General features: G+C 71.1%; 168 protein-coding genes and 4 pseudogenes (1 of these 172 cut by a window edge). 94 read left to right on the top strand and 78 right to left on the bottom strand.

The genetic code is table 11. The features are described from left to right. From FHR82_RS28050 to FHR82_RS28020, 7 genes are all read left to right on the top strand, one after another. Positions 1-490, top strand: partial view of a cytochrome P450 gene (locus FHR82_RS28050; RefSeq protein ID WP_184813563.1) — the end only. 725 nt of this gene lie to the left of the window's left edge; only the last 490 of its 1,215 coding nucleotides appear in the window; its start codon lies off the left edge, out of view; the stop codon is at positions 488-490. Between the two features lie 322 nt (positions 491-812). Continuing rightward, entirely contained in the window at positions 813-2,252 is a 1,440-nt protein-coding gene (locus FHR82_RS28045) for a DHA2 family efflux MFS transporter permease subunit (RefSeq protein WP_184813562.1), read from the top strand. Further along, a complete protein-coding gene (locus tag FHR82_RS28040) occupies positions 2,239-3,411 on the top strand; it encodes a cytochrome P450 (protein ID WP_184813561.1) in 1,173 nt (390 codons plus the stop codon). Before FHR82_RS28045 ends, FHR82_RS28040 begins: the two co-directional genes overlap by 14 nt. Before the next feature lie 9 nt (positions 3,412-3,420). After that, entirely contained in the window at positions 3,421-5,043 is a 1,623-nt protein-coding gene (locus FHR82_RS28035; RefSeq protein WP_184813560.1) for a class I adenylate-forming enzyme family protein, read from the top strand. A gap of 60 nt (positions 5,044-5,103) precedes the next feature. After that, positions 5,104-20,103, top strand: coding sequence for a type I polyketide synthase (locus FHR82_RS28030; protein WP_184813559.1), 15,000 nt, complete (start codon positions 5,104-5,106; stop codon positions 20,101-20,103). 40 nt (positions 20,104-20,143) lie between these two features. Further along, positions 20,144-20,722 (top strand): matrixin family metalloprotease, encoded by a 579-nt coding sequence (locus tag FHR82_RS28025; RefSeq protein WP_184813558.1) that lies wholly within the window; start codon positions 20,144-20,146, stop codon positions 20,720-20,722. A gap of 12 nt (positions 20,723-20,734) precedes the next feature. Continuing rightward, positions 20,735-21,268: a hypothetical protein gene (locus tag FHR82_RS28020; RefSeq protein WP_184813557.1), complete on the top strand. Its 534-nt coding sequence runs from the start codon at positions 20,735-20,737 to the stop codon at positions 21,266-21,268. A 158-nt stretch (positions 21,269-21,426) separates the two neighbouring features. On the opposite strand, the gene FHR82_RS28015 is transcribed toward FHR82_RS28020, so the two are convergent. Further along, on the bottom strand, positions 21,427-21,927 hold the full coding sequence (locus FHR82_RS28015) for an SRPBCC family protein (RefSeq protein ID WP_184813556.1): 501 nt from the start codon (positions 21,925-21,927) through the stop codon (positions 21,427-21,429). Positions 21,928-22,060: 133 nt separating this feature from the next. On the opposite strand from FHR82_RS28015, the gene FHR82_RS28010 reads away from it, so the two are divergent. From FHR82_RS28010 to FHR82_RS27975, 8 genes and pseudogenes are all read left to right on the top strand, one after another. Next, the gene (locus tag FHR82_RS28010) at positions 22,061-22,534 is read left to right on the top strand and encodes a hypothetical protein (protein WP_184813555.1); all 474 of its coding nucleotides are present in this window, start codon (positions 22,061-22,063) and stop codon (positions 22,532-22,534) included. 222 nt (positions 22,535-22,756) lie between these two features. Then, positions 22,757-24,979 carry an MMPL family transporter gene (locus tag FHR82_RS28005; RefSeq protein ID WP_184813554.1) on the top strand — a complete coding sequence of 741 codons (2,223 nt, stop codon included), beginning with the start codon at positions 22,757-22,759 and terminating at the stop codon, positions 24,977-24,979. Between the two features lie 108 nt (positions 24,980-25,087). Then, a pseudogene (locus FHR82_RS28000) lies at positions 25,088-29,494 on the top strand (type I polyketide synthase); the annotation flags it as partial. 109 nt (positions 29,495-29,603) lie between these two features. After that, positions 29,604-34,754, top strand: a pseudogene (locus FHR82_RS27995) (type I polyketide synthase); the annotation flags it as partial. 139 nt (positions 34,755-34,893) lie between these two features. Continuing rightward, positions 34,894-41,115, top strand: a pseudogene (locus FHR82_RS27990) (SDR family NAD(P)-dependent oxidoreductase); the annotation flags it as partial. A gap of 257 nt (positions 41,116-41,372) precedes the next feature. After that, a complete protein-coding gene (locus FHR82_RS27985) occupies positions 41,373-43,799 on the top strand; it encodes a beta-ketoacyl synthase N-terminal-like domain-containing protein (RefSeq protein WP_184813550.1) in 2,427 nt (808 codons plus the stop codon). Continuing rightward, positions 43,796-45,712, top strand: coding sequence for a beta-ketoacyl synthase N-terminal-like domain-containing protein (locus FHR82_RS47645; RefSeq protein ID WP_184813549.1), 1,917 nt, complete (start codon positions 43,796-43,798; stop codon positions 45,710-45,712). Before FHR82_RS27985 ends, FHR82_RS47645 begins: the two co-directional genes overlap by 4 nt. Before the next feature lie 24 nt (positions 45,713-45,736). Then, the gene (locus tag FHR82_RS27975) at positions 45,737-47,296 is read left to right on the top strand and encodes a succinic semialdehyde dehydrogenase (RefSeq protein ID WP_221464398.1); all 1,560 of its coding nucleotides are present in this window, start codon (positions 45,737-45,739) and stop codon (positions 47,294-47,296) included. Positions 47,297-47,860: 564 nt separating this feature from the next. On the opposite strand, the gene FHR82_RS27970 is transcribed toward FHR82_RS27975, so the two are convergent. Then, positions 47,861-48,664: an SDR family NAD(P)-dependent oxidoreductase gene (locus FHR82_RS27970; protein ID WP_184813548.1), complete on the bottom strand. Its 804-nt coding sequence runs from the start codon at positions 48,662-48,664 to the stop codon at positions 47,861-47,863. Positions 48,665-48,679: 15 nt separating this feature from the next. Next, positions 48,680-49,270, bottom strand: coding sequence for an ester cyclase (locus tag FHR82_RS27965; protein ID WP_184813547.1), 591 nt, complete (start codon positions 49,268-49,270; stop codon positions 48,680-48,682). A 235-nt stretch (positions 49,271-49,505) separates the two neighbouring features. On the opposite strand from FHR82_RS27965, the gene FHR82_RS27960 reads away from it, so the two are divergent. From FHR82_RS27960 to FHR82_RS27920, 9 genes are all read left to right on the top strand, one after another. Then, entirely contained in the window at positions 49,506-50,279 is a 774-nt protein-coding gene (locus tag FHR82_RS27960; RefSeq protein WP_184813546.1) for an AfsR/SARP family transcriptional regulator, read from the top strand. A gap of 43 nt (positions 50,280-50,322) precedes the next feature. Continuing rightward, positions 50,323-50,805, top strand: coding sequence for an NUDIX domain-containing protein (locus FHR82_RS27955; protein ID WP_184813545.1), 483 nt, complete (start codon positions 50,323-50,325; stop codon positions 50,803-50,805). Between the two features lie 138 nt (positions 50,806-50,943). Beyond that, complete coding sequence (locus FHR82_RS27950; protein WP_311771317.1) at positions 50,944-51,942, top strand: 3-oxoacyl-ACP synthase III family protein; 999 nt, start codon at positions 50,944-50,946, stop codon at positions 51,940-51,942. 7 nt (positions 51,943-51,949) lie between these two features. Further along, complete coding sequence (locus tag FHR82_RS27945; RefSeq protein WP_184813543.1) at positions 51,950-52,837, top strand: 3-hydroxybutyryl-CoA dehydrogenase; 888 nt, start codon at positions 51,950-51,952, stop codon at positions 52,835-52,837. 71 nt (positions 52,838-52,908) lie between these two features. After that, positions 52,909-53,367 carry a hypothetical protein gene (locus tag FHR82_RS27940; RefSeq protein WP_184813542.1) on the top strand — a complete coding sequence of 153 codons (459 nt, stop codon included), beginning with the start codon at positions 52,909-52,911 and terminating at the stop codon, positions 53,365-53,367. A 31-nt stretch (positions 53,368-53,398) separates the two neighbouring features. Beyond that, on the top strand, positions 53,399-56,419 hold the full coding sequence (locus tag FHR82_RS27935; protein ID WP_184813541.1) for a non-ribosomal peptide synthetase family protein: 3,021 nt from the start codon (positions 53,399-53,401) through the stop codon (positions 56,417-56,419). Then, on the top strand, positions 56,419-57,186 hold the full coding sequence (locus tag FHR82_RS27930; RefSeq protein WP_184813540.1) for a leucyl/phenylalanyl-tRNA--protein transferase: 768 nt from the start codon (positions 56,419-56,421) through the stop codon (positions 57,184-57,186). Before FHR82_RS27935 ends, FHR82_RS27930 begins: the two co-directional genes overlap by 1 nt. Further along, positions 57,183-57,953, top strand: coding sequence for an N-acetyltransferase (locus tag FHR82_RS27925; RefSeq protein ID WP_184813539.1), 771 nt, complete (start codon positions 57,183-57,185; stop codon positions 57,951-57,953). Before FHR82_RS27930 ends, FHR82_RS27925 begins: the two co-directional genes overlap by 4 nt. After that, positions 57,950-58,996, top strand: coding sequence for a methyltransferase (locus tag FHR82_RS27920; protein ID WP_184813538.1), 1,047 nt, complete (start codon positions 57,950-57,952; stop codon positions 58,994-58,996). The genes FHR82_RS27925 and FHR82_RS27920 overlap by 4 nt, the downstream gene beginning before the upstream one ends. Before the next feature lie 294 nt (positions 58,997-59,290). Here the strand turns inward: FHR82_RS27920 and FHR82_RS27915 are convergent, their stop codons facing one another. Together FHR82_RS27915 and FHR82_RS27910 are read right to left on the bottom strand one after the other, a co-directional pair. Then, positions 59,291-60,973, bottom strand: a complete 1,683-nt coding sequence (locus FHR82_RS27915) for an acyl-CoA dehydrogenase family protein (RefSeq protein ID WP_184813537.1) — start codon at positions 60,971-60,973, stop codon at positions 59,291-59,293. A gap of 23 nt (positions 60,974-60,996) precedes the next feature. Further along, the gene (locus FHR82_RS27910) at positions 60,997-62,574 is read right to left on the bottom strand and encodes an MFS transporter (RefSeq protein WP_184813536.1); all 1,578 of its coding nucleotides are present in this window, start codon (positions 62,572-62,574) and stop codon (positions 60,997-60,999) included. A 189-nt stretch (positions 62,575-62,763) separates the two neighbouring features. Here FHR82_RS27910 and FHR82_RS27905 point away from each other — a divergent pair, with 189 nt between their 5' ends. After that, positions 62,764-63,411 carry a thiaminase II/PqqC family protein gene (locus tag FHR82_RS27905; protein ID WP_184813535.1) on the top strand — a complete coding sequence of 216 codons (648 nt, stop codon included), beginning with the start codon at positions 62,764-62,766 and terminating at the stop codon, positions 63,409-63,411. An 11-nt stretch (positions 63,412-63,422) separates the two neighbouring features. After that, positions 63,423-64,073 (top strand): MOSC domain-containing protein, encoded by a 651-nt coding sequence (locus tag FHR82_RS27900; RefSeq protein ID WP_184813534.1) that lies wholly within the window; start codon positions 63,423-63,425, stop codon positions 64,071-64,073. 20 nt (positions 64,074-64,093) lie between these two features. Here the strand turns inward: FHR82_RS27900 and FHR82_RS27895 are convergent, their stop codons facing one another. Continuing rightward, positions 64,094-64,600 (bottom strand): pyridoxamine 5'-phosphate oxidase family protein, encoded by a 507-nt coding sequence (locus FHR82_RS27895; protein WP_184814121.1) that lies wholly within the window; start codon positions 64,598-64,600, stop codon positions 64,094-64,096. 2 nt (positions 64,601-64,602) lie between these two features. After that, a complete protein-coding gene (locus tag FHR82_RS27890) occupies positions 64,603-65,664 on the bottom strand; it encodes a cytochrome P450 (protein ID WP_184813533.1) in 1,062 nt (353 codons plus the stop codon). A 471-nt stretch (positions 65,665-66,135) separates the two neighbouring features. On the opposite strand from FHR82_RS27890, the gene FHR82_RS27885 reads away from it, so the two are divergent. From FHR82_RS27885 to FHR82_RS27860, 6 genes are read left to right on the top strand one after another with little or no spacing between them, the layout of a single operon-like run. Beyond that, complete coding sequence (locus tag FHR82_RS27885; RefSeq protein WP_184813532.1) at positions 66,136-72,552, top strand: type I polyketide synthase; 6,417 nt, start codon at positions 66,136-66,138, stop codon at positions 72,550-72,552. After that, positions 72,549-76,844, top strand: coding sequence for a beta-ketoacyl synthase N-terminal-like domain-containing protein (locus tag FHR82_RS27880; RefSeq protein ID WP_311771316.1), 4,296 nt, complete (start codon positions 72,549-72,551; stop codon positions 76,842-76,844). The genes FHR82_RS27885 and FHR82_RS27880 overlap by 4 nt, the downstream gene beginning before the upstream one ends. Continuing rightward, on the top strand, positions 76,844-77,146 hold the full coding sequence (locus FHR82_RS27875) for an acyl carrier protein (protein ID WP_184813531.1): 303 nt from the start codon (positions 76,844-76,846) through the stop codon (positions 77,144-77,146). Before FHR82_RS27880 ends, FHR82_RS27875 begins: the two co-directional genes overlap by 1 nt. Then, the gene (locus tag FHR82_RS27870; protein ID WP_184813530.1) at positions 77,143-77,943 is read left to right on the top strand and encodes an alpha/beta fold hydrolase; all 801 of its coding nucleotides are present in this window, start codon (positions 77,143-77,145) and stop codon (positions 77,941-77,943) included. Before FHR82_RS27875 ends, FHR82_RS27870 begins: the two co-directional genes overlap by 4 nt. Continuing rightward, positions 77,940-79,115, top strand: a complete 1,176-nt coding sequence (locus FHR82_RS27865) for a glycosyltransferase (protein WP_184813529.1) — start codon at positions 77,940-77,942, stop codon at positions 79,113-79,115. The genes FHR82_RS27870 and FHR82_RS27865 overlap by 4 nt, the downstream gene beginning before the upstream one ends. A gap of 34 nt (positions 79,116-79,149) precedes the next feature. Next, positions 79,150-79,953: an SGNH/GDSL hydrolase family protein gene (locus FHR82_RS27860; RefSeq protein ID WP_225943902.1), complete on the top strand. Its 804-nt coding sequence runs from the start codon at positions 79,150-79,152 to the stop codon at positions 79,951-79,953. A 114-nt stretch (positions 79,954-80,067) separates the two neighbouring features. On the opposite strand, the gene FHR82_RS27855 is transcribed toward FHR82_RS27860, so the two are convergent. After that, the gene (locus FHR82_RS27855) at positions 80,068-80,952 is read right to left on the bottom strand and encodes an MBL fold metallo-hydrolase (RefSeq protein ID WP_184813527.1); all 885 of its coding nucleotides are present in this window, start codon (positions 80,950-80,952) and stop codon (positions 80,068-80,070) included. 82 nt (positions 80,953-81,034) lie between these two features. On the opposite strand from FHR82_RS27855, the gene FHR82_RS27850 reads away from it, so the two are divergent. The 10 genes from FHR82_RS27850 (at position 81,035) to FHR82_RS27805 (ending at position 94,361) form a co-directional block, all read left to right on the top strand. Beyond that, positions 81,035-81,871: a LysR family transcriptional regulator gene (locus tag FHR82_RS27850; RefSeq protein ID WP_184813526.1), complete on the top strand. Its 837-nt coding sequence runs from the start codon at positions 81,035-81,037 to the stop codon at positions 81,869-81,871. Positions 81,872-81,972: 101 nt separating this feature from the next. Next, complete coding sequence (locus FHR82_RS27845) at positions 81,973-84,279, top strand: RCC1 domain-containing protein (RefSeq protein ID WP_184813525.1); 2,307 nt, start codon at positions 81,973-81,975, stop codon at positions 84,277-84,279. Between the two features lie 76 nt (positions 84,280-84,355). Further along, positions 84,356-86,500, top strand: coding sequence for a DUF6351 family protein (locus tag FHR82_RS27840; protein WP_184813524.1), 2,145 nt, complete (start codon positions 84,356-84,358; stop codon positions 86,498-86,500). Between the two features lie 130 nt (positions 86,501-86,630). Continuing rightward, positions 86,631-87,566 carry a PE-PPE domain-containing protein gene (locus FHR82_RS27835; protein WP_184813523.1) on the top strand — a complete coding sequence of 312 codons (936 nt, stop codon included), beginning with the start codon at positions 86,631-86,633 and terminating at the stop codon, positions 87,564-87,566. 223 nt (positions 87,567-87,789) lie between these two features. Continuing rightward, the gene (locus tag FHR82_RS27830) at positions 87,790-90,048 is read left to right on the top strand and encodes an NACHT domain-containing protein (RefSeq protein WP_184813522.1); all 2,259 of its coding nucleotides are present in this window, start codon (positions 87,790-87,792) and stop codon (positions 90,046-90,048) included. 107 nt (positions 90,049-90,155) lie between these two features. Continuing rightward, on the top strand, positions 90,156-90,503 hold the full coding sequence (locus FHR82_RS27825) for a YbaB/EbfC family nucleoid-associated protein (RefSeq protein WP_184813521.1): 348 nt from the start codon (positions 90,156-90,158) through the stop codon (positions 90,501-90,503). Then, complete coding sequence (locus tag FHR82_RS27820; RefSeq protein ID WP_184813520.1) at positions 90,500-90,730, top strand: hypothetical protein; 231 nt, start codon at positions 90,500-90,502, stop codon at positions 90,728-90,730. Before FHR82_RS27825 ends, FHR82_RS27820 begins: the two co-directional genes overlap by 4 nt. Further along, positions 90,727-91,434: a hypothetical protein gene (locus FHR82_RS27815; protein ID WP_184813519.1), complete on the top strand. Its 708-nt coding sequence runs from the start codon at positions 90,727-90,729 to the stop codon at positions 91,432-91,434. Before FHR82_RS27820 ends, FHR82_RS27815 begins: the two co-directional genes overlap by 4 nt. Continuing rightward, the gene (locus tag FHR82_RS27810; RefSeq protein WP_184813518.1) at positions 91,431-92,507 is read left to right on the top strand and encodes an alpha/beta hydrolase; all 1,077 of its coding nucleotides are present in this window, start codon (positions 91,431-91,433) and stop codon (positions 92,505-92,507) included. The genes FHR82_RS27815 and FHR82_RS27810 overlap by 4 nt, the downstream gene beginning before the upstream one ends. Before the next feature lie 279 nt (positions 92,508-92,786). Next, positions 92,787-94,361 carry a S8 family peptidase gene (locus FHR82_RS27805; RefSeq protein ID WP_184813517.1) on the top strand — a complete coding sequence of 525 codons (1,575 nt, stop codon included), beginning with the start codon at positions 92,787-92,789 and terminating at the stop codon, positions 94,359-94,361. A 226-nt stretch (positions 94,362-94,587) separates the two neighbouring features. Here the strand turns inward: FHR82_RS27805 and FHR82_RS27800 are convergent, their stop codons facing one another. Together FHR82_RS27800 and FHR82_RS27795 are read right to left on the bottom strand one after the other, a co-directional pair. Further along, complete coding sequence (locus tag FHR82_RS27800) at positions 94,588-94,971, bottom strand: STAS domain-containing protein (protein ID WP_184813516.1); 384 nt, start codon at positions 94,969-94,971, stop codon at positions 94,588-94,590. Positions 94,972-95,056: 85 nt separating this feature from the next. Then, on the bottom strand, positions 95,057-95,656 hold the full coding sequence (locus FHR82_RS27795; RefSeq protein ID WP_221464396.1) for a TetR/AcrR family transcriptional regulator: 600 nt from the start codon (positions 95,654-95,656) through the stop codon (positions 95,057-95,059). 23 nt (positions 95,657-95,679) lie between these two features. On the opposite strand from FHR82_RS27795, the gene FHR82_RS27790 reads away from it, so the two are divergent. Genes FHR82_RS27790 through FHR82_RS27780 form a run of 3 tightly spaced genes read left to right on the top strand, consistent with a single transcriptional unit; the run spans position 95,680 to position 97,948 of the window. Beyond that, the gene (locus FHR82_RS27790) at positions 95,680-96,333 is read left to right on the top strand and encodes a hypothetical protein (RefSeq protein ID WP_221464395.1); all 654 of its coding nucleotides are present in this window, start codon (positions 95,680-95,682) and stop codon (positions 96,331-96,333) included. A 47-nt stretch (positions 96,334-96,380) separates the two neighbouring features. Further along, positions 96,381-96,713 (top strand): YciI family protein, encoded by a 333-nt coding sequence (locus FHR82_RS27785; RefSeq protein WP_184813514.1) that lies wholly within the window; start codon positions 96,381-96,383, stop codon positions 96,711-96,713. Between the two features lie 41 nt (positions 96,714-96,754). Then, positions 96,755-97,948: an RNA polymerase sigma factor gene (locus FHR82_RS27780; protein ID WP_376706454.1), complete on the top strand. Its 1,194-nt coding sequence runs from the start codon at positions 96,755-96,757 to the stop codon at positions 97,946-97,948. Positions 97,949-98,563: 615 nt separating this feature from the next. On the opposite strand, the gene FHR82_RS47640 is transcribed toward FHR82_RS27780, so the two are convergent. Beyond that, entirely contained in the window at positions 98,564-99,481 is a 918-nt protein-coding gene (locus FHR82_RS47640) for a universal stress protein (protein WP_184813512.1), read from the bottom strand. A 184-nt stretch (positions 99,482-99,665) separates the two neighbouring features. Here FHR82_RS47640 and FHR82_RS27770 point away from each other — a divergent pair, with 184 nt between their 5' ends. The 3 genes from FHR82_RS27770 to FHR82_RS27760 all read left to right on the top strand — a co-directional run bounded on the left by FHR82_RS27770 (position 99,666) and on the right by FHR82_RS27760 (position 103,945). After that, entirely contained in the window at positions 99,666-100,301 is a 636-nt protein-coding gene (locus FHR82_RS27770) for an acyl-CoA-like ligand-binding transcription factor (protein ID WP_184813511.1), read from the top strand. A 94-nt stretch (positions 100,302-100,395) separates the two neighbouring features. Then, positions 100,396-100,809, top strand: coding sequence for an aromatic-ring hydroxylase C-terminal domain-containing protein (locus tag FHR82_RS27765; RefSeq protein ID WP_184813510.1), 414 nt, complete (start codon positions 100,396-100,398; stop codon positions 100,807-100,809). Between the two features lie 118 nt (positions 100,810-100,927). Continuing rightward, on the top strand, positions 100,928-103,945 hold the full coding sequence (locus FHR82_RS27760) for a tetratricopeptide repeat protein (protein WP_184813509.1): 3,018 nt from the start codon (positions 100,928-100,930) through the stop codon (positions 103,943-103,945). A 61-nt stretch (positions 103,946-104,006) separates the two neighbouring features. Here FHR82_RS27760 and FHR82_RS27755 read toward each other — a convergent pair whose 3' ends face one another. Beyond that, entirely contained in the window at positions 104,007-105,416 is a 1,410-nt protein-coding gene (locus tag FHR82_RS27755) for an alpha/beta hydrolase family protein (RefSeq protein ID WP_184813508.1), read from the bottom strand. 170 nt (positions 105,417-105,586) lie between these two features. Continuing rightward, the gene (locus FHR82_RS27750; RefSeq protein WP_184813507.1) at positions 105,587-106,498 is read right to left on the bottom strand and encodes an RluA family pseudouridine synthase; all 912 of its coding nucleotides are present in this window, start codon (positions 106,496-106,498) and stop codon (positions 105,587-105,589) included. An 882-nt stretch (positions 106,499-107,380) separates the two neighbouring features. Between FHR82_RS27750 and FHR82_RS27745 the strand changes: the two genes are divergently transcribed. From FHR82_RS27745 to FHR82_RS27735, 3 genes are all read left to right on the top strand, one after another. Continuing rightward, complete coding sequence (locus tag FHR82_RS27745) at positions 107,381-108,190, top strand: winged helix-turn-helix transcriptional regulator (RefSeq protein WP_184813506.1); 810 nt, start codon at positions 107,381-107,383, stop codon at positions 108,188-108,190. A 106-nt stretch (positions 108,191-108,296) separates the two neighbouring features. Further along, positions 108,297-108,869, top strand: a complete 573-nt coding sequence (locus tag FHR82_RS27740) for a hypothetical protein (protein ID WP_184813505.1) — start codon at positions 108,297-108,299, stop codon at positions 108,867-108,869. After that, positions 108,862-110,337: a DUF6239 family natural product biosynthesis protein gene (locus tag FHR82_RS27735; protein WP_184813504.1), complete on the top strand. Its 1,476-nt coding sequence runs from the start codon at positions 108,862-108,864 to the stop codon at positions 110,335-110,337. Before FHR82_RS27740 ends, FHR82_RS27735 begins: the two co-directional genes overlap by 8 nt. Positions 110,338-110,487: 150 nt before the next feature. Here the strand turns inward: FHR82_RS27735 and FHR82_RS27730 are convergent, their stop codons facing one another. The 4 genes from FHR82_RS27730 to FHR82_RS27715 form a co-directional block, all read right to left on the bottom strand. Beyond that, positions 110,488-110,661, bottom strand: coding sequence for a DUF6222 family protein (locus FHR82_RS27730; protein WP_184813503.1), 174 nt, complete (start codon positions 110,659-110,661; stop codon positions 110,488-110,490). Positions 110,662-110,663: 2 nt separating this feature from the next. Then, positions 110,664-112,844, bottom strand: coding sequence for a molybdopterin-dependent oxidoreductase (locus FHR82_RS27725; RefSeq protein WP_184813502.1), 2,181 nt, complete (start codon positions 112,842-112,844; stop codon positions 110,664-110,666). 102 nt (positions 112,845-112,946) lie between these two features. Beyond that, on the bottom strand, positions 112,947-114,383 hold the full coding sequence (locus FHR82_RS27720; RefSeq protein WP_184813501.1) for an NAD(P)/FAD-dependent oxidoreductase: 1,437 nt from the start codon (positions 114,381-114,383) through the stop codon (positions 112,947-112,949). 37 nt (positions 114,384-114,420) lie between these two features. Then, the gene (locus FHR82_RS27715) at positions 114,421-115,203 is read right to left on the bottom strand and encodes an SDR family NAD(P)-dependent oxidoreductase (RefSeq protein WP_184813500.1); all 783 of its coding nucleotides are present in this window, start codon (positions 115,201-115,203) and stop codon (positions 114,421-114,423) included. 284 nt (positions 115,204-115,487) lie between these two features. Here FHR82_RS27715 and FHR82_RS27710 point away from each other — a divergent pair, with 284 nt between their 5' ends. After that, positions 115,488-116,921, top strand: a complete 1,434-nt coding sequence (locus FHR82_RS27710) for an extracellular solute-binding protein (protein WP_184813499.1) — start codon at positions 115,488-115,490, stop codon at positions 116,919-116,921. 486 nt (positions 116,922-117,407) lie between these two features. Beyond that, complete coding sequence (locus tag FHR82_RS27705; RefSeq protein ID WP_184813498.1) at positions 117,408-118,658, top strand: acyl-CoA dehydrogenase family protein; 1,251 nt, start codon at positions 117,408-117,410, stop codon at positions 118,656-118,658. A 75-nt stretch (positions 118,659-118,733) separates the two neighbouring features. Here FHR82_RS27705 and FHR82_RS27700 read toward each other — a convergent pair whose 3' ends face one another. Then, on the bottom strand, positions 118,734-119,498 hold the full coding sequence (locus FHR82_RS27700) for a TylF/MycF family methyltransferase (RefSeq protein ID WP_184813497.1): 765 nt from the start codon (positions 119,496-119,498) through the stop codon (positions 118,734-118,736). Positions 119,499-119,856: 358 nt separating this feature from the next. On the opposite strand from FHR82_RS27700, the gene cmdF reads away from it, so the two are divergent. Genes cmdF through FHR82_RS27680 form a run of 4 tightly spaced genes read left to right on the top strand, consistent with a single transcriptional unit; the run spans position 119,857 to position 124,036 of the window. Continuing rightward, positions 119,857-121,458 carry a tyrosine 2,3-aminomutase gene (cmdF, locus tag FHR82_RS27695; protein ID WP_184813496.1) on the top strand — a complete coding sequence of 534 codons (1,602 nt, stop codon included), beginning with the start codon at positions 119,857-119,859 and terminating at the stop codon, positions 121,456-121,458. Positions 121,459-121,489: 31 nt separating this feature from the next. After that, positions 121,490-122,884: a condensation domain-containing protein gene (locus tag FHR82_RS27690; protein ID WP_184813495.1), complete on the top strand. Its 1,395-nt coding sequence runs from the start codon at positions 121,490-121,492 to the stop codon at positions 122,882-122,884. A 16-nt stretch (positions 122,885-122,900) separates the two neighbouring features. Further along, on the top strand, positions 122,901-123,149 hold the full coding sequence (locus FHR82_RS27685; protein ID WP_184813494.1) for a phosphopantetheine-binding protein: 249 nt from the start codon (positions 122,901-122,903) through the stop codon (positions 123,147-123,149). Between the two features lie 23 nt (positions 123,150-123,172). Continuing rightward, complete coding sequence (locus FHR82_RS27680; RefSeq protein ID WP_184813493.1) at positions 123,173-124,036, top strand: phytanoyl-CoA dioxygenase family protein; 864 nt, start codon at positions 123,173-123,175, stop codon at positions 124,034-124,036. A gap of 85 nt (positions 124,037-124,121) precedes the next feature. On the opposite strand, the gene FHR82_RS27675 is transcribed toward FHR82_RS27680, so the two are convergent. Continuing rightward, positions 124,122-125,363 (bottom strand): cytochrome P450 family protein, encoded by a 1,242-nt coding sequence (locus FHR82_RS27675; protein ID WP_184813492.1) that lies wholly within the window; start codon positions 125,361-125,363, stop codon positions 124,122-124,124. Between the two features lie 291 nt (positions 125,364-125,654). On the opposite strand from FHR82_RS27675, the gene FHR82_RS27670 reads away from it, so the two are divergent. Beyond that, a complete protein-coding gene (locus FHR82_RS27670) occupies positions 125,655-126,809 on the top strand; it encodes an acyltransferase family protein (RefSeq protein ID WP_184813491.1) in 1,155 nt (384 codons plus the stop codon). A 128-nt stretch (positions 126,810-126,937) separates the two neighbouring features. Next, on the top strand, positions 126,938-128,518 hold the full coding sequence (locus tag FHR82_RS27665; protein WP_184813490.1) for an MFS transporter: 1,581 nt from the start codon (positions 126,938-126,940) through the stop codon (positions 128,516-128,518). A gap of 66 nt (positions 128,519-128,584) precedes the next feature. On the opposite strand, the gene FHR82_RS27660 is transcribed toward FHR82_RS27665, so the two are convergent. The 6 genes from FHR82_RS27660 to mtnA are packed head-to-tail and all read right to left on the bottom strand — an operon-like array spanning position 128,585 to position 133,528. Beyond that, on the bottom strand, positions 128,585-129,388 hold the full coding sequence (locus FHR82_RS27660) for an S-methyl-5'-thioadenosine phosphorylase (protein WP_184813489.1): 804 nt from the start codon (positions 129,386-129,388) through the stop codon (positions 128,585-128,587). Continuing rightward, the gene (locus FHR82_RS27655; RefSeq protein WP_184813488.1) at positions 129,361-130,584 is read right to left on the bottom strand and encodes a pyridoxal phosphate-dependent aminotransferase; all 1,224 of its coding nucleotides are present in this window, start codon (positions 130,582-130,584) and stop codon (positions 129,361-129,363) included. Before FHR82_RS27655 ends, FHR82_RS27660 begins: the two co-directional genes overlap by 28 nt. Beyond that, positions 130,585-131,271, bottom strand: coding sequence for an acireductone synthase (gene mtnC / locus FHR82_RS27650; RefSeq protein ID WP_184813487.1), 687 nt, complete (start codon positions 131,269-131,271; stop codon positions 130,585-130,587). Then, positions 131,268-131,852, bottom strand: coding sequence for a 1,2-dihydroxy-3-keto-5-methylthiopentene dioxygenase (locus tag FHR82_RS27645; RefSeq protein WP_184813486.1), 585 nt, complete (start codon positions 131,850-131,852; stop codon positions 131,268-131,270). Before FHR82_RS27645 ends, mtnC begins: the two co-directional genes overlap by 4 nt. A 27-nt stretch (positions 131,853-131,879) precedes the next feature. After that, the gene (gene mtnB, locus FHR82_RS27640; protein ID WP_184813485.1) at positions 131,880-132,503 is read right to left on the bottom strand and encodes a methylthioribulose 1-phosphate dehydratase; all 624 of its coding nucleotides are present in this window, start codon (positions 132,501-132,503) and stop codon (positions 131,880-131,882) included. Further along, positions 132,500-133,528 (bottom strand): S-methyl-5-thioribose-1-phosphate isomerase, encoded by a 1,029-nt coding sequence (mtnA, locus tag FHR82_RS27635; RefSeq protein WP_311771315.1) that lies wholly within the window; start codon positions 133,526-133,528, stop codon positions 132,500-132,502. The genes mtnB and mtnA overlap by 4 nt, the downstream gene beginning before the upstream one ends. A 203-nt stretch (positions 133,529-133,731) precedes the next feature. Between mtnA and FHR82_RS27630 the strand changes: the two genes are divergently transcribed. Both FHR82_RS27630 and FHR82_RS27625 read left to right on the top strand, forming a co-directional pair. After that, on the top strand, positions 133,732-134,763 hold the full coding sequence (locus FHR82_RS27630; protein WP_184813483.1) for a GNAT family N-acetyltransferase: 1,032 nt from the start codon (positions 133,732-133,734) through the stop codon (positions 134,761-134,763). Next, complete coding sequence (locus FHR82_RS27625) at positions 134,760-135,998, top strand: MFS transporter (protein WP_184813482.1); 1,239 nt, start codon at positions 134,760-134,762, stop codon at positions 135,996-135,998. Before FHR82_RS27630 ends, FHR82_RS27625 begins: the two co-directional genes overlap by 4 nt. A 240-nt stretch (positions 135,999-136,238) precedes the next feature. Here FHR82_RS27625 and FHR82_RS27620 read toward each other — a convergent pair whose 3' ends face one another. The 7 genes from FHR82_RS27620 to FHR82_RS27590 are packed head-to-tail and all read right to left on the bottom strand — an operon-like array spanning position 136,239 to position 143,229. After that, positions 136,239-137,573, bottom strand: coding sequence for an FAD-binding oxidoreductase (locus FHR82_RS27620; protein WP_311771314.1), 1,335 nt, complete (start codon positions 137,571-137,573; stop codon positions 136,239-136,241). Beyond that, positions 137,570-139,156 (bottom strand): PLP-dependent transferase, encoded by a 1,587-nt coding sequence (locus FHR82_RS27615; protein ID WP_184813481.1) that lies wholly within the window; start codon positions 139,154-139,156, stop codon positions 137,570-137,572. The genes FHR82_RS27620 and FHR82_RS27615 overlap by 4 nt, the downstream gene beginning before the upstream one ends. Positions 139,157-139,164: 8 nt before the next feature. Then, positions 139,165-139,881, bottom strand: a complete 717-nt coding sequence (locus FHR82_RS27610; protein ID WP_311771313.1) for a transglutaminase-like domain-containing protein — start codon at positions 139,879-139,881, stop codon at positions 139,165-139,167. Continuing rightward, entirely contained in the window at positions 139,878-141,020 is a 1,143-nt protein-coding gene (locus FHR82_RS27605) for an acyl-CoA dehydrogenase family protein (protein ID WP_184813480.1), read from the bottom strand. The genes FHR82_RS27610 and FHR82_RS27605 overlap by 4 nt, the downstream gene beginning before the upstream one ends. Before the next feature lie 28 nt (positions 141,021-141,048). Continuing rightward, a complete protein-coding gene (locus tag FHR82_RS27600; protein WP_184813479.1) occupies positions 141,049-141,426 on the bottom strand; it encodes an ectoine synthase in 378 nt (125 codons plus the stop codon). Between the two features lie 5 nt (positions 141,427-141,431). Further along, a complete protein-coding gene (locus tag FHR82_RS27595; RefSeq protein ID WP_184813478.1) occupies positions 141,432-141,701 on the bottom strand; it encodes a phosphopantetheine-binding protein in 270 nt (89 codons plus the stop codon). A gap of 1 nt (position 141,702) precedes the next feature. Beyond that, a complete protein-coding gene (locus tag FHR82_RS27590; RefSeq protein ID WP_184813477.1) occupies positions 141,703-143,229 on the bottom strand; it encodes an AMP-binding protein in 1,527 nt (508 codons plus the stop codon). Between the two features lie 243 nt (positions 143,230-143,472). Between FHR82_RS27590 and FHR82_RS27585 the strand changes: the two genes are divergently transcribed. Genes FHR82_RS27585 through FHR82_RS27575 form a run of 3 tightly spaced genes read left to right on the top strand, consistent with a single transcriptional unit; the run spans position 143,473 to position 147,148 of the window. Then, positions 143,473-144,807, top strand: coding sequence for a hypothetical protein (locus FHR82_RS27585; protein ID WP_184813476.1), 1,335 nt, complete (start codon positions 143,473-143,475; stop codon positions 144,805-144,807). After that, on the top strand, positions 144,804-146,024 hold the full coding sequence (locus FHR82_RS27580) for an MFS transporter (RefSeq protein WP_184813475.1): 1,221 nt from the start codon (positions 144,804-144,806) through the stop codon (positions 146,022-146,024). The genes FHR82_RS27585 and FHR82_RS27580 overlap by 4 nt, the downstream gene beginning before the upstream one ends. After that, the gene (locus tag FHR82_RS27575) at positions 146,024-147,148 is read left to right on the top strand and encodes a GNAT family N-acetyltransferase (RefSeq protein ID WP_184813474.1); all 1,125 of its coding nucleotides are present in this window, start codon (positions 146,024-146,026) and stop codon (positions 147,146-147,148) included. Before FHR82_RS27580 ends, FHR82_RS27575 begins: the two co-directional genes overlap by 1 nt. Before the next feature lie 4 nt (positions 147,149-147,152). On the opposite strand, the gene FHR82_RS27570 is transcribed toward FHR82_RS27575, so the two are convergent. The 13 genes from FHR82_RS27570 to FHR82_RS27510 all read right to left on the bottom strand — a co-directional run bounded on the left by FHR82_RS27570 (position 147,153) and on the right by FHR82_RS27510 (position 158,099). Then, positions 147,153-147,659 carry a GNAT family N-acetyltransferase gene (locus FHR82_RS27570; protein WP_184813473.1) on the bottom strand — a complete coding sequence of 169 codons (507 nt, stop codon included), beginning with the start codon at positions 147,657-147,659 and terminating at the stop codon, positions 147,153-147,155. Between the two features lie 205 nt (positions 147,660-147,864). Then, a complete protein-coding gene (locus tag FHR82_RS27565) occupies positions 147,865-148,338 on the bottom strand; it encodes an SRPBCC family protein (RefSeq protein WP_184813472.1) in 474 nt (157 codons plus the stop codon). A gap of 38 nt (positions 148,339-148,376) precedes the next feature. Further along, entirely contained in the window at positions 148,377-148,823 is a 447-nt protein-coding gene (locus FHR82_RS27560) for an SRPBCC family protein (RefSeq protein WP_184813471.1), read from the bottom strand. A 67-nt stretch (positions 148,824-148,890) separates the two neighbouring features. Continuing rightward, positions 148,891-149,454 carry a dihydrofolate reductase family protein gene (locus FHR82_RS27555; RefSeq protein WP_184813470.1) on the bottom strand — a complete coding sequence of 188 codons (564 nt, stop codon included), beginning with the start codon at positions 149,452-149,454 and terminating at the stop codon, positions 148,891-148,893. A 33-nt stretch (positions 149,455-149,487) separates the two neighbouring features. Continuing rightward, entirely contained in the window at positions 149,488-150,858 is a 1,371-nt protein-coding gene (locus FHR82_RS27550) for an FAD-binding oxidoreductase (RefSeq protein WP_184813469.1), read from the bottom strand. Continuing rightward, on the bottom strand, positions 150,855-152,315 hold the full coding sequence (locus FHR82_RS27545; protein ID WP_184813468.1) for a multicopper oxidase family protein: 1,461 nt from the start codon (positions 152,313-152,315) through the stop codon (positions 150,855-150,857). The genes FHR82_RS27550 and FHR82_RS27545 overlap by 4 nt, the downstream gene beginning before the upstream one ends. Before the next feature lie 32 nt (positions 152,316-152,347). Further along, positions 152,348-153,178 carry a class I SAM-dependent methyltransferase gene (locus FHR82_RS27540; RefSeq protein WP_184813467.1) on the bottom strand — a complete coding sequence of 277 codons (831 nt, stop codon included), beginning with the start codon at positions 153,176-153,178 and terminating at the stop codon, positions 152,348-152,350. Between the two features lie 2 nt (positions 153,179-153,180). Beyond that, entirely contained in the window at positions 153,181-153,615 is a 435-nt protein-coding gene (locus tag FHR82_RS27535; protein WP_184813466.1) for an SgcJ/EcaC family oxidoreductase, read from the bottom strand. 19 nt (positions 153,616-153,634) lie between these two features. After that, positions 153,635-154,816 carry an acyl-CoA dehydrogenase family protein gene (locus tag FHR82_RS27530; protein WP_311771312.1) on the bottom strand — a complete coding sequence of 394 codons (1,182 nt, stop codon included), beginning with the start codon at positions 154,814-154,816 and terminating at the stop codon, positions 153,635-153,637. 627 nt (positions 154,817-155,443) lie between these two features. Next, positions 155,444-156,484, bottom strand: coding sequence for a 3-deoxy-7-phosphoheptulonate synthase (gene aroF, locus FHR82_RS27525; protein WP_184813464.1), 1,041 nt, complete (start codon positions 156,482-156,484; stop codon positions 155,444-155,446). Positions 156,485-156,517: 33 nt separating this feature from the next. Continuing rightward, on the bottom strand, positions 156,518-156,877 hold the full coding sequence (gene aroH, locus FHR82_RS27520; protein WP_184813463.1) for a chorismate mutase: 360 nt from the start codon (positions 156,875-156,877) through the stop codon (positions 156,518-156,520). Between the two features lie 3 nt (positions 156,878-156,880). After that, the gene (locus FHR82_RS27515) at positions 156,881-157,672 is read right to left on the bottom strand and encodes a TIGR03084 family metal-binding protein (protein WP_184813462.1); all 792 of its coding nucleotides are present in this window, start codon (positions 157,670-157,672) and stop codon (positions 156,881-156,883) included. A gap of 109 nt (positions 157,673-157,781) precedes the next feature. Further along, a complete protein-coding gene (locus FHR82_RS27510; RefSeq protein WP_184813461.1) occupies positions 157,782-158,099 on the bottom strand; it encodes a DUF6235 family protein in 318 nt (105 codons plus the stop codon). A gap of 93 nt (positions 158,100-158,192) precedes the next feature. On the opposite strand from FHR82_RS27510, the gene FHR82_RS27505 reads away from it, so the two are divergent. Next, positions 158,193-158,933, top strand: coding sequence for a TetR/AcrR family transcriptional regulator (locus FHR82_RS27505; protein WP_184813460.1), 741 nt, complete (start codon positions 158,193-158,195; stop codon positions 158,931-158,933). On the opposite strand, the gene FHR82_RS27500 is transcribed toward FHR82_RS27505, so the two are convergent. The 3 genes from FHR82_RS27500 to FHR82_RS27490 form a co-directional block, all read right to left on the bottom strand. Beyond that, positions 158,853-159,587: a maleylpyruvate isomerase N-terminal domain-containing protein gene (locus tag FHR82_RS27500; protein WP_184813459.1), complete on the bottom strand. Its 735-nt coding sequence runs from the start codon at positions 159,585-159,587 to the stop codon at positions 158,853-158,855. The genes FHR82_RS27505 and FHR82_RS27500 overlap by 81 nt on opposite strands. A 38-nt stretch (positions 159,588-159,625) precedes the next feature. Beyond that, on the bottom strand, positions 159,626-160,096 hold the full coding sequence (locus FHR82_RS27495; RefSeq protein ID WP_184814116.1) for a flavin reductase family protein: 471 nt from the start codon (positions 160,094-160,096) through the stop codon (positions 159,626-159,628). A gap of 104 nt (positions 160,097-160,200) precedes the next feature. Next, positions 160,201-160,674, bottom strand: a complete 474-nt coding sequence (locus FHR82_RS27490; RefSeq protein ID WP_184813458.1) for an acyl-CoA thioesterase — start codon at positions 160,672-160,674, stop codon at positions 160,201-160,203. 340 nt (positions 160,675-161,014) lie between these two features. Here FHR82_RS27490 and FHR82_RS27485 point away from each other — a divergent pair, with 340 nt between their 5' ends. Continuing rightward, entirely contained in the window at positions 161,015-161,833 is an 819-nt protein-coding gene (locus FHR82_RS27485) for an AfsR/SARP family transcriptional regulator (protein WP_184813457.1), read from the top strand. A gap of 64 nt (positions 161,834-161,897) precedes the next feature. Beyond that, positions 161,898-162,902, top strand: a complete 1,005-nt coding sequence (locus FHR82_RS27480; RefSeq protein WP_184813456.1) for a DUF1702 family protein — start codon at positions 161,898-161,900, stop codon at positions 162,900-162,902. Positions 162,903-163,070: 168 nt separating this feature from the next. Here the strand turns inward: FHR82_RS27480 and FHR82_RS27475 are convergent, their stop codons facing one another. Then, positions 163,071-163,874 carry a helix-turn-helix domain-containing protein gene (locus FHR82_RS27475; protein WP_184813455.1) on the bottom strand — a complete coding sequence of 268 codons (804 nt, stop codon included), beginning with the start codon at positions 163,872-163,874 and terminating at the stop codon, positions 163,071-163,073. A 298-nt stretch (positions 163,875-164,172) separates the two neighbouring features. Between FHR82_RS27475 and FHR82_RS27470 the strand changes: the two genes are divergently transcribed. From FHR82_RS27470 to FHR82_RS27445, 6 genes are all read left to right on the top strand, one after another. Next, positions 164,173-164,742, top strand: coding sequence for a DUF5987 family protein (locus FHR82_RS27470; RefSeq protein ID WP_184813454.1), 570 nt, complete (start codon positions 164,173-164,175; stop codon positions 164,740-164,742). A gap of 58 nt (positions 164,743-164,800) precedes the next feature. Continuing rightward, complete coding sequence (locus tag FHR82_RS27465; protein WP_184813453.1) at positions 164,801-166,435, top strand: FAD-dependent oxidoreductase; 1,635 nt, start codon at positions 164,801-164,803, stop codon at positions 166,433-166,435. A gap of 189 nt (positions 166,436-166,624) precedes the next feature. Then, complete coding sequence (locus FHR82_RS27460) at positions 166,625-167,110, top strand: DUF6423 family protein (protein ID WP_184814115.1); 486 nt, start codon at positions 166,625-166,627, stop codon at positions 167,108-167,110. Continuing rightward, entirely contained in the window at positions 167,107-168,408 is a 1,302-nt protein-coding gene (locus FHR82_RS27455) for an FAD/NAD(P)-binding protein (RefSeq protein ID WP_184813452.1), read from the top strand. Before FHR82_RS27460 ends, FHR82_RS27455 begins: the two co-directional genes overlap by 4 nt. Further along, a complete protein-coding gene (locus FHR82_RS27450) occupies positions 168,401-168,826 on the top strand; it encodes a DUF6187 family protein (RefSeq protein ID WP_184813451.1) in 426 nt (141 codons plus the stop codon). The genes FHR82_RS27455 and FHR82_RS27450 overlap by 8 nt, the downstream gene beginning before the upstream one ends. Positions 168,827-168,892: 66 nt before the next feature. Further along, positions 168,893-169,435 (top strand): carboxymuconolactone decarboxylase family protein, encoded by a 543-nt coding sequence (locus tag FHR82_RS27445; RefSeq protein WP_184813450.1) that lies wholly within the window; start codon positions 168,893-168,895, stop codon positions 169,433-169,435. A gap of 29 nt (positions 169,436-169,464) precedes the next feature. On the opposite strand, the gene FHR82_RS27440 is transcribed toward FHR82_RS27445, so the two are convergent. From FHR82_RS27440 to FHR82_RS27425, 4 genes are all read right to left on the bottom strand, one after another. Continuing rightward, positions 169,465-170,268 (bottom strand): AfsR/SARP family transcriptional regulator, encoded by an 804-nt coding sequence (locus FHR82_RS27440; protein ID WP_184813449.1) that lies wholly within the window; start codon positions 170,266-170,268, stop codon positions 169,465-169,467. 285 nt (positions 170,269-170,553) lie between these two features. Beyond that, entirely contained in the window at positions 170,554-170,748 is a 195-nt protein-coding gene (locus FHR82_RS27435; RefSeq protein WP_184813448.1) for a transcriptional regulator, read from the bottom strand. Next, entirely contained in the window at positions 170,745-171,392 is a 648-nt protein-coding gene (locus FHR82_RS27430) for a hypothetical protein (protein ID WP_184813447.1), read from the bottom strand. Before FHR82_RS27430 ends, FHR82_RS27435 begins: the two co-directional genes overlap by 4 nt. A 47-nt stretch (positions 171,393-171,439) precedes the next feature. After that, positions 171,440-172,381 (bottom strand): hypothetical protein, encoded by a 942-nt coding sequence (locus FHR82_RS27425; protein WP_184813446.1) that lies wholly within the window; start codon positions 172,379-172,381, stop codon positions 171,440-171,442. Positions 172,382-172,578: 197 nt separating this feature from the next. On the opposite strand from FHR82_RS27425, the gene FHR82_RS27420 reads away from it, so the two are divergent. Then, positions 172,579-172,743 (top strand): hypothetical protein, encoded by a 165-nt coding sequence (locus FHR82_RS27420; RefSeq protein ID WP_184813445.1) that lies wholly within the window; start codon positions 172,579-172,581, stop codon positions 172,741-172,743. Positions 172,744-172,836: 93 nt separating this feature from the next. Here FHR82_RS27420 and FHR82_RS27415 read toward each other — a convergent pair whose 3' ends face one another. The 4 genes from FHR82_RS27415 to FHR82_RS27400 form a co-directional block, all read right to left on the bottom strand. Beyond that, positions 172,837-175,926 (bottom strand): AfsR/SARP family transcriptional regulator, encoded by a 3,090-nt coding sequence (locus FHR82_RS27415; RefSeq protein ID WP_184813444.1) that lies wholly within the window; start codon positions 175,924-175,926, stop codon positions 172,837-172,839. 976 nt (positions 175,927-176,902) lie between these two features. Then, on the bottom strand, positions 176,903-177,100 hold the full coding sequence (locus FHR82_RS27410; protein WP_184813443.1) for a DUF6222 family protein: 198 nt from the start codon (positions 177,098-177,100) through the stop codon (positions 176,903-176,905). A 126-nt stretch (positions 177,101-177,226) separates the two neighbouring features. Further along, on the bottom strand, positions 177,227-180,412 hold the full coding sequence (locus tag FHR82_RS27405) for a non-ribosomal peptide synthetase (RefSeq protein ID WP_184813442.1): 3,186 nt from the start codon (positions 180,410-180,412) through the stop codon (positions 177,227-177,229). A 130-nt stretch (positions 180,413-180,542) separates the two neighbouring features. Further along, positions 180,543-181,532, bottom strand: coding sequence for a PLP-dependent cysteine synthase family protein (locus FHR82_RS27400; protein ID WP_184813441.1), 990 nt, complete (start codon positions 181,530-181,532; stop codon positions 180,543-180,545). A 361-nt stretch (positions 181,533-181,893) separates the two neighbouring features. Between FHR82_RS27400 and FHR82_RS27395 the strand changes: the two genes are divergently transcribed. The 3 genes from FHR82_RS27395 to FHR82_RS27385 all read left to right on the top strand — a co-directional run bounded on the left by FHR82_RS27395 (position 181,894) and on the right by FHR82_RS27385 (position 184,924). After that, complete coding sequence (locus FHR82_RS27395) at positions 181,894-183,456, top strand: 4-hydroxyphenylacetate 3-hydroxylase N-terminal domain-containing protein (protein ID WP_184813440.1); 1,563 nt, start codon at positions 181,894-181,896, stop codon at positions 183,454-183,456. A 103-nt stretch (positions 183,457-183,559) separates the two neighbouring features. Continuing rightward, complete coding sequence (locus tag FHR82_RS27390) at positions 183,560-184,603, top strand: NAD-dependent epimerase/dehydratase family protein (protein WP_184813439.1); 1,044 nt, start codon at positions 183,560-183,562, stop codon at positions 184,601-184,603. Between the two features lie 150 nt (positions 184,604-184,753). Continuing rightward, positions 184,754-184,924 (top strand): hypothetical protein, encoded by a 171-nt coding sequence (locus FHR82_RS27385; protein ID WP_184813438.1) that lies wholly within the window; start codon positions 184,754-184,756, stop codon positions 184,922-184,924. Between the two features lie 72 nt (positions 184,925-184,996). Here the strand turns inward: FHR82_RS27385 and FHR82_RS27380 are convergent, their stop codons facing one another. The 3 genes from FHR82_RS27380 to FHR82_RS27370 form a co-directional block, all read right to left on the bottom strand. Then, positions 184,997-188,083, bottom strand: a complete 3,087-nt coding sequence (locus tag FHR82_RS27380) for an AfsR/SARP family transcriptional regulator (protein WP_184813437.1) — start codon at positions 188,081-188,083, stop codon at positions 184,997-184,999. A gap of 306 nt (positions 188,084-188,389) precedes the next feature. Beyond that, positions 188,390-188,839, bottom strand: coding sequence for an acyl-CoA thioesterase (locus FHR82_RS27375; protein WP_184813436.1), 450 nt, complete (start codon positions 188,837-188,839; stop codon positions 188,390-188,392). An 8-nt stretch (positions 188,840-188,847) separates the two neighbouring features. Continuing rightward, a complete protein-coding gene (locus FHR82_RS27370) occupies positions 188,848-194,661 on the bottom strand; it encodes a type I polyketide synthase (protein ID WP_184813435.1) in 5,814 nt (1,937 codons plus the stop codon). A gap of 307 nt (positions 194,662-194,968) precedes the next feature. Between FHR82_RS27370 and FHR82_RS27365 the strand changes: the two genes are divergently transcribed. Genes FHR82_RS27365 through FHR82_RS27335 form a run of 7 tightly spaced genes read left to right on the top strand, consistent with a single transcriptional unit; the run spans position 194,969 to position 202,882 of the window. Beyond that, on the top strand, positions 194,969-195,973 hold the full coding sequence (locus tag FHR82_RS27365; protein WP_184813434.1) for a DUF1702 family protein: 1,005 nt from the start codon (positions 194,969-194,971) through the stop codon (positions 195,971-195,973). Continuing rightward, complete coding sequence (locus FHR82_RS27360; RefSeq protein WP_184813433.1) at positions 195,970-197,943, top strand: CRTAC1 family protein; 1,974 nt, start codon at positions 195,970-195,972, stop codon at positions 197,941-197,943. The genes FHR82_RS27365 and FHR82_RS27360 overlap by 4 nt, the downstream gene beginning before the upstream one ends. Before the next feature lie 8 nt (positions 197,944-197,951). Further along, positions 197,952-198,986 carry an enediyne biosynthesis protein gene (locus FHR82_RS27355; RefSeq protein WP_184813432.1) on the top strand — a complete coding sequence of 345 codons (1,035 nt, stop codon included), beginning with the start codon at positions 197,952-197,954 and terminating at the stop codon, positions 198,984-198,986. Next, positions 198,983-200,362 (top strand): cytochrome P450, encoded by a 1,380-nt coding sequence (locus FHR82_RS27350; protein ID WP_184813431.1) that lies wholly within the window; start codon positions 198,983-198,985, stop codon positions 200,360-200,362. The genes FHR82_RS27355 and FHR82_RS27350 overlap by 4 nt, the downstream gene beginning before the upstream one ends. A gap of 25 nt (positions 200,363-200,387) precedes the next feature. Then, the gene (locus tag FHR82_RS27345) at positions 200,388-201,560 is read left to right on the top strand and encodes a class I SAM-dependent methyltransferase (protein WP_184813430.1); all 1,173 of its coding nucleotides are present in this window, start codon (positions 200,388-200,390) and stop codon (positions 201,558-201,560) included. Between the two features lie 3 nt (positions 201,561-201,563). Then, complete coding sequence (locus FHR82_RS27340) at positions 201,564-202,592, top strand: carboxymuconolactone decarboxylase family protein (protein ID WP_184813429.1); 1,029 nt, start codon at positions 201,564-201,566, stop codon at positions 202,590-202,592. Positions 202,593-202,600: 8 nt separating this feature from the next. Next, a complete protein-coding gene (locus FHR82_RS27335; RefSeq protein ID WP_184813428.1) occupies positions 202,601-202,882 on the top strand; it encodes a hypothetical protein in 282 nt (93 codons plus the stop codon). Positions 202,883-203,212: 330 nt separating this feature from the next. Here FHR82_RS27335 and FHR82_RS27330 read toward each other — a convergent pair whose 3' ends face one another. Then, a complete protein-coding gene (locus tag FHR82_RS27330; protein WP_184813427.1) occupies positions 203,213-204,739 on the bottom strand; it encodes a multicopper oxidase family protein in 1,527 nt (508 codons plus the stop codon). Next, a complete protein-coding gene (locus tag FHR82_RS27325; protein WP_184813426.1) occupies positions 204,736-205,158 on the bottom strand; it encodes a hypothetical protein in 423 nt (140 codons plus the stop codon). Before FHR82_RS27325 ends, FHR82_RS27330 begins: the two co-directional genes overlap by 4 nt. An 89-nt stretch (positions 205,159-205,247) precedes the next feature. Between FHR82_RS27325 and FHR82_RS27320 the strand changes: the two genes are divergently transcribed. From FHR82_RS27320 to FHR82_RS27305, 4 genes are all read left to right on the top strand, one after another. Beyond that, positions 205,248-205,580, top strand: a complete 333-nt coding sequence (locus FHR82_RS27320; protein WP_184813425.1) for a PadR family transcriptional regulator — start codon at positions 205,248-205,250, stop codon at positions 205,578-205,580. After that, positions 205,577-206,737, top strand: a complete 1,161-nt coding sequence (locus FHR82_RS27315) for a peptidoglycan-binding protein (protein WP_184813424.1) — start codon at positions 205,577-205,579, stop codon at positions 206,735-206,737. Before FHR82_RS27320 ends, FHR82_RS27315 begins: the two co-directional genes overlap by 4 nt. Before the next feature lie 26 nt (positions 206,738-206,763). Next, positions 206,764-207,204 carry a peptidoglycan-binding domain-containing protein gene (locus FHR82_RS27310; RefSeq protein ID WP_184813423.1) on the top strand — a complete coding sequence of 147 codons (441 nt, stop codon included), beginning with the start codon at positions 206,764-206,766 and terminating at the stop codon, positions 207,202-207,204. A 131-nt stretch (positions 207,205-207,335) separates the two neighbouring features. Then, complete coding sequence (locus FHR82_RS27305; protein ID WP_184813422.1) at positions 207,336-207,806, top strand: LamG domain-containing protein; 471 nt, start codon at positions 207,336-207,338, stop codon at positions 207,804-207,806. 306 nt (positions 207,807-208,112) lie between these two features. Here FHR82_RS27305 and FHR82_RS27300 read toward each other — a convergent pair whose 3' ends face one another. Beyond that, positions 208,113-208,460 (bottom strand): ArsR/SmtB family transcription factor, encoded by a 348-nt coding sequence (locus FHR82_RS27300; protein WP_184813421.1) that lies wholly within the window; start codon positions 208,458-208,460, stop codon positions 208,113-208,115. A 59-nt stretch (positions 208,461-208,519) separates the two neighbouring features. Between FHR82_RS27300 and FHR82_RS27295 the strand changes: the two genes are divergently transcribed. Further along, positions 208,520-209,275, top strand: a complete 756-nt coding sequence (locus FHR82_RS27295) for an SDR family NAD(P)-dependent oxidoreductase (RefSeq protein ID WP_311771311.1) — start codon at positions 208,520-208,522, stop codon at positions 209,273-209,275. A 3-nt stretch (positions 209,276-209,278) separates the two neighbouring features. Here the strand turns inward: FHR82_RS27295 and FHR82_RS27290 are convergent, their stop codons facing one another. The 9 genes from FHR82_RS27290 to FHR82_RS27250 form a co-directional block, all read right to left on the bottom strand. Continuing rightward, complete coding sequence (locus FHR82_RS27290) at positions 209,279-210,124, bottom strand: cytochrome c biogenesis CcdA family protein (RefSeq protein ID WP_184813419.1); 846 nt, start codon at positions 210,122-210,124, stop codon at positions 209,279-209,281. Next, a complete protein-coding gene (locus FHR82_RS27285; protein ID WP_184813418.1) occupies positions 210,124-210,711 on the bottom strand; it encodes a redoxin domain-containing protein in 588 nt (195 codons plus the stop codon). Before FHR82_RS27285 ends, FHR82_RS27290 begins: the two co-directional genes overlap by 1 nt. 68 nt (positions 210,712-210,779) lie before the next feature. Next, the gene (locus tag FHR82_RS27280; protein WP_184813417.1) at positions 210,780-211,265 is read right to left on the bottom strand and encodes a nitroreductase family deazaflavin-dependent oxidoreductase; all 486 of its coding nucleotides are present in this window, start codon (positions 211,263-211,265) and stop codon (positions 210,780-210,782) included. Next, positions 211,256-212,422, bottom strand: a complete 1,167-nt coding sequence (locus tag FHR82_RS27275; RefSeq protein ID WP_184813416.1) for an FAD-dependent oxidoreductase — start codon at positions 212,420-212,422, stop codon at positions 211,256-211,258. The genes FHR82_RS27280 and FHR82_RS27275 overlap by 10 nt, the downstream gene beginning before the upstream one ends. Then, positions 212,419-212,988 (bottom strand): TetR/AcrR family transcriptional regulator, encoded by a 570-nt coding sequence (locus FHR82_RS27270; protein WP_184813415.1) that lies wholly within the window; start codon positions 212,986-212,988, stop codon positions 212,419-212,421. The genes FHR82_RS27275 and FHR82_RS27270 overlap by 4 nt, the downstream gene beginning before the upstream one ends. A gap of 43 nt (positions 212,989-213,031) precedes the next feature. Beyond that, a complete protein-coding gene (gene arfA / locus FHR82_RS27265) occupies positions 213,032-214,516 on the bottom strand; it encodes an arabinosylfuranosidase ArfA (RefSeq protein WP_184813414.1) in 1,485 nt (494 codons plus the stop codon). Between the two features lie 7 nt (positions 214,517-214,523). Further along, the gene (locus tag FHR82_RS27260) at positions 214,524-215,366 is read right to left on the bottom strand and encodes a carbohydrate ABC transporter permease (protein ID WP_311771310.1); all 843 of its coding nucleotides are present in this window, start codon (positions 215,364-215,366) and stop codon (positions 214,524-214,526) included. Further along, entirely contained in the window at positions 215,363-216,244 is an 882-nt protein-coding gene (locus tag FHR82_RS27255) for a carbohydrate ABC transporter permease (protein WP_311771309.1), read from the bottom strand. The genes FHR82_RS27260 and FHR82_RS27255 overlap by 4 nt, the downstream gene beginning before the upstream one ends. 8 nt (positions 216,245-216,252) lie before the next feature. Next, on the bottom strand, positions 216,253-217,560 hold the full coding sequence (locus tag FHR82_RS27250) for an ABC transporter substrate-binding protein (RefSeq protein ID WP_184813413.1): 1,308 nt from the start codon (positions 217,558-217,560) through the stop codon (positions 216,253-216,255). Positions 217,561-217,810: 250 nt separating this feature from the next. Here FHR82_RS27250 and FHR82_RS27245 point away from each other — a divergent pair, with 250 nt between their 5' ends. Beyond that, positions 217,811-218,842 carry a LacI family DNA-binding transcriptional regulator gene (locus tag FHR82_RS27245; protein WP_184813412.1) on the top strand — a complete coding sequence of 344 codons (1,032 nt, stop codon included), beginning with the start codon at positions 217,811-217,813 and terminating at the stop codon, positions 218,840-218,842. Here FHR82_RS27245 and FHR82_RS48065 read toward each other — a convergent pair. After that, positions 218,835-219,124 (bottom strand): annotated as a pseudogene (locus tag FHR82_RS48065) (rhamnogalacturonan lyase family protein). The gene FHR82_RS27245 and the pseudogene FHR82_RS48065 overlap by 8 nt on opposite strands. A gap of 94 nt (positions 219,125-219,218) precedes the next feature. Here FHR82_RS48065 and FHR82_RS45295 point away from each other — a divergent pair. Next, positions 219,219-219,677, top strand: coding sequence for a family 43 glycosylhydrolase (locus FHR82_RS45295; RefSeq protein ID WP_311771307.1), 459 nt, complete (start codon positions 219,219-219,221; stop codon positions 219,675-219,677). Positions 219,678-219,685: 8 nt separating this feature from the next. On the opposite strand, the gene FHR82_RS27235 is transcribed toward FHR82_RS45295, so the two are convergent. The 4 genes from FHR82_RS27235 to FHR82_RS27220 form a co-directional block, all read right to left on the bottom strand. After that, the gene (locus FHR82_RS27235) at positions 219,686-220,141 is read right to left on the bottom strand and encodes a PaaI family thioesterase (protein ID WP_221464391.1); all 456 of its coding nucleotides are present in this window, start codon (positions 220,139-220,141) and stop codon (positions 219,686-219,688) included. 8 nt (positions 220,142-220,149) lie between these two features. Then, on the bottom strand, positions 220,150-220,713 hold the full coding sequence (locus FHR82_RS27230; RefSeq protein ID WP_221464390.1) for a TetR/AcrR family transcriptional regulator: 564 nt from the start codon (positions 220,711-220,713) through the stop codon (positions 220,150-220,152). 49 nt (positions 220,714-220,762) lie between these two features. Next, positions 220,763-221,152: a nuclear transport factor 2 family protein gene (locus FHR82_RS27225; protein WP_184813411.1), complete on the bottom strand. Its 390-nt coding sequence runs from the start codon at positions 221,150-221,152 to the stop codon at positions 220,763-220,765. Between the two features lie 123 nt (positions 221,153-221,275). Beyond that, complete coding sequence (locus FHR82_RS27220; protein WP_184813410.1) at positions 221,276-222,163, bottom strand: TetR/AcrR family transcriptional regulator C-terminal domain-containing protein; 888 nt, start codon at positions 222,161-222,163, stop codon at positions 221,276-221,278. Between the two features lie 92 nt (positions 222,164-222,255). On the opposite strand from FHR82_RS27220, the gene FHR82_RS27215 reads away from it, so the two are divergent. From FHR82_RS27215 to FHR82_RS27205, 3 genes are all read left to right on the top strand, one after another. Beyond that, positions 222,256-222,837 (top strand): GNAT family N-acetyltransferase, encoded by a 582-nt coding sequence (locus tag FHR82_RS27215; RefSeq protein ID WP_184813409.1) that lies wholly within the window; start codon positions 222,256-222,258, stop codon positions 222,835-222,837. Next, a complete protein-coding gene (locus tag FHR82_RS27210; protein ID WP_184813408.1) occupies positions 222,834-223,682 on the top strand; it encodes an alpha/beta hydrolase in 849 nt (282 codons plus the stop codon). The genes FHR82_RS27215 and FHR82_RS27210 overlap by 4 nt, the downstream gene beginning before the upstream one ends. 335 nt (positions 223,683-224,017) lie before the next feature. Then, positions 224,018-229,516: an ATP-binding protein gene (locus FHR82_RS27205; protein WP_184813407.1), complete on the top strand. Its 5,499-nt coding sequence runs from the start codon at positions 224,018-224,020 to the stop codon at positions 229,514-229,516. A 259-nt stretch (positions 229,517-229,775) separates the two neighbouring features. On the opposite strand, the gene FHR82_RS27200 is transcribed toward FHR82_RS27205, so the two are convergent. Beyond that, the gene (locus FHR82_RS27200) at positions 229,776-230,447 is read right to left on the bottom strand and encodes an SUKH-4 family immunity protein (protein WP_184813406.1); all 672 of its coding nucleotides are present in this window, start codon (positions 230,445-230,447) and stop codon (positions 229,776-229,778) included. Positions 230,448-230,686: the final 239 nt, after the last annotated feature.

Raw genomic sequence — 230,686 nt, 5'->3', positions numbered from 1 at the left:
GTTCGACAGCACGCTGGGCGCCCTCGCCTCCTCGGCCATCGACCTCATGAACCACCCCGAGCACACCGCCGAGTTCGTGGCCAAACCTGGCCTCGTGCCCGCGGCGGTCGAGGAGCTGTTGCGGCGCAACGGTTCCGTGCACCGCGGGTTCCGCAGGTTCGCCCGCGAGGAGGTGGAGATCGCCGGACACAAGATCAGCGTCGGCGACACCGTCATGCTCTACGTCAGCGCGGCCGACCGGGACCCCAAGCAGTTCCCGGACCCGGACGTGATGGACTTCAACCGGCCGCCGCACCAGCACATCGCGTTCGGCCGCGGACCGCACGTGTGCCCCGGCGCGGAACTCGCGCGACTGGAGATCCGGATCGGTCTGCACGCCCTCTTCTCGCGGTTCCCGGACATCCGGCTCGCCGTGCCGGAAGAGGAGCTGGAATGGCGCGAGTCGACGTTCATCCGGGTACCGCGCACGCTGCCCGTGATCCTGTCCTGAACGGCTTCTGTGAGTCCGGGCCACTGAACCAGCGCGCAGGGTGAACTGTTGTGAAAGGCGCGTTGACGGCATCCGCGATGCTGTGAAAGGCGCGTTCAGGTCACTCAAGGCCGTGAAAGCGCCTTTCACGGCACCGGCTGTGCCGTCAACGCGCCTTTGACGGCGAAGGCGTCCCGGGCGCTGCGCGCCCCAACCAGCGAAACCAACCACGAGACCGAACGATTACCCGGCGGTGGTCCCGCGGTTGACGAAGGGCGACTGAGCGCATACCCCCTCTCGGCATACTGGCCCCATCGCGACATCGGCAGACGGGTGGGAATTCATGTCCACGGAACGGGTTCTGCCCTCCTACTGGGCAGTGGTGCTGACCGCGTCCGGTGCGAACTTCCTCGCGATGCTGGACTCCACGGTCACCATGCTCGCCATGCCCGCGCTCGCGCGCGAGTTCCCCACCGCTTCGCTGCCGGACCTCTCCTGGGTCATGAGCGCCTACGCCGTCCTCTTCGCCGCCTTGCTCGCCCCCTGCGGGCGGATCGCGGACACCCTGGGACGCAAGAGGATCTTCCTCGGTGGGATCGTCCTGTTCACGCTGGCTTCGCTGCTCTGCGCGCTGTCGCCCAACCTGCCACTGCTCATCGCGGCCCGCGCTCTTCAAGGGGCCGGCGCCGCTGTCATGGTGCCCGCTTCGCTTTCCGTGTTGCTCATGGACACCTCGCCGCAGAAGCGGGTCATGTCGATCTCCCTGCTCAGCGCTGCCGGTGGGGTCGCCGCCGCGGTGGGGCCCGGGCTTGGTGGGTTGCTCGTCGAGGCGTTCAGCTGGCACGCCGTCTTCCTCATCAACATTCCGGTCGGCATCGCTCTGGTGATCGCCGGGGTGCGGGTGCTGCACAAGGCGCCCGCCACCGGTGGGTTGCCCGATCTGGCCGGCACGATCCTCCTCGCGGCCGGCATCGGTGGGCTCACGCTCGGCGTCACTAACGGGACCACCTGGGAGTGGACCTCGACCAGGACGCTCGCCTGTCTCGTCGGCGGGGTGCTGTGCCTCGTGCTGGCGGTGATGCGTTCCGTCCGGCACTCGTCGCCCGCGTTCGAGCTCTCCCTGTTCCGCGGCAACCGGTCGTTCGCCGCCGCCAACGTCGTCGCCCTGCTCTACGGCTGTGTCATGTACGCCTGGTTGCTCGGTGCCGTTCTCTTCCTCACCGACATCTGGCGCTACACCGAGCTGGAGGCCGGACTCGCGCAGACCGTCGGGGCTGTCGTCGCCGCCATCGGTGCCGTGGTGATGGGGAAGGTCATGGGGCGCTTCGGTGGTCCCCGGTTCGCTGCCGTGCTCGGGATGGCCGCGCACGCAGCGGTGCCCGCCCTTCTCCTGTTCTTCCTCACCAGGGAGAGCGCGTTCCTGACGATCTGGTTGCCTGCCAGCGTGTTCGTCGGCTTCGGGATCGGGGCCACCATGATGGCCACGATGTCCGCCGCGGCCGAGTCCGCGCCCGCCACCAAGTTCGCCAGCGTCAGTGCGCTCAACAACACCGCTCGCCAGATCGGCGGGGCGCTCGGCGCGGCCGCCGTCGCCACCATCCTGCAGTCCGGCACGGACGCCCGTGGGGCCCGGACCGTGTCGTCCTACCTGAACGTGTTCACGTTCTGCCTGGTCCTGACTGTGATCGCCATCGTCGTCGCCGTCATCGGACTGAACCAAAACGGAGGGAAGAAAAATGGCGGACAAGTGCCCCATGCACGGCCACGACATGCCGTTCGATGAAGAGTACTGGCACGCGCCGTTCGACACGTACGCCCAGTTCCACGAGCAGGGTCCCGTGCACCGCGTCTGCCTGCCCGACGGCATCCCCGTCTGGCTGGTGACCGGCTACACCGAGGTCTACGACGCGCTGCGCGACCAGCGCCTCGCCCGGCACCGCAAGTACGCGGGCGCCGACTACACCAACCACCTCCCGCCCGAGGGGCTGCCGCAGTCGCGCCTCGTCATGGAGGACCCGCCGGACCACACGAAGTCCCGCCGCCTGGTGAACTTCGGGTTCGTGCCGCGGCGGATGCGGTTGCTGAAGCCGAAGATCCACGAGCTGGTCGCGGGCCTGCTGGACGACATCGCGGCCAAGGGTTCCGACGGCGGCGTCGTCGACCTGATGGACACCTTCTGCGCGCCCCTGCCGATCACCGTGATCTGCGACCTCGTCGGCATGCCGGAAGAGGAGCGCGTGCACGTCCGCGAGTGGGGTGAGCTGGTCTTCTCCGGGCAGCTCGTCAACCCGCAGGGCATCGGCGCCGCGATGGCCCGCGCGCTCGTCGAGCGCCGCACCAACCCCCAGGACGACCTGCTCACCACGTGGGCCGAGGTGACCGACGACGACGGGAACCTGCTGCCGCCGGAAGACCTGTCGCACATGGCGCTGATCATGTTCGCCGCCGGGTACGACAGCACGATGGGCATGCTCTCCTGCAGCACGCTCGCGCTGATGGAGCGGCCGGAGTACGCGACGCGTCTCGCGACCGCCGACGAGGACGAGCTGCACAAGCTGATGGAAGAGATGTTCCGGATGTACAGCCCGACCCAGCGCGGGTTCCGCCGGTTCGCGCGGGAGGACCTGGAGCTGGGTGGCCAGAAGATCTCCGCCGGCGACACCGTCTTCCTGTCCATCGGCGCCGCCGACCGCGATCCGGACAAGTTCCCCAACGCCAACGAGCTGGACTTCGAGCGGGCCGAGAACAAGCACCTGGTGTTCGGTCGCGGCCCGCACGCGTGCCCGGGTGCGGAGCTCGCCCGCATCGAGAACGGCATCGCGCTGCAGGAGCTGTTCAAGCGGTTCCCGAACCTGAAGCTGGCCGTGCCTGCCGAGGACATCAAGTGGCGTGAGTCCACGCTCATCCGGCTGCCCCTGTCGCTGCCGGTCACCATCTCCTAGGGGAGTGACATGTTGAGGACCGATCTGATCCGGCCGCTGACCGAGCTGCTCCGCCAGCACGCCGCCGCGACCCCGAACAAGGTGGCGTTCGTCGACCCGTGGCGCAGCGTGACGTGGGCGGATCTGGAGCTGCGGTCGGCGCGGGTGGCCGGTCACTTGGCAGACATGGGCCTGCAGCCCGCCGACCGGGTGCTGCTGTACCTGGACAACATGGTGGAGGCGGTGGAGAGCCACCTCGCGGTGCTGCGCGCCGGCGCCATCAGCGCACCGATCCACATCGGACTGGGGGACGCCGAGCTGGCGACGTTGCTCGCCGAGAGCCGCGCGACCACGATCTTCACCGACATCGCGCACGCGCACCAGGTGAACCGGGTGCGCCGCGGCTTCCCGAACCTGACGGTCGTGCTGGTCGACCACGAAGGCGAGGACCTCGACGACGACCTGCCGTTGTTCCCGCTGTTCTCCGAACTGGCCGAGGTCGAGTCGGAGGCTCCGGCCGACGGCGACCTCGGACTGGACGACCTCTCGTTCCTCACCTACACCGCGGGTGTCACGGGCGCCCCGCGCGCCGTGTTGTTCAGCCAGCGCAACGTGATGTGGGCGATCGCCGCCTGCTACGCACCGATCCTGGGGTTGGGGCCCGAGGACCGGGTGGCCTGTCCACTGCCGCTCGCGCACGGCATCACCCAGCAGGTCGCCGTGATCGGTGTGCTCGCCACCGGCGCCACCGGATTGCTCACGCCGACGGCGGCCGAGGACGTCGCCGACCTGATGGCCAACCGGACCACGTTCCTCGCGGACCTGGCCAGGCAGCGGATCACGTTCGTCGCAGGTCTCCCCAGCACGTACCAGGACATGCTCTGGGCGGCGAGCTACGTGGACGTCGAGCTGCCGGAGCTGCGGGTCGCGCTCGTCGCGGGCGCGTCCTCGGTGAACGCGCTGCGCACGCGGTTCGAGGAGCGGTTCGGCCACCCGCTGCTGGACAGCTACATGACCACCGAGACCACCGGACCGGTCGCGGTGAGCGGCCCGGCCGACGACGGCTGCGGGCTGCCGATCCCCGGTGTCAGCGTGCGGGTCATCGACCCGAGGACCGGCAAGGACGCCGGTGTCGGGCAGGAGGGCGAGCTGTGGGTCAGCGGCCCGAACGTGACCGCGGGCGGCTACCACCTGCAGGCCGCCGAGATCAGCGACGGCTGGTTCCACACCGGTGACCTCGCCACCCGCGACGCGCACGGCTCCCTGACGATCACCGGCCGGATGGCCGAGCTGATCACGCGTGGTGCCACCCCGGTCAACCCGCGCGAGATCGAGCACGTGCTGCGCGGTGTCGACGGCGTGGCCGCCGCGGTGGTCGTCGGCGAGCTGGACGAGGCGCTCGGCGAGGTGCCGGTCGCGTACCTGCAGACCGGGCCGGACGGGGTCGACCCGGCCGCGGTGTTCACGGCGTGCCGTGCGCTGTCGCCCGCGAAGGTGCCGGTGAAGCTGTACCGGGTGCCTGAGCTGCCCCGGGTGCGGGCGGGCAAACCCGCGCGCCTCGCCCTGCGCGACCTCGCCGCGGAACTGCTTGCCGTGCAGCCCGTCGAGCGGGGCACCCGCTCCCGGAACCCGCTGACCGACCCCGCTGACTGACCTGACGAACCCACCGGCTGATCTCCGGCCAGGCGAAGCACCCCGATCGAGGAGACCGCAGTGGCGGACGAAGAGAAGTACCTGGCCTACCTCAAAAGAGCGACGGCCGAGCTGCGTGAGGCCCGCCGCCGCCTGACCGAGTTCGAGGACAAGGCGCGCGAGCCGATCGCGATCGTCGGCATGGGCTGCCGGTTCCCGGGTGGCGTGTCCACTCCGGACGAACTGTGGGAGCTCGTGTCGGCAGGCCGGTCGGGGATCACGGAGTTCCCGGCCGACCGCGGCTGGGACACCGACGGGCTGTACGACCCGGACCCCGAGGCGGCAGGCAAGACCTACACCCGTCACGGTGGGTTCCTGCACGACGCGGGGGAGTTCGACGCGGAGTTCTTCGGGATCAGCCCGCGCGAGGCGCTGACCATGGACCCGCAGCAGCGGTTGCTGCTGGAGACGTCCTGGGAGGCGCTCGAGCGCGGTGGTGTGGACCCGGTCGCGTTGCGCGGCAGCAAGACCGGTGTGTTCGTTGGTGTGATGTGCCACGACTACATCCCGTCGCTGGCCGAGCTGCCCGAGGGCACGGAAGGCTTCTGGGGCACCGGCACGGCCGCGAGCGTCGCGTCCGGCCGGATCGCCTACCTGCTCGGGCTCGAAGGGCCCGCGGTCACGCTGGACACGGCGTGCTCGTCGTCGCTCGTGGCGCTGCACCTCGCGGTGCAGGCGTTGCGCGCGGGCGAGTGCGACCTGGCGCTGGCCGGTGGCGCGACCGTGATGGCGAAGCCGGACACGTTCGTCGAGTTCTCCCGCCAGGGCGGGCTGTCCTCGGACGGGACGTGCAAGTCGTTCGCCGACGCCGCCGACGGCACCGGCTGGGGCGAGGGCGCCGCGGTGCTCGCGGTGGAGCGGCTGTCGGACGCGGTCCGGCTGGGCCACCCGGTGCTGGCCGTGGTGCGCGGGTCGGCGGTGAACCAGGACGGCGCGTCGAACGGCCTGACCGCACCGAACGGGCCGTCGCAGCGGCGTGTGATCACGCAGGCGCTGGCCGCCGCCGGGCTGTCGGCGTCCGAAGTGGACACGGTCGAGGCGCACGGCACGGGCACCCGGTTGGGTGACCCGATCGAGGCGCAGGCACTGCTCGCGACCTACGGCCAGGGCAGGTCCTCGGACCGTCCGCTGTGGCTGGGGTCGGTCAAGTCGAACCTCGGGCACACGCAGGCGGCGGCCGGCGCGGCCGGGGTGATGAAGCTCGTGCTGGCCATGCGGGCCGGTGAGCTGCCGCCGACGCTGAACGTCGACGAGCCCAGCTCGCGCGTCGACTGGGACTCCGGTGCGGTCCGGTTGCTGACGTCGGCGCGGCCGTGGCCGGCCGGGGACCAGCCGCGGCGGGCCGGGGTCTCGTCGTTCGGGATCAGCGGCACGAACGCGCACGTCGTCATCGAGGAGGCGCCCGCCGCCGCGGTGACCGAGGCCGCCGACGTGCCGCCGGTGGTGCCGTGGGTGCTGTCGGCGAAGACCCCCGACGCGTTGCGGGACCAGGTCACCCGGTTGTCCGAAGTGGACGCGTCACCGCTGGACGTCGGGTTCTCCCTGGCGACGACCAGGGCCCGGTTCGACCACCGCGCGGTGGTCGTGGACGGGGCCGAGGTCGCGTCCGGGTCCGTGGTGACCGGACGGCTGGCGTTCCTGTTCACCGGGCAAGGCGCGCAGCGGGCGGGCATGGGGCAACGACTGTACGAGGCGTTCCCCGTGTTCGCGGCCGCGTTCGACGAGGTGTTGTCGCACTTCGACGAGGGGCTTCGCGCGGTTGTCGTCTCGGGCACGGGGCTGGACGAGACCGGGAACACGCAGCCCGCGTTGTTCGCGTTCGAGGTGGCGCTGTTCCGGTTGCTGGAGTCGTGGGGTGTGCGGCCGGACTTCCTTGCTGGGCATTCGATCGGTGAGCTCGCCGCCGCGCACGTCGCCGGAGTGTGGTCGCTCGAGGACGCGTGCAAGGTGGTCGCCGCGCGTGGCCGGTTGATGCAGGCGCTGCCGCGTGGCGGCGCGATGATCGCCATTCAGGCCACCGAGGACGAGGTCACCCCGCATCTGACGGACGCGGTGGGTATCGCGGCGATCAACGGGCCGCGGTCGGTCGTGATCTCGGGTGATGACGAGGCGGCTGCGGCGATCGCGGCGCGGTTCGCGGATCGGAAGACGAAGCGGCTGTCGGTGTCGCACGCGTTCCACTCGCCGTTGATGGATCCGATGCTGGACGAGTTCCGTGCGGTCGCGGAGAGCGTGACGTACCACGAGCCGAGGATCCCGATCGTCGGCGCGGAGCCGACGGACCCCGGGTACTGGGTGCGGCACGTGCGTGGGACGGTCCGGTTCGCCGAGAACGTGGCCGCATTGACTGCGCAGGGTGTGACCACGTTCGTCGAGGTCGGCCCTGATGCTGTGTTGAGCGCCACGGGTCTCGACGGCACGTTCGTCCCGGCCCTGCGCAAGGACCGCGACGAGGCGCACACCGTCGTCGCCGCTGTCGGCACGGCCTGGACGCGCGGTGTCGACGTCGACTGGACCGCGTTGCTGCCGGGCGGCAAGCAGGTCGAGCTGCCCACCTACGCCTTCCAGCACAAGAACTACTGGCTCATCCCCGCGACGACGGGCGATGTCGGCTCCGCCGGGCTCAACCCCGCCCGGCACCCGCTCCTCGGTGCCGTCATCACCCTCGCCAACGGCGACGGCATCGCCATGACCGGCCGCCTGTCGCGGCACTCGCACGCGTGGCTCGCCGACCACGCGGTCCGCGGCACCGTGCTCGTGCCCGGGACGGCGTTCGTCGAGCTGGCGCTGCGGGCCGGGCTCGAGGCCGGGTGCGAGCACCTCGACGACCTCACCACGGAAAGCCCGCTGCTGCTGCCGGAACAGGGCGCGGTGCGGCTGCACGTGATCGTGTCGCCCGCCGACGACACCGGCCGCCGCGCGGTCTCCATCCACTCGCAGCCCGACGAAGACACCGGCGAGGACAGCGAGTGGACCCGGCACGCCACCGGCACCCTCTCGGCCACCCCGGTCGCGGTCGCGCCGCCGGCCACCGCGTGGCCGCCCGCGGGTGCGGAACCCGTTGACCTGTCGGCGTTCTACGAGACCATGGCCGCTTCCGGCTACGACTACGGCCCGGTGTTCCAGGGGCTCCGCGCCGCGTGGCGGGCCGGCGACCAGGTGTTCGCCGAGGTCGAACTGCCCGAGCAGGCCCGGGGTGACGCCGGCCGGTTCGGTGTGCACCCGGCGCTGCTCGACGCGGCACTGCACGCGATCGCGCTCGGCGACTTCGTCGACGGCGAGGGCACGCTGCCGTTCAGCTGGACCGACGTGTCGCTGACCGCGACCGGCGCCACCACCGCACGTGTCCACATCGGACCAGCCGGGCGGGACACCGTCTCGCTGACCGTGCTCGACGGCACCGGCGCGCCGGTCGCGACCATCGGGTCGCTGCTGCTGCGCCCGGTGTCCGCGGAACAGCTCACGGGTGGCCAGAACTCCCTGTACGGGCTCGACTGGGTCCGCGTCGCGGGTGTGCGTGCCGCCGAGGACCTGCCGCCGGTCGCGGTCGCACCGGCCGGGGTCACGCCGCTCGAGGCCGCGACCTGGGCACTCGCCGCGATCCAGGAGACCGACGACCGGCTGGTGCTGGTCACGCGCGGTGCGGTCGACCCCGAAGGTGCCGTCACGGACGTGGCCGCCGCCGCGGTGTGGGGGCTCGTGCGGGCCGCGCAGCTGGAGTACCCGGGCCGGTTCACGCTGGCGGATGTGGACGATGATGCCTCCGTCGCGCTCGCGGTGGGCGCCGGTGAGCCGCAGGCGATCGTCCGCGGCGGCGAGGTGTTCGTGCCCCGGCTGTCCCGGATCGCGAGCGCACCGGGTGCGGTCGACCCGTCCGGCACCGTGCTCATCACCGGTGGCACCGGTGGGCTGGGCAGGCTGCTCGCCCGTCACCTCGTGGTGGCACACGGTGTCCGGAAGCTCGTGCTGGCCAGCCGCCGCGGTACCGCGCCCGAGCTGGCCGAGGAACTCACCGACCTGGGCGCCACCGTCACCGTCGCCGCGTGCGACGTCGCCGACCGCGACGCGCTCACCGCGCTGCTGGCCGGGATCCCGGACCTGACGGGTGTCGTGCACGCGGCCGGTGTGCTCGACGACGGTGTGCTCGACACGCTGACCCCGGACCGCATCGCGACGGTGTTGCGTGCCAAGGTCGACGCCGCGGTCAACCTGCACGAACTCACCTCGGACCTGTCGCTGTTCGCGCTGTTCTCCTCCGCTGCCGGGGTGTTCGGCAGCGCGGGACAGGCGAACTACGCCGCCGCCAACGCCGTGCTCGACGCGCTCGCGCAGCAGCGCCGTGCCGCCGGACTGCCCGCCGTGTCCCTGGCCTGGGGCATGTGGGACAGCGGGATGCGCGACCAGCTCGACGCCACCGACCTGGCCCGGCTCTCCCGCGCCGGCTTCGGCACGCTGTCCACTGAGGACGGACTCGGGCTGTTCGACGCGGCCATCGCGGCCGACCGGGCACTCACCGTGCCGGTCAAGCTGGACCTGGCCGGGCTGCGCAAGTCCGGCACCGACGTGCCTCCGCTGCTGCGCGGCCTCGTCCGGGCACCGGCCCGCCGCGCCGCCGCGGCAGCGGGTGGCGGTGACGGCCTCGCCGGCCGCCTCGCCCGGCTTGGTGAGCCCGAACAGCGGGCGCTGCTGCTCGACCTCGTGCGCGAGCACGTGGCCGCGGTACTCGGTCACAGCTCACCCGACGCCGTCACCGGCGCGCAGGCGTTCAAGGAGCTCGGTTTCGACTCGCTCACCGCGGTCGAACTGCGCAACCGCCTCAACACCGCCACCGGGCTGCGGCTCCCCGCCACGCTCGTCTTCGACTACCCGAGCCCCCTTGCCGTCGTCGACCACCTCCGCGCCGAGCTGGCCCCGGCAGGCGGGCCCCTCGCCGCCGCGATGTCACCGGCGACCACACCCGCCGCGGTCGTCACCGACGAGCCGATCGCCATCGTCGGCATGGGCTGCCGGTTCCCCGGCGGCGTGTCCACACCGGACGACCTGTGGGACCTCGTCGCCACCGGCCGGTCCGGGGTGTCCGAGTTCCCGACCGACCGCGGCTGGGACCTCGCGAACCTGTTCGACCCCGACCCGGACGCGCTGGGCAGGACCTACGCCCGGCACGGCGGTTTCGTCGACCGGCCCGACCTGTTCGACGCGGAGTTCTTCGGCATCAGCCGGCGCGAGGCGCTCGCCATGGACCCGCAGCAACGCCTGCTGCTCGAAACCACCTGGGAGGCGCTCGAGCGCGCCGGGATCGACCCGCACACGCTGCGCGGCAGCCGGACCGGCGTGTTCACCGGCCTCATGTACCGCGACTACGCGCCGACCCTGAGCGGATTACCGGACGGCGTGGAAGGCTTCTGGGGCACCGGCATCGCCGCGTCCGTCGCATCAGGACGGATCTCCTACACCCTCGGCCTCGAAGGCCCAGCGGTCACGCTCGACACCGCGTGCTCGTCGTCGCTCGTCGCCATGCACCTGGCCGCACAGGCACTGCGCTCGGGTGAGTGCTCACTCGCGCTCGCCGGTGGCGTCACGGTCATGGCGAGCCCCGACACGTTCGTCGAGTTCTCCCGCCAGCGCGGCCTCGCCGCCGACGGCCGCTGCAAGGCGTTCGGCGACGGCGCCGACGGCACGGTGTGGGGCGAGGGCGCGGGCATCCTCGTGCTGGAGCGGCTGTCCGACGCGCGCCGCAACGGGCACCCCGTGCTCGCGGTGGTGCGCGGGTCGGCCGTGAACCAGGACGGCGCGTCGAACGGCCTGACGGCACCGAACGGGCCGTCGCAGCAGCGGGTCATCACGCAGGCGCTCGCGCAGGCCGGGCTCGGCACGTCCGATGTCGACGTCGTCGAGGCACACGGCACCGGCACCGCGCTCGGCGACCCGATCGAGGCGCAGGCCCTGATCGCCACGTACGGCCGCGAACGCGAGCGGCCGCTGTGGCTCGGGTCCATCAAGTCGAACATCGGCCACACGCAGGCCGCGGCTGGTGCCGCCAGCGTGATCAAGATGGTCATGGCGTTGCGGCACGGGCAGCTGCCCGCGACCCTGCACGTCGACGAGCCGACCCACCAGGTCGACTGGACGGCGGGTGCGGTCCAGCTGCTCGGCGAGGCCGTGCCGTGGGAGGCGAACGGGCACCCGCGCCGTGCGGGCATCTCGTCGTTCGGCATCAGCGGCACCAACGCGCACATCGTCATCGAGGAGCCACCGGCCGAGGAGCCGGTGTCCCGCGCCGAACTGCCCTCGGTGCCGTGGGTCCTGTCGGCGAAGACGTCGGACGCGTTGCGGGACCAGGTCACCCGGTTGTCCGAGGTGGACGCGTCACCACTGGACGTCGGGTTCTCGCTCGCCACGACCCGGGCCCGGTTCGACCACCGCGCGCTGCTGGTCGACGGCACCGAAGTCGCCACCGGCACGGCCGGTGGGCGGCTGGCGTTCCTGTTCACGGGCCAGGGTGCGCAGCGGGCGGGCATGGGGCAACGGCTGTACGAGGCGTTCCCCGTGTTCGCGGCCGCGTTCGACGAGGTGCTGTCGCACCTCGACCCGGGTTTGCGTGAGGTCGTCGCGACCGGTGACGGGCTGGACGAGACCGGGAACACGCAGCCCGCGTTGTTCGCGTTCGAGGTGGCGCTGTTCCGGTTGCTGGAGTCGTGGGGTGTGCGGCCGGACTTCCTCGCCGGGCATTCGATCGGTGAGCTGGCCGCCGCGCACGTCGCCGGGGTGCTGTCGCTCGCCGACGCCACCCGCCTGGTCACCGCGCGCGGACAGCTGATGCAGGCCCTTCCACGTGGCGGCGCGATGATCGCGATCCAGGCCACGGAGAAGGAGGTCACCCCACACCTCACGGACGCGGTCGGCATCGCGGCGATCAACGGACCGCGGTCGGTCGTGATCTCGGGTGACGACGAGGCCGCTGCGGCCATCGCGGCGCGGTTCACCGACCGCAAGACCAAGCGGCTGACGGTGTCGCACGCGTTCCACTCGCCGTTGATGGACCCGATGCTGGACGAGTTCCGTGCGGTCGCGGAGAGCGTGACCTACCACGAGCCGACCATCCCGATCGTCGGCGCGGACGTCACCGACCCGGAGTACTGGGTGCGGCACGTCCGCGGCACGGTCCGGTTCGCCGACAACGTGGCGACCATGACCGAGCAGGGTGTGACCACGTTCGTCGAGGTCGGTCCCGATGCGGTGCTCAGCGCCACGGGTCTCGACGGCACGTTCGTCCCTGCCGTGCGCAAGGATCGCGACGAGGCGCACGCCGTCATCACCGCCGTCGGCACCGCCTGGACACACGGCGCCGACGTGGACTGGGCCGCGCTGTTCGGCGGCGGCAACCACGTCGACCTGCCGACCTACCCGTTCCAGCGCGACTCCTACTGGCTGCGCCCCACTGCGGGCAACGTCCTCGCCGCCGGGATCGACCCGGCCGGACACCCGCTGCTCGGTGCCGCCGTCCCGCTCGCCGACGGTGACGGCCTCGTCCTCACCGGCCGGCTCTCCACCCAGTCGCACCCGTGGCTGGCCGACCACGCCGTCATGGGCACCGTGCTCGTCCCCGGCACCGCACTCGTCGAGCTGGCGCTGCAGGCCGGTGACCGCGTCGGCTGCGACCTCGTCGAGGAACTCACGCTGCAGGCACCGCTGGTCCTGCCCGACGGCGGCGCGGTCGTCATCCAGGTGACGGTCGACGCCGACCGGACCGTGGCGATCCACTCCCGCCCCGACGGCGGGGACTGGACCCAGCACGCCACCGGCACCCTCGGCACCGGTGCACCCACCTCCACCGCGGACCTGACCGCCTGGCCGCCTGCCGGGGCGGACGCCGTGTCCATCACGGACGTCTACGACAAGGCCGCCGAACTGGGCCTCGAGTACGGGCCGGTCTTCCAGGGCCTGCAGTCGGTGTGGCGGCGCGGCACCGAGGTGTTCGCCGAGGTCGCGCTCGCCGACGAACAGCACGCCGACGCCGCCAAGTTCGGCGTACACCCGGCACTGCTGGACGCGGCACTCCACGCTCTGTTCGCGGGGAGCACGGCACAACAGGCCCGCCTGCCCTTCGGCTGGCACACCGTCAGCCTCGCCGCGCGCGGCGCGACACAGCTCCGCATCCGGATCGCACCGGCGGGCGACGACGCGATCAGCATCGACGCCGCCGACAGCACCGGCACGCCGGTCGCGTCCGTAGGCAGGCTGTCCCTGCTGCCGGTGACCCCGGACCAGATCCGCGTGCGCCGCCCGAGGTTCGGCGTCGACTGGACCCCGGTGTCGCTGTCCACAGTGGAGGACGTGACGGTGGCCGCCCAGCCGGTCGCCACCGCACACGAGGCACTCGCCGCGATCCAGTCCTGGCTCGCCGACGGACACCCGGAGAACGCGCGGCTCGTCCTCGTCACCACCGGCGCGGTCGGCGTCACGGCCGACGAACGCATCGGGCACCTCGACGCGGCCGCCGTGTGGGGCCTCGTCCGGTCCGCCCAGTCCGAGCACCCGGACCGGTTCGTGCTCCTCGACGACGACGGATCCGGCGACGACAGCCTCGCCGCCACCGTCGCCGCGTCCGGGGAGACCCAGATCGCCGTCCGCGACGGGCGGACCTACGCACCCCGCCTGGTCCGCGTGCAGGACACCGCGGCGCCGGTCACGCTCGACGGCACCGTCCTGATCACCGGCGGCACCGGCGGCCTGGGTGCGCTGCTGGCCCGCCACCTCGTCACCGACCACGGCGTCCGGCACCTGGTGCTGGTGAGCCGACGCGGCACGAAAGCGAGCGGCGCCAAGGAACTGGCGGCCGAGCTGACCGGCCTGGGCGCCGAGGTCCGCGTCGCCGCGTGTGACGTGACCAAGCGCCAGTCCGTCGCCAGGCTGCTGAAGTCCGTCCCAAACCTCGTCGGTGTCGTGCACGCGGCCGGGGTCCTCGACGACGGGATCGTCACCGCGCTCACGCCGGAACGGCTCGACGCGGTACTGGCACCCAAGGTCGAGGCGGCCCGCCACCTCCACGAGCTGACCACCGAATCGGCGCAGGACCTGTCCCTCTTCGCGGTGTTCTCCTCGGCGGCCGGCGTCTTCGGCACCCCGGGGCAGGCCAACTACGCGGCCGCCAACAGCGCACTCGACGCGCTCGCCCACGACCGGCGCGCCGCCGGACTGCCCGCGGTGTCGATGGCGTGGGGCCTGTGGGACTCCGCCAGCGACATGACCGGCGAGCTGAGCGACACCGACCGCGCCCGCCTGTCCCGGGACGGCTTCGGTGCACTGTCCACTGAGGATGGCTTGGCGCTGTTCGACGCGGCCGTCACCGGTCGTGCGCTGGAGGTGCTGATCGACCTCGACCCGGCCGCGGTCGCCAAGGCCGTCGGCACGGTCCCGCCGATCCTGCGTGCACTCGTCCGCACAGCATCGAGCAGGGGGGCCCGTCGTGCGGGCGGACCCACCGGCGAACTCGTGCGACGCCTCGCCGGGCTTGCCGAGGACGAGCAGCGGGCGATCCTCCTCGACACGGTACGCGGGCACGTCGCCGGTGTGCTGGCGCACGGTGCGCCCGAGTCGATCGCACCGGCGCAGGCGTTCAAGGAGCTGGGTTTCGACTCGCTCACCTCCGTCGAGCTGCGCAACCGGCTCAACTCCGCCACCGGACTGCGCCTGCCCGCGACGCTGGTGTTCGACCACCCGAACCCGGACAAGCTCGTCGACCACCTGCTGGCCGAACTGGCAGGCGGCACCACCACCTCGGTCGTCACCGCGACGGCTACGGTGTCGGACGAGCCGATCGCGATCGTCGGCATGGGCTGCCGCCTGCCCGGCGGCATCACGTCGCCGGACGAACTGTGGGACCTCGTCGCGGGTGGCCGGTCCGGGATCTCCGACTTCCCCGCCGACCGCGGCTGGGACCTCGCGAAGCTGTACGACCCCGACCCGGAGTCGTCCGGCACCTCGTACGTGCGCCGCGGCGGTTTCCTGCACGACGCCGCCGAGTTCGACGCCGAGTTCTTCGGCATCAGCCCCCGCGAAGCACTCGCCATGGACCCGCAGCAGCGGCTCCTCCTCGAAACCTCGTGGGAGGCGCTCGAACGCGCGGGCATCGACCCGCTGTCGTTGCGCGGCAGCCGGACCGGCGTGTTCGCCGGCATGATGGCGCAGGACTACGGCCGCGGTGTCGACGCGGGCCAGGCGGGGGTCGAGGGCTTCCTCGTCACCGGCATCGCCGGCAGTGTCCTGTGCGGACGGCTGTCGTACGTGCTCGGGCTGGAGGGCCCGTCGGTCACGATCGACACCGCGTGCTCGTCGTCGCTGGTGGCGCTGCACATGGCGGTCCAGTCGCTGCGGAACGGGGAGTGCGACCTCGCGCTCGCCGGTGGCGTCACCGTCATGACCGGACCGGAGACGTTCGTCGAGTTCTCCCGGCAGCGCGGCCTCGCCGTGGACGGCGAGATCAAGGCGTTCGCCGGTGCCGCCGACGGCACCGCCTGGGGCGAGGGCGCCGGCGTGCTCGCCGTCGAGCGCCTGTCCGACGCGCAGCGCAACGGGCACTCCGTGCTCGCCGTGATCCGCGGGTCCGCGGTGAACCAGGACGGCGCGTCCAACGGGCTGACCGCGCCGAACGGGCCGTCGCAGCAGCGGGTCATCGGTGCCGCGCTCGCCGCCGCCGGGCTCACCGTGTCCGATGTGGACGCGGTCGAGGCGCACGGCACCGGCACGCCGCTCGGCGACCCGATCGAGGCGCAGGCCCTGATGGCCACGTACGGCCGGGACCGCGAGCAGCCGCTGTGGCTCGGTTCGGTCAAGTCGAACCTCGGCCACACGCAGGCCGCGGCCGGTGCGGCAGGCGTGATCAAGATGGTGCTGGCGCTCCAGCACGGCGAGCTGCCGCCGACGCTGCACGTGGACGAGCCGTCGCCCGAGGTCGACTGGGACGCGGGCAACGTGCGGCTGCTCACGGAAACCCGGCCGTGGCAGGCGAACGGCCACCCGCGCCGTGCCGGCATCTCGTCGTTCGGCATCGGTGGCACGAACTCGCACGTCATCATCGAGGAGCCACCCGCGACGGCCGAGGCGCCACGCGCGGAACTGCCGGTCGTGCCCTGGCTGGTGTCCGCGAAGACCGGGGAGGCGCTGCGCGACCAGGTCGCCCGGCTGTCCGATGTGGACGGCAGCTCGCTCGACGTCGGTTACACGCTCGCCACCACCCGCGCCCGGTTCGACCACCGCGCGGTGCTGGTCGACGGCGAGGAGGTCGCCACCGGTACGGTCGGTGGGCGGCTCGCGTTCCTGTTCACGGGTCAGGGCGCGCAGCGGATCGCGATGGGACAGCGGCTGTACCGGGAGTTCCCGGTGTTCGCGGCCGCGTTCGACGAGGTCTGCGCGCACTTCGACCCTCGGCTACGAGAGGTGATCTCCTCCGGTGATGGGTTGGATGAGACCGGGCACACGCAGCCGGCGCTCTTCGCGGTCGAGGTGGCGCTGGCTCGGCTACTCGCGTCGTGGGGTGTTCGGCCGGATGTGGTCGCCGGGCACTCGATCGGCGAGCTGGCGGCCGCGCACGTCGCGGGTGTCTGGTCGCTGGCGGACGCGGCTGCCGTCGTATCGGCACGAGGACGACTGATGCAGGCCCTCCCGCCAGGCGGCGCGATGATCGCGCTCCAGGCGACGGAGGGGGAAGTGGCGCCGCTGCTCACCGAAGGCGTCGGCATCGCCGCGGTCAACGGGCCGAACGCCGTCGTGATCTCCGGCGAGGAGCGCGCGGTCGAGGCGGTCGCCGCGCGGTTCGCCAAGACCAAGCGGCTCGCGGTGTCGCACGCGTTCCACTCGCCGCTGATGGACCCGATGCTGGACGAGTTCCGCGCGGTCGTCTCGGCGGTCACCTACCACGAGCCCGAGATCCCGATCGTGGGTGCCGACCCGACCGACCCGGAGTACTGGGTCGAGCACGTGCGCGGCACGGTCCGGTTCGCCGACAACGTCGCGGCCCTCGCCGAGCGGGGCGTCACGACGTTCGTCGAGCTGGGACCCGACGGCGTGCTCACCGCCATGGGCCAGAACGTGGTGCCGGACGGCGTGTTCGTCCCGACGCTGCGCAAGGACCGCGACGAGGTCCAGACCCTCGGCGTCGCGCTCGGCACGATCGCCGTGCACACCGACGCGGTCGACTGGGCGGCGTTCTACGCGGACACCGGCGCACAGCCGGTGCCGCTGCCGACCTACGCCTTCCAGCACCGCGCCTACTGGCTGATGCCGGGCACCGGCACCGCCGACGTGTCCGCCGCCGGACTCGGCGCTACCGGGCACCCGCTGCTCGGTGCGGTTGTCGATGTGGCCGGCGAGCCGGGGCTGCTGTTCACCGGCAGGCTGTCCCGGCAGAGCCACCCGTGGCTCGCCGACCACGCCGTCCTCGGCACCGTGGTCGTGCCCGGCACGGCACTGGTCGAGATGGCACTGCACGCGGCGGGGCGCGCCGGCTGCGACGGCATCGAGGAACTGACCCTGCAGGCGCCGCTGGTGCTGCCGGAGGACGCCGCGGTCGTGGTCCAGGTGTCCGTCGGCGCCGAGACCGACTCCGGGGACCGCGCACTGACCGTCCACTCGCGACCGGAGAGCGGCGGGTCGTGGACGCGGAACGCCACCGGCACCCTCGCCGAGAGTGCGGCGCCGGACGGGGTCGCGCTCACCGAGTGGCCGCCGCCCGGCGCCACCGCGGTGCCCGTCGACGGTGTCTACGACGAGCTGGCCGACCTCGGCCTCGAGTACGGCCCGGTGTTCCAGGGCCTGCAGTCGGTGTGGCGGCGCGGCGGCGAGGTGTTCGCCGAGGTCGCGCTCGACGAGACGCAGGCGGAGCGAGCGGCCCGGTTCGCGGTCCACCCCGCCCTGCTGGACTCCGCGCTGCACGCGCTCGTCGCGGCGGCGACGGGGGAGCGGCGGCTCGCGCTGCCGTTCTCGTGGCACGACATCGCGGTGACCGCGACAGGTCCCGCAGTGCTGCGCGTCAGGATCACCCCGGCCGGCGACGACGCCTACACGATCCACCTCGCCGACCAGACCGGCGCACCGGTCGCGACCGTCGGTTCGCTCGCGGTCCGGCCGATCACCCCGGAGCAGCTGGCCGCGGCGACCCCGTCGTCGGCCGGGCAGCACCTGTTCACGCTGGACTGGGTGCCGGTCGAGGTGGCACCGGTCGAGGAGACCGAGTCGCGCCGCCAGCGCCGCGCCGAGCGCCGGTCGGACCGCCGCTCGGAACACCGCGCGGAACGCCGTGCCGCCCGCGCGGAACGGCGTGCCGCACGCCGAGCGGAGACGGTGCGGTTGCCCGACAACGTGGTGGAGATCGACGTGGCCCCCGGCCCGCTCGCCGACGCCGCGCGCGACACCGCGCACCAGGCACTCGAGCTGGTCCGGGAATGGCTGTCCGACAACGAACCCGAGCCGCTCGTGCTGGTCACGACCGGTGCGGTCGCGGTCGGCGGCGAGAGCCCGGACCCGGCGGCGGCCACGGTGTGGGGCCTGGTGCGCACCGCGCAGTCCGAACACCCGGACCGGTTCGTGCTGGTCGACACCGACGACCGCCCCGAGTCGCGCGACGTGCTCCCGGCCGCCGTCGCCAGTGGCGAGACGCAGCTGGCGATCCGCGCCGGCAAGGTGTTCGTGCCCAGGCTGGTCCGGGCCACCCCGGCCGCGCCCGGCGCGCCTGCCGCGTTCGAGGGCACGGTGCTGATCACCGGTGGTACCAGCGGTCTTGGTGCGCTGGTCGCCCGCCACCTCGTCACCGAACGCGGGGTCACGAGCCTGCTGCTGGTCAGCAGGCGCGGCCAGGACGCGGCCGGCGTCGAGGAGCTGACGTCGGAGCTGACGGACCTCGGCGCGACCGTGACCGTCGTCGCGTGCGACGTGACCGACCGGTCCGCGCTGGCCAGGGTGCTCGACGCGCATCCGGTGACCGGAGTCGTCCACTCCGCGGGTGTCCTCGACGACGGCACCATCGACACCCTCACGCCCGAGCGGATCGACCGGGTCATGCGCCCGAAGGTCGACGCGGCGGTCAACCTGCACGAGCTGGCCGGTGACGTGCGCATGTTCGTGCTGTTCTCGTCGGTCGCGGGAGTGCTGGGCGGCCCTGGCCAGGCGAACTACGCGGCCGCGAACGCGGCGCTGGACGCACTGGCGCAGCAGCGGCGTGCACAGGGTCTGCCCGCGCAGTCGCTGGCGTGGGGCCTGTGGGCACAGGCGAGCGACATGACGGGCGAACTGTCCGAGGTGGACCTGGCTCGGCTCAACCGCAACGGTTTCGGCGCACTGTCCGTGGCCGAAGGGTTGGCGCTGTTCGACGCGGCGACCGGTCTGGCCGCTCCCGTGGTGGTGCCGGTCAAGCTGGACCCGGCCGGACTGCGCCGCTCCGGCACGGATCTTCCCCTGTTGCGGGGCCTGGTGCGCGTCCCCACCCGCCGGGCAGGAAAGGCGGACGCGGCCGCGCTGGTGCACCGCCTGGGTGGACTGCCGGTGGAGGAGCGACTGCCCGCGGTGCTGGAGTTGGTGCGCACACAGGTCGCAACCGTGCTGGCGCACGCGTCACCCTCGGCGATCACCCCTGGCCAGGCGTTCAAGGAACTGGGCTTCGACTCACTCACCGCGGTGGAGCTGCGCAACCGCATCAACGCGGCAACGGGCCTGTCCCTGTCGGCGACGCTGGTGTTCGACTACCCGAACCCGGAGGCCTTGGCCGGGTACGTACTGGCGGCACTGCTACCGGACCCGTCCGCGGCGACCCCGGACGTCGACGAGGACGCCCTGCGGCGCACCCTCGCGTCGGTCCCGGTGGCCCGCTTCCGGGAGGCGGGGATCCTCGAGGCACTGCTGAACCTGGTGTCCACCGCGGAGGAGCCCAAGCAACAGCCGGAGCCCGCGGAGGACCTGGACAGTCTCGACGTGGACGACCTCGTCAAGCGCGCACTGGCAGGCCGGTCAGCGCAGCGGAAGGCGTCGTGAGTGTTAGCGGCTGATTAGGGCCCCCTGCGAGCCTCCGGGCATGAGACGAATCCGGAAGCTCGCCGCCATCGTGGCCGGTGCGGTGCTCACGACGCTCTTCGTCGTGCCTGCCGCACCGGCCACGGCCGCGCCGTGGGGCTGTCAGTTCAGCACGCCGTACCTCCACTACAAGACGGCCATCACCAACACCGCCGCCTACCTGAACCCCGCCCAGTGGGCCGCCCGCTACTGGCAGGAGACCAACACGCCGATCACGCTCAGCCCGGTGACGACCGGGGCGAACATCGTGATCGCCGACGGCTACCTCCCCTCCGCCGACGGCTACGACGGGATGATCAGGACCCCGGCCGGCCAGATGGAGAACTGCACGTACAACCACAACTGGACCACGGGGATGTACGTCTGGTGGAACCGGACCTACACCGACTACTACACCGGCGAGAAGAAGCTCTCCGTGATGGTCCACGAGCTCGGTCACGCACTCGGCCTCGGCCACGAGTCGTTCACGTCGTGCAACTACGTGAGCATCATGGAGCCGAAAACGGCCAAGCGCTACGACGACTGCCGTAAGTACAAGCCGACGGTCGCCGACGTCGCCTTCATCAACCAGATCTACTAGGGAGGCGGGACCATGGGGTTGCGTCGGATCGCCATCGCGTCGGCGGTGGGTGCCATGTTCCTCGTCGGCGCGTGCGGACAGGCCACTGTGGAGAGCGTGCCGAGTACAGAGCTGCACATGAGCCGGGTCAAGGACTACACGATCGCCGACCTGCGGGCGGAGAGCACGATGGTCGTGCGGGGAACCGCATCGACGTCGCGGGAGGAAGAGGTCGACAAGGTGCCGGTCACCTTCACGCGGCTGCGGTTGGACCAGCACGTCGCGGGCCTGGGGGCGGGCGCGGAGTGGGTGGAGATCGTGCAGCTGGGCGGGAGCGCGGTGTCGTCGCCGGACACGTCGCCGCTGCTGGCGGACGGGGACCGGTACCTGCTGTTCCTCAAGCCGTACACCGCGAGGTCCCGGTCAGCGGTGCCGGCGTTCGTGATCACCGGGGATCAGGGGGTCTTCCGCGAGTCGTCCGGTGGCTACGAGTTCACGGGAGCGCCGAGTGACGAGCTGCCGGCTCGCTTCACCGCGGACAGTCTGGTCGCGCAGGCTCGGCCGTGACGTCATGAAGGGCACCTTCGAGACGGTGAACGTCTCGAAGGTGCCCTTCATGGCATGGGGTGCTTTGTCCTAGCCGGACGGGGCGTCCTCCCCGGAGAGGCAGGCAGCCTCGGGGGTGGTGTATGGGGCTTGCGCCCCACGCGTTGGTGGGCGCAGCCCTAGCCTGCGTTGATCGCCGCGTGTTCCTTTTCCGCGTGGGACTTCAGGTTCAGCAGCTGCTTGCGCATCATGATCATGTCGATCAGGCCCAGTGGGCGGCCGATGACGTTCGGGCCGTGGAAGACGGCTCGGGCGATCAGGCGGGTGCCCGCTCCCTCCGGGCGGACGGCGTACGTCGTGGCGACGCGGTTGCTGCGGATGGTCACGTGGTCGTCCCGTTCGAAGGACGCCAGTGTGAACAGGCGCATGAACTTCTGGCCCACCTCGAGGTCCACCAGATCCGGCGTCCGGACCGGTGGGCTCTTCTTGCCGAAGTTGTCCAAGTAGTCGTAGCTGTACGGCGCGAGACGGATCTGGCACAGCCAGGCCCACATCAGCGCCGGTGGCGCGTCGACGGACACGGCGCGGTCGGCCGCGAGTCCGCCCGGAAAAATTTCGTCACAGGGCAGCTTCGCGGCTCGTTCCTCTGCCGTAGCGCCCCACACCTCTCCCGGAAACATGGCGCGAGTGTCGCATTTTCCGGATATCCTGCGCGCCTGGGTTGCTCGATACTCATGTGGTGTACTACCCCATGATGGGCGAAAAATGCGACACTGTCCGTATCAGTCGTCGCGGAGGAACCGGAGGTGCGTCATGACCGGCGCGAAAAGCTGGTGGCACAGCCCGGCTCGCCATTTCATCCAGCACCTGCTGGAGATGACGGCGGCCATGTTCATCGCCATGGGTGTGCTCGCCATGCCGGTGCGCCTGCTGTGGGAGGCCCTGGGCTGGGACTTCATGATCGAGAACCTGGTCGCGAGGACTCTCGTGATGGCCACGAACATGAGCATCGGCATGGCGCTGTGGATGCGGTTCCGCGGGCACCGCTGGCGGCCCATCCTGGAGATGTGCCTGGCCATGTACGTGCCGTTCGTGATCATGTACCCGTTCTACTTCGCGGGCGTCGCCGGTGTCACCGGTGTCATGGTCGTCGGGCACGTGCTGATGGTGCCCGCCATGGCCGTGGTGATGCTGTTCCGCCTCGACGAGTACACCGTCGACCACCGCAGGCACCGGCGCGCCGCGGCGCGGGAGACCACGGAACTGGCCACGCAGCCAGAGGGCTGATCGTCACCGGACAATGCCCGGCATTCGTGGAATGTCGGGCATTGTCGTGTCCGTGAATGTGTCAGGATGCGATCATGAACCATTAACGTGCGGTATGTGAAGAACTCATATTCGCGCCGCGCGCAAGCTCACGAAAGAGTGACCTGGCGTTGACTCTGCGATATCGGGGCTGGGAGCGTTGGAGTTACCCACTCCCCAACTTTCGTCAGGGGCGCAGCTGTCATGTTCACTGCCATAGGGCGCTTCGCCGCCACCCGTGCCCGCGGGATACTCGTCGTGGCCCTGCTCGGGTTGATCGCGGCGGGCGCGGTGGGGTTCACCGTGTTCGGCAAGCTCAAGCCAGACGGGTTCGCTGACCCCGCGGCCGAGTCGTCGAAGGTGACCGACGCCATCAACGCCGAGTTCGGCGGGCAGGTCGACGTCGTCGCCATGGTGTCCGCCAGGACGGGCACGGTCGACGACGACGCGGTTCTTGCCGACGCCACTGACCTGGCCGACCGGATCGCCGACGATCCCGCCGTGGCCGAGGCGGTGTCGTACTGGGGGACCGGCGCGCCGAGCCTGAAGTCCGAGGACGGCCGGCACGGCATGATCGCCGTCAAACTGGAGGACGAGGACCTCACCGCGGCCGAGGAGTTCCGCGACCGGTTCGTGGACGCGTCGACCGACGCCTACGACGTGTCCCTCGGCGGTCCCGTGATGACCTCCGTCGAAGCCCGCACGCAGGTCGGCAAGGACCTGGCGCTGGCAGAGGCCATCGCGGTGCCGATCATCCTGGTGCTCCTGGTGTTCGCGTTCGGCAGCCTCGTCGCCGCCAGCCTGCCGTTGCTGATCGGTGCCGCCACGGTGTTCGGCACGTTCGCCGCCCTGTCGGGGATCGCGTCGGCCACCGACGTGTCCATCTACTCGATCAACCTGACCACCGCGCTGAGTCTCGGCCTCGCTGTCGACTACGCGTTGCTGATGGTGAGCCGGTTCCGGGAGGAGCTGTCGAGCGGGCGGTCTGTCGAGGACGCCGTGGTGCGGACCGTGCAGACCGCTGGGCGCACGATCGTGTTCAGCGCGTTGACGGTGGCGGTCGCGCTTGCCGTTCTGACCATCTTCCCCTTGTTCTTCCTGCGGTCCTTCGCCTACTCCGGTATCGGGGTCGTGCTCATCGCGATGGTCACGTCGATCGTGGTGCTGCCCGCGCTGTTGAAGGTGCTGGGATACCGGGTCAACGCCGGGAAGCTGTCGTGGTTCAAGAAGACGCCCAGCGCTGTGTCGCCGTTCTGGCGGCGGGTTGCCTCGGTGGTGTCCGCGCGACCGATCCTGTGTGCCCTGCCGGTGATCGCCGTGTTGGTGCTCGGTGCGGCGCCGGTGCTCAAGTCCGAGTTCGGGACGCCGGATGACCGGGTGCTGCCGGAGTCGACGCAGACCCGGACCGTCGGTGACACCCTGCGGTCCGAGTTCCCCGATGACAACAGCCGGGCCATCCAGGTCGTCGTCCAGGACGAGGTGTCCGCGCGGCAGGTCGCCGAGTACGCGGGACGGCTGTCCACGTTGCCCGACGTGGCTCGGGTCGAGTCCAGTGCCGGGATCTTCACCGATGGCGCCGCTCAGGGGGTGCCGCCCACCGCTGCCGCCATGGGGAAGCCGGAGGTGCAGCGGCTCGCGGTGATCACCGAGGACGACGCTCGGTCGGCAGGCGCCCAGGAGCTGGTGCACAACATTCGTGACACCGCGGGGCCCGCGGGTACCGACCCACAGGTCGGTGGTTCCGCTGCGACGTTGGTCGACAGCAAGGAGGCCATCAGCAGCCGGCTTCCGCTCGCTGCGGGCCTGATCGCGTTGTCGACGTTCATCCTGCTGTTCTTGTTCACCGGCAGCGTGTTGCAGCCGATCCGGGCGCTGGTGTTCAACGTGCTCGGCCTGTCCGCGACGATCGGTGTGCTGGTGTTGATCTTCCAGGAAGGGTGGCTGTCCGGGTTCCTCGGCTTCACGCCGATGCCGCTCGACACCAGCATGCTGATGTTGTTCTTCTGCATCGCGTTCGGGTTGTCGATGGACTACGAGGTGTTCGTGCTCAGCCGGATCAAGGAGGGGCATGACCTCGGGCTGGATCGGCGGGCCGCCGTGGTGGACGGGCTCTCGCACACCGGACGCATCGTGTCCACGGCCGCGGTGCTCATCGCGGTGAACTTCTTCGCCTTCGGCACTGGTGGGGTCAGTTTCCTGCAGATGTTCGGGATCGGGGCCGGGCTGGCGATCATGGTGGACGCCACGTTGATCCGCGGGGTGCTTGTGCCCGCCGGGATGCGGTTGCTCGGTCGTGCTGCCTGGTGGGCGCCGAAACCGTTGCGGGCACTGCACAACAAGATCGGTCTGTCCGAGGCCGCGCCACCGGAGCTCCCCCAGCGCGCGGACGTTCAAGTACAGCGCGAGAAGACGCCTGCCCTGGACTGATCCGGTAGTTACCGGCAACTGGCTGCCCGCATACCCCGCGTCCGTAGTCTCGACGCGAGAGGTATGCGGGCAGTTCACATCGACGCGTTTGGGGACGGTATGGCCACGTCTGACGAATTGGTCGAGGCGCTGCGTTCCTCGCTGAAGGAGAACGACGGCCTCCGGCGGGAGAACGCGGAACTTGTCGCCGCCGCGCGCGAGCCGATCGCCATCGTGGGTATGGCTTGCCGGTACCCGGGTGGGATCTCGGACGCGGACTCCTTGTGGGACGCGGTGCGTTCAGGGCGGGACGGGATCTCGCCCCTGCCAGCCGATCGCGGGTGGGACGTCTTCGCCCGGGCGTTCGGGATGTCCGCCGTCCTTTCCGGGTCGGGTGGGTTCCTCGACCGGGCCACGGAGTTCGATGCCGGGTTCTTCGGCGTCAGCCCGCGTGAGGCGACCGCCATGAGCCCGCAGCAACGGGTGCTGCTCGAGACCTCCTGGGCCGCGTTGGAGCACGCTCGTATCGACGCCGACGCTGCTCGTCGTGCCACCACCGGTGTCTTCGCCGGGCTCATGGGTGAGGACTACGGGATTCCCGTCCTCATGTCCGATGAGGACCTCGGCGGCTACATCAGCACCGGCACCACGCCCGCGGTCGCCTCCGGGCGGGTTTCCTACGCGCTCGGGCTCACCGGGCCCTCTCTGACCGTCGACACGGCCTGCTCGTCGTCGCTTGTCGCCGTGCACCTCGCTGCTCAGGCACTGCGGCGCGGGGACTGCACCCTGGCGCTCGCCGGTGGTGTCAGCGTGATGTCCACCCCCAGCTCCTTCAACGAGTTCTCCCGGCAGGGCGGGCTCGCCGAAGGTGGGCGGTGCCGGTCCTTCGCCGCCGGGGCCGACGGGACCGCCTGGGCCGAGGGTGTCGGGGTGCTGGTGCTCGAGCGGCTGTCCGACGCGGAACGCAACGGGCATCGGGTGCTCGCGATCGTCCGCGGGTCGGCCGTCAACCAGGACGGTGCGTCCAACGGGCTCACCGCGCCCAACGGGCCCTCCCAGGAGCGGGTCATCCGGGCCGCGCTCGCCGACGCCGGTCTGTCCACTTCGGACATCGACGCGGTCGAGGCACACGGGACCGGCACCCGCCTCGGGGATCCGATCGAGGCGCAGGCCCTGCTGTCCACCTACGGCCGTGACCGTGAGTCGCCGCTGTGGCTGGGGTCCATCAAGTCGAACTTCGGGCACGCGCAGGCCGCCGCCGGGGTTGCCGGGATCATCAAGGTGGTTCAGGCGCTGCGGCACGGGGTTCTGCCGCGCACCCTCCACGTCGATGAGCCGACCCCCCAGGTCGACTGGTCGGCAGGCACGGTTCGGTTGCTGACCGAGGAACAGCCGTGGCCCGACTCCGGCCGCCCGCGTCGCGCCGCTGTGTCGTCGTTCGGGCTGTCCGGCACCAACAGTCACGTGATCATCGAGGCCGTTCCCGCCGCCGCGCCCGCCGCCACCGGTGACGGGCCCGCGATGCCGTTGGTGCTGTCCGCCAAGTCCCCTGCCGCGCTGCGCGCGCAGGCCGTCGCGTTGCGGGACCACCTCTCCGCGCATCCCGAGCTGTCCGCCGTCGACGTGGGTTTCTCGCTCGCCACCACGCGCACGCACTTCGAGCACCGCGGCTTCGTCACCGGCACCGACCTCGTCACCGCCACCCCGGCGAGTGGGAAGCTCGCGTTCCTGTTCTCCGGGCAAGGGGCGCAGAAGCTGGGCATGGGCCGGGATCTCGCCGCTGCCTTCCCCGCGTTCGGCGCGGCCTTCGACGAGGTGCTCGCCGCGCTCGACCCGCACCTGGACCGCCCGCTGCGCGACGTCCTGTGGGGCGAGGACGAGGACCTGCTCAACCAGACCACCTACACCCAGCCCGGGCTCTTCGCGGTCGAGGTCGCGCTCTACCGGCTGTTCCGGTCCTGGGGTGTCCGGCCCGACTACGTGACCGGGCACTCCATCGGGGAGCTGGCCGCCGCGCACGTCGCCGGTGTTCTGACGCTCGCCGACGCGGCACTGCTCGTCACCACCCGCGCGCGGCTCATGCAGGCGCTGCCCACCGGTGGCGCGATGGTCGCCGTGCAGGCGGGCGAGGACGAGGTGACGGTCACCGGTGACGTCGGCATCGCCGCGGTCAACGGGCCCGGCTCCGTCGTGCTTTCCGGTCCCGAGGAGGAGGTCCTCGCCGTCGCGGCCAGGTTCGCCGACCGGAAGACCAGCAGGCTCGCCGTCAGCCACGCGTTCCACTCGCCGTTGATGACGCCGATGCTCGCGGACTTCGCACGTGTCGCCGCCGCGGTGTCCTACGCCGAGCCTGCGATTCCCGTCGTGTCCACCGTCACCGGCGATGTCGCCGACGTGACCACGCCGGAGTACTGGATCCGCAACGTGGCGCAGACCGTGCGGTTCGCCGACGCGATCACGACCCTCGCGGCCGAGGGGGTCAGCACGTTCGTCGAGCTGGGGCCCGACGCCGTGTTGTCCGCGATGGCCGCCGACAGCGCCACCGGTACCTTCCTCGCCACCCAGCGGCGCAGGCATCCCGGTGACCGGACCGCGGTCGAGGCTCTCGCCGCGCTGCACTGTGAAGGGCGCGCCGTCGACTGGGACGCCTTCTTCGCCCCCTTCGGCGCGTCGGCTGTCGACCTGCCCACCTACGCGTTCGACCGGCAGCGGTACTGGGTCGAGCTCGCCGACTCGGCCACCACCGCCGACTCCTGGCGGTACCAGATCGACTGGGAACGCGTCGACCCGACCGGGACGCTCGACGGCCGCTGGCTCGTGGTCGGCGCCGACGACGCGCTCGCCGCCGGGCTGGCGAAGCACGTCGAGGTCGTGCGGGGCGAGGTCGGGTCGCTCCCCACCGGGGACGTCACCGGCATCGTCTCCCTGCTTCCCGTGACGGACACGGTCACGCTCGTCCAGGAACTCGGCGAACGTGACGTCACCGCGCCGCTGTGGTGCGTGACCGTCAACGCGACCGGCGAGGCACCCGATCCCGAGCAGGCCGCGGTGTGGGGTCTTGGCACGGTCCTCGCGCTCGACCTGCCCGGCCGGTGGGGTGGTCTCGTCGACCTGCCGGACGCCGACGCGGACCTGCTCGTCGCCGCGTTGTCCACACCGGACGAGGACCAGCTCGCCGTGCGCGCCGGCGCGGTGTACGCGCGCCGCATGGTTCCCGCGCCCGCCGGACCGGCCACGCCGTGGCAGCCAAGCGGCACCGTCCTCGTCACCGGTGGTACCGGCGGCATCGGTGCCCACCTCGCCCGGTGGCTCGCCGAGAACGGCGCCGAACACCTCGTGCTCACCAGCCGTCGTGGCGCCGACGCCCCTGGCGCGGCCGAGCTGACCGCCGAACTCACCGCGCTCGGCGTGAACGTCTCGATCGCCGCCTGCGACGTCGCCGACCGGGTCGCGCTGGAAGCGCTCCTCGACGTGTACCCCGTGACGGCCGTGTTCCACGCGGCCAGCGCGCTGCCGGTGCCCGTGCCGATCGGGGAGACCACGATCGAGGACTTCACCGCCACCGGCCGCGCCAAGGTCGACGGCGCCCGCAACCTCGACGAGCTCACCGGTGACCTGGAGGCGTTCGTCCTGTTCTCCTCCGGTGCCGCGGTCTGGGGGAGCGGTCAGCAGGCCGCGTACGGCGCCGCGAACGCCTACGTCGACGCGCTCGCGCGGCGCCGCGTGGCGCAGGGCAAGCCCGCGACCTCCGTCGCCTGGGGTGCCTGGGCGGGCGACACGATGGCCGCCGACGGCGACCTCAGTCGCTACGGACTCGACGCCATGGAACCGAAGCTCGCGCTCGCGGCGCTGGCGCGGGCGATCGGGGAGGGTGACCCGAACCTGGTGGTCGCCGCCATCGACTGGGCCCGGTTCGTACCCACCTACACGCTCGCCCGGCCCCGTCCGCTGCTGCGTGGAGTGCCTGCCGCCGTCGCCGTGCTGGCCGCCGAGAACGCCGTCGAGCCGGACGCCGGGGCCGCGGAGCTGGTGTCCCGGCTGGAAGAGCTGTCCCCGGCCGACCAGGAGCAGGAGCTGGTCGAGCTGGTGCGGGCCCGCGCCGCGGTCGTGTTGCGGCACGACTCCGCCGACGCGGTCGCCCCGCACTCGGCGTTCCGCGAGCTGGGTTTCGACTCGCTCGCCGCGGTCGAGCTGCGCAACCAGCTCGCCGCCGCCACCGGGCTGACCCTGCCGGCCACCATGGTGTTCGACCACCCGAGCCCGGCCGAACTCGCCGCCTTCCTGCACACGCGGCTCGGGCTCGGCGAAGCAGCCGGTGATCCGGTTCTGTCCAGTTTGGACGCACTGGAACGGGTCGTCGCGGAGCTGCCAGCTCACGACATCGAACGCACCAGGATCGTCGCCCGGTTGCAGGCGCTGGTGGGTGCGTTGAACGACAAGGCGAACACCGGGACCGTCACCTCGGTGGAGGACAAGCTCAAGGCTGCCTCCGCCGATGACGTGTTCGCCTTCATCGACGACCTCGGGGTGGCGTGAGCGATGCGGAGCGAGCCATCAAGCACTGAGCGAGCTTGCGGAGCGAACCATCAGGACATGAATTGAGGAACGGATGACCGACGACAAGCTCCTCGAGTACCTGAAGAAGGTCACCGCCGAACTGGCGCGGACCAAGGAGCAGCTGCGTGAGCTGCAGGCCAGGCAGCCGGAGCCGATCGCCATCGTCGGCATGGGCTGCCGGTACCCGACCGCGCACGGACCCGACGAGCTGTGGCGGCTGGTCGCCGACGGCACCGACGCCACCGGCCCCTACCCGGCCGACCGCGGCTGGAACGCGCTGTCCGAGCGGTTCGGGCTCGACTCGACGGGCTCCGGCCGCGGCGGGTTCCTCGACGACGTCGCCGGGTTCGACGCCGCGTTCTTCGGCGTCAGCCCGCGGGAGGCGCTCGCGATGAGCCCGCAGCAGCGGCTGCTGCTGGAAACCTCGTGGGAGGCGCTCGAACACGCGGGCATCGACCCGCTTTCGTTGCGGGGCAGCCAGACCGGTGTGTTCGCGGGCATCAACGGCGACGACTACGGCACGCTGATGATGTCCTCCGACGAGGACCTCGGCGGCTACTACAACACCGGTGCCGCGCCCGCGGCCGGGTCGGGCCGGATCTCCTACGTGCTCGGGCTCGTCGGCCCCACGGTCACCGTCGACACCGCCTGTTCCTCGTCGCTCGTCGCCCTGCACCAGGCCGCGCACGCGCTGCGCAACGGCGAGTGCGAGCTGGCGCTGGCCGGTGGCGTGACGGTCATGTCGACGCCGTCGGCGTTCTTCGACTTCGGCAGGCAGGGCGGCCTGTCCTCGGACGGCCGCTGCCGGTCGTTCGACGCCGCCGCGGACGGCACCGGCTGGTGCGAGGGCGTCGGCATCCTCGTCGTGGAGAAGCTCTCCGACGCGATCCGCAACGGGCACACCGTGCACGCCGTCGTCCGAGGTACCGCCGTGAACTCCGACGGCGCCTCGAACGGCCTTTCCGCGCCGAACGGGCCGTCGCAGGAACGGGTCATCCGCGCCGCGCTCGCCGACGCACGACTGTCCACACGGGACATCGACGCGGTCGAGGCGCACGGCACCGGCACCACCCTCGGCGACCCGATCGAGGCGCAGGCCCTGCTCGCCACCTACGGCCAGGACCGGGACCGGCCGCTGTGGCTGGGGTCGATCAAGTCGAACATGGGCCACGCGATCGCGGCCGCCGGTGTCGGCGGCGTGATCAAGATGGTGCAGGCCATCCGGCACGGCACGCTGCCGAGGACGTTGCACGTGGACGAGCCGACGCCCGAGGTGGACTGGTCGTCCGGGAATGTGCGGCTGCTCACCGAGGCGCGGGCGTGGCCGGAGACCGGGGGACCACGCCGGGCCGGGGTGTCGTCGTTCGGTGTCACCGGTACCAACGTGCACGTGATCATCGAGCAGGCACCGGACAGTGAGGTCACCGAGTCCACCGAGGCCACCGCCACGTCGCCGGTCGTGCCGTGGGTGCTGTCGGCGCGGTCCGCCGACGCGCTCCGCGACCAGGCCGCCCGCCTGAAGTCCTTTGCCGAGGACAACCCCGAGCTGTCGGTCGCCGACATCGGGTTCTCCCTCGCGACGACCAGGGCCGCGCTGGAGCACCGGGCCGCCGTCGTCGGCGCCGACCGGGAGGCGCTGCTCGCCGCGCTCGACGGGAACCTCGTCACCGGCTCCACCCGGCACGGTGGCAGGACCGCGTGGCTGTTCACCGGTCAGGGCGCGCAGCGCGCAGGCATGGGACAGCGGCTCCACCAGGCGTTCCCGGCGTTCGCGGCCGCGTTCGACGAGGTGTGCGCGCACTTCGGCCCCGAGCTGCGGGCCGTGATCACGTCCGGCGACGGCCTCGACGACACCGGCAACACGCAGCCCGCGCTGTTCGCGTTCGAAGTGGCGCTGTACCGGCTCTTCGAGTCGTGGGGACTGCGGCCCGACGTCGTGGCCGGGCACTCCATCGGTGAGCTGGCCGCCGCGCACGTCGCCGGGGTCCTGTCGCTCGCCGACGCGTGCACGCTGGTCGCCGCCCGCGGCAGGCTCATGCGGGCACTGCCGTCCGGTGGCGCCATGGTCGCGATCAACGCCACCGAGGCCGAGGTCACCGAACTGCTGACCGCTGACGTCAGCGTCGCGGGCGTGAACAGCCCCACCGCCGTGGTGATCTCCGGGCCCGAGGAGTCCGTCGAGGCCGTCGCCGCGAAGCTCGCGGGCAGCGGGCACAAGACCAAGCGGCTCACCGTCAGCCACGCCTTCCACTCCGCGCTCATGGACCCGATGCTGGCGGAGTTCCGGGACATCGCGGCGACGCTGACCCACGCCACACCCGCCATCCCGCTGGTCTCCACCCTGACCGGGCAGCCGGTCACCGAGATCGACGCGGACTACTGGGTGCGGCAGGCCCGCGGCACGGTCCGGTTCGCCGACGCGGTCCGCACCCTCGCGGACCTCGGTGTCACCCGGCACCTGGAGATCGGCCCCGACGCCGTGCTCACCGGCATGGCGGGCCAGACCCTCGAGCACCCCGCCACGTTGGTGCCCGCGCTGCGCGGAAACCACGACGAGGTCGAGACCGTGGTCGCCGCCGTGGCCGCACTGCACGTCGACGGCGACAGCCCCGACTGGGCCGCGGTGTTCGGCGGCGGGCGGCGCGTCGACCTGCCCACCTACGCGTTCACGCACCAGCGGTTCTGGCTGAAGCCCGGCACGAGCGGCGACCCGGCCGGGATCGGCCTGATCCCGGTGCGGCACAACATGCTCAGTGCCGTGGTGACCATGCCGGAGACCGAGGACGTCGTCCTCACCGGCAGGCTGTCGCTGCGCACCCACCCGTGGCTGATCGGCCACACGCTGCTCGGCAGGGTGATCGTGCCGGGTACCGGTTACGTCGAGATGGCCATCGAGGCGGGCAACCAGGTCGGTTGCGACTTCCTCGAGGAGATGGTCCTCGAGACCCCGCTGGTCGTGCCCGACGAGGGTGGCTGCGCCGTCCGGTTCGTCGTCGGCAGACCCGACCCACTCGGCAACCGGCGGTTCACCGTGTACTCGCGGTTCGACGACGCACCCGCCGAATGGGGCTGGACCCGCAACGCCAGCGGTGTGCTCGCCAACACCGCGGGCATGGCCAAGCCGACCGTCCCGCCCGAGCACGCCGAGATGACCGAGTGGCCGCCCGATGGCGCGCGGGAGATCGAGCTCGGCGACCTGTACGACCGGTTCCTCAAGGAGGGCTACACGTTCGGCCCGCACTTCCGCGGCCTGCGGCACTCCTGGACCGTCGGCGAGGAGCTGTACTCCGAGGTGTGGCTGCCCGAGCAGTACGCGGAGGAGACCAAGGAGTTCAACCTCCACCCCGCGCTGCTCGACGCGGCCATGCACGTGCTGATCCTCGGCGCGTCCGAGTACCTCGACGACAGCGTCGCCGTCGGCTTCGCGTGGTCCGGGGTGCACCTGTACGCCACCGGCGCCACCGCGCTGCGCGTGCGCATGCTGCCCACCGACGAGTCCGCGGTGGAGATCCTGCTCGCCGACCAGCACGGCAGGCCGGTCGCGCACGTGCGTGCCATGGCCGGTCGCGCGATGACGCACGAACAGGCCGACGCCGCGTACCACCGCGGCGTGGACGCACTGCTCGGCGTCACCTGGTCCCCGCTGCCCCCGCCGACGAGCGGAGCGGGCCAGCTCGGCACCGAGCGGAATCCCTCGATCGTCGAGACCGAGCTCGGCGCGATGTCCGAAGTGGACACCGTGCCGGACGTCGTCGTGCTGGACGTGCGCGGTGACAAGGGCCTGCAGGTCGCCGACGCGACCAGGGCCGCCACCCACGCCGCGCTCGCCGACCTGCAGACGTGGTCGGGGGAGGAGCGGTTCGCGTCGTCCCGGCTCGTCGTCGTCACCGACGGCGCGCAGGGCCTGGCCGGAGAGGCCGTCACCGATCTGCCTGCCGCGGCCGTGGTCGGCATGGTCCGCTCCGCCCAGTCGGAGAACCCCGGCCGGATCACGCTGATCGACATCGGCGAGGCCGACCGGCACCTGCTGCCGGGTTTCCTCGCGAGCCCCGAGCAACAGATCGTCGTCCGCGACGGCACCGGCCACCTGGGACGGCTGGCACGGCTGAAGCCCGGTGAGAAGACCGCGGTGTTCGCGCCGGACGGGACCGTCCTGATCACCGGCGGCACCGGTGCGCTCGGCGCGCTCACCGCCCGGCACCTGGTCACCGAGCACGGTGTGCGGCACCTGCTGCTCACCAGCCGCCGCGGCGCGGACGCCCCTGGCGCGGCGGACCTGCGGGCGGAACTGGCCGAGCTTGGCGCGCACGTCACCATCACCGCCTGCGACGCAGCCGACCGTGCCGCGCTCGTCGCCGTGCTGGCGGACGTGCCGGCAGACCACCCGCTCACCGCGGTGATCCACACCGCCGGTGTCACCGACGACGGTGTGCTCGCCTCGCTCAGCCCCGAGCGGTTCGACGCCGTGCTGCGGCCGAAGGTCGACGCGGTCTGGAACCTGCACGAGCTGACCAAGAACCTGGACCTGGGCGCGTTCGTGTTGTTCTCCTCGCTCGCCGGGGTGCTCGGCAACCCGGGACAGGCGAACTACGCGGCCGCCAACGCGTTCCTCGACGCGGTCGCCGCGCACCGCCGCGCCGCCGGGCTGCCCGCGGTGTCGCTGGCGTGGGGCCCGTGGGCGCTGTCGGCGGGCATGGCCGGCAAGCTCGGCGACGTGGAGCGGTCACGCATGGCCCGCTCCGGCTTCCTGACGCTGTCGGAGCGGGAAGGCATGGCACGCCTGGACGCGGCGCTGCTGTCCGAACGGGACAGCGTGGTGCCGTTGAAGCTCGACACGACCGCGCTGGCCGCGCTCGGGTCGGCGTGCCCGCCGCTGTTCCGTGCGCTGGTGCGCACCACCCGCCGCAACGCCGCCGACCGGGTCGCGCCGGACAGGTCGTGGGCGGAAACCCTTGCCGGGCTGGCAGGTGACGCCCGGCTGGCCACGCTGCGCGAGCTGGTGGCCGAGGAGATCGCGGCCTCGCTCGGGCACAGCGCGGTCGACGACGTGGACATCGACCGCCGGTTCGACGAGATGGGGTTCGACTCGCTCGCCTCGGTCGAGCTGCGCAACCGCCTGTCCGCGGCGACCGAGCTGTCGCTGCCACCGACGCTGGTGTTCGACCACCCGGACCTGGCCTCGATGGTGTCCTACCTGAACACCAGACTTCCCGCCGTCCAGCACTCCATCGCGGGGTGAGAAAAATTCATCTCGAGCTTCTCCGGAAAAGAACAAGCGGACAATTACCGGGGGGTTTCTCGAAAGTGGGCAATCGGCATTTACGTCGGTTAACCCGATGTCCGATTTTCGATAGCATAGACGCGGTCCGCCGGTTCTACTGGAGATGAAAATGACTACTTCCGCTGAACAGCTCGTCGAAGCTCTGCGTGAGTCGATCAGGGAAAATGACCGTCTCCGGAAGGAGAACCAGCGACTGGTCAGTGACGCGCGGGAACCCATCGCCATCGTCGGCATGGCGTGCCGCCTGCCCGGTGGTGTCACCACGCCCGGTGAACTGTGGAATCTGCTCACCGAAAAGCGCACCGGGGTGAGCGAGTTCCCGACCGACCGCGGCTGGGACATCGAGCGCGTCTACGACCCGACCCCGGGACAGAAGGGCAAGACCTACGTCAACCGGGGTGGATTCCTGCAGAACGCGGGCAACTTCGACCCGGAGTTCTTCGGCATCAGCCCCCGTGAGGCACTCGCGATGGACCCGCAGCAGCGCCTGCTGCTGGAGACCTCGTGGGAGGCCATCGAGAACGCGCGCATCGACCCGGCCGCGTTGCGCGGCAGCAAGACCTCGGTCTACGCGGGCTGCATGTACCACGACTACATCGGTGACTACTTCGACATGCCCGAGCAGCTGTCGGGCTTCCTCGTCACCGGCACGACCGGCAGCATCCTGTCCGGCCGCGTGTCCTACACGCTGGGTCTCGAAGGCAGCTCCATCGTCCTGGACTCGGCGTGCTCGTCGTCGCTGTCCGCCGTGCACCTCGCCACGCAGGCGCTGCGCGACCGGGAGTGCTCGCTCGCGCTCGCGGGCGGTGTCACCGTGCTGGGCCAGCCGTTCAGCTTCATCGAGTTCTCGCAGCAGGGCGGCCTGTCGCCCGACGGCGTGTGCCGGTCGTTCGCCAAGGGCGCCGAGGGCACCGGCTGGGGCGAAGGCGTCGGCGTGGTCCTGCTGGAGCGGCTCTCCGACGCGCAGCGCAACGGCCGCCGCATCCTCGCGGTCATCCGCGGCTCCGCGGTCAACCAGGACGGCGCGTCCAACGGCCTCACCGCCCCGAACGGGCCCGCGCAGCAGCGGGTCATCGCCGACGCGCTCGCCGACGCCGGCCTGCGGCCCGGTGACGTGGACGCGGTCGAGGCGCACGGCACCGCCACGTCCATCGGCGACCCGATCGAGGCGCAGGCCATGATGGCGAGCTACGGCTCGTCGCACTCGCCGGACCGGCCGCTGTGGCTCGGTTCGGTGAAGTCCAACATCTCCCACGCCCAGGCGGGCGCCGGGGTCGCGGGCCTGATCAAGATGGTCCTCGCGCTGCAGCACGAGGAGCTGCCCGCGACGCTGCACGTCGACGAGCCGACCCCCGAGGTCGACTGGTCGGCCGGCACCGTCCGGCTGCTGACCGACCCGCAGCCGTGGCCGTCCCGCGAGACCCCGCGCCGCGCGGGTGTCTCCTCGTTCGGCATCAGCGGCACCAACGCGCACCTGATCATCGAGGAGGCGCCGCACGAGGACGTCGAGGCAGGCGCCACGCCCTACGAGGGCCCGGTGGCGTGGACGCTGTCCGCCAAGACCGCCGAGTCGCTGCGCCACCAGGCCGAGAAGCTGCGGTCGCACGTGGCGAGTGACGAGCGGCTGCGTCCCGCGGACATCGGCCTCTCGCTCGTCCGCTCCCGCGGCGCCTACGACCACCGCGCGGCCGTCGTCGGCACGACCCGCGAGGAGCTGCTGTCCGGGCTGGAGTCGCTGCGCGACGGCGCCGGCGGCATCACCGGCAACCCCGGCAGCGGCAAGGTCGCCTTCCTGTTCACCGGCCAGGGCGCGCAGCGCGCGGGCATGGGAACCGAGCTGTACGAACGCTTCCCGGCGTTCGCGGCCGCCTTCGACGAGGTCGCCGAGCACCTGGACCCGTTGCTGGAGCGCCCGATCCGCGAGGTGATCGCCGACGGCGAAGGGCTCGACGAGACCCGCTACACCCAGCCCGCGCTGTTCGCGGTCGAGGTCGCCCTGTTCCGGCTGCTGGAGTCGTGGGGTGTCACCCCGGACTTCGTGTGTGGGCACTCGATCGGTGAGCTGGCCGCCGCGCACGTGTCCGGTGTGCTGACCCTGCCGGAGGCCTGCGTGGTCGTCGCCGCGCGCGGCGCGCTGATGCAGGCGCTGCCGTCGGCAGGCGCGATGGTCGCCATCCAGGCCACCGAGGACGAGATCACCCCCCACCTGCCCGACAGCGGCGAGGGATCGGTGCAGATCGCCGCGATCAACGGCCCGTCCTCGGTCGTCATCTCCGGCGACGAGGCCGCCACGCTGGCCGTCGCGGGGATCTTCGAGGAGCAGGGCAGGCGCGTGAAGCGCCTGACCGTCAGCCACGCGTTCCACTCGGCGCTGATGAACCCGATGCTGCCGGAGTTCCGCACGGTCACGGCCGGGGTCGCCTACCACGAGCCGACGATCCCGGTGGTGTCCAACGTGACCGGCGGGATCGCCACCGCCGAGCAGCTGGCCTCCCCGGACTACTGGGTCGAGCACGTCCGCGCCGCCGTGCGGTTCTGCGACGGCGTGCGCACGCTGGCCGACGCGGGTGTCACCACGTTCGTCGAGGTCGGCCCGTCCGGTGTGCTGACCGGCATGGCGCAGGAGTGCCTCGACGATGTCGTCGGCATTGGCACTGACACCGTTGCCCTCGTGGCCGCGCTGCGCAAGGACCGCCAGGAGCCGCACGCGGTGCTGACCGCGGCGAGCACCCTGTGGGCCCGCGGCGCGACCGTGGACCGCACCGCCCCGTACGCGGGCACCGACGCCGAGCTGGCCGACCTGCCGACCTACGCGTTCGACCACAAGCACTACTGGATCATCCCCAGCGGCACCGGCGGCAACATCCGCTCCGCGGGCCTCGAGACCGCGCGGCACCCGGTGCTCGGCGCCGTCGTGTCCCCTGTGGACAGTGACAGCTTCGTGCTGACCGGCCGGATCAGCCAGTCGACGCACACCTGGCTCGCCGACCACACGGTGCAGGGCGCCACCCTCGCGCCCGGCACGCTGTTCGTCGAGCTGGCGATCAAGGCGGGCACCGTCGCGGGCGCCGCGCAGCTCGACGAGCTGATCATCGAGAACCCGCTGGTCCTCACCGAGGGCCAGGCGACCCAGTTGCAGGTCAACGTGTCCGCGCCGGACGACGACGGCGTGCGCTCGGTGACCGTCCACTCGCGACCGGACGGCGGGGAGGGCGCCGATGGCGAGGAGTGGACCCGCCACGCGGCGGGCACCCTGTCGAACCAGGTGCCCGCGCTGGTGCCGACGTTCGCGTCCTGGCCGCCGCCCGGGTCCACCGAGATCGACGTGGCCGACCTGTACCCGAACCTCGCCGACGCCGGTTACGAGTACGGCCCGGCGTTCCAGGGCCTGCGTGCCGCGTGGCGCGCGGGTGACGAGGTGCTCGGCGAGGTGACGCTGTCCGGCAAGCAGCGGGACGAGGCCGCGAACTTCGGGCTGCACCCCGCACTGCTCGACTCGGCGCTGCACGCCATCGGCGCCGGCGCGCTGCTCGACGGCGCCGGGCACGTGCCGTTCCACTGGACCGGTGTGTCGCTGTACGCGACCGGCGCCCGGACGCTCCGGGTGCGGGTGTCGTCGGCCGGTGCGGACACCGTCCGCCTCGACCTGCTCGACCAGAACGGCGCACCCGTCGCGAAGATCGAGTCGCTGCTGCTGCGGCCGATCTCCGCGGAACAGCTGGCCGCGCTGCGCAAGAGCGGCGGCAACGACGACCCGCTGTTCGCGCTGGACTGGGTGGCTCCCACGGAGACCGAGGAGCCGGGCCCGACCGACGGCTGGGCGGTCATCGGCGACTTCGGCGGCCTCACCTCCTACGCCGACGTCGCCGCGATCACGGACGTGCCCGAGGTGGTCCTGCTGCCCGCGGCGGTCCACGCCACGACGGACACGGCCGGCCTGCCCGCCGAGGTGCACGCCGAGAGCCTGCGCGTGCTCGGTCACCTGCAGGCCTGGCTCGCCGACGAGCGGTTCGCCGAGTCCAAGCTGGTCGTGCTGACCAGCCGCGCGGTCGCGGTGAACGGCGGCGAGAAGGTCCGCGACCTGCCGTCGTCGGCGCTGTGGGGCCTGCTGCGCAGTGCACAGACCGAGAACCCGGAGCGGTTCGCGCTCGTCGACCTCGGCGACAAGGACGCCACCGCCGACGCGGTGGCCGCCGCGCTCGCCACCGGCGAGGACCAGGCGGCGGTCCGCGCGGGCAACGTCCTCGTGCCGCGCCTGGCCCGGCGCACGCCCGGCCTCGAGGCACCCGGCACCGACGTGTGGCGCCTGCACACCACCGGCCGCACCATCTCCGACCTGGAGCTGGTGGCCGACGACCGGTTCGACGGCGAGCTGCTGCCGACCAAGGTCCGCGTGTCGATCCGCACGTGCGCGCTGAACTTCCGCGACGTGTTCAACGTGCTGGGCCTCGCGCCCATGCACAACGGTCTCGGCCAGGAAGGCGCGGGCATCGTCCTCGAGGTCGGCTCGGCCGTGACGGACCTGAAGCCGGGCGACCGCGTGATGGGCATGTTCCCCGGCTCGATCGGCCCGGTCACGGTGACCGACCAGGAGATGCTGGCGCCGCTGCCCGCGAGCTGGAGCTTCGCGGAGGGCGCGTCGATCCCGCTGGTGTTCACCACCGCCTACCACGGTCTGCTGAACCTCGCGCACATGAAGGCGGGCGAGCGGCTCCTGATCCACTCCGCCGCAGGCGGTGTCGGTCTGGCCGCGATCCAGCTGGCGCAGGCCCGCGGTGTCGAGGTGTTCGGCACGGCCAGCAAGGGCAAGTGGGACACCCTGCGTGCCCTTGGCCTGGACGACGACCACATCGGCGACTCCCGCACCACCGAGTTCGAGGACCGCTTCCGCGCCGCGACGAACGGCGAGGGCGTCGACATCGTCCTGAACTCGCTGACCGGCGAGTTCATCGAGTCCTCGTTCCGGCTGCTGCGCGCGGGCGGGCGGTTCCTGGAGATGGGCATCGCCGACCTGCGCGACCCCGAGGACGTGGCGAAGGCCCACCCGCACATCAGCTACCTGCCGTTCGAGCTGTTCGGCGCGCCGATCGCGGTCATCGCGCCGGGCTGGTCCTCGGTCGCGGAGCTGGCGGCGAAGGGTGAGATCACGCCGCTGCCGTTCACCGCGTGGGACGTGCGCCGCTCGCAGGAGTCGTTCCAGTTCTTCAGCCAGGCCAAGCAGATCGGCAAGGTCGTCATCACCGTGCCGCGCGAGGTCGACACGGACGGCACCGCACTGATCACCGGCGGCACCGGCACCCTCGGGGCCGCGGTCGCCCGGCACCTGATCACCGAGCACGGCATCAAGCACCTCGTCCTCACCAGCCGCCGCGGTCTCGCGGCGGACGGGGCTCCCGAACTGGCCGCGGAACTGACCGAGCTGGGTGCCGACGTCCGGATCGAGGCCTGCGACGCCGCCGACCGCGACGCGCTCGCTACGCTGCTGGGTTCGCTGGCACACCCGCTCACCGCGGTGATCCACACCGCCGGTGTGCTGTCCGACGGCGTGCTCGCGTCGCAGGACGCCGGCACGCTCGCCAAGGTCATGAAGCCGAAGGTGGACGCGGCCTGGAACCTGCACGAGCTCACCAAGGACCTGGACCTGTCCGCGTTCGTGCTGTTCTCCTCGGCGGCGGGCATCCTCGGCGGACCGGGCCAGTCCAACTACGCGGCCGCGAACTCGTTCCTGGACGCACTGGCCCAGCACCGCCGCGACCAGGGTCTGCCCGCCACCTCGGTGGCGTGGGGTGTCTGGGCCGAGCGGTCCGGCATGACCGGTCACCTCGACGAGGCCGACCTGGCGCGCATGGCCCGCAGCGGCATGGAGCCCATTCAGCTCGAGCAGGGCATGACGATGTTCGACAACGCGATGGCGGGTGACCACGCGATCCTGCTGGGTGTCGCGTTCGCCGCTGGTGCGCTGCGCAGGGGCGGTGTGGTGCCGCCGCTGTTCCGGGCACTCGCGGGTGGCAACGGCCGCCGTGCCGCGGCCGCCGGCATCGCCAAGGACACCACGCTCGTCGAGCGGCTGTCCGTGATGCCGGCCGCGGAGCGCGAGCGGATGCTGCTCGACCTGGTCCGCGTGCAGGTGGCCGCCGTGCTCGGCGTCGCCGACCCGGACACCGTCGAGCCGGAGCGGCCGTTCAAGGAGATCGGGTTCGACTCGCTCACCGCGGTCGAGCTGCGCAACCGCGTCAACGGGATCACCGGCCTGAAGCTGGCGCCCACGCTGGTCTTCGACTACCCGACCCCGGTCGCGCTGGCCGAACAGCTCCTCACCGACCTGGTCTCCGGCGACGTGGCCGTGCCGGTGCCGGTGCTGGCCGACCTGGGCCGCGTCGCGGAAGCACTCAGCGGGGTGGCGGTCGAGGACGAGGATGTGCGGGCCCGCGTCGACACGGCACTGCAGGAACTGGTCGCGGCGTGGCAGGCACTGCAGCCGCAGCGCACCGACGGGCTCAAGGCACGCCTGTCGACCGCCTCGTCGGCCGACGACCTGTTCGACCTGATCGACTCAGAACTCGGAAAGGCGAGCTGATGGCAGACCAGGACCGGGAACAAAAGCTGGTCGAGTACCTCAAGCGTGTTACCGGCGACCTGGTCGAGGCCAAGGAGCGGCTGGCCGCGGTCGCCGCCGCGGCCGCCGAGCCGCTGGCCGTGGTCGGGATGTCCTGCCGGCTGCCGGGCGGGGGCGACACCCCGGCCCGGTACTGGCAGGCGCTCACCGACGGCGTCGACGCGATGGCCGAGGTGCCCGCCGACCGGTGGCGTGCCGCCGACTACTTCGACGCCGACCCGACCGCGCCCGGCAAGGCGTACACGCAGCGCGGCGGGTTCCTGCGCGACATCGCGGGCTGGGACGCGGCGTTCTTCGGCATCTCCCCGCAGGAGGCGCTGCGCATCGACCCGCAGCACCGGCTGCTGTTCGAGCTGGTCTGGGAGGCGCTGGAGGACGCGGGGATCCCCGCGGAGTCGTTGCGGGGCAGCAAGACCGGCGTGTTCCTCGGCCTGGTCGACTCGCGGCAGTACCTGCAGCTGGAGGCCGAGGCCGAAGGCGTGGCGAGCATCGACGACCCGTACCTCACCATGGGCGGGTCGGCGAGTGCCGCCGCCGGGCGCCTCGCCTACCAGTTCGACCTGCGCGGCCCGGTCATGACCGTCGACACGGCGTGCTCGTCGTCGCTGGTCGCGCTCGACCTCGCGGTGCAGAGCCTGCGCCGCGGCGAGATCGACCGCGCCATCGTGTGCTCCAGCTCGGCGATCATCCATCCCGTCTACTTCGTCCAGTTCGCCAAGATGGGCATGCTCGCCCCGGACGGCAAGGCGAAGGTGTTCGACGAGGCCGGGAACGGTTACACGCTGGGCGAAGGCGGCGGTGCGGTGATCCTGACCCGCGCCTCGGACGCCGGTGACCGCAGGGTGCACGCGCTGGTCCGCGGGTCGGCGGTGAACTCCGACGGCCGCAGCAACGGGCTCACCGCGCCGAACAAGGTCGCGCAGATCGCGGTGCTGCGGTCCGCGCTCGCCAACGCCGGCCTGAAGCCGGACGACCTCGACTTCCTGGAAGCGCAGGGCACCGGCAGCGCGCTCGGCGACGCCATCGAGTTCGGCGCGCTGCTCGAGGTCTTCGGTGACCGGGCCGCCGACCACCCGCTGCTGGTGGGTGCGGTGAAGGCCAACATCGGGCACCTCGTCGCGTCGTCCGGGCTGGCGAGCCTGGTCAAGGCGATCCAGGCGGTCAAACACGGTGCGGTTCCGGGGAACCTGCACCTCACCACGCCCAACCCGGTCGTCACGCTCGACGGGCCGGTGCGGCCCGTGCTGGGCAACCAGCCGCTGCCCAGCGCACCGGGCGCACCTCGCCGTGCCGGGATCAGCGCGTTCGGCTGGTCGGGCACCAACGCACACGTGATCATCGAGCAGGCACCTGCCACCGAGCAGGCGGTCACCCCCGACGAGGAATGGCAGCTGCTCACGCTGTCCGCCGGGAGCGAGGCCGGCCTGGCCGCGCTCGCCACGGCACTCGCCGACCACCTCGAGTCCACCCCGGACCTCGCGCTCGCCGACGTGGCCCACACCGTCCAGAAAGGACGGTCGGCGCTGCGGGTGCGGCGGGCGCTGGTGTGCCGGGACGTCGCCGACGCCGTCGCGCGGCTGCGGTCCGGGTTCACCGGCACGCAGGCGGCGGCAGGCAAGCAGGCACTGGGTTTCGTCGTCGGCGACACCGCGTGGGCGGCGGACCTGGCGGCCGTCGAGCCCGCGTTCGACGCCGCGGACCCGGTCGCCGCGCTGGGCAGGCTGCTGCCGATCGCCGCGTCCGGTACCGCCGAGGAGCTGGCCGGACGCGTGGACGTGGTCCTCGCGGCCGACCCCGGCGCCGGTCAGGTCGCGCTGCGCACCGACGGCAGGCCGGAGTGGCTCGCCACGCTCGGACGGCTGTGGGAGCTGGGTGTGCCGGTGCGCTGGGCCGGTGCCGGACAGTTCGTCGACCTGCCGACCTACCCCTTCCAGCGCACCAGGTTCTGGCCGAACCACACTCCGACGCCGTTCGCGCGGGAGGAGCACGTCAACGTCGAGCGCTTCCCGCGGCCCGACCTGCGCGCGCCGTTCCTGCCCGCCGGCACCCCGACCGAGCGCGCGGTCACCCAGGCCTGGGAGGAGCACCTCGGCATCGACGCGATCGGCGTCAACGACCCGTTCTTCGAACTGGGCGGCACGTCCATGATCGGCCTCGCCGTCGTGACCCGGCTGGCGAAGGAGTACGACGTCGAGCTGTCCGCGGCCAGCCTGTTCGAACGGCCGACACCCGCCCAGTTCGCCGAGCTGCTCGACTCGCTCACCGAGAACACCGTGGGCACCGAGAACACCGCGGACGCCGCGCCGCGGCCCACCGCGGTGGACGCACAGGCGGCGCGGGGTGCGCGGCGGCGGGCCATCGCGCAGGCCAGGAAGGGGGCAGCGTGACGACCGAGCGCGCCCCGGCCGACTCCGGCACCGACATCGCCATCGTCGGCATGGCCGGGCAGTTCCCCGGCAGCCGGGACACCGACGAGCTGTGGCGGAACCTGCGTGACGGCAAGGAATGCGTCACCTGGTTCAGCCGGGAAGAACTCCTCGCCGCCGGTGAGGACCCGGAGCTGATCGCCGACCCGTCCTACGTGCCCGCCGCGGCCGTGCTCGACGACATCGAGCTGTTCGACGCGGGCTTCTTCGGCTACCCGGAGCACGAGGCCGCGTTGATGGACCCGCAGCAGCGGTTGTTCCTCGAGAACGCGTGGCACGCGCTGGAGGACGCCGGGATCGACCCGGACCGCGCGCCGGGGCTCGTCGGCGTGTTCGCGGGCAGCCAGATGAGCACGTACATGATCTACAACCTGATCCAGCACAAGGAACTGGTCGCCGGGGCCGGCAAGCTCGCGATCGGGCTGTGCAACGACAAGGACTCCCTGACCAGCCGGGTGTCGCACACGCTCGGGCTGACCGGCCCGAGCGTCGGTGTGCAGGCGTACTGCGCGACCTCGCTCGTCGCGGTGTCCGTGGCCTGCACCAGCCTGCTGACCGGCGAGTGCGACGTCGCGCTCGCGGGCGGGGTCGCGATCGAGGTGCCGCACCGCGTCGGCTACCGGTACGAGCCTGGTGGCACGTCGTCCCCGGACGGCCGCTGCCGCGCCTTCGACGAGGCGGGCGAGGGCACCCCGCACGGCACCGGCAACGGCCTCGGGGTCGTGGTGCTGCGCAGGCTCGCCGACGCGGTCGCCGACGGGGACCGCGTGTACGGCGTCATCCGCGGCTGGGCGGTCAACCACGACGGCGCGGCGAAGGCGGCGTGGGTCGCGCCGGGTGTGCGGGGGCAGGCCGGGGTGGTGGCGGAGGCACTGGCCGCCGCCGGTCTCGAACCCACCGACCTGGACTACCTGGAGGCACACGGCACCGGCACCGCACTCGGCGACTCCATCGAGGTGGCCGCGCTGCGGCAGGTGTTCGGTGACTCGCCCCTCGCGATCGGCTCCGTGAAGCCGAACCTCGGCCACCTGGACCGCGCGGCGGGGGTCGCCGGTCTGATGAAGGTCGCGCTGGCCCTGTCGCACGAGGAGATCCCGCCGACGATCAACCACACCCGCCCCAACGCGCAGCTCGCGCGCACCAGCATGGCGGTCGTCACCGAACGGCGGCCGTGGCCGCGGGGTGAGCGGCCGCGCCGGGCCGGGGTGAGCGCGTTCGGCCTTGGCGGCGCGAACGCACACGTGGTGGTCGAGGAGGCCCCCGTGCTGTCCAGGGCGGCTGGTCTGCCGAGGCGCGCGCGGCAGGTGCTGGTGTGGTCCGCGCGGACCGCCGAGGCCGCGGACTCCTTCGGTGCGCGGCTGGCCGAGCTGGTCGCGTCCGGTGTGGACATCGCGGACCTGGCGTTCACCCTGCAGACGGGCCGCCGGGTCTTCGCGCACCGCAGGGCCGTGGTGGCCTCGTCCGCCGCCGGCTTCGAGTCCGGTGTGCTCGAGCGCACCGACCCGCGCCAGGGCATGGGAGTCCGGTTCGAGTACACCGGCCCCGCCCCGGCCGACGACGAGCTGTACCGGACCGAACCGGTCTACCGGGATTCGTTCGACGAGTGCTCCGACCATGGGCGCGCGATGGCCAGGTTGCTGATGCACTGGGGTGTGGTCGAGGAATCGTCCTCGGACGTGGTCGTGACCCTGCCGGGCACCGATGGCATCGCAGACGTGCTGGCCAGGCTGTGGCTGGCCGGGGCCCGCATCGACTGGCGCGCCTACCACGAGGGGCGGAGCCCGAGAAAGGTCTCCGCGCCGAAGTACAGCTTCCAGCGATCCCGTCACTGGATAGACCCGCCGACGGACGCGGCGGGCGGCCGAGCGATCTGACCCGCACCCGGAAGGACAAGACACGTGACTATCTCCATCAGCCGGAAGCCCCTGCTTCCCGAGGGGCTGACCAGGCAGCTCGCCGCTCAGTTGACGGGCACCGGACCCACCGTGACGGCGTACGCCCCGTGGACCGGTGAGCCACTGGTCGACGTGGCCACGTCGACACCGGCGGACGTCGCCGCCGCGTTCGCCAAGGCGCGGGGCGCGCAGGCCAGGTGGGCCGCCACGTCGCTCGCCGAGCGGGCGAAGGTGTTCACCCGGTACTACAAGCTGGTCCTGCACAACAAGAAGCTGATGGACCTCATCCAGGCGCAGACGGGCAAGGCCCGGTTCACCGCCTTCGAGGAGACCATCGACGTGGCGGGCATGGCGCTGTACTACGCGCGGAACGCGAAGGCGTACCTCTCACCGCGCAGCCGCAAGGGCGGCATCCCGTTCGCCACCCGGGTGACCGAGCTGCGCCACCCCAAGGGTGTCGTCGCGGTGATCTCGCCGTTCAACTACCCGATCTCGGACGGCATCTGCGACGTCATCCCCGCGCTGATCGCGGGCAACGGTGTGGTGTTCAAGCCGGACACGCAGACCGCGCTGGCCCCGCTCCTCGCCCGCGAACTGCTGATCAAGGCCGGCCTGCCCGCCGGCCTGTGGCAGATCGTGGTGGGCGAGCCAGGTGACATCGGCCAGGCACTGATCGACGGCGCCGACCACGTGTGCTTCACCGGCGGCAACGAGGCGGGCAAGAAGATCGCGGAGGCCGCGGCCCGCCGCCTGATCGGCGCGACGATGCAGCTCGGTGGCAAGAACCCGATGCTGGTCTTCCCGGACGCCGACCTCGACAAGGTGATCCCGGCAGCGGCACGTGCGGGCTTCGTGAGCGGCGGGCAGATGTGCCTGTGCTCGGAACGCATCTACGTGCACCAGTCGATCTACCAGACGTTCGTGGAGAAGCTGGCGGCGCACACGCGCGAACTGAAGCTGGGCCAGGGCTTCGACTTCGAGTACGACCTGGGTTCCCTGTCCCACCAGCGCCAGTTCGACAAGGTGGCCCGCCACGTGGACGACGCGGTGGCCAAGGGCGCTCGTGTCGAGGCAGGTGGCCGCGCACGCCCGGACCTGGGCCCGTACTTCTACGAGCCGACGGTGCTCACCGGTGTGACCCCGGCGTGCGAGATCGCGACGGAGGAGACGTTCGGACCGGTGGTGTCGGTCTACCCGTTCACCGACGAGGACGAGGCACTGAAGCTGGCGAACGCGACCGAGTACGGCCTGAACGCGAGCATCTGGACCAAGGACCTGGGCAAGGCCCACCGCCTGGCCGCGCAGATCAAGTCGGGCGCGGTGAACATCAACGAGGGCTACGTGTCCACGCACATCTCCTACGACGCTCCCATGGGCGGCCGGAAGGCTTCCGGCTACGGGCGCCGGCACGGCGAGCAGGGCCTGCTGTCGATGTGCGACGTACAGATCGTGGCCAGCCAGCACGGCATCAGCTTCGACCCCAAGCCGGGCGTGACGCACGAGCAGCTGGCCAACCAGAACACGCGGATCTACCAGATCATGAAGGCGTTGCGCCTGAAGTGACGTGGTCCTCGCGGGCCCCTTCGAGACTTGTTCTCGGAGGGGCCTTTGGCGTTTGTCCGGCGGGTCCTGAGTTGGCCTCCGGCGGCCCTCCGGGGGCTCCTCGCCGGAGGGGCAGGTCTCCGGGATGGTGGGGGTTGGCATCTTCGGTTCTTTGGCAGGGACTCTTTTCGGTGGTCTGCCTGCCATCCCGTCGACCTCACTGCGTGCTATCACACCGGCCCAAGGGGGCCCTTCCGGTTGTCTTGCTGCTCGGTCGGGCGTGGTCGGTCACGGCGTGCTCGGGTATGGCCCCCTTGAACCGGTGTGATCGGGCTGCGCCAGGTCGACGGGATGGCAGGCAGTCTTGCTTTGTGTGGGGCTTGTGTCTCGCCTTCGGTGTGATGAAGGGCCCCTTCGTTGTGCTGGGTGTGATGAAGGGCCGGTTTGTTGCGGCGGGTGTGATGAAGGAGCCCTTTGTTGCGTTGGGTGTGATGAAGGAGTCCTTCGTTGTGGTGGGTGTGATGAAGGGGTCCTTCATCGCGCAAAAGAGGGGCCTCCCGCGGGAGGCCCCTCTTCGTTTGCTGGTCAGCGTTTCAGTAGCGAGCCTTTGCGCCTTGCGCCGGTGAACCACAGCATGAAGTGGTTCATTCTCGGGAAGTGCTGGCTCGACGTGGACACGAACTTCATCTGCCACGGCATGATCACCGTGCCGCGTTTGCGTTCGATCGCCTTGCACAGCGCCGCGGCCACCTGTTCCGGCGTCACCGTCGGCACGATCTTGGCGATCTTCGGCAGCTTGTCCTCGGAGTCCGGGTTGTTCGCGAAGTAGCTGGTGCTCACCGTGCCCAGCACGATCTCCGTGACGCCGACGCCGGTGCCTCGCAGGTCGCTCTTCAACGCCAGGTCAAGGCCGCGCAGTGCCCAGCGGGCGCTCGCGTAGCCGACGGCGCCCGGCCAGACCGCCCGGGAGACCCCCGAGTTGACGTTCACGATCCAGCCCGCGCGGCGGTCGATCATGCCGTTCACGAACGCGCGTGTGGTGAGGAGCGCGGCGAGGTACGGCACGGTGGCCATCGCCACCAGTTCCTCGGGCGCGGCGTCCTCGATGGACACCCACCGGCCGGAGCCCGCACTGTTCACCACCACGTCGACGGCGTGCCCGTCCGCCTGTACGGCGGAGGCCAGCTCCGCCACCGCGGGCGCGGAGCCCACGTCACACGCGTAGTGGTGGGCGCGCATCCCCAGTTCGGCGGCGAGTGCCTTCAGCTTGGTCTCACCTCGGGCGACCAGCAACACCGTCGCGCCGCGGGCGTGTGCCTCGCGGGCCACGGCCTCGCCGATGCCACTGGACGCTCCGGTGACGAGCACCGTACGGCCAACCAGTTTCATGATGTGCCCCAGACGTCAGTGCGTGTGGTTCTTCTGGTACCCGCAGGCGGGGCACGCGGCCTTCGCACGCAGGCTGCGTGCACGCAGGTGCTGCACCTTGCTCATCACCTTCGACTGCAGCGTGTTCGGCGGCGGGACGATGCCCAGCTGGCGCGCGGTCTGCAGGCAGTCGTAGATCGTGGTGTTGCTCGCGAGCAGGCCGTCGCGGAAGACCCACTCGTCGATGCAGCGCACCGACATGGACTGGCCGGTCGGCGCCATGTTGGTGAACGGCCACAACTTCGTGAGCGTGCCCGTCATCGTGTAGCGGGCGATGCCCAGCTGCTCGGTCGGCGACGGGATCGGGTCGCTCACGCGCGTGATCTTCAGATCCGGGTAGGACGTCGCGAACGCGTTGATCACCTTGATCAGTTCCTTGCGGCCCCGGATGGGCCACGGCACGCTCGGGTCCGTCCAGACGATGTCGTCGGTGCACGTGTCGGCAACGGCCTCGGCGTCCAGCGCTTCCCACGCGGCGAGGTTGCGGTCCGCCCAGTCCTTCAGGAACACCGGGTCCAGGCCGCCGGGCTGCTTCTTGCCCGCGGCCCGTGCGATCGGTGTGGCCATCGTTGTTCCTCCTACCGGATCCCGGTCGATTGGCGAGATTCCCAGATGTCGTCAAGAATTGTGCGACCGGAGGGTGCTCCACAACCAGTGCGGACGTTCCTGACTTTCGTCTGATCCGTTCATCGAGCGGGTGTGGGTTCTTCACGTATCGCGCGACGGGGTTCCCAGCCACTGACCCGCCATGTGACCATCGGTTCACATCCAGGGCAATGTTCAGTGGTCGGAGTGAATAGCCATGAAATTCCACTTACTCGGTTCGTTGGAAGTCAGCGAGGGCACCAGCCGCATCGATCTCGGTGGTGTCAAGCAACGTGCTGTCCTCGGCTATCTGCTCCTGCACGCCAACCAGGTGGTGCCCAACAGCCGCATGCTGAACGCGCTGTGGGACTGCCAGCCCCCGTCGACGGCGCGGAAGATGGTGCAGAACGCGGTGTCCGCGATCCGGCGCATGCTCGCCGCCGCCGGCCCCGACTGCTCCGCGCAGCTGCTCACGCACGCGCCCGGCTACCAGCTGCGCGTCGACCCGGACGACGTCGACATGTACCGGTTCCGCCGGCTCGTCCACAGTGGACGTGCGGCGGCGGGTGCTGGTGAACCCGCGCGGGGCACCCACCTGTTCCGGGAGGCGCTGAGCCTCTGGCGCGGGCGCGCGCTCGCCGACCTCGTCGAGTCCGGCACCACGTGGTCGGAGCTGAGTGCCATCGAGGACGAGCGGCTGACCGCGCTCGAGGACTGCTTCGACGCCGAGCTGCAGTGCGGCAGGCACCGCGAGATCACCCCCGAGCTGGAGGTGCTGACCGCCGCGGAACCACTGCGTGAGCGGCTGTGCATCCAGTTCATGCTCGCGCTCTACCGCTCCGGCCGCCAGGTCGACGCGCTCAACGTCTACCGCAGGACCAGGACCGCGCTGGTCGACGGGCTCGGCATCGAACCCGGCCCTGAGCTGCAGGCGCTGCAGCACATGATCCTGGAGCACGACGCGTCGATCCAGGTCCCCGTCTACGCCTGACCATCCCCGACCTCCCAGCGACCGCGAAAGGCAGGGGAGCCACATGAGACCGTCACGACACCAGCAGGGCGGGGCCTTCTCCTGTTACGTCTTCACCAGCGACGCCCGGCTGCTGCTCACCATGCGCGGACAGACCAAGAAGACCTGGCCCGGGGTGTGGAGCAACTCCTGCCACGGCGACGCCGACCCCGGTGAGTCCACCGAGGACGCGGTGGCCCGCGCGCTGCGCGACGAGCTGGGTCTCACCACCGCGGTGGCGGAGCTGGTGCTGCCCGGTTTCCACTGCGCGACAACGGGTGCGGCGGGCCCGGTGTACCGGGTCGTCACCGACGAACCACCGCACCCCGACCCGGCGGCGGTCGGCGACTTCGAATGGGTCGCGTGGACCGACTTCGTGTACGCGGTGACGGCGGGCGACCTCATGGTGGCCCCGTGGTGCGGCCCGCAGGTCGCGGCGCTGAGCGCGCTCGGTGCCGACCCGGCCGGCTGGCCGGTCGCCGACGTGGCGGTACCGCCCGCGGCGTGATTTCCACGACCCGGTAACACCGCGTGGAATTCGCCGGTAATTTCCCCGGCCAATTGCTGTGCAGTCCCAATGGTTCGCATTGCTCACGGCACCATTCGCGATGCACCATCTGATGGGGAAAACGAGCCGGGAGGATCGGTGTCCATCGGAATTATCGGGACTGGGTCGTACATGCCGGAGTGGGTCGTGACCAACGCCGAGCTCGCCCAGCGCGTCCCCGGCACCACCGCCGAGGCGATCACCAGCAAGACCGACATCCGCGCCCGCCGGTTCGCGGCGGGCGCCGAAGCGACCTCGGATCTCGCGGCGGCCGCCGCGACCCGCGCGCTCGACCAGGCCGGCCTCTCGGTCGACCGCATCGACTACCTCATCGTGTCGACGTCGACCGGTGACCACCCACAACCACCCACGTCCTGCCTCGTGCAGGACCTCGTCGGCGCCTACGGGGCCGCGTGCTTCGACGTCAACGCCGTATGCGCGGGCTTCGTGCACGGCCTGGTGCTGGCGCAGAGCCTCGTGGCGGCACGGCCGGGCGCGCACGCGCTCGTGGTCGGCGCCGACCTGTACTCACGCATCCTGGACTTCGACGACCGGCGCACCGCGGTGCTGTTCGGTGACGGCGCGGGCGCCGCGGTCGTCGGCGGTGTCGGGGACGACCGCGGTTTCGACGGGTACGACCTGGCGACCCGCGGCGACCGGCACGACGTGATCCGGGTCGACGCGGGCGGCAGCAGGCGCCCCGCGTCGCACAAGACCCTCGCCGAGGGCGGGCACTTCTTCCGGATGAAGGGCAGGGACGTCACCGACATCGTCCTGCACGAGGTGCCGCCGTTCGTGGACAAACTGCTGGCCCGCGCCGGGTTGACCGCGGCAGACGTCGACCACGTCGTGCCGCACCAGGCGAACGGCAGGCTGCTCGCGCAGCTGGTCGAGCGCTGCGGGCTGGCCGGTGCGACCACCCATCGCACCGTGGAGAAGTACGGCAACGTCGGCAGCGCGTCGGTACCGGTGACGCTCGACGAGGCCAACCGCGCCGGCCTGCTGGCCGACGGCGACCTGGTCCTGCTGCTCGGTTTCGGCGGCGGGATGTCCATGGGCGCGAGCCTGCTCCGGTGGGCCGCCCCCGCAAGGAAGTGATGTCACCATGAACAGGATTCGACGCGTCGGCGTCGTGGGATGCGGTGTGATGGGCGCCGGTCTCGCCGAGGTCTGCGCCCGTGCCGGGCTCGACGTGCTCGTCGCGGTGTCGCGGCCGGGCCGGGAGGCGGACGGCAGGCGCAGGCTCACCGGCTCGCTGGACAACGGGCTGCGCAAGGGAAAGATCTCCGAGGGTGACCGGGACGCCGCGCTCGCGCGGGTGTCGTTCACCGCCGACCTCAGCGACTTCGCCGACCGCCAGTTTGTCATCGAGGCCGGGCCCGAGCAGGAGTCGGTCAAGCTGGACGTGTTCGCCACGCTCGACAAGGTGGTCGTCGACGAGAACGCGATCCTCGGCTCGAACACGTCGTCGTTCCCGATCGTCCAGCTGGGCCGCGTCACCGACCGGCCGGGCAAGGTCGTCGGCACGCACTTCTTCAACCCCGTCACCGTGCTCCCGCTGGTGGAGCTGGTCGGCTCGGTGCTCACCGAGGACGACACCGTCGACGTGGCGGAGACGTTCGTGACCGAGGTGCTCGGCAAGCAGGTCGTGCGCACGAAGGACCGGTCCGGGTTCGTGGTGAACGCGCTGCTGATCCCGTACCTGCTGTCCGCGATCCGCGTGTACGAGTCGGGGGTGGCGTCGATGGCGGACATCGACACCGCCATGAAGCTCGGCTGCGCGCACCCGATGGGCCCGTTCGCGCTGTCCGACCTCATCGGGCTGGACATCGTGCAGGCCATCAGCGAGTCGCTCTACAACGAGTACCGCGAGCCGCACTACTCGCCGCCGCCACTGCTGTCCCGCATGGTCTCGGCCGGGCTGCTCGGCAAGAAGTCGGGCCGCGGGTTCTACGACTATCCGGTGCGGGAGAAAGTGAAGGTGGCGGCGTGAGCGGAGCATGCGGAGCGAACCATAAAGCACAGGGCGGAGCATGCGGAGCGAACCGGACAACGCTGAGCGTGATGGACTTCGCGGATTACCGGCTGCGGATGAGGGCGGGGGCACCCGCGCTCGCCGAGCGTTCCTTCTACCTCGTCGGCCTGACCGAAGGGGTGCGCCGCGGGGTGCGTGCGGCCGTCGCCGACCCGCGCGAGCGGCTCGCCGGTGCCATCCGCTCCCGACACCCGAACGCGGTGGTGCACGACCCGCTCGACGCGTGGCTGCGCACCGAGTCGCAGGTGCCCGCCGAGTTCCACCGGCTCACCGGCCTCGCCGCCGGCAGCGACGTGTGCGTCGCGTGGCTGCCGGACCAGGAGAGCGCGGCGGACGCGGTCGCCGAGGTGCAGGCGGCACACCGCGGCGGCGCCACGGTCGTGGTGATCACCGGGGAGACCGACGACTTCGTGGTGCGCGCGTTCGCCACCGTCGTCCTCCCGGACCTGGACGCGTTCACGGAATGGCTCCACGCACAGGCCGCGTGAGACGGGCCAACACTCGTACCAAAGGGGTCACATGAACATCCGCCGGCAGCCGAATGTCCATGAACTGTTCGCCGCGAGGGCCGCACAACGGCCGGACGGCATCGCGGTCGTGTCCGGGGACCAGCAGGTCACCTACGCCGAGCTGGCAGCACGCGCCTTCCGGCTGGCGAACTTCCTGCGCCACAACGGCACCGGGCCCGAGTCGGTCGTGATGGTCCACCTGGAACGGTCCATCGACACGATCGTCGCCGTGCTGGGCATCCTCGCGGCGGGCGGGACGTACCTGCCGGTCGAGCCCGGTGTCCCGGACAGCCGGATCCGCGGGTTCGCGCGGGAGACGGGGTGCACGACCGTCATCACGCAGGCGAAGGACGCGCATCGCTTCACCACGTTCGCGGAGCTCGTCGTCACCGCGGCGGCCGGTGACGCCGGCGGCTACCCCGCGGCCCCGCCCGAGGTGTTCGTGTCCGCTTCCGACGCCGCGTACGTCATCTACACCTCCGGCTCGACCGGCACCCCGAAGGGGGTGGTGGTCCACCACGCGGCGCTGAGCTACGTGATCACCGAGCTGGTCGACTGGTACGGGATCACCCCCGACGACCGCGTGCTGCAGTTCGGCGCGCTGTCGTTCGACACGTCCATCGAGCAGATCATGGTCGCGCTGACCGCGGGCGCGGCGCTCGTGCTGCCGGACCTGGCGTGGGCGCCGAGCGAGCTGCCGGACCGGCTCCGCGCGCACGGCGTCACGGTCATGGACCTCACACCGGCGTACTGGCGGCGGTTCCTCACCGAGTACGCCGCACGTCCGGTCGAGCTGCCGGTGCGGCTGTCGATCGTGGGCGGTGAGGCGGTGCTGGCCGAGGACTGCCGCACCGCGCTCGAGCTGCTGCCGGGTGTGCGGCTCGTCAACGCCTACGGTCTCACCGAGACCACGATCACCTCGTGCGTCGTGGACCTGACGGCCGACATCCTCCCGCCCCGTGGCGCGGCACCGGTCGGGCCGCCGCTGCCCGGCACGACCGTGCACGTCCTCGACGAGGAGCTGCGGCCGGTGCCCGACGGGGAACGCGGCGAGATCTGCATCGGCGGGCGGGGTGTCGCGCGGTACCTGTCCGCGGACGCCCGCGCCCGCGAGCGGTACGTGCCGGACCCGTTCTCCGACGGGCGCCTGTACCGCACCGGCGACCTCGGCGCCTGGACGCCCGACGGGAACCTCGAGGTGGTCGGGCGGATCGACCGGCAGCTCAAGATCCGCGGCTTCCGGGTGGAACCCGGCGAGGTCGAGGCGACCCTCGCCGCGCACGAGCTGGTCGGCAACGTCGCGGTGACCGACTACGAGCAGCACGGCCAGCGCAGGCTCGCCGCGTACTACACGGTGCCGCCCGGTGCGTCGCTCGACGCGAAGGAGCTGCGGGACTTCGCGGCCGGGTTCCTGCCGGACTACCTGGTGCCGTCGGCGTTCGTCGCGCTGCCCGAGCTGCCGCTGAAGGCCAACGGCAAGGTCGACCTGACCGCGCTGCCAGCGCCGGTGGTGACCGAGGGGTCCGAAGAGGACGGCTCGACGGTCGTGAGCCTGTTCGAGCGGGGTGTGGCGCGGCTGTGGTGCCAAGTGCTTGAGCGGGACCGGGTCGGCCCGCACGACAACTTCTTCGCCCTGGGCGGCAACTCGATCCTCGCCGCGGAGCTGCTCGCCAAGGTGCGCGGCACGTTCGGCGTGATGATCACCCAGGTGCGGCCGTTGATCCGGCTGCTGCTCGAGGACGCGTCGCTGCGCAGCTTCGCGTTCGCCGTGCAGGCCGCGCGGGCCGGCACGCTGCCCGGCGACGACACCCGCAAGCGCGTCGACTTCGCCGCCGAGTCCGAACTGGACGTACCGATCTCCGCTTCGGTGCCGGACGCGCCGTCCTGGCGGGCGCCGGAGCACGTGTTCCTCACCGGCGCCACCGGCTTCCTCGGCACCTACCTGCTGCGTGAGCTGCTCTCCACGACGGACGCGGTCGTGCACTGCCTGGTGCGCGCCGACGGTGCCGACGAGGCCATGGCCCGCCTCCAGTCCACCGCCGTGCACTACCACGGCGACGACCTCGCCGAGTACCGCATCGCGGGCCGGATCGTGGCCGTCCCCGGGGACCTCGCCGCACCCGGTCTCGGGCTGTCCGAAGCTGACTTCGACCGGCTGGCGCGCACGGCCGACGTGATCCACCACCCCGGCGGCCTCGTCAACTTCATCTACCCGTACTCGCACATGCGCCCGGCGAACGTCGAGGGCACCCGCGAGATCATCCGCATGGCCGCCAGGTACCGCAACATCCCGGTCCACTACACGTCCACGATGGCGGTGGTCGCCGGGTTCGGCACGGCCGGGGTGCGGCACGTCACCGAGACCACCCCGCTCGCGCACGCCGACCACCTCTCGGTCGGGTACGTGGAGAGCAAGTGGGTCGCGGAGGCGTTGCTGCTCAAGGCGGCCGAGCAGGGCCTGCCGGTCGCGATCTACCGCGCCGCCGACATCTCCGGTGACCGCGTCACCGGCGCGTGGAACACCGCGACCGAGATGTGCGCGATGAAGAAGTTCGTCGTCGACACCGGCACCGCGCCGGTCGCGGAGCTACCGCTGGACTACACGCCGGTCGACGTGTTCGCCGCCGCCGTCGCGCACATCGCCGCGACCTCCCTGCCACGCGGCGACGTCTACCACCTCACCAATCCCGGCAAGGTCAACATCGCCGAGCTGGTGGCCAGGATGCGGGCGCGGGGGCACGAGATCCGGGAGGTGTCCTGGCAGGAGTGGCTCGACGAGCTGGTGACGCTCGCGGTGGAGAACCCGGAGCACCCGATGACGCCGTTCGCGCCGCTGTTCATCGACCGCTGCGCCACCGGCGAGATGAGCGTCGCGGAGATGTACCTGGAGGACACGTTCCCGGAGTTCAGCCGCACGAACGTGGAGAACGCGCTGCGGGGCAGCGGGATCGTGATCCCGCCGGTCGACGCGGCGATGCTCGACAGCTACCTCGACTACCTGACCGACATCGACTTCCTGCGAGCCGCGTGATGGACAGCGATCTGCGCACCACGACGCCGTGGCGCGACCTCGACCTCACCGAGGCGCCCGCCGACGGCCCGGTCGCGTTCCACGACGACCTCACCCCGGCGACCCTCCTCGACGCCTACCGGCACGGGCTGTACCCGTTCCCGGCCGACACCGAGGAACAGAAGATCCTCAGCGAGATGTCCTACGAGGGCCGGGTGCCCGTGCTGGGGGAGAGCGCCGACCCGTACGCGGTCGCGTGGTGCTCGCCGGACCCGCGGCCGGTGATCCTCGTCGACGAGGTCCGCCTCCAGCGCAGCCTCCGCAAGCAGCTGCGCAACAAGGTCGACTGGACGACCACCGTGGACGCCTGCTTCGAGCGCGTGGTGCGGCAGTGCCGGGCCGGCCGCGAACCGCGGTGGCTGACCGACCGGCTGGTCGCGAGCCTCGTGCGGCTGCACGAGGCCGGGCACGCGCACAGCGTGGAGGTGTGGGACGGCGACGACCTGGTCGGCGGCACGTTCGGCGTGCGGATCGGCGGCGTGTTCTCCGCCGACTCGCAGTTCACCCTCGCCAGCGGCGCGTCGAAGGTCGCGATCGCCTGTCTGGTGCGGCGGATGGCCGGGAGCGGCGGCGTCGCGGTCGACGTGCAGCACGACGGCGACCACGCCCGGCTCATCGGCGCGGTGCCGATTCCGCGAGCCAGGTACCTGGAGCTGTTGCGGGAACACGGCTCCGCGGTGACCGCGATGCCGGCCGACCCGTTGCCGGCACGGGGGCTGGCGGCATGACCACCCTCGAGGCACCGCGGGTGGTGTCGCTCGCGGAGCGGCCGGACCTCGAGACCGCGATGCTCGAGATGGAGGCCACGTGGCCGGAGTTCATCCGCCCCGACCCCGTCGTGATCACGTGGGCGTTCGAACGGCACGCGGAACACCAGCTCGTCGTCCTCGACGGCGACGACGTGGTCGCGCGGGCCGCCACCGTGCCGTTCTGCTGGGACGGTGATCCGGAGACCCTGCCCGACACCGGGTGGGACGAGGCGCTGCGGCTGTCCATGCTCGACACCCACGACGGCCGCCCGCTGAACACGTTGTGCGCGCTGGAGGTCGCGGTCGTGCCGGGGCAGCGGTCCCGGCACCTGTCCGGCCGGACGCTCGCCGCGGTGGCCGACAACGCCCGCGAACACGGTTTCCGCGACGTGGTGGTCCCGGTGCGGCCCAGCAGGAAACACCTCGTGCCGGAGATGCCCATGGACTCCTACGTGGCACGTACTCGCGACGACGGACTGCCGGAGGACCCGTGGCTGCGGGTGCACGTGCGGGAGGGCGGGCAGATCATCGGCGTCTGCCCGGCCTCGATGACGATCACCGGCAGTCTCGCCCAGTGGCGCGACTGGACCGGGCTGCCGTTCGACACCAGTGGGCCGGTGACGGTGCCGGGCGCACTGAACCCGGTCGAGGTCAGCGTGGAGCACGACCGCGCTGTCTACGTCGAGCCCAACGTGTGGGTTCGGCACCGGTTGGATTCGTTCCTGACGAAAGGTGCTCCATCATGACCAGCACAGTTCCCGCCGACGCCGCGGTGAAGCTGCGCAACCGCGCCGCGCTGATCGAGAAGATCGGCGGCTACATGCACGCGCACGCGCTGGGCCTCGCCGCCGAACTGCGCCTCGCCGACCTCATCCACTCCGGTGTGGACACGAGCACGGCACTGGCTGCCGCGACCGGCACGCACGAGCCGTCGCTGCGCCGGTTGCTGCGCCTGCTCGCGTCGGTCGGCCTCACCACCGAGCCGACCCCCGGCACGTTCGGCCTGACCGAGGTCGGCGACCTCCTGCGCACCGACTCGCCGGACTCGCTCTACGCGTTCACGCGCATGTTCACCCACGAGTCGCACTTCAGCGCGTGGCAGGGCCTTGCCCACGCGGTCCGCACCGGTGAGGCGGCGTGGGACCACGTGTTCGGCAAGAACATCTACGCCTTCCTCGCGGACCTGCCCGAGCTGTCGGAGCTGTTCAACGTCGCGATGGGCCAGGAGTCCCGCATCGCGGCAGGCCACATCGCGGCGGCGTACGACTTCTCCGGCGTGCGCAAGGTGGTGGACATCGGCGGCGGCGACGGCACCCTCGTGTCGGCGATCCTGCGCGCCAACCCGGGCCTTTCCGGTGTGGTGTTCGACAGTCCGGCCGGCGTGGCGCAGGCCGCGTCCGTCCTGGCCGCCGCTGGGCTCTCGGAGCGCACCACGGTGGTACCGGGCGACTTCTTCGAAGCCGTGCCCGACGGTGGTGACCTGTACATCATCAAGAGCGTCTTCCAGGACTGGGACGACGGGCCCGCGAAGGCGATCCTGCGCACCGTCCGCGCCCACATCCCCGAGGACGCGACGCTGCTGATCGTGGGGTCGGTGCTGCCGGAGACCGCCGCCCCCGGCGAGCCGATCCCGTTCTACACGGACATGAACATGCTGGTGAACTCCGGCGGCCGCGAGCGTACGGAGAGCCACTTCCGCACCCTGCTCGCGGAAACGGGCTTCTCGGTGGAGTCGGTGGCCCTGAAGGCAGCCGGTCCGCTGTCGATGATCAAGGCCACGCCAGTCTGATCGAGGCGCGCGCACAGACAGCCAACTTCTGCCGCGAAAGGCGCGTTACCGACACGACTGGTGCTGCGAAAGGCGCGTTAGGGACGCCCAGTGCCCTGAACGCGCCTTTCGCGGCAATCAAGCACAGCCCGCCCCCAAAGCGGGGTCAACCCACGCGGGCAAAAGCGAAAGCGGGCAAAGCCCAACGGTGGCGAAAGCCGCCTACCAGGGAGACCCGCACCCAACGCAACCAAAACAAGGCCCCCGCCACCCCGGAGACCTGCCCGTCCGGCGAGGACAAACCCCACCACCGAATCACACCACCCGACGGTGCAGGTTCTCCAACTCGGACGGACCCAGCGCAGGCTCGGCGATCCAAGGCCCCTCGATCGACGGATCCAGGATGCCGTCCTCCAGCCACGTGTAGCGGTCCCCGAGCACACCCCGGGCCACGGCGCGGTCGTGGTCGTCGGTGTTGCTCCACAGGCGGCCGAACAACTCCGCGATGCGCAGACGGGCCTGGTGGCAGAACGCGTCCGCCAGTTCGGTGGCAGCGGTCTCCTTCGCGTACACGCAGCTCACGCTCATGGCGTACAGCTCGGCCGTGATGTCCACCAGGCGGCCCAGGAACAGTTGCCGTTCCTCCAGTTCCGTGCCCCAGCGGGTCCTGCCGTGCGCGAAGTGCTGGGCGACGCTGCGACACGTGCGCTCCACGAACCGCAGGTGCGGCGCCAACGGCCCCTCCAACGCCACCGGGTCCGCGGTAGCCGGAGCAAGCCCCAGCGCCTCCTGTGCGATGAAGCCGCGCAGGGCCTCGGTCGAACCGTCGAAGATGCGGCCGATGCGGACGTCCCGCAGCAGCTGTTCCACCGGCACACCGCGTTCACCGCGAGCCGAGGCGGACTCCGCCGTCTCATAGCCACGACCACCGCGGATCTGCAGCAGCTCGTCGGCCACCTGCCACGTCTTCTCCGACGCGAACAGTTTCGCCAGCTCCGCCTCCACGTGCGTGTCGGCGCCCGCGTCCGCGTGCCTGCCGGTCACCTCGACCATGGCCTCCAGCGCGAACGCCGTGGCCGCGATGAACGAGATCTTCGCGGCCACCGCCTCGTGTTCGCCGATCGGCTTGTCCCACTGGACACGCACGCGGGACCACTCGCGGGCGATCTTCAGGCTCCACTTGGCCGCCGCCGCGGACACCGCGGGCAGCGACAGCCTGCCGGTGTCCTGGGCCGCGAGCGCGACCTGCAGGCCCTGCCCTTCCGGCCCGATCCGGTGACCCGGCGGCACGACCACGTCATGGAACCGCAGCACCCCGTTCTCCAGCCCACGCAGGCCCAGGAACTCGCCGCGGTGCTCCACCGTGACGCCGGGGGAGCGGGCCTCGACCACGAACGCGGTCATGCCCGCGTCCGGCACCATCGCCAGCACGACGATCAGGTCGGCCAGGACCCCGTTGGTGACCCACGACTTCAGCCCGCTGAGCCGGTACGAGCCGTCGGCCGAGCGCACGGCGGTGGTGCGCATGCGGAACGGGTCGTTGCCGATGTCGGGCTCGGTGAGGGTGAACGCGGAGATCTCCCGCACACACCTCGGCAGGAACGCCCGCTTCTGCTCGTCGGTGCCGAACAGCAGGACCGGCTGCGTCAGGCCGATCGCCTGGTGCGCGGCCAGCAGCTCACCGAGCGCGGAGTGGGTGGTGTTCACGATCATCAGCGCACGCAGGTAGCAGAGCCCTGGCAGGCCGAGACCGCCGTACTCGCGCGGGAGCTTGATGGCGAACGCGCCGATGTCCTTCAGCCCGGCGATGACCTCGTCGGGGATCCGGTTCTCGCGTTCGATCTGGGTGCTGTCGACCTTGCCGGTGCAGAAGTCGCGCAGCCGCGCGAGGAACGCCTCGCTGTCCGCGTCGAGCCGGGGCCCCGGCGGCGGGTCCAGCAGGTCCGGCCGGAACCGGCCGCTGAACAGCGCACCGCCGAAGCTCTCCACAGTAGACACGAGGCGTCCCTCCGCTGTTTGCCTTACGTTGTCTCGACTTCCCGGTCCTGAGTGGACTCCGCGGGTGCGGGGGCGCCGGTCGGCGGCACCTGGCGGAGCCGGGCGAACGCCAGCACCGCACCTGCCGCGGCGATCACCGCGGCGACCAGCGCGCCGAGGTTGAGACCGCTCGTGAACGCGGCCCGTGCGGGCTCCAGCACCGTCGTGGCGACGTCCGGGGACAGGCCGCTCGCCGCCGACACCGCGCCGTCGAGGCTGTCGCGTGCCGCCGCGGTGGTCTCCTCGGGCAGGCCACCCGGCAGGGTGCCGGTGATCTCGCCGCGGTACACGGCGACGCCGATGCTGCCGATCAGGGCGATGCCCAGCGAGATGCCAAGGTCGTTCGCGGTGGTCGACAGACCCGACGCCGCACCGGCCTTCTCCGGCGGCACCGCGCCGACGATCATGTCGGTGGTGAGCGCCATGGCCGGGTTCACCGCCGGGTACAGCACGATGAAGCCCGCGATCAGCAGCGGCAGCCCGGCCGTGCTCTCGACCTGCGTGAGCATCAGGTAGCCGACCACCTGGACGACGAGGCCGACCCCGATGATGATGCCAGGGCTCACCCGCCGCGCGAGGACCGGCGACACCAGCGACACACCGACCAGGAGCACCGCGGCCGGCAGGATGGCGAGCGCGGTCCGCAGCGGGGACAGGGCCGCGACCAGCTGCAGGTACTGCGTGAACATCAGGTAGACGCCACCCATGCCCGCCGCGGCGAGGATGAACACGCCGAGTGCGCCGGAGACGGTGCGGTTGGCGAACAGGCGCACGTCGAGCAGTGGTGACTCGATCCGCAGCTGCCGCACCACGAACCAGGCGCCGAACGCGATCCCGGCCGCGATGGTGCCGAGCGCGACGCCGAGCGAGTCGTCCTTGGCGAGGGTCTTCACGCCGTAGATGAACGGCAGGAGCGTGGCGAGCAGCAGGCCGACGGACAGCAGGTCGAGCTTCGAACCCCACGAGTCGGTGTGGGCGGGCAGCACCAGCGGGGCACCGATCACCACGATCGCCATGATCGGCACCGCGACCAGGAACGTCGCCCGCCACGAGAACGCCTCGAGCAGGACGGCGGACACGATCGGGCCGAGCGTGACACCGGCGGAGATGCTGGCGGCCCACACGCCGATCGCGATGCCGCGCTGCTTCGCGTTGTGGAACATGGAGAAGATCAGGCCCAGTGTCGAGGGCATCTGCGTGGCCGCGGCGACGCCGAGGATCGCGCGCCACAGGATCATCAGGGCCGGGTCGTCGGTGAGCGCGGCGAGGACCGACACGAGCCCGAACACCGCGGCGCCGATGATCAGCAGCCGCCTGCGGCCGATCTTGTCGGCCAGTGTGCCCATGGCGACGAGGAAACCGGCCATGGTGAAGCCGTAGATGTCGAGGATCCACAGCAGTTCGGTGCTGCTGGGGTTGAGATCCTTGGCGATGTGCGGGATCGCCAGGAACAGGATCGTCAGCATCATGAACAGGAGCAGGGAGGGAAGTACCAGCAGGCCCAGTCCCAGCCACTCCCTGCGACCGGCTCGCGGCCCGGAGGACGTGTTCGCAGAGGACATCGGAGTTCCCTTCGTGACTCTCGGCTGACTGACAGTGGACCGAGCGTACCCTATGGGGGTATGGGTATGGAACCGGTACTGGTGACTAAGCCCGACTCTGGCAACAACGCCTTGCACCACACTGGTAGTGCACTCGCAACGCACTCGCACCCCTGGACAGGCGGGTATACCCGGTGCTGGTATCGATGGATGACCGACATCGTCTCGCGCGCGCGGACCGAGATCGCAAAGCACGCCTCGCGCAACCGCTTTGTCGACCTGCTTGAGACGGGTGCGGTGCCCGAGGAGCGGCTGCGGTGGCTCGCGGCGGAGCTGTACCGGCTGGTCGGCAGCGACCGGCGCAGCCAGGCCATCCTCGCGTCCCGGTTCCCGGCCGCGCCCGCCGGCGACCTGTACCTCACCCTCGCCCAGGGCGAGGCGGAGGCGCTGCGGCTGCTGGACGACTTCGCGGCCGCGGTCGGCATGGGCGCGGCCGAGTTGGCGGCGTACGAGCCGGTGCCGCTCGCGCAGGCCTACCCCGCGTACCTGACACAGGTGGCGGTGTCCGGGCCGAGCAGCGCGATGGCGCTGGCACTGCTGGCGAACGTGGACGAGTCGGGTGGCACGTACGCGCGGGTGGCGGCCGCGCTGCGGGCGGAGTACGGGTTGTCCGAGGAAGCGGTCGGCCACTTCCTGTTCTTCTCGGAGACCCCACCGGAACTGCTGGACCAGGCGATGGCGGTCGTCGCGGCGGGGCTCGCGAACGGCGAGGACGCCGACGAGGCCGTGCGGACCGCCCGGATCGTGAGCGCCCTGGAAGACGCATTCTGGGATGCCCTGGCCGACGGCCTCGCCTAGCATCGCCGGGTATGCCCGTCCTCAAGTCAGTGAACATCGGCGTGCCGAGGGAAAACCCGTGGAAGACCTCCGGCACCACGGGGATCGACAAGAGGCCCGTGCCAGGCCCGGTCGCGGTGCACGCACCAGGACCGAAGGGCACCGGTGCCGTCGGGCTCGCGGGCGACCGGGTGTACGACATCGCCCACCACGGCGGCGACGACCAGGCCGTGTACGCCTACTCGCGCGAAGCCCTCGACCGCTGGGCCGAACGACTGGGCAAACCACTGTCCGACGGCGTGTTCGGCGAGAACCTGACCACACTCGGCGTCGACGTGGACGCGGCACTGGTCGGCGAGCGGTGGCGAGTCGGCCCCGACCTGCTGCTCGAGGTGTCGTGCCCACGCACCCCGTGCGGCACGTTCCAGGGCTGGATGGCCGAGCGCGGCTGGATCAAGACCTTCACCGCCGCGGCCGAACCGGGCGCCTACTTCCGCGTGCTCGAACCCGGCGAGATCCGCGCGGGCGACCCGATCGAGGTGGTGCACCGACCCGACCACGACGTGACCGTCGCGCTGGCGTTCCGCGCGTTCACCACCGCCCCCGACCTGCTGCCCCGCCTCCTGGTAGCCGACGCCCTGCCAGAAGAGGACATGGCACTGGTCCGCAGACGCGTCGGTTGAAGACCCCTTGCGGACCAGCCCTACATGCCAGACAGCGCGGACAGCGGCACCTCGGCGCGCCGGTCGATGCGGTCCTCCGCCCACGTGCGAGTGTCGACGAGCCACCACTGCTCGACCTCCACCAGGTACAGCCGGTGCGGAGCCGGAGCCACCAGCGCCGACACCGGGAGTGTCCACTCGGCACGGTCAGCGGCGTCGGGCAGCACCGCGTCGTAGAACGTCGCGTGGTACAGCTCAACCTCCTCTGTGGACAGTTCACGGCACACGCCCGCGAACTGCGCGCCGTCCACCGCCATCAGCGCGCCGCCCGAGGTGAACAGCGAGCCGCTGACCAGTGGGCGGGCCGCGATGTCCATGCTGTGCCGCGACTGCGTGGCCGAGCCGAACAGGAACCGCAGCGGGTCGGCGAGCCACGCGTACTGGAGCACCGCCGACCACGGGTGCTCGTCGGTGGACACGGTCGCGAGCGACAGGTATCTCGCTTCGTCGAGCAACCGGCGGGTGCGGGCTGCCGGGCTGTCGGTCATGTTCACGCGGCCTTCACCGCGCGATGCCGCAACACCACCGGCAGCGCGGCGACGTCGTTCGCGATGAACGAGTGCGGAGACCGGACCTCGTCCGGTGCGACGGCGAGCGCGAGGTCGGGGAACCTGGCGAACAACGCGGGCACGGCGACGTGCGCCGCGAGCCGGGCGAGCCGGGCACCGGGGCAGAAGTGCGGGCCCGCGCCGAACGCGATGTGTTCCTCGTTCTCGCGGTCGATGCGGGACGGGTCGGCCAGCACGGTCTTCAGCTGGTCCGGGTTGGCGAGCAGCTCGCGCACGGTGTGGTCGATCAGCGACACCGTGGTCTGGCTGCCGTCACCGATCAGCGGGAACAGCATGTCCACCAGCTCCTGCTCGCTCAGCGGCGCCTCGCCGTCGAGGCGGGCGGCGAGCAGGAAACTCGTCAGGTCGTCGGCAGGCTCGCGGCGCTTCAGGTCGATCAGCGTGCGCATCGCGACGTTCATGTCGGTGAAGACCGCCGCCGACTCCTCCGCCGGCACGTTGTCGGTGTTGAGCACCACGCGCAGGATCCGCAGCACCTCCGGCCGCAGGTCTTCCGGCACGCCGTACAGGTCGCACTGCAGCCGCGTCGGCAGCTGCTGCGAGTACGCGGTGTGCAGGTCAAGGGGTTCGTCCGGGGGCCGGGTCTCGAGGTCGTCGAGCAGGTTCGCGGCGATCTCCTCCAGGCGCGGGCGCATCGCGTCGATCCGCTCCGGGGTCAGCGCGGGCGCCACCAGCTCGCGCAGCCGCTGGTGCTCGCGGCCCTCGGCGGTGGACATCGACTCCACGTCCACCCACGGCGACAGCCACTTGACCTCACCGGGCTCGTAGCCGGGCACGTTCTTCTTCAGGTCGCGCGACACCCCGGGGTGCGGCAGCAGCCGCCGCACCACCTCGCCTCGGGTGACGACCCAGGCGCGGAAGCCCTCCGGGAACTCGGCGGCGACCGCGGGTCCCTGCGCGCGCAGCGTGTCGATCTGCGAGTACATGCACGTGCCGCCCCTGCTGTCGACCGTCGTGCTGGGGGCGGTGCTGAACCCGATCATGTTGTCCCTCCTGCGAGTACGCGCGAGCACCGACGCCGGGATTGAGCCGAGGCGACAAGGCGAAAATAGCCACGCCGTTCCTGCCGGGGAATCCTGGAATACGGCTCGTGCCGCGGTGGTGGTGGCGAACGCGCTGGACCGGGCCGGTCCTCCAGTCGCATTAATGCCCAATTCAAGCGGAATTGACAATGCGGCGCGAGTGTCACGCAATCAGATGACAACCGGGAACACGGGGAATTCGGTTCGCGAACGTGAAAGGCGACAGGTGGTGTGGGACGGTTGGCGGCACCCGTTCCTCCCCGCTCGGGTGACGGTCGGGAGAACGCACTGCTCAGAGCGTGCGCGCGGTGGTGCGCGGTGCGTCTGCGCCCGTGCTCGCCCATCTGGTGGCGGTCCTTTCGTTGGTTGACCGTTCCTGCCCGCTGTCAGTTGAGTACGCACCGTCATCCATCGTGCTTGTCGGGAGTGCTGATGCTTCACCGCGAGAACGACGTCACTTCCGCACGCGGGCTTGTCATCGTCGTCAACCCTGTGCACCAGCCATCACCCCGTCTCACCGCCGCCGCGACCGCCGCGGGCGCGCTCGGGGTGCTCGAACTCCCCGCCGGCGACGCCCGGCGGGCGGGTGAACTCCTCGACCGCACGGCCGCCTGGTCACCGCACCCGTTCGGGGTGCGGATCCGGCCCGGTGTGACGTTCGGCGAGCTGCCGGAGTCCGCGCACGTCGTCCTGCTCGCCGACCCCGGCCGCGCCGCCGCCGAGTTCCCCGGCCGGACCGTCCTCGCCGAGGTCGGCTCGGTCGCCGCCGCGCGGGCCGCGGTCGCCGCGGGCGCGGCCGGGCTGCTCGCCCGCGGCGCCGAATGCGGTGGTGTGACAGGGGAACTGGGCACGTTCGTGCTCCTGCAGCAGCTGCTCGCCGACCCCGGGATCGGCGTGCCGGTGTGGGCGTGGGGCGGCATCGGGCCGGACACCGCGGCCGCCGCGGTCGTCGGTGGCGCGGCCGGGGTCGTGCTCGACACCCAGTTCGCGCTGTACGCCGACGCCGGGCTCCCCACGGCCGCGACCGGCGCGCTCCGCGGCCTTGACGGGTCGGAAACCGAGGTGCGCCACGGGTTCCGGGTACTGCGGCGCGGGCGGGGCGACCTCCCGGCCGGGCAGGACGTCGGGCTCGCCACGTCGTTCGCGACCCGCTGGCCCTCGGTCGGCGCCGCCGTGCGCGGCATCCGGGCCGCGGTGCGTGCCGCGGTCGCCGACCAGGCACCCGCCGACGCGCTGACCACCGGCGGCCCGGCGCTGGGTACCGCGTTGCCCGTCGCGCAGGGGCCGATGACCCGCGTGAGCGACCAGCCCGCGTTCGCCGCCGCCGTCGCGGGCGAGGGCGGGCTGCCGTTCCTCGCGCTCGCACTGTCCACAGCGGACCAGACGCGCGACGTGCTCACCCGCACCAGGGAGCTGCTCGGCGACCGGCCGTGGGGCGTCGGCATCCTCGGGTTCGCGGCCGAGGAGATCCGCACCGCGCAGCTCGACGTGGTGCGGGAGCTGCGGCCGACCCACGCGATCATCGCGGGCGGCCGTCCCGCGCAGGCCGCCGCGCTGGAGGCCGACGGCATCACCACCTACCTGCACGTGCCGTCACCCGGGCTGCTGCGCCAGTTCCTCGCCGCCGGTGCGCGCCGGTTCGTGTTCGAGGGCGCCGAGTGCGGCGGGCACGTGGGGCCGCGCAACAGCTTTCCTCTCTGGCAGAGCCAGCTCGAGGTGGTTCGGGGGCACGTGGAAGAGGGAGGCACGCCGCCCGCGGTGCTGTTCGCGGGCGGCGTGCACGACGAGGTGTCCGTCGCGATGATCGCCGCGATGGCCGCGCCCCTCGTCCGTGCCGGCGTCGAGGTCGGGGTGCTCATGGGCACCGCGTACCTGTTCACCGAGGAGGCGGTCGCGTCCGGCGCGATCCGGCCGCTGTTCCAGCGCCAGGTCGTCGCCGCCGCGCGGACCGACCTGCTCGAGACCGCGCCGGGCCACGCGACCCGGTGCGTCCACAGCGGGTTCACCGCCGACTTCGCGCGCACGGCCGCCGCGCTGCGTGCGGACGGGGTGCCGGAGCGGGAGGTGTGGGAGCGGCTCGAACAGCTCAACATCGGGCGGCTTCGCGTGGCCAGCAAGGGTATCGAGCGCGTCGGCGACGAGCTGCGTGCGGTCGGCGAGGACCGGCAGGCCGCCGAGGGCATGTTCATGGCCGGTGAGGTCGCCGTGCTGCGGGATCGCGTCACGACGGTCGCCGCGCTGCACCGGTCGGTGACCGAGGGCGCGGCGGCGTTCTTCACCCGGCGGGCGGTGCAGCTGCGCGACGAACCGGCGGCCGAGCCGTCGCCAGAACCGTTGCGGATCGCGATCGTCGGTATGTCGGCCATGTTCCCCGGCGCCCCGGACCTCGCGACGTACTGGGCGAACGTGGTGGCGGGCACGGACTCCGTGACCGAGGTGCCCGCACACCGCTGGGACCCGTCCGTCTACTTCGGCAGCGGTGACGAGGCAGGTGATCGCACCCCGTCGAGGTGGGGCGGGTTCCTGCCGGAGATCCCGTTCGACCCGCTGAGCTACGGCATCCCGCCCGCCTCGTTGGCGCACATCGAGCCGGTGCAGCTCCTCGCGCTGGAGGCGGCGCGGCGTGCGCTCACGGACGCGGGGTACGCCGACGCCGCGCACGACCGCACGTCGGTGGTGTTCGGTGCGGAGGCGGGCAGCGACCTGTCGAACGCGACCACGTTGCGGACGGTGCTGCCCGGCTACCTCGGCTCGCTGCCGGACGGGCTCGCGGAGCAGCTGCCGGAGCTGACCGAGGACTCGTTCCCAGGCATGCTCGCGAACGTCATCGCGGGCCGGATCGCGAACCGGCTCAACCTGGGCGGCGCGAACTACACGGTCGACGCGGCGTGCGCGTCGTCGCTGACCGCGGTCGACGTGGCGTGCAAGGAGCTGACGGCCGCCACCAGCGACCTCGTGCTGTGCGGCGGCGCCGACCTGCACAACGGCATCAACGACTACCTGCTGTTCTCGTCGGTCCACGCGCTCTCCCCGTCCGGCCGCTCGGCCACGTTCGACGCGGCGGCGGACGGCATCGCGCTTGGCGAGGGCGTGGCGTGCGTGGTGCTGAAGCGACTGGCCGACGCCGAACGCGACGGCGACCGGATCTACGCGGTGATCGACGGCGTCGGCAGCGCGAGCGACGGCCGTGCGCTGGGCCTCACGGCGCCGCGGCCGGAGGGCCAGCGGGCCGCGCTGACCCGCGCCTACCGCAACGCGGGTGTGTCACCGGCGGAGGTGGGGCTGGTCGAGGCGCACGGCACCGGGACGGTCGTCGGCGACCGCACCGAACTGGCGACGCTGACCGACGTGTTCGGTGCCGCGGGTGCGTCGCCGGGTTCGTGCGCGCTGGGGTCGGTGAAGTCGCAGATCGGGCACACGAAGTGCGCGGCGGGGCTGGCCGGCCTGATCAAGGCGGCCCTCGCCGTCCACCACGGGGTGGTGCCGCCGACGAGGAACCTGACGTCGCCGAACGCGGCGTGGGGCCAGGACAGCCCGTTCGTGTTCCACACGTCGGCCAGTCCGTGGGTGGCCGAACCGGCGCGGCGGATCGCCGGGGTGAGCGCGTTCGGGTTCGGGGGCACCAACTTCCACGTGGTGTTGCGAGCGCACGCACAGGCACCCGCGGCGCACGCACTCGACGAGTGGCCCGCGGAGTTGTTCACGTTCCGCGGTCAGGACGACGACACCGCACGCCGGGCCGCCGAGGCGCTGCTGGGGCCGGCCGGGGACGGCGTGCGGCTGCGGGACCTGGCGGCGAGCGCGTCCCGGCGCAGCGACCTGGCGGCCGAACGCGGCGACCCGGTGCGGATCGCGGTGGTGGCGTCGTCACTGGCGGAGCTGACGGCTCTGCTCACGCGTGCGGCGGCGGGTGAGCACGACCCGGCGGCGGGGTTGTTCGTGCGGACGCCCGTCGGCGGTGGCGTCGCGTTCCTGTTCCCGGGGCAGGGGAGTCAGCGGCCGGGGATGCTGGCGGAGCTGTTCGTCGCGTTCCCGGAGCTGCACCGGCACCTGGATGCGCGGTGGGCCGGGGCGCTGTACCCGCCGACGGCGTTCGACGCGGACACGGCCGCCGCACAGCAGGCCCGGGTGACGGACACGGCGGTGGCCCAGCCCGTGCTGGGGATGGTGGAACTGGCGGCGGCGGAGGTGCTGGCGGGGCTGGGCATCCGCCCGGACGCGGTGGCGGGCCACAGCTACGGCGAACTGGTGGCGTTGACGGTGGCGGGCGCGCTGGACCCCGCCGACCTGCCCGCGGCGAGCGCGGCCCGCGCGTCGGCGATCCTGGCGGCGGTCCGCGACGGCGACCCGGGCACGATGGCCGCGGTCACCGCCGACGAAGCGACGATCGGGTCCCTTCTCCACGATCTCCCCGTTGTTCTCGCCAACCTCAACTCCCCTCAGCAGACCGTCATCTCCGGGTCGGGCGCGGCGGTCGCCGCGGCGGTGGAGGCGTTGCGGGCCGCCGGGTTGACGGCCAGGCCGATCCCCGTCGCGTGTGCGTTCCACAGTCCGCTCGTCGCAGGGGCCGGTGCCGTGTTCGCCGAGACGCTGGCCGGGCTCGACGTGCGGCCGCCCGAGCTGACGGTGTGGTCGAACCGGACCGCGGCGCCCTATCCCGCTGACGTGCGGGCCGAGCTGGCCGCCCAGATCGGTGCGCCCGTGCGGTTCGCCGACCAGGTCGGTGCCATGTACGACGCAGGCATTCGCACCTTCGTCGAGGTCGGTCCCGGTCGCGTGCTGAGCGGGCTGGTCCTGGCCACCCTCGGCGACCGTCCACACAAGACAGTCGCGCTGGAGGAGCGGCCCGGGCTCGCGGGGCTGCTGACCGCCGTCGCCCGGCTCGCCGTGGCCGGGGTGGACCTGCGGACCGGGCCGCTGTTCGCGGGCCGGGACGTGCGTGATCCGAACGTGGTGCCGCTGCCCGATCCGCCGGCCTGGACGGTCGACGGGCAGCTGGTCCGCCGGGTGGACGGTGCGGTCGTTCCCGGTGCTCTGCAACCTGCCCGTCGAGTCCCGGAGTTGGTCATGTCGCAACAGTCGTCCGACGCCCTCGTCGCCGAGTTCCTCCGCAGCAGCCGCGAGCTGGTCGCCGCGCAGCGGGACGTGCTGATGAGCTACCTCGGCGGCGCGCAGGTACCGGCGCCGGCACCGGTGCCGGCGCCCGCTCTCGCACCGTCTCCCGTGGTGGTACCCGAGCCCGTCGAGGAGTCCGTGCTGGACACCGTGCTCGCGGTGATCGCGGAGCGGACCGGTTACCCCGCCGAGATGATCGATCCCCAGTTGGATCTGGAGGCGGACCTGAGCATCGACTCCATCAAGCGGACGGAGATCGCGGGAGAGCTGGCCGCACGTCTCGGGTTGGCGGCCGGGGACGTGGAGTCGTTCGGTGCCGCCCGCACCGCCGCCGCCATCGTCGCTCTGCTCGACGGGCCGCAGGAGGAGGGCGACGGCTCGGTCGTCGCGCCGGAGCGGCTCGAACTGGTCGCCGAGGAGGTGCCGGCCACGGACGACGCACTGCCCGAGGACACCACCGTCACCGTGCTCCGCGACGGACCGGCTGTCGAACTCGCCGACGCGCTGCGAACTGCGGGAGCCACCGTCAACGACACCGCCGACACGGTCGTCTACCTCGCCGGTGACGAGCCGCTGCCCGAGGCGTTCCCGCTCTTCCAGCAGGTGCTCGCCCGCGGACCGAAGCGGCTGCTCGGCGTCCAGGCACCCGGCGCACCCACCGGGCTCCGCGGCTTCTTCCGGTCGGTCGCCCGCGAGTACCCGGACACCACCGTGACCCTCGTCGAGACCGCCGACCCGGCCACCGCGATCGTCGCGGAACTCGCCGCACCCACCGGCGAACCCGTTGTCCTGCATGACAAAGCCAGGGCCGTCCTGCGCCTGCGGCCTGTCGGGCTCGGCACCCTCGGTGCCACCGGCGCGGGACCGGCCGGCGACGGTGCCGCCGAAGCGCGGGCCGCCGGGCTCGGCCGCGACTCCGTCGTCCTCCTCGTCGGCGGCGCCCGCGGCATCACCGCCCGGTTCGCCCGCACCCTCGCCGCGGCCGCGCGGTGCCGGATCGAGCTGGTCGGCCGCACGCCCCAGCCGGCCGACCCCACCACCGGCACCCGCGACGAACTGCGGAAGGCCTTCATCGACGCGGGCATGACCGCACCGGCCGAGATCGAGCGGGCCGTCGCCGCCGCGCTCGCCGGGCAGGAGGTCGCGGGCACGATCGCGACTCTCGAAGAACTCGGCAGCGAGGTGCGCTACCACTGCGTCGACGTGCGCGACGCGGAAGCCCTGCGTGCCACCGTCAAACGGGTCCACGCCGACCACGGCCGGCTCGACGGCGTCGTCTACGCCGCCGGGATCATCGAGGACAAGCTCGTCGCCGACAAGACCGTCGAGTCGTTCCGCCGGGTCTTCGGCACCAAAGTGGACGGTGCGGCGACACTCCTCGACACGGTCGGCACACTCCAGGAAGGCCGGCCGAGGTTCGCGGTCCTGTTCGGCAGCATCGCCGCCGCGCTCGGCAACCGCGGCCAGTCCGACTACGCCGCCGCCAACGACGCGCTCGAGGCACTCGGCCGCCGCTGGTCCACCCCGGACCGCCGCGGGCTGACCGTCCACTGGGGACCGTGGGCGGCCGGGGAGACCAACGGTGGCATGGTGACGCCGGAGCTGATGCGCTCCTACGTCGCGCGCGGCATCAAGCTCATCGACCCCGACGAGGGACCGCTCGCGCTGCTGCGGGAACTCGCCTGGGGCGCACCGGACACGCACGCGGTCGTGTACACCGCGTCAGGCTGGTGACCGCCGTGACACCGGTCGCGATCGTCGGGATGTCGGTGCTCTTCCCGGGGGCGCCGGACCTCGACACCTACTGGCGCAACATCGTCGATGGCGTCGACGCCATCCGTGAGGTCCCCGGCGACCGGTGGGACGCCGAGTACTACCCGGACCGGGTCTACTGCCGCCGTGGCGGGTTCGTCGACGCGGCGGTCGACGTCACCCGGTTCGGCATCATGCCCAACTCGGTCCCCGGCACCGAACCCGACCAGCTCATCGCCCTGCAGGTCGCGGCCGCCGCCATCGCCGACGCGGGCGGCGCGCTGCCCGCGGACCGGCAGCGCGCGGGCATCATCCTCGGTCGCGGCGGCTACCTCACCCCCGGGCTCGTCCGCCTCGACCAGCAGGTCCGCACCGCGAGCCAGGTCGTCCGCACGCTGCGGGAACTCGTGCCGGACCTCACGGAGGCCCAGCTCGACCGGGTCCGCGACGCCTTCGACGATCACGCCAGCCCCGAGTCCGCCATCGGCCTCGTGCCCAACCTCGCCGCGTCCCGCGTGGCGAACCGGCTCGACCTGCGCGGCCCCGCGTACACGGTGGACGCCGCGTGCGCGTCGTCGCTGGTCGCCGTGGACCACGCGGTGCGGGAGCTGGACTCCGGGCGCTGCGACGTGGTCCTCGCGGGCGGAGTGCACCACTGCCACGACATCACGCTGTGGAGCGTCTTCTCCCGCCTCGGCGCGCTGTCCCGCAGCGAACGGATCCGGCCGCTGCACCGCGACGCCGACGGCGTGCTCATCGGCGAGGGCACCGGCGTCGTGGTCCTGAAACGGCTCAGCGACGCCGAACGCGACGGTGACCGGGTGTACGCGGTCATCGCGGGCACCGGCGTGGCGAGCGACGGGCGCACCGCGAGCCTCGTCAACCCCGACCCCGGCGGCCAGGTGCGCGCGGTGCGGCAGGCGTGGGCCGCCGCCGGGCTCGACCCGGCCGCACCGGACTCGATCGGCCTCCTCGAAGCCCACGGCACCGCCACCCCCGCCGGTGACGCCGCGGAACTCCGCACGATCGCCGAGGTGTTCGGACCGGCGACCGGCGAGCGCGCCGCGATCGGGTCGGTCAAGTCCATGATCGGCCACACCATGCCCGCCGCCGGGGTCGCGGGACTGGTCAAGGCCGCGTTGGCGCTGTACCACGGAGTGCTCCCCCCGACCCTGCACTGCGAGGACCCCAACCCGGCGCTGGCCGCCACCCGGTTCTCGGTTCTCGCCACCGCTCGCCCGTGGCCCGCGGGCGCACCTCGCCGCGCTGGGGTCAACGCGTTCGGGTTCGGCGGCGTGAACGCGCACGTCGTGCTCGACGCGCCCGCCCGGCGACCGGCCGTCGTGACCGAACCGGAGCGGGTGCTGCGGCTCGCGGCCCCCGACCGCGGCACGCTCGCCGCGCTGCTCGACGAGTCCGACACCGACGTGCTCGCCGCCGGACTCGACGAACGCACGACGGTCACCGACCCGGTGCGGCTCGGCGTCGTCGACCCGACCCCGCGCCGCCTGGCACTGGCACGCAAGGCGGTCGCGAAGGGCACCCCGTGGCGCGGCCGGGGCGACGTGTGGTTCAGCCCCGCGCCACTGGGCGGGCGGATCGCGTTCCTGTTCCCGGGGCTGGAAGCGGAGTTCGAGCCGAACGTCGACGGGCTCGCGGCCGCGTTCGGTCTGCCATGGGGCGTGGGCGGGAGCGGCGGTGTGGTCGGTGACGTCGGCAGGCACGGGCGTGCGGTGTTCCAGCTCGGCCGGGTCCTCGACACCGCGTTGCGGCGCCTGGGGATCGTGCCCGACGCGGTCGCCGGGCACAGCGTCGGCGAGTGGACAGCCATGGCGTGCGGCGGCCTCCACCGCACCGAGGAGGTCGACGCGTTCCTGGCCGGGTTCGACCCGGACGCGCTGCGGGTGCCCGGTGTCGTGTTCGCCGCGCTCGGCGTGCCGGCCGACACGGTACTGGCGGAACTGGGGGACCGCACGGATGTCGTGCTGTCCCACGACAACGCGCCGAACCAGTCGATGGTGTGCGGGCCGCAGGACGCCGTCGAGGCACTCGTGACCACCCTGCGCGGGCGCGGGGTGCTCGGGCAGGTCCTGCCGTTCCGGTCCGGCTTCCACACCCCGATGCTCGCGCCCTACGTCGGCCCGATCCGCGCCGCCGCGGAGCGGTACACGCTCCACCCGCCGACCACGCCGGTCTGGTCGGCGACCACCGCGTCGCCGTACCCCCCGGAGCCATGGGCGGTACGGGACCTGTTCGTGCGGCACCTCCTCGAACCGGTGCGGTTCCGGCAGCTCGCGGAAGCCATGCACGACGCGGGTTTCCGCGTGTTCGTCCAGCTCGGCGCCGGTCAGCTGGGTTCGCTGGTCGGCGACACGCTCGCGGGCCGGGACCACCTCGTCGTCGCGGCCCACGCGGCCGCGCGGGACTGCCTCGCGCAGCTGCGCAGGGTGGTCACCGCGCTGTGGGTGGACGGCGCCGCGCCCGACCTCGAGCCGCTGCCCGGTGCCCGGCACGCCCGTCCCACCGCTCCCGTGGGACGGAGCCAGGGCGTGCGGCTCGATCTCGGTGGCGCCCTGGTGTCGCTGCCCGCCCATGAACGGGGAGCGTGCACCGTGCCGGTGCGCCCCGAACCCGTCCCGGCCGAGTCCGCGCTCGGCGTGCTCGGCCGGGCGGGTGCCCGCTACCCGGTGGCCGCCGAGCTGTCGGCCCTGTTGCTGGACACCGCGTCCGTGGCGGCGGAGCTGATCACGGCCGTACCGGCGCAGCGGGCGCGGCAACATGCGCCGGAGCGGCCGAGCGTGCTGCGGGTCGACGTCGCGACCATGCCGTACCTGCTGGACCACTGCTTCTTCCGGCAGCGCCCCGGCTGGCCCGACGACCGCGACCGGTGGCCGATCGTGCCTGCCACCACCGTCCTCACCCACCTCGCGGACCTCGCCACCGCCCCCGGCACGGTCGCGGTCGCCCTGCACGACGCGCGCATGACGAAGTGGATCGAGGCCATCCCCGCCACCGACCTCCCGGTCCACACCCGGACCGCGGGTCCCGGCCGCACCGAGGTCACCCTCGGCGACCGCGCCGGCGCCGTCGTCGAGACCGCGGCCGGCTATCCGGAGCCACCGCCACCGTGGCGGTTCGATCCGTCGACCGAGCGGGTGCCGGAGCTGAGGGCCGAGCAGCTGTACGACGAGCGCTGGATGTTCCACGGACCCCGGTTCCAGGGCGTGCGGGAGCTGACGGCGATCGGCGCGCGGCACGTGCGGGCGCGGCTCGCCGCGCTGCCCGCGCCTGGTGCGCTGCTCGACAACGTGGGCCAGGTGCTCGGCTACTGGATCATGGCCACGCTCACCGAGCGCACCACCGTGTTCCCGGTCGGCCTGCGGCGGCTGCGGGTCTTCGGCCCCCAGCCAGGTCCGGACGCCACCCTCGAATGCCTCGTGCGGATCACCGAGGTCACGGACTCGACGCTCACCGCGGACATGCAGCTCGTGCACGACGGCCGGGTGTGGGCGGACCTGACCGGCTGGGCCGACCGCCGCTTCGACACCGACCCCGGCATCCGCGAGGTCGACCGGTACCCCGGCACGTTCACGCTGTCGTCGGTGCAATCCGGTGGCTGGGCGCTGGTCCGCGAACGCTGGCCCGACCTCGCCACCCGCGAGCTGATCATGCGCAACGTCCTCGGCGGTGCGGAACGGGAGACGTACGCGGCGCTGCCCCCTCGGCGCAGGCGGTCGTGGCTGCTCGGCCGGATCGCCGCGAAGGACGCCGTGCGGCAGGTCCTGTGGGCTGAGGCGGAGGGCGAGATCTTCCCCGCGGAGCTGGTGGTCGACAACGAGCCGTCCGGGCGGCCGGTCGTGCGCGGCGTGTACGGGCGCGACGTCGGCGACCTGACCGTGTCGATCGCGCACCGCGGCGAGTTCGGGGTCGCGATCGCGCGCAGGGGACCGTGCGGCGTCGACATCGAGGAGGTCGTCACCCGGCCGCGGTCGGCGGTCGAGGCGGCGTGTGCCGCCGAGGAACTGGCGGTGCTCGACGAATTGGCCGGCTCCTCGGGCACGGACCTGTGGTTCACCCGGTTCTGGGCGGCCAAGGAGGCGGTCGCGAAGGCGTGCGGGACCGGGCTGCGCGGTGACCCGCGGCGATTCCGGGTCGTCGCCGCCGCCACCGCGACCCTCACCGTCCAGTATGGACAGACGAGTTACCGGGCCGGGCTCGCGGAGGTGCCCGGCCACGTCGTGGCGTGGACCCTCGAACCTGAAGGAGACCAGTGATGACCACCGACCTGAGCACCGACCCGGCGGCCGTGCTCGCCGACATCGCAGGCATGTTGCGCACGGTCGGCGCCGACCTCGGCCTCGACGACGTCGAGATCACCCGCGCCACGACGTTCCACGACGACCTCGAGCTGGAGAGCATCGACCTCGTCGTGCTATCCGGCGCGCTGCGTTCGCACTACGGCGAGCGCGTCAACTTCGCCGAGTTCGTCGGCGCGCTGGAGCTGGACGAGATCATCGCGCTGACCGTCGGCAGGCTCGTCGACCACGTGGTCGCGTCACTGGCGGCGGCCGCATGACCGAGCGACTGCGCACCGGCGGCATCACCACGCACGCCGCGCGGCTCGGCGCCTGGCACGGTGACGGGCGGCCGCTGGTGGTGTTCGTGCACGGACTGCTCACCGACAGCCTGGCGAGCTACTACTTCACGCTGGGCCCGGCGTTCGCGACGGCGGGCATGGACGTGCTGATGTACGACCTGCGCGGCCACGGCCGCACCGACCGCCCCGCGACCGGGTACCGCCTGGAGGACTTCGTCGACGACCTGGCGGCGCTGCTCGACGCGCTGGGCGAGACGCGGCCCGCGCACGTGGTCGGCAACTCGTTCGGCGGCACGGTCGCGACCGCGTTCTCCGCCTGGCACCCGGCCAGGGTCGCGACGGTGACGATGATCGAGGCCGAGCCACCGGTCGCCGTGTGGACCGGGCACATGGCCGAGGGCCTGGCCGACGCGAAGACGCGACTGGCGCGGGCGGAGGCGTTCGGCTGGATCTCGGCCAACTACGGCGCCCACACCGCGCGACTGTCCACAGTGGCACACCGGATCTTCGAGTCGACCACCCTCGCCGAGGACGTCCCGGCGAGCCGCGTGATCGCCGACGACCTCGGTGCGCTGACCCGGCCCCTGCTGGCGTTGTTCGGCGACGAGTCGGGGCTGGCGGAGCAGGTGCCGGACCTGGCGGCGAAGGTGGCGCGGTGCCGGACGGTGGTGCTGCCGGACCAGGGGCACTCGGTGCTGGTGGAACGTCCCCAGGAGACGAGGGACCTGATCCTGGCGTGGGTGCACGAACACACGCTGGCGGAGGCCGCGCCGTGAGCCGCTTCCTGATCACCGTGCCGCCGCTCGTCGGGCACGTCAACCCGCTCGTCGGGGTCGCGGCCGAGCTGCGGAACCGGGGCCACGACGTCGCCTGGGCCGGGCTGCCCGACCTGGTCCACCGCCTCGCCGGGAGCGACCAGCGCGTCTTCGCGTGCGCCATGCCGGACCGCGGGCTCGCCAGGTCACCCGAGCTCACCGGCCCGGCCGCGTTCCGGTTCCTCTGGGACGAGTTCCTCCTCCCGCTCGCCATCACCATGGCACCCGGTGTGACGCACGCGCTCGACACCTTCACCCCCGACGTCGTGCTCACCGACCAGCACGCCGTCGCCGGAGCCCTTGCGGCGGAACGGTTCGGCGTGCCGCACGTGACCTCGTCGACCACCTCGGCCGAACTGGTCGACCCGCTCGCCGGGCTGCCCAAGGTGGCGGCGTGGCTCACCGGCAGGCTCGCCGCGCTGCGGGACGGACCAGGCGGCACGAGCGACCCGCGGTTCTCCCCGCACGGCGTGCTCGCGTTCACCGCCCGCGAGCTGGTGGGCGAGACCGGCCCCGGCATCCACGTCCTCGGCCCCGCGATCGCGCCGCGCCGCACCGAGCCCGACTTCCCCTGGCAGGACATCGACCTGGACCGCGCGGTCGTGCTCGTCACCCTCGGCACCGCGAACACCGATGCGGGCACCCGCTTCCTCACCGAGGCCGCCGCCGCGCTGCACCTGCTCGCCGACCGCGTCCAGGGCGTCATCGCCGACCCAGGGCACGTGCTCGCCGACGTGCCGCTGCCCGCCGGGACCATCGTGCGCGAGTACGTGCCGCAGCTCGCCCTGCTGTCCGAAGTGGACGCGGTGGTGTCGCACGGCGGGCACGGCACCGTCTGCGAGTCCCTGTGGCACGGCGTGCCGTTGGTGCTCGCGCCGATCCGGGACGACCAGCCGATCGTCGCCGGGCAGGTCGTCGACGCGGGGGCCGGCGTGCGGGTGCGGTTCGGCCGTGTCGACGCGCCCCGGCTCGCCGCCGCCGTCGACGCGGTGCTCGACCCGGCCACCGGTCACCACGCGGCCGCCGCGGCGATCGGCCGCCGCCTGCGTACCGGCGACGCCGTGCGCGCCGCGGCCGACTTCCTCGCCGCCACAGCGGTTCCCCGACGTCGGGGCGCGTCCGCGTCCCGGTGACCCATCCCTGCTACTACGGAGTGGTGCCATGCGCATGACCAGATTCGCCCTGCCCGCGTTACTCGCCGCCGCCGTGTCGGCGACCGTGCTGGCCGCGCCCGCGTCGGCGGCCGCGGGCAAGTACGTCGCACTCGGCGACTCCTACGCCGTGGCGCCGGGCACCTACACCTACGACGACCCCAGCGAGCAGGACCCGTGCCGCCGCGGCCCGCTCACCTACCCCCGGCTGTGGGCGGCGGCGCACCCGGACGTCGCGTTCACCGAGGCGTCCTGCTCCGGCGCGACCGCGCAGGAGATGCTCGCGCAGCAGGTGCCGCAGCTGACCGCCGACACCACGCTCGTGACGGTGCAGGTCGGCGGCAACGACGTCGGGTTCGTCGCCGTGCTGCAGAACTGCATCCTCACGCTCGACGACCAGGACTGCATCGACGGTGTCGAGCAGGCGAAGGCCGCCGCGACCGGGGTACTGCCCGCCGCGCTCGGCCAGCTGTACGGCGCGGTCCGCGCGGCGGCGCCCTCGGCGCGGGTCGTGGTGGTCGGCTACCCGCGGCTGTACACGATCGGCGGCGACTGCGGCATCATCGGACTGAGCGACCGGGAACGCACCGCGCTGAACTCGGCGGCGGACACCCTCGCGGACGTGATCTCCACGCAGGCAGGCGCGGCCGGGTTCACCTACCTCGACGCGCGCCCGGTGTTCGACCCGCACACCCTCTGCTCCGGCAACGACGAGTGGGTGACCACCCTGGAGTGGGAGAAGCTCAACGAGTCCTACCACCCGAACGCGGCAGGCCACCGCGACGGCTACCTCGCCGCGCTGACCGCGCTCACGGGCTGACGCGAGCCCGGTGCCGTGGTTGACGGCCACGGCACCGGGCACGGCGTACCGGCGAGGAGGCCCGTCCGGCGAGGACAAAGCACCCCGTGCGGAACGCCCGGCGAGGAATGTCACCTACGCGTGCTCGGCGCACAGACACCGAACGCCGTGCTCGATCCACTCGCGACCTTCCCAATCCGGGTGGCGAGCGAGCATCGCGGCGCGGACCTCCGCGACGATCGTGTCCTCAGGCATGGCCGAGTCGCGGCGCCGCCACGTCTCGTCGCGCAGTGCCGCCAGGTAGTCGTGGACGTCGGTCAGCAGACCCGCGTCGCCGATGTCGCCGTGCCCCGGCACCACCACCGAGGGCCGCTGCCCGGCGAGCCGCGCCATGACCGCGAGCCAGCGGGTGCCGGACACGTCGGTGTCGTGCGGCGGGAACCACGGGAAGATCGCGAACTGGCCTGCCTCCACGAGGTCACCGGTGAACATCACCCCCGCGTCCGGCACCGTGACCACCTGGTCGCCGTTGCTGTGCGCCCGGCCGGTCGCCCGCAGGCGCACGACCCGGCCACCGAGGTCCAGGTCGTGCTCCCGGTCGTAGACGACGTCGGGTGCCGGCAGCCGGACACCGGCGAGGCGCCGGGCGACGGCCTCGCCGAGGCCGGTGAACATGTGCAGGTAGCCAGGCCCCTTGTGCGTCAGGTCGGCGGCCTGCGCGCGGTTGACCAGGTACGTCGCCGCCCCGGCGAACACGTGTGCGCCGAACGCGTGCTCGGGGTGGAAGTGGGTGCTCGTGACGTAGAGCCTGCGCCCGCGCGCGAACTCGGTCGCGAACCGCAGCACGGTCTCCGCGTTCTCCGTGCCCATGCCGGTGTCGACCACCAGCACCGCCTCCGCGCCGCCGACCAGCCCGATGTTCGGCACCAGCGGCACCCGCCGGTCGGGGATGACGACCAGGTCCCCGGCGAGTTCCCGCACCTGCTCGACCCGGACGACCGGATCCGCGATCTCGTTCATGAGCACAGCTCATCGCGGCCGTCGGGCCACCGTCCAACACCGATCACGCATCCCCGATACCGCGCGCGTATCGTCGCAGGTGATGGACCTGCGCACGCTCCGCTACTTCGTCGCGGTCGCCGACGAGCTGCACTTCGGCCGGGCCGCGGCCCGCCTGCACATGACGCAGCCACCGCTGTCCAGGGCCATCAAACAGCTCGAGACCGACCTCGGTGCCGTGCTGCTGAACCGGTCACCCACGGGCGTCACGCTCACCCCCGCGGGCGCCGCACTCCACGACGAGGCCCGCGCGCTGCTGGCGCAGGCCGACCAGGTGCGCGCGAAGGTCACGGCCGCCACCACCCTCACGATCGGCACCCTCGCCGACAGCGTCGAACAGGCCGGCTCGCGGCTGGTCGCCGTGTTCCGGGAGCGGCACCCCGGCGTGCACGTCCGGATCCGCGAGACCGACCTGGCCGACCCGACCGCCGGCCTGCGGTCCGGCCTCGCCGACGTGGTGTTCACCCGCACCCCGTTCGGCGACACCGGCATGACCGCGCACATCCTGCGCACAGACCCGGTCGGTGTCGTCCTCCGCGCCGACGACCCGCTCGCCGCCCGCGCGGTGCTCGATCCCGGCGAACTGGCGGACCGCCGCTGGTTCCGCCTGCCGGCGGGGACCGACCCCGTGTGGTGCGCCTACTGGGCGGGACCGGGGCGCGAGGGACCGGTGGTCCGCACGGTGCACGAGTGCATGCAAGCCGTGCTGTGGAACGGAACCGTGGGTGTCGCGCCGCTCGGCCACCCGCTGCCCGACGGCCTCACCGCGGTGCCGTTGCGGGGCAAACCGCCGTGCCACCTCGTCGTCGCGTGGCAGACCTCGGACCCGAGCCCACTGGTCCGCTCCTTCGCGGATCTGGTCACCAGCGCACCGCGGTGAGGCGGTGCCCGGGCTCCCGGCCGGCGGGTGCCGGATGTCGGTGGGTGTGGCTACGCTGCTGCCGTCACTGGGGTCGGGGGATCTCCTGGGGAAGGAAAGTCATGCGGTCCTTCATGTCAGCCGCGCTGACCGTCGTGCTGGCCGCCGCAACGCTGGCGGTGGCCGCCACACCCGCGCGGGCCGCCACTCCGGCACCGGCGGCTGTGTCCTCGGCACCCGCCGCCGACGAACAAGGGTCGGCGTTCACGCCGCTGTCGCCGGTGCGTGTGCTCGACACCCGCTCCGGTACCGGCGGAGTCACCGGGCCCGTCGGGGCCGCGCAGACGATCGCGCTGAACCTGTCGGCCAGGGTGCCGTCCAACGCGACCGCCGTGGTGCTGAACGTGACGGCCGTGGCGCCCACGGCGGCGACCTACGTGACCGTCTTCCCGCACGGGCAGGCCCGGCCGGTCGCGTCCAACCTCAACGTGGTCGCCGGTGACGTCCGGCCGAACCTCGTGACCGTGGCGCTGGGCACCGGGCGAACCGTCGACCTGTACAACCACGCCGGCGACGTCCACCTGCTGGCCGACCTCGCCGGCTACTACGCACCCGGCGCGGGCGCCCTCTACACCGCGACGTTGCCGAGCCGCAGGCTCGACACCCGGCAGCAGGGCGGTCCGCTCGGTCCCGGCGGCACCCGCGTGCTCGACCTGACCGGCGCGGTGCCCCCCGGCGCGACCGCCGTGACCCTCAACCTGACCGCGACCGACGCGACGGCGTCGACCTTCGTCACGGCGTGGCCGACCGGGACCACGCGGCCGACCGCGTCGAACGTGAACCTGGGTGCGGGTGGCACCCGGCCGAACCTGGTGACCGTCGCTCTCGGTGCGGGTGACCAGGTGAGCCTGTACAACCTCGCCGGTCAGGTGAACCTGGTCATCGACAGGGTCGGGTTCTACACACCGGCGTTCGGCGCCACGTTCGTGCCGCTGTCGCCGAGCAGGGTGCTGGACACCCGCAACGGCTCCGGTCCGGTCCACGCTGGCTATCCCGTCGTCGTCGACCCGGGCCCCCGGGTGCCCGCAGGCGCCACCGCGGTCCTGATGAACCTCACCGGGGTCGGCGCCACCGGCTCGACGTACGTGTCGGTCTGGTCGGGTGAGGGCACCCCGGGCTCGGTCGGGTCCGTCCTGAACCTCGCCGCCGGTGAGACCGCCGCCAACCTCGCCGCGGTCGCGCTCAGCCCGGTCCGGCCGGTCACCGTGCACAACTTCTGGGGCAGCGTGCACGTGCTCGCCGACCTCGCGGGCGCGTTCGTCCTGCCGCCCGCGACGTGCACGACCGACTGCCTGTACACCTGGGGCGACAACGAGAGCTGGCAACTGGGCCGGGGGCCGCGCGTCCCGTCGTCACCCACCGCCGCGCCGGTGACCGAGGTGTCCGGGGTCGCCGCCGTCGCGGGCGGCGCGGTCGACCGCTACGCCCTGCACACCGACGGCACGGTCTCGGCGTGGGGCACCAACTTCTACGGCCAGCTGGGCGGCGGCTGGTCCGGCGACTGGTCACAGGCACCCACCCGGATACCGGGCCTGACCGGGGTCACCGCACTCGCCGCGGGTGCCTTCCACGGGCTCGCCCTGCTCGACGACGGCACGGTGCGGGGCTGGGGCGTCATGTTCGACAGCGCGCTGGGCCCCCGCGGCAACACACCGGTGCCGATCAACGGGCTCACCGGGATCACCGCGGTCGCGACCACCACGTTCACCTCGTACGCGCTGCGGTCCGACGGCACGGTCGTGGCGTGGGGGAGCAACCAGGAAGGGCTCCTCGGCGACGGTTCCACCGTGGAGAAGTCGGACACACTGGTCCAGGTCGCCGGGCTGACCGACGTCACCGCGATCGGCGCCAACGGCTACACCGCGTACGCCCTGCGGTCCGACGGCACGGTGTGGGCGTGGGGCCTTGGCGACCAGGGACAACTCGGCACCGGCGTCACCTGTGGTGTGGCCCCGTGCCACTCCCGGGTGCCGGTGCGGGTGGCCGGCCTGTCCGGCGTCACGGCACTGACGAGCGCGGCGTCCGCCGCGTACGCGCTGCACGCCGACGGCTCCGTCTCGGCCTGGGGTTCGAACGACCAGGGCCAACTCGGCAACGGCGTGTTCTGCAACGCGTGCTACTCCTCGACTCCGGTGCGGGTCACCGGCCTGTCGGACGTGACGGCACTCGCCGCCGGGTGGGCCACCGGTTACGCGTTGCGTGCCGACGGCACGGTCTGGGCGTGGGGTGGGGACGAGGACAGCGGGCTGGGTGCGGGCGGCACGTGCACGCAGCCGACCGGGTGCCGCGCGACGGTGCCAGTGCGGGTGGCCGGGCTCACCGGCGTCACCGCGATCGGCCCGGGTGCCGCGGTGGTGCCGTTCACATAGGAAATCCTTGACCGGCGTCGTTGATTGTTCGTAAGTTGCTTACGGGTGATCAACGACGCCGTGAGCGAGGAAACCCGTGTCGCAGAACAAGGTCGTCAAGCGTTTCCTGGCCCGGGTGTTCGTCGCCGCGCTCGTCGTCCTGCTGCTGCCGCAGGTAGCGGCCGCCGCACCCGGCGGCCGTCTCGGCGTCACGGTCCTGTCCGGCAGAGCGGACACCGTCACCGGCGGGGACGCGCTGCTGCGGGTGTCGGTCCCGGCCGGGACGCACCGCGTGCGGGTTCTGCGTGACGGCACGGACGTCACCGACCGCTTCCGGTGGGACCCCGCGACGTGGACGCTGACCGGTCTGGTCGACGGCTTTCGCCTGGGGCGCAACACGATCGTCGCCCGCGCGCCGGGTGCCGCGGCCGCCGTGCTGCCGATCGTGAACCACCCCGTCGAGGGACCGGTGTTCTCCGGGCCGCACCAGCGGCCGTTCGTGTGCGAGACCGAGGACTTCGAACTGCCCGTGCTCGGCGACGACCTCGGCGCGCCGCTGGACGCCGACTGCTCCATCGCCACCAGGGCCGACCACTTCTACCGCACCACCCGCGGCGCCTACGCCCCGTGGCCCGCGGACGCAGGCGACTACCCGGACGACCTCGCGACCACCACCACGTCGGCCGGTGCCACGGTGCCGTTCATCGTGCGCATGGAGACCGGGACGGTGAACCGCGGGATCTACCAGCACGCGGTGCTCCACGACCCGCTCGCCGAACCGGAACCGACGCCGTTCGCCCGGCCGTCCGGGTGGAACGGGCGGGTGATCTACACGCTCGGCGGCGGCTGCACCGGTGGCTGGTACCGGCAGGGCGACACGACGGGCGGCGTGACCGACAGTTTCATGCTGGGCAAGGGTTTCGCGGTCGTGTCGTCGTCGCTGAACGTGTTCGGCATGAACTGCCAGGACCTGACCGCGGCCGAGACCGCGATGATGGTCAAGGAACGGTTCGTCGAACGGTACGGCCCGGTCCGGCACACGATCGGTTACGGCTGCTCCGGCGGTTCGTACCAGGCGCACCAGATCGCCGACAACTACCCGGGGATCTTCGACGGCATCATCCCGGCGTGCTCGTTCCCCGAGGTCGGTTTCGCGACGGTGTACATGATCACCGACGCCTGGCTGCTGCACACCTACCTGAGCGGCGCCGACGGCTGGACGGCGGAGCAGAAGCGCGCGGTCACCGGGTTCGTCACCTACGCCACCGCCCCGAACGTCGCGCAGGGCGCGCGCCGCATCGACCCGCGGGTGTTCTGCGGCGCGCTGCCGGAAGACCAGCGATACGACCCGGAGGACAACCCGGACGGCGCGCGCTGCGACGTGTACGACCACGCGGTGAACGTCTACGGCACCGACCTGGCGACGGGGTTCGCACGCAGGCCGCTGGACAACGTCGGCGTCCAGTACGGACTGGCGGCGCTGCGAGACGGAACCATTGCGGTGCGACAGTTCCTGGACCTGAACGCGGGCGTCGGCGGCTTCGACGCGGACGCGAACATCGTGCCGAGGCGAACCAGGGCCGACCTGACCGCGGCCCGCACCGCGTACCGGACCGGCAGGCTGACCAACGGTGGCGGCGGCCTGGCGGACATCCCGATCATCGACTACCGCGCCTACCACGACGACCAGGCAGGCGGTGACATCCACGTCCGCTACCACAGCCTCTCCATGCAGGCACGGCTCGAGAAGGCCAACGGCACGGCGGCGAACCGGGTGAGCCTCCTCGAGGACGCCCGGTACGGCCTGCTGGGCACGAACAGCCCACTCGTGCGGCACGCGATCACGCAGATGGACCGCTGGCTGACCGCGCTGGCCGAGGACGAGTCAGCCGCACCGCGCATCGACAAGGTCGTCCGCGCGAAACCGGCGGAGCTGCGCGAAGGCTGCATGACGAGAACCACCACCCCGGAGTTCGTGGCGGAGCCCTTGGACCGGAACCCGGCGAGCACGTGCGAACGCCTGTACCCGTCGGGCTCCTTCCCCCGAGAGGTAGCGGGCGCGGACATCGCCGCGGACGTGATCAAGTGCCAGGTGGCACCCCCGGAGCGCGCGAGCTACGGCGTCCCGTTCACCGACGCGGAATGGGCCCGGCTGACGGAGATCTTCCCGACGGGTGTGTGCGACTTCCGCAGGCCGGGGGTGGAACAGCAGGGCCTCGCCGGCACGTGGCTGCGCTTCTGACCGGGCGCACCGGGCCGTCGGCGTGGCCTGTTTGCGCAGTGGCGCATCTGAGCCACCCCGAACGCACTGACTCTCCGGGCTCTCCTTGGCACGATCAGTGACGAATCAGTCGCTACCAGGAGGGACCCACATGGTGCGAAGGCTAGGCACGCTGGCCGTAGCGCTGGCCGCGGTGGCCGTCGCCGTCACGGTGCCGTCGGCAACGGCGTCGTCGTCGCCGGCGGCGGCGTGCCCCGGCACCGCGGTCTTCGAGACGGACGGGTACGGGAACGGCGAGTCACTCGCCAACTGGAACCGGTCCGGCTTCAACGCGAACCCACCCGCAGGCTGGCAGATCATCCAGGTCCCGTACTTCGCCGGCGTGTTCCCCATCGTGGACCGCCTCGCACTGGACGCGTCGGTGGCGGAGGGAACCGCGAAACTGGACCGCGCGGTGCGCGACTTCCACGCGGCATGCCCGGGCGCCCGGCTGGTGTTGGCGGGCTACTCGGAGGGCGCGGTGGTAGCGGGTGACGTGCTGCAAAGACTGGCCGGGGAATCAGCGATCCCACACGGCTTGCTGAACGGCGTCCTGTACGGCAACCCACGCAGGCCCTTCGGCGACGGCGGCCTCGGCGGCATAGCGGGCGGCATAGAGACCAACGTGCCCACCATCCTGCCCGGCGTGACAATGCACGGCGGCCAGTCCTACGGAGACCTGGCAGTACGCAACATCTGCAACGAGAACGACGGCATCTGCAACTCCACCAACATGATCACGAACCTGGCAGCCTTCGCGAACGGCCTGGTCGGCTACGCCAGCGGTGACCACGGCTACGACCTCAACCCCGCCCGGGACCTGGGCAACGGCCTGGTGCTGCACCGCCAGCCCCCGCGCGTCGGTTACGGCCCCCCACTGCCGATCCCGCTCGGCACCCCGTGGCAGATCCAGCAACTACTGGGCGGCAACGCGGGCCGAGCAGAACTGGTGGCGGCTCGCAACGGCCTGGCCGCACTGGTCCCCCAACCGGTACTGGACCACCTGGCGAACACGTCACCGTGGTTCAAGCTGATCCAGGCCGCGTAGTTGCCTCCGGCGGCTCCTCGCCGGAGGCAGGTCTCTGGGATGGCAGGCAGCCTCGGGTGTGGTGTGGGGCTCGCCCCCGGCGCCTGCGCGCCCTCACGGCAGCCCCATCCCGGCACGGGCGATCACCGTCGGCTGGCCGGACCCGCCGCAGGACCCGGCAAACGTTGGTGGACACAGCACTAGGCTCGGGATCCAGCATCGGCAGGATCCCGAGAGGCGTGATGTGACCAGCCAGTTCGGCCCACTGCTGCGGCAACTGCGCGCAAGGGTAGGCATGACGCAGGAAGGCCTGGCCGAACGCTCCGAGTTGGGAGTCCGCACCATCCGGGGGCTGGAAACCGGCGAACGCGCCGACCCCAGGGTGGGCACGGTCCGAAGACTGGCCGACGCACTCGAACTGGCCGACACAGAACGGGTCGAACTGTTCGCCGCGGCCGGGCACACACAACATCCACAACCGCAACCACAACCACGGGAACCGGAACGCCCACCGGCCAACCCACGACTGACCGACGCCGCGGACCAACTGGCCCACGCCGTCCGCGCACGATGGCAGCGCGAGGAGGAACAACGCCAGATCCACGACCCGTTCCCCCTGCCCGTCCGCTGGCGGACGGTCGAAGGAGAGCTGACCGACTCCTGGACCAACATCCGGAAGGCGGCCGTTGGCGGCAGAGCGTCCCCGCTGAACCTCTCCGGCCGGCTGGACCAGATCGTCGACGTCTACCGAAAAGTGGAGTCCGGAAGGCTGGTGGTGCTGGGGCAAGCCGGGTCAGGCAAGACGATCCTCGCGCTGAGGTTCGTCCTGGACGTCCTCAAGACCCGCGCCGAGACCGATGCGGTGCCGGTGATCTTCAGCCTCGGTTCGTGGCACCCCACCACCACCCCGCTGCGGGACTGGCTCACCGACCAGCTCCTCCGCGACCACCCCGGCCTGGCCGCTCCGGGCCCGGACGGGTCATCACTGGCGGCGGCTCTCGTGGCGGAAGATCGCATCCTGCCGGTACTCGACGGCTTCGACGAGATCGCCCGGGGTCTGCACCGGGCCGCGCTGGAGGCGCTCAACAAGACGACGTTGCCGCTCCTGCTCACCAGCCGGAACGAGGAGTACGCCGCCGCCGTCGCCGGGACCGATGTCCTGACCTCGGCGGCCGGGGTGCGGATGACCGACCTCACCGCCACCGACCTGGCCGACTACCTGCCCCGCACCACCCGCAAGCACGGCGGCACCGCGTGGACGCCGGTCCTCGACGAGCTGCGCGACCACCCGGACAGCATCGCGGGCACCAACCTCGCGACGGTCCTGACCACCCCGCTGATGGTGGGCCTGGCCCGCACCATCTACAGCGACACCCCCGACCACGACCCGGCCGTACTGCTGGACACCGCCCGGTTTCCCACGCCGGAAGCCGTCGAGGAGCACCTGCTCGGCAACTTCGTCCCGACCGTCTACCGCGAGCAGGCCGAGGACCGGCGGTTCGACCCGGACCGGGTGCGGCACTGGCTCGGCTACCTCGCCCACCACCTGGCCCGGCGCGGCACCCACGACCTGGAGTGGTGGCGGTTCGGGACCTCGCTGCGCCGCCCGGTGCGGGTGCTCGTCGTCGCGCTCGTGATCGCGGTGGTCGTCGGCGGGGTGGACATCGTCGCCGAGGCCATCATCATGGGCGGCCTGACCAGGTACGGTGTCGTGTTCGGCACCCTGCTCGGGCTGGTCGGGGGCCTGGCGTTCGGGCTGGCGCACGGGCTCACGGCGAAGCACCAGCCGGTGGCGCTGCGGCCGTCGCGGGTACGGCTGCGCCTGCGCGGCCGCGTGCACCGGCGCGGCCACCTCGCCGCCAGGACCCGGTTGGGCGCGGCGGCGGGCATGACGGCCGGGCTCCTGCTCGGCATCATGCGCGAGCTGACCAGCTCCATCGTGCTCGGCGTGGGGCGGGGCATCCAGTACGGGATGACCGACGCGCTCGTGTTCGGTGTCGTGTTCGCGCTCGGCGGCGGGCTCGCGCTCGGGCTCATGGCCTGGTGCGAGACGCCGCTGGACATCACCTCCGCGGGCAGTCCCGGCGACCTGCTGCGCGCCGACCGCGGGACGGTCGTCGTGCAGGTGCTGGTGTTCGGGCCCGCGTTCGCGGTGGTCGTCACGGGCGCGACCTGGCTCGCGGTGGAGCTGCTGAACCTGTTGCCTGCCGGGGCGCGGCTCGGGATGACCTTCATGTGGAACCCGCTGTTCGGCATGGCGCTCGGCCTGGTCGGCGGCATCGGCGGTGGGCTCGGGTACGCGCTGAGCCTGACCGCGTGGGGTCAGTGGGTGGTGTTCGGGCGGGTGTGGCTGCCGCTGACGGGCAGGCTGCCGTTCGCGGTCACCGCCTTCCTCGACGACGCCTACCGGCGCGGGGTGCTGCGCAGGGCGGGTGCGGTCTACCAGTTCCGGCACGCCCGCCTCCAAGATCACCTGGCCGCCACCTACGCCGCCGGTCGCTGAGCCGTCGTCCCTGGTGAGCGGTCCCGGCCACATATGGCCGGTGGGCTGGCCTGGCTCCACCGCCGCCGTCGGCGCGAACCTCGGTGCCGGTCAGGGAAGGGGCACACGTGGATCCGGCGCAGTGGCTGTCGCAGTACGAGGAGCGGCTCCGCCGCACGGCCGCGAACGCGGCGGCGGCGGGCGAACGCCTGCGGGACGCGGGCGGCCGCGCGAGCTCACCCGGCGGTGAGGTCACGGTGACCGTCGGCGCGGGTGGCGCGCTCGACGACGTCACGCTCACCCCGGCGGTCGGGGAGATGGCGGCCGACCGGCTCGCGCGGCTCATCGTCACCACCGTGCGGCAGGCGCGGCTGGCGGCGGCCGCACGGGTCGCCGGGATCATGACGGACTACCTCGGCAAGGGTCCGGCCCTGGAGATCGTCACCAGCCACCTCCCGGCGGAGCGGGAGCCGTGACCCCGCACGAGGCGCACGCCGCCGGCCTCGACATCGTCGCCGACGAGCTGACGGTCGTGGCCGCGCAGCTGCCGGACGCGCTCGGCGACCAGCCGCTCGGCGGGCTCGTGCAGTCCCCCATCGCCGACCTGCAGTCGGCGATGGGGGAGGCCGCGGCCGCCCTCGCCCACGCGGTGTCCACATCGGACGAGCTGGGTGCCGCCCTGCGCCGGGCGGCACCCCGGTGAGCGGCGCGGCCGCGTTGCTCGCGGAGATCACCGCCCTGACCACCGCCGTGCGGCAGCAGACCTGGGTGGCAGCGGAGCTAGGCGACCCGCCGGCGGCACCCGCGCCCCAGAGCCCCGCACTGTCCGGACTGGACAGTGCAGGACTCGGGTGGCTGGCGCCGTTCGTGGCGTTCCTGCGGGAGCCGCTCGACCAGCTGAGCGGCGACCCGGCCCCGGTGACGTGCGGTGCGCGGGAGTACGACCGCGCGGGCCGGGACGTGCTGTCGGCCGTGGCCACGTACCGGCGGACGGCAGGCGGTCACGACGATGCCGACCGCGACGACTACGCCGACGCGCTCGCCGTGCTCGGCGTGAGCTGCACCGTCGTGGCGAGCGCGCTGGCAGGCGTGGCCGAGGTGGCCGAGCGGGTCGCGCGGATCGTGGCGGGGATCGTCGCCGAGGCGGTCGCCGAGATCGTCCCCGTCATGACCGAGGCGCTGGCCCGGTCGGCGGCGACGTTCGGCACCAGCGTCGCGGCCGCGGTCCCGTGGTGCGTCGGCATCGCCGTGGCCGCGGGGGAACGGATCGCGAGCACGCTCGCGGCGTGGGTGGCGAGCGGGCGGAACCTGCTCGAGCTCGTCGCCGGTGCGGTCGCGGTGATGCGAGCGGGCAGGCACGTGCTCAGCGGGATCAGCAGTCAGCACAGCGAAGGAGAGTCCGGATGAAGGTACTGACGAGGGTCGCCCTGGCGGGTGCCGTCGCGGCGGCCGCGGTGACCGTGCCCGCCGCGCAGGCCACCCAGGCCGCGGCCGGGCCGCCCGTGTTCGCCGACGGTTTCGGGCTGACCGTCGTGACCCAGCCGGTGTGGGTGGAGGGGAGCGACCGCACGTTCACCGTCACCGTCCGCTCCACCGCCGTCCCGCGCTACCAGCCGATGCAGTACCAGAAGGCGGACGAGCACGTCGTCATGGTCACGCTGCCGGACGGCTACGACGGTGCCGACGCGGCCACCCGGTACCCGGTGCAGTACACGTTGCACGGTCACCAGGACTACCCGAACACGCGGGCGAACCTCCAGATCGCGGAGCAGGCGACCGAGGGCGTCCCGCTGATCACCGTGCAGCCCAACGGGGGCGGCCGCGGCTGGTACTCGAACTGGGTCAACCCCGGCTCGCTCGGCCCCCAGAACTGGGAGACCTTCCACCTCGACCAGCTGATCCCGTTCGTGGACGCCAACCTGCGCACGGTCGCCGCCCGCGACGGCCGGGTGATCTCCGGGCACTCGATGGGCGGGTTCGGCGCGTTCCACTACGCCGAGCACCGGCCTGAGCTGTTCGGCTACGTCGGCAGCTTCTCCGGTGGTCTCGACCTGTTGAACCAGGAGCTGCGGGCCGCGGTGGTCGCGACGACGCAGCTGGCCGCGTCGGGCAGCCCGACCGTGCCGATCGACGCGATCTTCGGGCCGCCGGTGTGGCCGTTCGACGGGGTGTGGAACGCGCAGAGCCCGGCCCAGCACGTTGGCACGCTGCGCGGGATGGGCGTCGCGATGTACGTCGGCAACGGCGGCAACCTGGCGGACAACCCGGTCCAAGCCGTGCTCGAGCACCGCGCGCGGGCGACGGCACTCGTCACCGCCGACCACCTCCGCGCCGCGGGCATCCCGTTCGAGTTCGCCGACTACGGCGACGGCAGCACCTGGGCGCCGGGCTGCACCGGAAAGCACGCGCAGCTGCCGTGCCTGCAGGCCGACATGGACCACTTCGTGTCACTGGTCATGGCGCGCCTGCGCCATCCCTGACCGGCACCCGCGTCCGTTCCGCGCGCGAGAGGGCGTTCCGCGCGGAACGGGACGCGGCAGACGGCCCAATCCGCTGCCCCACTGGGCCGAACTTCTTCCCAGCGGGCAAGCAAACGTTCACAAGAGAACAGAGCGGAACCGTCTCACTCTCTTGTGTGACCGGCGTCCTACGACAAATGTGGAATGTGTTCGCGCGAACCCCTGCTCCATCTCCATCCACAGTCGACTCCCTCGAGGGTTGGGAGTCCGGCTGTGCCCTGCAAAAGGAGAAACCACGCCATGGGAGAGTCACGCGCTTCGAAGAGACGGGTTCTCGGCGCAACGCTCGCCGCCGCGACCGCCGCCCTGGTCGGCATGGGCCTCGGGACCACGGTGGCACAGGCGGCTGAGGGTGACGTCCTGTACGCCGGTGCGGACAACGCGATCAAGGGCAGCTACATCGTCGTGTTCAAGGACTCGGCGATGTCCGCGCAGAGCGTCGGCGACCAGGTGTCGAGCCTCGCCGCGAAGTACGACAGCAAGGTGGACTACACCTACAAGTCGGCCTTGCGCGGCTTCGCCGGTTCGATGAGCGAGGACGCCGCGCGCAAGCTCGCCGCCGACCCGAGCGTGGCGTACGTGCAGCAGAACCGCACCGTACACACCACAGTGGACCAGCTGAACCCGCCGTCGTGGGGCCTGGACCGCGTCGACCAGCGCAACCTGCCGCTGGACAGCAAGTACTCGTACTCGACCACGGCGAGCAACGTCACCGCGTACGTGATCGACACGGGTATCCGCACCACCCACCAGGACTTCGGCGGCCGCGCCACGTGGGGCACCAACACCACAGGGGACGGCAACAACACCGACTGCAACGGCCACGGCACGCACGTGGCGGGCACCATCGGCGGCGCGGCGCACGGCCTCGCCAAGGGCGCCCGCCTGGTCGCCGTGAAGGTGCTGGACTGCAACGGTTCCGGCTCGTTCGCCGGTGTCGCCGCCGGCATCGACTGGGTGACCCAGAACCACACCTCCGGCCCGGCCGTGGCGAACATGAGCCTCGGCGCGCAGGGTTCCGACGCCGCCACGGAGAACGCGGTCCGCAACTCGATCGCCGACGGTGTCACCTACGCCATCGCGTCCGGCAACTCGAACTCCAACGCCTGCAACTTCACCCCGGCCCGCGTCGCGGAGGCGATCACGGTCAACGCGAGCACCCGCACCGACGCGCGTGCCTCGTTCTCGAACTACGGCACCTGCACCGACATCTTCGCGCCGGGCCAGGACATCACGTCGGCGTGGCGCACCAGCGACACCGCCACCAGCACGATCAGCGGCACGTCGATGGCCGCCCCGCACGTGGCGGGCGCCGCAGCGCTGTACCTGGCCGCCAACGCGTCCGCCTCCCCGGCGGCGGTGCAGTCCGCGCTGAAGGCCAACGCCACCCCGAACAAGATCACCAACCCGGGTACCGGTTCGCCGAACCTCCTGCTGTACACCGGCACCGGCACCGTCATCCCGCCGAACCCCTGCGCGGCCGTGACCAACGCGAACAACTACACGATCAACGACAACTCCACGGTGAGCAGCCCGCTCTCGGTCGCGGGTTGCACGGGCACCGGCGGTGCCGCGGCGAGCGTCGCGGTCAGCATCGTCCACACCTACATCGGTGACCTGGTCGTCGACCTCGTCGCGCCGGACGGTTCGGTGTACAACCTGCACAACCGCTCGGGCGGCAGTGCGAACAACATCAACCAGACCTACTCGGTGAACCTGTCCTCGGAGACCGCCAACGGCAGCTGGAACCTCCGCGTCCGTGACGCGGCCAGCGCCGACGTCGGCTACATCGACAGCTGGACGCTCGACCTCTGACCGTCCTGAAGTGACATGACAAGGCGGGTGGCGCCGGTCGTCAAGACCGGCGCCACCCGCTTCGTGCCGCGCGCACCGCTCCCGGATCCCACTCCTCGGCGCGCGGCACGGACGCGGCCGCCTGCCCGACCCCACCCCGCGTGTCATCGCGCGGGCAGCCGCTGTCTGAGTGGACAGCGGCCGCACCGGTTCGTCACGCGGGTATGTCCACAGTCACCCGTACGGGCTACCACGGGGCGGGGATGAGGACCAGGCGCGCGTCCAGCCCGGTCACCGCCATCGCCCGGCGCACCGCCTTGCTGCCCGGCACGATCAGCAGCGCACCGCCCAGCTCCACGCACCGTTCGTGGTGTTCGACGAGCACCGACAGTCCGGCCGCGCCGAGGAAGTTGACCCCGGTCAGGTCCACGACGACGGGTGCGGGCGGCGTCACGGCCGCCTCCGCGTCCGCCAGCTTCGCACTCAACATGCCCGCCGTGACGTTGTCGAGCTCACCCGTCACGCGCACCAGCACCAGGTGCCCGTCGACGACCTGTTCGACGCGCAGTCGCGCCGCCTTCGGCCGGGCGAGGGATCGCAGGTACTCCCTGGTTCGCCTGTCACTCGCCATGTGACGGCCTCCCCACCAGTGCAGATGACAACCAGCACCCTCGCCGTCACCCTAAGCACACAGGTCGGGGGACCGCCAGTCGAGGTCAGGCGAGGAGTTCGCGGGCGAGCACACCCTGCCACCACTGCTCGACCCGATCGGGCGGCCAGCCGCGTTCCGCGGTGAGCGTCGTGTACACGTCGATGGTGCACAGCGCCGCGTAGACGTCGATCGCCGTGGGCACGTCGGTGCGCAGGGTGCCCGCCGGCCACGACTCGAAGACCTGCCTGCGCACCTCGTCGGCGTCCCGTCGCCCGTTCGCGTAGAGGTCCGCCAGGTCACCGCCCGCCGCCCGCACCAGCGCGATGACGTCACCGGCCCGTTCGAAGAGGCGCCGGTCGAACGCGGCCATCGCGGCGAGCTGCCCGGCCGGGTCCGGCGCGGACTCCAGTTCTTCCAGCTGCCTGGCCCGGTCCGCGGTGAGCGCGGCGGCGTCGACGAGCGCCTGCGCGAGGCCGGTCTTGCCGCCGTAGGTCGCGTACACGGTCGGCACGGAGACGCCCGCTTCCTCGGCCACGGCCCGGACGGTGGTCGCCGCCCAGCCACGTGCCACGAACAGGCGGTGCGCGGCCTGCGCGATGTCGGCGCGGGTCTGCTGTGCCTGGTTCGCGCGGCGCATCGACTCGTAACGGCGCTTGGTGTTCACTTGACGCATGCTATAACGAATACATGGATGTTCAAGTCAGGGTGGGCGGGTACGCGGTCATCGGCTTCGCCGCGGTGATCGTCGCCGCGAACGTGGTGGCCGTGAGTGCCGGCCTGCCGCTGCCAGGTGCGGAGCTCGCCGAGGTCAGGGACTTCTTCGGCGCCTCGGACGCGGTCGGTCTTTCGTCCGCGTTCACCCCGCTGGCCTGGCTGCTCGCCACGGTCTTCGGCGCGAGCGCGGTCACCGCGTTGTGGCACGCCGAGCGCGTGTGGGCCCTGACCGGGTTCGCGGGGGTGCTGCTGCAGAACGCGACGTTCGCGGCGCTCATCGCCACGCGCCTCGCGCTGACGTCCGGCGGTGACACGGCGACGTTGTGGGCGTTGCACAACGGGTTCTTCGCGCTGAACGGGACGTTCCTGGCGACCGCGCTGGTCGGGCTGTCGGTCGCCGGTGTCCGTGCCGGTCTGATCCGGCCGTGGCACGCGGGGCTCGGGTACGTGGCGGCCGCGCTGCAGTTCGCGTCGGCGTCACTGGCGTTCACGGTGGTCGACGGGAACCTCGGGTTCGTCGGCCTCGCGGGCTGGGTCCTGTGGGTCGTCTGGCTCGTCGGCTACGGCGTGACCCTGCTCAGGAGAAATTTCCCGAGCCGTGTCCATTTGGCAGGACCCCGTCCGTAGTGGTGTCATGCGGCGGACGTCGCCGCAGTATCCGAGGGAGTCTTGTCGTGAAGTACATGCTGCTGATCAACGCCGGGTCGGTCGAGGACCAGGGGTGTGAGCCGGGGGAGTGGATGACCTTCGACAAGGAGGTCAGGGAGGCCGGGGTCTTCGTGTCCGGGGAGTCGCTGGCCGACCTGGTCACCGCGACGGCCGTGCGGGTCGGTGCGGACGGTGCGCGGACCGTGACCGACGGGCCCTTCGCCGAGACCCGCGAGGTGCTCGGGGGGTTCTACGTGATCGACGTGCCGGATCTCGACGTCGCCCTGGACTGGGCCGCGCGGTGTCCAGGAGCGCGCGGCGCGGGGTCGGTCGTGGTGCGGCCGATCGCGGACTTCTGAGCGTCGTGGGCGGCGAGGGCGCGGAGGGGGCGGTGGCGGCCGTGTTCCGGGAGGAGCGCGGCCGCCTGCTGGCGGCCCTCGTCCGCCGGTTCGGTGATCTGGACCTGGCTGAGGAGGTCACTTCCGAGGCCATCGAGGCGGCGCTCGTGCACTGGCCCGTCGACGGGGTGCCGCCCCGGCCTGGGGCCTGGTTGATGACCACCGCCCGGCGCAAGGCCGTCGATCGCTTGCGGCGGGACCAGGCCTTGAGCACCCGGCTGGCGATCCTGCGGGTGGAGGCCGACCGGGCGGACCCTTCGCCGCCGGTCGGGGTCGATCTGCCGGACGAGCGGCTGCAGCTGTTCTTCACGTGCGCGCACCCGGCGCTCGCGGCGGAGGACCGGGGCGCGCTGATGCTGCGGTTCCTGGCCGGGTTGACCACGCCTGAGGTGGCGCGGGCGTTCCTCGTGCCCCGGGAGACGATGGCCAAGCGGCTCACGCGCGCCAAGAAGAAGATCCACTCGGCGCGGATCCCGTTCCGCGTTCCCGGGGCCGACGAGTTGCCGTCCCGGTTGCCCGGGGTGTTGCAGGTGCTCTACTCGATCTTCACGGAGGGGTACGCGGCCAGCGCCGGGCCGTCGTTGCAACGCCTCGAGGTGGCCGAGGAAGCCATCCGCCTGGCCCGGATCCTGCGCCGGTTGCTGCCTGCCGAACGTGAGGTGGCTGGTCTGCTGGCGCTGATGTTGCTCACCCACGCTCGCCGGGATGCCCGTACCGGTGCGTCCGGGGAACTGCTCTTGCTGGACGAGCAGGACCGGGCGCTCTGGGATCGCGCCATGATCTCGGAGGGGGCTGAGCTGGCCGCCGTTGCCTTGACGGGCGGTCCGCCGGGGCCGTACGGGGTGCAGGCGGCTGTCGCCGCGTTGCACGACGAGGCGGTGGATCTGGCTTCTACCGACTGGGCGCAGATCGTTGCTCTGTATGACGTGTTGATGGCGCTCGGTCCGTCGCCGGTGGTCGCCGTGAACCGCGCCGCCGCTGTAGCCATGCGTGATGGGGAGGCGGCCGGGCTCCTGCTGTTGGATGAGTTGGCGGAAGAGCCGTTGTTGCGTTCCTATCACCCGTATTTCGTGGCTCGGGCCGACTTGTTGCAGCGGCTCGGCCGGCTCGACGAGGCGGCCGATGCTTATCGGACGGCGTTGTCGCTGGCCGGGTCGGAGCCAGAGCGGGCGCACCTGCGTCGGCGGCTGGCTTAGCGCTGTCCACAACGTTTGCCGGGTCCTGGGTTGTGAGGGTGGGATAGGACGCTGAGCCGGGATCAGGATGCCCCGGAAAGACGCTCTCAAGACGGCTGCGATGCCACAAAGCCCCGTCGGGACGTCCGGTGCGATGAAGGACCCCTTCGTCACGCGCGGTGTGATGAAGGACCCCTTCGTTGTGCTCACGGTGATGAAGGGCCCCTTCGTAACGTCCGGTGTGATGAAGGGGCCCTTCGTTGTGCTCACCGTGATGAAGGGGCCCTTCATGACATCGGGCCGCGTCCTGAAAGCGCCTTTCATGGCACGAAGGCCAACCGTGCACGGGCGGAAGCCCGCCACCAAGGGGCTCCCTGCCATCCCGTCGACCTGGCGAAGCCCGATCACACCGGATCAAGGGGGCACCAACAACCCAAACCGGCACCAAAACTCGGAACCGCCCCCTTGAGCCGGTGTGATAGCCCGGAGGGAGGTCGACGGGATGGCAGGCAGACCCGCACCCAACGCAACCGAACAACCCCAAGCCACCCCAGAGACCTGCCCCTCCGGCGAGGAGCCCCCGGAGGGCACATCTCTTTCACGGCAACCGAAGGATCCCGGCAACGTCGCGCGGCGCTAGGCCTTGAAGCTTGTCCTCGCACGACGGGCGTGCTGCCGGACGGGCCTTCTCCCCGGACGGGCGGGTTGCAGCGCGCCATTCTGCGTCGCTGTCGGGATGATCGCTACCGGGCATGCCGCGTGGTACAGCGAGGTGTGGCTCACCGAGCCCTGCAGCATTCTGTGCAGTGCCTTGTGGTGGTGGCAGCCCACGATCAGCAGCCGTGCAGTCCTCGACTTCTCGATCAGTGCGTGTGCTGGTTTGTCCGGCAGGACTTCGATGTGCACCCGGACGTGCGCGTAGCGTTCCCGCCACGGGGCCAGCAGGCTTCCCGCTTGTGCCGCGCGGTTGTTGCTCGCGTGTACCGCGTGGAGCGGGACGTTGTGGGTCTTCGCGAAGTCGAACGCGAACTCCACCGCCGGGCCGTCCTCCGGTACTCCGGCAAGGCCCAGCAGTACCGGTGCCTGGGGGTCCGCCACCTCGGTCCGGCGTACCGCGATCACCGGGCGTGCCACGTGGTGCACCATGTCCGCCGCCACCGAGCCGAGTACCAGTCTGGCTATCGGGCCGTGTTCGGCGGCGCCCAGTACGACCAGCTCGGCATCGGTCTCGTCCGCCAGCGTCGCCAGGACGTCGCTGGGGTGGCCGGCCCGGATCGTGGTCTCCACCGCCAGGTCCGGGTGCGTGGTGAGGCAGTCCCTGGCCAGCCTTCGTACCGCGGTGTCCCTGTGGGTGTACGTCGGCAGGCGCTCCAGCAGCCCCACCGGGGTCCAGCTCAGGTCTGTGACGTTGATCGGGCGTTCGTACGCTCGGGCCACCAACAACCTGGTGTCCCTGCGGGAGGCTTCCGCCGCGGCCCACGTGACCGCGCCGCGGGCGGTCTCCGAGCCGTCGAAACCCGTCAGTATCGGGCGTTTCCGGGTGGGATCGGACATGGTGGCACTCCTTCCCGGTCAACTCCCCATGGTCCCACTGTCTCAGGTGGTCATCAAACGGCGCACACCGTGCGAATCGACTGTCTCGCGCACCGTGGTGGTTCGGCAGGTCAGAGGGCGCGTGGCAAACTTGCGGGACACGAATTTTTGCGGAGTGCGCAATAATCGGGAGTACCGTGATCGTATGGAGAGCGACGACGTGCCGTCCGGGCTGCGGGAGCGCAAGAAGCGGGAGACGCGCATCGCGCTGAGCTGGGCCGCGATCCGGCTCACGGTGGAGCGCGGGTTCGACAACGTGCGGGTCGAGGACATCGCCGCCGAGGCAGGCGTGTCGCCGCGCACCTTCAACAACTACTTCGCCGGCAAGGGTGAGGCGATCGCCGCGCGGCAGGTCGAGCGCGCCAGGGCGATCGCGGAGGAACTGCGGGCCCGGCCCGCGGACGAGCCCCTCTGGGAGGCCATCACCAACGCCGCGCTGGCCCGGTTCGCGCTGGGCCAGGACAGCCACCGCGAACCGGCGGACCAGCAGTGGGTCGAGGGCGTGCGGCTGATGGTCAGCGAACCCGCGCTGCAGGGCGAGTTCCTGAAGGCGGCCGCCGCGGTCGAGGCCGAGTTCGCGGCGGTGGTCGCCGAACGCACCGGCACCGACCCCGAGCTGGACCTCTACCCGAAGCTCGTGGCCGCCGCGGTCGGCGGCGCCATGGCGGTCGCCGTCGAGCACTGGCTGCGCACCGAACCACCCGGCGCCGTCACCGACCTGCTGCGCGACGCGTTCGCCCAGCTGTCCCAAGGACTTCCGACACCGAGGAGAACGACCTGACCACCGGCGCGACCGCCGATGTGGTCATCGCGGGCGCCGGACCGAACGGCCTGATGCCGGCCTGCGAGCTGATCGCCCGGGCAGCGACGTCACCGTGCTGCGCGAGCTGTTCACGGAACTGTTGCGGGACAAGGCGAACGTGCGGCACATCGCGGACATGACGACCGGCGCGGACATCTGCTACTACACCGGCGACACGCACCCGCCGGCCGGCCGGTGGGCGCCGGATCTGGTGCTGCGCAACGAGAACGGTCCCGTGCGGCTGGCCGAGCTGACGAGGGGAGCGCGGCCGCTGCTGCTGGACCTGACCGGGGACGGCGCGCTCGCCGAGGGGCTGGCAGGCGCGCACGACCGGGTCGACGCGGTCACCGCACACGCCGACGCCGCCCCGGCGACCGCACTGCTGCTGCGGCCGGACGGTTACGTGGCATGGGCCTCGTCCGCGCCGCGTCCCGACCGCGCCGTGCGCCACGCCGCACTCGGCCGCTGGTTCGGTGCCGCGGCCTGAGAATAATTGTCCTGCTTTTGTCATGTCGGACCAATAGGCATGGTCATCGAATGTTTCTGGCCCAGGGTTGATATCGTGCGTCGCACGCGAGCAATCAATCCCGTGGAAAGTCATATTCATGACCGCGGCACCGCAGCCAGACTCACCGGTACTCCCGCGCGTGTTCGTCTCCTACGCGCACGACACCCGTGCGCACAAGAGACAGGTGCTGCGGTTCTGCGGGCTGCTCCGCCACCTCGGCGTCGACGTGCGCGTCGACGAGTGGGACGACGATGTGCGCAGGGACTGGTACGTCTGGATGATCGACCAGTTCCGGTGCGCCGACAACGTCATCGTGATCGCGTCGCCGCAGTACCGGACGGCGGGTGACGGCGAGGCGCTGCCCGACTGCAACCGGGGCGTGCAGACCGAGTCGGCAATGCTGCGGGATTTCCTGCACGGCGACCGCGCGACGTGGACCCGCAAGATCCTTCCGGTAATACTTCCCGGCAGGTCGGCGGGGGAAATTCCGCTGTATCTCCAGCCCGCGAGCGCGAGCCATTACCACGTTCCGGAAATCACCCCGGCCGGGGTCGCGGAACTCCTCGCGGTGATCACCGGAAGGCCGCGGCCGGTGCCCGCGCCGGCGAGCGTGCGGCACGACGTGCTGCGCAGCGCGGCGGAGGTCGTGTCGACGCTGCCGAGGGACGTCGCGTCGTTCACCGGGCGGGACCGCGAGCTGGCCGCGCTGGTCACGCGGATCGACCAGGCGGTCGAGCAGGGCGACGCGGCGATCCACGTCGTGGACGGCATGCCCGGCGTCGGCAAGACCGCGTTCGCCGTGCACGTCGCGCACCTCGTCGCCGACCGGTTCCCCGACGGGCACCTGTTCCTGGAGCTGCGCGGCCACACGCCCGGCCAGCAGCCGGTGACACCGGTCGACGCGCTCGGGTCGCTGCTGCTCGCCGTCGGGGTCGCCGCCGGGCACGTGCCCGCCGCGCTCGACGACCGCGCCCGGGTGTGGCGGGACCGGCTCGCGGGCCGGAAGATGTTGCTGCTGCTGGACGACGTGGCCGACCACGAGCAGGTGCGGGCGCTGCTGCCGGGCACCGCGGGCTGCCAGGTGCTGCTCACCAGCCGCCACCGCCTCGCCGGGCTGGAGGACGCGCGGCCGCTGCCGCTCGGGGTGCTGCCCGCGGCGCAGGCCGTCGAGATGTTCCTGCGCCTGACGGGCAGGCAGCCGGACGGCGACGAGTCGGAGCTCGTGCGGCTGTGCGGGCACCTGCCGCTCGCGATCGGGCTGGCGGCAGGCAGGCTGCGCAGCCACCCGACGTGGGACGTGCGGTACCTGACCGAACAGCTCGTGTCGACGCGCGACCGCCTCGCCGAGATCCGCGCCGACGACCGCAGCGTGGTCACCGCGTTCGCCGCGTCCTACCGCGACCTGCCCGCCGACGTGCAGTGCCTGTTCCGCAGGCTCTCCATGCACCCCGGCATCGACTTCGACCTCGACGCCGCCGCCGCGATGGGCCGCGCCACGGTCCAGGACACCAGGGCGCGGCTGGAAACCCTGTACCTCAACCACCTCGTCGAGGAACCCGCGCCGGGCCGGTACCGGCTGCACGACCTGATCCGGCACTTCGCCGGCACGCTGATCGCCTCGGACCCCGACGAGGACCCGGACGCGGTGGTGGAACGGGTGCTCGACTACTACGTGCACGTCGCGACGACGGCCGCAGAGCTGCTGCCGCAGCACGACCGGGTCCTCGAACCGCGCTGTGGCACCCCGCCCGCACACGCGCCGCGCCTCGCGACCCCGGCCGACGCCGTGCGCTGGTTCGCGGCCGAGCGGATCAACCTGTCGAGCTGCGTCGAGTACTCCCGCGGCCACGGCAGGGCCAGGCACACCGTGCACCTCGCCGCCGTGCTGCACTCCTACCTCGCGCAGCAGGGGCACTGGGACGACGCGCTCGCCATCCACGACGTGGCCTGCCGCGTCGCGGAACGCACCGGGGACCTGCGGGGGCTGGCCGTGTCGCTGCGCAACCGCGGCGTGGTGCGGCACCTGCTCGAGGACTACGCGGCGGCGATGACCGACCTCGTGCGGGCACACCAGCTGTACGCCCAGCGCGGTGACCTCATGGGCGCCGCCGACGTGATCCAGTGCATCGGCACCGTCCAGTACACCACCGGCGACCACGCGGCCGCGACCGCCAACCTGTCCGCCGCGCTCGCGCTGTGCGACGAGGTGGGAGACCGGTTCGGCGTGGCCAACGCCCGCTACCGGCTCGGCATGGTGCGGCACTTGACCGACTGCTACCGGTCCGCCGCGTCCGAACTGGCCCGCGCATACACGGTGTTCACCGAGATCGGCAGCACGCAGGGACAAGCGGACGCGCTGAGCTACCTCGGCCTCGTCCAGGCGATGGCGGGGGACCACCCGCCCGCGCTGCGCGGCCTGACCCGCGCGGCCGCCATGTTCGAGCGGCTCGGTGACCGCAGGGGTATCGCGAACGTCCTGTGCCGCCTGGGTTTCGTGCTGCGGACCGTCGGCCGGTACCGCGAGGCGGTGGCCGTGGGAGAGCGCGCGTACGCGTTGTTCACCGACCTCGGCAGCTGCCAGGGCCGGGCGAACGCGCTGACCGACCTGGCCATGGCCCGCTACCTGGGCGGCGACCGCGCCCCGGACGACCACGCCGCGGCTGTCGACACACTGGAGGAGGCCCGCGCCCTCTGCACCAAGGTCGGCGACCGCCTCGGCGAGGCGGCGATCCACAACGAACTCGGCGTGCTCCACCTGCTGACGGGCGACTGCCACGAGGCGACGTCGAGCCTCGACCGCGCGCTCGAGCTGTGCACCGAGCTGCACGACCGCACCGGCAAGGCGGGGACGTTGAACAACCTGGGCCGCCTCGCGTGGAGCTGGCCGGAGGCGGGTGACGCCTTCTCCCACCACAAACAGGCCCTCGAACTGGCCCGCGAGATCGGCAACCAGCTGGAGGAGGCCCGCGCCCTGGAAGGCATGGGCCGCTGCCTGGTCCGCGACTGCTATGTCGGCAACGGGCACGCCCACCTCCGCGAGGCCCTCCGGCTGTACGAGCGGCTCGGCGTCCCGGAGGCCAAGAGCGTGCGCACCGCACTCGCCGTCCTGGACTGACAGCAGGAAACCGGACGGCGGCGTGTTGCTGATCGCCGCCGCCCGGTTCCACGCGTAGCCGTCAGCGCGTCGGGCGCAGGGCCTTCGGCGGCTGCTGGTTCGTGAACGCGGGCGGGACCACCTTGTCCGCGAACGTGTAGATGTCGAACACGGTCTGCTGCTGCGGCGTGAACGTCGCGACCTTCGCGTTCAACGTCCGGGGGCCCAGGTTCTGCCACCGGCCCGTCTCGATGCGGTGCAGCAGCGCGGTGAGCGCGATGATCTCGTCGGCCGCGCTGAAGGCGCCGTGGTCGCCGCGGTCGACGTACAGCTGGCGCAGCCGGTTCGGGTCGCCGTGGTGGCGGACCTGCTCGCCGTACCAGCGGGCGTCGGAGGTGATGATGCCCTCGGCCATGCCGTGCAGGGTGACCACCGGCGTCGGGGTGGTTGCGGCGCTGACGCCGTACCGCGTCGCCCACGCCACCGCCTTCTCGTCGGCCGCGATGCGCGGCGCGTCGACCAGTGCCCGCAGGTCGGCCCGCAGGTCCGCGCCCGAGGCCCGGTACGCCTCCGCGACGAACGGCAGGTCACCGGACCGCACCAGCTGCCGGGTGTAGTCGACGCCGACGTTGGACGACGGGTTACCGCCCGCGCGGCGTTCGATGTCGACCCGGCCGGTCGGGCCGAGCGAGGCCACGTAGGCCGCCTCGGTCCACCACGCCTGCTGGCGGATCGCCTCGACCAGGTCCGTCGGCCGAGGGCTGTGCGCGGTCGCCCAGCGCGGCAACTGGCCGACGGCGCCGATCAGCGCCAGCTTCGCCCTGCCCTCCGGCGTGGTCAGCGCCTGCTGCACGCCCTGCTGCAGCACCTGCACGCTGTGCACCGGATCGGTCGCCTTGACCAGCTCGAGCCGCTGGTCGTCGGTCAGCAGTGTGCGGACCGCGAACGTGACGTCCAGCCCGCGGTTCAGGTTCGCCGGCATGTCCTGCAGCGAACCGATGGCCAGGACGCCGTCGAACCGGTCCGGGTGCAGCTCGGCGAGATGGGTCGCGATGCCGCCGCCCATCGAGAACCCGCTCGACACGGTGCGCCGTGGTTCGCCGACCGTGTCCTCGAACCAGTCGAGCAGCGCCATCTGGTCGGTGAGCGCCTCCTCGACCAGCATGCCGAAGCGGCCCTTGTAGTCGGAGCCCGCCAGCGCGTAACCGTGGTCGAGCAGCCACTGCTCGGTCTCGGCGCGGTGGGCGAGCGTGATGCCCGGCGGGAACCCCGGCATGTCCGGGATGTACCCGTGGCTGAACAGGATCAGCGTGCCGTTCCACCGCGCGGGCGTCTCGACGCGGTACTCCGCGCCGTCGATGCTGCCGGTGTAGGTGTGCCGCCCCGGCCCCGGCCCCGCGGTCGTGGTCGCGGTCGCGGTCGCGGTGGCCGGTCCGCTCACCAGCCCGGCGGCGACGGCCGCCACCGCGACGAGCGTGCGCAGTCGTTTCATGTCCTTCTCCCCTTCACGCGGTTCGTTCACGGGTACGTCGAACCAGGGAGCTGGGAATGGACAGGGTGGCGAAGATTTCTTGCGGCACCGTCGTGGTGCGTGGGCACAGGCCTTTCACGGCAGAAGGACCCCTTCGTTGCGCTGAACGTGCTCAACGCCCTGAAGCGTCTTCAGGACACGTGCAGAGCCAGGCGCAGGCGGCTCTCGAAGCGGCGGGGTTCGCCGGTCACCGGGTCGTCGAACGACAGGACCTTCGCCAGCAGCTGCAGCGGTCGGGTGAAGTCGTCCAGGGGACGGTCCTCCAGGACCGGGTAGAACGGGTCACCGAGGATGGGGACGCCCAGGCCGCACATGTGGAGCCGCAGCTGGTGGGTGCGGCCCGTGGCCGGGAGGAGGCGGTAGCGGCCAAGGCCGTCGCGGGCCGCCTGGAGTTCCACCCGGGTCTCCGCGTTCGGCTCGCCGGGGACCTCCTGCGCGGTGATCACCCCGCGTTCCTTGACGATGCGGCTGCGCACCACGGTCGGCAGTGCCAGCTCGGGCCGGGTCGGGGCGATCGCCTCGTACTCCTTGTGGACGAGGCGGTCCCGGAACATCGTCTGGTACTTGCCGCGCAGCTCAGGGCGCACCACGAACAGCACCAGCCCGGCCGTCGGGCGGTCCAGCCGGTGCGCAGGCGACAGGTACGGGAGGTCCAACCGCGTCCGCAGCCGCACCAGCGCGGTCTCGGCGATGTGCTGGCCGCGGGGGATGGTCGACAGGAAGTGTGGCTTGTCGGCGACCACGATGTGCTCGTCCCGGTACACGACGCCCACCTCGAAGGGCACCGGGACCTCGTCGGGCAGGTCGCGGTGGAACCACACGAACGAACCCGGCTCGTACGGGGAACCGGGCGCGAACGGACCGTCCCGGCCGACGAAGCGGCCGTCGGCGAGCATCGCGTCGATGCGGGCCGGGTCGACCCTCGGCAGCCGGTCGACCAGGTAGGCCCGGACCGTCGGCCACTCGCCGTCCTCCGGGAGCCGCAGCCGCGCGGCGTCGAGCCCGCCGCGTTGCGGCAGGGGAGACGGGGCGGAACGGCGCACGGCTCGTTCCTACCAGGCCGGTCGCGCACCCGCCGCGGCGGTCCTCGACCGGGGTGACCTGGTTCGCGTCGACGGCAAATGTCACCGGCACGACCTGCTGCCGGGTGCCGCCGGGCTCCACGTCCCCGCCGTCGAGGGGCGACTCGAGGGGGGTCCGGGCCTCGCTCAAGGCCCGCATAAAGCGCCGACATTCGCATGGGAATAGTGCGAATGGCTTATTCGACTTCGCGTTTGTACGTTTTTGCTTGCCCCGGACCGGGCGACGGGGCCTATTGTAAACCCTGCGGCATTGGGCAATTGATCATCTTCGGCGAGTCGTTGGCTGATTCGAACGTGAAATGAGGGGCGAGTGGAAGGTCGTCGCGGGTCCGGCGGCAGGGCGCTCTCCCCCGTTCTCGCGCCGAACGGCGGCCCCGACGTGGCGACCGCTCGGCCGCGGCCACTGCGCCGTCCCGTCGGTGCGCCGTCTCCCCGGATACTCGGCAGGCACATCGAAGCCACCTGTCCGGTTCGGCGTCGGTCCAGGTCGGCACTAGCCGGTCACCCGTCGGCGACGCGTCGCGCCCGGGCCGGGTCGTGAAGCCGGTCCGCGGAATCATGGCGGAAATCCGCTATCTGAAAACTTCTGTTTCCCGTTGGCGGGTTGAAAGTGAATGGCCGAGCTGAAACGATATTCGGACGGGGAATTCTCGTCTAATTCCTGTGATGAGCGGTTTGCGCGGTCCCGTGGGGCGGGCGTTGTGCGCACGTCGGGAGATGCGGGCCAGGTGGCGACGCCAGCAGGATGAGACAACACGTACCGACCGTCGGTCACTTGACGCGGGGCACCGGGGCAGTCCCCGGGAACCGCACAGTGAGCGGGAAGAGATTGGACGCTGGGCCATGACCGAATCGTCCTGGAAAGTGGTCGTCGATCGCGACCGCCTGATGATTACCAGCGACTCCTTCACGTTCACCACCACCGGGACGGACCCCATGCACGTCGAGGGCGTGCTGGCCGACCTGCAGAGCGCGGTACGGGACACCTACGGCCAGTACTGCGGCCTGTCCCAGGCCGCGGAGATGGTGGCGGAGCGGTGGGGCTTCCTGATCGTCCGTGACCTGCTCGTCGGGTCGAAGACCGTCGCTGAGCTGGCCGAGGGCCTGCCCCGGATGTCGTCGGAGGTGCTGCACCGCCGGCTCAAGGAGATGGCCTACTGCGGGATCGTCCAGGTCGTCGACCAGGGCGAAGGTGCGGGCGAGGGCGACCAAACGCGCTACGAGCTGACCCCGTACGGCCTGGCCGCCGAGGACGCCCTGCTGGCCTTCGGCCGGTGGGGTGCCGCGGCCCTCGCCACACCGCGCCCCGACGACATCGTCACCGACTCCTCCCTCATGGTCGCGCTGAAGGCGACGTTCCTCCCCGACAAGGCCGACGGGCCGCCGGTGTGCTACGAGGTGCACATCGGCTCCCACGTGCTCAACATCCGGATCGCGGACGGCCGGCTCGAGGTCGGCGCGGGCCCGCTCCCCGGCGCGGACGCCGTGCTGGACTTCGGTTTCGCGCTCCTCCCGCTGATGAACGGCGAGGTGACCGCGGACGAGGTCCTGGCCTCCGGCAAGGTCGGCGTCACGGGCGACACCGTCCACCTGCACCGGTTCGTCCGGATGTTCCAGCTGCCCAGGCTGCCCGCGCCGAAGGTGCCTGCCTGACACGACAACGGCTCCCAGCGGTGGCGGGCCGGTCAGCTGCGACGCTGGCCCGGCCCGCCACCGCTGTGGGAAGGTCACAATCCCTTTTGCGGTAAGGAAGTGGGACATGGTCACAGCTACCGGCGCGAAGCGGTGGACGGGCCGGTACGGCCTACTCAACACCCGCTACCACAAGGCCGCGTTGATGGTCTTCCTGTTCGTCGTGGTGGCGCACTGGGTCGAGCACATCACCCAGGCGGTCCAGATCTATGCTCTGGGCTGGCCGCGACCCGAGGCGGGCGGGGTCCTGGGGCTCTACTTCCCGTGGCTGGTCAAGTCCGAGTGGCTGCACTACGGGTTCGCCATCGCCATGCTCGTGGGTTTCGTGATGCTGCGGCACGGGTTCGTCGGCCGCTCCCGCACGTGGTGGAACGCCGCCATGTGGATCCAGGTGTGGCACCACTTCGAACACCTCCTGCTGCTCCTGCAGGCACTGTCCGGCGCGAACCTCCTGGGTGCCAAGGTGCCGACGAGCATCGTCCAGCTCGCGTTCCCCCGGGTGGAGCTGCACCTGTTCTACAACGCCATCGTGTTCATCCCGATGGTGGTGGCGATGGTCCACCACCGGCGGCCCCGACCGGCCGAGGCCAAGCTGATGGAGTGCTCGTGCGCACGGGTACCCGTCGGGGCCGGTGTCTGACGTGTTGACCGCCACCACGCCCGTCGTCCTGCTCGCGCAGGGCGGCGGGCACGGTCACGAACTCACCGTCGGGGTGAGCGTCGGCCCGACCTTCCTGCGGGTCGCGCTGCTCGTCGCGGTTCCCGCCGTCGCGGCGTTCGCCGTGCTGCGGGGTTTCCTCGCCGAGCCCGGCCGCCGGTCGCTGGCCGCCGTGGTCGCCACCGCGGGCGTGGCGGCCACCCTGGAGCTGCTGCTGTCCGGCGGGTTGAACCTGTCTGAGCGGTGGGCGCCGGTGCTGTTCGCGCTGCTCGCCGTCCCCCTGTACCTCGTGCTCTCGCGCGACGAGCGGTTCGCCCCCACCGTCGACCGGGCGCGGCGCATGGCGCCCTGGGTGTTCTGGCCTGCCGCCGCCCTCGCCGCCCAGCAGTTCGCGCAGGCCTGGCTCACCGGCGCCGGACCCGCGCGCGCCGCGACCATGCTGCACACCGGTGTGGTGCTGGCGCTCGTGGCGATGGCCTGGTTCGTGGTGTCCCGCCCCAGGCGCGCGGCCACCACCGTGAGCGTGCGGCTCGGTGCCGGGGCGCTGGCCATGGTGCTCATCGCCGGCGTGGGGCAGGCCATGGTGCTGCGTCCCGCCGCGCCGGTGCCCGGGGTGATCGTCGCCGCCGAGTACGACACCGACGACGACCCGATCGAGGTCCTCGTGGTGCCCAACCGGCCCGGCAACAACCTGGTGCGCGTGAGCGGCACCGGCGCCCTGGTCGGCACGAGCGGGGCCGAGCTCACCCCGGCCTGGCCCCGGCCGGGCGCGAACGGGGCGTGGACGGTGGTGACGCTGCCGGAGGGGCCGAGCGAGGTGCTGGTCAGCTACGGCGGCCGCACCATCTCGGTGGCTGTCGACACCGGCACCGCCACCCCGGCGCCGACGGGTTTCGCCGGGCCGGACGGCGCCGAGTGTGCGAGCGCGCTGCTCGGCCGGGCGATCGCCAGGACCCGGCCGGCCCCGGACCCCGGCTCCTGCCCCGACGAGGCGCTCACCCCGGCCGACGCCGACTCCCTGCGCGCGATCGTGGCGACCCTCGCCGAGCAGGGGCACCGGTGGTTCATCGTGGCCGCCGACGCCTCGCCGCGCGGCCAGGCGGCCGACGCCGTGGTCCGCGACGCCGCGGCGCGGCTGGGGCTCGAGGTCCGGCTGGCCGGCGTGTCGGCCGGCACCGGCCCGCTGGTCGTCGTCTCGGGCTGGACGGCCGCTTCCCTGACCCTCCGCGCGAACCCGGACGCCGACGTCCGTCCCGCGCCCTGGCTGGCCACCGAGCCCTCGCTCGTCCCTGGCCTGGCGACCCTGCCCGGCGGCGCGTCGGTCGACCGCTACCGGGAGACCCTGCGCGAGCAGTACCCGGGGGTCTCGCCCTCGGTGTCTGGCTACCAGGCCTGGCTCGCGGAAAGCGCGGCCGGTCCGGCGGAGAACCTGGCAGGCCCGGCCCGCTGACCCGCGGAGCCGGCCCCGGTCATGAAGGGGTCCTTCCTCACACACCCAGCGTGAGGAAGGACCCCTTCATCACGCCCAGGCCACATAGTTCGGCCGGGCCGGCGGGGGAATCCCCACCGGCCCGGCCCGTTCGTGCCGTTCCCGTTCGCGCTAAGCGGCGTCGCGCAGCTGTTGGCGGGCCTGCTCGTCGGCCGCGATGTCGGCCAGGATGTCGGCCCAGACGATGCCCCTGGCGAGGTTCGCCCGGATGTAGCGCTCCGGCTCCTCGTCGCCGAAGTTCGCCTGGGTGATCGGAGTGGGTTCGTTGGCCCGGGTACCGCTCATGGCTACACCACCTCGTAAGGGCTGATCGTGACCGGAACGCCGTTGAACACCGCGTTGCCGGATGGGACGTCCAACACCGACTCGTCGGTCAGCGCGTTGGCGTTGACACCTGCGTTGTCCTCGGCGACCCGCTGCCTGCCGCCGGAGTGACCCCACCCGTGCGGCAGGCTCACCACGCCCGGCATGATCGCGTCGTTCGCCTCGACGGCGACGACCAGCTCGCTCACCGCCGACCGCACGACCGCCTGCTCGCCCAACCCGAACTTGGCGATGTCGGCCGGGTTCACGTGCAGGACGCACTTGTTGCTGCCGCCGACGAGGGACGAGACGTTGTGCAGCCAGCTGTTGTTGGACCGCAGCTGGCGGCGCCCGATCAGCACCACCTCCGGGGTCGGGGCGACCATCCGCGCACGCAGCCGCTCGAGGTCGGCGACCAGTGCGGGCGGGGCGAGCTCGACCTTGCCGGACGGCGTGCACACGAGCTCCTTGAGCCGCGGCTCGAGCGGGCCGAGGTCGATGCCGTTCGGGTTCGCCTTCAGCTTGGCCAGGGACAGGCCGTACGGGCCGAACTTGAGCATGGTGTCCAGGATCTGCTCTGGTCCGTCGTCGCCCTCGATCGTGGCCCGCAGGTCGGCCACGTCCATGCCCTCGACCGGCGAGCCGGGCATCTGGGTCGCCCCGCCGAGGAGCTGGCCGATGAACATCTCGTCGACGCCGGCGGGATCGGCCGCCGCGCCGGCGCCTGCCGCGATCAGCGTCAACCGGGCCATGATCTCCGCCTCGGACCGCTGGTCCGGCTCCAGCGGCAGGATCGCCGGGGAGAACCTGGTGTAGTTGCGCGCCGTCACGATCTGCAGCAGGAAGTCGTAGTGCGGCATCTGCAGGATGCGCGGCGGGGGCAGGATCACGTTGGCGTGCCTGGTCGTCTCGTTGAGGTACGGGTCGACGCAGACCATGAAGTCCAGGCTCTCGAACGCCTTGCCCAGCCGCGGCCCGTTGGGCGCCGCGAGCACCTGGTTGGCCGCGATGTTCACCAGCGCACGGACCTGGCCCTCGCCCGGGGTCTCGATCTCGTCGGCCAGCGTGGCCGTCGGCAGCTCGCCGATCACCTCCGGCAGGCCACGGACCCGGCTGTGCCAGCGACCCGGCACGAACGGCTCCCCGCTGCGGAACACCTCGAGCGCCGCGGTCCGGGTGAACATGGTGCCGCCCGGCCGGTCCAGGTTGCCGGTCAGGATGTTGACCAGGTCGACCAGCCACTGGGTCAGCGACCCGAACTCCACGACCGAGCCGCCCATCCGCGAGTAGACCGCGGCCGTCGGCGCCGCGGCCAGCTCGCGGGCCAGCCGGGCGATGTCCTCGGCAGGCACGCCGCAGACCCGCTCGGCGACCTCCGGGGTGAACTCCCGCACCACCTCGCGCAGCTCGTCGAGCCCGTTGGCGTCGATGGTGACCGTGGCCAGGTTCTCGGTGAGCAGCGTGTGGACGATCCCGAGCAGCAGGAACGGGTCGGTGCCCGGCCGGACGAAGTGGTGCTCGTCGGCGACCGCCGCGGTCCGGGTGCGGCGCGGGTCGACCACCACCAGCTTGCCGCCCCGGTTGCGCAACGCCTTGAGCCGCGCGGGCATGTCGGGCGCGGTGAACAGGGAACCGTGTGACTCCATCGGGTTCGCGCCGATGACCATGAAGTAGTCGGTCCGGTCCACGTCGGGTACCGCGATCGCGAACGCGTCGCCGTAGAGGTGCCCGCACGCGACGTGCTTGGGCATGTGGTCGATCGTGCCGGAGGAGTACACGTTGCGGGAGGCGAGCGACTGGATCAGCGGGATCCGGTACAGGAACCCGGCCATCGTGTGGTAGGTCGGGTTCCCGAAGAACACCGCGACGGCATCCCGGCCGTACTTCTCGATGACACCGGTGAGGCCGCGCTCGACGGCCAGGAACGCCTCGTCCCAGGAGGCCTCCCGCCACTCGTCGCCGTCGCGGATCATCGGGACCCGCAGGCGGTCGGGGTCCTCGTCCAGGCGGCCGAGGCTCGCGCCCTTCGGGCAGATGTAGCCCTTGGAGAAGGGGTCGTCCTGGTCACCCTTCACGGACGTGACGCGGTTGTCGTCGTCGAGGGTGATCTTGAGACCGCAGACGGCGTCGCAGATGGGGCAGGTTCTAGGTGCGGTGGTGGGCATCGGTACTCCAGTGGTCGTGGAAACACGTGCGGCCACGGGTGTTCCGGCGAGTCGTAGCTGCTGGAAACCCGTGGCCGTCGTGGTGGAACTAGTTCAGTCGGGTCACGCCGCCTTGGGCGTCTCGTCGTACGCGCTCTCCGCGACGACCGGCTCGATACCCTCCGGGACCTTGTAGACGTAGGGCTGCCGGCTTTCCTTGGACGGGCCGAACAAGGACTTCCAGAGGACCTTCAACATGAAGCCCGGCCGCATCAGCGACTCGGGAGGTGCGACCAGGCCCGCGGCCGTGAAGTACTTCGCGGTGATCGAGCCGTCGTGGGTGGCGGCGGTCTGCACCCGCTTGAGGTACCAGTTGGCGAAGCGCACCTGCAGGGAACGCTCGCCCGGCACGCCGGGCAGGCTCAGGTCGATGGTGTTGGTCATCTGCCACGCCGCGTCGATCGCTTCCTTGGCCAGGTCCCGGAAGTAGTCCGTGGGCACCGGGGCGGCGCCGCTGTGCAGGTGCGACCGCAGGGTCAGCGCACACAGCGCGGCGACGCTCATGCCCTGGGCGTACACCGGGTTGAAGGTGGTGACCGCGTCACCGGTGACCAGCAGGCCCTCGGGGAAGCGGCGCAGCTTCTGGTAGTGCCTGCGCAGCGTGGTCGGGAACTTGAACGGGACCGGCTTGTCCACCGGGTCGGCGTACCGCAGCGTCTCGTAGACGTCCTTGGCGGGCAACGACTTCAGCCACTCGTAGAGCTTGGCCTGGTCGGTGGGCGGGTGGTCGCCGAGGATGCCGTAGGTGGTCAGCTCCAGCCTGCCGTCCTCGACCAGGAAGAAGACGTTGCCGCGCGGGGCGGCCGCGTGCGCGATCTGGTTGATCGCCACGTCGCCCTCGAACGGGTTGACGCCCGGGCGCAGCTTGAAGTGCTGCGTCACGTAGCCGAGGTCGATCTTCTTGCGCTCCTCCTCGGGCCGCTCGTACCCGAGCTGCTCCAGCCACACCGGCGTCCGCGAGCCGCGCCCGGTGGCGTCGATCACCAGGTCGGCCTCGATGACCTTGTCGGTGCTCTCGTTGCGGTGCTGGACCTTCACGCCGGTGATCCGGCTGTTGTCCGCCGTCGCGGTGAGGCCGAGGATGTCGTGCTCCTCGACGAAGACCACGTTGGGGATCTTCTGCACCCGCTCGCGGATGTAGTACTCGAACAGCGGGCGGATGACGCCGAGGGTCTGCAGGTTGCCGTGCCCCTGCTTGAGCCGGAGGCCCCTGGCGTACCAGCGGCAGCTGCCGGACAGGTCGCCGGTGGGCACCCCGTTGTCGATCATCTCCTGGGTGAGCCCGGGGAAGAGCTCCTCCATGACCTGGACGCCGCGGGCGAGCAGGCCGTTGGCCTGGTGGCTCTGCGGGCAGAACCGCCGCGGCCCCTTCACACCGACCAGCTTGTCGCGGTCGACGATCTGCACCTCGTCGTAGGCGTCCGCGAGAACCCTCGCCGCGAACAGCCCGGCGATACTTCCGCCGAGCACCACCGCGCGTGATCCGGCATCGAAGCTCATCGCGGTCTCCTCCTTGATATCGGGGTCGTTGTCATACCTAGTCCTCGCCTACCCCTGAGACCGTGCCCATGGGTACGGAGCGCGCCAGACCGCCGTCCACACCGAGGTCCTGGCCGGTGATGTACGCCGCGCGGGGTGACAGCAGGAAAGTAACCACGTTGGCGACCTCGTCGGCCTTGCCGAACCGGCCGAGCGGGATCTGGGAGCAGATGCCGTCGCGCGCCTCCTCGGTCGGCGCGACGAGGTCCAGCATGTCCGTCTCGATGAAGCCCGGGCTGACCGAGTTGACCCGGATGCCCCGGTGGGCCAGGTCGGAGGCCAGCGAGCGGGCCAGGTTCATCGTCGCGGCCTTGGTCGCGGCGTACACCGACGCCAGGCCCATGCCGCGGTGCACGAGCACGGTTCCGTTGATCACGACCGAGCCCGCGCCGTCGAACAGCGACACCGCTTTCTGGATCGTGAAGTAGGTGCCCTTGAAGTTGATCCCGACGACCTGGTCGAAGTCGGCTTCGCCGACGTAGGCGCTCGGGGAGCCGTGGGGCACGCCGGCATTGGCGAAGACGCCGTCCAGCCTGCCGAACCGGTTCTTGATCCCCTCGACGAGCTCGTCGAGGTCCTCGACGCGGGAGACGTCCGTGGCCACCGAGAGAACTCGCTCACCGGTGGGGTCCAGTTCCTTCGCCACGGCATCGATCAGCTCGACACGGCGCCCGGCCAGCACCACGTTCGCGCCGGCGTCAACCAATTGTCTCGCAGTGGCAAGGCCCATGCCGGTGCCACCGCCGGTGATCAGGATGGTCATCCCGTCGAATTCGGCCATGCGCCCAGCCTCACATTCGCTTTCACGTATCACATCTCTGGCATTGCGGCATTTCGACTCGACTCGCCGCGCGGGCCGACGCCGGCCGCGAGTCGCGTGTGGACTCCGCGCCACCAGCGGACGCACGCGTCGGCAAACCCGCATGATCGTTGTTCTCCTGGCCCGCCGACACCCTTCTACGTGCGGTTATCCCGGCGAACGGCAAGCAAGGAGATGCGTGGTCCGCGCGCTGACGCGAAATATGGGCCGGGACCGGTAAGGCGGTCCCATGACGAGGAGATCCAATGACGAACAAGGTCGACATCGACGTTTGGGTTGCGGACTTGCGTTTCCCGGGCTGGATGGACCGCTGGCACGCTCAGGCCGAGGAGTTCAACCGCATCCACCCGCAGTACAACGTCACTGTAAAGGGCCTGGACTTCTTCTGGTTCCCGAAGATCGTGGCCGAAGAGGCCGTGAAGGGCAACAAGCCCGCCCTGGCTGAGTACTACTTCTACTCCAGCCACGTGGCCAGGGACGCGATCAACGCCGACGGCAGCCCCTTGTTCAAGTCCGTCGCCAAGGCGGTCGGCGACCGCACCGAGATCCTGGGCGAGAAGGTCGTCCTCGACGACCTGCACCCGGCGTTCCGCGACTACTACGAGTACCAGGGTGACCTGGACTCCATGCCCTCGGTCGGCACCACCAGCCTCCTGTTCGCCAACAAGCAGCTGCTCGAGAAGGCCGGTGTCTCCAAGCTGCCGGAGACCTGGGAGGAGGTCAACAACGTCTGCGACCAGGTCGCCAGGATGCAGGGCGGCCCGTCGCACGCCATCACCTGGTCCAACCACGGCACCTTCGTGCAGCAGGCGATGGCCTCCCAGGGCCACTACTTCGTCAACAACCGCAACGGCCGCGACGGCCGGGCGACGGAGATCGACCTGTCCTCGACGGAGATGGCGACCTGGGTCGACTGGTGGCGCCAGCTGCACCGCGACGGCCACTACCTCTACGCGGGCCGGATCCCCGGCTGGGCGGAGACCCTGGAGGCGTACCGCGACCAGCGGGTGGCCATCCGGATCTCCTCGTCCAACGACGTCAACTACATGGCGCACGCCGCCCAGATGGGTGGGTTCGACATGGAGGTCGGGATCTTCCCGTACAACGACAAGGTTCCCTTCAAGGGCAACGCGGTCGCGGGCACCTCGCTCTGGCTCACCGACGGCCTGGAGGAGACGGCCGAGGACGGCGCGCTGGCGTTCCTGATGTGGATGCACAACCCCGCCAACGCCGCGCAGCGTCACAAGGACAACAGCTTCGTGCCGATCACCGGCGCGTCCTACGACCTGCTGAAGAACGAGGGCTGGTTCGACGAGCACCCCGAGCAAGCGATCACCTACGACGACATGCTCCGCTACCCGTCGGGCGTGATCGCCCCCAAGACGGGGCTGTCCTACCCGCCCTCGGAGGGCGCGCTGCACGGTGACTTCGCCGGTGCGCAGGACATCATGTGCCACGCCATGGACGACGTTCTGGCCCGCGGTGCCGACCCGACCGCCCGGTTCGCCAAGGCCACGGAGGACGCCCAGAAGCTGCTGGACGACTACAACGCCTGGGTGACCGAGACCCCGCGCGACGTCCCGGCGAACCCGAACAGCAGCCACGGTGTCGAGTACTGGACCGATGTCGAGCCCTACACGGCCGACGACATCGAGAACGTCGTGCCGCTGAACGGCTGACCGCGCCGTCAAGTGCTGTGTCCACCACGTTCGCCGGTTCCTCCGGCGGGTTTGGCCGGGCCCGCCGCCGTGAAAGGCGCGTTCAGGGCATCGCCGGTGCCGCGAAAGGCGCGTTCAGGACGTTGCGTGCCCTGAAAGCGCCTTTCAGGGCACGCCCAGCGCCGTGAGAGCGCCTTTCACGGCACCACCGGCACCACCGGCACCACCGGCACCACGGGGGCGTGGAAGGCGCGCAGGCGTGGGGCCGTGAGTCCCAGACCAAACCCTCGCCAAAGAACCCCGTTGCCAACCCGGGGCCCGTTCGGGCAGAACCTCCGGCAGCACGCCCGTCCAGCGAGGACAACCCGAAAAGAACTCCCGACGAGCACGACCACCGGACGAACCAGCCAACGTAGGTGGACACAGCACTGGGACCGTGCCGACCTCGCCCGGTCCTCGGCAGGGTCGGCGCTTCCGTTTCCTTGAGAGACAAAGGACCTGCGCATCATGTCAGTTACCGCCATCAGGCCAGACGACTTCCCCCAGCCTCCCGAACCGGACCTCACGCCGGCTGACGTCATCGCGCGGGCCGAGGCCATCGCCCCGACCCTGGTCGCGCGGCAGGCCGAGACCGAGGAGCGCACCTACTACGCCCCGGACGTCCACGAGCAGTTCACCGAGGCGGGCTTCTACCGGATCCTCGTGCCGCGGCGGTACGGCGGCTACGAGTTCGGTGTGGACACGTTCATGCGGGTGGTGCAGATCCTGGCCAAGGGCTGCCCCTCGACGGGGTGGATGTTCTGCCTGGGCGCGGTGCACGCCGTGCTGGCCGCGACCGTGTTCGAGGAGCGGGTGCAGGACGAGATCTTCAGTGGCGGTGAGTTCATCTCGCCCGCGTCGATCATGCCGAGCGGCACCGCCCAGCGCGCGCTCGACGGCGGCTGGATCATCAACGGCACCTGGGGCTACTGCTCCGGCTCGCCGTACGCGACCCACTTCATCGGCCACGTGCTCGTCCTCGACGAGAACGGCGAGATGGGCGAGGCGCCGGTCATGTTCATCGCGCCGCGCGACTCCTGGCGCCGGCTCGACGACTGGGGCCAGCAGCTGGGTCTGCGTGGCAGCGGCTCGCACAGCATCACTCTCGAGAACGTGCACGTCCCGGCCGACTTCGTGCTGGACACGCACATGAGCATGTACACGGTCTCCGACGAGACCCCCGGGGTGCGCCTGCACGGCCACCCGCAGTACGGCGGCGGCCCGCTCAGCTTCATGCTGTTCGAGTCGGCGACCCTGGCGCTCGGCATCGCCGAGGGCGCGCTGGAGGCCTACGAGGAGCTCATGCGCACCCGCACCACCTCGTTCCCGCCGATCGTCAGCCGCGCTGAGGACCCGGACTTCCAGCGCTGGTACGGCGAGGCCACCGGCAAGCTCGCCGCCGCGGAGGCGGCGCTGTACGGCGCGATCGAGTCCTGGCAGGACCTGTGCGCGCAGGGTCCGTCGGCGTTCAACACGGAGCGGGAGTGGCGGATCGGCACGATCTGCCGCGAGGTGGTCCGGCTCAGCTGGGCGGCGGTCGAGCAGTTCATCTACCCGACGGCAGGCTCGAGCGCGGTGCGCCGCGGTGAGCGGATCGAGCGGGTGTGGCGCGACCTGTCCATGATGAAGAGCCACGCGGGCATCTCCATCGCCCTCGAGACGATGGCCAACCGGGAGCTGGCGAAGGCCCGGTTCGGCATCGAGGACGCACCGCACTGAGCGGGAGCACGCGGACCAAAGCGATGTGGCCGTCACCTCCTCGGAGGTGACGGCCACATCGCTTGTGGTCCCTGTTCACTGCGAACGGCGCCAGTAGACGCTCCAGCGGTCGATGCGCTCGATCGGGTCGGTGATGCCGTGCTCGTCGCGAAACTCGTCGACCGCGGCGCGGCAGCCGGGCACCAGGTAGTCGTCGATGATGACGTAACCACCGGGGGAGAGCTTGGGGTACAACGGGTTCAGTGCGTCCAAAGTAGACTCGTACAGGTCGCCGTCCAGCCGGAGCACCGAGAGCCGGTCGATCGGCGCGGCGGGCAGGGTCTTGTTGAACCAGCCGGGCAGGAACTGGACCTGGTCGTCGAGCAGGCCGTAGCGTTCGAAGTTCGCGCGCACGGACGCCTCGTCGACGCCGAGGACCTCGTTGTGCTCGTGCATGTTCAGCCGCTGGTCGATCGGGTGGCTGAGGTCCGTCGCGGACGGCACGCCCTCGAAGGAGTCGGCCACCCACACCGTGCGGTCGGTGATGCCGTAGGACTCGAACACCCCCCGCGCGAGGATGCACACGCCACCACGCCAGACGCCGGTCTCGATGAAGTCGCCTGGCACGCCGTCGGCGATGACGCTCTCCAGGCAGTGCTGCACGTTGTCCAGCCGTGCCTTGCCGACCATCGTGTGCGCCACGCTCGGCCAGTCGCTGCCGGTGTTGCGCGCCCAGCGGTTGTACTCCTCCCGCTCGAACACGGGATTCGGAATCGCCGGGTCCTCGTAGATGACGTTGACCAGGATCCGTTTCAGCAGATCGAGGTAGAGCTCGCGGCTGGCGGCTTCTTTTGCTGGCATGGATCCATGGTATTTGGCCGCGCGGCGCGCCGGAACGGGCGAAGCCGCATGCCGCATTCCGCGAGATGCGGCTACGTCTGGTGGGAACCGACTATATAGCGGTGAGACAGGCCGAGTCGTCAGCCCAGGACGGGTTGTGGTCACAGGAAAAGCTGACCCCGAACTCGGCCGCCTCGACCGTCTGCCGGGCATATCGGGTCAGTGGACGACCTTTGTTCGACGCTTTGCGCGCGGCCTGGCGTGACGTTTCCCTGGCCGCGACTTCTCGCCAACCGATGGCGGCCGGCTCGTCCGCCGTCGTCGGTGCACAACAAGCTCCCGAAAAAGCTGATTCCGCAACCGTGACGGGGTGACCAACGTGACGCTGAATGACACCAACTTGCCCGTTGACTTCGACGGCGAGAAAGTGGACATACCGGGGATCCGGCGAGTCGCTGAGGAGCGGGCGCCGGTCAATGTTGCCCCGGCGGCGTTGACCCGGGCCGCGACCAGCCGCCAGCAGTTCGAGGACACGGTCGCCGACGGCGTGCCCGTCTACGGTGTCACCACCGGCTACGGCGAGATGATCTACATGCTGGTCGGTACCGCCAAGGAGAACGAGCTGCAGACCAACCTGGTCCGCAGCCACAGTGCCGGCGTCGGCCCGATCTTCGCCGAGGACGAGGCCCGCGCGATCGTGGCCGCCCGGCTCAACGCGCTGTCCCGCGGTTACTCCGCGGTGCGGCCGGAGCTGCTGGAGCGCCTCGCGCTGTACCTGAACCTGGGCATCACGCCCGCCATCCCCGAGATCGGCTCGCTGGGTGCCAGCGGCGACCTCGGTCCGCTCGCACACATCGCCTCGACCGTGATCGGCGAGGGCTACGTGCTGCGCGACGGGCAGAAGACCCCGACCGGTCCCGTGCTCGCCGAGCACGGCATCGAGCCGCTGAAGCTGCGGTTCAAGGAAGGTCTCGCGCTGATCAACGGCACCTCGGCCATGACCGGCCTCGGCTGCCTGAACGTCGCACGGGCCGCGGACCAGGTGCGGCAGGCCGAGATCGTCACGGCGCTGGTCGTCGAGACGCTGCTCGGCTCGAAGAGCCCGTTCCAGGCGGAGGGCCACGACGTGGCCCGGCCGCACCGCGGCCAGATCGACAACGCGGCCAACATGCGCGCGCTGCTCGACGGCACCCAGCTCGCGGTGGACCACGCCCAGCTCCGCAAGGAAGCCCAGGAGCAGCAGAGCGGCGACGTGTCGCGCACCGACGTCTACATCCAGAAGGCGTACACGCTGCGCGCCATCCCGCAGGTGGTCGGTGCCGTCCGCGACACCCTCTACTACGCGACCGCCACCCTGGAGACCGAGCTCAACTCCTCGAACGACAACCCGTTGTTCTTCGAGGGCAAGGAAGTCTTCCACGGCGCGAACTTCCACGGCCAGCCGGTGGCGTTCGCCATGGACTACCTCACGATCGCGCTGACCCAGCTCGGCGTGTTCTCCGAGCGCCGCACCAACCGGCTGCTCAACCGGTACCTGTCCGGGCTGCCCGAGTTCCTCGTCGCCTCCGGCGAGCCGGGTCTGAACAGCGGCTTCGCCGGCGCGCAGTACCCGGCCACGGCGCTGGTCGCCGAGAACCGGACCATCGGCCCGGCCAGCACGCAGAGCGTGCCGTCCAACGGCGACAACCAGGACGTGGTGAGCATGGGCCTCATCTCGGCCCGCAACGCCCGCCGGGTGCTGTCGAACAACAACTACATCCTCGCCGTGGAGTTCCTGGCGGCAGCGCAGGCGGTCGACGTGTCCGGGCGCTACGACGGGCTCAGCCCGGCAGGCAAGGCGACCTACGAGCTGGTCCGCGAGCTCGTGCCGACGCTGGAGCGGGACCGCTACATGGCCGACGACATCGAACAGGTGGCGGACGCGCTGTCCCGGGGCCAGTTCCTCGAGTCCGCCCGGCGCGCCAACATCGAACTGCGCTGAGGCGCGGACACCGGGACATCGTGGAGGAACCATGACCGTGACCGACACCGACATCGACGCGTTAGCCGCGGGCGACTCGCCCGCGGAGAAGGTGCCCCTGTCGTTCAACCAGGAATTCCTGTGCGCGTTCGACGAGGGCAACGAGGTCGGGGCGTTCGGCCCGAAGTACAACATCGTCTACGGCTGGCGGGTTTCCGGGCACGTCGACCCGGAAAGCCTGCAACGGGCGATGAACCTGGTGGTCGAACGGCACGAGGCGTTGCGCACCACGGTCATCCGCGGTGAGGAGAAGTACCAGCTGGTGCACCCGCCGAGCCCGGCCAAGCTCGAGGTGCGCGATCTGCCCGGGGTCGACCCGGCGGACCGCGCCCTGTGCGCCGAGGAGCTGCTGGTCGAGCTCGAGGGTGGCAGCTACTACGTCACCGACGTGCCGGTGTTCCGGGCGGTGCTGGCCAGGTTCGACGACAACGACTCGGTGCTGGTGCTCATCGCGCACCACACCGCGGTCGACGGGTGGGCCATCCACCTGGTCATCCGGGACCTGGCCCACTTCTACGCGACGCTGCGCGGGCACGAGCTGCCGCCGCTGCCGCACGCGGCCCAGTACCGCGAGTACGTCGAGTGGGAGCAGCAGCGGTACACCGAGACCGCGATGACCCGGTCGAGGGAGTACTGGCGGGAGAACCTGGCAGGCACCGAGGTGCACTCGCTCGAGACCGACTGGCCCAAGTCCGAGGGTCGCGAGAAGCACACCGCGGTGGAGCGCTTCCAGATCGACCGCGACGTGGTCGCCGCGGTGCTGGACCTGGCCAAGGAGACCCGCAGCTCGGCGTTCATGGTGATGCTGGCCGCACAGTACGTCTACCTGAGCCGGGCGTCGGGCAAGACCGACCTGACCGTCTCGACGGTCGCGTCCGGCCGCGGCACGGCCCGGTTCCAGGAGACCGTCGGCAGCTTCTTCAACTTCCTTCCACTCCGGACGGAACTGGCGGGCTGCGGCACCTTCCGCGAGGTGATCAAGGCGGCCAGGGCCACCTGCCTGCGCGCGTACTCGAACCAGATCCCGTTCGCGCAGGTGATGGGGGACACGCCGGCGTTCGGCAGGCCGTGGTTCACCGACGGTCTCGCGGTGTTCCCGTTCCAGGTCTTCCAGTTCCCGTACGTGATGGAGCGCGAGGTCGTCGGGGACCTGGAGCTGTCCGAGATCCGCACGCGCACCCTCCCCCAGGAGGACGGCGCGGACATCCCGGACGGTGCACTGTGGACACTCGATCTCAACGCGGAGAGCTGCGAGCTGGTCGGTGGCCTGCAGTTCAACAGCAACCTGTACCGCCGCGAGACGATCCAGGAGATCATGGCGACGTTCTTCCAGGTACTGCGGGAGACGGTGCTGGCTCCGGACGCCGAGTTGACGCTACCCGAGTGAGGAGTCGGAGAAACACATGAGCAGCAACATCAACGAGACGGTCAGCCGGATCTGGCACGACGTCCTCACCGTTCAGGACGGCCAGGAGGACGCGACCTTCTTCGACCTTGGCGGGGAGTCCATCTCCGCGGTCCGGCTGGTGTCGAGGATCGAGGAGGAGCTCGACATCTGGATCGACGTCGGCGACATCTTCGAGGACGACCCGACGCTGGCCGACCTGACGAGCACGGTGACCGCCAAGGCAGCCGAGGCGTCGGCGGCCTGAGCCGGCGGAGAAAGGAACACACAATGGCCGGTCTTACTCGGGTGACCCCCGACACCAGCCTCGATGAGGTTGTCGAGATCCTGGAGCGGGACGGCGGCGTCATCGTGGAGGACTTCGTCGACTCCACGACACTCGACGCGCTGTGGGCGGACCTCGGCCCGTCGCTGGACGCGCAGGACTACGGTGACGACTGGTACAACGGCACCAAGACCCGGCGGGTCTCGTCGGTGTTCGCCAGGACCCACCAGCTGACCCCTGTGGTGTGCCAGCCGTTGTACCTGGGTGCGGCCCGCCGGATCATGCAGAAGCCGATTCCGATGTACATCGGCAAGAACCGGGTGGAGATGACGCCGACGATCCAGATCAGCGGCACCCAGCTGATCCAGATCCACCCGGGCCAGGGCAAGCAGCCGCTGCACCGGGACGACGCGCTGCACCTGCGCAGCCATCCCGGGCCGACCAGCCGGGTGCAGCTGATGCTCGCCATGAGCGAGTTCACCGCGGAGAACGGCGGCACCCTGGTGATCCCGGGCAGCCACCACTGGGACGACGAGCGGGCTCCGTCCACATCGGAGGCCTATCCGACCGACATGCCAGCCGGTTCCGGGCTGATCTGGTTGGGCGGCGTCTATCACAGCGGTGGCAAGAACGTCAGCGACAAGCCGCGCACCGGCCTGACCATCGCGCTCGACCTGGGCAACCTCCGCCAGGAGGAGAACCAGTACCTCGCGGTGCCCCGGGAGTCCGTGCTGGCCTACCCGGAGGAGGTGCGCCGGCTGCTCGGCTACGACCGGTGCCCGCCGGGGCTGGGCTGGGTCGAGATGGAGGACCCGTACCTGTTGCTGGCGGCCGACGACGACGAGTCCGGCGAGCAGTTGGCCTCGTAGACGGCCAGTGGGGCGACGAAAAAGATCCGGCCGGTGAGATTCTCACCGGCCGGATCTTTTGGTGTCCGGGGGATCGTGCGGGCCGTCAGGCCGCCTTGCTGGCGACCGCGGAGAGCCGGACGGGCAGGGAGCGGTGGCCGTTCATGACGAAGGAGGGGATGTGGGTCAGGCTCTCGACCGGGGCGGCGAGGCTGACGTCCGGGTAGCGCTCGAACAGGCTGGACAGCCCGACGGTGCTGACCATGCGGGCGATGCCGGCGCCGAGGCAGTAGTGCGGCCCGAAACCGAAGGAGATGTGGTCCTTGTCCTCGCGGGTGATGTCGAACTCGCAGGCGCTCTCGCCGTGGACGGCCGGGTCACGGCCGGGGGCGGCGTAGTTGACGAGGATCGGGTCGCCCTGGGGAATGGTCACCCCGTCGAGCTCGATGTCGTTGACCGCGTACCGCAGCGGCAGGCTCGCCAGCGGCGACTCCACCCGCAGCACCTCGTCGATCAGGTCGCTCCAGGAGGACTGCCCGTTCTTGATCCGCGCGAGCTGCTCCGGGTGGCTGAGCAGCAACGTGATCGCGTTGTCCAGGAAGTTGATCGTCGTCTCCGACCCGGCGCCGATGACGGCGAAGATCGTGTCCGCCAGCTCCTGCTCGGTCAGCCGCGAGCCGTCCTCGTCCCGTGCGGCGATCAGGTCGCTGGTGATGTCCTCGCCGGGCTCGGCCCGCTTGAGCGCGATGTGGTCGGCGATGGCGCCGCGCCAGCCGACCAGGATCTCCTGCGCCTGCTCGGAGGTGACGTCGGTGCGGGCCATCATGTCCATCACCTTGGTCAGCGCGAGCCGGGGCTCCTCGCCCATCCCGATCAGGTCCGCGACGACCATGCCCGGCAGCGGGTAGCAGAACCGCTCCTTGAGGTCCACCACCGCGCCCGCCGACGCGTCCTCGGCGAGGTTGTCCAGCAGCATGGTGGTCAGCTCCGCCACGTGCGGCCGGATCGCCTCGGTGCGCCGGGGGGTGAACGCCTTGCCGATCAGGCGGCGTAACCGGCGGTGTGCGGGACCGTGGGTGGTGGAGATGTTGTCCATCTCGACCCAGCTGATCATCTCCCAGGTCGGCGGGACGTCGCCGTTGATGAAGGCCGGCCAGTGGTGGCGGGCACTCTTGGTCACGTCCGGGGAGGCCAGCAGTTGCTTGGCGACGGCGTAGCTGTTCACCGACCAGGCGAGCACGCCGCCCGGCAGCTCCACCTGGGCCGCTGGGCCCTGCGCGCGCAGCCGTGCCGCCTCGCCATGGATATCGCTGCCGGTGATGTCCAGCGCAGGACAGCGTTTCTCCATTGCAGTTCTCCCTTAATCAAAATGGCTTTGACGCAATGGTACTGCGGTTTGGCCTTGTTAATTGGTAAGGAAGCTTTTCGAATTGAACTCGGCAATTTCGGAGTGCAGGTCGGACAGTGCTGTTCCGCGCACGCTCGGTGTGCGCAATGTCGAGGATGCCCGGGCAGCTCCGGTCGTCCAGGGTGAGGGCGTTACGGGTGGGGCTGCCAGGTACCGGAGGAAGAAATGGCCCAGCAGGTGGAGTTATCGAAGGCGGACGCACGGCGTTCGCGGTTGCCATCCCTCACCGGGATGCGGTTCATCGCCGCGGCGATGGTGTTCCTGTTCCACGGTGTGCTCTACACCGGGCTGTTCGCCGACCCGTCCGCGCAGAGCACGCTCGGCAGCATCGTCGCCGGCGGCGGCTGGACGGGCGTCTCGTTCTTCTTCATCCTCAGCGGGTTCGTGCTCGCCTGGTCGGCCCGCTCGAGCGACACCCTCGGCCGGTTCTGGCGGCGCCGGCTGTGCAAGATCTTCCCCAACCACCTCGTCACCGCGGTCGTCGCGTACGTACTGGCGTCGGCCGTCGTCGGCACCGCCCTGCCCGACTCCTCCTGGTTGAACATCCTGCTGCTGCAGTCCTGGGTGCCGGACCTCGGCGTGATCTTCACCGGCAACGTGGTGGCCTGGTCGCTGTCCTGCGAGCTGCTGTTCTACCTGCTGTTCCCGCTGCTCCTCCCGATGTTCAACCGGATCCGGCCGGAGCGGTTGTGGCTGTGGGCAGGCGGCTTCGTCGTCGCCATCCTCCTCGTGCCGACCCTGGCCGCCGCCATCACCCCGCCTGCCGCGCTGTCCGCCCCCCTCGTCATGCCGGTCATCGACATGACCATGTGGCAGCAGTGGTTCGTCGCGCTGTTCCCGCCGGTGCGGTTGCTGGAGTTCGTGTTCGGCATCGTGCTGGCCCGGATCGTCATCACCGGGCAGCGGCTCCCGCTGAACCTGGGTGGCGCGGTCGCCTTCGCCATCGCCGCCTACGCGCTCTCCCCGCTGGTCCCCGGCGAGTACCGGGTCGCGGCCACGATGGTGATCCCGCTCGGCCTGGTCATCGCCGCGGGCGCGCGGATGGACGAGGCCGCCGAGCGCAGCTGGCTGTCCGGTCGGCGCATGGTCTACCTGGGCGAGATCTCCTTCGCCGTGTACATGGTGCACAACCTGGTGCTGGTCTACGGCCACCAGCTGCTCGGAGCCACCACGAGCTGGGCCACCCCGGCCGCGCTCGGTGTGCTGGCGCTGTTCCTGGCCGCCACGCTGGGCGTCGCCGCGCTGCTCTACACGTTGGTGGAACGCCCGGTCATGCAGTACTTGGCGAACCCGCGCCGCCGCCGGCCGTCCGCGCTGGCGTCCGTCCCGACTGGACAGTCGGCGCCGCCGCCTGCCCGGCCCGACGGCGACCGGCTGGCCGGCTGATGGCAGGCACCGGAGAACTCAGCAATCTGGGAGATGTCGGCGACGTCCCTTTGGAGGACCTTTGCGATAGCGTGCTCTGAGTTATGAACTGCAACAGAGTGTGATCATCATTCGAAAGGATCAATGACGTGACTCCTAACGACGCCCCAGCCAAGGCAGGGAGGCGGGAGTGGATAGGGCTGGCCGTTCTGGCTCTCCCCACATTCGTCGTTGCCATTGATCTCTTCGTGTTGTTGTTGGCATTGCCGAACCTGGCGACGTCGCTGCAGGCGGGGAGCAACGAGCAGCTGTGGGCCACTGACATCTACGGGTTCCTGTTGGCCGGGTTCCTGGTCACCATGGGCACATTGGGTGACCGGATCGGCCGACGCCGGCTGCTGCTCATCGGCGGTGTCGCCTTCGCCATCGGATCGCTGCTGTGTGCCTACGCGCCCACGATCGAACTGCTGATCGCGGCCAGGGCGCTCCTGGGCATCGCAGGCGCGACGCTGATGCCGTCGACGCTGGCCCTGATCGGCACGCTGTTCCAGAACCCCAAGCAGCAGGCCGCCGCGTTCGGCATCTGGGGTGGCACGTTCACCCTCGGCGCCGTGTTCGGCCCGGTGCTCGGTGGCGTCATGCTCGAGCACTTCTGGTGGGGTTCGGTGTTCCTGCTCGGCGTGCCGTTCATGGTGGCGCTCGTCGTGCTGGGCCCGGCGTTCCTGCCCGAGTTCCGCAACCCGCAGCCCGGCAAGCTCGACCTGACCAGCGTCGTGCTGTCGCTGGTCGCCCTGCTGCCGCTGATCTACGGCATCAAGGAGCTGGCCCGTGCCGGCTTCGAGCCGCTGCCGACCGTCTCCCTCGTCGTCGGCATCGTCGTCGGCTACCTGTTCGTGCGCAGGCAGCGGCACCTGGCCGACCCGATGCTCGACCTGAACCTGTTCACCAACCGCACGATCGGCACCACGCTGATCAACCAGCTCACCTTCAGCCTGGTCGGCGGCGGCTTCATGATGATGATGCTGCTGTACTTCCAGCTGGTGGGGGGCATGACCACCGTGCAGGCCGGGGCGGCGATGGTGCCCGGCATGCTCACCGCCGCGGTCGGCATGCAGATCGCGCCGAGGCTGGCCAACAAGATCCGGCCGGGGTTGCTGATCTCGGTCGGGGTCGCGCTGGCCGCGATCACCTACGTGGTCGTCACCCAGGTCGGCACCGACAGCAACATGACGATCATCGTCGGGTTCGCGCTGATCTCGTTCTTCGGCGCTCCGACGGTCGCGCTGGGCACCGGTCTCGTGGTCGGCTCGGCTCCCGTCGAGAAGATGGGTGCCGCGGGCTCGCTGGCCCAGCTGGCCAACGAGTTCGGCAGCACGCTGGGTCTGGCCATCCTGGGCACGGTGGGGGCCGCGGTCTACCGCTCCACCGTCACCCTGCCCGGCGACCTGCCCGCGGACAGCGCGGCCCAGGCGGGCGACAGCATCGCCGGGGCCACGGCGGTCGCGGGCGACCTGCCGGCGGGACAGGGCGAGGGCCTGGTCACGGCGGCCAAGGACGCCTTCGTCGACGGCTTCCAGACGGTCGCCGTCATCGGCGCCGTCCTGTACGCCTGCGCGGCGCTCATGGTCGCCATCCGGCTGCGGCACGTGCCCGCGTTCGGTGCCGCGGCCGCCGCGCCGGCGCCGGAGAAGGAGTCCGAGTCCAAGGAGTCAGAACCCGAGGTCGTCTGACCTCGGGCACCACGACACAGGGCGGGCATCCGGATCGGATGCCCGCCCTGTGCGTCGTGCGGTGGGTCAGGGAAGGTCGAAGGGCAGGGTGAGCCCGTCATGCGCGTGGGCACACCGGCAGTCGCCCTGGTCGGCCAGCTCGGCCACCGTGCTGAGCACGAGCTCGCGCAGGCGCTCGATGTTCGAGGCGAAGACCTGGAAGACCTCGTCCTGCGCCACCGCGCTGTCCTCGTCGACGCCCGCGTCGAGGTCGGTGACCAGGGCGACCGAGGTGTAGCACATGGCCAGCTCGCGGGCCAGGGACGCCTCCGGCACCCCGGTCATGTTGATCAGCGACCAGCCCTGCCGGGCGTAGTACTGGGACTCCGCGCGGGTGGAGAAGCGCGGACCGTTGATCACGACCATGGTCCCGCCGTCGGTGACGGGCTGGTCGAGACCGGCGGCGGTCTTCTGCACCGCCGCCCGGCCGTCCGGGCAGTACGGGTCGGCGAAGGCCACGTGGACCGCGCCGGTGTCGAAGAAGGTCGCCTCCCGCCCGCTCGTGCGGTCGACCACCTGGTCGGGCAGGACGAAGGTGCCGGGACCGAGCTCCGGCCGCAGCGAACCGACCGCGCACGGCCCGAGCACCTGACGCACACCGAGCGACCGCAGCGCCCAGATGTTGGCGCGGTAGTTGATGCGGTGCGCCGGGTACCGGTGGTCGCGGCCGTGCCGAGGCACGAAGACCACCTCCCGGTCGCCGACCGTGCCGCGGACGAGCTCGCTGGACGGCTCCCCGTAGGGGGTCTCCACGCTCACCCGCTCGGCATCCTCGAGCAGCGAGTACAGCCCGCTGCCGCCGATCACGCCGACCGGCGCCCTGGCCTCCATCGCAACACTCCTTCCTGGACCTGGCGGTCGCCCGCGAACCGGGCCAACCTGCCGGCCGCGGTGGCGATCACCGCGGGAGACTTGCAGAACGCGAAGCGGACCAGCGCCCGCCCGGCGGCCGGGTCGGCGTAGAACGCCGAGCTGGGGATGGCCACCACCCCGGCCTCCGTGGCCAGGTCGCGGCACAGCTCGGCACCGTCGGCGTAGCCGACCGACCTGGCGTCCGCCTGCAGGAAGTACGTGCCCTGGCACGAGAAGCACTGCCAGCCGGCGCCGGTGAGCTCGTCGCGCAGCGCGTCCCGGGCGGCGGACAGGGTCGAGCGCAGCGTCTCGACCCAGCCGTGCCTGCGGGGGAGCACGGCGGCCACCGCGTGCTGGAACGGGGTGCCGCCCGCGAAGGTCAGGTACTGCTTCACCGTCCGCACCGCGGCGACCATCCGCTCCGGCCCGCACACCCAGCCGACCTTCCAGCCGGTGGCGTTGAAGGTCTTGCCCGCCGAGGAGATGGTGAGCGTGCGCTCGGCCATGCCGGGCAGCGAGGCAAGGGGGACGTGCCGGACCCCGTCGAAGGTCAGGTGCTCGTAGACCTCGTCGGCGATGGCGATCAGGTCGTGGCGCAGGCAGACCTCGGCGATCGTGGCGAGCTCGGCCGCCGACAGCACGGTGCCGGTCGGGTTGTGCGGGGTGTTCACCAGCAGCACCCGGGTGCGCGGCGTCACGGCCGCGGCCAGCTCGTCGGGGTCGAAGGTGAACCGGCCACCGTCCGGGCGCAGCGCCACGGTCCGGCGGCGGGCACCGGCCAGTGCGATCGCCGCGCCGTAGGAGTCGTAGAACGGCTCGAAGACCAGGACCTCGTCGCCTTCGGGGACCAGCGCCGCGATCGCGGCGGCGATCGCCTCGGTCGCGCCGGTGGTCACCAGGATCTCGGTGTCCGGGTCGTACCGCGTGCCGTAGTCGGCGAGCCGCTGCTCGGCGATGGCGGTCCGCAGCGCGGGCAGGCCCGGCAGCGGCGGGTACTGGTTGTGCCCGGCCAGCACCGCCTCGGCGGCCGCGGCGAGCAGTTCTGGCGGTCCGTCGCTGTCCGGGAAGCCCTGACCGAGGTTGAGCGCGCCGGTCCGGTTGGCCAGCGCGGTCATCTCGGCGAACACGGTGCTGCGGAAGTTCGCGAACCGGGGGACGAGCACGTCGTCGGGCATTCAGGCCACCTCCGTTGCCGTGCCGAGCGCACCGAGGTCGGCGACCACCGGGTGCGGGCCGAAGTCGGCCGTGGTGCCCGGCCTGCGCACCCCGACCGCGCGCCAGCCCGCCGCGCGGGCGGCGTCCAGCTCGGCCCGGCTGTCGGACAGGAACAGGATGTCGGCGCCGGGCGTGCCGATCTCGGCCGCGATCCGGCGGTACGAGGCCGGTTCCCGCTTCGGGCCGCCGTTCACGGTGTCGAAGTGGCCGGCGAGGTGGCCGGTCAGGTCCCCGTGGTCGGTGCGGGAGAACCACAGCCGCTGGGCGAGCACCGAGCCGGACGAGTAGATCCAGCACGGCGTGCCGCGCCGCCGCCACCCGGCCAGCGCGGGCGGCACGTCCGGGTACACCTGCCCGGCCAGTTCCCCGGCCAGGAAGCCCTGTTCCCAGATCAGCCCGTGCAGCGTCTTGAGCGGACTGTGCTTGGCGTTCTCGTCGTGCCAGTCGAGCAGGGCGGCCACGACCTGGTCGAGACCGGCCCGCTCGCCGAGCATGCCGCGAACCCCGGCCGTGACGGCCGGGGTTCCCGGGCGGTCCTCCCGCACCCAGCTCTCGATCCGCTCGCGCGCGTACGGGAACAGCACGTCGTGCACGGCGGACAGCGGGCTGACAGTGCCCTCGATGTCGAGGACGACGGCCCCGCTCATGCTTTGGGCGCGGGGGCGAGCAGCTCGTCGAGCGTCGGCATCCCGGCCGCGATCGCCGAGCCGGTGAAGCCGGCGACCCAGCCGTCCTCCTCCTGGAAGAACCGGATGGCGCAGAAGTGCGGCCGGGTGCCCATGTCGAACCAGTGCGTCGTACCGGCCGGAACCGACATCAGGTCGCCCGCGGTGCAGACCACCGCGTAGACCTTGTCGCCGAGGTGCAGGTAGAAGCAGCCGCTGCCCTCGACGAAGAACCGGACCTCGTCCTCGTCGTGGGTGTGCTCGTCGAGGAACTTGGTCCTGGCCGCCTCGGCTTTGGCAGGCCACTCCGGGTCGGCGTCGTCCGGGACCAGCCGGACCACGTCGACGAGCGGGTAGGGGCCCTCCGCGGCGACCCGCGCGACCTCGGCTTCGTAGGCGGCGAGCACCTGCTCCTGCCCGGCGTCGGCCGCCAGCGGCACGGTGTCCCACCGCTCGAGCCGGATGCCGTGCGGAGCGAGCTCGGCGGCGATCTCGGCGAGGTCTGCGGTGCGCACCAGCACGTTCGCGCCGTCGTCCGCCGGCATGACCTGGAGCAGGGTCATCGGGTTCTCCTTTCCCCGGGCGGCACGTCAGCGCCCGTCGAGTAACAACGTCAGCTGGCACATCGCCTCGAGGCACTCCATGCGGTTGCGTGCGACGTCCAGCGTCGGGCCCCAGGTGGTCGCACCGTGGTTGCCGATCAGCATGACCGGCGGCGCGTCCGAGGTGAGCCGTTCGGAGACGTCGTCGCCGATGCGGGGCACGTCGGCGTGGTTGTCGAACACCGGCACGACCACCTTGGCCGGGTCGGCGAGGCCGAGACCCTTGATGATCTCCAGGTCGGTGAACTCCACGGTGCCCGCGCCGCGCCGGGCGGCCAGCACGGCGACCGCCGTCGCGTGCGGCGGGTGCGCGTGCACGACGGCGCCGAAATCGGCCGACAGCCGGTACAGCGCCGCGTGGATGGTGGTCTCGGCCGACGGGCGCGGTGCGCCCTCGTGGACCGGGCGCGCGTCGGCCACGCCCACCTCGACCATGTCGGCGGCGGTCATCGCACCCTTGCTGCGCCCGCTGGCGGTGATGAGCGCGGTGTTCCCGCCGGGCAGCCGGACCGAGATGTTCCCGGCCGTGCCCTCCATCCACCCCCGCCCGTACAGCGCGGCGGCCGTCTCGGCCAGCGCCTGGCCTGCTTCGATGTCGACGGGCACGGTCACGACGCGTCCTCCCGAACTGCCGCCTGAGGGCTGAACAGGCCGTTCTCGGTCACCACGGCGGTGATGAGCTCGGCAGGCGTGACGTCGAACGCCGGGTTGAACACCCGGGTGCCTGCCGGCGCCACGTCGACGCCGCCGAAGGCGACGACCTCGCCCGCCGCCCGCTCCTCGATCACGATGTCCGCCCCGCCTGCCAACGACAGGTCCAAGGTGGACTCCGGGGCGACCACGACGAACGGCACCCCGGCCCGGTTCGCGGCCAGCGCGAGCGAGTACGTGCCGATCTTGTTGGCCACGTCCCCGTTGGCGCACACGCGGTCGGCGCCCACCAGGACGCAGTCGACCATGCCTGCCGCCAGCGCGGCCGGGCCGGCGGAGTCGACCAGCATCCGGTGCGGGATGCCCGCCTCGGCCAGCTCCCACGCGGTGAGCCGGGCGCCCTGCAGCAGCGGGCGGGTCTCGCCGAACAGCACCTCGGCCACTCCTCCGGCGGCGGCGAGCTCGCGGATGGTGCCCAGCGCGGTGCCCCAGGCCACGGTGGCCAAGCGGCCGGTGTTGCAGTGGGTCAGCAGCCGCAGCGGTTCCTGGCGGCACAGCCGCCGCACCAGGTCGGCGGCGTGGCTCGCCGCGGCGCGGTTCTGGCGCTCGTCCTCGGCGAGGATCTCCAGCGCCTCGGCGAGCACCGCGTCGGCGCCGCCGCCGAGCTTGCCGACCACCCGGCGCACCGCCCAGCTCAGGTTCACCGCGGTCGGCCGGGCGTCGGCGATGCGCTGCGCCTCGGTGCGGACGGCGATCTCGTCGCAGCCGCCCGCGTGGGTGTGAACCCGTGCCGACAGCGCGACCGCGAGCGCGCCTGCCACCCCGATGGCGGGGGCGCCGCGGATCGCCAGGCGTTGGATGGCGTCGATCACCTGGTCGACCGTGGTCAACCGGAGCAGCCGGTACTCGTGCGGCAACGCGACCTGGTCGACCGCCTCGATGGTGCCGTCGCGCCAGGCGATCGAGCGCGTACTGGAATTTCCCACGATTGTTTCCCACCCCGCACGATTTCCAGGCGCGAATTCACCTTTGCTCTCCAGTCTCGGGGTAAACGATCTCGTGCGCATCTTCCGGCGTGCGAGCCGGCGGGCATTCTTCAAGAATGCGTGATTCGTGGTCGCTGTCGCTCGCGGACGCTATTCACGGCTACCGTTTGAAAAGGAATTCCGAAGCTGGCAGAGGAGTGTCGATGACGGCCGCCCAGAACTTCGACACGCAGTCGTTCCCGCGCACTGTGTTCGACACCGACGAGTGGCGGGACGTGTGGGCGCGGGCGACGATCGAGCGGCAGCGGATCGTCGACCCCGGCCGGCCGCCGCGCTACCTGCTCGAGCACTCCCCGTTCTGGCAGGGCTACGAGGACGACGCCGGGGTCGAGGCGGTGTGGGACCGGCCGGTGCTCACCATCGGCTCGGTCTACTCGGTCTACGGCCCGGCGTACCTGGCCGACGACCGCGCGGCGGTCGGCACCCTGGTCGACGAGGCCATCGCCGAGGCGCGGGACCTCGACGCCGCCGGCGTGCTGGTCTTCAACCTGCCCCCGGAGGCGGCCGCCCAGTGGGCCATCGCCCGCCCGCCGGACGTGTTCGCCCGGCTGGACACCGCGTACTACAAGAACCCCGGCAGCGGCCCGGACCCGGTCATGGGCTTCGTCCCGAAGAACAAGCGGACCGACTGGCGCAGGCGCTGGCGGCGGGCCACCGAGAAGGGCGTCAAGCTGGTCGAGGAGACCGGCGCCGCCGCGCTCGCACAGCTCGACCGCACCCTCGAGCTGAACAACGGCTCGGCGGTGAAGCACGGCTGGCCGCTGCTCTACGACCGGCCCACCCTGGAGGCGGCGCTCACCTCGCCCCACGGCTGCCTGTTCCGGGCCGAGTGGGAGGGGCAGACGATCAGCACGATCGTGTCGCTCGAGTACGACCGCAGGCTCTACCTGTGGGCCGCGGGCACCGACCCAGCCGTCTACAGCGAGATCAGCCCGTACCCGTTCATGCTCTACGAGATCCTCGCCCAGGGCGTCGAGCGGGGCTGGGACGTCGTCGAGTTCGGCCGCGGCAACGACCGGTTCAAGCGGCAGCACGGCTTCTCGGGCAACCACCTGTGGTCGCTGTGGTACGCCGCGCGGCCTGGTGAGGCCGAGGTCTACGGCCCGAGACTGACCGCCCTGCACAACGGCATGGCGGAGGTGGCCGGATATCCCGGGTTGGCGCAGCGTCCGTGACGGCCCGCCAGTTCACCGGGATCGGAGCGCTGCTGCTGGCCGCGGCGATGATGAACGTCGCGTACACCATGCTGGTCCCGCTGGTTCCCGAGCTGACCGACCGGTTCCAGATGTCGGCGCTCGAGGTGGCCGCGGCGTTCAGCGGGTTCGCGCTGGCCAAGGCGCTCGCGCAGCCGCTCGGCGGCTACCTGGTGGACGCCACGTCGCGTCCTCGGCTGCTCGGCGCCATCGGGCTCTGCCTGACCGCGCTGACCATCGTCGGCCTGGCGTTCGCCACCGCGGGCTGGCAGGTGCTCGGCTGGCGGCTCGCCTGGGGCGCGGCCGAGGGCATCACGATGCCGGTGCTGTACCAGCTGGCCAGCTCGCTGGGGGCGGGCTCCCGGTTCGGCACGGCGCGGGTGATGGGCTGGTTCGGCGGCAGCTGCACGGCGGGCATGGTGCTGGGACCCGCGGTGATCGGCCTGCTGCACCCGTTCCTCGGCTTCACCGGGGTGTTCCTGGTCGGCGCGGTGGTGACCGCCGTCGGCGGGGTGCTGCTGCTCGGCCTGCGGATCACCGAGGTGGACGAGCCGGACCCGGCCGAGCGGGCGGTGGCCGGCGGGCTGCCCCGCCGCGCGGTGCGCTCGCTGGTCGTACTGGTCGGGCTGTTCGCGGTCGTCGACCTGATCAACAACGCGCTGTTCGCGGCGCTGGAACCGGTCGTCCCGCTGCACCTGGACGACCTCACCGGGGACGGGGTCGCCTACACCTCGGTGATCTTCACCGCGGGCCTGGCCGTGTTCATGCTCGGGGCCACGTTCGGTAGCCGGTTCGTCGAGTCCAGACCGTTGCTGGGCATCGTCGTCGTGGCGTTCGCGGTCGAGGCGGTGGGGCTCGCCGCGGTCGGCCTCTTCGACGGCGTCGTCGCGATGTCGGGCGGGCTGCTGCTGTTCATGATCGCCCAGCCGGTGCTGTACCTGGTGGCCCGCCAGGGGGTGAGCCTGGTGCCGCGACAGCTGCGCGGCCGGGCGTTCGGCGTCTTCGGGTTGGTGTCGGACATCGGCTTCATCGTGGGCCCGCTGCTCGGTGCGGTCGCCTACGCCGGGCTGGGCACGTCGGTGTTCCTCATCATGGCCGCCGTCGCCGCCGTCGCGGCGTTGGCCGCGGCCCCGCTGCGCGGGCTCCCGGACCGGCTCCTCGCCACTGCTGTCCCGGACCAGGACACGGCGCCCAGCCCGGCAGGCAAGTCCGCCTGACTTTTGCTTCCGGCGGCTTCTCGCCGGGCGCGTTCGCCTCCGCGGGCTCCGTTGCCGGACGGGGTTTGCCTCCGGCGGCTCCTCGCCGCAGAGGCAGGTCTCCGGGATGGCGGCGGGTCGGCAGCGGCGAGCTTTGGCAGGGACTCTGTGGTGGTGTCGGGGTTTGCGCGCCTTATGCTCCCGATGCGACGAAGGCCCGCCGGTCGTCCGACGACCGGCGGGCCTCTCGCTTCGCGCTCGTCAGTGTGCCGACGGGCGGATGTTCTGGTTGAGGTGGAAGACGTTGTCCGGGTCGTAGCGGTCCTTGATGGTGGTCAGCCGGGCCAGCTTGTCTGCCGGGTAGGCGCGGCGGACACCCTCGGTGCCCTCGTCGCTGAGTGCGTTGACGTACACTCCGCTGGCGAACGGTTCCATCACCGCGGCGGCCTGCCGGGCGACGGCCATCCGGTCGGCGTCCTCGGCCGGGTCGGTCCACCTGGAGCCGGTGCTGAACTCGAACAGGGTCTGCCGGTGGCTGAAGGCGGAGTCCTCCTCCGGGACGTCCGCGATCGCGCCGCCGTAGGCCTGCAGCCCCCCGCCCGGCAGACCATCGGTGGCGCCGAGCCGCACGAGCGCCTCGATCGCCTCGTCCGGGAACGCGGGCAGGTAGTGGCCCTTCGAGTAGCGCCGGAACGTGTGCCTGCCGACCGCGTCGCTCTGCGTCTGCAGCTCCACATAGGACTGTTCGACCACCCGCTCGGCCACCGGGCGGCCGAGATCGCGCAGCGGCGGCAGCAACCACCGGCCCCGCTGGGGGTCGCCGACCCACACGTAGCCGACGGTGACACCCTCGCCGTCGACGTCGGCCTGGAAGGTCGCCTGCCGCGGCGCCTGCGCGTTGAGCTCGCGCCAGCCGCGCAGCACGGTCACCGCATCGTCGAGCGGGAAGGTCAGCTCGGCCAGCAGCGTCTGGGTCCCCACCGGGTGCAGCTCGAACTCGAACTCGGTGACGACGCCGAAGTTCCCGCCGCCGCCGCGCAGGCCCCAGAACAGGTCCGGGTGTTCGTCCCGGCTCGCCCGCAGCACCTCGCCGTCGGCGGTCACCACCTCGAAGGACACGACGTTGTCGCAGGCCAGGCCGTACTCCCTGGCCAGCCACCCGAACCCGCCGCCGAGCGTGAGGCCGCCGACGCCGGTGTGCGAGACGTTCCCGGCCGTGGTGGCAAGGCCGTACCGCTGCGACTCGCGGTCCAGCACCGCGAGCAGCGCACCGCCCTGCACCCGGGCGCGGCGGTGCACCGGGTCCACCGTGGCGCCGCCCATCGGGGTGAGGTCGATCATCAACCCGTCGTCCGGCACGGCCAGGCCGAGCACGCTGTGCCCGCCGCAGCGCACGCCGATCTCCAGGTCGAGCTCACGCGCGGTCCGCACCGCGGTGACCACGTCCTGGACGCTCGCACACCGGATGATCATCCGGGGCCGCCGGTCGACCATCGCGTTCCAGACCGCGCGGGCCTCGTCGTACTCCTCGTCGCCCGGGCGCAGCACGTACCCGTCGAGCCCGCCGCCGCCGCTGCTCGTCGCCGTTTCGGTCACTTGCCCTCGCTCCTCAGTGGAGTGTCGGCGATCGCCTTCGAGATCGAGTCGGCGAGCCCGCCTAGCTGGTGGCCGCGATCTCCGATGTACAGCCGCAGGAACAGCGGCTCGTCGTCCGTCGCGGGGACGTACTTCCGTTCGGCCTCTGTGGTGCCCACGTCCTGAGCCCACACCCTGGGCACCGCGTAGCCGAAGCTGACCCCCTTCGTCACCTGCACACCGGACTCCTGTGCGTGCGCGAGGATCCGGTCGACCACGTGGTTCAGGTTGTCCCAGTCGTTGCGCGCCCGCTCATGGTAGAGGAACGTCACGATCCCGCTGCCGTACGGCAGGGACCGGATGAGCCCCACGTCCGGGTGGTGGGGGAGCGCGGGGTGGTGCACCTCGCCGATCGCCGACACCCGGGGGTCGGCCAGCAGCAGGTTGGCCAGCCGCTCGGCGTTGTCCCAGATCCGCCGCATGCGCTTGTGGTGCGTCGAGGCCGGGTACCGGGGGAAGAGCTCCGCGTTGTGCCTGGCGAGCACCGCGCCGAGGTTGCGGCGCAGCATGCTCATGCGCTCGGTCAGCTCGACCGGGTACACCACCAGGCCGGCGAGCGCGAAGTCCATGCCCAGCTGCAGGTACTTGGTGCAGCTCTCGTAGTAGATGATCTCCAGCTTGTCGTCGCTGGCGAACAGCTCCGGCTGCAGCGACGCGCCGATCATCGTGCCGTCGACGACCACCGTCAGGCGCTCGGTGGCCACCTCGCGCAACCTGCGGAACAGCTCGGGCAGGTCGAAGATCCGCTGCCGGACGTTGTTCGCCAGTGGGTCGACGAGGACCACCTTGGGCCGGAGGCGGACAACGTCGCCGACGATCTCCTCGACCTCGTACCCGCTCGCCCGCTCGGCCCGCAGGTCCGGCAACGCCGTCAGCTGCTGCGCGGTCTCGTAGTAGATGTAGGGCGCCAGCAGGATCGTGTCGCCGGTGCGCAGCCGGTCCCGCAGCAGGAACGACTCGACCCAGGTCCACGCCGACATGCCGGACGCGGTGACGCCGATCCCGTACTCCGCCGGCGACAGGCCGAGCACCTCGAGCATCTGGCTCTCGACCCGGGTGACCGCGGCATGCATGCCGTTGCGGTCGTAGTTCATCGTCGGCCAGGACTCGGTCTGGGTGCCGAAGAACTGCACCTGCTGCGACTGGGAGTACGCCTTGCCCGCCCACTCCATCGAGTTCCGCACGTAGGCCAGCGTGCTCAGGCCGAACCGCAGCACCGACTCCGCGACGCTGAGCAGGTCGGCGGCGTCCTCGACGGACTCCGCCAGCAGCGAGCGCTGCTGGCGGATGATCCGCAGCCCCACCTGCTCGGTGGCGGTCTTGAGCTGGTTGAGCACCGGGGCGTCCACGGGCAGGTCGTTGCGGGCGCAGTAGGTCGCGAACTCCTCGACCTCGTGCCGGGCGGCGCGCAGCTCACCGAGGCAGATGTCGAACTGCTCGTTCAGAGCGTCGACCTGCTCGGCCACCGTGGCGCGCAGGAGCTCGGTTGACCCGTCGCGCCAGAGCGTGCCCGCGGTGGACCGGGACTCGACTGGTTTCGTCATGGCTGTCCTTACGCCGCACGCTGTTGCGTCGAACCGGCCTCGGCGATCAACGAACCGTCCTTCGTCTCGTACCTGCTGTCGAACAGGCGCGGGTGCGCCACCCGGATCCCGTCGACGACCAGGTCGTACGGGAAGTCGTCGAACTCGCCGTGCTCGTGCAGGAACTCCATGTACTTGCGGCCCTTGCTGTCGTACGGGTGCGACATGCTGTCGGTCTTGCCGTCGAAGTCGAGCGGCGTGATCCCGTACAGCCGGCAGAGCATCTTGTTGAACACCGGCGTCGCCCTGACCCACCGGCCGTCGAGGTACACCGTGGTGAGCGCGTGGAAGCGGAACACGTCGCCGCCCACCAGCTCGCGCAGCCGGTCCGAGGCGAGGTGGTTGCGCACGTCGGTCATCACGAGCCGGCTGGGGATGCCGACCGCCCGGCACGCCGCGGCGTACACGTTGGACTTGTGGATGCAGAACCCGCGCCCGCGGCCGAGGATCGAGCTGGCCCGCAGGCCCTCCGGGCTCAGGCTCGCGCCGTAGACCTCGTAGTTGATCTCGTCACGCACCGCGTAGTAGAGCTTGACGGCGTTCTCGATGGGCGTGCCCCGGTCCTCGCCGAGCACGCGGTCGACGAAGTGCCGCACCACCAGTGTGTCGTGGTCGAGGAAGTCGGTGACGGCCAGTAATTCCTCTGGCGTCTTGTCGGTGCCCATCTTCTTCGCCTTTCGGTTCACGAGACCCGGAGGATCCGGGAGATCTTGTCCCGCTGGATTTCGGAGGTGCCCGAATAGATCGTGCCGCCGGTCGCGTCCCGGAGGTCCTTTTCCAACCCGAACTCGGTGAGGTACCCGCGGCCGCCGAAGATCTGCACCGCGTCCGCGGCCGACTTCACGTTCGCCTCGCTGGTCATCAGCTTCGCGATGGCCAGGTCCATCATCACGTTCTCACCGGCGAGGAAGTCCTCGGCGGTGTCGTAGAGCCACTTCCTCGACGTCTCCAGCCCGATCTTCATGTCCACGATCTTGTTCGAGATGGACTGGTAGGACCCGATCTTCGCCCCGAACTGGGTGCGGGAGCGGGCGAACTCGATGCACCGCTCCAGCCGGTTGCGGATGTTGCCGAGGCTGAGCACGAACGCGCACAGGACTTCCCACTTCATCACGTAGTCGAGGATGAGGAAGCCCTTGCCCAGCTTGCCGACCATGTTCGACGCGGGCACCACGACGTCGTCGAACGTGATGTTGCAGAACGGCGTCGTCCGCAGGCCCATCTTGTCGATGACCTCGCCGATGCCGAGACCCGGTGTGTTCCGCTCGACGAGGAACGTGCTGATCCCGAACGGGCCGGTGCCGCCCTGCGTCCTGACGTAGAGGAGGAACAGGTCGGCCACCGGTCCGTTGCTGATGAAGCACTTCTCGCCGTTGATGACGTAGTTGTCACCGTCGCGGACCGCCGTGCTCTTCATGCTCGCCGCGTCCGAACCGCCGTGGCGCTCGGTGATGGCGTGCGCGCCGATCCGGGTGCCGTCCGCGACCGACCGGAGGAAGCGGTCCTTCTGCTCGGTGGTGCCGAACCGGTGCAGCGGGATCCCGGTGCTCACCAGCTGGGTCGCCACCGACGAGTTCAGGCCGTTGTCCCGGCAGCCGTACCCGAGACCCTCCAGCACGTACATGGTCGTGAGCAGGTCTTGGCCCAACCCACCCCACGCCGGATCGAACGGGAGCTTCAGCAAGCCCGACTCACCGACCTGCTTCCATTGTTCCCAAGGGAAGGTGCCGGTTCGGTCGCGCTCGAGGTGGCCCTCGCCCCAGGCGGCAAACTTGTCGGCGAAGTCGATCCGCAGATCGCGTTGCTCGGCTGACCACGTCCGCATGACTCAGACTCCCGCCTGCGATCTCGGCTCAGTAGTTGGAGAAGCCATCGGCTTTGGAGAGGTCGTGCACCTCGTGACCGTGCAGCGCCGGGGTGAACACGCACACCAGCCGCAGGTCCTCGTGGTCCGATGCGACCAGGTGGTGCGCGTCGTGCTGGTCCAGCGCGTAGATCGTCCCTGGCACGATGGGGAACTCGTTGCCCTCGGTGTCGATGACCTTGCCGCTGCCCGCGTAGCAGTAACACGCTTCGAGGTGGTTCTTGTACCGTAATGGTGAACTGGTACCGGCTTTGACGACCGTATCGGTCACGGTGAAGCCCATGTCGTCGGCCTTGGTCAGGTAGCGCCTGCTGGTGCCGTTGCCCCAGTCGACCGGGATGATCTCACTGGCGTTGCGCACGATCATCGGTATCACGCAGCCTTCGCGATGTCGGTGGTGCTCGCCGCACGGTCGATGAACCCGCAGATCGCGGTGACCGTGACGAAGTCCTGCTCGTTGATCTCGATGTCGTCGACCGGGATCGAGAACGTGGTCTCCAGCCAGCTGATCAGGCGCAGCAACCCGAGACTGTCCACGACGCCGTTGGCGATGAGGTCGTAGTCGTCGGCCAGGTCGTCGGTCGTGATATCGGGCACGAACTCGCGCACGATATAACTCTTGATCGTGTCCGAATAGCTCACGTCAGCTCCTGTTCAGTACAGTCCGGCGGATTTCCTGCCGGTCGACTTTGCCCGTTGACGTTCTCGGCAACGGCTCCTGGGTGATCTGGATGGCCGCCGGGATGGCCACCCTGGGCAGCCGCCGCCTGCAGTGGTCGCGCAGCACGAGACCGTTCGGCGCGCCGGGCGCCCTGCCGCGCACCACCGCGTGGATGCGCACCCCGGCGATGTCGTCGGGGATGCCGATCACGGCCGCCTCGACCACGTCGTCGTGCTCGAGGATGATCAGCTCGATCTCCTCGAGGTTCACCCGGAAGCCCCGCACCTTGACCTGGAAGTCGTCGCGCCCCAACAGGGTGAACACACCGTCGGCGTCGCGGCGGACCAGGTCCCCGGAGCGGAAGTACGGCCTGGAGCCGCCCTCGAGGTGGACGAACCGGTTCGCCGTGGCGCCGGTCGGGTCGAGGTAGCCGCCGGTCTGGAACGGTGTGCGGACGAACAGCTCACCGGTCGCCGGTCCGGACAGGACGTTGCCGTCGCCGTCCACCACGAGCGCGTCCACACCGGGCAGCGGTCTGCCGACCGGCAGGTCGCCGCCCGCCGAGGGGGCGATCTCGTGCAACAGGCTGTCGTTGGTCTCCGTGCAGCCGTACAGGTTCCAGATCCGGGCGGCCGGGAACATCCTCGGCAGCTCGGACAACAGCTTGGCGGAGGTCTTGTCGCCGGTGAGGACCACGTGCCCGACGCTGTGGTACGGCTCCCCGTCCCAGGAGTCGTTGAGCAGGCGGAAGAACATCGGCACCGACTGGATCACGCCGATCCCGTTGGCGCGGACCAGGTCGCCGAGGTGCCGGCCGTTGGTCGACCGGTCGGTCTCGACCAGCACCGCGGTGCCGCCCGCCTTGAGCGTCGCCCAGATGTCCAGCAGGCACAGGTCGAAGTTGAGCGGGGCGTAGTTCAGCACCGCGGTCGGCTGCCCGATGCCGAAGTGCGCGATGGCCCAGTCGGTGAACCGGTCCACCGCCCCCACGGTCAGCGGCACGATCTTGGGTACCCCGGTGGAGCCGGACGTGGTCAGCAGGAGCGCGACACCGCCGTCGGAGTCGCCGTCGGCGGCACCGTCCGAAGTGGCCGGTCGCGCCCCGGACCGCCCGGCCGTCGCGCCGGACACCGCGCAGTCGATCTTGTGCACCCGGTGGTCCGCGGTCTGCGCCGGGGTCTCGGCGGCCAGCATGTCGCCGCAGTCCGCGTTGCGCAACAGGGTGCTCACCATGTCGGCGCCCAACTCGGCCGAGGGCAACAGGATCGGCAGCCGAGCGCGCAGGCAGGCGACGAGCAGGGCGATCGTGCGCGGCGTCTTCGCGGCGTGCACCGCTACCGTCGTCCCGTCGGGCAGCCCGAGCTCGTCGATCCCGGCCAGCGCCGTCCCCGCCATGGCGTCCAGCTCGGCATAGCTGACCCGCTCCTCGCCGAAAACCAGGGCGGTGGCGTCGGGCCGGTCACGGACATGCTCGGCTAATCGACCCAATAACGAGGACGGATGCCCCATCGATTGCTCCAAAGGCCTGGATTCTTCAACCACGACTGCAGCGAAACTCTGCGTGTCCCCAAGCGTGCAGCACTTTTTCATGGCCTCCATCTTTGGTCGTGCTCTACACGGGACAGTCCAGCGGTGACGACAATTCACAGCGCATTTCCGCGTAAGCGCGGCGGCTGACTTGCCCTTCGTCCTGAATCGAGGTGAGCACGGTGGAAGATGCGGCCGCCCGCCGGTGGCGGGCACGATCGGGGAATGCCAATCGACGCGGTGACCCGCGCGTACCTGCGCGCGACCGGAGCACCGGGATCCCGCCTCGGTCGAGCCGTCGAGCAGGTCCGGACCGCGGCGTCGCTGGCTGCCTGGCGTGGCGAGTTCCACGACCGGCCGTTGTTCGTCGGGGAGGCGGCGGTGCTGGCGTTCGCCGACGACCTGCACCGGCTGCTGGGGCTGCTGCTGGAACTGCCGGACCGGATGTTCGGCGGCGACCTGGAACGGCTCGGCGACGCCGTCGGCGTTGACGGCGAGCGGAGCGCGTTGATGCGCAGGCTCGGGGTGGCGCCGCAGGTGACCGGGCGCGCGGACGTCTACCACGACGGGACCGCCTACCAGCTGCTGGAGGTCGGCATCGGCAGCGACCACGGGGGCTGGGACCGCAGCGGCGAGGTGCCAAGGGCGTTGCTGCGCGACGAGGCGTTCGCCGAGTTCGCCGAGCGGCACCGCCTCGGCTACACGCACAGCCCCACGGTGCTGGCCGACGCGCTGCGCGAGGCGACCGGCGGGGAACCGGTGGTCGCGTTGCTGGAGGGCCCTGGCGCGCTGGCGGAGTGGGCGGGCACCTGGGAGCCGCTGCGGCACGCGCTGCGCGAATGCGGGCTGCGGTGCCACCTCGGCGAGGTGGGTGACCTCACCGAGCGCGGCGGCGGGCTGTACCTCGCAGGCGACCGGGTCGACGTCGTGCTGCGCTGCTTCGACGTCGACCAGGTGCTCGGCGACCCGGACGCCATCGCCCAGTACGAGCGGATCGCCAAGCTGCACGAGACCGGCGACGTGGTGTTGTGGACGCCGCTGGAGACCAACCTGTTCGTGGAGAAGGGTTGCCTGGCGCTGCTGTCCGACCACGAGCGGTCGGACGCCTTCTCGACGGGGGAGCGGGCGCTGATCGACCGGATCGTCCCGTGGACCCGGCTGCTGAACGTCCGGTCGCTGCGGTCGGACCCCGAGCTGCTGGACCACTGCCGGGAGCGGCGGGACGAGCTGATCCTCAAGCCGAGCGCCACGTTCGGCGGGCACGGGGTGACCGCCGGGTGGGAGGTGGCCGACGCGGAGTGGCACGACGCGCTGCGCGCGGCCGCCGAGGTCGGCGCGATCGTGCAACGCCGGGTGGTCCCGCGCGAGGAGCCCACCCTCGACCCGGACATCTCGCACCCGCGGCCGTGGCACGCGGTCTACGGCTTCTACTACACGCCCGCGGGGTTCGCCGGCGTGCACGCCCGCGTCGCGCCTGCCGACCGCAGCGCCGTCATCGGCCTCGGCAGCAACCCCAGTGTCCGATCCGCAGGCGTCTTCACCACCACGGAGATCTCATGACCCAGACGGCCACGCGGCCGAGCACGAGGCTGCCCGGCGCGTTCCACAACCTGTGGGCCGCCAACCTGGTCTCCACGCTGGGCGACGGGATGCTGCTGGCCGTCATCCCGCTCATGGCCAAGTCGCTGACCGCCGACCCGCAGCTGATCGCCGGTGTGGCCACCGCGGGCAGCGCGCCGTGGCTGCTGGCGCTGCTCGGCGGGGTCGTGGTGGACCGCTACGACCGCAGGCTGCTGATGACCTGGGCCCAGATCATCCAGGCACTCGTGGTCGCCGTCATGGCGGTCGTCATCACGCTCGGGCTGGGCCAGCTGTGGATGCTGTACCTGCTGGCCTTCGCCATCGGCGCGGCCGAGGTCCTGTTCACCGCGGCCAGCCAGGCGTTCGTGCCGACCCTGGTGGGACGAGAACACCTCGAGGCGGCCAACGGACGGCTCATCGCGACCCAGCAGGTGTCCAAGCAGTTCCTCGGACCACCGCTGGGCGCGGCACTGTTCGCCTTCGCGATGCCGTTCCCGTTCTGGGTCAACGTCGCCACGTTCACCCTCTCGGTGCTGCTCATCTCGCGCATCCGGCGGGTCGGCCGCCCCGTGCGCGGCGGCGCCCCCCGGTCGATCCCCAGCGAGATCGGGGAGGGGTTGCGCTGGCTGGTCCGCAACCGGCTGCCCAGGGTGCTCACGCTGAGCGCGGGCGCGGGCAACTTCTGCGAGTACATGGCGCTGTCGGTGCTGGTGCTGTTCGCCAGCGACGTGCTCGGCATGAGCGACAGCGGCTTCGGCCTGCTGCTGGGGGCGATGGCCGTCGGCGGGGTCATCGGCGGCCTGCTCAGCGCGCGCATCGTCGCGTGGTTCGGGGGGCGCCTGGTGGCGATCGGCGCGATGACCGTCTGCCCGCTGGCCTGGCTCGCGATCGGCCTCTGGGCCAGGAACCCGGTCACCCTGGTGGCGCTGTTCACCGTGTTCTCCATCGCCATCTCCCTGTGGAGCGTGGTGGCGCTGTCGGTGCGGCAGCGGCTGATCCCCGACGAGCTGCTCGGCCGGGTCACGAGCGCGAGCCGGATGCTCACCTTCGGCGCCATGCCCCTTGGCGCACTGGCCGGCGGCTTCGTCGCCCGGCAGTTCGGGCTGATCGCCCCGTGGATCGTCGGCGGGCTGCTGTCGGTCGCCGTGACCGTGCTGGCCCTGCCCGCGCTGGTGCGCTGGGACGAGGAAGAGTGATGGACCGACGTCTCGGCGGCCTCTCGGCGTCCACGTGGGACCGCCTCGCGGGCCGCGACTTCTACTCGTCGGCCGCGTGGCTGGGCTTCTGCGCGACCGACTTCGGCCGGGAGAGCGGCGCGGTGGTGTGCCACCGCGACGGCGAACCGGTGTGCGCAGTCCCGTACGTGGCGGCCGACGACTCGCTGTTCTCCTCCTACCGCTGGCACGACCTGCTCGGCGCCGCGGGCCTCCCGGCGCCGGGCGCCGAGGGCCTGCTGGTCGGCCCCCGCGAGGGGTACCAGACGCACTTCCTCGGGGCGTCCGGTGCGACCTCGGCCGAGCTGGCCGACGTCGTCGGACAGCTCAGGAAGGAAGCGGCCGCCGCCGACCCGGTCGGGCAGACCTGCGTCGCGATGTACCTCGGCACCGACGACGTGCTCGCCCTGCGGGCCGCCGGCGTCACCACGACGCCGGTCCTGCTGGAGGCGGACGCCTGGATCGAGGTGCCAGAGGGTGGCCTGCCGGCCTGGGAGGCGTCGCTGTCGCGCAACAACCGCAGCAACGCCAGGACCGACATCCGCCGGTTCCAGGACGCCGGCTACCGGATCGAGCAGGTCTCGGTGACCGAGTGCTGGCAGCGGCTCGGCGAGCTCGCCAGCGCGACCCAGGCCAAGTACGGCCACGACACCAGCCCGGACGTCGAGCTGAGGTCCCTGCGCAACCACGCGGAGTGCATGGGTGCCGCGGCCCGCGTCGCGCTGCTGCACGCGCCGGACGGCGTCGTGGGCTTCTGCATCCACTACGTGTGGCACGACACGCTGTTCCTGCGCTGGGTCGGGTTGGACTACGACCGGCTCGCCGACGCGCGCGAGTACTTCTCCCTCTGCTACTACAGCAACATCGAGCGCGCCGACGAGCTCGGCGTCCGCTGGCTGCACGCGGGCGTCAAGACCGTGGACGCCAAAGCCCGCCGGGGCGCCCGGTTGCGTCCGCTGTGGTTGCTCGACCTCACCGAGAACAGCGTGCTGGCCGATGCCGGCGACGCCGTCCGCGCCCACAACGCCGCCTACCACGCGCGGCTCAAGTCCAACCCGATCACCACGAAGGCCGTCGACGACGACGCCTGGCGGCCGTTCATCTGACCGGTCAGCCCTCGGCCGGGATCTCGCGGTTGGAGATGTACGGCTCGGTGAACGGCAGGTCCTCGGCGAGCCAGTGGCGCAGGGCGCGGTACAGCTTCGCGTAGTAGCCCTCGTCGTAGGCGGGCGGCGTGACCCACCAGCTCACGTCCACGTCGTACTTGAGCAGGTCCTCGGTCAGCCGCGTGCGCCGGCCCATGGGGTAGAGGTAGGCGCAGCCGAGGTACCTGTCGTTCGAGTCGTACACCGCGTAGGTGTACGAGCCGTCGTCCCGGAACTCACATTCGTGCCAGACGAGGTCGACGTAGTTGAACTCCTCGGTGACCTCCTCGGTCGGCCACTTGCCACCCCGGGTGCGCCGGATGAGCTCGATGCTGGCGTTGATCCCGCGGACGTCCTCGCGCAGGTCCTCGCGCGTGATCGCCCTGGCCTCGATGTCCTCGAACACCAGCCGGGTGGGCACCGGAGACGACTCCGGGATGTCGAACCTCTTGACGAACTGGCTGTAGTCCACCGAACCTCCTTGTATCGAATAATCGACAACACACAATAGAAGGTCCGCCCGCGATTACGCGGGCGGACCAATTGCACGCCAAAGATCGCGCGGGGCGCCAGGACCCGCACGGTGAGAGCTTTCCCTCTCGGGCGAACAAAGGCGACGCACCGGCAGGAGTGTGGATCCCGCCGGTGCGTCGGTGAAGCGGTAAGGCGATGCCCGGTCAGCTGTTCGCGAAGAGCGCGTCGAGCTTGTCGAAGCTCTCGAGCCAGCCTTCCTGGGACAGGTCCTTGATGTGCGGGTAGGTCTCCATGACGACGTTGAAGTTGACCTCGGTCTTGTCGCCCTCGACGGTCTTGAACGTCACGGTGCCGACGACGGACGGGATGTCCGGGTGGCAGGGCACCGGCTCGGTGTACGCGATCCGCTCGTTCTCGACGACCTCGGTGTAGACGACGTCGATCGGGACCTCCATGTTGTACTCGGCCGAGAAGATCTTCAGCTTGAACACACCACCGACCCGCGGCTCGAGGATGATCGAGTCCAGGACGGCGTCGAAACCCTTCGGCCCCCACCAGCCCGCGAGGGTCTGCGGATCGGTCCACGCCTTCCACACCTGTGAACGCGGAGCGTCGAAGACGCGGTTGATGACCATCCGCTGCTCGGACATAATGGGGGCGTCGTTGGTCTCGGTCATTCGACGATCCTTTCTTCGCGAAATTCAGGCCCGGATGCTCAGGCCTTCGTGACGTACTCGTTGAGCTTGTCGAAGAACTGGCCCCAGCCCTCGGTGAGCTCGGCCACGCCTTCCTCGGTCATCTCGCCGGGCTGGTTGAACGCCAGCTCGGTCTGACCACCAAGATCGGTGAGCACCAGCGTGGTGACGTCGGCGGACTCCTGGTCCTCGGCCGGGTCGGTCACGGTGAACGCGAGCCGCTCCGGGCCGTCGACCACCTTGTAGGTGCCGGCGAACGGGATCTCCATGCTGCCGTCCTCGGACACGATCGGGGCGCGCCACTCACCGCCCGGCCGGACGTCCATCGAGATCTTGTCCAGCGGCGCGGTGAAACCCTTCGGACCCCACCACTGGGCGAACTGCTGAGGGTTGGTCCACGCCTCGAAAACCTTCTCGCGCGGGGCGTCGAAGGTGTACGTGATCGTGACACCGCTCAATTCAGTCATGCGTATTTCCTCTCTGGAGCACAGCTGTCCACTCTCCGTCAGTCTTCACCGGCCGAGTGCAGTTGTCTTATTCCAGATTGCTGTCCTTCTCGACCGCGTAGCAGCTGACGATGATGCCCGAAGCGGTGATTTCGGTGCTGGTCAGCTTGAGCGCGGACCGCGAGCCCTCGCGCACAAGCAGGCCCGCCGGTTCCGGCTTGCCGAGCAGCACCGGGTGCACCCAGATCTCGAGCTCGTCAACGAGGTTCGCCCGCAGCAGCGAATGCGCGAGCGAGCCGACGCCGTAGACGAGGATGTCGCCGCCGTCCTCCTCCTTGAGCTCGGCGACTCTGCGCTCGACGTCCTCGGCGATGATCGTCGAGTTGTTCCACTCCGCCTTTTCCAGCGTGGTCGAGGCCACGTACTTGGGCAGGGCGTTGATCCGGTCGACGAACGGGTCCGACGGCGCGGACGGCCACGCCCCGGCGAAGACGTCGTACGTGCCGCGTCCCAGCAGGACCACGTCGGTGCGGAGGATCCGCTCCCGCACGAGCCGGGTCGAGTCGTCGTCGAACATCGAACCCTGCCAGTCACCGGGTTCGTCAATAACACCATCGAGTGACATGAACGCGGTGAGCACGAGCTTTCTCATAAAGACCTCCCGGAATCGGGTCGATAGTTGGCTTTATGAAGCTACCACGGTCGTTTTTGGCATGATGTCGCCCCGGAACAATCCTTCCGGATCGACCCGGGCGCGAATTCGGTCGACCTCGGTGACCTGCTCGTCGCTCAAATGTCCCTGCGGCTGGTGCACGCTTTCCACGAACGTCGGCGCCGTGCCACCGGTGTCCCACGGGCGAAGCGCCGCGCGCACGGTCTCGAAGCTCTCGCTGATCCGCGTGGCGCTCTCGGCGTCGAACGGAATCCCCGCGCCGGAGTAGACGTAGGCGGCGTCGAGGTGGGTGAGCACGCCGCCGTCCGGGTTCGGCTCGGCGAACGCGCCGCCGAGCTGCCGCAGCCCGGCCACGACCAGCGGCGTGTCCGCGCCGTCGCCGAGCACCCGCAGGAACTCCGCGATGCCGTCCGGGCCCAGCTCGGTCAGCAGGATGCTGTCGCCGTGCGCGGGCACCGGCTCGTCGGGGTCCATGTGCGTGGCCAGCACCGCGCCGGGGGTGGTCAGCTGCCAGGTGTCCATGATCGGCTCGGCCACCGCGCGCAGCGGCTCGAGCAGTTCCGCGGCCTGCCGCTCGACGACCGAGATGTCCTCGGGGTCGCCCAGGATCGCGCCGTCCACGGACAGCGTGGGCCTGCCGCGCAGCTCCGGCAGCACGTCCGGGACATCCGGCAGGCGCAGCACCCGCAACGAGGTCGACGCCTCCCACGGCGCGCCCGCCGCCCACTTCTCCCACACCGAGATCAGCTCGGCGGCGTGCGCGATCGGCCAGATCGCCATCCCGGTGACCACCTGCGTCGCCGGGAACAGGTCCACCTCGATCGCGGTGACCACGCCGAACCCGCCGCCGCCACCGCGCAACGCCCAGAACAGCTCGGGATCGGTGGTGGCGTCCACGCGGCGCAGCTCGCCGTCGGCGGTCACCAGTTCGACCGCGCGGACACTGTTCGTGGCCAGGCCGACCTTGCGCCCGTAGAAGCTGAGCCCGCCGCGCAGCAGGTAGCCGACCACGCCGACGGTGGCGGCGGACCCGTGCGGCGCGGCCAGGCCGTGCGGTGCGGTGGCCTCGGCCACCGCACCCCACTTGGTGCCTGCCGGGATGCGAGCGACCCGGCGCGCACTGTCCACTTCGACCGGTCCGGACAGCTCGGTGCGGACCAGCAGGGCCCCGTCCATGGACGTGGTGCCGCCTGCCGCGTGGCCGGTGGTGATCATGCGCACGCCCAGTCCCTCGGCCCGCGCGAACCCGATCGCCGCGCGGACCTCCTCCACCGTCCGCGCGGTGACCGCGGCGGCCGGTGAGACCGGCGCGGCGAGGTTGAACACGTGTGTCGCTGCCTCGTACTCCGGCGAGCCGGGCCGCGCGAACGGTGAAGAACTCATGGCACAATCTCCATTTGGGCCATCATCCCGAGCGACGAGTGCTCCAGGAAGTGGCAGTGGAAGGCGTACTTGCCGAGGTGCTCGCGGAACGTCGTCTGCACCAGCACGGCCGTGCCCGCTGGCAGCTGCACGGTGTCCTTGAGGCCCGCGTCCTGCTGCAGCGTGGGGCTGCCCTCCCGGCCCAGCACCCGGAACTGCTCCAGGTGCAGGTGGAAGTTGTGCAGCGCGTTGAGCGGACCGTCCCCGTTGAACACCCGCCAGATCTCCGTGGTGCCCCGCTGGACCATGACGTCGGACCGCTGCGGGTCGTAGGGCAGCCCGTTGATCAGACCGAGCGGGATCGGGCCGGACATGTCGAAGCTGAGCACCACGTCGCGCTGCACGGACGCCCGCCGCAGCGCGGGGAGCGCGCGGAGCCGGTCGGGCACCCGGCTGAAGTCCGGGAAGGCGCGCTGCACGTCGAACCGCAGCACCGGCCCGCGGACCGCGTCGGAGAGCACCAGCTGGGTGCCCGGCGCGAACCGCGAGAAGTCGATCACGATGTCGGCCCGCTCCGCGGAGCTGAGCTCGAGCTCGGTCAGCGGCACCGGCGAGGGCAGCAGTCCGCCGTCGGTGCCGATCTGGAGCATCTCCGCCCCGCCGAGGTCCAGCTTGAACACCCGCTCGGTGGCGGCGTTGACCAGGCGGAAGCGGTACTTCCGCGCGGCGACGGGGAAGTACGGCACCGGCTGGCCGTTGGCGATCATCACGTCGCGCTCGGCCGGGTTGCCGCCGAACACGAGCTGGCCGTTGGCGTCGAACAGGCCGTCCCGCAGCATGATCGGCACGTCGAAAGCCCCACTGGGCAGGCGCAGGTACTGCTCGTCGTCGTCCTCGATCACGTAGACGCCGTGCAGGCCGTGGTAGACGTGCGAGGCTTCCGTGCCGTGGCTGTGGTCGTGGTACCACAGCGTGGTGCCCTGCTGCTTGTTCGTGTACTCGTAGGTGCGCGACTGGCCGGGCATGATGAGGTCCATCGGGTGGCCGTCGCTGGAGGCCGCCACGTGCGCGCCGTGCATGTGCACGTTGGCGTGCTGGTCGTGCTGGTTGGCGACGATCAGGCGCACCGGGCGCCCGGTCCTGGCGCGGATGGTGGGAGCCAGGAAGTTCCCGCCGAAGGTCAGCACTTCGGTCTGCAGGCCGGGCAGGATCTCGGCGGTCGTCTGCTTGACCGCGAGCCGGTACACGTCGGCGCCGTCGGCGTAACCGACCGGGCTCGCCACCGGTGCCACGGGCATCCGCTTCGCGAACGGGGTGAACGCCGGGCTCAGACCGTCCACTGTGTCCGCCACGGTGTGCGGCTCCGTGTGCCGGAACTGGTCGCGGTGCGCGTTCGCCGTCGATCCCGCCACGGGTAAGAGCATCGAGCCGCCGGCCGCGGCGGCACCGAGGGAGAGCAAGCGCCTTCTGTTCAGCATTGAAGATTCCCCATCTGAGATTTTGGATCCGCTCAGCGGTACGGCTTGCGGGCGGACACGACCACGTATCCGATCTGGTCCTTCTTGGGCGCGAAGAACCCGTGATGGTTGCGGGAGAACTCGGTCACCGCCGCCTCCCCGAATTTGGCGGTGATCTCGTCGTGGCGGGCCATCGCCGCCTCGACGTACTTCGCCTTCCGGCCGAACACCCGGGTCCCGCACTGGGTGTACTCCTCGACGGCGAACCCGGCCGCGCGCAGGTGGTCCAGCCACTGCGGCAGCGTCGGCAGTCGGTCGAGCCTGAGGGTGGCCATGAACTTGGCCACCCGCTCCGGCTCCCGATCCGACTCCAGGCTGAAGTCGGAGAAGGAGATCCGGCCGCCGGGACGCAGCACCCGGAACAGCTCGCGCAACACCTGGTCCAGCTCCGGCGCGTTCTGCAACGACTCCAGCGCCAACACCGCGTCGAAGGTGTTGTCCGGGAACGGAAGCGCCATGAAGTCGCCGTACTGGAACCGGGCCTGGCCGGCCACGTGCGCGTCCCGGGCCCGCTCGTGAGCGCGCTCCAGTTCGAACGCGCTCACGTTGACGCCGGTCACCTCGACCCCGTACGTCTTGGCCAGGAACACCGCGGTCTCGCCCGGCCCGCACCCCGCGTCGAGCACGTGCTCGCCGGGACGCAGGCCGAGCGTCTCGGTCACCTTGCGGGTGATCCGGTGCACCGCCTCGGTGAGCGTGGCGTCGTCCTCGCGGTCGTACCAGTACCACATGTGGATCTGGCCGTTGCGCAGTTCGTCGCCGATGGGCGAGCGTTCGTCGTAGTGCCGGCCGATGTCGTCCGGGTTGACGGCTTCCGCGGTCATGCTCAGGCGGCGCGGCCGTGCGCGGAGCCGCCCGCGGTGGCCGGGTAGCGCGGGGTGTTCTGGTATGCGACCAGCAGCCACTGGCCGTCGTCCTGGCGTGCGGCCAGCCAGGACGCGCGGATGGCGCTGTCGCGGTCCACCTCGGTCTTGCCTGCCTCGAGCACACCGCCCAGGCTCAGCAGGATCACGACGTCGTCGGTGATGAACCGCATGCTCAGCGGCTTGCCGACGACCTGGGTGCCCTTGTACCGGCCCTCGAACGCCTCCGCCATGTAGGCCTGGACCTCGGCCCGGCCGTCGCAGTAGACACCGGCCAGGATCATCGTCCCGTCCTCGACGAAGACGCTGGCGAAGCCCTCGGCGTCCCCGTAGGCCCACGTCGTGACGACCTTCTGGGTCAGTGCGGCGACGGCGGCCTTGTCCGCATCCGTGCTCATGCTGCTTCCTCCCGGCGGATCAGATGTACAGGGTGTTGGGCTCGAGACCGCACAGCACGCGGCCGTAGAGCTCCGCGTTCGTGTTGGGGTGCATCAGCGCGTGCAGGTTGACCGCCTGGATGTCCCGGGTGATCCGCTGGATCGGGATCCCGCTGTAGATGGACGAGCCGCCGCTGGCCGTGGCGAAGATGTCGATCGCCTCCTTGGCCAGCCGGACCACCTGGCCGACGTCGGCCCGCGACCGCGCCCGCTCCTCCAGCTTCCACTCCGTGCCGTCGACACACTTGGTGTCCACGAGGGTGGCGAGCCGCCGCGCGTGGAACTCGGCCTGGTCGATCTTGATCGTCGCCTCGGCCGCCTGGTAGTGCGTGATCGGCGCCTCGCGCTGGCTCTCGTAGCCGGTGTAGGTGATCTTCCGGTCGGGCAGCCGCTCGAAGAAGGCGTCGCTGGCGCCCTTCGCCATGCCCAGGATCGTGCCGACCGCGGACGCCGAGGCGACGGGCAGCAGGGGAGCGCGGTAGATCGCCGAGTCGGCGTGGCTGCTGGTCGAGTTCTGCCCCTGCAGCACGGTCGGCAGCGGAAGGACGCGCTCCTGCGGGATGAACAGGTCCTTGGCCACCGTGCTGATGCTGCCGGTGCCCTTCAGCCCCGAGGTGTGCCAGTCGTCGATGACCAGCAGGTCCGACATCGGCACCAGCGCCATGACCGGGTACGGGTCGGAGTCCGGCGGCACCAGGATGCAGATGATCTCCTGCCACTGCGAGTGGTGGGCACCGCTGATGAAGCCCCACTTGCCGTTCACCACGATGCCGCCGTCGGTGGGGGCGGCCATCCCGGTCGGGCTCAGCGTGCCGCAGATCCGGACGTCGGGCGTGGAGAACACTTCCTCCTGCACCTGGTCCGGGAACTGGCAGGCCATCCAGGTGGGGATCCAGTAGACCGAGGCCACCCAGGACGTGGAGCCGCAGCCCTGCCCCAGCACGGTGCCGACGTCGACCAGGGTGTCGGTGTCCACGTTGTACCCACCGAACCGCTCGGGCCGCCGCAGCTTGAACACGCCGGCGTCGGCGAGCGCCTCGATGACCTCGTCGTGCAGCCGGCGGTTGTCCTCCGCCCAGCCCGCATGGGAGCGCAGCAGGGGGATCAGGTCGGTTACCTTGTCGACGAGCTCGTCGTGCGTTGGAATCTTGGTGGGCGCCACCCTGGCCTCCTCGCAGAGAATCCTTACTGTGCGAACCCTCCCAGGGGCCGCCGACCTGCCGCATCTCTGGGATTGCGGGTGTGCTGGAGCCGAGGCCGACGGGGCCGCCGACGGCACGTTGGAAGACCTCCGCCACCTGCCCGTCCCGCTCTGCCCGACGGGGTTGTCCGCTACTTCCGTTGCGCCTGATGGTGCTGTGAAAGGCGCGTTCGAGGCAGCCGCCATGCCACGAAAGGCCCCTTCGGGACGCTCGGTGCGATGAAGGATCCCTTCGTTACGTCCGGTGTGATGAAGGGCCCCTTCGTTGTGCTCACCGTGATGAAGGGCCCCTTCATGACACCGGGCCACGTCCTGAAAGCGCCTTTTACGGCACGAAGGCCAACCGAGCACGGGGCGAAAGCCGACCACCAAGGGGCTCCCTGCCATCCCAGAGACCCGGCGAGGAGCCCCCGGAGGGAAACCCGACAGGCGAAGGAACCCCACAGAGAACCGAGGCCCGTCGGTGGCTCAACGTCGCCAACGCGCCTTTCACGGCAAACCAGCACACCCCATCACACCGTCCGTCTCTTGTGGACGAACAGTGTGATGGGGTGTCCGTAACGCGCGATTCCTGGCACCGCTACGCGGTCACCCGGTGCTCGAGTACCGGCGGCGGGCAGGCTGGCGTCCCATGTAGACGGTCAGGTCGGCGACCGCGTCAGCGAGTTCGGCCAGGTCCTCGTGCACGAGAGCCTGCGCACCGTCGCACAGAGCCAGTGACGGCTGGGGGTGTACGTCCACGATGACCCCGTCGGCCCCGGCGACGATCCCGGCCCGGCTGAGCGGCAGCACCAGATCCCGCCGGCCGCCGGAATGGGACGGGTCGACGATCACCGGGAGGTGGGACAGCTCCTGCACCACCGGCACCGCGGACACGTCGAGCGTGTTGCGGGTCGCGGTCTCGAAGGTGCGGATACCCCGCTCGCACAACACGATCTCCAGATTGCCGCGCTGCGCGATGTACTCCGCGGCCATCAGCCACTCCTGGATGGTGGCGTTCATGCCGCGCTTGAGCATGACCGGGCGGCCTGCCTCGCCGATCGCCTGCAGCAGCGCGAAGTTCTGCATGTTCCGCGTGCCGATCTGCAGCATGTCCGCGTACTCGGCGACCATGTCGACGTCGTGGGCGCTCACGACCTCGGTGACGATCGGCAGGCCGGTCTCCTGGCGCACGTCCGCCAGGATCTTCAGTCCCAGCTCGCCAAGGCCCTGGAACGCGTAGGGCGAGGTGCGGGGTTTGAAGGCACCGCCGCGCAGCATGGTCGCGCCCGCCGCCTGGGCCATGCGGGCCGCCGCCAGGGTCTGTTCCGGGGTTTCCACCGCGCACGGGCCCGCGATCAACGTGACCGTGTCCGGGCCGATGGGCACGCCGCGGACGCGGACCACGGAACGATCGTTGTGTTGTTCGCGGCTCACCAGCTTGTACTCGGTGGACACGCGGCTGACCTGGCCGACGCCGGGCATGCCGCCGATGTCCAGGGCCGCGAACGTCTCCACGTCGCCGACCAGGCCGATGATCACCCGGCTGACGCCACGGCTCACGAAGGCGCGGCCGCCGGCGGTCTCGACACGCCGTACGACGGCGTCGACCATCTCCTGTTGCACGCCCGGGAGCATGACGATGACCACGGAAATTCCTTCCTGCTACGCCGGGGAATCCGGCTATGCGGCGAGGTCCGGGCGCAACCGGGTGGCGCCGCGCAGGTACACGTGGCGGACCGCGGAGCGGGGCCGGTCGCTCTCGACGTGGGCGAGGAGCCGGACCACCCTGGGCAGCGCGCCGGGGACGGGGACCTCCGTCGCGCACAGCAATGGCACGTCGACGAGCCCGAGGTCGCGCGCGGCGACCGCGGGGAAGCAGCTCGTCAGGTCGGGGGTCATCGTGAACACGATGCTGATCAGGTCGTCGGGACCGATCCCGTTGCGGTCGACGACTTCCCGGATCAGCTCACGGGTGCCCGCGAGGATCTCGGCCGGGTCGTCCCGGTCGACCTGGATCGCGCCGCGGACGGCCAGGACCACCGGTCAGGCCTTGAACTGACCCGGCTGCCTGCCCGCGCCGGCGGGCCCCCGGAACGCCTGCGCGATGTCCAGCCACGCCTCGGCGTCGGGGCCGGTGGCGGTCAGCGCGAGGTCGTCGCGGTGGCGCCTGCGGGTCGCCAGCAGGCACAGGTCCTCTGCGGGACCGGTGATCTTCTGCTCGGCGTCGGCGGGCCCGAACTCCCAGGTGGCGCCCGATGGGGCGGTCAGCTCGTACCGGAACGGCGCCGCGGGCGGGGTGAGTCCGCGCGCCTGGTAGCCGAAGTCCCAGGTGAGGGTGACGAACAGGGAGATCCACCAGATGCGGTCGTCCCGCTCGACGGTGACGCCAAGCCCGTCGGCGATGTCCTGGCCGTGGGCGAACAGCTCCATCATGCCCGCGGACGCGAGCACGGCGGGCGGCAGCGGCCGCACCAGCCACGGCACGACCTGGTCGGCAGGCACCGCGGCGAGTGCCTTGATCGCGCTGTCGCGCTCGGCGCGCCAGCGGGTCAGCAGCACCTCCGGCGGGTCACCGGTGTAGTCGGCGAGGGCGGCGTTGACCGCGCCCTCGAAGTCCGCGGCCGCCTTGGCCGCCAGCGCACCGAAGAGCTCCGCGTCCGAGGCGGCGGTGCCTGCCAGGCGGAAGATGAAGGCGAGGTGCGCGACCTGGTCTGCGACCGTCCAGCCAGGTGCGGGGGTGGGCCGCTGCCAGCCCGCTTCTTCGAGGTCGGCGACGAGCCCTTCGAACTCCTCGGCGGCCGCGGTCAGATCGGCGATCACGTCTCGCTGTGTCACGCGCCTTGTCCTCTCGCCCGTCACGGTCTTCCATTTCAGGATGACCGTGCCGGGGCGGGAAGTCTTATCCGCGCATGCCTTGTCGCTGGTGCGTGTCTGGTGCCGTCGCTCAACGCCTGCGGTGGGCGGCCGCGCCGGTGGGCGGTCCGATGTGGACGATGCCGAACGAGTCGAAGCAGTTGATCCGGATCTTCACCACGAGGTCGTCCCGGACGATGACGTACAGCTCGGCGGGCCGCTGGAAGTCGTCGACCACCCGGTAGGTCCGGAACAGGCTGCCGTCCAGCATCGCGAAGAGCGCCTTGTAGACCGCGTTCTTGTGGGCCTGTGGCGCGTTGCCCGCCCAGTCGTCGAGTACCTCGAGGCCGGTCTCCAGCCGGAAGCGCGCACGCGGGGTCACGCTGTCCTGCTCCACGGATTCGTTCATGGACTGCACCTATCTCAAGGGGTCTCCCCGCCAGGAGGCAACTCGTAACGCTGTTATGTATCGACGATAGCGGCGATATGTAACATTGTCAACGTGAGCCCGCGACCACGTGACCCGGCAACCCGTACCGAGATGATCGAGATCTCCGCCCGTCTCCTCGCCGAGGAGGGCCCGGAGGCGATGTCCAGCCGTCGCATCGCGAAGGAGCTGGGTGCCTCGACAATGGCCGTCTACACGCACTTCGGCAGCATGAGCGGCCTCGTGCGCGAGATCGTGCACGAGGGCTTCGGCAGGCTGGCGGCGGCGTTCGACCGCATCGAGTGGACCGACGACCCGGTGTGCGACATGGCGGTGGTCGGCCGCGTGTACCGCCACACGGCCGTCGAGAACGCCCACCTCTACTCGGTGATGTTCGGCGGCCGCACGCTGGCCGGGTTCCAGCTCAGCGAGGAGGACCGCCAGTACGGCCGGTTCAACCTCGTCCGCGTCGTCGAGTGCGCGGCGCGCTGCATCGAGGCAGGCCGCTTCCGGGCCGAGGACGCGGATCTGGTGGCACATCACATGTGGCTCGCCATGCACGGTCTGGTGACGCTGGAACTCGGCGACTACCTCATCGACCCGTGCGACGCCGACCGGTGCTTCGAGAGCCAGACCGTGTCGCTGATGGTGGGGGCCGGAGACGCCAGGGAGGCGGCCACGAAGTCCGTGACCGCCTCCACCGGTGTGTTCACCCGCATCTTCGGGCCTGTCGGCTCACTCGTCTCCGGCGGTTCCGGCGACGGGTTCGACGGCGGCGACGGGCGGGGTGAAAGGTCCCCAGGTGAAGGCCGGTAGCCACCGGTGCGAGTCGCGGTCCCAGTCCATCGCGGTGATCTGGCGGTGGCTGCGGCGCCCGGCGAGCGACCGGTAGATGTCGTACCGGTTCGCGGTCACCGTCGCGACCGGCTCACCCGTGCCGACCGTCCACTGTGTCGTCCCGGTGGACAGTCGCAGCGCGGGCAGCTGGTGGTCGTCCACCGCGCAGGCGAAACCGTTGGCGAGCACCTCGAAGGCCCCGGGGAACGCGGGGTGCTCGCCGGGCAGCTCGGCGCCGATCGCGTAGCGGATGTCCAGCTCGTGCGTGAACGCGTCCATCACGAGGATGTTGCCCGCCCGGTCGCCGCGGTCCGCGAGCAGCAGGTCCACCTCGGCGCCCAGTTCCTTCCACGTGGTCAGCAGCTCCGGCAGGTCCATGTCCGCGGACGAGGCCCGGGGCGCCGACGGCCAGCCCGAGAGCCTGCCGATCGACGTCGCCGCCACCCCGACCAGGTGAGTCACCAGGCCCCGCAGTGTCCACTCAGGACACGACGGTACCGGCACGTCGCCCTCCGGGGCCGCGGCGCCGAGCAGCTCGGTCACGTTCTCCCGCACCTGCCGGTAACACTCGTGGTTGGGCGGGCGTGAGCCGCGCAACGTCGGCGTGCCCGCTTCGCCAAGGTTCGTGTACATCGGTCAACTCCCAAGTGTGCGGACAGGGCCGGTACTGCTCAGGCGGACTGCGCGGTCGGCGGGTCGTACTGGTGGAAGCCGCCGTCGAGGAAGAGCAGCGCCCGCCCGGTGCCGCGGCTCGCGCTGCGCACCAGGCCGAGGAAGATCGAGTGGTCGCCGCCCTCGTACACCTCGGCGAGGTCGCACTCGAGCCACGCGAGGGAACCGTTCAGCAGCGGCACCCCGGAGTGGGGGCCGGGGAACCACGGGAACCGCTCGAACTGCGCCATGCCGCTCGGCCGGTCCCGGCTCGCGAAGTAGCGCCCGACCTGTTCCTGCTCGTTGCTCAGCACCGAGACACCGAAGTGGTCGGCGTCGATGATGGCCTCGTGGATGCGCGAGGTGCGCCCCACGCAGCACAGCACCATCGGCGGGTCCAGCGAGACCGACGTGAACGCGTTAGCCGTCATGCCGTGCGCGAGCCGCCCGCGTGCGGTCAGCACCGTGATGCCCGTGGCGAACTGGGCCATCACCTCGCGCAGCTTGCGCTGGGTGAGCTCCTGCTCCTGTTCCTGCGCGGTGCGCAGGACCGTGACGGGTTCGACGCCCTGCTGCGGCTCCTGCCGCCCCGCGCTCACCGGGACTCCCCGGCACCCAGGCGCCGCCCGGCGTTCTCCGGTGCCATCGCGTACGGCTCGAGAGCCTCGCGCAGCGCGACGGGGACCCGCGCCGGCACCGTGTTGTTGTTCGGGCCGCGCATACAGGCGATTCGCTGACTTCCTCGGGCCACGAGACTCTCCTGATCGTCGACCAGCCGCACGTAGTCGAAGCTGAACTGGATCTGCGTCTGGGTCAGTTCCTCGAGTCGCATGCGTACGCTCAGCTGGTCGAAAGCCGTGATCTCCGCGAAGAAGTCGCAGTCCGCCTTGAGCGTGAACAGCTTCAGGTCATCTTCCATGATCTCGGACAGCACCTCGGGCGCCTCCTGCGTGAGGAACTTCTCCCGGCAGTGTCCCTGCCAGCGCAGGTAGTTCACGAAGTAGACGTTGCCGGCGACGTTGGTGTCCTCGAACCCAACGGTGTGGCGGAACTCGAAGTACGCCGCCATGTCAGCTCTCCCATTCGGTCAGAAGCCCGGGGGCGCCGGAGTTGTCAACCCGCTCGTCGCTCACGTTCACCGCCTAGCGGTCGGGCAGAAACAGGCTGGGGGAGATCACGGGTGATGATGTCCCAGCCGACTGACGGACTCCAGCTTGCAATGCGGTGAGCGAACGAAGCTACTCTCCATGTGCGGTAGCCGATCCGCTGGTCACACTGGCCACGACTCCGAAACTGCGCTTCGGCCGGGAAATGGGCCGCCGCAGGGCATCAGCCGCATTTCAGGATATTCGCCGCCGCGCCCGGCGGGCTTACGCTGCGATCTGGCGGACCGGTGAAATGAGCAGATCATGCGACCTGAAATCAACGTGCTGGGCCCGTTCGAAGCCACCATCGACGGTGTGTCCATCGTGCCATCGGCGAGCAAGCCACGCCAGTTGCTGGCGGTGCTCGCGCTGAACGTCGGCAGGGTGGTCACGGCCGCGGCGCTCATCGAAGAGCTGTGGTCCGACAAGGTGCCCCGCACTGCCCACAGCACACTGCACACCTACGTGATGCAGCTGCGGAAGTGCATCGCGGGCGCGGTGCCGGCCGCGGAGGCGCGGAAGGTCCTCGAGACCAGGCACACCGGCTATCTGTTGCGGTTCGACGACGAGGCGCTCGACGCCAACTGGTACGCGCGGAAAGCCGCGGCGGGCCGGGCGGCAGGCGCGGCGGGCGACTACGTGGCAGCCGAACGGCTGCTGCGGGAAGCGCTGTCGGTCTGGCGTGGACCGTTGCTCGTGGACGTCGCCACGGGGCCGCAGCTGGAGATCGAGTCGACGCGGCTGCACGAGAGCAGGCTGACCGACCTCACGCTGCGCATCGACGCCGACCTGTTCCTCGGCAGGCACCACCAGCTGCTCGGCGAGCTGGCCGCGCTGTGCGCGCGGCACCCGCACATGGAGAACTTCCACGCGCAGTTCATGCTCGCGCTCTACCGGTGCGGCCGGCCCGGGCAGGCCCTCGAGGTCTACCACGCGGTGTGGACGACGCTGCGCGAACAGTTCGGGGTGGCGCCGTCGCCGCGACTGCGCAAGGTGCACCAGGCGGTGCTCACGGGCGACGCGAGCATCGACGACCCGGGTTTCGTGATGAACAAATGGGTTCCCCACGCCGTCGCGCGATGACGTGTGCACCACGGGCCCGCCGCACGCGGCCGTGGTGTGACCGAGAACGAACTGGAGGACCGACATGCCCCCGATCCTGGGTACGCTGCGGCGACTGGTGCTGACACCGAAGCTGCGCGCGGTGACGTTCGCCGAACGGGGCTTCCCCGCCGCGGGCACGCCTGCTGCCGAGCACCTCGAGTCGATCCCGCAGTCGGTGATCTGCGGCTTCGAATGGGGGATCGAGCACGGCGCGATGTGGGACGTCGAGCGCAGGCTGGCGACGGTCGCGCCGGAGCTGCGCGGTTTCGCCTACGAGGGCGCGGCGATGGCGTACGCGGTGCGCGACGCGATGGCGGGCGGGCGGGGCACCCGGACCAAGCAGCTGCTGGAGGGTCCCGGCCTGCCGCACATCTTCCTCACCTACATCGGCATCGGGTTCGCGATGGCGCGGCTGCCGAGGGTGTTGTGGCGCAACATCATGCCCGACCTCGATGGCGTGCCGTTCTTCCCGACGATGAGCTGGCTCGCCGTCGACGGGTACGGCTTCGACAAGGCCTACTTCCACACGAAGAAGGTGGTCGACGAGCAGCGGCCGTTCAAGCCCTACCCGTGGGCGGGCCGGGCCGACTACTTCCCCCGTGCGGCGGACCAGGGCCTCGGGCGTGCGCTGTGGTTCATCCACGGTGCGCGGCCTGCGTTGGTCACGGCGGCGGTGCACGCCTTCGCCCCGGAGCGGCGGGCCGACCTGTGGAGCGGTGTCGGCCTGGCCGCGACGTTCGCGGGTGGCTCCTCGGCCGAGGGACTCGCGGAGCTGTCGGCGGCGGCCGGGGAGCACGCCGACGAGGTCGCGCTCGGCGCGGTGTTCGCCGGGACCGCGCGACTTGCCGCGGGGCACCTGCCGGAGCACAGCAGGCTCGGCGTCGAGGTGCTCGCGTCGCGCTCGGTCGAGGACGCGGTGCTGCTCGCGGCGTCCACCGCGAACGAGCTGGGTGAGTCCACGCGTCCGTCGGACCCGCCGGCCTACGAGCTGTGGCGCGAGCGGATCCGCCAGCAGCTGCGGGGCTCGGCCGCGGCCGAAGCGGCCTGAGACGTCCCTGCCGGACGGGGAACAGGTCCTCCCGTCCGGCACGGACGCACGTGGACGACATCGCACAGCGTGACAACCGCGCACCGCGGGACAACGAAAAGCTCCGCCCGGTGACTCTCCGGGCGGAGCTTCTCGTGTCTCTTCGGTTTGTTCGGTTGTCCCACCTGGTCAGGCTCCCGGCAGGGCGGCTTCCTCAGCCCCGCCGGGAACCCGGGCCCGTGCGGTCCACATGGACTCGTCGAGTTGTGCCAGCAGTGCGGGCGGGTCGAAGATCCGCCGGGGCCGCAACCACAGGTCGACGGGCTGGGCAGGCATGCCCGCGGACACCGTGAGCGGGCCGAGCGCCGCGACGTACACCTCGTCCCGTCCCGTGTGCTCGTCGGTACCGACCGCCACCGACTGCGCGAGCAGGTACCAGGTGCCGTCCGGCACCCCGGGCAGGACGAACTCGCCTGGTGAGGAGAGGGTCGCGTGCCGGACCGGCATGCCCTGGGCGATGCGGTCCCCGAAGACCCCGACGACGACGTGCCCGGGGGCGACGGGGGAGGCGGACAGCTGCTGGTGCACCTGGCCGCGCACCTCCGTGCCGTCGCCGTGCCGGTGCCATCCCGGCGACTGGTGTTCGGCCAGCGGGGGCACGTAACCCTCGAACTGCCGGTAGGAGGTCGGGGAGATGCCGACGCTCATGCGGAACCGGGAGCTGAAGGTACCGATGCTGTTGTAACCGACCAGGTGGCTGATGTCGGCCACCGTCAGCGAGCTCGTCAGGAGCAGCCGCTTGGCTTCCTGCAGGCGCAGTGCGGACAGGAACCGGCCCGGCGAGATGCCGGTCACCCGCTGGAACATGCGCGAGAAGTGGAACTTGCTGAACATGGCGGTACGTGCCATGTCGTCGATGGTGATCGGTTCTCCTAAATTGTTCTGCATCGCGCGGATCACGCGCTCGACCGCTTTCAGGATGAGTTCGTCCATTAGCTGGCACCGATCAGGTATATGTGCGTTCGCGTTGTTTGATGAAATTGACGTTAGGGTGGTAGAAATTTGCTGGCAACCATGGTCGCCGCTGGCTCGACGTTCGGACCATCAGCGATTCAAGACCGCGCGACGATGGCTCAAGGAAGCCTTGATGTCGCAGGTACGGCAGGGGTCTGCGGACCGGGTGGCACGGAGGGAGATGCGGCGGCCGAACACGTGCGCCCAGAATTGAGCGAGAGCCGGCACGTTTCCGGAACTGCCGTCAATCCGGTATGCGGCATCGACAGGAGGAGTCGTGGGAGTAGGCGCCGAATTCGACGATCAGGTCGAGACAAGCACCTTGGAAGCATTCGCGGACACGATCCTCCCCGGTGTCAAGCGCCACCCGGACGATCGTGCGATCGCCGGCGTGTGCGATGACCCCGGCGCGGTCGAGGCGGGTGCGCTGGAACTGCTGAACGACCCCGCGACCGGCATCACCGCAGGCCTCGGTCCGCTGGCGCAGGCCCTCAACGGGCACGCGGTCGCCTACGCGGAGGAGAAGGGGCTCACCCTCGACGACGACGTGCCGCCGTTCGTCGCACTGGACTACGACGACCGCGTCGAGCTGATCGCCCGGCTGACCTCCCCTGGTCACCCGGAGAAGAGCGGCTGGGTCCTGCTCGCGATGTTCACCAACATGGCCTTCGACTCCGCCGCGCACCTCAGCACCGGTGAGGCGCTGGAGAACGGCCACCCGGGCCTGATCCAGATGGGCTTCGCGAAGCCCGACGAGGACGGGTTGTGGCGGTTCCCCGACTACAGCTACGGCCAGGAGCTGGCCAAGCGGCACCCCAACACCACGGAATCCGGGAGTCCGGCATGAGCGAGCTTGCGAGCGAATCATCGACACCGGGACCGGCCGGAGCTTGCGAGGGGCAGTCATGAGTGCCGTTGAGAAGACCGACGTCCTGGTCGTCGGCAGCGGGTTCGGCGGGTCCATCGCGGCATACCACCTCGCCGCGGGCGGCGCGAAGGTCACCGTTCTGGAACGCGGACCCTGGTTGGAGGGCAAGGACTTCGACCACGACTACCTCCTCGGCAAGTCCTACACACGGGTGTTCGACTTCGTCGCCGGGGACGGCATGAGCGTCCTCGGCGGGAACTGCGTTGGCGGCGGCAGCGTCGTGTACTTCGCCGCGCTGCCCCGCGCACCCCGGTACGTCTTCGAGAAGCAGGGCTCGATCGGCCGCCGCATCTGGCCTGCGGCGATCACCCGCGACTCACTGGACCCCTGGTACGACCGGGTGTCCGAGGTCCTGCCGGTGAGCCAGCAGGACTGGAACGACATCAGCTACGCGGGCGGCCTGTGGGCGGCGGCGTGCCACCATTCGGGCCACACCGCCAATCCGGTGCCCGTCGGCATCGACACCGCCAAATGCACCAACTGCAACTGGATGATGGCCGGCTGCCGGTTCGACGCGAAGCGGTCGATGCTCCTGAACTACCTGCCCGCGGCCCTCGCGCACGGCACGGAGATCCGCCCGCTGCACGAGGTCCAGAAGATCACGCGCACCGATGACGGCGGCTACCGCGTCCACTACAACAACATCGACGAGGTCGACTACCGGGTCGCCACCGGGAACGGCGTCATCGAGGCGAAGATCGTCATCCTGGCCGCGGGTTCCGCCGCCACCCCGGTGATCCTGCAGCGCTCCGAGGACACCCTCGGCAAGATGCCGCACGGTGTCGGCCGCTACTTCTCCGGCAACGGCGAGCGCCTCAACACCGCGATCATCAACGAGGACCGCGTCGCCGAGGTGCTCGGTCTGCGCAGGCCCAACGGGGCGGTCTACGAGGCCAACCAGATCGGCAAGGGCCCGGTCGTCGCCTGCTGGGACAACGTCGACGGCGACAAGCCCGAGTACTCCCGCTTCTCCATGGAGCAGCTCTACTTCCCGCCCGGGCTGGGCACGATCCTCGCCCAGGTGCCCGGCAAGACCAGCGCCACCTGGTTCGGCAAAGAGAAGAAAGAGATGCTCAAGAAGTGGAAGTCGTGGCTCACGATCTTCCTCATGACCGAGGACGACAACGAGGGCGTCTTCGGCCCGCCGCCGCCCACCGGCAACTCCTACCGCATCTCCCAGCAGATGCTCGGCACGGGACCGCTGAAGTACGACCCGACGCCGAACACGCTGCGTGGCTGGGCGGAGGCCGACGCCGCGGCGAAGGAGATCCTCGAGAAGGACGGCCTCGCCACCCTGGCGCCGTGGACGAACGACCTGGTGGGCGCGTACACAGTGCACCCGTTGTCGTCCTGCCGGATCGGTGACGACCCGGCGACGTCCGCACTCGACGACCGCCACGAGCTGCGCGGCCACCCCGGCATCTTCGTCACGGACGGTTCCGCCGTGCCGAGCGCGCTGACCGTGAACCCGGCGCTCACGATCGCCGCCCTGGCGGAAAGGGCGATCCCGGGGATCATCGAGGCGGCGCGCGACCGCGGTGTCGACGTGACCTACGGCGCCCCGCTCCCGACGGCCGCCGCCACCCGGCCCGCAACCGGCTCAGCAGCGTAAACCGCCCGGATTAGTCCTTTGTAGACAGATCGGAGTATTGAGTGGGCCCGTGCGGGTGTGCGACGCTGACTACGCGGAACACATCCGCCGGGTTCCACCCGCCAGGTGTCTTGGAGGTCTGTGTACATGTCGTCGCTCGAGGTTCCAGGGTTGGACGTCGCGGGGCGGGTTCGCGCTCGGGACATCCAGATGGCGGGGGTCGCCGACGTGCGGCGCCGGGTACTGATGATCTCGGGGGCCATCGATGCCGTCGACTACGACGTGTCGGTGTCCATCAACCTGCCGTCGCCGGGACGGTGGCAGATCATCAAGTCCGAGACCAACCTCACCGACCGGACGTGGGTCGCGATGCAGGTGACGACGGACGAGGACACGCACTTCGTGGAGGACGGCGAAGCACTGGTGATGTCCCGCCAGTTCAGCAAGACCTTCCTCACCCCGGACATGCGCAGGCTGACGTTCTTCGACGGCGAGGTCCGGCCGGGCGAGGCCGTGCTGAAGGTGTTCGAGATCGAGACCGAGGCCAACCGGCCGGCGTACGCGCACGCCAGGTACAGCCCGGTCTCCTCCGACAGCGCCGAGAAGTCCGAGGAGCTGTTACAGCAGATGGTCACCGACGGCATGCCCCAGCGGCCTGCCATCGAGGTGATCGTCCCCGTCACGGTCATCGGGTGACCAGGTTCCTGCCACACCCCGACCTGCTCACCTCGCCACGCCACCGGGACTGGCCGGACTACCCGGCCGTCCCGGTGGCAGCGCGCGAGACCCCGCCGCCCGCCGCCGACGTGGTAGTCGTCGGTGCCGGTCCGGCGGGCCTCGCGGTCGTGGCGGCGCTGTGGCACCTCGGGGTCCGCGACGTGGTGGTCGTCGACCGGGACGGCCGCGTCGCCGGTCGCTTCCTGGACCGCATAGACCGGATAGGGCAGCGGGTGCTGCGCTCTCCGTACGAACACCACCCCGGCGTCGAGGGGTACCGCGACTGCGAACTGCGTGACTTCGCGCGGACGCACTGGGCGCTCCTGACCGAGGTCGAGCGCCGCGAGGTCCGGATGTCCCAGGCGGGACACCGTTCCGTCGTGCCGGTCGACGTGTTCGAGGCCTACTGCGACCACACCGCCGTCCTGCACGGACTGCGGGACGGGCTCGTGCGCGGCGAGGTCCGCGAACTGGTGCCCGGACCGGAGCGCGTGGCCGTGCACGGCACCGCGGGCGGGCGGGAGTTCACGATCTCCGCCGGGCACGTCGTGCTGTGCCAGGGCGAGGAGCGGCGTGCCGCTCCCCGCGAGTGGTGGCCGGGAGACCGGCCCGCCTCGGTCGGGTACTGGGACGAGCCCGCACCGCCCGATGGCGGGCACGAGGTCATCGTCGGCGCGGGCCTGACGTCCGCGCACCTCATCCACAACGCGCTCGCCCGCGGCGGCCGCGTGTCGTGGGTGCTGCGCGAGGAGTCCGAGCGGTACCAGTGCTCGGACGTGAACGCGTCGTTCTTCCGCGCCGAGGGCCGCGCCCGCTTCGACGGCGTGCCGTGGGCGGACCGGCTCGCCCTGATGGGACAGCAACGGCGGGCGTCGGTGATGTTCGAGTTCCGCCCGCTGCTGACCGAGGCGGAGGCCGACGGCAGGCTGACCGTGCACCGCGGCGCCGCGGTCGAGGCGGTCGAGGACGGCGCGGTCGTGCTCGCGGACGGTGCGTCCGTGCGCGGTGACCACGTGTGGCTCGCGCTGGGCACCGTCCCGTCGATCGGTCACGGCCTGCTGCCCGACCAGCTGGTCGGGGCCCGCGACGGCTGGCCGGACCTCGACGAGCGCACGCTCGCCTTCCGCGCCGCGCCGGGGGTGTCCGTGGCCGGTGCGGCCACGTGCATGGTGCTCGGCCCGGCCGGGCGCAACATCGACGGCCACCGGGTGGCGACCGCGCGCATCGCGACGAGCGTGGCCGCCGGTCTGCGGAGCAGGTCGGTCGCGCATGTCTGAGTACGACACCGTGTTCTCCCTTCCGTCGGTCGACGAGGATCCGGACACCGAACTCGGTGTGCTGCTGATGGGGCTCGGCCCGGAGCGGTTGCTCGCCGCGCTCGGCGTGGCGGGGCCGGCGCGCGATCCGGCGACCGCGCTGCTCGTGGTGGACCAGCTGCGCCACGACGCGCGGCCGGACCTCACGTTCGAGGCGGCACTGGCCGCGGGCGCCGGGCGGTGGCGGGCGGTCCGCCCCCGGCTCGCGGCCGCGGCCCCGGCGAACGAGGTCCGGTCGGCCGCGCTGCGCAAGCTGTGGGCGGCCGCGACGCACACGGTGACCGAGGCCGGCGTCGCGATCGACCGTGCCGGGCTCGTGTACCTGTCCGCGTGCTGGCTGCGCCGCGACGAGATCGACGACACCGCGCGGCGGCACTGACGCACGCCGCGACCCGGCGGCGCGCGCCGCACCCTCGGCGGACGCCCCCATCCTGTGGAGGACGAGATGGCGAACTTTCCATCCCTGCCCGACGACGCCGTGCTGATGGACGTCTTCCGGCTGTACCCGGAGACGTCCCGGCCGCTGCTCGACTACCACGAGGTGCTGCTGCGCGGTCCGTCCCCGTTCACGGTGGGGGAGCGGGAGCTGATCGCCGCCTACGTCTCCGGGCTCAACTCGTGCGGGTACTGCCACGGCGTGCACACCGTGACCGCGGAGGCCTGCGGCATCGCGCAGGGCGCCGCGCCAGCCGCGGTGGCCGATGTGGACACCGCGCTCGTCGACGAGCGCTTGCGGCCCGTGCTGCGCTTCGTCGGCAAGCTCACCCACGCCCCGTCGTCGGTCACCCGGGCCGACGCGGAGGAGGTCCTGGGGGCGGGGTGGGACGAGCGCGCCCTGCACCACGCGATCATGATCTGCGCCTTGTTCAACTTCATGAACCGCATGGTGGAGGGACACGGGATCAGTGCGGGTGCGGACTACTTCGCGACCTCCGGGAAGCGCCTGGAGGAGGTCGGTTACGCCGGGCTGGGCAAGCTCATCGACTGAGCGGCCCAGCTGACCGGCGCGACCCGTCGTCAGACGTTGTAGACCATGTTCGGGGCCTCGGCCGCGGCCTGACCGGTGAGGATCGCGTGGTGCAGCTGCCGGACGCGCGGCGACGGCTCGACCCCCAGCTGCTCCACCATCTCCTTGCGCAGCCGGTGGTACGCGGCCAGTGCCTGGCTCTGCCTGCCACTGCGATACAGCGCGATCATCTGCTGCACGCAGAAGTTCTCGAGCATCGGGTACCGCACGCACAGGGTCGCCAGCTCGCCGAGCAGCTGGTGGTGCCGACCGAGCCGCAGGTCGGCCTCGATGCGCAGGTGCAGGTCGCCCAGCCGGTTCTCGTCGAGCCGCATCGCCTCGATGGCGAGTGGCGGTCCGATCGGGAGGTCGGCGAGTGCGGGCCCGCGCCACAACCGCAGCGCCTCGGCCAGCATCCGCGACGCGGTCTCGTGGTCGCCCTCGTTGACCGCCTGGCGGCCCGCCGTGGACAGCTGCTCGTAACGGATGGCGTCGACGGCGGTCGGCTCCACGTTCAGCAGGTAGCCCGCGCGCCGCGTGACGAGGATGTCCTTGGCGGTCAGGCCCGCGTCGCCGGCCAGCGCCAGGTCCAGGTTCCTGCGCAGTTTCAGGATGTAGGTGTGTAATGTCGTCACGCCGGTGCGCGGGGGATGGCTCGCCCAGATCTCCTCGGTCAGTAAGCGCGCCGTGACGACCCGTCCCGCGTTGAGCGCGAGAATCGCCAGCAACTGGCTCGGTTTGCTCGCCGTTGGCACCACCGACACGCCGTCGACGTTGACTTCGAGCGGGCCGAGAACATTGATTTCTACTCGCATGACATTTCTCTTTTCTCGATGCCGCCCGGATCGAGGTGAAAGCACGAATGCCCATTCACCGATGTGAGTGAATGGGCATTCGCGAAATAGGCACAGCTCCGCTGCGAAAAAAGCGTGACAGAACGTCGAGACGATGTCAAGCCGGCCTGGAGTCCATGGGGTTGCCGGCTTGTGCTACCGGTGGTGGACGGGAGTACGACGGGCACTGGCGGCACCTGTGCCCATTCGACGAACGATTTCCCCTGGCGCCCCATCGCCATCTCCCCACCTTCTGTCTCGTCGTGCCTAGGTCACCCTGGTGCCCTCGCGCTCGGCGACCAGGACGTACAGTTCGGCCAGGTCGTATTCCGCCCGGCCAGGTGATCCGTAGCGGGTGAGCCTGCCCCGGCTCGCCCACTTCCGGATCGTCGCCTCGGGTACCCCGGCGGCCAGTGCGGCCAGCTCGGTCGGCACCGTCGTGCGGCGCATGTTCCTCGTCATTCCCCACTCTCCCGAGAAGAATCGAACCGATGGTCGTCGCGCAGCAGCAGCCACTTCTCCGGCGGCCACTCATGACCCGCGTCGCAGCGGATCCGCGTCGGCGGATGGCCCTCGGCACGCACCGTCCACCCGCAGCCGGGGTGGTTGCACGGACCGAGGTCGATCTCGGTGCGCGGCTCCGGTTTGAGCACCTCGCGTGCGCGGTCGGCCAGCGAGGCCAGCTCGTCCACGAAGTCCGGGCCCGCGGGGTGCGAGGTGAGCCACCCGAAGTGGATCAGCACGAACGTCGAGAGGCGCGGGATGCTGAGCTCGTCGGGACCGGTGACACCGCGTTCGCTCGTCACCAGCCCGCACCACGACGCGAGCACGCCGAGGATTTCGGACCGGATGCTCACCACGGCGTCGCGCAGCACGATGCCGCCCGGCCTGCGCCCGCTGACCCGCTCCCTCGGCTGCGGGTGGCGCGCGTCGAGCACGTACGCGCACATGTCGTACAGGACGGGCAGCTCGAGCAGGCTCTCCTCGGCGTCCTTGCGGCAGTCGGCGCAGACCGTCAGGCCGGGCACGGTGCGGGACGGGAGTCCGCCGTGCCGCTGGCTCAGACAGAGCGCTCCGGCTTCGTTGTCGCGCACCCTCTCAACCATGGTGGTCACTCTCCGTCCCGCGTGGGAGCCAAGGTGGGCGGTGGTGGTCATGCCGTCACCCGCTCACCGAGGCCGCCGCGTAACGCGGACTCGGCGATGGTGCCGGCGAGGTGGAGGTCCGGGGTCCGCGCGCTCAGCAGCTCGACGACGACGACGTCGTCCTGCTGTTGGCGTCCCGGCCACGCTCCGGTGAGCAGCCGGCCGAGGTCCGCGGCGATCGCGGGCGGCTGGCGGTCGGTGCCGTTGTGCGCGGGTCCGGCGGTCGTGTGGGCCAGGTGCCGCGTGACGATGTGGCGGTCCGCGTGCTCCGGCAGCAGGGCGAGGTCGTCGACGTAGATCTGGTCGACGTGGTCCAGCAGCGAGGCGGGCAGGTCGTGACCGGAGGAGTTCACGAGCACGGTGCCGCGCACCAGGTCCCGGATCGTGGCGTGCTCGACGCCCTCGGTCAGGGCGTCCTCGCTCGCCGCGACGACCAGGTTCGCGCCGAACAGCGAGTCGGCCAGCTCCGGCACCACCGACAGGCCGATGCCCGCCAGGTCGAGCTGGTCGATCAGCCGGGGCTCGAGCGCGTCGGTCCCGTCGGCCTTGTCCGTGACGCGCACGGCCACGTGCACGATGTCGGGCACGTGCCGGGCGAGCACGGCGAGCTGCGCCTGCGTCGCGAACCGGGTGCCGAGCATCGCCACCGTGACCCCGCCGGGAACCAGCAGCTCACGGGTGGCCAGCGCGGCGAGCGCCGCCGCGTGCACCATGCGCAGGAGCCCGGCGTGCATCGCGCAGTCGAGGCCGGTGGCCGGGTCCTCGTACCGGACGTACTCCGTCTCGGTCGCGGGGTCGATCCAGGGGACGAGCCCGCGGGAGTCCCGTGCGCGCTCCGGGTGGCCGATGGTGCGCTTGATCAGCTCCTCGGCCAGCAGCTCGACGGGGTCGACGGTCTCGAGGATGCGTAGTAGGTCGTCAGTTCCGAGCCGCAGGACCGTGTTGGCCATCGCGCTCGCCTCCATCTAGCGGATCCGATGGAAGCAACGGTTCCGCAGGGGGCTACTCCGATCCCATCGATCCGCTATCGCCGGTCGATAGCGGGCGGTTAAGCGGCGAAATGTCAACGCAAAGCGACTGGTCGTTGACTCGTACTCGAGCAAGTTCCACAGCCGCTCGACATCCCCGACGGGCCGAGGAGAACACGATGTCCGCACTGCGCAAGACCGTCGCCGCCACCCTTGTCGCACTCGCAGGAGCAGCGGGTTTGCTGGTCATCGCCACGTCGGCGGGCGAGTTAGCCCAGGGCGGCGCCGGCCACGCCGGGGTGACCGTGCTCGCGGATTCGCCCTGGGGCAGTGTGCGGCCGTGACGTTGCCCGGCACCGGATGGCGCCTGCCCCGCGGAGTGCGCGGGACAGGCGCCATCCGTCATCTCGGGCCCCGTCTCCGGACCGCTGCCGGCGTCAGCCGACGCTGTTGACGATGTCGGGGAAGAGCGTCGCCTTGACCGCGGTCAGCTCCGCGGACAGCCTGCGGGCCTCCTTCGAGTCGGCCATCGAGAGCAGCTCCTCCGCCCGCTCGATCTCCTGCCGCGCGAGGTCCAGCTCACCCGCGCCCTGGTGCACGTCGGAGAGCAGGATCAGCGTCTTGGCGTGCCACACCGTCGACCCGAACTCGGCGAAGAGCTGCTGTGCCTCCGCCAGGTGCACCAGCCCGGCACCGCTGTTGCCCCTGGCCAGGGCGATCTCGCCCAGCGCGTAGAGCGACTGGGCCTCGATGAGCCGTTCGCCGACCTGCCGCGCGAGGGAGTGCGCGTGCTGCAGCGTCGCCTTCGCGTTGTCCAGCCTGCCCGCGCGCTGCCGGACCATGCCCACCCCGTACAGCGCGTGCGCCTCGCCGATCCGGTCGCCGATGTTGCGCACGATCAGCAGCACCCGGTTGAACGCGCGGTGTGCCTCGTTCACCTGGTTCTCGCCGAGGTGCAGCTCGGCGAAGCGGATGACCACCTGCGCCTCGCCGCGCAGGTAGCCCGCCCGCCGGGTGCACGCGAGCGCCTTGTCGAGCAGTTCACGCGCGCGGGCGGTGTCGCCCTCGTCGATCCGCAGCTTCGCGAGGCTCGCGAGGATGCCCGCCTCGCCGACCGGGTCGTCGACCTCGCGCATCATCCGCAGCGCGTCGTGGTACTTGGCGAGCATCGCCGTGGAGTGGCCGCGCAGCCGGTCGACCATGGCCGCGTTGCGCAGCACCAGCGCGCAGCCGTGCGCGTCGCCGTCGGCGCGGAAGCTCGCGAGCGCCGCGGCGAAGTGCTCCTCGGCCTCTGTCAGCCGCCGCTGCGACAGCGCCAGGGTCCCCAGCGAGTACCGCGTCGCGGCCTCCCCGCGCCGGTTGCCCGCGCAAGTGGTCGCCTCCAGCGCCACCTCCGCGGTCTCCCGCCAGTCGTCGTAGTGCCCCTTCACCTCGAACAACGTGACCGCGGTCAGCGCGAGGTCCCAGCACAGCTCGTGCTCGCCCGCCGCGGCGGCGAGGCGCACGGCCGCCACCAGCGACGGGCGCTCCGCCTCCAGCCACTCCATCGGGTCGTTGAGCGGACCCGCGTCGCACTCCGCCCCCTCGCCGAGGTGCCAGCGCGGCCCGGGACCGTGCAGGATCGTGTAGTCCCCGCCGTACTCCTTGCGGTGCGCGGTCTCCGCCATCGCGAGCCACGTGCCGAGCAGCCGGACGACCGCCGCGTGGCGGTCCTGCTCCGCGTCCTCCTCGACCAGCCGCTCGTACGCGTACACCCGGATCAGGTCGTGGAAGCGGTAGCGCGGGTGCTCGCCGGGGATGGCGACGGTGTCGAGCAGCTGTGCCTCGACGAGCTGTTGCAGCACCTCCTCGGCGTCGAACGGGTCGCGGTTGAGCAGCGCGGCGGCCGTCCAGCCGGGGAAGCTGGGGGTGGGGATGACGGAGAAGAGCCGGAACAGCGCCTTGGCCTCCTCCCGGAGCACCCGGTAGGTCAGCCCGATGCTCGACCGCAGCTCCAGCCCGTGGTAGGTCAGCTCGTCGAGCCTGCGTGCGGTGTTGCGCAGCCGCGCGACCAGGATGTCGAGCCGCCAGTGCGGGCGGGACGCGAGCCGGGCGCCCGCGATCCGGATGGCGAGCGGCAGGCGGCCGCAGAAGTCGACCAGCTCGACCGCGGCGCCGTTCTCGGCGGCCATCCGTTCCGGGCCGATGATCTTGGCGAGCATCTCCAGCGACAGGCCGACGTCGAACGGGTGGATGGCGACCAGCGCCGCGCCGGGCAGACCGGAGAGCGGCGCCCGGCTGGTCACGATCACCGCGCAGCCCGGGCCCGCGGGCAGCAGGGGGAGGACCTCGTCCTCCCTGGTCGCCCCGTCCAGCACGACCAGCACCCGCAGGTTCGCGACCCGGCTGCGGTACATGTCGGCCTTCTCCTCGACGTCGTCCGGCACGGTGGAGCCGTCGACGCCGAGGGCGCGCAGGAACCGGTCGAGCACGTCGTGGATGCGGCCGGACTCCAGGTCGGCGTAGAGGTGGCCGTCCGGGTAGACGTCCCGCAGCTCGTGCGCCGCGCGGATGGCGAGCGTCGACTTGCCGACACCGCCCTTCCCGGAGAGCGCCACGATCCGCATGCCGAACGGGTCGTCCTGGTCCTCGTCGCCGGACAGCGCCCGGCGGATCAGGGTGAGGTGGTCCTCGCGGCCGGTGAAGTCGGCGATGCTCGCGGGCAGCCTGCGCGGCATCACCAGGGGCGTCTCGTTCGCGGGCGGGGCGATGACCGGCACGGAGTCCGGGCTGTTCGACACCAGGTCCAGCTCTGGCGTCCGGTTCAGGATGGACGTCTCTAATCGCTGCAGCGACTTGCCAGGCTCGATGCCCAGCTCGTCGATCAGGGTCTGCCGCGCCCGCCTGCCCACCTCGAGCGCCTCGGCCTGCCGCCCGGAGCGGTAGAGGGCGAGCATGAGGAACTCGTAGAGCCGCTCCCGCAGCGGGTGCTCCTCGACCAGCGCGGTCAGCTCGCCGATGGTCGCCTCGTGCCTGCCGAGGGTGAGGTCGAGCTGGATGCGCTCCATGACCGCGGCCAGCCGGGCGTGTCCCAGCTGGTCGGCGCCGCGGCGCACGAGCTCGCTGTGCAGGTCGGCGAGGGCCTCGCCGCGCCAGAGCCCGAGAGCCGTGCGCAGGGTGGCGACCGCCTCGGCGGTACGGCCCGCCTCCGCGTGCGTGCGCGCGGTCCTGACCAGCTCACTGAACTGTTCGGTGTCGAGTTGGTCGGCCGGGACCTCGAGCTGGTAGCCAGGCGTCCTGGTCCGGATCCGCAGCGGTACGTCCGCCGCGGTGAAGATCTTGCGCAGGGCGGAGACGCAGATCTGCACCTGGGCCCGTGCGGTGGTCGGCGGGGTGGTGTCCCACACTGCGTCGATCAGCGACTCGAGCGGCACGATGCGGTTGGCGTTGAGCGCCAGCATCGCCAGCACCACCCGTTGCCGAGGACCACCGAGGTCGAGTTCCTGACCGCCGCTGGACAGCTCCAACGGGCCCAGGAGACATAACACCAGCGCCACCCCCTGAACCACAGCCGGGTCGGGGCACATGGGTCACCCACGTCGGGATGCGCGCCCCATACCGACCCTACTGACCACCTGCCGTGGCCAATTGGCTCACGGAAGTTACCACTTTGAGGAGAATAACTCACAGCGCCGCTAAACAGTAGATACGCAATTTCTCGCATACTCACGCAAAGTGACCGCCGGTTACGCGGTGACCATACCTCCCTACGGTTTCCGCGTGCCGTGAGTTGGCACGGATTGGATGAGGGGGCATGGCCGAATCGGTCTGAAAAGTGATCGTCGATGGTGATCGCCTGACGATTTCCGCGATGCCTTCACGTTCTCTCTCCAGGACGGAGAAGGAGTGGTAGCCGACCTGCGCGGCGCCCCGCGCGGCACGTACGGCCAGCGCCGCGGCGTCATGGCCGCCGAGGTGGTCGGCGAGCCGACCGGCGGATCAGGGCCGCCGCGAGCGCCACCTCGGGTGGGCCTGGCGGTGCTCGACCTACTCCTTTCGGGTGGTCTGGACCTGTCGCCAGCGGCTGGTGCCGTCGCCGCTCGCCACGCGGGCGGCCGACCTGTCGGCCTGGTAAGCGAAACCACCACTCGGCGCATGGACAAGGTCGACTACGACGCACGGCCCACTCCGGCTACGCCGGGGGCAGGCAGCCGTCGCGCCAGGCGTCCCGCACCTGGATGGCCGCGTCTGCCGGGACGCCCGCCCGCCGGCCCGGCTGGACCTCGGCTCGGGCACCGGCCGCAGGACCCCCGCACCGGCGACGTCCCTCGGCCGCCCCGGCCACGGCGTCGAGCGGTCGGGCAAGGTTGGGGGAGCAAGCCCTTTCCCAACCCGGCCGACACGTACGTGGGCCGGATCCGCCGCTCGTCTTCCGGCGGCCGCGGTGACCGTCCACATCAGGCAGAACCACCGCGGCCCCGCGACCCGGGAGGGTGCGGGACCGCGGCCTGTGGTCAGCGCGCGCTACGCGGCGTCCCGCATCTGCTGGCGGGCGCGCTCGTCGGCCTCGATGTCGGCCAGGATGTCCGCCCAGACGATGCCCCTGGCCAGGTTGGCCTGCGAGTAGGGCAGCAGGTCCTCGAACGGGCTCAGCGGCGGGGGTGGCGTGTCCACCTCGTTGCGGGAGGCAGGGTCACGGGACAGTCCGTCGAACAGGGACATGGTGTTCACCATCCTTGGGTTGTGGCGGTGGCCGGCTCAGCGCAGGTGGCGGCCGGTGCGTCGGGGGCCTTCATGAACTCGCCGGTGCTCGTCGTGCCGCCGCCCGGCACCCGAGGGCCACGGTGCTCACCCGATCCTGGTTTCGGGCACCGCGACTGCTCCGCCCGACGAGGCGGACCGGGCCGAAAGGCCCGCGATCGTGGGGTCTGCCAGGAACTCGCGCACCGGCACCGCGACGCCCACCCGCTCGAACACCCGGCTGAGCAGCACGGGCACGAGGAGCGAGTGCCCGCCTGCGGCGAAGAAGCTCTCGTCCGGACCGGCGGGCGCGGCGCCGACCACGTCCGACCAGACCGCGGCGAGCGCGTCCGCCACCTCGGCCTCGGCGGGCACCGCGGTCTCGGCGGCCGCCGAGGTGGCGCCGGGCACCGGCAGCCTGCGCCGGTCCACCTTGCCGCCGAGGTTGCGGGGCAGCCCGAGCATGGTGTGGAACGACAGCGAGTACTTCGACCGGCCGAACCGCGCCTGCAGCACAGCCCGCCAGTCCTTGGCGGAGCCGAGTGCCGCGCCCGTCTCGTCCCGCACGGGCACGACGTGGGCGACCAGCCGGGTCACCAGTCCCTCCGCGTTGGTGACGGCGGTGACGGCGCACTCGGCGATCGACTCGCACTCGGCGAGCGCGGTCTCGAGGTCGGTGAGCTCGATCCGGACGCCCTGGAACTTCACCTGCAGGTCCTGGCGGCCGAGGAACTCGAGCGACCCGTCGAAGCGGCGGCGGCCGAAGTCGCCGGTCCGGTAGCACGGGACGGCCGCGACGCCGTGCCCGTCCGGTGCGCGCGGGGGCTCGAACGCGGCGCGCTCGCCCGCCGCCGCACCGGTGTACCCGGTCGTGACGTGGGGGCTCAGCACGACGAGGTGACCGGTGACGCCGGTCGGGCACGGGCGGTCCTGGTCGTCGACGACGAGGACCTGCCTGCCCGCGATCGGGCCGCCGATCGGCACGATCCCGGACTGCTCGCCGGTGACCTCGTACCAGGTGGCGAGGATCGTCTCCGTCGGGCCGTAGAGGTTGACCAGCCGCACCGACGGCAGCGCCGTGCGCACCGCGTTCGCGAGCTCGCCCGGCAGCGCCTCGCCGGCCAGCAGGAGGTGGTCGAGCGCGCCGAGCGAACCGGCGGTGTCCTGCGGGGTGGCGGCCTTCGCGGTGGCGGCCTTGAGGATCTCGCGCGCGAACGTGGGCACGGTCTGGAACACCGTGATCCGTTCGGCCGCGAGCCAGTCGACGAGCTTCTCCGGGTGCGCCCGGATCCGGTCGGGCACCAGGTACAGCGTCGCGCCCGAGGTGAGTGCCGCGAAGGTCTCGACCAGGCTGGCGTCGTAGCCCGCCGCGGCCCACTGCGCGAGCCGCGCACCCGGTCCCACGCGGAACTCGTCCGCGAACCAGCCCACGAACTGACTGATGCTCGCGTGCGTGGTGGGGATCCCCTTGGGCTTGCCGGTCGAGCCGGAGGTGTACGCGACGTAGGCGCGTGCGTCCGGCTGGGACGGTGCGGGGACCACCGCGCCCGGCTCGCCGAGGTCGGCGACGTCGAGCACCCGGCCGGCCAGCTGCTCGCGGTACCAGCTCGCGAGGTCGTCGGTTGCGGTGTCGCCGGCCGCCAGCAGGCAGACCGGCCGCAGGTCGTCGAGGACGGCCCGGCCGCGTTCACCCGCGTCACCGGTGCCGAGGCACACCAGGTGCGCGCCCGCGTCGAGCACCCCGAGCAGTGCCGCGACCTGTTGCGGCCCTTGGGGCAGCCGCACCGCGACCGCCGCGCCGTCGACGGCGCCTGCCGCGCGCAGCGCGGTGGTCACCGCGCCCGCGTCGCGGACCAGGTCGCCGTAGCTCGTCACCGTGTCGCCGAGGACGACCGCGGGGGCGTCCGGGTGCGCGTCGGCGAACGCGTGGATCCTCGTGCCCACCGTGGTTCCGTCGCCGTCCTCGGCGGTCAGGTCGGCCGCGCGGGTCGTGGCGAGCAGCCGGTCCGGCGCCTCCAACGGCAGTTCGCCGATTGGCAGCGCAGGCTGGTCGACCGCGGCGGTGAGCAGCGTGCGGAGCTGCTCGATCAGCTGGCGGGCCGAGCCATCGTCGAACAGGCCCGTGCGGTAGACGAGCGAACCGGAGACGCCGTCGTCGGCGCCGCCGACCCGGTGGATCGTCAGCGTGACGTCGGCCGTGACCGCCGGGCCTGCCGTGGCGACGGCGCGCACCTCGGTGCCGACGAGGCGTGGGGCCGGCCGCGTCGCGTGCACCAGCAACGCGTCCACGAGCGGCGTCCGAAGTGGATCGCGCTCTGGCCGCACCGCGCGCACCACGTGGTCGAACGGGACGTCGGCGTTGGCGCGCGCGGTCGTCGCGGTGGCCGCGACCCGGCGCAGGTGCTCGCCGAACGTAAGTCCGTCGGTGAAGTCGGCAGGGAGCACGACGAGGTTCTCGAACGCGCCGACCTGTCCGGCGTCGTCCGGCCGCCGGATGCTGACCGGCACGCCGACCGCCACCCGCTCCGCGGCGCTCTGCCGGTGCAGCAACGCCTGGAACGCGGCGAGCAGCACGACGTCGTCGCTCGTGCCTTCCGCGTCGGCGAGGGCGACGATCGCGGGGGCGACCCGGTCCCACACGAAGTCCACGACCCCGCCCGGTCCCACGGGACCGTCGCGCCGCGGCCGGTCGGCGGGCAGCGCCAGCGCCGAGGGCGGCGGGGTGAGCACCGAGGTCCACCAGTCGAGCGCGCCGTGCTCGCCCGGCTCCTCGGCGCGCTCCCGTTGCCACTGCGCGAAGTCCGCGTACCGAGGGGCCGACCGCGCCAGCGCGGGCCGCACCGCCGCGATGGCCGCGGCGTAACACGCGGACAGCTCGGTGAGCAGGATGTCCGCGGACAGGCGGTCCACGACGGCCGGGTGGGTGTCCAGCACCAGCAGGTGCTCGGTGGGGCCGGTCGTGACGAGGGTGAGCCGGGTGAGCGGCCCGGCGTCGAGCCTGCCCGCGTCGAAGGCGTCGGGCGCCGCACCGGTGACGACCCGCAGCTCGTTGTCCGCCTCGGTGCCGACCTCCCGCTGCGGAATCCCGTCCGGTGCCGCGAAAGTAGTGCGCAGTGCCTCGTGCCGGACCACGAGCGCCCGCCACGCGGTCCGCAGCCCCGCGACGTCCAGCTGACCGGTGACCTCGTAGGCGTACCGGTGCGCGGGTGTCGGACCGTCTACTTGCGACAGGTACCACCAGCGGTCCTGCGCAGGCGAGGTGACGAGGCGGGGAACGTTCGAGTCGAGTGCCATGTCCTCGCTCGGCCTCCGTCTCGTTGCTGGCTTTGCCGGAATCGTCGCGGCGCGGGCTCTCCAGCTCGTGCCGCACGATTCAGAATCACATTCACCGGTCCGCCGCCGCATCTCCGGTAGTGCCGCGACCTCAGCCGGCCACGCGCGCCAGTTCGACCTCCTCGGACGCGCCGAGGAACTGGTCGCCGTAGAGATCCCCGCGGTCGGGGAAGAACGTCAGGATGTTGCGGGCGCCGGTGCGCGCGGCGAGCTGGTCGGCGCCCATGAACGCGACGCCTGAGCTCCCGCCGACGTAGATGCCGCGCCGGGCGAGTTCCTTGCAGCCCGCCGCGGCGTCCGCATCGCTGAAGTAGTCGACGTCCTCCACGAGGTCCAGGTTCGACCCGATCACTTCCGGCACCGTGTTCTGGTTGCCGATGCCGCGCAACGCGCTGGGGGACGGGCGGCCGCCGAAGGTGATGGAGCCGACCCGGTCGGCCACGTAACAGGGAATGCCGTGGGAGCGCAGCATCTCCGACAGCGCGACGAAGTGACCGCCGGTGCCGACCACGAACACCGCCGCGTCGATCCAGTCCAGGTCGAGCTTGGGGGTGACACCCGGCAGCAGCCAGCGCCGGTACACCGCCGGGTTCAGGTCGGAGTTGTTCTGGTTGGTCCAGAACATGCCCGGCCGCGCCGCCATCCGCGCCTGCCGGAGGTCGTCGCGGGCCTGTTGTGTGCCACCCGTGGGGTGCGGCCCGTCGACGAGGTGCAGCCGCGCGCCGAGCAGTTCGATCTTCCGCCGGGACACGACCGGCACGTTCGGATCGGTGACCAGTTCGACGGGGTTGCCGAGCACCTTGCCCGCGAGCGCGAGGCTCACCCCGAACGAGCCCGATGTGGACTCGATCACCGGCTGGCCCGGTTTGAGCAGTCCCCGTTCGTGGGCGAGCACCAGCATCCCGAAGCCGAGGATGGACTTGAAGCTCGACTCCGTCGTTGTCATACCGAAGATGGCGCGCAGTCTGCCCCGCCCACCGGCGATCGGGCCGCAGTCGATGACCGGCAGATCGGCGAAGCCCTGCAACATCCTCTGTGCGACGAGCCGCGGTCGTTTGATGTGGCCCCAGTCCTCGATCACGAGTCGGTCCCTCCTTCTGACAGCGGCGGATCGCCCGTCCAGTCGGCAGGTCCGGTCAGCATGTGCCGCTCGAACGGACTTGTGGTGGTGAACACACGACCCAAGTGCACAGCAGCGCAAGATCTTTGTCGTCTCCCGCGTTGCTTGACCAACTGCGGGGCGGTTCTTGGCCGCACCTGGGAAGCGGCTGGCGGCGGGGTGGACCGAGATTGCCAAACCCAGGAGTCCGCGGTTCGCCGTCGGTGTTTTCCGCATCATGGAAGAACTTCCAGGGGTGCGACCGCATCCGGGAAGAACAACCCGCGGTGCTTTCGCTGGCACGATGGGCCACACGGGCGAGGTCTCACCGAGAGGAAGTCCGATGGCTGAACCGGAGCACGGTGGTACTGGTACGCGTCCGCTCACCGGCGCCGAGTACCTGGAGAGCCTGCGGGACGATCGCGAGATCTACCTGTACGGCGAACGGGTCAAGGACGTCACGTCGCACCCGGCCTTCCACAACCCGGCCAGGATGGTGGCACGGCTCTACGACGCGCTGCACGACCCCGCGACCAAGGACGTGCTGACAGGTCCCACCGACACCGGCAGCGGCGGGTACACCCACCGGTTCTTCACCACGCCGCACAGCGCGGAGGACCTCGTCGCCGACCAGCGCGCCATCGCCGCGTGGTCGCGGATGAGCTACGGCTGGATGGGCCGCACGCCCGACTACAAGGCCGCGTTCCTCGGCACGCTCGGGGCGAACTCGGACTTCTACGCGCCGTACCAGGACAACGCCAAGCGCTGGTACAAGGAGTCGCAGGAGAAGGTCCTCTACTGGAACCACGCGATCGTGCACCCGCCGGTGGACCGCAACCGCCCGCCGGACGAGGTCGCCGACGTCTTCGTGCACGTGGAGAAGGAGACCGACAGCGGGCTGGTCGTCAGCGGCGCCAAGGTCGTCGCGACCGGGTCGGCGCTCACGCACTACAACTTCATCGCGCACTACGGCGTGCCGATCAAGGACCGCAAGTTCGCCCTCGTCGCGACGATCCCGATGGGCGCGGCCGGGATGAAGCTGATCTGCAGGCCCTCCTACACGGCGACGGCCGCGGTGATGGGCAGCCCGTTCGACTACCCGCTCTCGTCCCGCCTGGACGAGAACGACACGATCCTGGTGCTGGACAAGGTGCTCATCCCGTGGGAGAACGTGTTCATCTACGGGCACCTCGGCAAGGTCCAGCTGTTCACCGGCCGGTCCGGCTTCCCGGAGCGGTTCACCTTCCACGGCTGCACCCGGCTCGCGGTCAAGCTCGAGTTCATCGCCGGGATGCTGGCGAAGGCGGTGGAGATCACCGGGGTCAAGGACTTCCGAGGGGTCCAGTCGCGACTCGGTGAGGTACTGGCCTGGCGCAACATGTTCTGGGCGCTGTCGGACGCGGCCGCCCGCAACCCGGTGGAGTGGAACAACGGCGCCGTGCTGCCCAACCCGGCCTACGGTCTGGCCTACCGGTGGTTCATGCAGATCGGCTACCCGCGTGTCAAGGAGATCATCCAGCAGGACATCGCGAGTGGACTGATCTACCTCAACTCGAGCGCCGAGGACTTCAAGAACCCGGCGATCCGGCCGTACCTCGACAAGTACGTGCGCGGCTCGGGCGGCGTCGAGGCGGTGGACCGGGTCAAGCTGATGAAGCTCCTGTGGGACGCGACCGGCACCGAGTTCGGCGGCAGGCACGAGCTGTACGAGCGCAACTACGCGGGCAGCCACGAGGCCACCCGCGTCGAGCTGCTCAACTCGCAGATCGCGAGCGGTGAGGTGGACGGCTACAAGGCGTTCGTCGACCAGTGCCTCGCCGAGTACGACCTGGACGGCTGGACCGTGCCGGACCTCGCCTCCTACCCGGAGATGCGCGACATCCGCAACGGCCTGATCAACGGCTGAGCGGTCCACCCCTCCGGCGAGGAGCCCCGTAGGCCACAGCGTGTCCGGTGAGGACTGAGCACCCCCGTGCGGCAGGCGCCGCGGGAACGACGAGGAGGTCCCGATGCTGGTAGCCGTCACCGGGGGTACGGGGTTCGTGGGTGCCCATTCGGTCGCCGCGATCCTGCGGGCAGGCCACCGGGTCCGGCTGCTGGTCCGCGCGGAGTCCACCGTGGAACGTGCGCTCACACCGCTGGGCGTCGACCTGGCCGCGGTGGACGTGGTCGAGGGCGACGTGCTCGACCAGTTCCGCGTGGACCGTCTGCTGCGCGGCGCCGACGCGGTGCTGCACGCGGCGTCGGTGTACTCGTTCGACAGCAGGCGGCACGCGGAGCTGGCCAGGACCAACGTCGCGGGCACCGAGGTCGTGCTGGCCGCGGCGCGCAGGGCGGGCGCCGGGCGGATCGGGTACGTGTCGAGCTTCGGTGCGCTGTTGCCCGCCGAGGGGCGGGTGCTGGGGCCGGACTCGCCGGTCGGCAGGCCCCGGGAGGCGTACCTCGCGAGCAAGGCGGCGGCCGAGGCGGTCGTCAGGGAGCACCAGGCGGCCGGCGTGCCGGTGACGATCACCTACCCGCCGGGCCTGCTGGGGCCGCACGACCCGAAGGGCGGCGACCAGGTCACGCGGCTGCGCAACGCGCTGCGCGGCCGGATGCCGATCTGGCCGCTCGGCGGGCTGCCCATCGGTGACGTGCGGGACACCGCCGCCCTGCACGCGGGGCTGTTCGCGGAAGAGGGGCCCGCGGAGAACCGCCTGTTCGGCCCCGGTCACTACCTGACCACCCGCCAGTACGTGCGGACCCTGCGCGCGGTCACCGGCAGGGCGCTGCCCACGGCGTACCTGCCCGCCAGGGCCATGCTGCCGCTGGGTCTGCTGGTCGGCGCGGTGCAGCGGGTGTGGCCGTGGCACATCCCGGCCGAGTACGGCGCGATCTACACCGCGGCCTGCGCCACCCGCGTGGGGGAGCCGGCGAGCACCGGCGGGGTCGCGGCCCGGCCCGCCGAGGAGACGTTCGCCGACACCGTTCGCTGGCTGCACCAGGGCGGTCTCCTGTCGGCGCGGGCGGCTGGCGCGGCGGCCTCGGAAACGCATCCGGCTATCGCGCGATAACGCGCCTACTGCCGCTCTATCCGATCGCTATCGGCCGGCGAAGGAATGCGTTAAATCCATCGAAAATCAACTAAAGGCGAGCCACTGTCTACTGGTTCTCGAGCGGGGTTCCCGCAGAAAGAAATCCAGAAACATCTCGGAGGCTTTGCCATGTCTGCCATTCGCAAGAGCGCGCTGTCCGCCGCCGCACTGTTCCTGGGCCTGTCCGCCCTGTTCGTCGGAGCCGGCACCGCCGCGGCCGAGGACGACTGGAACTCGCCCACGGCGAACGTGACCATGCTCCTGGACTGCGAGGACGACTGGAACACGCCGTGCCCGTGAGCCCGGTGGTGTGATCAAGGGGTGGCAGGCGACTGACTCGGGGGAGTTGTCCTGCCGCCGCTCCCGGAGGGGTCAGGGAGAAAACGCGTTACCCCGGTTGCGTTCGAGTTCCTTCCGCAACCGGACGGCCTCGGTGGATTGCACCGTGCCGAGCAGTTCGATGGCCGCGTCGAGATCGCGGGCGGCCGGGTTGTCCTCGCCCCGGCCGTCATGGCTGTCCGACCGGAGGATCAGGGCTTTGGCCTGCCAGATCGTGGCGCCGAGTTCGGCGAACCGCGCGAGAGCCGCGTCGATGTGGCTCGCGCCGGCCGCCTCCTGACCCCGGGACAGGGCAATCTCGGCGAGCGCGTAGTGGGCGCTGCCGGCGACCATGCGCTGGCCGACCTGCTGAGCGAGGGATAGAGCGTGCTGGAGGGTGGTCTCCGCGTTGTCCAGTCGCCCGGAGCGTTGGCGGACCACCCCCAGCCGGTACAAGGCGTGCGCCTCACCGATGCGGTCACCGATGTCGCGCACGATCAGCAGTACCCGGTTCAGCGCCTGGTGCGCCTCTTCGATCTGGTTGACGAACAGGTGCAGCTCGGCGAACCGGTTGAGGACCTGGGCCTCGCCACGGAGGTACCGCACTTCCTGGCAGCGGGTCAGCGCCGCTTCCAACAGGTCCCGCGCGCGGTCGGCGTCCCCCTCGTCGATGCAGACCTTCGCCATGTGCTGAAGGATGTGAGCCTGGCCGACCAGGTCGCCGACCGCGCGCATCTTCTCGAGCGCCACCTCGTACATCGCCATCGTCGCCTCGGTCCCGTGGCGCATGCGGTGCAGCGTCGCCAGGTTGCGCAGCGCGAGCGCGTGGCCGTGCTCGTCGCCCAGCTCCTCGAAGATCTCCAGCGCGGCGGTGTAGCAGCGCTCGGCCTCGTCGAGGCGGGTCTGCTGCTGTGCGTGCAGCGCGCCGAGCGAGAACAGCATCGCGGCCCGGCCGCGCTGGTTGTCCGCCGCCTCCGACGTCGCGAGGGCCAGCTCGGCGGTCTCCCGCCAGTCGTCGAAGTGGCCCTTGAGCTGGAACAACGTCACCGAGGTGAGTGCGAGGTCCCAGCACGCCTCCGCCATCTCGTGGTCGGCGGCCAGGCGGACCGCCGACACGAGTGAGCGGCGCTCGCTCTCCAGCCAGTCGATCTGGTTGACCATCTCGTCGGCCTCCTCCAGCTCGGCCGCGCGGCCCCAGCGGGAGGTCGTACCGTGGATGATCGTGTAGGCGCCGCCGTACTCCTTGGCGTGCGCGTGGTCGGCGCGGGCGAGCCAGGCGCCCAGCAGCCGCTCGACCGTCTCCGTCTGCTCGGCCGCGGACTCCGTGGTCTGCAACTGCTCGGTCGCGTACACCCGGATCAGGTCGTGGAACCGGTAGCGCAGCCGTTCGCCCGGGTACTGCACCGTGTCCAGCAGCTGCGCGTCGACCAGCGTCTCGACCACCTCGAAGGCGTCGTAGGGGTCCACGTCCAGCAGCGCGGCCGCGGTCCACCACGGGAAGTCCGGGGTGGTGATCAGCGCGAACCGGCGGAAGAGCCGCTGCCCGTCCTCGGACAGGACCTCGTAGCTCTGGCCGATGTTGGAACGCAGCACCAGGCCGCGGAACGACAGCTCGTCGAGCCTGCGCACCGAGTCGCGCAACCGGGCGACCAGCACGTCGATGCGCCAGTGCGCGCGGGAGGCGAGCCGCGCGCCCGCGATCCGGATCGCGAGGGGGAGACCGCCGCACTGGCTGACCAGCTCGCGCGCCGCCTCCGGCTCGTTGCGCATCCGCTCCTGGCCGACGATCGTCGCGAACATCTCCAGCGCGTGGTCGACGTCGAACACCTCGATGGCGACCTGCAGCGCGCCCGGCAGGCCGGACAGCCGGGTCCTGCTGGTCACGATCACCGCGCACCCCGGCCCGGCCGGCAGCAGGGGGATGACCTGCTCCTCGTCGGTCGCGCCGTCGAGCACGACCAGCACCTTCTTGTTGGCCACGCGGCTGCGGTACAGCTCGCCGCGCTCCTCGTCGTCCTCCGGGATCGCGTTGCCGTCGATGCCCAGCGCGCGCAGGAACCGGGCGAGCACGCCGCGGACCCGGTCCTCGCCGGTCGTGGACTCGAGGTCGCCGTAGAGGTGGCCGTCGGGGTAGGCGTCGCGCAGCTCGTGCGCGGCCCGCACGGCCAGCGTGGACTTGCCGACGCCGCCCTTGCCGGAGATTGCGACGATGCGCGTGCCGTAGTTGACCGCCTCGGGGTCCCCGTGGTCGTCGAGCGCGTTCTTGATCTCGGCGAGCTGTGCGGCCCGGCCGGTGAAGTCGCCGATGGTGGCCGGCAGCCTGCGCGGCACCACCGTCTGGGGCACGACGGTGACCGGGGTGGTGCGGCCGTCGACGCCGGACACGGCGATGTCGAGCTTGGGGTCGCGGTTGAGGATCGCGCTCTCGAGCCTGCGCGCGCTCTCGCCGAGCTCGATCCCGAGCTCCTCCATCAGCGTGGCCCGCGCCTGCCTGCACACCTCGAGCGCCTCGGCCTGGCGGCCCGCGCGGTACAGCGCGAGCATCAGGTACTCGTACAGCCGCTCGCGGAGCGGGTGCTCCTTGACCAGCGCGAACAGCTCGCCGATGATCTCGTCGTGCCGCCCGAGGGTGAGGTCGAGGCGCAGCCGGTCCATGACCGCGGCGACCCGGGCGTCGTCGAGCTGGGCCGCGTTGCGGCGCAGCAGCTCCGAGTTCATGCCCGCCAGCGCGGGCCCGCGCCACAGCGACAGCGCGCTGCGCAGCGTGGCGACCGCCTCGGCCACGCGGTTGGCGTCGACGTGCGCCCGCGCGGCGGTCACGAGGCTCGTGAACTGGGCGACGTCGAGGTCGTCGTCGGAGATGTCGAGCAGGTAGCCGGGCGGGCGGGTGCGGATCTGGGCGGTGTCACCGGCGCCCGCGAGCACCCGGCGCAGGCCGGACACGCAGATCTGGATCTGGGCGCGGGCGGTGGTCGGCGGCGCGGACTCCCACACGGCGTCGATGAGCTGGTCGACCGGGACCACTCGGTTGGCGTTGAGCGCCAGCAGCGCGAGGACCACGCGTTGCCGGGCGCCGCCGAGATCGTGCTCGACGTCGGCGACGGACAGCGTCAAGGGCCCGAGCAGTCGAAGCGCAAGCATGTCTCGCCCCCCACCATGGCCGCCGGTGTCTGGTCATCGGCTTTTCGTCAGCGGATGTGAGGCCCCTTGACCAGGTACGTCGGCACAGTCTCTCACAGACGACGGCGCAATGCGGGCACCATTCCGAACGGAGCGGTCGAATTGCGCTGACGGGCCGCTTGAATTCGACGGTAAACTGTGCAGGTCGAATTCCCGTCCGGTGTGTGGGTGATTCCCTGGCAGAACCGGAAAGTGGACACACACGGACACGTCGACCAGGTCGCTACGACCTGGTCGACGTGTCCGTGTCCGCTCGTCCCGGCGGGGTCAGCTCACGCTGGCCGCCTCGGTGCTGTACGGCACGAGAGCCTCACGCAACTCCGCGGGCACCCTGGTGGGGACCGTGTTGTTGTTCGGGCCGCGCATGCACGCGATCCGCTGCTTGCCCCGTGCCACGAGCACTTCCTGACCGTCCCGCACCTGCACGTAGTCGAACGCGAACTCGATCTGCGTCTGGGTCAGTTCGTCCAGCCGCAACCGCACGCTGACCTCCTCGAAGGCGGCGATGTCGGCGAAGAACTCGCAGCCCGCGTTGAGCGTGAACAGCTTCAGGTCGTCCTGCAGGATCTCCGACATCACCGAGGGAGCCATGTCGTTCAGGAACTTCTCCCGGCAGTGCCCCTGCCAGCGCAGGTAGTTGACGTAGTAGACGTTGCCGACGATGTTCGTCTCCTCGAACCCGACCTTGTGGCGGATCTCGAAGTAGCCGGCGCTCATGTCGCTGCTCACCCCTCTCCGGCGAGGACGGCGAAGACCACCGGCTCCTCGAGGTCGTTGAGGGTGGTGACCCAGGTGGCGACCCGTGCGTTCCCGGAGGACAGCACGACCCAGCCGTCCGCCGTGACCCGGTCCACCGTGAGGTCCCGTGCCGTCGTGCCGGTCTTCTGCAGGCACTCCAGCGCGGACCAGAGCCGCGTGGACGCGGTGTGCACGTCCTCACCCGACTCCGCCACCACCAGGTCGCGGACACCGCCCAGCTCGCGGCCGAGCAGGTCGGCCCAGTCCGCCTCACTGCGCTCGACCACGGCCTCCACGTCGGCGCCCAGCCTGCCCTGCCCGGTCACCACCAGGGTCACCCCGGCGCCGTGCGACGCCGAGATCGAGGCACCGTCCACCTCGGGCTTGCCGTCCGGGCGGTACCGCACGGACACCGGGCCACCCAGGGCACGGCTCGCGGCCAGCTCGGTCTGCGCCCGCCGGTCGGCGGGCTCGCCGGCCACCGGGTCCGGCTCGACGACCACCGCGCGGGTGCCGCCGATGACCTGCTCCAGCGTCCGCTCCAGGTAGCCGCTGAGCATCGAGGACACCCAGGGACCCGAGGCGTCCTTGCGCCGCACGGCCCGCAGCGTCAGGCCTTCCCACCGCTCGACCAGCCTGCCGGTGGGCTCGAGGACGTCGACGTCGTAGATGTAGCTGTCGCCGTCCTGCGACCGTTCACGAGCGTCCAGCACCACGTACTCGACCTGCTGGTCCGCGGGCTGGGCCAGGTACAGCCGCTCCACACCCTGCGGCAGCAGTGTCGCGTCGGGCACGCAGCACTGCAGTGCGTGCATCACCGCGTCACGGGTGCCGGGGTCGGCCAGCACCTGCTCCTGCGGCAGGTAGGCGGCGAACCACGGCGCCGGTGTGGTGGTGGACAGCTCCGCCACCGCGTGCCGGGCACTCGCCCGCCGGTACCCGAGGACCCGCTGGAACCGCTTGCCCTGGAACATCACGCCGCCGTACAGCTCGGTGATCGGGTCGAGCGGCACCAGCGGCAGCTGGGTCGCCGTCCGCTCCTCACCCGAGTCGGCCGGGGCCGGCCGGGGGAACCGGAGCGTGGCGCGGAAGTGGTCCGCGCTGAACCCGGTGTCCTCCGAGCGGATCGCGACCGTCACCGTCTCCTCGTCGCGGGCCAGTGCGGCGAGCCGCACGGCCGCGGCCGAGCCGGGCCGGACCACGATCGGGCGCAGGAACTCGATGTCCTCCAGCAGCGGCGCACCGGTCTGCCCGGTCAGCGCCGTCGCCACCTGGCTCATCGCCTCCATGCCGACGACCGCGGGGAAGAGCAGGTCCCCGTCCAGCAGGTGGTCGGACAGGTACGGGTCGCTGCCCGGGGACAGCTCGACCTCGGTGACCAGCTCGACCTGCGGGTAGTGCACCAGGACGCGGTCGACGAACCGGGCCAGTGGCAGTTCCTCGCTCGTGTCGAGCGGCAGCGTCGGCAGCCCGCCCATCCGGCCGGTGATCGTCACGATCGGGCCGGCCGCCGGGTCCGCCAGCACCTGGCGCAGCACCTTCAGGCCCTCGTCCACCGAGACCGGCGTGATGCCGTCGCGGACCAGCGCCTCGACGACGCCCAGCCGCTCACCCATGCCCGCACCGGACCAGACCGACCACTCCATCGCGATCGCCCGCGAGTTCGGGTGCGCCCGCTGGAAGTCGACGGTCATCTCCGACATCCAGTCGTTCGCGGTCGAGTAGTGTGCCTCGCCGCGCAGCCCCGCCCGGCCGATGATGCTGCCGAACGTGACGAGCAGCTTGATGCCGTCCTGGTTCACCGAGTCGAGCACCGCGCGCAGGCCTGCGATCTTGACGGCCAGCGTCTGGTGGAACCGCTCCTCGGTCAGGTTGGACAGCGCGGCGGGCTCGTTGCGGCCCGCGCCGTGCATGACACCGGTGACCGGGCCGAGGTTGGCCTCGAACGCGGCGACCGCCTGCGCGACCTGCTGGGGGTCGGTGACGTCGGCGCGCTCGTACTGGCACACCACGCCCGCCTCGGTCATCCTGGCGATGTTGGACGCGATCTCCTCGTCGTCCTCCGGGGCGTCCCGGCCGATCAACGCGAGCTTCGCACCCGAGTCCAGCGCCATGACCAGCGCGCACTCCGCGGTGATGCCCTTCGCGCCACCGGTGACCAGCAGCACGTCGGAGCTGTCGAGCGGGGTGCCCACCGGCGCCTCGGCCGGCGGTTGCACCACGGTCAGCACCGGCTTGGTCCGCTGGCCCTCCGGCGTGTAGCGGACCTCGCTGAACACCGTGGTCGCGGCCGCCTCGGTGATGACCCGCTGCACGGCCTCGTCGATCGCGGTCGCGGTCGACGGCGCGAGGTCGGGCAGCGAGACGATCGTCGTCGATACCTCCTGGGCCTCCAGGAACGCGGTCCTGGCGAGCCCCGACGCGCCGAACTTGTTCTGCACCACGACGAACCGGCTGCCCGGCGCGGCGGCGGCCGCCGCCTTGCCGGCACCCAGGATCAGGTCGACGTGCTCCTCACCGCTGTCCGGCAGGACCAGCAGCACACCGTCGCCGATGCCCGCCTCGTCCAGCGCGACCCGCAGCCGCTCCGCCAGCGGGTGGCCCGCCGGGGCGAACGCCTGCCAGGTGCCCACCGACCCGGTGCCGGTGCTGACCCTCGGGGTGCGCGCCTTGACGTAGTCGACCCGGAAGGGCCGAACCCACTGCGCGACACCGGCGACCTCGTTGCTGCCACCGCCGTCGCCGTCGCCGGCCGACTCGGCCAGCTCGTCGATGATCTCGGCCAGCTCGCCCAGCGTCACGGTGGCGAAGTTGGTCGTCGCCTCCAGCGTGGGCAGGCCCAGCCTGCGGGTGACCTCGTTGACGATCTGCCCGACGGTGATGGAGCTCAGGTGCAGGTCGTCCAGCGGGTGCGTGGCCGCCGTGACGGTCTCCAGCGGCAGCTCGACGCGCTCGGCGGCGAGCTGGCGCAGCAGGTCGAGCGTGGACGTGCCGTCCTCGCCTGCCTCGGCGGTCTCGGTCTCGGCCTCGTTCGCGGCCGGGTTGAGCGCACCGAACTCGGTGATGCCGATCGCCAGGTCCGGTGCCGCCTCGCACGGGCTCGCCAGGAACGTGAACTCACCCGACAGCGAGATCGGCCGCCGCACCCGGTCGGCGAACAGCGCCTCGGTGTCCACCTTCGCGCCCAGCGCGTAGGCGGCGCCGACGACCGACAGCAGCGAGGACAGCGACTGGCTGTCGGTGTCGACAGACAGCACCGGCACGTCCGGCGCGATGTCGCGCAGCAGCCCGGTCAGCACCCGGCCGGGACCGACCTCGATCGCGAGGTCCGCGCCCTCGGTGGCCTTCGCGGCCGCCTCGTGGAACCGGACCGGGGCCACGATCTGGTCGCGCAACATCGCCCGCAGGTCGGTGCTCGGGTCGAGCACCTCACCGGTCACGGCGGACACGATCGTGCGCCCCGGGATGGCGAAGTCGAACTCGGTGAGCCGCTCCGTCATCGCCTCCGCCGCGGGCTGGACCAGCGGCGAGTGGAAGGCGTGCGACACGTTGAGCCGGTTGGCGGTGATGCCCTCGGCCCTGGCGGTCTCGACCACGCGGTCCACGGCACCCGCGTCACCCGCGATGACCGTCTGCTTCGGCCCGTTGTACCCGGCGATGACGACCGGCTCGTTGCCGAACAACGACCTGGCCTTGTCGGCCGTGGTGGCGAGGCCGGCCATCGCGCCGCCGCCCTGGCTGGCGTTGGCCATGACCGCACCGCGGGCCGTGGCGAGGCGCACGACGTCCTTGCCGCCCAGCACACCGGCCCAGGCCAGCGCGGTGAGCTCGCCGAGGCTGTGGCCGACCGCGACGTCCGCGTCCACGCCGAGGTTGTGCAGCACCCGCAGCGCCGCGACCGACCCGGCGACGATCCGCGGCTGCGCGACCTCGGTGGCGACCTGGTCGCCGTCGGTCGGCACACCCGCGTGCTCGAACACGGCCTCCGCCGCCGCGAACCTGCGGCGGATCGCGCCGACCGCGCCGCGCCCGGAACCCTGACCCGGGAACAGGTAGGCGATCCTCGGTGCGCTCTCGCCGCGGTCGAGGTACACGCCGTCCGCGGTGAACAGGCGGGTGTCCTCGGCCAGCGCGGCACCCAGCCGCTCCAGCTTGCCGACCGCGTCCTCTGGGCTCGTGGTCACGATCGCGGCCCGCACCGGACCGCCGGTCAGCTGCCCGGCCAGTGTCCCGGCCAGGTCGGCGATCTCGGCGAACGACAGCTTCGCCACCACGTCGACCAGCCCGGTGACCTGCTCGGCCAGCGTGGCGTTGTCGGCCGCGTCGAGCAGCAACAGCTCGGCGTCCTGCCTGCCGCTGTGCAGTGCCGCGGCGTCCTTCGGCAGCTCCGACTGGCGCGTGGTGCCCGGGGCCTGCTCCAGCGCGATGTGCGTGTTCATGCCACCGAAGCCCATCGCCGACACACCGGCGCGGATCGGCACGTCGTCCGGCCACAGCTCCGGTGTGCTCGGCACGTACAGCGCCGGGTTGTCGCCGGTGAGCTTCGGGTGCGCGTCGAAGTGCCCGGTCGAGGGCGGGATGACCTGGTGGTACACCGACAGCGCGGCCTTGATCAGGCCACCGACACCCGCGGCGGCCTTGGTGTGGCCGATGTTGCCCTTCAGCGAGCTGATCGCCGCAGGCCTGGCCTCCGGGTCGGAGTTGCGCCGCGCGGAACCGATGGCTTCCAGCTCGACGGCGTCCCCGAGTGCGGTGCCGGTGCCGTGGCCCTCGAAGTAGGCGACGGTCTCCGGGCCGTACCCGGCGCGGCTGTACGCGCGGCTGATGGCGAGCCGGTGCCCGGCCGCCTCCGGCCGGGTGATGCCGCCCTTGCCGTCCGAGGACATGCCCCAGCCGGTGATCGACGCGTAGATCCGCAGACCGCGGGCGATCGCGTCCTCCTCGCGCATCAGCACGACGACCCCGGAGCCCTCACCGGGCCAGAAGCCGTTGGAGTCGGCGTCGTAGATCTTCATCTCGCCGGTGGACAGCGCCCCGGTCTTGGCGAAGCCGATCACCTCGAACGGGTCGATGGACAGGTCCACGCCACCGGCGAGGCACACGTCCAGGTCGCCGTCGACCAGTGCCTTGGACGCCGTCGCGATGGAGATCAGCGACGAAGAACAGGCGCCGTCGACGGTGTAACCGCCGCCGCCGAGGTCGAAGTAGTTGCAGACCCGGCCCGCGATGGTGTTCGCGAGACCACCCGCGAGGGTGTCCTCGTCGATCGCGGGGAACGGCGCCTTGTACACGGGCTCGAGGTCGCGCAGGAACGCGGACGTCTCGTCGTCGTCCCAGCCCTTGGCCGACAGCGCGGCCGCGAGGGTGCGCCGCACGTATGGCCAGCGCAACCGCATGAGGTTCGCCCGGGAGAACTCACCCGTGAGGCTGTTGCCGAACACGACGCCGGTGGCCTGCTTCGGCAGGCCCTCCGCGTCGGGGAAGCCCGCGTCGGCCAGTGCCGTCGCGGCGACGTCCAGCGCCAGCCAGTGAGTGAGGTCGGTCGACCGGAAGGTGCTGCCGGCGACCTTGTACTTCAGCCGGTCGAACTCGAAGTCCCTCAGCACGGCCGCTTTCTTGGAGTAGAAGCGGTCCGGTGCGTCCTGATCGGCGGAGTAGTAGTCCGCCTGGTTCATCCGCTCGTCCGGCAGCCTGCGGAACGCACGGCGTCCCGCCAGGACGTTCTCCCAGAGTTCCTGGGTGCTGGCGGCGTCGGGGTAACGAAGTCCGATGCCGACGATCGCGATTCGTTCGGTGCTCAACCTGTACCGCCTATTCTCGACGACCACCCGACCGAATCGGCGCGCGAATAACGCCGGCCGCTGACCCGCGGCGATGAGGCCGAAGTTCGGCGACAGTCCTCGACACGCTTTTCCCAATGCCGCTACCAAGCGTGCACGAGTGATGTGCCGTTTGCCTTCTCTTCATGTGCCTACCCGGTCTCTTCTGCCGAAACGGGCATAGCGCATCAGTGGAGATGCGCGGTGCCACGTGCGCGACTGACCCTTGGCAATGTCGACGTCGTCAGTCGATCAAAAATCACGATGCCGTTTTGCTGACGGTTAGGGGATGAACTTGTCCAGTTCATGGCGGGCGCTGCGGCGGCGCCTACTGACACCGAATGTTGTCGAGACGACTCTCGACAAGCGCGGCTTCCACAAAAAATCTCCGGCTGCTCAGGAACGGCTCGAGACCGTCGGGAAGACCTTCCTGATCGGTTACGCACACGCGGTCGAGGCCCGCACCCCGGCCGACGCGGAGACGCGGATCGAAGAGCTGCCCGACTGGTTGCGCGGCTTCGCCTACGAGGGCGCGGGCATGGGCCTCGCGATGCTCGACGGCCTGCCGTTCGGCCGCTCGGACAACGCCCGCCGCTTCTTCGAGACCGAGAAGGGCCAGACGTACCAGTACCTCGCGTACGTGGGGATCGGCTGGGCGATGGCGCGGCTGCCGCGTTTCCGGTGGCCGAAGCCGTCGTCGCTGGACCCCGTGCTGGTGCCGCTGGTGCTCGACGGGTACGGCTTCCACCAGGCGTACTTCCACACCGCGAAGTACATCGACGGCAAGTACCAGGACCCGAACTTCCCGTGGCCGGGCGGTCCGCACGGGTCCTACGCGAACAGCGCGATCGACCAGGGCATCGGGCGTGCGTCGTGGTTCGTCCGCGGCACCGACCCGGTGCTGGTGGCGGACCTGCTGGACACGTTCCCGGAGGAGCGGCGCCCAGACCTGTGGGCCGGTGTCGGGCTCGCGGCCACCTACGCCGGTGGCGGTGACGACCGGGCAGACGCCGAGCAGGAGCTGCGGACGCTGCGGGCTCGCGCCGGCGACTACCAGGGCAACCTCGCCCAGGGCAGCGCGTTCGCCGCGAACGCACGGGTGCGGGCGGGCATCGTCCCGGCGCACTCCGCGCTGGCCACCCAGGTGCTGTGCGGCACCACCCCGGAAGAGGCGGCCCGGCTCGCTGACGAGCTCCGGCCTGCCGACCAGGCAGACGGCGACAAGCCGGCGTACGAGATCTGGCGGCAGCGGATCGCCAGCGCATTCGTTTCCCTTGGAGGTGTGAACACATGACCGCGGTACTTGGCCTGCTGCGCAGGCAGCTGACCGGTGTCATCGCGCTCGTGGTCGTCGTCGCGTTCTACTTCGCGGTCACCCTGCCGCAGGTTTCCGCGGACACCAGGAACGCGATGGCGGACAACTACGCGTTCGCGGAACACAGCGTGGCGCTCCCCGAGTCGGACAAGCAGCAGTCGATCCGGCAGGTGAACCAGGCGTACAAGCACATCGACGCGTGGATGTCGTCGGTGGGTGCCGCGGTCGCGATGAACGACCTGGACGGCGACGGCCTGCCGAACGACCTGTGCGTGGTCGACCCGCGCACCGACCAGGTCATCATCACGCCGGTGCCCGACGCGCGCGGTGACCGGTACGAGCCGTTCGAGCTCACGCCGGCCCCGCTGCCCGTCAACGACGTGATGGCGCCGATGGGCTGCGTGCCCGCCGACCTCAACGAGGACGGCAGGCTGGACCTGCTGATCTACATGTGGGGCCGCACCCCGGTCATCCACCTGCAGACCGCCGACCACGACGACGCGCTGTCGCCGTCCGCGTTCGTCGCGACCGAGGCAGTGCCGGGCAACAACGCCGGCCCGGACGGGAAGTACAACGGTCCGCAGTGGAACTCCAACGCGGCGACCGTCGCGGACTTCGACGGTGACGGCCACGACGACATCTTCGTCGGCAACTACTTCCCCGACAGCCCGGTCCTCGACCCGAGCCAGGACGGGGGCGTGGAGATGAACCACTCCCTGTCGCACGCGCAGAACGGTGGCGGCAAGCACATCCTGCTCGGCAAGGGCGCGACGGCGGGTGCGAACCCGACCGCGGACTTCGAGGCGGTCCCGGAGGACGTGCTGCCCGAGGAGGCCCGCCACGGCTGGACGCTCGCGGTCAGCGCCAACGACCTCGACGGCGACCTGCTCCCCGAGCTCTACATCGCCAACGACTTCGGCCAGGACCGGTTGCTGTACAACCGTTCCCAGCCGGGCAAGGTGAGCTTCGACAACGTCGAGACGACCCGCACCCCTGGCACGCCGAAGTCGAAGCGGATCGGTGAGGACTCGTTCAAGGGCATGGGCGTCGACTTCGGCGACACCAACCACGACGGCCTCTACGACGCGTTCGTCTCCAACCTGACGGTCACGTGGGGCATCGTGGAGAGCAACTTCCACTACGTCAACCAGGCCAAGGACAAGGCAGACCTGCGCACGCAGCTGCGGTCCGGGGAAGCGCCGTTCAAGGACGTCAGCGGCGGGGACGGCACCGCGTGGTCCGGCTGGTCGTGGGACAACAAGCTCGCCGACTTCGCCAACCGCGGCGAGCTGGACATCGCGGTGACCAACGGCTTCATCCGGGGTTCGACGAACCGCTGGCCGCAGCTGCAGGAGCTGGCGATGGCCAACGACGCGCTGGTGGCCAACCCGTTCTTCTGGCCCAACGCCAACGCGGGCGACGACATCGCGGGCAGTGAGACGCTGCACCTGTTCGTCAAGGGTGAGGACGGCCGCTACACCGACCTGGCGCCCGAGCTGGGCCTGGCCGTGCCGATCCCGACCCGCGGCATCGCCACCGGCGACGCCGACGGCGACGGCCTGCTCGACCTCGCGGTGGCCCGCCAGTACGGCGAGCCGGTGTACTACCACAACGAGGCGCCGAGCCCCGGTGGCTACCTGAACCTCGAGCTCACCCACGAGCAGAAGGAGACGGTCGGCACCGCGGACATCGCGGGCTCGCCCGCGACCGGTGCACAGGTCACGGTCACCACGGCGGACGGCAAGAAGTACATCCAGCGCGTCGACGGCGGCAGCGGCCACGGCGGCAAGCGCAGCACCGAGGTCCACATCGGACTCGGTGACGCCGAGGGCCCCGTGAACGTCTGCATCGAGTGGCGGGACCGGCAGGGCAAGACCCACATGCAGGAGCTTGAGCTGAGCCAGGGCAAGCACCAGTTCGTGCTCGGCGCCACGGCCGAGGAGAAGTGAGGACGGAAATGGTTGTCCAGGAAGCAAAGCCGGGTGGTACCCCGCCCTCGGGTGAGCCGCCGAAGCTGCGCGAACCCAAGCACATCACCGCACTGCGTCGGTTCGCCATCTCGATCACGGCGTTCAACGTCGCCGGTTACATCTTCCTCGGGTTCGAGCAGCCGTGGATCTGGCCGTTCATCGCCATCGCCACCGGCTACACCGTCGAACTGGTGCTGGAGAAGATCGGCGCCCGTGTCGAGGGCCGCGCACCCCGCTACGCGGGCAACGGGTTCAAGGGCCTGATGGAGTTCCTGTTCCCCGCGCACATCACCAGCATCGCGTTGAACATGCTGATCTACGTCAACGACCGGATCTGGGTGATGATGTTCGCGGTCACCCTCGCGGTGGCGGCGAAGTGGATCCTGCGCGCCCCGTCGCGCGGCAGGCTGAAGCACTACATGAACCCGTCCAACTTCGGGATCCTCATGGTGCTCGTGCTGTTCCCCTGGGGCAGCATCGCGCCGCCGTACCACTTCACCGAGGGCCTGAACGACTGGGGCAGCTGGATCCTGCCGGGGATCATCATCATCACCGGCACGCTGCTGAACGCGAAGCTGACCGACCGGATGTGGCTGATCGCGGGGTGGCTGAGCTTCTTCGCGCTCCAGGCGATCCTGCGCGGCATCCTGTTCGACACGGCCATCCCGGGCGCGCTCGCGGTCATGACCGGCGTCGCGTTCATCCTCTACACCAACTACATGGTGACGGACCCGGGCACCACGCCGTCCAGGCCGGGCGCGCAGTTCGCGTTCGGCGCGGGCGTCGCGTTGTTCTACGGCCTGTTCATGGTCATGCACGTGGCCTACGGCCTGTTCCTCGCCACGGCGATCGTGTGTCTGATCCGCGGCATGTTCCTGTGGAGCCTGCACTTCGTCAACAAGGCCGCCGCCGAGCGCGCGCGGCTCGAGGCGGAGAAGGAGAAGGAGAAGGAGAAGGCGGAGCCACCGCTCACGGTGGTCTCCGACGACGGTGGGCCGCAGGCCCGGCCGGCAGCCGCGTGACCACGAACAGTGGCCGAGTGCCCCCAGGGCCGCCCCGCAGGGCGGCCCTGGGGATCCTGCGCCAGCTCCGCGCGGATCGCCTCGGCCTGATGAGCGAGGCGGTCCGCGAGTACGGCGACGCGGTGCGGGTGGCGATCGGCCCGAAGAAGCTCTACATCTTCAACCACCCCGACCACGCCAAGCACGTGCTGGCGGACAACGCGGCCAACTACCACAAGGGCATCGGCTACACGGAGGCCAAGCGCGCGCTCGGCGACGGCCTCCTGACCAGTGAGGGCGCGCTGTGGAAGGAACAGCGGCGCACCATCCAGCCGGTGTTCCAGCACAAGCGGATCGCCAAGCAGGCCGACGTGATCGTGTCCGAGTCGCTCGGGCTGGTGGCGCGGCTCCGCGCGCAGCTGTCCACCGACGGCCCGGTGGACGTGCTGTCCGAGGTCACCGCGCTCACGCTCGGCGTGCTCGGCAGCACCCTGCTCGACGCCGACCTCGGTGAGTTCGAGTCGGTGGGTCACTCGTTCGAGGCCGTGCAGGACCAGGCCATGTTCGAGATGGAGACCCTCGGCATGATCCCGAGGTGGCTGCCGCTGAAGGGGCAGCGCGCGTTCCGGTCGGCACGGGACGACCTGCAACGGATCGTGGGCCTGCTGGTGGAACACCGGAAGGCCAACCCGGTCGAAGCCGGTGACGACGTGCTGACCCGGCTCATCGCCTCCACGAACAAGGAGACCGACCGCCGGGTGGCCGACCGCCGCATGCGGGACGAGCTGGTCACGCTGCTGCTGGCCGGGCACGAGACGACGGCCAGCACGGTGGGCTGGACGCTCGACTTCGTCGGCAGGCACCCGGAGGTCCGGGAGCGGCTGCACGAGGAGGCCGTCGCGGTCTACGGCGACCGCCGTCCGGTCTACGAGGACCTCACGAAGCTGCGGTACACGCACATGGTGCTGCAGGAGGCCATGCGCCTGCACCCGCCGGTGTGGATCCTGCCGCGGCGCGCGCTCGAGGCCGACGAGGTCGGTGGCTACCACGTCCCCGCCGGCGCCGAGGTGCTGATCTGCCCGTACACGCTGCACCGGCACCCGAGGTACTGGGCCGAGCCCGAGCGGTTCGACCCGGAGCGGTTCGACCCCGACATCAAGTCGGACCGGCCGCGGTACGCGCACATCCCGTTCGGCGCGGGTCCCCGGTTCTGCGTCGGCAACCACCTGGGGATGATGGAGGCGACGTTCATCATCTCCACGCTGATGCGCGAACTGAAACTCGGTGCGGTGCCCGGTTTCCGGGTCAAGCCAGAGCCGATGATGTCGCTCCGCCTCGGTGGCGGCCTCCCCATGATCGTCCAAGACTGGTCCGCGCCCGCCCGCCGCGCGGCCTGATCACCCCTGGAGAGCGGTGAACGCCATGTCCGACTTCGACCACCCCAAGGCGGAGGAGTTCGCGAAGCTCCGCGCCGCCATCGTCGACGAGCCGATCCGGGAGCTGTTCCCGTTCCGGTTCCTCGCGGCGAACGAGAACTTCTCCCGCCTCGTCGACGCGACCGCGCACCGCATCCTCTCGTCGATCGGCGCACTGCCCGCGACGAACGGGATCTCGGTCCAGCAGGCCAAGAAGGACCTCTCGATCCCGTGGCGCAGGACGATCCCGCTGAAGTTCCTGTACGAGAAGCTCACCATCGCGGGCATCTTCGAACGGGAGGGCACCCGCTACTACCCCGGTGCGCTGAAGGAGCCCGACTTCGAGACGGTCGCTGCCGAGCTCGCGGAGCGCGAGCCGGGCGTCGCCGTGGCGGCGGACATCCTGCGCACGCTCATCGAGGAGGCCAAGACCTTCTTCGCCGGTGAGGCGACAGGGGACGAGATCCTGTTCGCACCGTCGAAGCTGCCGCTGTGGCTGAAGTACTTCCACAACGACAACCTCCTCTACGCCATCAACAACACGGTCGGCGCCGAGGCGGTGTCGCGGCTCGCGCCTGCCGGCGGCGGCCCGTTCGAGGTGCTGGAGATCGGCGGCGGCTGCGGCAGCGCGGCCGAGTACGTGCTCCGCAAGCTCGGTCCGGCGGTCACCCGCTACCGGTTCACCGAGGTCGCGGAGACGTTCGCGCGGCACGGCGAACGCGCGGTGGCCGCGGCCGCCGACCCGTCGACGACCATCGAGTCGGCGCGGGTGGACATGACGCAGTCGTGGGAGGAGCAGGGCGTCGAGCCGGGCACGTTCGACGTCGTGTACTCGGTCAACTGCTTCCACGTGGCGCCGGACCTGGACTTCGTCATCCGCGAGGCGGCGAAGGCCCTCAAGCCGGGTGGCACCGTGGTCGTGTCGGAGTGCATCCGCCCGACCAAGCTGGCGCGGCCCATCCACGCGGAGATCATCTTCGACTTCCTGGACAGCTTCACCGACGTCGCCACCGACCCGGTGCGGCGCCCGACCCACGGCTTCCTCACCCCCGCCGCGTGGCGCGCCACGTTCGAGGCGGCCGGCCTCGGGGACGTGAAGGTCGTCCCGGACGTCGACGGCATCGCAGAGCAGTACCCGGACTTCGTCGTCGGTGCCGTGATGGCCAAGGCAAAGGGGTAGGCGATGGTCGCCGGACTGGTCCGGTTCGCGGTCCGCAGGTCGCTGAACGACACCCGGTACGTACGGGTGGTCAAACGCCGGCACGCGACGGGCGTGGTGGCGGAGGTCTACCGGCAGGTCGAGCGCGACTTCAGCATGCTCGCCCCGCCGGTGGCACTGCACTCGGCGTCCACCGACGTGCTCGCCGCGTCGTGGATGATCCTGCGCGAAACCCTGCTGGCGCAGGGTTTCGCCGACCGCGCGGGCAAGGAGGCGGTGGCGACCGGCGTGTCACTCGCCAACGACTGCCCCTACTGCGCGGACGTCCACGGGATGACGCTGGCGGCCATCCCCGCCGCGGCCGATGTCGACGAGCTGACGGAGTGGGCGCGTGCGTCCGCGGTGGCCGGCCCGGTCACCGCCCCGTTCTCGTCGGCGCACGCGGCCGAACTGATCGGTGTGGCCGTCGCGTTCCACTACTACAACCGCATGGTGAACGTGTTCCTCAGCGATTCACCTTTCCCGTCGCATGTCCCGGAGTCGGCCAAGCCGAAGGCCAGGAAGGTGCTCGGCGGGGTGCTGCGGCCCGCGCCGGGCGGGGCGGTGGCGGGGGAGTCACTGGACTTCCTGCCCGTGGTTCCGCTGCCCGCCGACCTGTCCTGGGCTCGGTCGAACGGGGTGGTCGCGGAGGCCTTCGCGCGCGCGTACGCGGCGGTGGAGGCGGCTGGTTCGCGGTCGGTGCCCGCTTCCGTTCGTGCGCTCGTCTCTTCCCGGCTGTCCACCTGGGATGGCCGGGCACCCGGGTTGAGCCGGGCCTGGGTTTCGGAGGCGGTCGCCTCACTTCCTCCTGCCGACCGGGCCGCTGGGCGGCTGGCGTTGCTGGTCGCGTTCGCCTCGTACCAGATCGATGACGAGGCCGTGGCTGAGTTCCAGGCCACCGCGCCTGACGATGACACGTTGGTCGAGTTGGCCGCGTGGGCCGCGTTGGCCGCGGCGCGGCGGATCAGTTCCTGGCTCGCCTCGGAGGAAGGTGCCCGGGAGACGGCTGCTTGATCTTGCCTGTGGATGTCAACGTCCCGAAGGGCCCTTCCGCAACGTCCGGTGCGACGAAGGACCCCTTCGTTGCGCTCGATGCGATGAAGGGCTCCTTCGTAACACCCGGCGTGATGAAGGGCCCCTTCGTTGCGTTCACCGTGATGAAGGACCCCTTCGTAACGCGCGGCGTGATGAAGGGGTCCTTCGTAACGCCCGGTGTGATGAAGGGCCCCTTCGTTGCGTCCACCGTGATGAAGGGGCCCTTCATGCCATCGGGCCACGTCCTGAAAGTGCCTTTCACGGCATGAAGGCCAACCGAGCACGGGCGGAAGCCGACCACAGAGGGGCTCCCTGCCATCCCGTCGACCTGGCGAAGCCCGATCACACCGGATCAAGGGGGCACCACCAACGAAACCGGCGGTAAACGCTGGGACCGCCCCCTTGAGCCGGTGTGATCGCCCGTAGGGAGGTCGACGGGATGGCAGGCAGACCCGCACCCAACGCAACCAAACAACCCCAAGCCATCCCAGAGACCTGCCCCTCCGGCGAGGAGCCCCCGGAGGGCACACCCCACCCGCCGAAGACACCCCAGCAACCGGGCTCAAGGCCCGAAAAAGCGTCTTCAGGCCAGGGCACCGTCACGTGACCGTGCGGATGGTGGCCATCATCGCCATGTCCTCGTGTTCCAGGTTGTGGCAGTGCATGACGAACTTGCCCGCGTAGTCGGTGAACCGGACCGCGATGTCGACCACCTCCGCCGGGCGTATGTCCACAGTGTCCTTCCACCCGCCGTCCAGTTTCCCCGGTGCTCGGCCGTCGCGGCGGAGGACCTGGAACGGGTCCAGGTGTACGTGTACCGGGTGGTGTACGTCGGTGATCAGGCGCCAGGTCTCCACCTCGCCCAGTTTGCTGTCCGCGAGGGAGCTGCCCGGCGCGAACGACGTGCCGTTGATCGTCCAGCCCCGGTGGTCGCCCACCGGGCCCCGGGTGAAGCGGAACGTGCGGGTCGGTGCGCCGGGGTTCGGGGTCAGTGGCTCGATCTCGGACAGCCGGTCCGGCACCCGGCTGTCGTCGCGCGCGGTGCGGACCACGTGGAACCGCAGCACGTTGGCGGTTCCGCCGCTGCCGAGCCCGTTCACCATCGTCACCTCCGTTCCTACCAGCACCCGCGAGAAGTCCACCACCACGTCGAAACGCTCGCCCGGGGCCAGCTCGATCGACTGGTGTGTCACGGGTGCCGCCAGCAGCCCGCCGTCCGAGCCGATCTGGGTCATGGGGAGGTTCGGTCCACCTGGCACGCTCAGTTCCAGTCGGTACCGGCGGGCGTTCGACGCGTTCAACAGCCGTAGGCGGTAGCGGGCCGCGTCCACCTCGTGCACCGGCCACGGTGCGCCGTTCACCAGCACCACGTCGCCCAGTACGCCCTCCATCCAGTCGTTCCGCACGCCTGGTACCGAGCGCATTTCCTCGTCCAGCGCCGGGTACGCGAACGAACCGTCCTCTTCGAACGCCCGGTCGCAGATCATCAGCGGTAGTTCGCGGTCGTCGCGGGGCAGGGGAAGCTGGTCCTCCTCGTCGTCGCGCACCAGGTGGAAGCCGGCCAGGCCCCGGTATACCGCTGGGCCGGTGAAGTCCATTCTGTGGTCGTGGTACCAGAGCGTGGCCGCTCGTTGTGCCATCGGGTAGCGGTAGTCGCGTTCGCCTTCCGTGCGGGTGCCGGTGCCGTGGTGGGTCCGCCACTCGCGGGTGTTGCCCACCGGCAGCACGAGATCCAGTGGCCAGCCGTCGTGCTCGTGCGGGGTGTGGCCGCCGTGCAGGTGCACCACCGTGGGCACGGGCAGCTCGTTGCGGTGCCGCACCACCACCGGCCTGCCCCGGCGGGTCTCGAACGTCGGGCCGGGGAAGATGCCGTCATAACCGAGGATCTCGGTACGCAGTCCGGGCAGGATCTCGGCCTGCGCGACCCGCTGGGTGACGCGGTACAGGCCCGCGCTGTCCTGGCGTGCCACCGGCGGGATCGGCAGTGGCACCTGGAACGGCTTCGGCAGGCGCGCCGCGGTGACCAGCTGTTCGCCGGTCTGTCCCGCGGTGCCCAGCCCGCACCCGGCCAGCGTGGCACCCGCGGCGGCGCCACCCAGCAGTCCCAGGAACGATCGGCGGTTCACCGCGCACCTCCCCGGGGCCGGGCGGCGGACGGGCTCCACACCCAGACGGCGAGCAACACCGACGCGGTCGCGATCGCGACGCCCAGTGGGACGTGGACCTCCAACACGCGGGAGAAGCCGAGACCGATCTGGGCTCCGACGGCCAGGAACAGGGCGACCACCACGGGCAGCACCCACAGCCGCCCTCTGCGGAACACGTAGACGAGCGTCAGGCCGATCTGCACGAGCGAGACCGCAGCCAGTGCGGACCCGACGGTGCCGTGCACGGTGATCGCGTCGACGTCGCCGGTCAGGAAGAGGCCGGCGAGCACCGGCTGGGCCAGCACCAGCACGAGGTGGACCGTGGTCGCGACGCGCAGGAACCACAGGGAGAGACGGGGCCGCCGGGCTGTCCCCGTCGGCTGGACAAGTGTGTTCACGAACTCGACGCTATAGGTAGACAGGCTACATGTGCATCAGGGATTCCCCTGATCCGTGCCCTTGGACATGTTGGGTAGAGTCCCTACCTGTGCGACCCTCAGCCGTACGCGGCCACCTCGACGGGATGATCCTCGCCGTGCTCGAGGAGCGCCCTCTGCACGGCTACGCGATCATCGAGGCGCTGCAGGCGCGCAGCGGCGGTGCGCTGGACCTGCCGACCGGCACCGTCTACCCGGCGCTGCGCAGGCTGGAGCGCGCCGCGCTGCTGTCCGGGTCGTGGGGCAGCGTCGGCGGGCGGGAACGCCGCACCTACACGCTGACCCGCGCGGGCAGGCACGCACTCGCGACGCAGCGCGCGGAGTGGCACGAGTTCACGTCGGTGATCGACGCGGTGCTGCGCCCGGCGGGAGGTGTGTCGTGACCACAGTGGACCCGATCGCCGAGTACGTCGGCGCGCTCCGCCGTGCGTTGCACGGCCCCCGGCGCACGCTCCGGTGCATGGTCGCCGAGGCGCACGAAGGCCTGGCCGACGCCGCGGCCGCCTACCGCGACGGGGGAGTGGCACCCGAGCGTGCCGCGGTGCTCGCCGTGCGTGACTTCGGGCCGGTGGACGAGGTGGCGCCGGAGTTCCAGGACGAGCTGACCGCACGGCAGGGCCGGCGGGCGGCGGTGCTGCTCGCCGTCGTGTTCCCGGCGATGCTGTTCGGCTGGGACCTGCTGTGGCGCAGCGGTGCGGTGCGCCGCGAACGCGGCGCCACCCCCGATGTGGTCCGGGTGCTGGCGGTGCTGCAGGACGTCATGACCGTGGCGGTCGGCGTCGCCGCGCTCGCGTTGCTGGTGAGCACGTTCCGCCGCTCGGTGTCCCCGCGCAGGCTGACGTCCGCAGTCGGGCTGACCGGCGCCGTCGGCGCCGCCTCGTGCGGCGGCATCTCGCTGGGCATGAACCTGGCGGGCGGGCACACGACGGTCGACCTCCTCGTCACGAACCCGGCGGCGGTGGCGGCCTACACCACCAGCGCGGCGGTGCTGGTGCTGATCGTCCTGGCTGTCGGTCCGCACGATGCACGTGGCCCGCGCGTCCGGGTAGCGCGCCGGTTTCATCCCGGCGAAAGCGCCGGGAAAGCGCCCGGCGGCAGCATCTGCGGCATGAGACGGGTATTCACCACGTTGGCGGTCATCGCCGCGCTGCTGACCGGGGGGCTGGTGTTCACCACGGCGACGGCGTCGGCGTCGTCCGTGAGGTGCAACAGCGTGAAGGAAGTCACGCTGAACAGTCAGGGTCACTTCATCCGGCTGCCCTACTACAAGGCCACGGGCAGCAGGAACTGCACGCTCTCCGAAGGCGCATCCGGCACCGCGGTCGCCGCGCTCCAGTTGGCGCTGCAGGGGTGCAACTTCGCGAGCAACCTCGCTGCCGACAGCGAGTTCGGGCCCATGACCAAGAAAGCCGTGGCCTACGCGCAGTACCGGCACGGCATCTCGTCGGACGGGGTCTACGGACCGGACAGCCGTAAGGCGTTCGGCTGGCCGGTGTACTCGTCCGGAGTGCCGATCAGGAAGTGCGCACGCGCGTCCTGAGCAGAGAGACAGGGGGAAGGAACGACATGCGAAGGATTTTCGTCACGGCGGCGGTCACGGCCGCGCTGGTGACCGGGGGGATCGGCGTCACGGCGGGCACGGCGTCGGCGGCGGAGTCGGTCGGGTGGTGTGACGGGACGAAGGCGGTCCAGGTCACCTCCGCGGGCGACTACGTCCGCCAGCCGTACCACAAGGCCACGGGCAGCAGGAACTGCACGCTCGCCGAGGGCGCGGAAGGCGGTGCGGTGGTCACGCTCCAGACGGCGCTGAAGTCGTGCAACTTCGCGTCCAACCTCGTCATCGACGGCGACTTCGGCGCCAACACCGAGAAGGCCGTGTCCTACGCGCAGCACCGGCGCGGGATCCGCCAGGACGGCATCTACGGACCGAACAGCCGTCAGGCGTTCACCTGGCCGACGTACTGGTCGAGCGGCAAGCCGAAGGGGAAGTGCGTCAACACCAACTGATCGGGCGCGCGGACGTCACGGCCGCGGCGGGGTGAGCCACCTCGTCGCGGCCGTGACCGCCGGTTCGGTCGAAGGTCGCGACGCGCACCGAGGTCGACTCGTAGGTCAACGGCGCCGCGAAGGGCCCCGGGGTGGTCCCGCTCGGCCTGGACAACTCCACGACCTGGGTCAACCTCACGTCGGTCGCGTGCGGGGTCGAGGCGTCCAGGCAGTCCTACCTGGACGACTTCGACACGCTCGACACGAACGGCTGGTACGTGTCGAACGGCTGGCACAACGGCGCAGGGCAGAACTGCACGTGGGACGCCGCGCAGGTGTCCGTCGCGAGTGGACGGCTGAACCTGTCGTACACGAAGAAGGCGGTCGGTGACCGGGCGTACGACTTCTACGTCAACGGGCAGGTCGTGCACTCGATCACCGGCGCGGCGAAGATCCCCGACCGCGAGACGAACCTGTTCCTGAACCTGTGGGGCAGTGAGAACAACGCCGACATGGGCACGTTCGTGCCACCGTCGGGCACGGTGACGTTCCAGGTCGACCGGGTCGCCTACACGGCACCCGGTGGGGAGTGCCAGTTCACCGGCTCCATCGCCTGCACGTGACCGACTCCGGTGGGCCGGTCCGGAACCGGCCCACCGGGCGGGCTTCGCCTCCGGCGGCTCCTCGCCGGAGGGGGCAGGTCTCCGGGATGACAGGCAGCACGGGAGTGGTGAGGGCTCGCGCCCGTTGGGCATGAAGGACCCCTTCGTCACTTTGGGTGTGATGAAGGGGCCCTTCGTTGTGCTGGGCGTGATGAAGGGGTCCTTCATCACGTTCGGGGGCCGCCCGAGGTCAGTCACCCCACGCTGCGTCGCGTGGTCATGCGGGTCGAGTTCTGATCCCGGGGAGTTCCAGGACGCCGGGTCCGTTCACGCGGTGTCGATGCCGAGGGTGACCGCCACGGCGTCGCCCGCGGTGGCGGCCGCCTCCAGCAGCGCGCCGAGCACACCCGGGAAGAGCCGGTCGAGGTCGTCGCGGCGGAGCCGGACGTAGCAGCGGGTGCCTTCCTGGCGGGTCCACGTGATCCCGGCGTCGCGCAGGACCTTCAGGTGGTGGCTCAACGTGGACTTGGCGACCGGTGCGCGCAGTTCGCCCCAGCCGCGTTCGCCGCCGTCGGCGAGCAGGGTCACGACGCCGAGGCGCACGGGATCGCCCAGTGCGCTGAGCACCCGGGTCAGGGTGATCTCGGCGGGCTCGGGATGGCGTGGCTGCTTCATCGGGCCCCATGCTAGCGTCTCGTTCGATGTTCTACGAACTTCGAACAAAGGGGACTTCGGTGACCGTCAGCGACCTCAGCGGCCGGGTGGCCGTCGTGACCGGGGCCGGGTCCGGCATCGGGCGGGCCACGGCCGTGGCGTTCGCGCGTGCCGGTGCGCGCGTGCTCGGTGTCGGACGGCGGGCCGACGCCCTCGCCGCGACCGCGGCGTCGCACCCGTCGATCGCCGTGTGCCCCGCCGACCTGAGCGAGCCGGGCGCGGCCCCGGCCGTCGTCGACGACGCGGTGGCGAGATGGGGCAGGCTCGACGTGGTGGTGAACAACGCGGGCGTGACCGCGGTGATGCCGCTGGCCGACGCGACCGCCGAGCGCATCGCCGACCTGTTCGCGGTCAACGTCACCGCGCCCAGCCTGCTCGCCGCTGCTGCGCTCGCGCACCTGAAGGACAGCGAGGGCGCGATCGTCAACGTGTCCAGCACGCTGGGGCACCGGCCCGCCGCGGGCGTCTCCCACTACGCGGCGTCCAAGGCCGCCGTCGAGCAGCTCACCCGCAGCTGGGCGCTCGAGCTGGCACCGCACCGCGTCCGCGTCAACGCGGTCGCCCCCGGCCCGACGGAGAGCGAGGCGCTGGCCGCGTCCGGGCTGCCCGGCGCGGTGATCGACGAGATCAAGACCGCCGAGGCGGCCCGGATCCCGCTGGGCAGGCGGGGTGAGCCGGACGAGGTCGCCACGTGGATCCTGCGGCTCGCCGACGCCCACTCGGCCTGGCTGACCGGGCAGGTGCTCACCGTCGACGGCGGCTTCGAACTCGTCTGACCGCTACCGCACCCTGGCGCGGCGCCTGCGGGCGAGGAGCACACCACCGGTGACGAGCACGGCCAGCGCGGCCAGCATGGGCACCGGGCCGACCGCGTCCACCCAGGACACGAGCGTCGACTGGACCTCGCCCGCCGCCGCGACCACCGGGTCGGCCGCGGTGCCGCCGCCGTGGAACAGGCGCAGCTCGTAGAAGCCGTAGTAGCCGACGTACGCGCCGGTCACGAGCAGCAGCACGCCGCCGATCCTCGGCACGTACGGCAAGGCCCTGCGGATCCCGGCCGCCACCGCGGTGCTCGCGAGCGCGGCCGCGACGGCCAGCACCGCGACCACGAGCCCCATGCCCAGCGCGTACGCGACGAACGTGGTGAGCCCGGTGGTGAGGTCGCCGCCCCGCAGCGCGACGCCGGTCGCGGCGAGGAACGGCCCGATCGTGCACGACAGCGACGCGACCGCGAACGCGACGCCGTACCCGGCCATCGACACGATCCTGGTCGACGGTGCGCCGCGCGCGGGTTTGGGCAGCAGCAGGGTGAGCTGCCTGCCCGTGAGCAACAGCACGCCGACGACGACCATGACGAGCCCGATGACCAGCGTGACGACCGGCAGGTACTGCTGCAGCGCGCCACGCAGCGGGAGGCTCAGGAGTCCGAAGATCCCGAACACCGCGACGAACCCGGCGGTCATCAGCGCGCTCGCGGCCAGTGCCCGGCCCACCCGCGCGGCCCGGCCCGCCTCGCCGCTGCCCGCGATCACCAGGGTCAGGTAGCCGGGCAGCATCGCGAAGCCGCACGGATTGACCGTGGCGAGCATGCCAGCCCCGAGCGCGAACGCGAGGTCGTCGCCCATCAGCTCAGCGCGCCGACGCGGGCGGCCAGCTCCTCTGGTTCGAGCTGGCTGGTCACCGTCTCGACGGTGCCGTCCGAGCCGATGAACGCGTACGCGGGCTGGTAGGTGACGTCGAACCGCTGCCACACGGCGGCGTCGGTGTCGGCGATGTGCGGGAACGAGCCGAGGTCGTACCGCTGCACGAAGTCCCGCATGGCGGCCACCTCGTCCTGCGCGGCGACCCCGACGAACGCGACGTCACCGGCGGACCGCGCCGCGTCGGCGATGGCCGGCGCCTCGGCCTGGCAGTTCGGGCACCAGGGCGCCCAGAACCACAGCACGGCGGGCTTCCCGGCGAGCGACTCCCCGGAGAAGTCCTCGCCGTCGACCGTCTTCGCCGTGAACCGCAGCTGCTCCGGCACCGGGGTCGGCGTGGCGGGGTCGCTCACGGGCGCGTCGTCAGCGGACGTGGTCGTGGTGGTCGTGGTGGTCGTCGCGGGCGGGGCAGGTGTGGGTGTGCCGCCGCCCGCGTCCTGCTGGCCGGCACCGCAACCACCCAGCACGAGCACCGAGCCGAGAACCACCACCGCCGAGCGCAACCGTGCCATCGAGTTCTCTCTCCCTGCTTGTCCGTTTCGTCCACCGCATCATGCCCGCACCCGGCCGCGACAGACCCTTACGAACCTGTGACGTGCGGGGTGAACGCGATCGCGTGCACGGTCGCCGCGACCTCCGGCCAGCGCGGGTCGGCCGGATCGGCGGGGAAGCCGAGCAGCGGCGCGAGCCGTTTCCAGGCACGGGGATGGGCCCGCTGGTAGGCGAGCAGCGTGCGGTGCGTCTCGGCGGCGTCGAGGTGGCGGTGGTCCGGCGCCGGCCAGCGCTGCCCGCCCAGCCGGACCTCGATCGCGGGTGCGGCACGGAGGTTGCGGTACCAGTCGGGGGCACCGCCCCAGGCCGCGACGACCACGGCCTCGGGCACCGCGGGGTCGTAGCGCACGACCTCCACGACGACCTCCCGGCGCGCACCGGACCGGCGGCCGAGGTGGGCGAGGTAGATCAGCCGGTGCCCGAACACCACGCCCAGCCCGGCGCGGTACAGCCAGATCGGCGTGCGCAGCAGGAACCGCAGCAGGCCGCGGGGTTTGCGGTCGGTCAGTGCCATGCCGGCTCCACGACCGCCGCCGGTTTGCCTGCCAGGGAACGGCCGACGACGCGATCGACGCCGGGGAGCCGGGTCAGCGCGAGGATCGCCCGCCGGAGCCGTAGTTGTGCGGAGGAGCGCGGCAGGAACCAGCGCGCGCCCTTGCGGGCGGTGTGCTGCTTGTCCGCCATCACCGGGCGCCACCGGCGTTCGTAGTTCTCGAGCCCCGCGATGCCGTGGCGGTGCAGCTCCTCGGCCAGCAGGTACGCACCGGCGATGCCCAGCGACGCACCCTGACCGGCGAGCAGCGACACGGCCGCGCACGCGTCACCCGCCAGCACCACCCGGTCCCGGTGCCAGGCGGGCATCTCGATCTGCGCGACGTGGTCGTAGTACACCTCGTCGGCGGGCGGGCACTGCGCCAGTACGTCGGGCGCGACCCAGCCCAGCGAGCCGTACTCGGCGCGCAACGCGGCCCGCGCGTCGGCGGGCAACGGGAGGTCGGTGCGGTGGACGGCGAACGCCGCGACCCGGCCGTCGCGCAGGCCGTACAGGCCCAGCTGCCGGTCCACCGAGTCGGTCAGGCAGAACCGGTCGCCCACCCTCGCGCGGACGTCCGGATCGCGGAAGGTCCACGCCGCCGTGTGGAAACCCAGGTGGCGCAGGAACTTCCGCTCCTCGCCGAACACCGTCGAACGCACCGTCGAGTGGATGCCGTCGGCGCCGACGAGCAGGTCGGCGGTCAGGACCTCGCCGCCGGTGAGGGTGACCCGCACGCCGTCGGCGCGGTTGTCGACGTGCGTGGGGCTGGTGGCGAACCGCAGGTCCACCTCGGCGGGCAGGCTCTCCCGCAGCGCCGACTCCAGGTCCGGGCGCATGATGCTGATCAGGCGCCCGCCCACCGTCCTGGCGAACCGCGCGAACCCCAGCCGCGCCCGGCGCCTGCCGTCCGCGTCGACGAACCGCGCCTCCTCGAGCACGTACCCCAGCTCGCGCAGGCGCGGCAGGAGCCCCATCGCCTCGGCCGCGTCGTAGCCCGCGCCGAAGAAGTCGATCATGTAGCCCTGGGTGCGCGGGCCGCGTGCCTTCTCCAGCACGACGACCTCCCAGCCCAGCACCGCCAACCGTTGCGCCAGTGCCAGACCGGTGATCCCGGCACCGCAGATCACGACCTTCATTCCTGTCCTCCCAGTAGCCGGGTCAGTACGGGCGCGATCGTCCCGGCGGTCAGCGTGGGGTCGAGCGCGCGCTGCAGCACGAGGCCGTCGATGGCCGCGCCCACCACCGCCGCGGTCGCCTCCGGTGCGGCGACCCCGTGCGCACCGAGCCAGTCGGCGAGCCGGGCGCGGAACCCGGTGATCACCTCGGTCACCGCGGCCCGCAGCGCGGGGTCGCGGGTCGCGGCCAGGTAGGTCTCGGTGAACAGCACCGAAACGGGGTCGTCGCCGGTGAACGGGTCGAGTGCCGACGCGAGCGCCGTCATCGCGTCCGCCGGGGTGCCCGCCGCGGCGAGCGTGGGCTCCAACATCGCACTGACCTCGCGCATCGCGCCGACCGCCGCCTCGGACAGCAGGCCCTGCACGGACGAGAAGTGGTAGTGCACGAGCCCGGGTGCGACCCCGGCCCGCTCGGCCACGACCCGCGTGCTCACCGCGGTCCAGCCGCGTTCGGCGATCAGCGCCACCGCCGCGTCGAGCAGCCTGCGCCGCACCTGGATGCCCCGTTCCGCCGCTGTCGGCGACATGCCCACCCCGCGTTGGTCGATTGCCTTGGACGATCGACCAACACTAGCACGCGGCCACCCGGATGGCATTCCACGAGACTGGCGCCAGCACCGTGCGCAAGGCCCCGTCGGCGACCGCCGCGGGCTGGGGGCGCGGCACGACGCGGTCGGGGTGCTCCCGGGAGTTGGCCGCCGACGGGTCGGCGTCGTGCAGCGCCCAGGCCTCGGTCACGGTCCCGGTCACCGGCACGCACAGCTCCACCGGCTCGGACCGGTGGCGGTTCACGGCGAACACCACGGTCTCGCCCGTCGCCGGGACGTGGGTGGCGACCGCGTCCACCACCGGCACGTCGCCGTGGCGGGCCGTCGAGTACACCGGCGACGTGACCTCCGTGCGCAGCACGTGTCCGCGCGCGAGGCGGGACGTGAGCGCGAACGGGTGGAACGTCGTCTGCCGCCACGCCGGGCCGCCGGGCTCGGTGCGGATCGGCGCGATGACGTTGACCAGCTGCGCCTGGCAGGCGGCCACCACCCGGTCGCTGTGCCGCAGCAGCGAGATCAGCAGGTTCCCGACGACGACCGCGTCGGTGACGTCGTAGGTGTCCTCGATCAGCGGCGGCGCGACCCGCCACTGCGTCGGCGGCGCGGCGTGGAACCTGCTCAGGTACCAGACGTTCCACTCGTCGAACGACAGCCCGATCCGCTTGGGGCTGCGCAGCCGCGCGCCGACCGCGTCGGCCGTGGCGACGACGCTGTCGATGAAGTGGTCCATGTCCACGGCGGACGCGAGGAAGCTGCCGTCGTCCCCGTCGAGCGGTTCGTAGTAGGCGTGGCACGAGATGTGGTCGACCTGGTCGTACGCCAGCTCGAGGACCGTCGCCTCCCACTCGCCGAACGTCGGCATCCCCGAGTGCGAGCTGCCGCACGCGACCAGCTCCAGCCCCGGTTCGGCCTGCCGCAGCGCCCTGGCCGTCTCCGCGGCGAGCCTGCCGTACTCGTGCGCGGTCTTGTGGCCCGTCTGCCACGGCCCGTCCAGCTCGTTGCCGAGGCACCACAGGCGGATGCCGTGCGGATCCTCGGTTCCGTTGGTGCGCCGCAGGTCCGACAGGTGCGTGCCGCCGGGGTGGTTGACGTACTCGTGCACGTCCAGCGCCTCCGCGACACCTCGGGTGCCCAGGTTCACCGCGTACATGATCTCCACGTCGGCCTTGCGGGCCCAGCGGGCGAACTCGTCGATGCCGACCTCGTTGGTCTCCAGGCTCCGCCACGCGAGGTCGCGGCGCACCGGGCGGTCCTGGCCGACGCCGTCCTCCCACCGGTAGCCGGACACGAAGTTCCCGCCCGGGTAGCGGACGAGCGTGACGCCCAGCTCGCGGGTCAGCGCGAGCACGTCACCGCGGAAACCGTCCTCGTCGGCGGTCGGGTGCCCCGGCTCGTGGATCCCCGTGTACACGCACCGTCCCATGTGTTCCACGAACGAACCGAACGTGCGGCGCCGCACCGGCGCGATGACGAAGTCAGGGCTGATGGTGAGGTCGGCTCTGAGCACGGGTCTCCTATCGCAGCGCGCCGGTGGCGGCGCCACTGCGCCAGAACCGTTGCAGGAGGACGAAAGCGATGACGAGCGGCACGATCGCCAGCAGCGAGCCGGTGATGACCAGGTTGAACAGCACGCGGGTGCCCGCCTCCTGCTGCCCGGTGTTGAACCACGTGGTCAGCCCGACGGTCAGCGGGAACAGGTCGGCGTCGCTCAGCATCACCAGCGGCAGGAAGTAGTTGTTCCACGTCGCGACGAGCGTGAACAGGAAGACCGTCACGAGGACGGGCCGGATCATCGGCACCACCACCTGCCAGAAGATCCGCAGCTCGCTCGCCCGGTCGAGCCGCGCCGCGTCGAGCAGCTCCTCGGGGACGCTCTCGGTCACGTACACCCGCACGAGGTAGGTCCCGAACGGGCTGAGCAGCGACGGCAGGATCACCGCCCACATCGTGTTGACGATCCCGATGTTCGACAGGATCAGGTACGTCGGCAGCACCAGCGCGGTCGCGGGCACCATGATCATGCCGAGCAGCGCGGTCTCGAAGAACCGCTTGCCGGGGAAGGAGAACCGGGCGAGGCCGTAGCCGGCGAGCGCCGCCAGCAGCGTCGCGCCCACCGCGCTCACGCCCGAGTACACGGCGGTGTTCACGAGCCAGTCGCCGTACACGCCGCCGTCCTCGCGGAACAGCTGCGCGAGGTTGGTGAACAGGTTGAAGTCGGCGAACCACAGGGCCGGGGTGGACAGCAGATCCGGCTGGCTCTTGGTCGCGGCGATCGCGATCCACAGCAGCGGGACGAGGAAGTACAGCATGCCCGCCGCCATGACCAGGTGCGGGACCCGGGTCCGTGCTGGGTTCACGACTGCCTCCGCTTCCTCGTCAGCAGGACGAACGCGTACGCGGCGACGAACACGACGAAGCCGAGCGCGAACGAGATGGCGGCGGAGTAGTGGAAGTCCGAGTACGCGAACGCCTGGTTGTACGCGTAGAGGTTCGGGGTGTACCCGGCGGAGATCTGCGGCGCGAACCGGGCCATGACGTACGGCTCGACGAAGAACTGCATGGTCCCGATGACCGTGAAGATCGCGGCGAGGGCGATCGCCTGCCGGATCACGGGCACCTTGACCCGCAACGCGATCTGCACCTGCGTCGCGCCGTCGAGCAGTGCCGCCTCGTACATCTCCCTCGGCACCGCTTGCAGCGCGGAGTAGAGAACGATCATGTTGTAGCCGGTCCACGCCCACGTCACGATGTTGCCGAGCGACAACAGCAGCAGGTCGGTGGAGAAGAAGTCGAACGGCTCGCCGCCCACCACCGTCGGCAGGTCCGCGAACGGGCCGAACGTCCTGCTGTACAGGAAACCCCACATGAGCGCGCCGAGTACCGCGGGCACTGCGTAGGGCATGAACGCGATGAGCCGGAACGCGATCGCGAACCGCGTGGTGACCGCGTCGAGCGTGAGCGCACCAGCGAGCGCGATCCCCAGCATGACCGGGATCTGCACCGCGCCGAACACGACCACGCGCAGGAACCCGTCCAGCAGCACGGGATCCGAGAACGCGCGGACGTAGTTGTCGAAGCCGGTGAAGCGCTCGCCCAGCGCGAGGCTCCTGCTGGACAGGCTGAGCCAGAACGCGTACCCGAGCGGCACGACCAGGAACGCCACCACCACGAGGAAGAACGGGAGGACGAACAACGCTCCGGCGACCGGGTGGTCGGTCATGCGCTTGCGCCGCACAGGATCTCCTACTCGACGGTGAAACCCTGCTTCTTCGCGTAGTCCACGACGTTGTCCTGTGTCGCGTCGAGCACGGTGTCCCACTCCCGGGTCCCGGAGGTGGCTTCCGCGCACCGGTCGAGCAGGTCACCGAAGACGAAGTCCTGGAACGGGGTGTAGTCGAAGTCGCCCAGCTTCTCCGACACCGGCACGAAGATCTCGTTCACCTTCTGGCCGTTGAAGAACTCGTAGGCCTTGCCGGTGAACGCCGGGTCGGACGCGACATCCTTCACGAGCGGGTACAGGAACGCCTTGTTCAGGCCGATGTCCCAGGCTTCCTCCGACGTGCCGAACAGCTCGCGCGCCACCACGGTCGCCGCCTCGGGGTTCTTCGCCTGCGTGGTGACCGTGAACGTCGAGCCGCCCCAGTCGCCCTGCGCGTCCTCGCCCTCCGCCCACTGCGGCATCGGCGCGACCGCCCACTTGCCCGCGGTGTTCTTCAGCGAACCGGCGACGTAGCCGGGGGTCCAGCCGGCCGCCGCCCACGTCCAGTACTTGCCGGAGTCGAGCGCGGCGGTGGCGTCGGCGGTGAAGAACGGGTCGGTGGCCATGAGGTCCCGCTCGACGAGGTCGCCGTAGAACTCGACGACCTTCTCGCAGTCCGGGTTCGTGAGGTCGATCTTCACGCGGTCCCTCGCCTCGGTGAGCGAGTAACCGTACGGGCGGCAGCCCGCCTGCCACATCAGCCCGTTGAGCCAGCCGCCGTCGCTGCCGAAGCTCGCGATGTACGCGTCCGGGTCGGCCGCCTTCATCTTCTCGGCGGCGGCCGCGTACTCCGCCCACGTCGCCGGCACCGGGATCCCGTGCTGGTCGAAGAGGTCCTTGCGGTACATCAGGGCCATGGGCCCGCCGTCGACCGGGATGGCGTACACCTTGTCGCCGTCGGTGGCCTGCTGCCACGCCCACTCCGCGTACAGGTCCTCGTCCTCGCCCGCACCGTACTGACCCATGTCGACGAGCGCGTCGAGGATGAGGAACGTGGGGATCTGCTGGAACTCCACCATCGCCACGTCCGGCGCGCCGGTGCCCGCGGTGAAGGCGGTCTTCAGCTTGGCGTACTGGTCGGGTCCGGTGCCGACGTTCGTCCAGTCGACCTGGATGTCGTCGTGGGACGCGTTGAACGCCTCGACCACGCCCTTGAACTCGGGGTACCACGCCCACACGGTCACGCGGACGGGTCCCCCCGCGCCGTCTGTGCCGTCCTCGGGGTCGCCAGTGCACCCCGCGACCGCCAGCAGCCCGACCGCGGCGACGAACGTGCGCAACCTGTTGAGCATGGGACAGCGCCTTTCCGCAGGGCATGCGGCGGCCACCGGCACAAGGGGACATCGGGGACGCCGAGCAAAGGGCAGGGACCGAAAGGGGTGCTGCGCGCCACGGCCTACCCGGAGAGCCGCCGTGGCACCTGGTTATGCTGCGCTGCAAAACAGTATGAACGCCGGTTTGCCGCGCTGCAAGCCCTCGTTTCCACGGCTTGTCGTCGGAGCAGGCGCCATGCACACTGACCTCCGACGAAAGGAGCAGGTCATGCGCGATGCCACCTTGCGTGACGTCGCGCGACTGGCGGGGGTCTCCGCCCGGACGGTGTCGAACGTCGTGAACGGGTACGCCCGGGTGTCGGAGCGGACGCGGGAGAAGGTCGAGCGGGCGCTGGTCGAGCTGCGCTACCGGCCCAACGTGCTCGCCCGCAACCTCGCCCGCGGCCGGTCGGGGCAGATCGCGGTCGTGGTGCCCTACCTGGACACGCCGTACTTCGCCGAGCTGCTGCAGGCGATCATCCCGCGCGCGCGGGAGCGTGGGTACAACGTCCTGATCGACCAGACCGACGGCGACGCGGTGCACGAGCGTGAGCTGATCAGCCGTGGTGCCAGGGCGTTTCTCTTCGACGGGATGATCTTCTCGCCGCTAGGGCTCGCACAGGAGGACCTCGTCGAGATCGATCCCGACCTGCCGTTGGTGATCCTCGGTGAGCGGGTGTCGAACGGGGTGTTCGACCACGTCGGGATCGACGACGTGGAGGCGTCGCGGGCGGCCACCGCGCACCTGATCGGGTTGGGGCGCAGGCGGATCGCGGCCATCGGGGACCAGCCGTACCCGACAGGGGAGGCCGCGCAGTTGCGTACCCGTGGGTTTCGGCAGGCACATGCGGACGCCGGGCTGCCCGTCGACGAGTCGCTGATCATTCCCACGCCGCGGTTCAACCGGGCCGACGGATCCGGGGCGATGCGGGCGTTGCTGTCCCGTGCCGAGCCGCCGGATGCCGTGTTCTGCTACAGCGACCTGGTTGCTCTCGGTGCGTTGCACACGGCGTTGGAGTCGGGGTTGCGGGTGCCGGAGGATCTCGCGCTGATCGGTTACGACGACATCGAGGAGGGGCGGTACGCCAACCCGGCCATCAGCACCGTCTCGCCGGACAAGGTCGCCATCGCGGCGACCGCGGTCGACCGGCTGCTGACCCGCATCGGCAGCGCGGAACCGGTGCCCGGCATCGAGGTGCGTGCCGAGCACCGGCTCATCCCGAGGGAGAGCACGATCGGGAGGACGCCTCCCGTCAGCTGATGGCGAAGCTCGGGTGCGGGGGCTGGTTGTACGCGGTGTTCTGCCACGCGACCGCCACCCGGTACTGCCGGTCCTGCATCAGCGACGGCCTCCTGATGCTCGTCGGGTCGGTGGTCGAGTAGATCCGCAGCGCCCTGTTGTCGCTGGTGCGCCAGATGACCTCCTCGCGCCGTCGCCCAGGATGTCGGCCTGCAGGGCCGGGTTGGCCTTCGTGCCGTTGTTCGACGCCACGCCCGAGCCCGTCAGCAGGCGGGTGTCGCCGCCGGTGCCGTACTTGTCGATGTGGGTGCCGTCGAGCAGTTCGCGTTGGGCGTCGCCGTCCCAGCGACCACAACGCGATCGACCCGAACCTGGTCGTGGACGCGTCTGGTGCGTGGTGGCTGACGTACGGCTCGTTCTGGACCGGCATCAAGATGGTCCGGATCAACGCGTCGACGGGGAACCCGCGGACAGCACGCGGCACAGCCTGGCGCAGCGGCCGTCGAGCGCGGGTGGTGCGGTGGAGGCGCCGTACCTCGTGTACCGCGGCGGGTACTACTACCTGTTCGTGTCGTTCGACTACTGCTGCCGCGGCACGAGCAGCACGTACCGCGTCATGGTCGGGCGGTCGACGTCGATCACCGGGCCGTACACCCACCGCAACGGCGTCCGGCTGACGAGCGGCGGTGGCACGGAAGTCCTGGCGACGCACGGGAACATCCACGGGCCAGGGCACGCGGCGCTGTGGGCGGACTCCGACGCGTGGGTGATGGCGTACCACTACTACACGTCGTCGGGCAGCAGGCTGGGCATCAACCTGGTCGGCTGGAGCAGCGGCTGGCCCGCCCTGTACTGACCGCGAGCTCAGCTCTCCGGCGTGAGGATCAGGCACGTGGTCGTGCCGTGGGCGACGAGCTTCCCGTTCTCGTCCAGCACCTTGCCCTCGGCGGTGGCGGTCCGGCGGCCTGCGTGGACGACCGTGCCCTCGGCGCTCAGGGTGCGGCCGTCGGTGCGGGCGGTGCGGATGTAGTTCACCTTCAGCTCCAGCGTCGTGTAGCCGACGCCCGCTGGCAGGGTGGTGTGCACGGCGCAGCCCATCACCGAGTCGAGCATGGTCGCGGCGATGCCGCCGTGGACACTGCCCATCGGGTTGGCGAAGTCGGGGCGGGTCTGGAGCGATACGACCACGCGCCCGTGCTCCACCTCGTCGAACCGCATGCCGAGCAGCCTGCCGATGGTCGGGATGTCGGCGGGCAGCTCGGTCTGCACCCAGCGGATCTGCTCCAGCCCGGACATGGCGGTGAACTCGACGGTCGACACGGTTCTCCTCAGTCTCGCAGTGTGTGCACCAGCAGTTCGTGGATCTCCCCGGTGACGGCTTCCAGCGGCTCGAGGCTCCGCTCGGCCCGGCACATGACCACGGCACCCTCGACGGCGGCGATGACGAACAGCGCGAGCCTGCGGGCCCGCGCGTCCGGCACCCCGTGCGTGCGGAAGGACGCCGCGAGCCCGTCGGCCCACCGGCCGAACACCCCGGCCGCGAGCCGGGTGGAGTCGTTCGCCACGGTGACCGCCACGATCGGGCACCCGGCCTTGAAGTCGCTGTCGGCGAGCCACGTGCGCCACAGCTCGACGAACCTGTCGATCGCCGCCACCGGGTCACCCGCCCGCGCGGCGGCCTCGATCAGCCCCGCGACGAAGTCCCCGGCCAGCGCGACGGCCTCCTCGATGAGCTGGGTCCGCCCGCCGGGGAAGTGGTGGTAGACCGACCCGCGCGGCGCGCCGCTGTGTGCCAGCACCCGGTCGATGCTGGTCGCGCCCGCGCCGTGCTCGCGCAGCAGGACCGCGGCACTGCGCACCATCCGCTCACGGGCGTCGCTCTTGCGCGGCATCGGTTCCTGCCTGTCAGTGGCTATGCTCTATGGCATAGTACATATCAGCTCAGCTGTTCGCGACGGCCTGGGCCTGGATCTGCTCGAAACGCGCACCCATCTGCCGGGCGAGGGCCTCGGCCGCGCGCAGGGGGCGGACCATCACCGTGAAGTCGGCGATCCTGCCGTCCTCGTCGTAGCGGAGGATGTCGCAGCCGGTGATGTCGAGACCCTCGACCTTCGCCTCGAACATCAGGACGTGGTCCGCACCGTCGTGGAGCTCGCGAACGTAGCGGAAGTCCTCGAGCACCTCGACCACCGCGCGCAGGATGGCCGCAGTGATCGGCTTGCCGGGGTACGGGCGATGCGCGACCGGGCTGCGGAACACGACGTCGTCGGCCAGCAACGCCTCGGCCGCGGACAGGTCACGGGCCTCGATCGCCGCGCGGAAAGTGGTCATGGCGCTTCTCCTTCGGTGCTGACGCTTCGCCGTCCCAGGCTGTCGCGAGGTGGGCCTGCCGGCCCACCTCGCGAGCCACCAGGAATGGTGCCAGGCAGCCGGGCCCGTGGTCGGTCGATCAGCTCACCGGTCCGCCAGCAGGACGGCGAACCCGTCGAGGTGGCGGGCGAGGGCGTACTCGAACAGACCGTCCATGTCGGACACGGTGTCCTCGGGAATCGCCGCCAGCAGTGGGAACCGGCCGCTGTCGAGCAGCTCGCCCGCCTGCTTGCGCTTGGTCAGCCACCACCGGTTGAGCGTCATCCCGGTCTCCTGCTCGGCCTCGACCTCGGCGGCGAGGGACATGGCAGTGGTGACGACGAGCGTGTGCAGCGTCAGCGCCTCGCGGACCTGGGTCGCCATGGGCAGACCGAGCCCGTCGAGCGCGCGCAGCGTCCACTCGGTGTGCGCCATCATGTTGGGCGCCAGCGAAGGCCGGGTGAACGAGACGGCCTTGGGCAGCCACAGGTGCCGCCTGCTCAGGTCCCACTGCAGGCGGGCGATCAGCTCGAGCCTGGCCCGCCACCCGTCGGGCCCGGGGTCGGGTGGCTCCGCCTCGCCGAAGATCTCGTCGGCCATCAGCGCGACGAGGTCGTCCTTGTTCGTCACGTGCCGGTACAGCGACATGGGGCCGACACCGAGCTCGGCCGCGAGCCGTCGCATGGACACCGCGTCGAGGCCTTCCAGGTCGGCGATCTCGATGGCGGTGCGGAGCACGTGCCCGCGGTTCAGCACCTGCCGGGGACGCGGGCCGGGTGCCGGGCGACCGCGGACGACGGTGCCGGAGCCGACCTTCGTCTCGGCGAGCCCCTCGTCGCGCAGCGTCGCGACGACCTTCGTCGCGGTGGCTGCCGCGACCCCCCACCGCTGGGCGATCTGCCGCACCGACGGCACGCGGTCACCTGGCCGCAGTTCGCCGGACACGATGCGGGCGCGGAGTTCGTCGACGATCCGTCGGTAGGGCGGCAGCACGGCGCGAGTGTACTAGTTCACTTGGTAGGTCACCAGGACACTTTGTCCTTGTATTACAAGCTTTGTCGGTCGCTCGTCGATACCGTGTACGCATGACAGTCGATACGCCGTACGCATCCGTGCGGCAGGCAACGGAGACCGAGCGGCAGGTGGCCCTGGACGTCCTCGTCGAGGCGTTCGCGGACGACCCCGTCGCCGCGTGGCTCTTCCCGGACGCCGGCGAGCGCGCCCACCACCTGGCCGCGTTCCACCGGCCACTCGTGGCCGCGGGCGAGACGTACCTGACGGGCCGCGGCGAGGGCGCGGCCGTGTGGCTGGTGGTCGCCGAGGGCCGGTCGCCGTACGAGGGGGCACCGGAGGTGGGCGGCGCGCGGTTGCGTGGGCTGGGGGAGGCGCTGACCGAACGACACCCCGCCCACGCGGCGCACCTGTACCTGCCGTGCATGGGTGTCGTCGCCGCGCGGCAGGGCACCGGCCTCGGCTCGGCCCTGTTGCGGCACCGCCTCACCCGCGCGGACACCGACGGCGTCCCCGCCTACCTCGAGGCCAGCTCACCGCGCAGCCGCGCCCTGTACCTGCGTCACGGCTTCACCGACCTCGGTGAACCGGTCCGGGTGGCGGACAGCCCGCCCCTGTGGCCGATGTGGCGCGAACCGGAAGGAAAGAAACGATGACGGACAAGACTCTCGTGGTCCTGCACGGCACCCACACCTCCTCGGCGTGGGCCTCGGGGCTGGTCGGTGAACTCACCCTGCGCGGCCACCGGGCGGTGGCCGTCGACCTGCCGGGACACGGGACGGAGGCGTTCTACCCGGCCTCGTATCAGGCACAGGACCCGGAGGCCTTCGCGAAGGAACCGTCGCCACTGGCCGGGATCACCATCGACGACTACGTCGAGCGGGTCGTCGACGTGGTTCGCCGCGCCCGCCGCCACGGCCCGGTCGTGCTCGCGGGCGCCAGCCAGGGCGGCGTCACGGTGAGCGCGGTCGGCAACGCCATCCCCGACCTGCTCGACCGGGTCGTGTACATCGCGGCGTACTGCTGTGTGGACCTGCCGAGCCTGGCCGCCTACACCGAGACACCCGAGAACGCCGAGAGCCTGCTGCCGCTCATCGCCCAGCTGACCGTCGCCGACCCGGCGGAACTCGGCGTGACCAGGCTCAACTGGCGGTCGGGGGACGAGGCGACGTTCCACGCGGTCAAGGAGTGCCTCGCGGGCGGCTTCAGCGACGACGGTGTGCGCAGGCTGCTCGCGATGCTGGAGCCGGACGAGACCGCGTCGATCCCGCTCACGGACGCCAGAGGGCGAAAGGAGGACTGGGGCCGGATCCCCAGGACCTACGTCCGGTTCACCCGCGACCGGCTGATCCCACCCGCGCTGCAGGACCGGTTCATCGCCGAGGCCGACCGCCTGACCCCGGACAACCCGACCGACGTGCGCAGCGTCGACGCACCACACGTCGGCCCGCTCGACCTGCCGGAACTGGTGGACCACCTGGCGGCCCTGCTCAACCGCTGACGGGCGGGCCCGCCGAACCGACCGCGCGCTCGACCGCCCGCCTGACCGTCGCACGAGCGAATCTCATGGTCGGTGTGGATATCGTTGGAGGTGCACCGTTGATCCCGTGTCACGCCGCGGTCGCGGTTTGTCGCAGACCTTGCGTCAAACGGCGGCAGTGAGCTGTGGTCCGGCTCGCTTTTTGTAGGGTTCCGACAACGCAACGGCCTCGGCATGCGCGACGTGGGACATCGGTGTACCCGGCGGTAACAGAGCAGGGTTGGAGACAGGTGCAGGCGGCGCTCCGGACCCGGACGTCGCCTGCTGTGCGCGGGGTACTTGGGAGGCATCAGCCGGTGTTCAGACGTGTCGCCATCGTCAACCGTGGAGAGGCCGCGATGCGGCTCATCCACGCCGTCCGGGACCTTTCGGCGGAGACCGGGACGCGGATCGAGACGGTCGCGCTCTACACCGACGCGGACCGCAACGCGACCTTCGTCCGCGAGGCGGACGTCGCCTACTCGCTCGGGCCCGCGTCCGCCCGTCCCTACCTCGACCTCGCCGTACTGGAGCGGGCGCTCCTGGCGACCGAGGCCGACGCGGCATGGGTCGGCTGGGGTTTCGTCGCAGAGGACCCGGCGTTCGCCGAGCTCTGCGACAAGATCGGTGTCACGTTCGTCGGCCCCAGCGCCGACGCGATGCGCAAGCTCGGCGACAAGATCGGCGCGAAGCTGATCGCCGAGGAGGTCGGCGTCCCCGTCGCGCCGTGGAGCCGGGGCGAGGTCGCCACGCTCTCCGACGCGCTGCGGGCCGGTGACTCGATCGGTTACCCGCTGATGCTCAAGGCGACCGCCGGTGGCGGCGGGCGCGGCATCCGCAAGGTGTCGTCCGCCGACGAGCTGGCCGACGCCTACGAGCGCACCAGCCAGGAGGCGCTGCGCGCGTTCGGCTCCGGCATCGTGTTCCTGGAGCGCCTGGTCACCGGTGCCCGGCACGTCGAGGTCCAGGTGATCTCCGACGGCACGACCGCGTGGGCGCTCGGCGTCCGCGACTGCTCGGTGCAGCGCCGCAACCAGAAGATCATCGAGGAGTCCGCGTCCCCGGTGCTCGCGCCGGAGCAGACCGCCGAGCTGAAGGCGTCCGCCGAGCGGCTCGCCGTGGCCGTCGGCTACCGCGGCGCCTGCACCGTCGAGTTCCTGTACCACCCCGGTGAGAAGCTGTTCGCGTTCCTCGAGGTCAACACGCGCCTGCAGGTCGAGCACCCGATCACCGAGATCACCACCGGCACCGACCTGGTGAAGCTGCAGCTGCACGTCGCGGACGGCGGCAAGCTGACCGGCACGCAGCCCGCCGAGCTCGGCCACGCCGTCGAGGCCCGGCTCAACGCCGAGGACCCCGACCGCGACTTCGCCCCGTCACCCGGCCGCATCGCGCGGCTGGTGCTGCCCGCGGGCCCCGGCATCCGCGTCGACACCGGCGTCAGCGAGGGCGACACCATCCCCGCCGACTTCGACTCGATGATCGCGAAGATCATCGCCTACGGCCGCGACCGCAACGAGGCGCTCGGCAGGCTGCGCCGCGCGATGGCCGAGACCACCGTGATCATCGACGGCGGCGCGACCAACAAGAGCTTCGTGCTCGACCTGCTCGACCAGCCCGAGGTGATCGACGCGAGCGCCGACACCGGCTGGATCGACCGCGTCCGCGAGCAGGGCCGCCTGGTCACCCACCGGCACTCCGCGATCGCACTGGCCGCCGCCGCCATCGAGGCCTACCAGGACGAGGAAGAGGTCAGCGTCCAGCGACTGCTGTCCACCGCGCACGGCGGCCGCCCGCAGGTGCAGCACGAGAGCGGCCGTCCGCTGGACCTCAAGCTCCGCGGCGTCGGCTACCGCGTGAGCGTGGCGCGCACCGGCCAGAGCCGGTTCCGCGTCGGTGTGTCGGCCGGCGGCTCCAGTGACACCGTGCACACGGCCGACGTCGAGGTCGAGCAGTTCGACGCGCACAGCGGCGTCATCGTGGTCAACGGGCACCGCTTCCGCCTGACCTCCGCCACGCACGGCCCGATCCACCTGGTCGAGGTCGACGGCGTCACCCACCGCATCAGCCGCGACGAGGGCGGCGTCGTCCGCTCGCCCGCACCCGCGCTGGTGGTGGCGACACCGCTGTCGGTCGGCGACGAGGTCGAGTCGGGCGCACCGATCCTGGTGCTGGAGAGCATGAAGATGGAGACGGTGCTGCGCGCACCGTTCCGCGCCAGGGTCCGCGAGTGCCCCGTGTCGGTGGGCAGCCAGGTCGAGACCGGGGCGCCGCTGATGCGCCTCGAGCCGCTCGCCGACGAGGACGGCGAGGCCGACGCGGCGGTAGCCGAGGAGACCGTCGAGATCGACCTGCCCGCCGCCCCCGTCGACGTGTCCGCCGCCGAACGGGTCGAGCGCTGCCTGCAGGACCTGCGCAGCGTGCTGCTCGGGTTCGACAGCTCCGATGTCGGCGACCGGTACGACAGCAAGCGGGCGCTGGTGGACTACCTGGCCGCGCGCGCCGAGCTGGGCGGGCGGCCCCTCGACGGCGAGCTGGACCTGCTGACCGTGTTCGCGGACCTGTCGGAGCTGTCCAGGAACAAGCCGGGCGGCGAGATCGAGGTCGAGCCGGGCAGCCCGGTGCACAGCCCGCGCGAGTACTTCCACAGCTACCTGCAGAGCCTCGACGTCGAACGTGCCGGGGTGACCGAGGCGTTCCAGACCAGGCTGCGGCAGGTCCTCGCGCACTACGGCGTTGCCGATCTGGACCGCACCCCCGCGCTCGAGTCCGCGGTCTTCCGGATCTTCCTGGCACAGCAGCGGATGTCGGCCAACGTGTCGATCGTGTCGGAGATGCTGCGGCAGTGGCTCTCCGGGGCGTCGCCGGTCGAGTCGCTGAGCGAGCGCGCGGGTCTGACCCTGGAGCACCTGGTCGAGGCCACGCAGGTGCGGTTCCCCGCGGTGTCGGACCTGTCCCGCGGCGTGGTGTTCCGCTGGTTCGCCCAGCCGCTGCTGCGCCGCAACCGCGCGAAGGTCTACGCCGCCGTGCGCGACGAGCTGCGCTACCTGGACCACAACCCGGACGCGCCGGACCGCGCGGAGCGGATCCAGGCCATGATGGCGGGCGCCCAGCCGCTGGTCCGGTTGATCGGCCAGCGGATCGGACGGCAGGGCCGCGACCACGCGCCGCTGCTCGAGGTGCTGACCCGCCGCTACTACGGCAACCGCAGGCTGTCCGGGGTCGCCGTCCGGGACGTCGCCGGCTGCCGGTTCCTCGGCGCAGAGCACAGTGGTTCGGACGGCGTGACCCCGCTGGTCACCACCGCAGTCGACATCACCGCCCTGCCAGGCGCCGTCGCCGCGCTCGCCACGTACGCCGCCGATCGCGGTGAGGACGGGCTCGTCGCCGACCTGTACGTCCGGTGGGAGGGCCAGCCGGACGTGGACGCGATGGCGGTGCGGTTCGGCGAGATCCTGGCCGAGCACCAGCTGCCCGGCTGTGTCCACCGGGTCATCACCACCGTCGCGGGCACCGGCGGCGCGGTCATGCACCACCACTTCACCTTCCGGCGCGACGGCTCCGGCTTCACTGAGGACCGCCTGATCCGCGGCCTGCACCCGCAGATCGCCCAGCGCCTGCAGCTGCAGCGGCTGCGCGAGTTCGACCTCACCCGCCTGCCGTCGGCCGACGAGGAGATCTACCTGTTCAAGGCCGTCGCGAAGAGCAACCCGGCCGACGAGCGGCTCGTCGCGATGGGCCAGATCCGCGACATGACACCGCTGCGGGAGGCGGATGGCCGGCTGGTCGCGCTGCCCGCGCTGGAGGACGCGGTCACCACGTGCCTGGACGCGATCCGCAACATCCAGGCGCAGCGGCCGCAGAACAAGCGGTTCGACACCAACCGGATCATGATGTACGTCTGGCCGCCGACCGAGCTGACCCACGACGAGCTCCACACGCTGGTCCAGCGCATCCAGCCGACCACCGCGGGCGCCGGGCTGGAGGAGGTCCAGTTCCTGGTCCGCGTGCGCACGGCGGCGGGCAAGCTGACCGAGATCGCCGTGCGGATCACCCTGGACCCGGGGCACGGCGCGCGTCTGCACGTCGGCCCGCCGCTGTCGGAGCCGGTCGAGCCGGTCGACGACTACCGGCAGAAGGTGCTGCGTGCGGCCCGGCGCGGGAACGTCTACCCGTACGAGCTGACCGGCATGCTCGCGGGCCAGGACGGCGGCTTCGTCGAGCACGACCTCGACGAGTCCGGCGCGCTCGTGCCGGTGGACCGGCCGAAGGGCAGGAACACGGCGGGCATCGTCGCCGGTGTGGTGAGCACGCCGACCGAACGGCACCCGGAGGGCATCACCCGCGTGGTGCTGCTCGGCGACCCGACCAAGGCGCTCGGCGCGCTCGCGGAACCGGAGTGCGCGCGCGTGATCGCGGCGCTCGACCTGGCCGAGCGGATGCGTGTGCCCCTCGAGTGGTTCGCGCTGTCGGCCGGCGCGAAGATCTCGATGTCGTCGGGTGTCGAGAACATGGACTGGGTCGCGGCCGCGCTCAAGCGGATCGTCGAGTTCACCCAGGACGGCGGCGAGATCAACATCGTGGTCGCGGGGATCACCGTCGGCGCCCAGCCGTACTGGAACGCCGAGGCGACGATGCTCATGCACACCAAGGGCATCCTCGTGATGACGCCGGACTCGGCGATGGTGCTCACCGGCAAGCAGTCGCTGGACTTCTCCGGCGGCGTGTCGGCAGAGGACAACTTCGGCATCGGCGGCTACGACCGGGTCATGGGCCCCAACGGGCAGGCGCAGTACTGGGCGCCCAGCCTGCCCGCGGCCCGCGAGGTGCTGATGGCGCACTACGACCACACCTATGTCGTGCCCGGGGAGTCGGCGCCACGCCAGGCGACCACGAACGACCCGGACAACCGCGACGTGTCGGGCTTCCCGCACACGTTCGGCGACTTCGCCACGGTCGGCCAGATCTTCTCCGCCGAGCACAACCCGGACCGCAAGAAGCCGTTCGACATCCGGACCGTCATGCGTGCGCTGTCCGACCAGGACCACCCGGTGCTGGAACGCTGGGCGGGCATGGCCGACGCCGACACCGCCGCGGTGCAGGACGTCCACATCGGCGGCTGGCCGGTGTGCCTGGTCGGCATCGAGTCACGTTCCGTGTCGCGGCGCGGTTTCCCGCCCACGGACGGCCCGGACACCTACACCGCGGGCACGCTGTTCCCCCGGTCGTCGAAGAAGACCGCGAGGGCGATCAACTCGGCGTCCGGCAACCGGCCGCTGGTGGTGCTGGCGAACCTGTCCGGCTTCGACGGCTCCCCGGAGTCGATGCGCAAGCTGCAGCTGGAGTACGGTGCGGAGATCGGCCGGGCGATCGTCAACTTCGACGGCCCCATCGTGTTCTGCGTCATCTCCCGCTACCACGGCGGCGCGTTCGTGGTGTTCTCCAAGGCGTTGAACCCGAACATGACCGTGCTCGCACTGGAGGGCTCGTTCGCGTCGGTCCTCGGCGGCGCCCCGGCCGCGGCCGTGGTGTTCTCCGGCGAGGTGAACAACCGCACCGCGACCGACCCGCGCGTGGTCGAGCTGCAGGCCAGGGTGGCGGCGGCCAGCGGTGCGGAGCGGGCGTCGCTGAACGCCCGGCTGACCGAGGTCCAGTCGTCGGTCCGCGCGGAGAAGGTCGGTGAGGTGGCCGCGGAGTTCGACCGCGTGCACAGCATCCAGCGCGCGGTCGAGGTCGGCTCGGTGGACGCGATCATCAGCGTCGCCGAACTGCGGCCGAGGATCATCGAGGCGATCGAACACGGCATGAAGAACTGACGCGGCGCGGGGGAACCGACTGGTGTCGGTTCCCCCGCTGTGTCTCAGCTGACGGCGGCGGCCTCCGCCGATGACGGCGCCTTCGAACCGCCATGTCGTCGTGGTCCAGCAGGGCAATGACCTCGTCGAGCTTCCTGTTCCGATGGAAACCCGCTTGCCTCGACTGCCTGTCCCAGCGTTCGAGTGGGTTTCCTTCGCGGTCGCGGCTCATCGGCCGATGTCGCGGTTTGACGCGGACGGCGTTCGACGCGGCCCGGCCCTAATATCCCGGATCGGTGACGACCTGAACCCACAGCGAGGCGGGATCATCCAGGCGGACGTGGCTGTCGATCTCCTCGATGTGCTTCAGGACGATCCGCTCAGCTGCGCTGACTCGGTTGTCGAAGGCTTCGTGCGCGTCAGGCGGTGCGGCGCCAGGGGGAGGTTCCAGCGTCCGGAGGATGCGCAGCGCGGCACGCCAGCGCCAACTGATCTCGACCAGTTGCGCCACCGATGAGTTGATGAAGTCCACAGCCGGGTGGTACAGGTCGCGATGAACCTCCCGCAGAGCCGGATGCAGGTCCTGGGCTGTCATCGGTCTGTCGCGGATCGCCAGGACCCGGCCGTCGCCGGCGACGGCGCCCATCCACGGCGTGCGGTCGTGACCGCCCCACCTCCCCAGCCGGTACAGCCGATCCTCCGGCGTGATCAGCCGGCTCTCCACCGGCCCGGCCACGTTCGGCACGAGCACAGGTTCGGACTCCACCTGCGAACGGGGTGTCATGAGCACGTCCCGCGGAAGCCCCCACTCGGCCAATGCCCTGAGGTCACCCTCCGGCAGACGCCACTTCCGCACCGCCAAGGCCGGAGGAAGCACCCGCACGTCACCATCGACGATCGAATCCAGCGGCGCGGTCATCACCGCGACAAGCCGATCTTCCGCCACCACCACGGCACAAGAGTAGGGACCCACCGCACCGCTCATCACACACGGATCAACCCGGACGTCCTCTCGTGCCGCGTTGCGACCGGCGGCGGTCGTTGAGCAGCGCGCCAGGTAGCGACTGGCGCTTGCCAAGGGTGGAAGTCACAGTTCAAGCTCGCCCACCAGTTCGCCGTCGTCCACCTCTCCGGTCAACCGGAACCCGAGCTTCAGGTAGAACGCCTCCGGGCTGTTCTCACCGGGAACCC

Source organism: Actinophytocola algeriensis, from assembly GCF_014203735.1.
Classification (GTDB): Bacteria; Actinomycetota; Actinomycetes; order Mycobacteriales; family Pseudonocardiaceae; genus Actinophytocola; species Actinophytocola algeriensis.
The sequence above is the reverse complement of the archived record's forward strand: the minus strand, read 5'-3'. Positions and strand labels throughout refer to the sequence as shown.

What these genes read in the sequence shown, in the direction of transcription:
- FHR82_RS28045 (WP_184813562.1), top strand. Translation starts at nt 813, where the DNA reads ATGTCCACGGAACGGGTTCTGCCCTCCTACTGGGCAGTGGTGCTGACC.
- FHR82_RS28040 (WP_184813561.1), top strand. Translation starts at nt 2,239, where the DNA reads ATGCCGTTCGATGAAGAGTACTGGCACGCGCCGTTCGACACGTACGCC.
- FHR82_RS28035 (WP_184813560.1), top strand. Translation starts at nt 3,421, where the DNA reads ATGTTGAGGACCGATCTGATCCGGCCGCTGACCGAGCTGCTCCGCCAG.
- FHR82_RS28025 (WP_184813558.1), top strand. Translation starts at nt 20,144, where the DNA reads ATGAGACGAATCCGGAAGCTCGCCGCCATCGTGGCCGGTGCGGTGCTC.
- FHR82_RS28020 (WP_184813557.1), top strand. Translation starts at nt 20,735, where the DNA reads ATGGGGTTGCGTCGGATCGCCATCGCGTCGGCGGTGGGTGCCATGTTC.
- FHR82_RS28015 (WP_184813556.1), bottom strand. Translation starts at nt 21,927, where the DNA reads ATGTTTCCGGGAGAGGTGTGGGGCGCTACGGCAGAGGAACGAGCCGCG.
- FHR82_RS28010 (WP_184813555.1), top strand. Translation starts at nt 22,061, where the DNA reads ATGACCGGCGCGAAAAGCTGGTGGCACAGCCCGGCTCGCCATTTCATC.
- FHR82_RS28005 (WP_184813554.1), top strand. Translation starts at nt 22,757, where the DNA reads ATGTTCACTGCCATAGGGCGCTTCGCCGCCACCCGTGCCCGCGGGATA.
- FHR82_RS27985 (WP_184813550.1), top strand. Translation starts at nt 41,373, where the DNA reads ATGGCAGACCAGGACCGGGAACAAAAGCTGGTCGAGTACCTCAAGCGT.
- FHR82_RS27970 (WP_184813548.1), bottom strand. Translation starts at nt 48,664, where the DNA reads ATGAAACTGGTTGGCCGTACGGTGCTCGTCACCGGAGCGTCCAGTGGC.
- FHR82_RS27965 (WP_184813547.1), bottom strand. Translation starts at nt 49,270, where the DNA reads ATGGCCACACCGATCGCACGGGCCGCGGGCAAGAAGCAGCCCGGCGGC.
- FHR82_RS27960 (WP_184813546.1), top strand. Translation starts at nt 49,506, where the DNA reads ATGAAATTCCACTTACTCGGTTCGTTGGAAGTCAGCGAGGGCACCAGC.
- FHR82_RS27955 (WP_184813545.1), top strand. Translation starts at nt 50,323, where the DNA reads ATGAGACCGTCACGACACCAGCAGGGCGGGGCCTTCTCCTGTTACGTC.
- FHR82_RS27945 (WP_184813543.1), top strand. Translation starts at nt 51,950, where the DNA reads ATGAACAGGATTCGACGCGTCGGCGTCGTGGGATGCGGTGTGATGGGC.
- FHR82_RS27940 (WP_184813542.1), top strand. Translation starts at nt 52,909, where the DNA reads ATGGACTTCGCGGATTACCGGCTGCGGATGAGGGCGGGGGCACCCGCG.
- FHR82_RS27935 (WP_184813541.1), top strand. Translation starts at nt 53,399, where the DNA reads ATGAACATCCGCCGGCAGCCGAATGTCCATGAACTGTTCGCCGCGAGG.
- FHR82_RS27930 (WP_184813540.1), top strand. Translation starts at nt 56,419, where the DNA reads ATGGACAGCGATCTGCGCACCACGACGCCGTGGCGCGACCTCGACCTC.
- FHR82_RS27925 (WP_184813539.1), top strand. Translation starts at nt 57,183, where the DNA reads ATGACCACCCTCGAGGCACCGCGGGTGGTGTCGCTCGCGGAGCGGCCG.
- FHR82_RS27920 (WP_184813538.1), top strand. Translation starts at nt 57,950, where the DNA reads ATGACCAGCACAGTTCCCGCCGACGCCGCGGTGAAGCTGCGCAACCGC.
- FHR82_RS27910 (WP_184813536.1), bottom strand. Translation starts at nt 62,574, where the DNA reads ATGTCCTCTGCGAACACGTCCTCCGGGCCGCGAGCCGGTCGCAGGGAG.
- FHR82_RS27905 (WP_184813535.1), top strand. Translation starts at nt 62,764, where the DNA reads ATGACCGACATCGTCTCGCGCGCGCGGACCGAGATCGCAAAGCACGCC.
- FHR82_RS27900 (WP_184813534.1), top strand. Translation starts at nt 63,423, where the DNA reads ATGCCCGTCCTCAAGTCAGTGAACATCGGCGTGCCGAGGGAAAACCCG.
- FHR82_RS27895 (WP_184814121.1), bottom strand. Translation starts at nt 64,600, where the DNA reads ATGACCGACAGCCCGGCAGCCCGCACCCGCCGGTTGCTCGACGAAGCG.
- FHR82_RS27890 (WP_184813533.1), bottom strand. Translation starts at nt 65,664, where the DNA reads ATGATCGGGTTCAGCACCGCCCCCAGCACGACGGTCGACAGCAGGGGC.
- FHR82_RS27885 (WP_184813532.1), top strand. Translation starts at nt 66,136, where the DNA reads ATGCTTCACCGCGAGAACGACGTCACTTCCGCACGCGGGCTTGTCATC.
- FHR82_RS27875 (WP_184813531.1), top strand. Translation starts at nt 76,844, where the DNA reads ATGACCACCGACCTGAGCACCGACCCGGCGGCCGTGCTCGCCGACATC.
- FHR82_RS27870 (WP_184813530.1), top strand. Translation starts at nt 77,143, where the DNA reads ATGACCGAGCGACTGCGCACCGGCGGCATCACCACGCACGCCGCGCGG.
- FHR82_RS27860 (WP_225943902.1), top strand. Translation starts at nt 79,150, where the DNA reads ATGACCAGATTCGCCCTGCCCGCGTTACTCGCCGCCGCCGTGTCGGCG.
- FHR82_RS27855 (WP_184813527.1), bottom strand. Translation starts at nt 80,952, where the DNA reads ATGAACGAGATCGCGGATCCGGTCGTCCGGGTCGAGCAGGTGCGGGAA.
- FHR82_RS27850 (WP_184813526.1), top strand. Translation starts at nt 81,035, where the DNA reads ATGGACCTGCGCACGCTCCGCTACTTCGTCGCGGTCGCCGACGAGCTG.
- FHR82_RS27845 (WP_184813525.1), top strand. Translation starts at nt 81,973, where the DNA reads ATGCGGTCCTTCATGTCAGCCGCGCTGACCGTCGTGCTGGCCGCCGCA.
- FHR82_RS27835 (WP_184813523.1), top strand. Translation starts at nt 86,631, where the DNA reads ATGGTGCGAAGGCTAGGCACGCTGGCCGTAGCGCTGGCCGCGGTGGCC.
- FHR82_RS27810 (WP_184813518.1), top strand. Translation starts at nt 91,431, where the DNA reads ATGAAGGTACTGACGAGGGTCGCCCTGGCGGGTGCCGTCGCGGCGGCC.
- FHR82_RS27805 (WP_184813517.1), top strand. Translation starts at nt 92,787, where the DNA reads ATGGGAGAGTCACGCGCTTCGAAGAGACGGGTTCTCGGCGCAACGCTC.
- FHR82_RS27800 (WP_184813516.1), bottom strand. Translation starts at nt 94,971, where the DNA reads ATGGCGAGTGACAGGCGAACCAGGGAGTACCTGCGATCCCTCGCCCGG.
- FHR82_RS27790 (WP_221464395.1), top strand. Translation starts at nt 95,680, where the DNA reads ATGGATGTTCAAGTCAGGGTGGGCGGGTACGCGGTCATCGGCTTCGCC.
- FHR82_RS47640 (WP_184813512.1), bottom strand. Translation starts at nt 99,481, where the DNA reads ATGTCCGATCCCACCCGGAAACGCCCGATACTGACGGGTTTCGACGGC.
- FHR82_RS27770 (WP_184813511.1), top strand. Translation starts at nt 99,666, where the DNA reads ATGGAGAGCGACGACGTGCCGTCCGGGCTGCGGGAGCGCAAGAAGCGG.
- FHR82_RS27760 (WP_184813509.1), top strand. Translation starts at nt 100,928, where the DNA reads ATGACCGCGGCACCGCAGCCAGACTCACCGGTACTCCCGCGCGTGTTC.
- FHR82_RS27755 (WP_184813508.1), bottom strand. Translation starts at nt 105,416, where the DNA reads ATGAAACGACTGCGCACGCTCGTCGCGGTGGCGGCCGTCGCCGCCGGG.
- FHR82_RS27745 (WP_184813506.1), top strand. Translation starts at nt 107,381, where the DNA reads ATGACCGAATCGTCCTGGAAAGTGGTCGTCGATCGCGACCGCCTGATG.
- FHR82_RS27740 (WP_184813505.1), top strand. Translation starts at nt 108,297, where the DNA reads ATGGTCACAGCTACCGGCGCGAAGCGGTGGACGGGCCGGTACGGCCTA.
- FHR82_RS27730 (WP_184813503.1), bottom strand. Translation starts at nt 110,661, where the DNA reads ATGAGCGGTACCCGGGCCAACGAACCCACTCCGATCACCCAGGCGAAC.
- FHR82_RS27725 (WP_184813502.1), bottom strand. Translation starts at nt 112,844, where the DNA reads ATGCCCACCACCGCACCTAGAACCTGCCCCATCTGCGACGCCGTCTGC.
- FHR82_RS27720 (WP_184813501.1), bottom strand. Translation starts at nt 114,383, where the DNA reads ATGAGCTTCGATGCCGGATCACGCGCGGTGGTGCTCGGCGGAAGTATC.
- FHR82_RS27715 (WP_184813500.1), bottom strand. Translation starts at nt 115,203, where the DNA reads ATGGCCGAATTCGACGGGATGACCATCCTGATCACCGGCGGTGGCACC.
- FHR82_RS27710 (WP_184813499.1), top strand. Translation starts at nt 115,488, where the DNA reads ATGACGAACAAGGTCGACATCGACGTTTGGGTTGCGGACTTGCGTTTC.
- FHR82_RS27705 (WP_184813498.1), top strand. Translation starts at nt 117,408, where the DNA reads ATGTCAGTTACCGCCATCAGGCCAGACGACTTCCCCCAGCCTCCCGAA.
- FHR82_RS27700 (WP_184813497.1), bottom strand. Translation starts at nt 119,498, where the DNA reads ATGCCAGCAAAAGAAGCCGCCAGCCGCGAGCTCTACCTCGATCTGCTG.
- FHR82_RS27690 (WP_184813495.1), top strand. Translation starts at nt 121,490, where the DNA reads ATGACCGTGACCGACACCGACATCGACGCGTTAGCCGCGGGCGACTCG.
- FHR82_RS27685 (WP_184813494.1), top strand. Translation starts at nt 122,901, where the DNA reads ATGAGCAGCAACATCAACGAGACGGTCAGCCGGATCTGGCACGACGTC.
- FHR82_RS27680 (WP_184813493.1), top strand. Translation starts at nt 123,173, where the DNA reads ATGGCCGGTCTTACTCGGGTGACCCCCGACACCAGCCTCGATGAGGTT.
- FHR82_RS27675 (WP_184813492.1), bottom strand. Translation starts at nt 125,363, where the DNA reads ATGGAGAAACGCTGTCCTGCGCTGGACATCACCGGCAGCGATATCCAT.
- FHR82_RS27670 (WP_184813491.1), top strand. Translation starts at nt 125,655, where the DNA reads ATGCGGTTCATCGCCGCGGCGATGGTGTTCCTGTTCCACGGTGTGCTC.
- FHR82_RS27660 (WP_184813489.1), bottom strand. Translation starts at nt 129,388, where the DNA reads ATGGAGGCCAGGGCGCCGGTCGGCGTGATCGGCGGCAGCGGGCTGTAC.
- FHR82_RS27655 (WP_184813488.1), bottom strand. Translation starts at nt 130,584, where the DNA reads ATGCCCGACGACGTGCTCGTCCCCCGGTTCGCGAACTTCCGCAGCACC.
- mtnC (WP_184813487.1), bottom strand. Translation starts at nt 131,271, where the DNA reads ATGAGCGGGGCCGTCGTCCTCGACATCGAGGGCACTGTCAGCCCGCTG.
- FHR82_RS27645 (WP_184813486.1), bottom strand. Translation starts at nt 131,852, where the DNA reads ATGACCCTGCTCCAGGTCATGCCGGCGGACGACGGCGCGAACGTGCTG.
- FHR82_RS27630 (WP_184813483.1), top strand. Translation starts at nt 133,732, where the DNA reads ATGACGGCCGCCCAGAACTTCGACACGCAGTCGTTCCCGCGCACTGTG.
- FHR82_RS27615 (WP_184813481.1), bottom strand. Translation starts at nt 139,156, where the DNA reads ATGACGAAACCAGTCGAGTCCCGGTCCACCGCGGGCACGCTCTGGCGC.
- FHR82_RS27605 (WP_184813480.1), bottom strand. Translation starts at nt 141,020, where the DNA reads ATGCGGACGTGGTCAGCCGAGCAACGCGATCTGCGGATCGACTTCGCC.
- FHR82_RS27600 (WP_184813479.1), bottom strand. Translation starts at nt 141,426, where the DNA reads ATGATCGTGCGCAACGCCAGTGAGATCATCCCGGTCGACTGGGGCAAC.
- FHR82_RS27590 (WP_184813477.1), bottom strand. Translation starts at nt 143,229, where the DNA reads ATGGGGCATCCGTCCTCGTTATTGGGTCGATTAGCCGAGCATGTCCGT.
- FHR82_RS27585 (WP_184813476.1), top strand. Translation starts at nt 143,473, where the DNA reads ATGCCAATCGACGCGGTGACCCGCGCGTACCTGCGCGCGACCGGAGCA.
- FHR82_RS27580 (WP_184813475.1), top strand. Translation starts at nt 144,804, where the DNA reads ATGACCCAGACGGCCACGCGGCCGAGCACGAGGCTGCCCGGCGCGTTC.
- FHR82_RS27575 (WP_184813474.1), top strand. Translation starts at nt 146,024, where the DNA reads ATGGACCGACGTCTCGGCGGCCTCTCGGCGTCCACGTGGGACCGCCTC.
- FHR82_RS27565 (WP_184813472.1), bottom strand. Translation starts at nt 148,338, where the DNA reads ATGACCGAGACCAACGACGCCCCCATTATGTCCGAGCAGCGGATGGTC.
- FHR82_RS27560 (WP_184813471.1), bottom strand. Translation starts at nt 148,823, where the DNA reads ATGACTGAATTGAGCGGTGTCACGATCACGTACACCTTCGACGCCCCG.
- FHR82_RS27555 (WP_184813470.1), bottom strand. Translation starts at nt 149,454, where the DNA reads ATGAGAAAGCTCGTGCTCACCGCGTTCATGTCACTCGATGGTGTTATT.
- FHR82_RS27550 (WP_184813469.1), bottom strand. Translation starts at nt 150,858, where the DNA reads ATGAGTTCTTCACCGTTCGCGCGGCCCGGCTCGCCGGAGTACGAGGCA.
- FHR82_RS27545 (WP_184813468.1), bottom strand. Translation starts at nt 152,315, where the DNA reads ATGCTGAACAGAAGGCGCTTGCTCTCCCTCGGTGCCGCCGCGGCCGGC.
- FHR82_RS27540 (WP_184813467.1), bottom strand. Translation starts at nt 153,178, where the DNA reads ATGACCGCGGAAGCCGTCAACCCGGACGACATCGGCCGGCACTACGAC.
- FHR82_RS27535 (WP_184813466.1), bottom strand. Translation starts at nt 153,615, where the DNA reads ATGAGCACGGATGCGGACAAGGCCGCCGTCGCCGCACTGACCCAGAAG.
- FHR82_RS27510 (WP_184813461.1), bottom strand. Translation starts at nt 158,099, where the DNA reads ATGAACGAATCCGTGGAGCAGGACAGCGTGACCCCGCGTGCGCGCTTC.
- FHR82_RS27500 (WP_184813459.1), bottom strand. Translation starts at nt 159,587, where the DNA reads ATGTACACGAACCTTGGCGAAGCGGGCACGCCGACGTTGCGCGGCTCA.
- FHR82_RS27495 (WP_184814116.1), bottom strand. Translation starts at nt 160,096, where the DNA reads ATGGCCCAGTTCGCCACGGGCATCACGGTGCTGACCGCACGCGGGCGG.
- FHR82_RS27490 (WP_184813458.1), bottom strand. Translation starts at nt 160,674, where the DNA reads ATGGCGGCGTACTTCGAGTTCCGCCACACCGTTGGGTTCGAGGACACC.
- FHR82_RS27485 (WP_184813457.1), top strand. Translation starts at nt 161,015, where the DNA reads ATGCGACCTGAAATCAACGTGCTGGGCCCGTTCGAAGCCACCATCGAC.
- FHR82_RS27480 (WP_184813456.1), top strand. Translation starts at nt 161,898, where the DNA reads ATGCCCCCGATCCTGGGTACGCTGCGGCGACTGGTGCTGACACCGAAG.
- FHR82_RS27475 (WP_184813455.1), bottom strand. Translation starts at nt 163,874, where the DNA reads ATGGACGAACTCATCCTGAAAGCGGTCGAGCGCGTGATCCGCGCGATG.
- FHR82_RS27465 (WP_184813453.1), top strand. Translation starts at nt 164,801, where the DNA reads ATGAGTGCCGTTGAGAAGACCGACGTCCTGGTCGTCGGCAGCGGGTTC.
- FHR82_RS27460 (WP_184814115.1), top strand. Translation starts at nt 166,625, where the DNA reads ATGGCGGGGGTCGCCGACGTGCGGCGCCGGGTACTGATGATCTCGGGG.
- FHR82_RS27450 (WP_184813451.1), top strand. Translation starts at nt 168,401, where the DNA reads ATGTCTGAGTACGACACCGTGTTCTCCCTTCCGTCGGTCGACGAGGAT.
- FHR82_RS27445 (WP_184813450.1), top strand. Translation starts at nt 168,893, where the DNA reads ATGGCGAACTTTCCATCCCTGCCCGACGACGCCGTGCTGATGGACGTC.
- FHR82_RS27440 (WP_184813449.1), bottom strand. Translation starts at nt 170,268, where the DNA reads ATGCGAGTAGAAATCAATGTTCTCGGCCCGCTCGAAGTCAACGTCGAC.
- FHR82_RS27435 (WP_184813448.1), bottom strand. Translation starts at nt 170,748, where the DNA reads ATGACGAGGAACATGCGCCGCACGACGGTGCCGACCGAGCTGGCCGCA.
- FHR82_RS27430 (WP_184813447.1), bottom strand. Translation starts at nt 171,392, where the DNA reads ATGGTTGAGAGGGTGCGCGACAACGAAGCCGGAGCGCTCTGTCTGAGC.
- FHR82_RS27425 (WP_184813446.1), bottom strand. Translation starts at nt 172,381, where the DNA reads ATGGCCAACACGGTCCTGCGGCTCGGAACTGACGACCTACTACGCATC.
- FHR82_RS27420 (WP_184813445.1), top strand. Translation starts at nt 172,579, where the DNA reads ATGTCCGCACTGCGCAAGACCGTCGCCGCCACCCTTGTCGCACTCGCA.
- FHR82_RS27410 (WP_184813443.1), bottom strand. Translation starts at nt 177,100, where the DNA reads ATGTCCCTGTTCGACGGACTGTCCCGTGACCCTGCCTCCCGCAACGAG.
- FHR82_RS27405 (WP_184813442.1), bottom strand. Translation starts at nt 180,412, where the DNA reads ATGGCACTCGACTCGAACGTTCCCCGCCTCGTCACCTCGCCTGCGCAG.
- FHR82_RS27395 (WP_184813440.1), top strand. Translation starts at nt 181,894, where the DNA reads ATGGCTGAACCGGAGCACGGTGGTACTGGTACGCGTCCGCTCACCGGC.
- FHR82_RS27390 (WP_184813439.1), top strand. Translation starts at nt 183,560, where the DNA reads ATGCTGGTAGCCGTCACCGGGGGTACGGGGTTCGTGGGTGCCCATTCG.
- FHR82_RS27385 (WP_184813438.1), top strand. Translation starts at nt 184,754, where the DNA reads ATGTCTGCCATTCGCAAGAGCGCGCTGTCCGCCGCCGCACTGTTCCTG.
- FHR82_RS27380 (WP_184813437.1), bottom strand. Translation starts at nt 188,083, where the DNA reads ATGCTTGCGCTTCGACTGCTCGGGCCCTTGACGCTGTCCGTCGCCGAC.
- FHR82_RS27375 (WP_184813436.1), bottom strand. Translation starts at nt 188,839, where the DNA reads ATGAGCGCCGGCTACTTCGAGATCCGCCACAAGGTCGGGTTCGAGGAG.
- FHR82_RS27365 (WP_184813434.1), top strand. Translation starts at nt 194,969, where the DNA reads ATGAACTTGTCCAGTTCATGGCGGGCGCTGCGGCGGCGCCTACTGACA.
- FHR82_RS27360 (WP_184813433.1), top strand. Translation starts at nt 195,970, where the DNA reads ATGACCGCGGTACTTGGCCTGCTGCGCAGGCAGCTGACCGGTGTCATC.
- FHR82_RS27355 (WP_184813432.1), top strand. Translation starts at nt 197,952, where the DNA reads ATGGTTGTCCAGGAAGCAAAGCCGGGTGGTACCCCGCCCTCGGGTGAG.
- FHR82_RS27345 (WP_184813430.1), top strand. Translation starts at nt 200,388, where the DNA reads ATGTCCGACTTCGACCACCCCAAGGCGGAGGAGTTCGCGAAGCTCCGC.
- FHR82_RS27340 (WP_184813429.1), top strand. Translation starts at nt 201,564, where the DNA reads ATGGTCGCCGGACTGGTCCGGTTCGCGGTCCGCAGGTCGCTGAACGAC.
- FHR82_RS27310 (WP_184813423.1), top strand. Translation starts at nt 206,764, where the DNA reads ATGCGAAGGATTTTCGTCACGGCGGCGGTCACGGCCGCGCTGGTGACC.
- FHR82_RS27300 (WP_184813421.1), bottom strand. Translation starts at nt 208,460, where the DNA reads ATGAAGCAGCCACGCCATCCCGAGCCCGCCGAGATCACCCTGACCCGG.
- FHR82_RS27290 (WP_184813419.1), bottom strand. Translation starts at nt 210,124, where the DNA reads ATGGGCGACGACCTCGCGTTCGCGCTCGGGGCTGGCATGCTCGCCACG.
- FHR82_RS27285 (WP_184813418.1), bottom strand. Translation starts at nt 210,711, where the DNA reads ATGGCACGGTTGCGCTCGGCGGTGGTGGTTCTCGGCTCGGTGCTCGTG.
- FHR82_RS27280 (WP_184813417.1), bottom strand. Translation starts at nt 211,265, where the DNA reads ATGGCACTGACCGACCGCAAACCCCGCGGCCTGCTGCGGTTCCTGCTG.
- FHR82_RS27275 (WP_184813416.1), bottom strand. Translation starts at nt 212,422, where the DNA reads ATGAAGGTCGTGATCTGCGGTGCCGGGATCACCGGTCTGGCACTGGCG.
- FHR82_RS27270 (WP_184813415.1), bottom strand. Translation starts at nt 212,988, where the DNA reads ATGTCGCCGACAGCGGCGGAACGGGGCATCCAGGTGCGGCGCAGGCTG.
- FHR82_RS27250 (WP_184813413.1), bottom strand. Translation starts at nt 217,560, where the DNA reads ATGCTCAACAGGTTGCGCACGTTCGTCGCCGCGGTCGGGCTGCTGGCG.
- FHR82_RS27245 (WP_184813412.1), top strand. Translation starts at nt 217,811, where the DNA reads ATGCGCGATGCCACCTTGCGTGACGTCGCGCGACTGGCGGGGGTCTCC.
- FHR82_RS27230 (WP_221464390.1), bottom strand. Translation starts at nt 220,713, where the DNA reads ATGCCGCGCAAGAGCGACGCCCGTGAGCGGATGGTGCGCAGTGCCGCG.
- FHR82_RS27225 (WP_184813411.1), bottom strand. Translation starts at nt 221,152, where the DNA reads ATGACCACTTTCCGCGCGGCGATCGAGGCCCGTGACCTGTCCGCGGCC.
- FHR82_RS27215 (WP_184813409.1), top strand. Translation starts at nt 222,256, where the DNA reads ATGACAGTCGATACGCCGTACGCATCCGTGCGGCAGGCAACGGAGACC.
- FHR82_RS27210 (WP_184813408.1), top strand. Translation starts at nt 222,834, where the DNA reads ATGACGGACAAGACTCTCGTGGTCCTGCACGGCACCCACACCTCCTCG.